210 protein-coding genes and 1 tRNA gene (2 of these 211 only partly in view) are annotated in these 228254 nt (G+C 68.8%); 72 read left to right on the top strand and 139 right to left on the bottom strand.

What is annotated here, in order from left to right:
* Both ITJ43_RS07095 and ITJ43_RS07090 read left to right on the top strand, forming a co-directional pair.
* Positions 1–484 carry the end of an iron chelate uptake ABC transporter family permease subunit gene (locus tag ITJ43_RS07095; protein WP_228495491.1) on the top strand. 587 nt of this gene lie to the left of the window's left edge, so only the last 484 of its 1071 coding nucleotides appear in the window; its start codon lies off the left edge, out of view; the stop codon is at positions 482–484.
* The gene (locus ITJ43_RS07090) at positions 481–1251 is read left to right on the top strand and encodes an ABC transporter ATP-binding protein (protein ID WP_194583105.1); all 771 of its coding nucleotides are present in this window, start codon (positions 481–483) and stop codon (positions 1249–1251) included. The genes ITJ43_RS07095 and ITJ43_RS07090 overlap by 4 nt, the downstream gene beginning before the upstream one ends.
* Before the next feature lie 6 nt (positions 1252–1257).
* Here the strand turns inward: ITJ43_RS07090 and ITJ43_RS07085 are convergent, their stop codons facing one another.
* The 13 genes from ITJ43_RS07085 to ITJ43_RS07025 all read right to left on the bottom strand — a co-directional run bounded on the left by ITJ43_RS07085 (position 1258) and on the right by ITJ43_RS07025 (position 13435).
* Complete coding sequence (locus ITJ43_RS07085; RefSeq protein WP_194583104.1) at positions 1258–1989, bottom strand: regulatory protein RecX; 732 nt, start codon at positions 1987–1989, stop codon at positions 1258–1260.
* Complete coding sequence (gene recA / locus ITJ43_RS07080) at positions 1989–3044, bottom strand: recombinase RecA (RefSeq protein ID WP_194583103.1); 1056 nt, start codon at positions 3042–3044, stop codon at positions 1989–1991. Before recA ends, ITJ43_RS07085 begins: the two co-directional genes overlap by 1 nt.
* A gap of 294 nt (positions 3045–3338) precedes the next feature.
* Positions 3339–3563 (bottom strand): DUF3046 domain-containing protein, encoded by a 225-nt coding sequence (locus tag ITJ43_RS07075; RefSeq protein WP_194583102.1) that lies wholly within the window; start codon positions 3561–3563, stop codon positions 3339–3341.
* Position 3564: 1 nt separating this feature from the next.
* Complete coding sequence (locus tag ITJ43_RS07070; protein WP_194583101.1) at positions 3565–3885, bottom strand: helix-turn-helix domain-containing protein; 321 nt, start codon at positions 3883–3885, stop codon at positions 3565–3567.
* 186 nt (positions 3886–4071) lie between these two features.
* Positions 4072–4629, bottom strand: coding sequence for a CinA family protein (locus ITJ43_RS07065; RefSeq protein ID WP_194583100.1), 558 nt, complete (start codon positions 4627–4629; stop codon positions 4072–4074).
* Complete coding sequence (pgsA, locus tag ITJ43_RS07060) at positions 4626–5210, bottom strand: CDP-diacylglycerol--glycerol-3-phosphate 3-phosphatidyltransferase (RefSeq protein ID WP_194583099.1); 585 nt, start codon at positions 5208–5210, stop codon at positions 4626–4628. The genes ITJ43_RS07065 and pgsA overlap by 4 nt, the downstream gene beginning before the upstream one ends.
* Before the next feature lie 25 nt (positions 5211–5235).
* Positions 5236–7917: an FtsK/SpoIIIE family DNA translocase gene (locus ITJ43_RS07055; protein ID WP_194583098.1), complete on the bottom strand. Its 2682-nt coding sequence runs from the start codon at positions 7915–7917 to the stop codon at positions 5236–5238.
* A gap of 101 nt (positions 7918–8018) precedes the next feature.
* Positions 8019–8513, bottom strand: coding sequence for a GNAT family N-acetyltransferase (locus tag ITJ43_RS07050; RefSeq protein WP_194583097.1), 495 nt, complete (start codon positions 8511–8513; stop codon positions 8019–8021).
* A 25-nt stretch (positions 8514–8538) separates the two neighbouring features.
* Positions 8539–10215, bottom strand: a complete 1677-nt coding sequence (locus tag ITJ43_RS07045; RefSeq protein ID WP_194583096.1) for a ribonuclease J — start codon at positions 10213–10215, stop codon at positions 8539–8541.
* A gap of 47 nt (positions 10216–10262) precedes the next feature.
* On the bottom strand, positions 10263–11240 hold the full coding sequence (dapA, locus tag ITJ43_RS07040) for a 4-hydroxy-tetrahydrodipicolinate synthase (RefSeq protein ID WP_194583095.1): 978 nt from the start codon (positions 11238–11240) through the stop codon (positions 10263–10265).
* Positions 11241–11296: 56 nt separating this feature from the next.
* On the bottom strand, positions 11297–12061 hold the full coding sequence (locus ITJ43_RS07035) for an SDR family NAD(P)-dependent oxidoreductase (RefSeq protein ID WP_194583094.1): 765 nt from the start codon (positions 12059–12061) through the stop codon (positions 11297–11299).
* A 58-nt stretch (positions 12062–12119) separates the two neighbouring features.
* A complete protein-coding gene (locus ITJ43_RS07030) occupies positions 12120–12617 on the bottom strand; it encodes a dihydrofolate reductase (protein WP_194583093.1) in 498 nt (165 codons plus the stop codon).
* A complete protein-coding gene (locus ITJ43_RS07025; protein ID WP_194583212.1) occupies positions 12614–13435 on the bottom strand; it encodes a thymidylate synthase in 822 nt (273 codons plus the stop codon). The genes ITJ43_RS07030 and ITJ43_RS07025 overlap by 4 nt, the downstream gene beginning before the upstream one ends.
* A gap of 100 nt (positions 13436–13535) precedes the next feature.
* Here ITJ43_RS07025 and ITJ43_RS07020 point away from each other — a divergent pair, with 100 nt between their 5' ends.
* From ITJ43_RS07020 to ITJ43_RS07010, 3 genes are all read left to right on the top strand, one after another.
* Positions 13536–13973, top strand: coding sequence for a TlpA family protein disulfide reductase (locus tag ITJ43_RS07020; RefSeq protein WP_194583092.1), 438 nt, complete (start codon positions 13536–13538; stop codon positions 13971–13973).
* 110 nt (positions 13974–14083) lie between these two features.
* Complete coding sequence (locus tag ITJ43_RS07015) at positions 14084–14509, top strand: OsmC family peroxiredoxin (RefSeq protein WP_194583091.1); 426 nt, start codon at positions 14084–14086, stop codon at positions 14507–14509.
* Positions 14502–15416 carry a TIGR01777 family oxidoreductase gene (locus ITJ43_RS07010; protein WP_194583090.1) on the top strand — a complete coding sequence of 305 codons (915 nt, stop codon included), beginning with the start codon at positions 14502–14504 and terminating at the stop codon, positions 15414–15416. Before ITJ43_RS07015 ends, ITJ43_RS07010 begins: the two co-directional genes overlap by 8 nt.
* Here the strand turns inward: ITJ43_RS07010 and ITJ43_RS07005 are convergent, their stop codons facing one another.
* Together ITJ43_RS07005 and ITJ43_RS07000 are read right to left on the bottom strand one after the other, a co-directional pair.
* Positions 15417–15875 carry a hypothetical protein gene (locus ITJ43_RS07005; RefSeq protein WP_194583089.1) on the bottom strand — a complete coding sequence of 153 codons (459 nt, stop codon included), beginning with the start codon at positions 15873–15875 and terminating at the stop codon, positions 15417–15419.
* Positions 15872–16690, bottom strand: coding sequence for a 4-hydroxy-tetrahydrodipicolinate reductase (locus ITJ43_RS07000; protein WP_194583088.1), 819 nt, complete (start codon positions 16688–16690; stop codon positions 15872–15874). Before ITJ43_RS07000 ends, ITJ43_RS07005 begins: the two co-directional genes overlap by 4 nt.
* Positions 16691–16734: 44 nt before the next feature.
* Here ITJ43_RS07000 and ITJ43_RS06995 point away from each other — a divergent pair, with 44 nt between their 5' ends.
* Complete coding sequence (locus ITJ43_RS06995) at positions 16735–17208, top strand: GNAT family N-acetyltransferase (protein ID WP_194583087.1); 474 nt, start codon at positions 16735–16737, stop codon at positions 17206–17208.
* Here the strand turns inward: ITJ43_RS06995 and ITJ43_RS06990 are convergent.
* The 4 genes from ITJ43_RS06990 to ITJ43_RS06975 form a co-directional block, all read right to left on the bottom strand.
* Complete coding sequence (locus ITJ43_RS06990) at positions 17191–17394, bottom strand: hypothetical protein (RefSeq protein ID WP_194583086.1); 204 nt, start codon at positions 17392–17394, stop codon at positions 17191–17193. The genes ITJ43_RS06995 and ITJ43_RS06990 overlap by 18 nt on opposite strands.
* Positions 17395–17543: 149 nt before the next feature.
* Positions 17544–18143 (bottom strand): histidine phosphatase family protein, encoded by a 600-nt coding sequence (locus ITJ43_RS06985; protein WP_194583085.1) that lies wholly within the window; start codon positions 18141–18143, stop codon positions 17544–17546.
* 110 nt (positions 18144–18253) lie between these two features.
* Entirely contained in the window at positions 18254–19273 is a 1020-nt protein-coding gene (locus ITJ43_RS06980) for an aldo/keto reductase (RefSeq protein ID WP_194583084.1), read from the bottom strand.
* Between the two features lie 293 nt (positions 19274–19566).
* Entirely contained in the window at positions 19567–21846 is a 2280-nt protein-coding gene (locus ITJ43_RS06975) for a polyribonucleotide nucleotidyltransferase (RefSeq protein ID WP_194583083.1), read from the bottom strand.
* Between the two features lie 286 nt (positions 21847–22132).
* Here ITJ43_RS06975 and ITJ43_RS06970 point away from each other — a divergent pair, with 286 nt between their 5' ends.
* Positions 22133–22306, top strand: coding sequence for a DUF5302 domain-containing protein (locus ITJ43_RS06970; protein WP_194583082.1), 174 nt, complete (start codon positions 22133–22135; stop codon positions 22304–22306).
* A gap of 26 nt (positions 22307–22332) precedes the next feature.
* On the opposite strand, the gene ITJ43_RS06965 is transcribed toward ITJ43_RS06970, so the two are convergent.
* A complete protein-coding gene (locus tag ITJ43_RS06965) occupies positions 22333–24318 on the bottom strand; it encodes a GDSL-type esterase/lipase family protein (RefSeq protein ID WP_194583081.1) in 1986 nt (661 codons plus the stop codon).
* A 151-nt stretch (positions 24319–24469) separates the two neighbouring features.
* Here ITJ43_RS06965 and ITJ43_RS06960 point away from each other — a divergent pair, with 151 nt between their 5' ends.
* Positions 24470–25072, top strand: a complete 603-nt coding sequence (locus tag ITJ43_RS06960) for a DedA family protein (protein WP_323741152.1) — start codon at positions 24470–24472, stop codon at positions 25070–25072.
* A 34-nt stretch (positions 25073–25106) separates the two neighbouring features.
* Here ITJ43_RS06960 and ITJ43_RS06955 read toward each other — a convergent pair whose 3' ends face one another.
* Entirely contained in the window at positions 25107–26543 is a 1437-nt protein-coding gene (locus ITJ43_RS06955; RefSeq protein ID WP_194583080.1) for a cation:dicarboxylate symporter family transporter, read from the bottom strand.
* Between the two features lie 155 nt (positions 26544–26698).
* Here ITJ43_RS06955 and ITJ43_RS06950 point away from each other — a divergent pair, with 155 nt between their 5' ends.
* Both ITJ43_RS06950 and ITJ43_RS06945 read left to right on the top strand, forming a co-directional pair.
* On the top strand, positions 26699–27964 hold the full coding sequence (locus tag ITJ43_RS06950) for a sensor histidine kinase (RefSeq protein WP_194583079.1): 1266 nt from the start codon (positions 26699–26701) through the stop codon (positions 27962–27964).
* The gene (locus ITJ43_RS06945; protein ID WP_194583078.1) at positions 27961–28641 is read left to right on the top strand and encodes a response regulator; all 681 of its coding nucleotides are present in this window, start codon (positions 27961–27963) and stop codon (positions 28639–28641) included. Before ITJ43_RS06950 ends, ITJ43_RS06945 begins: the two co-directional genes overlap by 4 nt.
* On the opposite strand, the gene ITJ43_RS06940 is transcribed toward ITJ43_RS06945, so the two are convergent.
* Positions 28642–30033, bottom strand: coding sequence for a glucose-6-phosphate dehydrogenase (locus ITJ43_RS06940; protein ID WP_194583077.1), 1392 nt, complete (start codon positions 30031–30033; stop codon positions 28642–28644). It lies immediately after the preceding gene.
* 52 nt (positions 30034–30085) lie between these two features.
* Between ITJ43_RS06940 and ITJ43_RS06935 the strand changes: the two genes are divergently transcribed.
* Positions 30086–31942 (top strand): glycoside hydrolase family 15 protein, encoded by a 1857-nt coding sequence (locus ITJ43_RS06935; RefSeq protein ID WP_323741151.1) that lies wholly within the window; start codon positions 30086–30088, stop codon positions 31940–31942.
* Positions 31943–31964: 22 nt separating this feature from the next.
* Here ITJ43_RS06935 and ITJ43_RS06930 read toward each other — a convergent pair whose 3' ends face one another.
* Together ITJ43_RS06930 and ITJ43_RS06925 are read right to left on the bottom strand one after the other, a co-directional pair.
* The gene (locus ITJ43_RS06930) at positions 31965–32627 is read right to left on the bottom strand and encodes an FMN reductase (RefSeq protein WP_194583075.1); all 663 of its coding nucleotides are present in this window, start codon (positions 32625–32627) and stop codon (positions 31965–31967) included.
* Complete coding sequence (locus tag ITJ43_RS06925) at positions 32624–33820, bottom strand: LLM class flavin-dependent oxidoreductase (RefSeq protein WP_228495589.1); 1197 nt, start codon at positions 33818–33820, stop codon at positions 32624–32626. Before ITJ43_RS06925 ends, ITJ43_RS06930 begins: the two co-directional genes overlap by 4 nt.
* A gap of 176 nt (positions 33821–33996) precedes the next feature.
* Between ITJ43_RS06925 and ITJ43_RS06920 the strand changes: the two genes are divergently transcribed.
* Positions 33997–35007 (top strand): isopenicillin N synthase family dioxygenase, encoded by a 1011-nt coding sequence (locus ITJ43_RS06920; RefSeq protein ID WP_194583073.1) that lies wholly within the window; start codon positions 33997–33999, stop codon positions 35005–35007.
* A gap of 197 nt (positions 35008–35204) precedes the next feature.
* Here ITJ43_RS06920 and rpsO read toward each other — a convergent pair whose 3' ends face one another.
* Positions 35205–35474: a 30S ribosomal protein S15 gene (gene rpsO / locus ITJ43_RS06915; RefSeq protein ID WP_144807495.1), complete on the bottom strand. Its 270-nt coding sequence runs from the start codon at positions 35472–35474 to the stop codon at positions 35205–35207.
* A 135-nt stretch (positions 35475–35609) separates the two neighbouring features.
* On the opposite strand from rpsO, the gene ITJ43_RS06910 reads away from it, so the two are divergent.
* From ITJ43_RS06910 to ITJ43_RS06900, 3 genes are all read left to right on the top strand, one after another.
* The gene (locus ITJ43_RS06910; RefSeq protein ID WP_194583072.1) at positions 35610–35831 is read left to right on the top strand and encodes a DUF167 domain-containing protein; all 222 of its coding nucleotides are present in this window, start codon (positions 35610–35612) and stop codon (positions 35829–35831) included.
* Positions 35828–37126: an MFS transporter gene (locus ITJ43_RS06905; RefSeq protein ID WP_194583071.1), complete on the top strand. Its 1299-nt coding sequence runs from the start codon at positions 35828–35830 to the stop codon at positions 37124–37126. Before ITJ43_RS06910 ends, ITJ43_RS06905 begins: the two co-directional genes overlap by 4 nt.
* Before the next feature lie 103 nt (positions 37127–37229).
* On the top strand, positions 37230–38240 hold the full coding sequence (locus tag ITJ43_RS06900) for a DMT family transporter (RefSeq protein ID WP_194583070.1): 1011 nt from the start codon (positions 37230–37232) through the stop codon (positions 38238–38240).
* A gap of 6 nt (positions 38241–38246) precedes the next feature.
* Here the strand turns inward: ITJ43_RS06900 and ITJ43_RS06895 are convergent, their stop codons facing one another.
* Positions 38247–38813 (bottom strand): YceI family protein, encoded by a 567-nt coding sequence (locus tag ITJ43_RS06895; protein WP_194583069.1) that lies wholly within the window; start codon positions 38811–38813, stop codon positions 38247–38249.
* A gap of 143 nt (positions 38814–38956) precedes the next feature.
* Positions 38957–39325 carry an FKBP-type peptidyl-prolyl cis-trans isomerase gene (locus ITJ43_RS06890; protein WP_194583068.1) on the bottom strand — a complete coding sequence of 123 codons (369 nt, stop codon included), beginning with the start codon at positions 39323–39325 and terminating at the stop codon, positions 38957–38959.
* Positions 39326–39544: 219 nt separating this feature from the next.
* Here ITJ43_RS06890 and ITJ43_RS06885 point away from each other — a divergent pair, with 219 nt between their 5' ends.
* Positions 39545–40411, top strand: a complete 867-nt coding sequence (locus ITJ43_RS06885; RefSeq protein WP_194583067.1) for a fumarylacetoacetate hydrolase family protein — start codon at positions 39545–39547, stop codon at positions 40409–40411.
* 51 nt (positions 40412–40462) lie between these two features.
* On the opposite strand, the gene ITJ43_RS06880 is transcribed toward ITJ43_RS06885, so the two are convergent.
* The 7 genes from ITJ43_RS06880 to ITJ43_RS06850 all read right to left on the bottom strand — a co-directional run bounded on the left by ITJ43_RS06880 (position 40463) and on the right by ITJ43_RS06850 (position 46605).
* On the bottom strand, positions 40463–40900 hold the full coding sequence (locus ITJ43_RS06880) for a DUF4190 domain-containing protein (protein ID WP_194583066.1): 438 nt from the start codon (positions 40898–40900) through the stop codon (positions 40463–40465).
* An 86-nt stretch (positions 40901–40986) separates the two neighbouring features.
* Positions 40987–42444 (bottom strand): aspartate ammonia-lyase, encoded by a 1458-nt coding sequence (locus ITJ43_RS06875; protein WP_194583065.1) that lies wholly within the window; start codon positions 42442–42444, stop codon positions 40987–40989.
* A gap of 149 nt (positions 42445–42593) precedes the next feature.
* Positions 42594–43580 (bottom strand): aldo/keto reductase, encoded by a 987-nt coding sequence (locus tag ITJ43_RS06870; RefSeq protein WP_194583064.1) that lies wholly within the window; start codon positions 43578–43580, stop codon positions 42594–42596.
* Positions 43577–43960, bottom strand: coding sequence for a MerR family transcriptional regulator (locus ITJ43_RS06865; protein WP_194583063.1), 384 nt, complete (start codon positions 43958–43960; stop codon positions 43577–43579). Before ITJ43_RS06865 ends, ITJ43_RS06870 begins: the two co-directional genes overlap by 4 nt.
* A 78-nt stretch (positions 43961–44038) precedes the next feature.
* Positions 44039–44944 carry a phosphodiesterase gene (locus ITJ43_RS06860; RefSeq protein ID WP_194583062.1) on the bottom strand — a complete coding sequence of 302 codons (906 nt, stop codon included), beginning with the start codon at positions 44942–44944 and terminating at the stop codon, positions 44039–44041.
* 45 nt (positions 44945–44989) lie between these two features.
* Positions 44990–45322, bottom strand: coding sequence for a peptidase (locus ITJ43_RS06855; RefSeq protein ID WP_194583061.1), 333 nt, complete (start codon positions 45320–45322; stop codon positions 44990–44992).
* Positions 45322–46605 (bottom strand): inorganic phosphate transporter, encoded by a 1284-nt coding sequence (locus ITJ43_RS06850; protein ID WP_194583060.1) that lies wholly within the window; start codon positions 46603–46605, stop codon positions 45322–45324. Before ITJ43_RS06850 ends, ITJ43_RS06855 begins: the two co-directional genes overlap by 1 nt.
* Before the next feature lie 175 nt (positions 46606–46780).
* On the opposite strand from ITJ43_RS06850, the gene ITJ43_RS06845 reads away from it, so the two are divergent.
* Together ITJ43_RS06845 and ITJ43_RS06840 are read left to right on the top strand one after the other, a co-directional pair.
* Positions 46781–48904: a S9 family peptidase gene (locus ITJ43_RS06845; protein ID WP_323741150.1), complete on the top strand. Its 2124-nt coding sequence runs from the start codon at positions 46781–46783 to the stop codon at positions 48902–48904.
* Positions 48905–49109: 205 nt separating this feature from the next.
* Complete coding sequence (locus ITJ43_RS06840) at positions 49110–49946, top strand: DUF559 domain-containing protein (protein ID WP_194583059.1); 837 nt, start codon at positions 49110–49112, stop codon at positions 49944–49946.
* 131 nt (positions 49947–50077) lie between these two features.
* Here ITJ43_RS06840 and ITJ43_RS06835 read toward each other — a convergent pair whose 3' ends face one another.
* From ITJ43_RS06835 to ITJ43_RS06820, 4 genes are all read right to left on the bottom strand, one after another.
* Complete coding sequence (locus tag ITJ43_RS06835; RefSeq protein WP_194583058.1) at positions 50078–51106, bottom strand: 6-phosphofructokinase; 1029 nt, start codon at positions 51104–51106, stop codon at positions 50078–50080.
* A 112-nt stretch (positions 51107–51218) separates the two neighbouring features.
* Complete coding sequence (locus ITJ43_RS06830) at positions 51219–53378, bottom strand: DEAD/DEAH box helicase (protein WP_194583057.1); 2160 nt, start codon at positions 53376–53378, stop codon at positions 51219–51221.
* A gap of 225 nt (positions 53379–53603) precedes the next feature.
* Positions 53604–55877 (bottom strand): heavy metal translocating P-type ATPase, encoded by a 2274-nt coding sequence (locus tag ITJ43_RS06825; RefSeq protein ID WP_194583056.1) that lies wholly within the window; start codon positions 55875–55877, stop codon positions 53604–53606.
* Positions 55878–55899: 22 nt separating this feature from the next.
* The gene (locus tag ITJ43_RS06820) at positions 55900–56109 is read right to left on the bottom strand and encodes a heavy-metal-associated domain-containing protein (RefSeq protein ID WP_194583055.1); all 210 of its coding nucleotides are present in this window, start codon (positions 56107–56109) and stop codon (positions 55900–55902) included.
* A gap of 114 nt (positions 56110–56223) precedes the next feature.
* Here ITJ43_RS06820 and deoC point away from each other — a divergent pair, with 114 nt between their 5' ends.
* The gene (deoC, locus tag ITJ43_RS06815) at positions 56224–56940 is read left to right on the top strand and encodes a deoxyribose-phosphate aldolase (RefSeq protein WP_194583054.1); all 717 of its coding nucleotides are present in this window, start codon (positions 56224–56226) and stop codon (positions 56938–56940) included.
* Between the two features lie 42 nt (positions 56941–56982).
* On the opposite strand, the gene ITJ43_RS06810 is transcribed toward deoC, so the two are convergent.
* The 4 genes from ITJ43_RS06810 to truB are packed head-to-tail and all read right to left on the bottom strand — an operon-like array spanning position 56983 to position 59757.
* Positions 56983–57930, bottom strand: a complete 948-nt coding sequence (locus tag ITJ43_RS06810) for a bifunctional riboflavin kinase/FAD synthetase (RefSeq protein ID WP_194583053.1) — start codon at positions 57928–57930, stop codon at positions 56983–56985.
* Positions 57927–58433 (bottom strand): hypothetical protein, encoded by a 507-nt coding sequence (locus tag ITJ43_RS06805; protein ID WP_194583052.1) that lies wholly within the window; start codon positions 58431–58433, stop codon positions 57927–57929. Before ITJ43_RS06805 ends, ITJ43_RS06810 begins: the two co-directional genes overlap by 4 nt.
* A 44-nt stretch (positions 58434–58477) precedes the next feature.
* The gene (locus tag ITJ43_RS06800) at positions 58478–58846 is read right to left on the bottom strand and encodes a hypothetical protein (RefSeq protein WP_194583051.1); all 369 of its coding nucleotides are present in this window, start codon (positions 58844–58846) and stop codon (positions 58478–58480) included.
* A complete protein-coding gene (gene truB, locus ITJ43_RS06795; protein ID WP_194583050.1) occupies positions 58843–59757 on the bottom strand; it encodes a tRNA pseudouridine(55) synthase TruB in 915 nt (304 codons plus the stop codon). The genes ITJ43_RS06800 and truB overlap by 4 nt, the downstream gene beginning before the upstream one ends.
* A gap of 111 nt (positions 59758–59868) precedes the next feature.
* On the opposite strand from truB, the gene ITJ43_RS06790 reads away from it, so the two are divergent.
* Entirely contained in the window at positions 59869–60735 is an 867-nt protein-coding gene (locus tag ITJ43_RS06790; RefSeq protein WP_194583049.1) for an A/G-specific adenine glycosylase, read from the top strand.
* 77 nt (positions 60736–60812) lie between these two features.
* Entirely contained in the window at positions 60813–61298 is a 486-nt protein-coding gene (locus ITJ43_RS06785; RefSeq protein WP_194583048.1) for a flavodoxin family protein, read from the top strand.
* 4 nt (positions 61299–61302) lie between these two features.
* On the opposite strand, the gene rbfA is transcribed toward ITJ43_RS06785, so the two are convergent.
* The 4 genes from rbfA to nusA form a co-directional block, all read right to left on the bottom strand.
* Positions 61303–61743 carry a 30S ribosome-binding factor RbfA gene (gene rbfA, locus ITJ43_RS06780; RefSeq protein ID WP_194583047.1) on the bottom strand — a complete coding sequence of 147 codons (441 nt, stop codon included), beginning with the start codon at positions 61741–61743 and terminating at the stop codon, positions 61303–61305.
* 146 nt (positions 61744–61889) lie between these two features.
* Positions 61890–64673, bottom strand: coding sequence for a translation initiation factor IF-2 (infB, locus tag ITJ43_RS06775; protein ID WP_194583046.1), 2784 nt, complete (start codon positions 64671–64673; stop codon positions 61890–61892).
* A 92-nt stretch (positions 64674–64765) separates the two neighbouring features.
* Positions 64766–65017, bottom strand: coding sequence for a YlxR family protein (locus ITJ43_RS06770; RefSeq protein ID WP_194583045.1), 252 nt, complete (start codon positions 65015–65017; stop codon positions 64766–64768).
* 26 nt (positions 65018–65043) lie between these two features.
* On the bottom strand, positions 65044–66030 hold the full coding sequence (nusA, locus tag ITJ43_RS06765; RefSeq protein WP_194583044.1) for a transcription termination factor NusA: 987 nt from the start codon (positions 66028–66030) through the stop codon (positions 65044–65046).
* Positions 66031–66137: 107 nt separating this feature from the next.
* Between nusA and ITJ43_RS06760 the strand changes: the two genes are divergently transcribed.
* Complete coding sequence (locus ITJ43_RS06760; RefSeq protein ID WP_194583043.1) at positions 66138–66761, top strand: acetate uptake transporter family protein; 624 nt, start codon at positions 66138–66140, stop codon at positions 66759–66761.
* Between the two features lie 84 nt (positions 66762–66845).
* Positions 66846–67346: a pyridoxamine 5'-phosphate oxidase family protein gene (locus tag ITJ43_RS06755; RefSeq protein WP_194583042.1), complete on the top strand. Its 501-nt coding sequence runs from the start codon at positions 66846–66848 to the stop codon at positions 67344–67346.
* A 12-nt stretch (positions 67347–67358) separates the two neighbouring features.
* Here ITJ43_RS06755 and ITJ43_RS06750 read toward each other — a convergent pair whose 3' ends face one another.
* Positions 67359–68414, bottom strand: a complete 1056-nt coding sequence (locus ITJ43_RS06750) for a TIGR00730 family Rossman fold protein (protein WP_194583041.1) — start codon at positions 68412–68414, stop codon at positions 67359–67361.
* Positions 68415–68562: 148 nt separating this feature from the next.
* Between ITJ43_RS06750 and ITJ43_RS06745 the strand changes: the two genes are divergently transcribed.
* Complete coding sequence (locus tag ITJ43_RS06745) at positions 68563–69933, top strand: HNH endonuclease signature motif containing protein (RefSeq protein WP_194583040.1); 1371 nt, start codon at positions 68563–68565, stop codon at positions 69931–69933.
* Positions 69934–69958: 25 nt separating this feature from the next.
* Here the strand turns inward: ITJ43_RS06745 and ITJ43_RS06740 are convergent, their stop codons facing one another.
* Positions 69959–71716 carry a proline--tRNA ligase gene (locus ITJ43_RS06740; protein ID WP_194583039.1) on the bottom strand — a complete coding sequence of 586 codons (1758 nt, stop codon included), beginning with the start codon at positions 71714–71716 and terminating at the stop codon, positions 69959–69961.
* Positions 71717–71806: 90 nt separating this feature from the next.
* Between ITJ43_RS06740 and ITJ43_RS06735 the strand changes: the two genes are divergently transcribed.
* From ITJ43_RS06735 to ITJ43_RS06725, 3 genes are read left to right on the top strand one after another with little or no spacing between them, the layout of a single operon-like run.
* Positions 71807–73249 (top strand): RNB domain-containing ribonuclease, encoded by a 1443-nt coding sequence (locus ITJ43_RS06735; RefSeq protein WP_194583038.1) that lies wholly within the window; start codon positions 71807–71809, stop codon positions 73247–73249.
* A gap of 47 nt (positions 73250–73296) precedes the next feature.
* Positions 73297–73986 (top strand): GntR family transcriptional regulator, encoded by a 690-nt coding sequence (locus tag ITJ43_RS06730; protein WP_194583037.1) that lies wholly within the window; start codon positions 73297–73299, stop codon positions 73984–73986.
* A complete protein-coding gene (locus tag ITJ43_RS06725) occupies positions 73983–75014 on the top strand; it encodes a 1-aminocyclopropane-1-carboxylate deaminase (protein ID WP_194583036.1) in 1032 nt (343 codons plus the stop codon). Before ITJ43_RS06730 ends, ITJ43_RS06725 begins: the two co-directional genes overlap by 4 nt.
* Before the next feature lie 9 nt (positions 75015–75023).
* Here ITJ43_RS06725 and ITJ43_RS06720 read toward each other — a convergent pair whose 3' ends face one another.
* Positions 75024–75533, bottom strand: coding sequence for an Lrp/AsnC family transcriptional regulator (locus ITJ43_RS06720; protein ID WP_323741149.1), 510 nt, complete (start codon positions 75531–75533; stop codon positions 75024–75026).
* Between the two features lie 107 nt (positions 75534–75640).
* Here ITJ43_RS06720 and ITJ43_RS06715 point away from each other — a divergent pair, with 107 nt between their 5' ends.
* The 3 genes from ITJ43_RS06715 (at position 75641) to ITJ43_RS06705 (ending at position 80113) form a co-directional block, all read left to right on the top strand.
* The gene (locus tag ITJ43_RS06715; RefSeq protein ID WP_194583035.1) at positions 75641–76831 is read left to right on the top strand and encodes a trans-sulfuration enzyme family protein; all 1191 of its coding nucleotides are present in this window, start codon (positions 75641–75643) and stop codon (positions 76829–76831) included.
* A gap of 85 nt (positions 76832–76916) precedes the next feature.
* Positions 76917–78686 (top strand): maltose alpha-D-glucosyltransferase, encoded by a 1770-nt coding sequence (gene treS, locus ITJ43_RS06710; RefSeq protein ID WP_194583034.1) that lies wholly within the window; start codon positions 76917–76919, stop codon positions 78684–78686.
* The gene (locus ITJ43_RS06705) at positions 78683–80113 is read left to right on the top strand and encodes a maltokinase N-terminal cap-like domain-containing protein (RefSeq protein WP_194583033.1); all 1431 of its coding nucleotides are present in this window, start codon (positions 78683–78685) and stop codon (positions 80111–80113) included. The genes treS and ITJ43_RS06705 overlap by 4 nt, the downstream gene beginning before the upstream one ends.
* A 32-nt stretch (positions 80114–80145) precedes the next feature.
* Here ITJ43_RS06705 and ispG read toward each other — a convergent pair whose 3' ends face one another.
* Positions 80146–81276 (bottom strand): flavodoxin-dependent (E)-4-hydroxy-3-methylbut-2-enyl-diphosphate synthase, encoded by a 1131-nt coding sequence (gene ispG, locus ITJ43_RS06700; protein ID WP_194583208.1) that lies wholly within the window; start codon positions 81274–81276, stop codon positions 80146–80148.
* Positions 81277–82158: 882 nt separating this feature from the next.
* On the opposite strand from ispG, the gene ITJ43_RS06695 reads away from it, so the two are divergent.
* Positions 82159–84069 (top strand): chorismate-binding protein, encoded by a 1911-nt coding sequence (locus tag ITJ43_RS06695; RefSeq protein WP_194583032.1) that lies wholly within the window; start codon positions 82159–82161, stop codon positions 84067–84069.
* Between the two features lie 26 nt (positions 84070–84095).
* Here the strand turns inward: ITJ43_RS06695 and ITJ43_RS06690 are convergent, their stop codons facing one another.
* Positions 84096–85409 (bottom strand): M50 family metallopeptidase, encoded by a 1314-nt coding sequence (locus ITJ43_RS06690; protein WP_194583031.1) that lies wholly within the window; start codon positions 85407–85409, stop codon positions 84096–84098.
* Positions 85410–85479: 70 nt separating this feature from the next.
* On the opposite strand from ITJ43_RS06690, the gene ITJ43_RS06685 reads away from it, so the two are divergent.
* The 4 genes from ITJ43_RS06685 (at position 85480) to pflA (ending at position 90339) form a co-directional block, all read left to right on the top strand.
* Positions 85480–86082: a hypothetical protein gene (locus ITJ43_RS06685; RefSeq protein ID WP_323741148.1), complete on the top strand. Its 603-nt coding sequence runs from the start codon at positions 85480–85482 to the stop codon at positions 86080–86082.
* A gap of 89 nt (positions 86083–86171) precedes the next feature.
* Positions 86172–86870: a DUF1775 domain-containing protein gene (locus tag ITJ43_RS06680; RefSeq protein WP_194583030.1), complete on the top strand. Its 699-nt coding sequence runs from the start codon at positions 86172–86174 to the stop codon at positions 86868–86870.
* A 229-nt stretch (positions 86871–87099) separates the two neighbouring features.
* Complete coding sequence (gene pflB, locus ITJ43_RS06675; protein WP_194583029.1) at positions 87100–89361, top strand: formate C-acetyltransferase; 2262 nt, start codon at positions 87100–87102, stop codon at positions 89359–89361.
* A 48-nt stretch (positions 89362–89409) separates the two neighbouring features.
* Positions 89410–90339: a pyruvate formate-lyase-activating protein gene (gene pflA, locus ITJ43_RS06670; protein WP_194583028.1), complete on the top strand. Its 930-nt coding sequence runs from the start codon at positions 89410–89412 to the stop codon at positions 90337–90339.
* Between the two features lie 146 nt (positions 90340–90485).
* On the opposite strand, the gene dxr is transcribed toward pflA, so the two are convergent.
* Together dxr and ITJ43_RS06660 are read right to left on the bottom strand one after the other, a co-directional pair.
* Positions 90486–91565, bottom strand: coding sequence for a 1-deoxy-D-xylulose-5-phosphate reductoisomerase (gene dxr / locus ITJ43_RS06665; protein WP_194583027.1), 1080 nt, complete (start codon positions 91563–91565; stop codon positions 90486–90488).
* A gap of 30 nt (positions 91566–91595) precedes the next feature.
* Positions 91596–92552, bottom strand: coding sequence for an FKBP-type peptidyl-prolyl cis-trans isomerase (locus tag ITJ43_RS06660; protein ID WP_194583026.1), 957 nt, complete (start codon positions 92550–92552; stop codon positions 91596–91598).
* A gap of 107 nt (positions 92553–92659) precedes the next feature.
* Here ITJ43_RS06660 and ITJ43_RS06655 point away from each other — a divergent pair, with 107 nt between their 5' ends.
* The gene (locus ITJ43_RS06655) at positions 92660–93493 is read left to right on the top strand and encodes a lysophospholipid acyltransferase family protein (RefSeq protein ID WP_194583206.1); all 834 of its coding nucleotides are present in this window, start codon (positions 92660–92662) and stop codon (positions 93491–93493) included.
* Positions 93494–93513: 20 nt separating this feature from the next.
* On the opposite strand, the gene ITJ43_RS06650 is transcribed toward ITJ43_RS06655, so the two are convergent.
* Both ITJ43_RS06650 and ITJ43_RS06645 read right to left on the bottom strand, forming a co-directional pair.
* Complete coding sequence (locus tag ITJ43_RS06650; RefSeq protein ID WP_194583025.1) at positions 93514–93987, bottom strand: OsmC family protein; 474 nt, start codon at positions 93985–93987, stop codon at positions 93514–93516.
* Entirely contained in the window at positions 93987–94775 is a 789-nt protein-coding gene (locus ITJ43_RS06645; RefSeq protein WP_194583024.1) for an MBL fold metallo-hydrolase, read from the bottom strand. The genes ITJ43_RS06650 and ITJ43_RS06645 overlap by 1 nt, the downstream gene beginning before the upstream one ends.
* Positions 94776–94837: 62 nt before the next feature.
* Here ITJ43_RS06645 and ITJ43_RS06640 point away from each other — a divergent pair, with 62 nt between their 5' ends.
* Complete coding sequence (locus ITJ43_RS06640; protein ID WP_194583023.1) at positions 94838–95863, top strand: asparaginase; 1026 nt, start codon at positions 94838–94840, stop codon at positions 95861–95863.
* A 37-nt stretch (positions 95864–95900) separates the two neighbouring features.
* Here the strand turns inward: ITJ43_RS06640 and ITJ43_RS06635 are convergent, their stop codons facing one another.
* From ITJ43_RS06635 to ITJ43_RS15205, 5 genes are all read right to left on the bottom strand, one after another.
* A complete protein-coding gene (locus ITJ43_RS06635) occupies positions 95901–98699 on the bottom strand; it encodes an FtsK/SpoIIIE domain-containing protein (RefSeq protein WP_194583022.1) in 2799 nt (932 codons plus the stop codon).
* A 67-nt stretch (positions 98700–98766) separates the two neighbouring features.
* Positions 98767–99555, bottom strand: coding sequence for a PP2C family protein-serine/threonine phosphatase (locus ITJ43_RS06630; protein ID WP_194583021.1), 789 nt, complete (start codon positions 99553–99555; stop codon positions 98767–98769).
* A 21-nt stretch (positions 99556–99576) separates the two neighbouring features.
* A complete protein-coding gene (locus tag ITJ43_RS06625) occupies positions 99577–101565 on the bottom strand; it encodes an ABC transporter ATP-binding protein (protein ID WP_194583020.1) in 1989 nt (662 codons plus the stop codon).
* Positions 101562–103295 carry an ABC transporter ATP-binding protein gene (locus ITJ43_RS06620; protein ID WP_194583019.1) on the bottom strand — a complete coding sequence of 578 codons (1734 nt, stop codon included), beginning with the start codon at positions 103293–103295 and terminating at the stop codon, positions 101562–101564. The genes ITJ43_RS06625 and ITJ43_RS06620 overlap by 4 nt, the downstream gene beginning before the upstream one ends.
* Before the next feature lie 120 nt (positions 103296–103415).
* Complete coding sequence (locus tag ITJ43_RS15205) at positions 103416–104129, bottom strand: DUF5684 domain-containing protein (protein WP_194583018.1); 714 nt, start codon at positions 104127–104129, stop codon at positions 103416–103418.
* Between the two features lie 161 nt (positions 104130–104290).
* Here ITJ43_RS15205 and ITJ43_RS06610 point away from each other — a divergent pair, with 161 nt between their 5' ends.
* Positions 104291–104761 carry a DUF4282 domain-containing protein gene (locus ITJ43_RS06610; RefSeq protein WP_194583017.1) on the top strand — a complete coding sequence of 157 codons (471 nt, stop codon included), beginning with the start codon at positions 104291–104293 and terminating at the stop codon, positions 104759–104761.
* A gap of 19 nt (positions 104762–104780) precedes the next feature.
* Here ITJ43_RS06610 and ITJ43_RS06605 read toward each other — a convergent pair whose 3' ends face one another.
* The 13 genes from ITJ43_RS06605 to prmC form a co-directional block, all read right to left on the bottom strand.
* Positions 104781–105533, bottom strand: coding sequence for a YaaA family protein (locus ITJ43_RS06605; protein ID WP_194583205.1), 753 nt, complete (start codon positions 105531–105533; stop codon positions 104781–104783).
* A 66-nt stretch (positions 105534–105599) separates the two neighbouring features.
* Positions 105600–105860 (bottom strand): F0F1 ATP synthase subunit epsilon, encoded by a 261-nt coding sequence (locus tag ITJ43_RS06600; protein WP_194583016.1) that lies wholly within the window; start codon positions 105858–105860, stop codon positions 105600–105602.
* A gap of 1 nt (position 105861) precedes the next feature.
* Positions 105862–107316 carry a F0F1 ATP synthase subunit beta gene (atpD, locus tag ITJ43_RS06595; RefSeq protein WP_194583015.1) on the bottom strand — a complete coding sequence of 485 codons (1455 nt, stop codon included), beginning with the start codon at positions 107314–107316 and terminating at the stop codon, positions 105862–105864.
* A 24-nt stretch (positions 107317–107340) separates the two neighbouring features.
* On the bottom strand, positions 107341–108255 hold the full coding sequence (locus ITJ43_RS06590; protein WP_194583014.1) for a F0F1 ATP synthase subunit gamma: 915 nt from the start codon (positions 108253–108255) through the stop codon (positions 107341–107343).
* Positions 108256–108284: 29 nt separating this feature from the next.
* Positions 108285–109925, bottom strand: coding sequence for a F0F1 ATP synthase subunit alpha (gene atpA / locus ITJ43_RS06585; RefSeq protein ID WP_194583013.1), 1641 nt, complete (start codon positions 109923–109925; stop codon positions 108285–108287).
* Positions 109926–109940: 15 nt separating this feature from the next.
* The gene (locus tag ITJ43_RS06580) at positions 109941–110729 is read right to left on the bottom strand and encodes a F0F1 ATP synthase subunit delta (RefSeq protein WP_194583012.1); all 789 of its coding nucleotides are present in this window, start codon (positions 110727–110729) and stop codon (positions 109941–109943) included.
* The gene (locus ITJ43_RS06575; RefSeq protein ID WP_194583011.1) at positions 110729–111265 is read right to left on the bottom strand and encodes a F0F1 ATP synthase subunit B; all 537 of its coding nucleotides are present in this window, start codon (positions 111263–111265) and stop codon (positions 110729–110731) included. Before ITJ43_RS06575 ends, ITJ43_RS06580 begins: the two co-directional genes overlap by 1 nt.
* Positions 111266–111293: 28 nt before the next feature.
* The gene (gene atpE / locus ITJ43_RS06570) at positions 111294–111527 is read right to left on the bottom strand and encodes an ATP synthase F0 subunit C (protein WP_271202584.1); all 234 of its coding nucleotides are present in this window, start codon (positions 111525–111527) and stop codon (positions 111294–111296) included.
* Between the two features lie 49 nt (positions 111528–111576).
* The gene (gene atpB / locus ITJ43_RS06565) at positions 111577–112446 is read right to left on the bottom strand and encodes a F0F1 ATP synthase subunit A (protein WP_323741147.1); all 870 of its coding nucleotides are present in this window, start codon (positions 112444–112446) and stop codon (positions 111577–111579) included.
* Positions 112447–112492: 46 nt separating this feature from the next.
* Positions 112493–113029 carry a hypothetical protein gene (locus tag ITJ43_RS06560; protein ID WP_194583010.1) on the bottom strand — a complete coding sequence of 179 codons (537 nt, stop codon included), beginning with the start codon at positions 113027–113029 and terminating at the stop codon, positions 112493–112495.
* Positions 113026–114186, bottom strand: coding sequence for an MraY family glycosyltransferase (locus ITJ43_RS06555; RefSeq protein ID WP_194583009.1), 1161 nt, complete (start codon positions 114184–114186; stop codon positions 113026–113028). The genes ITJ43_RS06560 and ITJ43_RS06555 overlap by 4 nt, the downstream gene beginning before the upstream one ends.
* Positions 114183–114881, bottom strand: coding sequence for an L-threonylcarbamoyladenylate synthase (locus tag ITJ43_RS06550; protein ID WP_194583008.1), 699 nt, complete (start codon positions 114879–114881; stop codon positions 114183–114185). The genes ITJ43_RS06555 and ITJ43_RS06550 overlap by 4 nt, the downstream gene beginning before the upstream one ends.
* A 111-nt stretch (positions 114882–114992) precedes the next feature.
* The gene (gene prmC, locus ITJ43_RS06545) at positions 114993–115889 is read right to left on the bottom strand and encodes a peptide chain release factor N(5)-glutamine methyltransferase (RefSeq protein ID WP_194583007.1); all 897 of its coding nucleotides are present in this window, start codon (positions 115887–115889) and stop codon (positions 114993–114995) included.
* Between the two features lie 177 nt (positions 115890–116066).
* On the opposite strand from prmC, the gene cysK reads away from it, so the two are divergent.
* Together cysK and epsC are read left to right on the top strand one after the other, a co-directional pair.
* Positions 116067–117005 carry a cysteine synthase A gene (gene cysK, locus ITJ43_RS06540; RefSeq protein ID WP_194583006.1) on the top strand — a complete coding sequence of 313 codons (939 nt, stop codon included), beginning with the start codon at positions 116067–116069 and terminating at the stop codon, positions 117003–117005.
* A 7-nt stretch (positions 117006–117012) separates the two neighbouring features.
* Positions 117013–117624 (top strand): serine O-acetyltransferase EpsC, encoded by a 612-nt coding sequence (epsC, locus tag ITJ43_RS06535; protein ID WP_194583005.1) that lies wholly within the window; start codon positions 117013–117015, stop codon positions 117622–117624.
* 7 nt (positions 117625–117631) lie between these two features.
* Here the strand turns inward: epsC and ITJ43_RS06530 are convergent, their stop codons facing one another.
* From ITJ43_RS06530 to ITJ43_RS15305, 10 genes are all read right to left on the bottom strand, one after another.
* Positions 117632–118036 carry a phage holin family protein gene (locus tag ITJ43_RS06530; protein WP_194583004.1) on the bottom strand — a complete coding sequence of 135 codons (405 nt, stop codon included), beginning with the start codon at positions 118034–118036 and terminating at the stop codon, positions 117632–117634.
* A 42-nt stretch (positions 118037–118078) separates the two neighbouring features.
* A complete protein-coding gene (prfA, locus tag ITJ43_RS06525; protein WP_194583003.1) occupies positions 118079–119155 on the bottom strand; it encodes a peptide chain release factor 1 in 1077 nt (358 codons plus the stop codon).
* 11 nt (positions 119156–119166) lie between these two features.
* Positions 119167–121203, bottom strand: coding sequence for a transcription termination factor Rho (gene rho, locus ITJ43_RS06520; protein WP_194583002.1), 2037 nt, complete (start codon positions 121201–121203; stop codon positions 119167–119169).
* A 164-nt stretch (positions 121204–121367) separates the two neighbouring features.
* Complete coding sequence (thrB, locus tag ITJ43_RS06515; protein ID WP_194583001.1) at positions 121368–122309, bottom strand: homoserine kinase; 942 nt, start codon at positions 122307–122309, stop codon at positions 121368–121370.
* Positions 122306–123376, bottom strand: a complete 1071-nt coding sequence (thrC, locus tag ITJ43_RS06510) for a threonine synthase (protein WP_194583000.1) — start codon at positions 123374–123376, stop codon at positions 122306–122308. Before thrC ends, thrB begins: the two co-directional genes overlap by 4 nt.
* 20 nt (positions 123377–123396) lie before the next feature.
* On the bottom strand, positions 123397–124725 hold the full coding sequence (locus tag ITJ43_RS06505) for a homoserine dehydrogenase (protein ID WP_194582999.1): 1329 nt from the start codon (positions 124723–124725) through the stop codon (positions 123397–123399).
* Positions 124722–126155 (bottom strand): diaminopimelate decarboxylase, encoded by a 1434-nt coding sequence (lysA, locus tag ITJ43_RS06500; protein WP_323741146.1) that lies wholly within the window; start codon positions 126153–126155, stop codon positions 124722–124724. Before lysA ends, ITJ43_RS06505 begins: the two co-directional genes overlap by 4 nt.
* 174 nt (positions 126156–126329) lie before the next feature.
* A complete protein-coding gene (locus tag ITJ43_RS06495; protein WP_194582997.1) occupies positions 126330–127169 on the bottom strand; it encodes a DUF2993 domain-containing protein in 840 nt (279 codons plus the stop codon).
* Position 127170: 1 nt separating this feature from the next.
* Complete coding sequence (argS, locus tag ITJ43_RS06490; RefSeq protein ID WP_194582996.1) at positions 127171–128838, bottom strand: arginine--tRNA ligase; 1668 nt, start codon at positions 128836–128838, stop codon at positions 127171–127173.
* Positions 128839–129089: 251 nt separating this feature from the next.
* Positions 129090–129935, bottom strand: a complete 846-nt coding sequence (locus ITJ43_RS15305; protein WP_194582995.1) for a transglutaminase-like domain-containing protein — start codon at positions 129933–129935, stop codon at positions 129090–129092.
* Positions 129936–130094: 159 nt separating this feature from the next.
* Between ITJ43_RS15305 and ITJ43_RS06480 the strand changes: the two genes are divergently transcribed.
* Positions 130095–130167: transfer RNA gene (locus ITJ43_RS06480), tRNA-Arg, on the top strand.
* Positions 130168–130210: 43 nt separating this feature from the next.
* Here ITJ43_RS06480 and ITJ43_RS06475 read toward each other — a convergent pair.
* From ITJ43_RS06475 to ITJ43_RS06435, 9 genes are all read right to left on the bottom strand, one after another.
* Positions 130211–131320, bottom strand: a complete 1110-nt coding sequence (locus tag ITJ43_RS06475; protein WP_194582994.1) for a tyrosine-type recombinase/integrase — start codon at positions 131318–131320, stop codon at positions 130211–130213.
* 34 nt (positions 131321–131354) lie between these two features.
* On the bottom strand, positions 131355–131714 hold the full coding sequence (locus tag ITJ43_RS06470; RefSeq protein WP_194582993.1) for a PASTA domain-containing protein: 360 nt from the start codon (positions 131712–131714) through the stop codon (positions 131355–131357).
* A gap of 129 nt (positions 131715–131843) precedes the next feature.
* Positions 131844–132458, bottom strand: a complete 615-nt coding sequence (locus ITJ43_RS06465; protein ID WP_323741155.1) for a DUF6226 family protein — start codon at positions 132456–132458, stop codon at positions 131844–131846.
* 727 nt (positions 132459–133185) lie between these two features.
* Positions 133186–133518 (bottom strand): hypothetical protein, encoded by a 333-nt coding sequence (locus ITJ43_RS06460; protein WP_194582991.1) that lies wholly within the window; start codon positions 133516–133518, stop codon positions 133186–133188.
* 473 nt (positions 133519–133991) lie between these two features.
* Complete coding sequence (locus tag ITJ43_RS06455; RefSeq protein ID WP_194582990.1) at positions 133992–134486, bottom strand: GNAT family N-acetyltransferase; 495 nt, start codon at positions 134484–134486, stop codon at positions 133992–133994.
* A 60-nt stretch (positions 134487–134546) separates the two neighbouring features.
* A complete protein-coding gene (locus tag ITJ43_RS06450; protein ID WP_323741145.1) occupies positions 134547–134975 on the bottom strand; it encodes an NUDIX hydrolase in 429 nt (142 codons plus the stop codon).
* 182 nt (positions 134976–135157) lie between these two features.
* The gene (locus ITJ43_RS06445) at positions 135158–135583 is read right to left on the bottom strand and encodes a hypothetical protein (protein ID WP_228495488.1); all 426 of its coding nucleotides are present in this window, start codon (positions 135581–135583) and stop codon (positions 135158–135160) included.
* A 305-nt stretch (positions 135584–135888) separates the two neighbouring features.
* Positions 135889–136590 carry a TIR domain-containing protein gene (locus tag ITJ43_RS06440; RefSeq protein ID WP_194582988.1) on the bottom strand — a complete coding sequence of 234 codons (702 nt, stop codon included), beginning with the start codon at positions 136588–136590 and terminating at the stop codon, positions 135889–135891.
* A 133-nt stretch (positions 136591–136723) separates the two neighbouring features.
* A complete protein-coding gene (locus tag ITJ43_RS06435; RefSeq protein ID WP_228495487.1) occupies positions 136724–140785 on the bottom strand; it encodes an ATP-binding protein in 4062 nt (1353 codons plus the stop codon).
* Positions 140786–142703: 1918 nt separating this feature from the next.
* On the opposite strand from ITJ43_RS06435, the gene ITJ43_RS06430 reads away from it, so the two are divergent.
* Positions 142704–143261, top strand: coding sequence for a type IV toxin-antitoxin system AbiEi family antitoxin domain-containing protein (locus ITJ43_RS06430; RefSeq protein WP_194582987.1), 558 nt, complete (start codon positions 142704–142706; stop codon positions 143259–143261).
* Positions 143258–144109: a nucleotidyl transferase AbiEii/AbiGii toxin family protein gene (locus tag ITJ43_RS06425; RefSeq protein WP_194582986.1), complete on the top strand. Its 852-nt coding sequence runs from the start codon at positions 143258–143260 to the stop codon at positions 144107–144109. The genes ITJ43_RS06430 and ITJ43_RS06425 overlap by 4 nt, the downstream gene beginning before the upstream one ends.
* A 420-nt stretch (positions 144110–144529) precedes the next feature.
* On the opposite strand, the gene ITJ43_RS06420 is transcribed toward ITJ43_RS06425, so the two are convergent.
* The 3 genes from ITJ43_RS06420 to ITJ43_RS06410 all read right to left on the bottom strand — a co-directional run bounded on the left by ITJ43_RS06420 (position 144530) and on the right by ITJ43_RS06410 (position 147076).
* Positions 144530–145282 carry an SDR family NAD(P)-dependent oxidoreductase gene (locus tag ITJ43_RS06420; protein ID WP_194582985.1) on the bottom strand — a complete coding sequence of 251 codons (753 nt, stop codon included), beginning with the start codon at positions 145280–145282 and terminating at the stop codon, positions 144530–144532.
* Between the two features lie 108 nt (positions 145283–145390).
* Positions 145391–145792, bottom strand: coding sequence for an arsenate reductase ArsC (locus ITJ43_RS06415; RefSeq protein ID WP_194582984.1), 402 nt, complete (start codon positions 145790–145792; stop codon positions 145391–145393).
* A 27-nt stretch (positions 145793–145819) separates the two neighbouring features.
* Positions 145820–147076, bottom strand: coding sequence for an LCP family protein (locus tag ITJ43_RS06410; protein WP_323741144.1), 1257 nt, complete (start codon positions 147074–147076; stop codon positions 145820–145822).
* A 141-nt stretch (positions 147077–147217) separates the two neighbouring features.
* On the opposite strand from ITJ43_RS06410, the gene ITJ43_RS06405 reads away from it, so the two are divergent.
* Positions 147218–147433, top strand: a complete 216-nt coding sequence (locus ITJ43_RS06405) for a hypothetical protein (protein ID WP_194583215.1) — start codon at positions 147218–147220, stop codon at positions 147431–147433.
* A 39-nt stretch (positions 147434–147472) separates the two neighbouring features.
* Positions 147473–149590 carry a bifunctional lysylphosphatidylglycerol flippase/synthetase MprF gene (locus ITJ43_RS06400; protein WP_194582983.1) on the top strand — a complete coding sequence of 706 codons (2118 nt, stop codon included), beginning with the start codon at positions 147473–147475 and terminating at the stop codon, positions 149588–149590.
* 15 nt (positions 149591–149605) lie between these two features.
* Here ITJ43_RS06400 and ITJ43_RS06395 read toward each other — a convergent pair whose 3' ends face one another.
* From ITJ43_RS06395 to ITJ43_RS06380, 4 genes are all read right to left on the bottom strand, one after another.
* The gene (locus ITJ43_RS06395) at positions 149606–150460 is read right to left on the bottom strand and encodes a CPBP family intramembrane glutamic endopeptidase (protein WP_323741143.1); all 855 of its coding nucleotides are present in this window, start codon (positions 150458–150460) and stop codon (positions 149606–149608) included.
* Positions 150457–151761 (bottom strand): MFS transporter, encoded by a 1305-nt coding sequence (locus tag ITJ43_RS06390; RefSeq protein ID WP_416361064.1) that lies wholly within the window; start codon positions 151759–151761, stop codon positions 150457–150459. Before ITJ43_RS06390 ends, ITJ43_RS06395 begins: the two co-directional genes overlap by 4 nt.
* Positions 151762–151766: 5 nt before the next feature.
* On the bottom strand, positions 151767–152519 hold the full coding sequence (trmB, locus tag ITJ43_RS06385) for a tRNA (guanosine(46)-N7)-methyltransferase TrmB (RefSeq protein ID WP_194582981.1): 753 nt from the start codon (positions 152517–152519) through the stop codon (positions 151767–151769).
* A gap of 75 nt (positions 152520–152594) precedes the next feature.
* Entirely contained in the window at positions 152595–153446 is an 852-nt protein-coding gene (locus tag ITJ43_RS06380; RefSeq protein ID WP_194582980.1) for a DUF3097 domain-containing protein, read from the bottom strand.
* A 174-nt stretch (positions 153447–153620) separates the two neighbouring features.
* Here ITJ43_RS06380 and ITJ43_RS06375 point away from each other — a divergent pair, with 174 nt between their 5' ends.
* The 4 genes from ITJ43_RS06375 to ITJ43_RS06360 all read left to right on the top strand — a co-directional run bounded on the left by ITJ43_RS06375 (position 153621) and on the right by ITJ43_RS06360 (position 157854).
* Positions 153621–155627: a TPM domain-containing protein gene (locus tag ITJ43_RS06375; protein ID WP_194582979.1), complete on the top strand. Its 2007-nt coding sequence runs from the start codon at positions 153621–153623 to the stop codon at positions 155625–155627.
* A 78-nt stretch (positions 155628–155705) separates the two neighbouring features.
* Positions 155706–156443, top strand: a complete 738-nt coding sequence (locus ITJ43_RS06370) for a PspA/IM30 family protein (protein ID WP_194582978.1) — start codon at positions 155706–155708, stop codon at positions 156441–156443.
* A gap of 113 nt (positions 156444–156556) precedes the next feature.
* Positions 156557–157369 carry an arginase family protein gene (locus tag ITJ43_RS06365; protein ID WP_194582977.1) on the top strand — a complete coding sequence of 271 codons (813 nt, stop codon included), beginning with the start codon at positions 156557–156559 and terminating at the stop codon, positions 157367–157369.
* Positions 157366–157854, top strand: a complete 489-nt coding sequence (locus ITJ43_RS06360; protein WP_194582976.1) for a Fe-S oxidoreductase — start codon at positions 157366–157368, stop codon at positions 157852–157854. Before ITJ43_RS06365 ends, ITJ43_RS06360 begins: the two co-directional genes overlap by 4 nt.
* Here the strand turns inward: ITJ43_RS06360 and ITJ43_RS06355 are convergent.
* Genes ITJ43_RS06355 through ITJ43_RS06345 form a run of 3 tightly spaced genes read right to left on the bottom strand, consistent with a single transcriptional unit; the run spans position 157841 to position 159596 of the window.
* Positions 157841–158347, bottom strand: a complete 507-nt coding sequence (locus ITJ43_RS06355) for an SIP domain-containing protein (protein ID WP_194582975.1) — start codon at positions 158345–158347, stop codon at positions 157841–157843. The genes ITJ43_RS06360 and ITJ43_RS06355 overlap by 14 nt on opposite strands.
* A gap of 38 nt (positions 158348–158385) precedes the next feature.
* On the bottom strand, positions 158386–159096 hold the full coding sequence (locus ITJ43_RS06350) for a tyrosine-protein phosphatase (RefSeq protein WP_194582974.1): 711 nt from the start codon (positions 159094–159096) through the stop codon (positions 158386–158388).
* On the bottom strand, positions 159093–159596 hold the full coding sequence (locus ITJ43_RS06345) for a carboxymuconolactone decarboxylase family protein (protein ID WP_194582973.1): 504 nt from the start codon (positions 159594–159596) through the stop codon (positions 159093–159095). The genes ITJ43_RS06350 and ITJ43_RS06345 overlap by 4 nt, the downstream gene beginning before the upstream one ends.
* A gap of 143 nt (positions 159597–159739) precedes the next feature.
* Here ITJ43_RS06345 and ITJ43_RS06340 point away from each other — a divergent pair, with 143 nt between their 5' ends.
* The 8 genes from ITJ43_RS06340 (at position 159740) to ITJ43_RS06305 (ending at position 167222) form a co-directional block, all read left to right on the top strand.
* Positions 159740–160678, top strand: coding sequence for an alpha/beta fold hydrolase (locus ITJ43_RS06340; RefSeq protein ID WP_194582972.1), 939 nt, complete (start codon positions 159740–159742; stop codon positions 160676–160678).
* Positions 160679–160840: 162 nt separating this feature from the next.
* Entirely contained in the window at positions 160841–162352 is a 1512-nt protein-coding gene (locus ITJ43_RS06335) for an ABC transporter substrate-binding protein (protein WP_194582971.1), read from the top strand.
* On the top strand, positions 162349–163299 hold the full coding sequence (locus ITJ43_RS06330) for an ABC transporter permease (RefSeq protein WP_194582970.1): 951 nt from the start codon (positions 162349–162351) through the stop codon (positions 163297–163299). Before ITJ43_RS06335 ends, ITJ43_RS06330 begins: the two co-directional genes overlap by 4 nt.
* Positions 163296–164174 carry an ABC transporter permease gene (locus ITJ43_RS06325; protein WP_194582969.1) on the top strand — a complete coding sequence of 293 codons (879 nt, stop codon included), beginning with the start codon at positions 163296–163298 and terminating at the stop codon, positions 164172–164174. The genes ITJ43_RS06330 and ITJ43_RS06325 overlap by 4 nt, the downstream gene beginning before the upstream one ends.
* Positions 164171–164959: an ATP-binding cassette domain-containing protein gene (locus ITJ43_RS06320; protein WP_194582968.1), complete on the top strand. Its 789-nt coding sequence runs from the start codon at positions 164171–164173 to the stop codon at positions 164957–164959. Before ITJ43_RS06325 ends, ITJ43_RS06320 begins: the two co-directional genes overlap by 4 nt.
* A complete protein-coding gene (locus ITJ43_RS06315) occupies positions 164956–165762 on the top strand; it encodes an ABC transporter ATP-binding protein (RefSeq protein ID WP_194582967.1) in 807 nt (268 codons plus the stop codon). The genes ITJ43_RS06320 and ITJ43_RS06315 overlap by 4 nt, the downstream gene beginning before the upstream one ends.
* A gap of 34 nt (positions 165763–165796) precedes the next feature.
* Positions 165797–166882, top strand: a complete 1086-nt coding sequence (locus ITJ43_RS06310; RefSeq protein ID WP_194582966.1) for a M4 family metallopeptidase — start codon at positions 165797–165799, stop codon at positions 166880–166882.
* A 19-nt stretch (positions 166883–166901) separates the two neighbouring features.
* Positions 166902–167222 (top strand): protealysin inhibitor emfourin, encoded by a 321-nt coding sequence (locus ITJ43_RS06305; protein WP_194582965.1) that lies wholly within the window; start codon positions 166902–166904, stop codon positions 167220–167222.
* Between the two features lie 34 nt (positions 167223–167256).
* Here the strand turns inward: ITJ43_RS06305 and ITJ43_RS06300 are convergent, their stop codons facing one another.
* From ITJ43_RS06300 to ITJ43_RS06290, 3 genes are read right to left on the bottom strand one after another with little or no spacing between them, the layout of a single operon-like run.
* Positions 167257–167877 carry a GNAT family N-acetyltransferase gene (locus ITJ43_RS06300; protein ID WP_194582964.1) on the bottom strand — a complete coding sequence of 207 codons (621 nt, stop codon included), beginning with the start codon at positions 167875–167877 and terminating at the stop codon, positions 167257–167259.
* A 5-nt stretch (positions 167878–167882) separates the two neighbouring features.
* Positions 167883–168572 carry a uracil-DNA glycosylase gene (locus ITJ43_RS06295; RefSeq protein WP_194582963.1) on the bottom strand — a complete coding sequence of 230 codons (690 nt, stop codon included), beginning with the start codon at positions 168570–168572 and terminating at the stop codon, positions 167883–167885.
* Positions 168572–169072, bottom strand: a complete 501-nt coding sequence (locus ITJ43_RS06290) for a phosphoribosyltransferase (protein ID WP_194582962.1) — start codon at positions 169070–169072, stop codon at positions 168572–168574. The genes ITJ43_RS06295 and ITJ43_RS06290 overlap by 1 nt, the downstream gene beginning before the upstream one ends.
* 60 nt (positions 169073–169132) lie before the next feature.
* Between ITJ43_RS06290 and ITJ43_RS06285 the strand changes: the two genes are divergently transcribed.
* Entirely contained in the window at positions 169133–170635 is a 1503-nt protein-coding gene (locus ITJ43_RS06285; RefSeq protein WP_416361062.1) for an MFS transporter, read from the top strand.
* A 96-nt stretch (positions 170636–170731) separates the two neighbouring features.
* Here ITJ43_RS06285 and ITJ43_RS06280 read toward each other — a convergent pair whose 3' ends face one another.
* Positions 170732–171541, bottom strand: a complete 810-nt coding sequence (locus tag ITJ43_RS06280; RefSeq protein ID WP_194582961.1) for an SDR family oxidoreductase — start codon at positions 171539–171541, stop codon at positions 170732–170734.
* Between the two features lie 166 nt (positions 171542–171707).
* On the opposite strand from ITJ43_RS06280, the gene ITJ43_RS06275 reads away from it, so the two are divergent.
* Both ITJ43_RS06275 and metX read left to right on the top strand, forming a co-directional pair.
* Positions 171708–173030 (top strand): bifunctional o-acetylhomoserine/o-acetylserine sulfhydrylase, encoded by a 1323-nt coding sequence (locus ITJ43_RS06275; RefSeq protein WP_194582960.1) that lies wholly within the window; start codon positions 171708–171710, stop codon positions 173028–173030.
* Between the two features lie 151 nt (positions 173031–173181).
* Positions 173182–174384, top strand: a complete 1203-nt coding sequence (metX, locus tag ITJ43_RS06270; protein WP_194582959.1) for a homoserine O-acetyltransferase MetX — start codon at positions 173182–173184, stop codon at positions 174382–174384.
* Positions 174385–174441: 57 nt separating this feature from the next.
* Here metX and ITJ43_RS06265 read toward each other — a convergent pair whose 3' ends face one another.
* From ITJ43_RS06265 to ITJ43_RS06245, 5 genes are all read right to left on the bottom strand, one after another.
* Positions 174442–179037 carry a family 43 glycosylhydrolase gene (locus tag ITJ43_RS06265; RefSeq protein WP_323741142.1) on the bottom strand — a complete coding sequence of 1532 codons (4596 nt, stop codon included), beginning with the start codon at positions 179035–179037 and terminating at the stop codon, positions 174442–174444.
* 134 nt (positions 179038–179171) lie between these two features.
* A complete protein-coding gene (locus tag ITJ43_RS06260) occupies positions 179172–180362 on the bottom strand; it encodes an MFS transporter (protein WP_194583197.1) in 1191 nt (396 codons plus the stop codon).
* A gap of 42 nt (positions 180363–180404) precedes the next feature.
* Positions 180405–180743, bottom strand: a complete 339-nt coding sequence (locus ITJ43_RS06255) for a thiamine-binding protein (RefSeq protein WP_194582957.1) — start codon at positions 180741–180743, stop codon at positions 180405–180407.
* A gap of 19 nt (positions 180744–180762) precedes the next feature.
* Positions 180763–182013: a glycosyltransferase 87 family protein gene (locus tag ITJ43_RS06250; protein ID WP_194582956.1), complete on the bottom strand. Its 1251-nt coding sequence runs from the start codon at positions 182011–182013 to the stop codon at positions 180763–180765.
* 22 nt (positions 182014–182035) lie between these two features.
* A complete protein-coding gene (locus ITJ43_RS06245; protein WP_194582955.1) occupies positions 182036–182866 on the bottom strand; it encodes an ATP-dependent (S)-NAD(P)H-hydrate dehydratase in 831 nt (276 codons plus the stop codon).
* 93 nt (positions 182867–182959) lie between these two features.
* Here ITJ43_RS06245 and ITJ43_RS06240 point away from each other — a divergent pair, with 93 nt between their 5' ends.
* On the top strand, positions 182960–184036 hold the full coding sequence (locus tag ITJ43_RS06240) for an NADH:flavin oxidoreductase/NADH oxidase (RefSeq protein ID WP_194582954.1): 1077 nt from the start codon (positions 182960–182962) through the stop codon (positions 184034–184036).
* 70 nt (positions 184037–184106) lie between these two features.
* On the opposite strand, the gene ITJ43_RS06235 is transcribed toward ITJ43_RS06240, so the two are convergent.
* Complete coding sequence (locus tag ITJ43_RS06235; RefSeq protein ID WP_194582953.1) at positions 184107–185162, bottom strand: hemolysin family protein; 1056 nt, start codon at positions 185160–185162, stop codon at positions 184107–184109.
* Positions 185159–186502, bottom strand: a complete 1344-nt coding sequence (locus tag ITJ43_RS06230) for a hemolysin family protein (protein WP_194582952.1) — start codon at positions 186500–186502, stop codon at positions 185159–185161. The genes ITJ43_RS06235 and ITJ43_RS06230 overlap by 4 nt, the downstream gene beginning before the upstream one ends.
* A 136-nt stretch (positions 186503–186638) precedes the next feature.
* On the opposite strand from ITJ43_RS06230, the gene ITJ43_RS06225 reads away from it, so the two are divergent.
* Positions 186639–187235 (top strand): GNAT family N-acetyltransferase, encoded by a 597-nt coding sequence (locus ITJ43_RS06225; RefSeq protein WP_194582951.1) that lies wholly within the window; start codon positions 186639–186641, stop codon positions 187233–187235.
* Here ITJ43_RS06225 and ITJ43_RS06220 read toward each other — a convergent pair.
* Complete coding sequence (locus ITJ43_RS06220) at positions 187225–188682, bottom strand: GuaB1 family IMP dehydrogenase-related protein (protein ID WP_194582950.1); 1458 nt, start codon at positions 188680–188682, stop codon at positions 187225–187227. The genes ITJ43_RS06225 and ITJ43_RS06220 overlap by 11 nt on opposite strands.
* 121 nt (positions 188683–188803) lie before the next feature.
* On the opposite strand from ITJ43_RS06220, the gene ITJ43_RS06215 reads away from it, so the two are divergent.
* Positions 188804–192517 carry a multifunctional oxoglutarate decarboxylase/oxoglutarate dehydrogenase thiamine pyrophosphate-binding subunit/dihydrolipoyllysine-residue succinyltransferase subunit gene (locus ITJ43_RS06215; RefSeq protein ID WP_194582949.1) on the top strand — a complete coding sequence of 1238 codons (3714 nt, stop codon included), beginning with the start codon at positions 188804–188806 and terminating at the stop codon, positions 192515–192517.
* A 34-nt stretch (positions 192518–192551) separates the two neighbouring features.
* Here the strand turns inward: ITJ43_RS06215 and ITJ43_RS06210 are convergent, their stop codons facing one another.
* The 3 genes from ITJ43_RS06210 to ITJ43_RS06200 are packed head-to-tail and all read right to left on the bottom strand — an operon-like array spanning position 192552 to position 194702.
* Positions 192552–193439 carry a sensor histidine kinase gene (locus ITJ43_RS06210; RefSeq protein WP_194582948.1) on the bottom strand — a complete coding sequence of 296 codons (888 nt, stop codon included), beginning with the start codon at positions 193437–193439 and terminating at the stop codon, positions 192552–192554.
* Positions 193436–194152, bottom strand: a complete 717-nt coding sequence (locus ITJ43_RS06205; RefSeq protein WP_194582947.1) for a response regulator transcription factor — start codon at positions 194150–194152, stop codon at positions 193436–193438. The genes ITJ43_RS06210 and ITJ43_RS06205 overlap by 4 nt, the downstream gene beginning before the upstream one ends.
* Positions 194153–194168: 16 nt before the next feature.
* Entirely contained in the window at positions 194169–194702 is a 534-nt protein-coding gene (locus tag ITJ43_RS06200; RefSeq protein WP_194582946.1) for a hypothetical protein, read from the bottom strand.
* A gap of 133 nt (positions 194703–194835) precedes the next feature.
* Between ITJ43_RS06200 and ITJ43_RS06195 the strand changes: the two genes are divergently transcribed.
* Positions 194836–195762 (top strand): diacylglycerol kinase, encoded by a 927-nt coding sequence (locus tag ITJ43_RS06195; RefSeq protein WP_194582945.1) that lies wholly within the window; start codon positions 194836–194838, stop codon positions 195760–195762.
* Here ITJ43_RS06195 and ITJ43_RS06190 read toward each other — a convergent pair.
* Positions 195756–196001: a zf-HC2 domain-containing protein gene (locus ITJ43_RS06190; RefSeq protein ID WP_194582944.1), complete on the bottom strand. Its 246-nt coding sequence runs from the start codon at positions 195999–196001 to the stop codon at positions 195756–195758. The genes ITJ43_RS06195 and ITJ43_RS06190 overlap by 7 nt on opposite strands.
* Complete coding sequence (locus ITJ43_RS06185; protein ID WP_194582943.1) at positions 195998–196717, bottom strand: sigma-70 family RNA polymerase sigma factor; 720 nt, start codon at positions 196715–196717, stop codon at positions 195998–196000. Before ITJ43_RS06185 ends, ITJ43_RS06190 begins: the two co-directional genes overlap by 4 nt.
* An 81-nt stretch (positions 196718–196798) precedes the next feature.
* Here ITJ43_RS06185 and aroA point away from each other — a divergent pair, with 81 nt between their 5' ends.
* The 3 genes from aroA to bcp are packed head-to-tail and all read left to right on the top strand — an operon-like array spanning position 196799 to position 199676.
* Complete coding sequence (gene aroA, locus ITJ43_RS06180) at positions 196799–198136, top strand: 3-phosphoshikimate 1-carboxyvinyltransferase (protein ID WP_194582942.1); 1338 nt, start codon at positions 196799–196801, stop codon at positions 198134–198136.
* A gap of 22 nt (positions 198137–198158) precedes the next feature.
* Positions 198159–199199: a ribosome small subunit-dependent GTPase A gene (gene rsgA / locus ITJ43_RS06175; RefSeq protein ID WP_194582941.1), complete on the top strand. Its 1041-nt coding sequence runs from the start codon at positions 198159–198161 to the stop codon at positions 199197–199199.
* A 9-nt stretch (positions 199200–199208) separates the two neighbouring features.
* Positions 199209–199676 (top strand): thioredoxin-dependent thiol peroxidase, encoded by a 468-nt coding sequence (gene bcp / locus ITJ43_RS06170; protein WP_194582940.1) that lies wholly within the window; start codon positions 199209–199211, stop codon positions 199674–199676.
* 16 nt (positions 199677–199692) lie between these two features.
* Here bcp and ITJ43_RS06165 read toward each other — a convergent pair whose 3' ends face one another.
* Positions 199693–200085 (bottom strand): histidine kinase, encoded by a 393-nt coding sequence (locus tag ITJ43_RS06165; protein ID WP_194582939.1) that lies wholly within the window; start codon positions 200083–200085, stop codon positions 199693–199695.
* Positions 200086–200298: 213 nt separating this feature from the next.
* Between ITJ43_RS06165 and ITJ43_RS06160 the strand changes: the two genes are divergently transcribed.
* Positions 200299–200547, top strand: a complete 249-nt coding sequence (locus ITJ43_RS06160) for a WhiB family transcriptional regulator (RefSeq protein WP_055967481.1) — start codon at positions 200299–200301, stop codon at positions 200545–200547.
* A gap of 25 nt (positions 200548–200572) precedes the next feature.
* Here the strand turns inward: ITJ43_RS06160 and ITJ43_RS06155 are convergent, their stop codons facing one another.
* The 3 genes from ITJ43_RS06155 to ITJ43_RS06145 are packed head-to-tail and all read right to left on the bottom strand — an operon-like array spanning position 200573 to position 204052.
* Positions 200573–202066: a sensor histidine kinase gene (locus ITJ43_RS06155; RefSeq protein WP_194582938.1), complete on the bottom strand. Its 1494-nt coding sequence runs from the start codon at positions 202064–202066 to the stop codon at positions 200573–200575.
* Positions 202067–202118: 52 nt separating this feature from the next.
* Positions 202119–203426 carry an AAA family ATPase gene (locus ITJ43_RS06150; RefSeq protein WP_194582937.1) on the bottom strand — a complete coding sequence of 436 codons (1308 nt, stop codon included), beginning with the start codon at positions 203424–203426 and terminating at the stop codon, positions 202119–202121.
* A complete protein-coding gene (locus ITJ43_RS06145) occupies positions 203423–204052 on the bottom strand; it encodes a hypothetical protein (protein WP_194582936.1) in 630 nt (209 codons plus the stop codon). The genes ITJ43_RS06150 and ITJ43_RS06145 overlap by 4 nt, the downstream gene beginning before the upstream one ends.
* 98 nt (positions 204053–204150) lie before the next feature.
* Here ITJ43_RS06145 and ITJ43_RS06140 point away from each other — a divergent pair, with 98 nt between their 5' ends.
* On the top strand, positions 204151–204432 hold the full coding sequence (locus tag ITJ43_RS06140; protein ID WP_194582935.1) for a helix-turn-helix domain-containing protein: 282 nt from the start codon (positions 204151–204153) through the stop codon (positions 204430–204432).
* A 24-nt stretch (positions 204433–204456) separates the two neighbouring features.
* Here the strand turns inward: ITJ43_RS06140 and ITJ43_RS06135 are convergent, their stop codons facing one another.
* Positions 204457–205065 carry a hypothetical protein gene (locus ITJ43_RS06135; protein WP_194582934.1) on the bottom strand — a complete coding sequence of 203 codons (609 nt, stop codon included), beginning with the start codon at positions 205063–205065 and terminating at the stop codon, positions 204457–204459.
* A gap of 192 nt (positions 205066–205257) precedes the next feature.
* On the opposite strand from ITJ43_RS06135, the gene ITJ43_RS06130 reads away from it, so the two are divergent.
* The gene (locus tag ITJ43_RS06130) at positions 205258–205662 is read left to right on the top strand and encodes an Rv3235 family protein (RefSeq protein ID WP_194583196.1); all 405 of its coding nucleotides are present in this window, start codon (positions 205258–205260) and stop codon (positions 205660–205662) included.
* Positions 205663–205707: 45 nt separating this feature from the next.
* On the opposite strand, the gene ITJ43_RS06125 is transcribed toward ITJ43_RS06130, so the two are convergent.
* Both ITJ43_RS06125 and secA read right to left on the bottom strand, forming a co-directional pair.
* Positions 205708–206931, bottom strand: coding sequence for a pyridoxal phosphate-dependent aminotransferase (locus tag ITJ43_RS06125; RefSeq protein WP_194582933.1), 1224 nt, complete (start codon positions 206929–206931; stop codon positions 205708–205710).
* A 69-nt stretch (positions 206932–207000) separates the two neighbouring features.
* The gene (secA, locus tag ITJ43_RS06120) at positions 207001–209796 is read right to left on the bottom strand and encodes a preprotein translocase subunit SecA (protein ID WP_194582932.1); all 2796 of its coding nucleotides are present in this window, start codon (positions 209794–209796) and stop codon (positions 207001–207003) included.
* Positions 209797–209940: 144 nt separating this feature from the next.
* On the opposite strand from secA, the gene ITJ43_RS06115 reads away from it, so the two are divergent.
* Complete coding sequence (locus ITJ43_RS06115; RefSeq protein WP_194582931.1) at positions 209941–211272, top strand: hypothetical protein; 1332 nt, start codon at positions 209941–209943, stop codon at positions 211270–211272.
* Positions 211273–211386: 114 nt separating this feature from the next.
* Here ITJ43_RS06115 and hpf read toward each other — a convergent pair whose 3' ends face one another.
* From hpf to ITJ43_RS06070, 9 genes are all read right to left on the bottom strand, one after another.
* Positions 211387–212049 carry a ribosome hibernation-promoting factor, HPF/YfiA family gene (gene hpf / locus ITJ43_RS06110; RefSeq protein WP_194582930.1) on the bottom strand — a complete coding sequence of 221 codons (663 nt, stop codon included), beginning with the start codon at positions 212047–212049 and terminating at the stop codon, positions 211387–211389.
* Positions 212050–212190: 141 nt separating this feature from the next.
* Complete coding sequence (locus tag ITJ43_RS06105) at positions 212191–212862, bottom strand: ComF family protein (protein ID WP_194582929.1); 672 nt, start codon at positions 212860–212862, stop codon at positions 212191–212193.
* Between the two features lie 99 nt (positions 212863–212961).
* Positions 212962–214653: an LpqB family beta-propeller domain-containing protein gene (locus tag ITJ43_RS06100; protein ID WP_194582928.1), complete on the bottom strand. Its 1692-nt coding sequence runs from the start codon at positions 214651–214653 to the stop codon at positions 212962–212964.
* Positions 214650–216320: an MtrAB system histidine kinase MtrB gene (gene mtrB, locus ITJ43_RS06095; RefSeq protein ID WP_194582927.1), complete on the bottom strand. Its 1671-nt coding sequence runs from the start codon at positions 216318–216320 to the stop codon at positions 214650–214652. Before mtrB ends, ITJ43_RS06100 begins: the two co-directional genes overlap by 4 nt.
* A gap of 10 nt (positions 216321–216330) precedes the next feature.
* The gene (mtrA, locus tag ITJ43_RS06090) at positions 216331–217011 is read right to left on the bottom strand and encodes an MtrAB system response regulator MtrA (protein ID WP_194582926.1); all 681 of its coding nucleotides are present in this window, start codon (positions 217009–217011) and stop codon (positions 216331–216333) included.
* Positions 217012–217162: 151 nt separating this feature from the next.
* Positions 217163–219436: a catalase/peroxidase HPI gene (katG, locus tag ITJ43_RS06085; protein WP_194582925.1), complete on the bottom strand. Its 2274-nt coding sequence runs from the start codon at positions 219434–219436 to the stop codon at positions 217163–217165.
* A complete protein-coding gene (locus tag ITJ43_RS06080) occupies positions 219433–219903 on the bottom strand; it encodes a Fur family transcriptional regulator (RefSeq protein WP_194582924.1) in 471 nt (156 codons plus the stop codon). Before ITJ43_RS06080 ends, katG begins: the two co-directional genes overlap by 4 nt.
* A gap of 191 nt (positions 219904–220094) precedes the next feature.
* Entirely contained in the window at positions 220095–221561 is a 1467-nt protein-coding gene (gene ahcY / locus ITJ43_RS06075; protein WP_194582923.1) for an adenosylhomocysteinase, read from the bottom strand.
* A gap of 76 nt (positions 221562–221637) precedes the next feature.
* On the bottom strand, positions 221638–221844 hold the full coding sequence (locus ITJ43_RS06070) for a DUF3499 family protein (RefSeq protein WP_194582922.1): 207 nt from the start codon (positions 221842–221844) through the stop codon (positions 221638–221640).
* 182 nt (positions 221845–222026) lie between these two features.
* Here ITJ43_RS06070 and ITJ43_RS06065 point away from each other — a divergent pair, with 182 nt between their 5' ends.
* Positions 222027–222380 (top strand): metallopeptidase family protein, encoded by a 354-nt coding sequence (locus tag ITJ43_RS06065; RefSeq protein WP_194583195.1) that lies wholly within the window; start codon positions 222027–222029, stop codon positions 222378–222380.
* Between the two features lie 36 nt (positions 222381–222416).
* Here the strand turns inward: ITJ43_RS06065 and ITJ43_RS06060 are convergent, their stop codons facing one another.
* The 4 genes from ITJ43_RS06060 to manA form a co-directional block, all read right to left on the bottom strand.
* Positions 222417–223853, bottom strand: coding sequence for a DUF5719 family protein (locus ITJ43_RS06060; protein ID WP_194582921.1), 1437 nt, complete (start codon positions 223851–223853; stop codon positions 222417–222419).
* Positions 223850–226687 carry a glycosyltransferase gene (locus ITJ43_RS06055; RefSeq protein ID WP_194582920.1) on the bottom strand — a complete coding sequence of 946 codons (2838 nt, stop codon included), beginning with the start codon at positions 226685–226687 and terminating at the stop codon, positions 223850–223852. Before ITJ43_RS06055 ends, ITJ43_RS06060 begins: the two co-directional genes overlap by 4 nt.
* 76 nt (positions 226688–226763) lie before the next feature.
* Positions 226764–227081: a WhiB family transcriptional regulator gene (locus tag ITJ43_RS06050; RefSeq protein ID WP_194582919.1), complete on the bottom strand. Its 318-nt coding sequence runs from the start codon at positions 227079–227081 to the stop codon at positions 226764–226766.
* 166 nt (positions 227082–227247) lie between these two features.
* Positions 227248–228254 carry the 3' portion of a mannose-6-phosphate isomerase, class I gene (gene manA, locus ITJ43_RS06045; RefSeq protein WP_194582918.1) on the bottom strand. Its footprint extends 151 nt past the window's final position, so 1007 of the gene's 1158 nt are visible here — the last part of the coding sequence; its start codon lies off the right edge, out of view — the gene reads right to left on this strand; the stop codon is at positions 227248–227250.

Genomic DNA, 228254 nt, shown 5'->3' with positions numbered 1-228254 from the left:
TGCGACGCGGGGCGTGATGTTCTGGCTGCTCGGATCGCTCGAGGGGATGCGGTGGAGCCAGGTGTGGCTCGCCGTTGCCGTCGTAGCCGTCGGGGCCGTTCTCGTGAGCGCGTCGGCACACATTCTCGACGCGTTCGCGTTCGGCGACGACGTCGCCGCCTCACTCGGCATCCATGTGGGCCGCGTGCGCCTGCTGCTGTTCGTGCTCACCGCACTCCTCACCGCCACCCTCGTCAGCGTCGCCGGCGCCATCGGCTTCGTCGGCCTCGTGCTTCCCCACGCCGCGCGGCTGCTGGTCGGCTCACGCCACGCACGGGTCATTCCCACGACGATCGTGCTCGGCGCCCTCTTCATGGTGTGGGTGGATGCCGCGTCGCGCACCGTCTTCGCCCCGTCGCCGCTGCCCGTCGGGGTGGGCACCGCGCTGGTGGGTGTGCCGGTTTTCGTCGCGCTGCTGGTGCGTCGGCGGAAGGTGCGCGGATGACGCTGTCGGCAGACCGCGTGTCGTGGCGACGTGGCGGCAGGCTTGTCGTCGACGGCGTTTCGCTGCACCCCGCCACGGGTTCGACGGTCGGACTGTTGGGCCCGAACGGGTCGGGCAAGTCATCGCTTCTGCGACTGTTGCACGGCGTGGCGCGTCCCGACGCCGGCGTGGTGAGGCTCGACGACGCCGACATCACTTCTCTCCGCCCCCGAGCCGTGGCCCGCGCCGTCGCGACGGTGTCGCAGCACGCCGACACCGACGTCGAGCTCACGGTGCGCGATGTGGTGCGGCTCGGTCGAACGCCATATCGCTCACTCTGGGGAGGCGACACCACGGCCGACGATCGTGCGGTGGATGCCGCGCTCGCTCATGTTCAGCTGACACCCAAGGCGGATCAGGATTGGCATGCGCTCTCGGGCGGCGAACGCCAGCGCGCACACATCGCTCGGGCGCTGGCGCAGGAGCCGCGGGAACTGCTGCTCGACGAGCCGACGAACCATCTGGACATCCGACATCAGCTCGACCTGCTCGCGCTCGTGGCGACGCTTCCGGTGACCACCGTCGTCGCCCTGCACGATCTGAACCTCGCGGCGATGTTCTGCGATCACATCCTGGTGCTGAGTGCCGGTGCGGTGGTTGCCGCGGGAACGCCGGCGGAGGTGCTGACGCCGCAGCTGATCGCGGACGTCTACGAAGTGCGCACCGTCGTAAACGTCGATCCGTCGAACGGCCGCCCGACCATCACGTACCTGCGCGCCGTGGTCTGACGAGCATCACTCGAAGCGGACGGTTCCCGCCGACGGTCGACGCGACGGACGACCGACTTCGTCGAGAGCCTGACGCGCGGCAGACAGAGCCGTCGCTCCGTAGCCGCGGCGAGCGAGCTGCCCCGACAGGCGCCGCAGCGCTGTGTCACGATCGAGATCGCGCATAGCGTGGGCCTTCTGGCGCGCGAACTCGAGCGCCCGCTCCGCTTCGTCGTCGGGTAGCCCGTCCAACGCGGCATCGATCACATCGCGCGCGATGCCCCGCTTGGTGAGCGCCTGGACGAGCATCACCCGTCCTTGACCTTTCCGCTCGACGCCGCTGTGCACCAGTTGCTCGGCCAGCGCCGCGTCGTCCAGATAGCCGTGCCGACGCAGCCGTTCGATGACGTGATCCGCCGCGTCGTCGGCGAGCTCTCGCTCGCGGACGTAAGCGCGCGCCTCCCGCTCCGACAGCGATCGCGTACGGAGGCGTTTCAGCAGCGCCGCCTCCACACTCTCGGCGAGGGCGGCTGTGTCGGTGTCGAGGTCGGCCTCGGCCTGATCTTGCGTCCAGGTCACATGCCAGGTGTTGTCGCTGTCGACGTGCGACGCCCCCGCGTCCTCCGCAACGCGCTCACGAGCACCGTGCGCCCGACTGTCCGGAGGCACGGCAGCTTCCGGGTTCGGCGTCCGCCCTCCAAAGAGCGGGATCACGGGGGCGAGTTCATCGCGCTCGCCCTCGTGGCGCTGTGCGGTCATCAGGCCGGGCGGCGCGCAGCCAGGTCGTCGGCCGGCGCGGTCTCGGCTGTGCCTCGCGGCTGACCGATTCCGAGCTTCTGCTTGATCTTGGTCTCGATGTCGGCGGCGATGTCAGTGTTCTTGAGCAGGAAGTTACGAGCGTTCTCCTTGCCCTGACCCAGCTGCTCCCCGTCGTACGTGTACCACGCGCCCGACTTCTTCACGATCGCGTGCTCCACACCGAAGTCGATGAGGGAACCCTCACGCGAGATGCCGGTGCCGTAGAGGATGTCGAACTCGGCCTGCTTGAAGGGAGGAGCCATCTTGTTCTTGACGACCTTGACACGAGTACGGTTACCCACCGCTTCGGTGCCGTCTTTCAGCGTTTCGATGCGTCGGATGTCGAGGCGCACCGAGGCGTAGAACTTGAGCGCCTTACCGCCGGCGGTGGTCTCGGGCGAACCGAAGAAGACGCCGATCTTCTCGCGCAGCTGGTTGATGAAGATCATCGTCGTGTTGGTCTGGCTGAGCCCACCGGTGAGCTTGCGGAGTGCCTGCGACATCAGGCGGGCCTGCAGACCGACGTGCGAGTCACCCATCTCACCCTCGATCTCGGCCTTGGGCACGAGTGCCGCGACCGAGTCGATCACGACGAGGTCGATGGCCCCGGATCGAACGAGCATGTCGGCGATCTCGAGCGCCTGCTCCCCCGTGTCGGGCTGCGAGACGAGGAGCTGGTCGATGTCGACGCCCAGCTTCTGGGCGTAGTCGGGATCCAGCGCGTGCTCCGCGTCGACGAAGGCGGCGATGCCACCGGCGCGCTGCACGTTCGCGATGGCGTGCAGGGTCAATGTGGTCTTACCCGACGACTCCGGGCCGTAAATCTCGATGATGCGTCCGCGCGGCAGTCCGCCCACGCCGAGAGCGACGTCCAGGGCGATGGAGCCGGTGGGAATGACCTCGACCGGGGCGCGGTCGTCGCTGCCCAGCCGCATGACCGAGCCCTTTCCGAACTGCCGGTCGATCTGCGCGAGGGCGGATTCGAGGGCCTTCTCGCGATCAGCGGGTGAGGGCATGGCGTGCTCCTTCTGCTCTGCCGTCGGCGGCTGCGCCGCGTCGGGATTCCGTCGCCTGTAGGCTGTCGCGCTCCTCCCCGACGGGAAGGACGCTGCGACAAGGCGGAGGTGTCGTGATGACGTTGTCCACGGTAGAGAGGGGCTCCGACATCCGTCGCCGAGGCACCGCATACTGTGGACAAAAGTCCCGGTTCATCTCCTGTGCAGGAGCCTACGCGCATCGAACAGAGTTTCGATGCGTCGACACGCCGCACGGCTGTTCGCCGAGCGCCCGCTCACCAACACGGCCGCTGCTCAGCGCTTGCGCGGCTCCCTCAGGCCGACGCCGTGGCGACGCGAGAGAGGTACGTCGGTCTCGGCGCAGAGGGCGAGCCAGATGTCTCGTGGATCTAGGCCGTCATCCAGTGCCTGCGCGGCCGTGCGGTGGCCGATCGCGGACAGCGCGAGATCGGCGACCAGTGTCGCACCGCGCCCGCCGAACTCGTCGTTGACGGCTCGCGCGAATTCACTGCGCCGCACGTCAGCGCAGCGAAAGTTCGGGCTGAACCATGCCCTCCTCGAGGGCGGCCAGGTCGTCGGGGACGACGTCGGGGAAGACCTGCAGGCCTTCCAGCACCGACAGACGGTCACCCACTTCACGCATGATGGTCGAGATGGGAACGTCGAGCGCTTCGGCGACCGAGGCGAGGATCTCGCTCGATGCCTCTTTCTGACCGCGCTCCACTTCGCTGAGATAACCGAGAGCGACGCTCGCGCGGCCGGCGACCTGACGGAGGGTGCGCCCCTTCTGCAGACGGAAGTCGCGCAGGACTTCGCCGATCTCCTGACGAACCAGGATCATGTTCGGGCCCCCTCCTCTACTCGTGATTCCCTGTCCGGATCTGCGTGCCCGGGTGGACAACAGTACCCGACGTGCTGGCCACGATAGCCCTCGAGGCCTGGGTAATGGTTGGGAATCGCTCATACGTAACCGGCCCGACACGAGAGGTATTCCCCGCGTCACCGACCGCGGCGCGGGGACGGGCGTTCACAGAGCGTCGAGAACGAGCCGAATGGCGCGTGCCGCGGACTCCGCGCGGATGCCGTTGCGATCACCATCGAGCTGCGCCGATTCGACGCGCGAGCCCAGCGGCGTCGCGACCGCGATGTGCACGGTGCCCACCGGTTGTCCGTCGGGCGAGACGGGCCCGGCGATGCCGGTCGTCGCGATTCCCACGTCGGCGGGCACGCCATCGCGGCCGAGAGCGCGGCGCGCTCCCTCGGCCATCTGGCTGGCGACACGCGGATGTACCGGCCCATGTGCGTCGAGCAGGTGCTGCTCCACACCGAGGAGACTCGCCTTGACGTCGGTGGCGTAGGCGACGACCCCGCCGCGGAAGACACGAGAGGCGCCGGACACCGAGACGATGGATGCCGCGACCAGCCCACCGGTGAGCGACTCCGCCGCGGCGATCGTCCAGCCAAGCTCGGCGAGACGCGCGACGAGGCGCTCGGGATCGGTGCGGCGTCCGGCCGAGACCTGCGTGCTCTCGAGCTCCTCAGCGAGGTCGGACTCGAAGGAGCCTGGAATCGAGGGCGTGCTCATCGCGCAGATCCGTCCGCGCCCCGTGAGCCCCGTGCCCCGCGCACCTCGGTCACGACGTAGTCGAGACCGCTGGCGAGGGTGAGGATCACGGCGATCCACATCGTGACCGTGTTGACGACGTGGATCCACTCCCCCACGACGGTCCACAGCGGCAGGAGGGCGAGCGAGAGCGCGACCGCCTGAGCGACGGTCTTCAGCTTGCCCATCCAGGCGGCGGCGACGACGTGGTCGCTCGCGACCACCAGGCGGTGTACCGTGATGCCGATCTCCCGCACGAGCACGAGCACGGTGACCCACACCGGCAGTTCGCCCAGGATCGACAGACCGACGAAGGCGCAGCCGGTCAACGCCTTGTCGGCGATGGGGTCGAGCAGCTTGCCGAGATCGGTGACGACCTCGTACCGACGCGCGAGGTAGCCGTCGATGCCGTCGGTCGCGATCGCGACGATGAACAGGACCGCCGCCCACCAGCGCAGGGCACCGTCCGCGCCCTGGTCGGCCAGGAGCATCCACAGGAAGATCGGTGCGCAGAGGATGCGCACGATCGTGATCGCATTGGGGAGCTGCCGGGGAATCGCCACGAGCAGAGCCTACCTTTCGGGGCTTTCAGTCCCGGCCCGTGAGACTCCAGGCGTCCTCGGAGCCCTCGTCACCGTCGACGGCCTCCAGGCCGCTGAACTGCGACGCCACGGCATCCGGGCCGTACGGGTCCGCCGGGACCGCAGCGGGCGGCTTGTCTCCGCGCAGCCGCGCCAGCACCTCCGGCAGCTGATCGGGAGTGACGAGCACATCGCGGGCCTTGGAACCCTCCGACGGGCCCACGATCTCTCGCGACTCGAGCAGGTCCATCAGACGGCCGGCCTTGGCGAAGCCGACGCGGAGCTTGCGCTGCAGCATCGAGGTCGACCCGAACTGGGTGGAGATGATCTGCTCCGCGGCAGCCAGCAGCAGGTCGAGGTCGTCGCCGATATCCGCGTCGATCTCTTTCTTCTCCGCGACGACCTGCACATCGGAGCGATAGTCGGGCCGTGCCTGGTTCTTGACGTGGTTGACGACCTTCTCGATCTCGCTCTCCGCCACCCACGCGCCCTGCACGCGGATGGCTTTGGAGGCGCCCATCGGCAGGAACAGCCCGTCGCCCTGGCCGATGAGGCGGTCGGCGCCCGGCTGGTCGAGGATGACGCGCGAGTCGGTGACGCTCGTCACGGCGAAGGCGAGTCGCGACGGCACATTGGCCTTGATGAGGCCCGTGACCACGTCGACCGAGGGCCGCTGGGTGGCCAGCACGAGGTGGATGCCGCTCGCGCGCGCCAGCTGGGTGATGCGAACGATCGAATCTTCGACATCGCGCGGGGCGACCATCATGAGGTCGGCGAGCTCGTCGACGACGACCAGCAGGTATGGATAGGGCTTCAGCACCCGCTCGCTGCCGACCGGGAGGTTGATCTCCCCGGCGACGACGGCGCGGTTGAAGTCGTCGATGTGGCGGAAGCCGAACGACGCGAGGTCGTCGTATCGCATGTCCATCTCTTTCACGACCCATTGCAGCGCTTCGGCCGCCTTCTTCGGGTTCGTGATGATAGGGGTGATCAGGTGCGGCACGCCGGCGTAGCTCGTCAGCTCCACGCGCTTGGGGTCGATGAGCACCATCCGCACTTCGGACGGTTTGGCCCGCATGAGCAGGCTGGTGATCATCGAGTTGACGAAGCTCGACTTGCCCGATCCGGTCGAGCCGGCCACAAGCAGATGGGGCATCTTTGCGAGGTTCGCGACGACGTAGCCGCCGCCGACGTCCTTGCCGACGCCGATGGTCATGGGGTGGGTCTGACTCGTCGATGCGGGCGAGCGCAGCACGTCGCCGAGCGTGACGATCTCGCGGTCGGCGTTGGGGATCTCCACGCCGATCGCGCTCTTGCCCGGAATCGGCGCGAGGATGCGCACCTCGTTGGAGGCGACGGCATATGCGATGTTGTTCGTCAACGCGGTGATGCGTTCGACCTTGACGCCGGGGCCGAGCGAGATCTCGTACTGCGTCACTGTGGGTCCGCGCGAGAAGCCGGTCACCCGGGCGTCGACGCCGAACTGCTCGAAGACACCCATGATGGCGGCCACGACACGGTCGTTCGCCTCCGAGCGTGCTTTGGGGGGCGTGCCCTGCGCGAGCGCGGCGACGGAGGGGAGCAGATAGGGCGCCTGCGGCGGACGGCCGTCGTGATCGTCGCCGAGGCCCGAGATGCCGGGCAGGGTGCCGTCGTCGAGCACGATCTCGCCGCTGTCTTCACGGATGCCGGTGTCGGCACGGCGAGCCGCCGCCTTCTTCGCGTTCGCGATGACGGCGGGATCGATGATCTCGGTCGGCGCATCGGGCAGCACCGGCGCTGCGGGAACGGCGACAGCCTGTTCGAAGCCTCCGTCGACGCTGGTGTCCAGCAAGGCCGTCAGGGCATCGGGTCCGAGGTGCCCGTCGACGTCCTCTTCGCGACCCGATTTGTTGCGGCGCCACCACGGGAGGTCCTTGTCGGCGGCGTCCGGCGCTGCATCGAAGGCGACCGTCGGCCCGGTCACCGCGGGGTCCGCGGGGGCGGGGCGTTCGGCGTCGAACATCCATGCGTACAGGTCACCCAGGCGACGGCCGATGCGGTTCGGCGGGGTCTTCGTGAGGATCAGGATGCTGAGGAATGTGAGAGCGGCAAGCACCAGATAGGCACCGATGTTCGTCAGCAGGGAGAGCGGCTCGCCGACCGTCCACCCGAACAGGCCGCCGGCCGCGCTGAGCGCCGGCATCCCCTGCGACGGCTGCGGCCTTCCACCTGCCACGTGGCAGAAACCCGCGATCGAGAGGACGAACAGTCCGAAGCCGATGCCGATGCGACCGTTGTCGTGGACGGACGGCGGATGCCGGAAGAGCCAGCCTGCGAGAACCAGGAGCAGGACGGGCATGATGAAGGCCACACGCCCGACGAACAGGCCCACCGTGTACGCGCTGATCTGGGTGGCGGCCTCGTTGCCGATGAAGAACCACTCGTTGACGGCGCCGATGGCGGCGAGAAGCACGATCAAGAAGGGGAAGCCGTCGCGACGCTGGTCCTTCTCGAGCGTCTCGAGACCGAAGGCGCGGAACATACCGCCGACCGCATGGGCCACACCGAGCCAGGCACGCGACCCGACGGACGGGCGGTCTTCCTCGTCGACGTACTTCTTGGGAGCCGGCGCCGGCTTGCGGGCACGCGTCGAGGAGCCCTTCGCGGACGCGCGGGCGTTCGTGGGCGTGCTCGTGGATCGTGCCATTACTCCACGGTAGGCCGAAGGGCCCCCGGTTGCCCGGATTGACGCGGCCGGCGCCCCATCTCCGCGGGGCCGTTCCGCACTCGGCACTCAGCGCAGAGCGCTCAGCGCAGACGCTTGACCATGGTGTCGCGGCCGTGGCCGGCCTGCGTCAGCGCGAACCCTTCGCTGCGATAGAGGGTCTGCGCGTAGTTCCCCCGCTCGACCGAGAGACTGATCCGCCCGAATCCCTGCTCGCGCGCGTGCTCGCACAGCCGTTGCAGCAACGCGCGACCGACACCGTGCGCACGCCAGATCGGCCGCACCCCGATGATCAGCTCGGGAACCCCCGTGCCGACGTACCCGAGGCCCGGGTCGGTGCGCGGCAGCATCCGATACCAGGCCGCTCCGATCGGAACGTCCTGCGGATCCATCGCGACCACGCCGGCATCGCCCGGCCGCATCCAGCCCGAGATGTACCGGGTGTGGTCGGGATGCGTCAGCACCTCGTGTCGCGGGCGCGCGGCCCCCGGTCGCCAGTTCGCAGCCTCGACGACCATGTCGCCGAGAAACGCGCCATCGGCCTGCGTGGCAGGTCGAACGCGGAAGCGGGCGGGCATGGACCCGATGCTAGCGGTCTGGCGCTCAGGCCTCGATGACGAGCGGAACGATCATCGGGCGCCGACGCAACGACTGATTGACCCAGCGTCCGATCGTGCGGCGCACCACCTGCGACATGGCGCGGGTGTCACGCACCCCAGACTGTGCCGCTTCGGTGAGGGCCGCGGCGATCTTGGGCTTGACCGCATCGAACACGGCGTCGTCCTCCGCAAACCCGCGGGCGTGGATCTCCGGGCCGGTGATGACGCGACCGGTGGCGGCGTCGACCACCACGATCACCGAGATGAAGCCCTCCTCGCCGAGGATGCGTCGATCCTTCAGGTCGGCGTCGGTGATCTCACCGACGGTCGAGCCGTCGACGTAGACGAAGCCGATGTCCAGCTGGCCGACGACGCGCGCGACGCCGTCCGCGAGGTCGACCACGGTGCCGTTCTCGGCGATGATCGTGTTCTCCGGCGGGATGCCGGTGTCCTGCGCGAGCTTGGCGTTCGCGATGAGGTGGCGGTACTCGCCGTGCACCGGCATGACGTTGCGGGGCTTGAGGATGTTGTAGCAGTACAGCAACTCCCCCGCGGCGGCGTGACCCGACACGTGCACCTTGGCGTTGCCCTTGTGCACGACGTTGGCACCCAGCTTCGTGAGCCCGTCGATCACGCGGTAGACCGCGTTCTCGTTTCCGGGGATGAGGCTGGAGGCCAGGATCACGGTGTCGCCGGGGCCGGGCTCGATCGCGTGATCGAGGTTCGCCATGCGGCTGAGCACCGCCATCGGCTCACCCTGCGAACCGGTCGACATGTAGACGATGCGATCGTCCGGCAGATCCTTCGCCTTCTTGTAGTCGATGAGCACACCGTCGGGTACGTGCAGGTAGCCCAGTTCTTCGGCGATGGTCATGTTGCGCACCATCGAGCGGCCGAGGAACGCCAGGCGACGGCCGTTGGCGGCGGCCGCGTCGATGACCTGCTGCACTCGGTGCACGTGGCTCGAGAAGCTCGCCACGATCACCCGGCGCTGAGCCTTGGCGATGACCTGATCCAAAACCGGGCCGATGTCGCGCTCGAGGGGGGTGAAGCCGGGCACGTCGGCGTTGGTGGAGTCGACGAGGAAGAGGTCGACGCCGTCCTCGCCGAGGCTCGCGAAGGCCCGCAGGTCGGTGAGGCGCCCGTCCAGCGGGAGCTGATCCATCTTGAAGTCGCCGGTGGCCAGGACGGTGCCGGCATCGGTGTGGATCGCCACGGCCAGGGCGTCGGGAATGGAGTGGTTGACGGCGACGAACTCGAGGTCGAACGGGCCGACCTGTTCTTCCTGACCTTCGGCGACGGTGAGGGTGTACGCCTTGATGCGGTGCTCCTTGAGCTTCGCCTCCACGAGCGCGAGTGTCAGCTTCGAGCCGATGAGCGGAATGTCGCTCTTCAGGCGCAGCAGGTACGGCACCGCGCCGATGTGGTCCTCGTGGCCGTGCGTGAGCACGACGCCCACGACATCGTCGAGGCGATTCTTGATCGGCTCGAAGTCGGGGAGGATGAGGTCGACGCCGGGCTGGTGCTCTTCGGGGAAGAGCACGCCGCAGTCGACGATGAGGAGCTTTCCCTCGTACTCGAAGACCGTCATGTTGCGCCCGATCTCGCCGAGTCCCCCGAGCGGGATGACGCGGAGGGTTTCGGGCGCGAGGGCGGGCGGGTCGTAGAACGTCGTGGGCATCGTCTGCCTTTCGCGGATGCCGCGGCATCCACCGGTGAAGCTGTCGCTCAGCGGGTGGTGCCGTGGACCTTGGGGAGCGCGCCGCCGGCGGCGGCGTTGCGGTCGGGTCGGAAGTTGGAGAAGTCGGCGCCGTCGACGCCCTTCACGAGCGCGAGTTCGTCCTCGATGAGGGCGGCCTCCCACTCTTCGGGGCCGACGAGGGGCAGACGGACGCGAGGACTGGAGATGCGACCCAGCCCGTGCAGGATGTACTTCGCGCTGACGGTGCCGGGAACGTGCGTCATCACGGCCCGCACCAGTGGCTCGAGCTGCTGGTGCGCGGCGGTCGCCGTGGCAAGGTCGCCGCGGTTGACGGCATCCACGATCACGCGATACGGCGTGGCAGTGATGTTCGCCGTCACACCGATCAGTCCCGCGGCGCCGATCGACAGGTGCGGCAGCACGTTCGCGTCGTCGCCCGAGAAGTACATGAGGTCGGTCTGGTTCAGCACCCGGCTGACCTCGCTGAAGTCGCCCTTGGCGTCTTTGACGGCGAGGATGTTCGGGTGGTTGGCGAGGCGAAGGATCGTCTCGTACTTGATCGGCACCCCGGTACGTCCCGGGATGTCGTAGAGGATGACCGGCAGATCGGTGGCATCCGCGACGAGGCGGAAGTGCGTCAGGATGCCGGCCTGCGTGGGCTTGTTGTAGTACGGCGTGACGATCATGATGCCGTCGGCGCCGGCCTTCTCGCTCGCCTTGTACAGCTCGATGGCATGAGCCGTCTCGTTGGACCCGCCGCCGGTGATGATCTTGGCGCGGCCTGCGGAAACCGACTTGCCTACCTCGACGAGCCTGAGCTTCTCGGGGTCGGTGAGCGTGCTGGTCTCACCGGTCGTGCCGGTGACGACGATGCCGTCGGCGCCCGCCGTGATGACGTCATCCATGTGCTTCTCGACCGCGGGCCAGTCCACTTCACCGTCGGCCGTCATCGGAGTGACGAGGGCGACGAGGACCTGTCCGAAGGGATTGCCCGAGTGCGTCATGCCTCCAGGCTACCGGCTCGCGACGTGCCCGTCGGAGCACGCGCGCACGTTCGGGGTCAGCGGCCGGTTTTGGCGAGCCGCGCGGCCAACGGGCCGGGCAAAATCCGCGTGAGAGCGATCAGCGCTTTGTAGCGCAGCGACGGGATCGACACCGCTTTGCCGCGCGCGGCATCGCGCAACGCCTCGCGCACCACGTCGGCGGCATCCAGCCACATAGCCGCGGGAATCCCTTCCTGCCCGGGCGGAAGCCCCAGCCGTTCGTGGAAGTTCGTGTGGGTGAAGCCGGGACACACGGCCGTCACCGTCACGCTGCGGGGGCGGTACACCGCGTTGGCCCAGCGACTGAAGGAGATCACCCACGCTTTGACAGCGCCGTACGTCCCGCGCGGCAGGAAGCCCGCGACGGAGGCGACGTTGAGGATGCGGCCGCTCCCCCGCTCGAGCATCGCGCCCAGCGCAGCATGGCTCAGATGCATCGTGGCCCGCACATGCAGGTCGAGGTGACGCTGCTCATCGGCGATGTCGTTCGCCGCGAAATCGAGGTCGAGCCCGAACCCGGCGTTGTTCACGAGGATGCCGATCGGTCGCCGACGATCGCCGACGCGCTCGACGACGGCGGCCAAGCCGACGTCGTCGACCAGATCGGCGGGCAACACCTCGACGTCGACGCGGTACTCCGCCCGCAGCCGATCGGCCAGCTCCTCGAGCGCACCGCGGTCGCGCGCGACGAGGACCAGACTCGCGCCCCTCGCGGCGAGTTGGCGTGCGAACTCCGCACCGAGACCCGAACTCGCACCCGTGACCACAGCCGTCTTCGCCATAGCGCCACGGTACCCGCCGCGCGAGCCGATGGGTCGGCGTCGGGAACGGATCAGCGCCTCAGGGACGAATCAGCGTCAGAAAGCGATACGGCACACCCGAGCGCGACACCGACCATCCGACGTCGGGCTCGACGCCCGCGACGCTCCACCCGTCGTGTGAGGGAGCGAAAGTGTCTCCGTCGACGTCGAGATCGAGCTGAGTGACTTCGAGGACGTCGGCACGACCGATCGCTTCGGCGAACAGTCCCGCCCCGCCGATGACCCACGTCGACGGCTCGCCACCCACGAGCGCCACCGCGGCATCGAGCGAGGCGGCGCGCTCGGCGCCGTCGTCAGACCAGCTTTCGTTGCGTGTGACGACGATGTTGCGCCGCCCCGGCAGTGGACGAAACCGCGGCGGGAAGGACTCCCACGTGCGGCGCCCCATGATCACCGGCACACCCATCGTCGTGGCGCGGAAATGGGCGAGATCCTCCGGCACCTGCCACGGCATCCCGCCGTCCTTGCCGATGACACCGCCGTGCGCTTCGGCCCAGATGAGGCCCAGCCGGGTCATACCGCCACAGCCGCGCGAATCGCCGGGTGGTGCTGGTAACCCTCGACCACGATGTCGTCGTACGTGTAGTCGAAGATCGAGTCGGGCCTGCGGGCGAACGCCAGTCGCGGGTACGGGTACGGGTCGCGGGAAAGCTGCTCGCGCACCTGCTCGATGTGGTTGTCGTACACGTGGCAGTCGCCGCCGGTCCAGACGAAGTCGCCCGGCTCGAGTCCGGTCTGCTGCGCGATCATCATCGTCAGCAGGGCGTAGGAGGCGATGTTGAAGGGCACGCCGAGGAACATGTCGGCGCTGCGCTGGTAGAGCTGGCACGACAACTTGCCGTCGGCGACGTAGAACTGGAAGAGCGCGTGGCATGGTGCGAGCGCCATCCGGGGGATGTCGGCGGGGTTCCACGCCGAGACGATGAGTCGTCGCGAGTCGGGATTGGTGCGGATCTGGTCGATGACCTGCGAGATCTGGTCGATCGGCTCGCCGGACGGCGTGGGCCACGAGCGCCACTGCACCCCGTAGACGGGACCGAGCTCGCCGTCGGCGCCGGCCCATTCGTCCCAGATGGTCACGCCGTGCTGCTGCAGCCAGGACACATTCGACTCGCCACGCAGGAACCACAGCAGTTCGTAGACGATCGACTTCATATGCACGCGCTTGGTGGTGATGAGCGGGAAGCCCTGCGCGAGGTCGAAGCGGATCTGACGGCCGAACACGCTCGTCGTCCCGGTGCCGGTGCGATCGTCCTTGTGCACGCCGTCGGCGAGCACCTCGCGCAGGAGGTCTTCGTACGGGGTGGGGATGGATGCCGCGGTCACGCCAGCCAGACTACCGGCGCCCGCCGACACACCGGCTCTCTGACGCGCTGCCCGTCACACGGCGACGCGACGATTCGCGGCGGCCGTGGTAGCGGTATCGTGGGTCATTGTGACCGTTGTCCCCGCCGTGCTCGTGCTGGCCGCGTTGCTCGTGGTGACCGTCTCGGTGGGGCTGTTCCTCCGCTGGAAGCAGAACCGTCCCCGCCGCCAGAACCCGGACGAGATCGTCGAACCGCAGCGCCTCGGAGCGCAGCACCTCGGCGAACGCGCGACGCTGTTGCAGTTCAGCACCGAGATGTGCGCGCGGTGTCCCGGTGTGCACCGTGTTCTCGGCTCCATCGCCGACGCCCACGACGGTGTGCTGCATTTGGACGTCGACCTCACGCATCGCCCCGACATCGCCAAGCACTTCCACGTGCTGCAGACGCCGACGACGCTCATCCTCGACCGTGACGGCATCGTCCAGACCCGGTTCGGGGGCACCCCGAACCGCCATGCGATCGAGCTCGAGCTCACCCGCGTGACCGCGGCATCCGCCCCGATCTGACGTTTCCTGACCCCGCGCGTCGTTTCCCGCGGCCACCACCCCCGTTCCGCCCGGGCGGAGCCGCGTCTAGGCTCGATCACGAGCACCGGCCCGACAACGGAGGAACAGCCATGAGCGTGACCAGCGAAGCATCGACGAGATGGACGGGATCCCTGGCCGATGGGTCGGGAGAGGTCGCTCTGGAGAGCTCGAACCAGGGGCCGTTTGCCGTCAACTGGAAGGCACGCAGCGAGGGGTCGACGTCGGTGACGACGCCCGAAGAGCTCATTGCCGCCGCCCATTCGTCGTGCTTCAGCATGGCGCTCTCGCACGCGCTGGCCGAGAACGGCACTCCCCCGGAGAGCATCGAGACGACCGCATCCGTCACCTTCATCCCCGGCACCGGAATCACCGGGTCGCACCTGAACGTGAATGCCGTCGTGCCGGGCCTGTCTGCGGAGGATTTCACCCGCATCGCGGGCGAAGCCAAGACCGGATGCCCGGTATCGGCAGCGCTGGCCGGCATCGAGATCACCCTCGAGGCGACGCTTGCCTGACGCGAAGGACGAGGGCCGCGTCGTCATCGCGGGGGCGTCGGGCCTGATCGGACGCGCGCTGACCGCGTCGCTTCGCCGCGACGGCATCCCCGTGACGCGTTTGGTGCGCCGCGAGAGCGCCGTATCCGACGAGGTCTCCTGGGACCCGGGCCGCACTCCGCTGCCGCCCGCGGTGCTCGAGGGCGCACGCGCTGTCGTCGGGCTGAACGGGGCGACCCTCGGACGATTCCCGTGGACATCGCGGTACAAACACCAACTGCTCTGGTCGCGGGTGGCTCCCACACAGGCTCTGGCGGCGGCAGTCCGGTCGCTCGGCGACGCCGCGCCGCACTTCGTCTCGTCGTCGGCCGTCGGCTACTACCCCTCTGCGCCCGGAGTCACGCTGACGGAAACGTCGGTTCGCGGCGACTCTTTCCTCGCCGACCTCTGCGGCGAGTGGGAGGGCGCGGCGGTTCGCGGCGCCGGCGACAACGCGCGAGTGGCCCTGCTGCGCACGGCGCCCGTCGTGCACGCACAGGGCGTGCTGAAGCCGCTCCTGCTGCTCACCAAACTCGGAATGGCAGGCCCGATCGGCCGCGGAACCCAGGTGTGGCCGTGGATCTCACTCGAGGACGAGGTCCGCGCGATCCGCCACGTGATCGACACCCAGACCACCGGTCCAGTGAACCTCACCGGCCCCGAGCGTGCGACAGCGAACGATCTCGGCTTCGCGCTGGCCCGGCGCATGAACCGTCCGTACCTGCTGCGGGTGCCGGAGTGGGCTCTGAAGCTCGTTCTCGGTCGCGACGCCGCCGAGGGGTTGCTCACGAGCGACATGCACGTCGTACCCGAGGTGCTCACCGCATCCGGCTTCGCGTTCAGCCACCCTCGAGTGGAGGACGCCGTCGCAGCTGCCGTTCCGGCCTGATCAGTCGGAAGAGCTCGCGCTCGGCGACTTCTCGACGACGATGGCGCGTCGGATCGCCTCTCGGGCGCGGCGACGATCCCCCGCGCCATCGTACGCGAGACCCAGCCGGAACCATGCCCTCCAGTCGTCGGGATGCTGCTCCACGTCAGCGCGATAGGCGGGAAAGACGGCATCGGCCTGCGCGCGGTCGGGGCGGCCGCTGACGCGGACGTCGAGCTCTTCCGCGGGAAGCGCGTGCTCGTCCTCGAGGCGAGTGGCCAGCCGTTCGGCGCTGCGACCGAACGAGATTTCGCGCCACAGCGCCCACGCGGCAATGAGCGGGAGCACGACGAGGGCCACTCCCATCGCGATGCCGATCGGCTGCGCCGACGTCAGCAGCAACCAGGCCCGCTGCGCGACGAGGACGATGTACAGCGCGAGCAGCACCGCCATGACGGCGACGCCGAGCCGGGCCTTCATACGCCGGTGACGCGGGCGACCTGCCCCGGCACGGCGCCCTCGTCGACGACGTGAGACGTTTCGGCTTCGCCACGGCGAGGTCCGAGGCCGAGATCGATGAGCGCGTCGAGACCCACCGTCACGCCTCGCGCGTCGCGGGCGGCGGCAAGGGCGACGCGGATGCCGGGCCCGTAGGCGCGCGCCGGATCGATCGTGTCGTGCACGATCGCGATCGACTCCCCCGGAGCCGACAGGATCGTCTCCTGCTTGGCCACGACGCCCGGGCGGCGCAGCGAGTGGATGGGGACGCTCGCGACTTGCTGGCCTCGCGCGCGCTGGTCGACGTGCGGTGACTCGACGGGGCCGACGAGAGCGCGCGCGTCCGCAATCAGCTCTGCGGTTCGCACCGCCGTGCCACTGGGCGAATCGACCTTCGTCTCACGGTGTGTTTCGACGATCTCGATCGACGGGAACAACGGCGCGGCCGCGGCGGCGAGCGCCGTCGCGACGACCGAACCGAGCGAGAAGTTCGGGATGAAGACGGCGCCCGTACCCGCGGCATCCACGAGGGGACGCACGAGCGCGATGCGCTCGGTGGACCAGCCCGACGTGCCGACCAGGACGTTCTTGCCGCGCTCGATCGCGGCGCGCACGACGTCGATCGAGACGCCGGGGACCGACGCGTCGACGACCAGGTCTGCGCCGTCCATTTCGGCCAGATCGCTCGACGAGCGCAGCACCGCGACCGTTTCGAAGTCGTCCATCTCGTCGATCACACCGGCGATGATCGCGCCGAGCTTGCCGGTGCCGCCCACGAGGGCCACTCTGGTCGTCATGCTTTCAGCCTAGGCCGTCGCGCCGACGCGGATACGCTCGAACGATGGTCCGACTCCACCCGCTCCCCGCTGATGATCCGCGCGCACACGCACTCCTCGCGGAGTACTTCCAGATGCGCGCTGACGCGTTTCCGCAGGGCCAGGCGTACCGTCCGGCGTTCCCCGTGGCATCCGTGTTCACCCCACCGGCGGGCGTGTTCGTCGTCGTGACAGACGACGAGGACGGCGCCGACGTCGGATGCGGCGGCATCCGCCGCGTCGAGGACGGGCCCGCGGGCGTCCGCTACGAGGTGAAGCACCTGTTCCTGCAACCGCGAACCCGCGGACGCGGCTGGGGTCGACTGCTTCTGGAGGATCTGGAGGAGCGTGCCCGCGACTTCGGCGCGGCCGAGCTCGTACTCGACACCCATCACACCCTCGAAGCGGCCGGTGCCCTGTACTCCGGCTCCGGTTTCGTCGCGATCGAGCCGTACAACGACAACCCCAACGCGACGCGATGGCTAGGCAAGATCCTCTGACGGAGGCACGATCACGAGCGCGAATCCGACGCCCGCTCCGATCAGAGCCCCCAGGCCGCCGCAGACGACCGCACCGACAACCGCTCCGAAGCCGAAGCCGATGAGTGCGCATCCGACGACTCGACGGAGGAAGCGGATGACGGCCATGCGCACGCGATAAAGGAACAGCTCGGCATCACCTGGCATCACCCGCGGTTCACATCTCCGGAGATTTCTGCAGCGCAGACCGGTTCTGCCCCGCCGCGACGACAATCTCGGCCCCCGACGCGGTGAAACTCCGGAGTTGTGCACACCGGGCCCCACCGGGGCCGGGCGGGTGCGAGAACCTGGCCCGGTCAGACCGGCGGAACTTCGGGAAGGCCCGTGCGCAGCTCCATCGGCAGGTGCGCGAGGTCGTTGTGGGTGACGAGGGTCCACGGCCGGCCCTTGCGCTGGGCGAGGACCGTCAGTCCGCAGTGCGCCTGATTGATGGTCATCCACCGCCACTCAGGGGCGTCGAGCACCTCGCGCACGAACCACGCGATAACGAAGTTGTGGGTGATGAGCAGTTCATGGGCGGAGGGCTTGCGCACCAGGAACTCCGCGACGGCGTCGCCCATCTGCGCGCGCCCGGCGTCGATCTCCGCGTCGGTGTACGAACCGAAGAAGGGCTCGTAGATCGCCGGGGTGTCGGGTTGCATGCCGGTCGGGATGCAGTCGAACAGCAGAGCCGACGGCTCGGGTGTCACGGCGGGTAGCCGGCCCGAGACGGTGCGGGCGGTCTCGGCGGCACGCTCGAGCGGCGAATGCCACACGGCATCCAGAGGCACGCCCGACAGGCGATCGGCCAGGAGTTCGGCCTGACGCCGGCCCCGCGGCGAAAGTGGCCCGTCTTCGAGGCCGTGCTCCGCGTCGAGGTGCTCTCCGTGCCGCACAAGATATAGGTAATGCGTCACGTCAGCTCTCGTCTCGCCAGGGGGTGGGCCTCATCACACCCTACGTCAGCGTCCCGACGCCCGATCCGGGCTTGACAGACGCTGTCCAGCGCGTGCGAACGGACGTCGCGTCACTGGGTGGCGCGGGCGATGTCGGCCAGGTGCGCACGACTCAGCGGCGCGCCGACGCCCTGCACGAGCTCTTCGACGTGGTCGACAGCGAACACGTTCACGATCGGAGCCGCCACGGTGCGCTGAGCGAGTAGCCAGGCGATCGCGACCGCGGACGGCGGAATCGACAGCTCGGCACCGATGCGGTCGAGCGCGCGCAGGGTGCGAGCGCCGCGCCGGTTCATCGCGGCCGCCAACTGAATGCCGCGGACGGAATACGCGATGTGAGAACGGTCGCGGTGCACGCCGGCGAGATAGCCGTGCTCGAGCGCCTGTGACGGCGTGGCGGCGATGCCCTGCGCTCCCGCGACCAGGCGGAGGTCCCCCTCGAAGTCGGACTGGCGCAGAAGGTTGTACGGAACATCCAGCACCGTGAACCGGGGGTACCCCGCCGACGCGAGGATGCGCGCTTCGACCAGCTGTGCGGCGGAATGTCCGAATGCGCCGACGGCGCGCACCTTGCCGGCCTCGATGAGCCACTCCACGGTGGCCAGCGTGTCTTCCAGCGATGTCACGTCATCGGACGTCGCATCGAGGTAGAGCACGTCGATGCGGTCGGTCTGCAGACGCGTGAGCGACGCTTCGACGGCACGGATGAGGTTGACCGGCCCGAGTCCCGGATGGTCGGGGTTCGAGCCGACGCGCACGGCCAGCACGATCTCGTCACGGATGGCGCGACGACGCAGCCACTGACCGACGATGTGTTCGCTGCGTCCCGCGGCGTAGCCGTCGGAGGTGTGCACGGCGTTGCCGCCCCATTCTCGGTAGGCGTCGAGGATGCCGTGAGCTGCGGAAAGATCGACGTGCCAGCCGAATTCGGCCGCACCGAGCAGGAGGGGGAAGACGTCGAGCCCGGACTCGCCGAGCGTCGTGCGGATGCCGGATCCCACAGGTGCCCCCTGGACGGGAATGGGCGAGGAGGGGTGCGGCGCCACGGCGCGCGGTGTGGTGGGCGTGGTCCCTACGCCGAAGTAACCCATCCGTTCACCCCCTCGCGGTGCCGCGGTTGCGGCCCGTGCTTCTCGATACCCACCCCCCGATGCGTAGTTCCGAGGGTAGGGCAGCCCCGCGGCGCGACCGCGCATTGAACGGAACGAACGGTAAACATTCCATAACGCTTACGTCACGGACTCGGTTTCAGACCGCGCGCGTCCCCCATTCGGAGGACAGCGGGTGAACGAACGGATGCCCGCCCCTCCGAGACGGGAGGAAGCGGGCATCCGTTGTCCGTGCCGGTTGCGCCGTTCACGAGGAACGACGCAACCGTGAGTGCTCAACCTTCGGCGGGAGCCTCCGGGCCCTCGCTGGCGGCCGCACGGCCTTCCTGGTCGGCGGCTTCTTCGAGCACGGGCTCGAGTGACAGCTTGCCGCGGTCGTCGATCTTGGTGATCTTGACCAGGAGCTTCTGACCGACGCCGAGCACGTCTTCGACGTTCTCGACGCGCTTGCCACCGGCGAGCTTGCGGACCTCGCTGATGTGCAGCAGGCCGTCCTTGCCGGGCAGGAGCGAGATGAACGCGCCGAACGCCGCGAGCTTGACGACGGTTCCGAGGAACTGCTCGCCCACCTCGGGGTTGGTCGGGTTGGCGATCGCGTTGACCTGGGCACGAGCGGCTTCCGCCGCGGGGCCGTCGGTCGCGCCGATGTAGACGGTGCCGTCCTCCTCGATGGAGATCTGCGCGCCGGTCTCGTCCTGGATCGCGTTGATCGTCTTGCCCTTGGGGCCGATCAGCTCGCCGATCTTGTCGACCGGGATCTGCACGCTGATCACGCGCGGCGCGGTCGGCGCCATCTCGTCCGGACCGTCGATAGCGGCGTTCAGGACATTCAGGATCGTCATGCGGGCGTCCTTGGCCTGCGTCAGCGCCGCGGTGAGCACCGACGACGGGATGCCGTCGAGCTTCGTGTCGAGCTGGATCGCCGTGACGAACTCGCTGGTACCGGCGACCTTGAAGTCCATGTCACCGAGGGCGTCTTCGGCACCGAGGATGTCGGTCAGCGCCGCGTAGCGGGTCTGACCGTCGACCTGGTCGGAGACGAGACCCATCGCGATGCCGGCCACGGGAGCGCGCAGCGGCACACCCGCGTTCAGCAACGACAGGGTCGATGCGCAGACCGAACCCATCGAGGTCGAGCCGTTGGAGCTGAGCGCCTCGGAGACCTGACGGATGGCGTAGGGGAACTCCTCGCGGCTCGGCAGCACCGGCACGAGGGCGCGCTCGGCGAGGAAGCCGTGCCCGATCTCGCGACGCTTCGGCGAACCGACGCGACCGGTCTCACCGGTCGAGTACGGCGGGAAGTTGTAGTGGTGCATGTAACGCTTGTGCGTCACCGGCGAGAGCGAGTCGATCTGCTGCTCCATCTTGAGCATGTTCAGCGTGGTGACGCCCAGGATCTGGGTCTCACCGCGCTGGAAGATCGCGGAGCCGTGCACGCGCGGAATGACCTGAACCTCGGCATCCAGCGGACGGATGTCAGCGAGGCCACGGCCGTCGATGCGAACGCCCTCGCTGAGGATGCGGCCACGAACGATGAGCTTGGTCACCGACTTGTAGGCGGCACCGAACTCGGCTGCCGCCGTGGCGGGCAGCTCGCCGGCCTCGATGGCGGCCAGCACCTGCGCCTTGACCTCGTCCTTGACGGCGTCGTCGGCGTTCTGGCGCTCGACCTTGTCCGCGATCTGGTAAACGGGCACCAGACGGTCGTACGCACGACCGGCGACGAAGTCGTAGGTCTCCTTCGCGTACGGCGGGAAGACCGGGTACGGCTGGATCTCCTTCGCCGCGGTGTTCGCCACGACGTTCTGCGCGGCGACCAGTTCCTTGATGAACGGCTTGGAGGCCTCGAGACCCTGCGCGACGATCTCCTCGCTGGGCTTGACGGCGCCGGCCTTGATGAGGTTCCAGCTGTTCTCGGTGGCTTCGGCCTCGACCATCATGATCGCGACGTCGCCGTCGTCCAGCACGCGGCCGGCGACCATCAGGTCGAAGACCGCCTCGTCGACCTGCGCGGCCGTCGGGAAGGCGACCCACTGATCGGCGTGCTCGCCCTGGCCGGGGATGAGCGCGAGGCGCACACCGGCGATCGGGCCCGAGAACGGCAGACCGGAGATCTGCGTCGACAGGGATGCCGCGTTGATCGCGAGCGCGTCGTAGAACTCGCCCGGAGCGATGCTCAGGACGGTGACGACGATCTGCACCTCGTTGCGGAGGCCGTCGACGAACGACGGTCGCAGCGGACGGTCGATGAGACGGCAGACCAGGATGGCCTCGGTGGAGGGGCGGCCCTCGCGGCGGAAGAACGAACCGGGGATCTTGCCTGCCGCGTAGGAACGCTCTTCGACGTCGACGGTCAGCGGGAAGAAGTCGAAGCCCTCACGCGGGTGCTTGCCGGCGCTCGTGGCCGACAGCAGCATGGTCTCTTCGTCGAGGTACGCGGCAACGGCACCCTGTGCCTGCTGCGCGAGTCGTCCGGTCTCGAACCGGATGGTGCGGGTGCCGAATCGGCCGTTGTCGAGAACGGCTTCGGCGGCGGTGATTTCAGGACCTTCCAAGAGGTCTCTCCTTCTTTGTTTAGACTCGCGCGCGCGTTTCGCGCACGAGATCGTGCGAAGGAGCAGGATCAGGCAGTTCCAGACGCGCAGCGACACCGTTGTGGGCGCCGCCGCGTCGGTCAGCGCTGGCCACCAGTAGAAAGCCACCGTTCGCGTCGGAATGCGTCGAACGGGAACCCACCACAGGAGACCAGCTTCCTGCCGGCCTGCTCCGGATGCCGCGGAAGATCCACGGCAACCTGCACAATCCTATCAGTCGGGCCCTCCCCTGCGTATGGTGGAGGGCATGAGCACCGACGACACCACCGCATCCGAGGAGATGAAGCGCAAGTTCAGGGAGGCGCTCGACAAGAAGAACGCGCAGCGGCGCACCGGCGAAGCCCACCTCGACGGCGACTCCTCCGTTCACAACGGCCAGGGCGCCATGCCCAAGCGCGAGTTCCGCCGCAAGAGCGGCTGAGCACGCCGGCGGTCGTCTGCGCCGCCTCAACTGTGCGGAGCCTTCGACCGCTCGGGCGAGCCGCCCGCGGGGATGTCGATGTAGTCGATGTGCTTCGCTGTGACCGCGTCCCCCGCGGTGCGGCCGCGCATCCGCCGCCACACCCACGGCAGCGCATCCCGCGTCAGCCACAGCCCCGTGACCGGACGATCCTGGTCGGCGTGCAGGACCGCTTCGAGCGCGCCGAGCGCCTCGATGTCGGGCAGACCGAGCACGTCGGCCGCCCGGTAGGACACGAACCGATGCCCGCTCGAGCTGAGGTGCACTTTGTCGTGCGCCCACTTCGCGCGTTCACCGATCTCGTGATCGTTCTCGAGGTCGAGGAGGAACGCACCGTGGCGCGCGGCGATGTCACGCACATGGTCGGCGAACACGGCGAAGCGCCGGGCGAACAGCGCCGACGCGCGCCGGTCGGGAAGAAAGGGTGTCACGAGCAGCACGTCGCTGCCCGCGCGTCGGAGCGCCGCCACGGCGTCGTCGACCTGTGCGGCGACGCGCGCCGGATCGGCGCGATGGGAAACGAGGTCGTTCGCGCCGATGAAGACCGTGGCCAGATCGGGCCGAAGCGCAAGCGCACGGGGAAGCTGCTCGGCGACCAGGTCGGCCACGCGGCGGCTGCGCACGGCGAGGTTGGCGTAGCGGACGACCGCCGGTGAGCGCTGGGCGAGCAGCGTCGCCAGCCGATCGGCCCAGCCGCGATACTGCCCCTCGGGCATGCGCGAGGTGTCGCACAGCCCCTCGGTGAGCGAGTCGCCGAGCGCCACGATGCGGCTCCACTCCCTCGGCGCGGTTACGGCCTCGGCGGGCACATCGGCGATCGCCGGGGCCGCCTGCACGCGTCGTAGCGGGCGCGCGGACCGCGGCGCACGATCGACGGCGTGCAGTCGCTGCGCTTCGAGATAGTGCTCGTGGAGCCGGTCGATCATCGCCGGCCAGGTGCGCCCCTCCACGGCGGCGCGCGCGGCGGCACCGAAAGCCTGCCGCTTGGTCGCGTCGCCGACGAGGTCGCGCACACGATCGCGGAGGTCGTCGAGGTCGCCAGGGCGATAGAGCCAGCCGTCGACGCTGGAGTGCACGAGATCGACGGGGCCGCCGCGTCCGGTCGCGACCACGGGGACGCCGCTGGCGTGCGCCTCTTGAATCGTCTGGCCGAACGTCTCGCTCTCGCCGGGGTGGACGAAGACGTCGAAGCCGGCCAGCGCCTGCGCGAGCTCGGCTCCGCCCAGATGACCGAGGAAGACCGCCCGCGGCAGAGCGCGTTCCAGGCGCGGCCGCGCCGGCCCGTCGCCGACGATGACCAGACGTACCCCGGGCATGTCGGCGATGACGGCGAGATCCTCCACCTGCTTCTCGGGAGCGAGTCGCCCGACGTAGCCGACGATGATCTCCCCCGGCGCGATCCACGACCGCCACGCCTCGCTGCGCCGATCCGGTCGGAATCGCTCGGTGTCCACGCCCCGGCCCCACAGCCGTGTCCGATCCACACCGAGCTCGTGCAGCTGATGCAGAGCCGACGACGACGGCGCGAGGGTGAGGGTCGCGCGACGGTGCAGGCGCGCCACGTGAGCGGCGGTGAACGCCGTCGCTCGGGGCAGACCGTATTTGCGGGCGTACGCGATGACGTCGGTCTGGTAGACGGCGACCGTCGGCAGGCCGAGCGCATCCGCGGCCGCGACTGCACGCCAGCCCAGCACGAAGGGTGACGCGAGGTGGACGACATCGGGACGGTAGTCCCTCAGGATGCCGGCGAGCGCGCCGGTGCGTCCGAGCGCGATCCGCACCTGGGGATAGGCGGGCAGGGGAACGGAGGGAAGGAGGGTGGTCTGCGCATCAGCCCGCGCGCCGGGGCCGCCGGGCGCCACCACGAGGGCTTCGTGGCCGTTCGCGGTGAGGTGGCGCACGGCCTGGAGAACGGAGCCGGTGACTCCGTTCATGTGAGGCAGGAACGACTCGGCGACGAACGCGACTCTCATGACTCCAGCGTCGCGGGTGAAGAGGCGCGTCGACACGCTGACGGGCCCCGCGCACGCAGTGTTCGCCCAACGATCCACGTCCGGTCACCGGGACGTCATCGCCGCTCCCTGCGTTCCCCGAGCGTTCATCCCTGCGTGGTACCCCAGGACGGTGACCGACGACTGGCTGCAGGTGCTGGCACACAGCCCGTGGGCGTTGCCAGCGATGGCCGCGCTCGTGGTCGGTGACGCGTTCCTGGTCGTGATCCCCGGCGAGGCCGCGGTCACCACCTTCGGCGCCCTCGCTGTCGCCGAGGGCGCTCCTCCGCTGTTCGCAGTCATCGCGGTCGCGGCGGTGGCGGCGCTCACCGGTGACGTGGGGTGTTACTTCCTCGGGCGCACGGTCGGGCTCGATCGTTGGCGGTGGATGCGGGGGCGACGTGTCTCCGCCGCGTTCGGGTGGGCCCGCGACGCGCTCGCCCGGCGCGGTGCGACGCTGATGTTCACGGCTCGGTTCATCCCGTTCGCCCGCTTGGCCGTCAACATCGCGGCGGGCGCTTCCGGCATGCGTCTGGGGCGTTACGTGGTCCTGGCAGCGCCCGCGGCGACGGCGTGGGCGCTCTACCAGGCCCTCCTCGGCGCAGCGGTCGCGGCGATCATTCCCGGCGGAACGGTAGCCGCCGTCGTGGTCTCGATCGCGCTCGCCCTCGCGATCGGCGCCGTCGCGGATGCGCTCGTCGCCCGCGCACGCCGGCGCCGCGCCCCCGATGTCTAACGGAGGGGGCGCGGCGTGCGGCATCCGCCGGGTGTCAGCCCTCGGCTCGGCGGCGAGCGCGCTCCTGCTTCGCGGCCGCTTCGGCGACGGCCGCGGTCTCGAGGTCCTGCGTGCCGACGGCTCCCGTATCGGTCGACATACCGTCGTGTCCCTCACCGGTGAGCGCGGCCTCGTCGAAAGGGCTCCGTCCGGCGAGCACTTCGCGTACGCGTTCGCGGTCGATCTGCTTCGTCCAGGTGCCGATCAGCACCGTGGCGACGGCGTTGCCGGTGAAGTTCGTCACGGCGCGCCCCTCGGACATGAACCGGTCGATGCCGACGATGACGCCGACGCCGTGCACGAGATCGGGACGGAACGCCTGCAAGCCGCCCGCCAGGGTTGCAAGACCGGCCCCGGTGACGCCCGCGGCGCCCTTGGAGGCGATGATCATGAAGACGAGCAGACCGATCTGCTCCGACCACGACATCGCGTTGCCGGTGCCCGCCGCGATGAACAGCGACGCCATGGTCAGGTAGATGGCGGTGCCGTCGAGGTTGAACGAGTAGCCGGTGGGCACCGTGATGCCGACGACCGGCTTGGACACCCCGAGGTGCTCCATCTTCGCGATCAGACGCGGCAGCGCCGACTCGCTCGAGGACGTGCCGACGATGAGCAGGTATTCGCGGCCCAGGTACTTCATCAGCCGCAGGATGTTGACCCGGCTGACCAGATACAGCATCACCCCGAGGACGCCGAAGACGAAGACGGCGCACGTGATGTAGAAGGCGATCATGAGGATGCCGAGACTGACGATGGCGGCGAAACCGGTCTTTCCGACCACGGCAGCGATGGCACCGAACGCACCGACCGGGGCGAGCCAGAGGATCATGCCGAGGATGCGGAAGACGAGCCCCTGCAGCTGCTTGACGGCGAACATGATCGGCTCGCCCTTCGTGCCGAGCCCCTGGAGCGCGAAGCCCACCAGCAGAGCGATGAAGAGCACCTGCAGCACGCTCTCGCCGGTGAACGCGGAGAAGAACGTCGTGGGGATGATGCCCATCAGGAAGTCCACGGTCGAGGTCGCCTTGAGGTTCGACGTGTCGTAGGTGGCGGTGGACATGTCCAGCCCGGTGCCGGGGTGGATCACATTGCCGACCACGAGACCGATGAACAAGGCGAAGGTCGTCATGACCATGAAGTAGCCGAGCGCGAGTCCACCGATCTTGCCGACCGTCGCGGCCTTGGCGATCGAGCCGACTCCGACCACGATGGTGCAGAAGATGATGGGCGCGATCATCATCTTGATGAGGTTGACGAACGTCTTACCCAAGGGCTCGAGTCCCTTGGCCACGTCCGGCCAGACCAGGCCGACGACGGCACCGAGAACCACGGCGATGATCACCGAGACGTACAGCCAGGTGTGTTTGTCCCAGGAGCTCTTTCCGCGGCGCCAGTTGTAGCCGGGGAGTGTGAAGGATGTCGTGAGGGCCATGTCCGCCTCCAGGTGTGAACGGTCGTTGTTCGGCTGCCGCCGACGCTGGTGGCAACAGGCCCAGAGTGCGTCCCGGCGAGGCACATGCTTCACTTGTGGTCGTATTGGTCCCGGACGTGGCGACCTGTCACGCCATTCACCGTCGAGGGGGCACGATGACCCGGAAGTTCGGACGCAGTGCCGCGTCCCGGCTCTTCCTCTGGCTGGCGGGGGCCGCCCTCGTGCTCGCGCTCGTCACCGCCGGTCTGCTGGTGTGGGAGGCTCAGCGCACCGCGCGCGCTGAGGCGGAGCGGGTGACCCAGGCGGTCGCCGCAACGCTCGCCGGACTTCCTGAGGTCTCGGCGGCGCTGACGGCCGGCGACGATGCCGCGGCGTCGCGCGCGCTCCAGCCGCTCGCGGTGGAGGTCATGTCGGGCGCGGAGGTCGACTTCGTGACGGTCATGGATGCCGACCGCATCCGGGTGACCCACCGCGATCCGGAGCAGATCGGCCAGCACTACATCGGCACCATCCCGGCGTCTGCGCAGCCGCTGACCGAGGAGTTCACCGGCACGCTCGGCCCGTCGCTGCGCACGATCGTGCCGGTGATATCGGGCGGACAGCTCGTCGGTTGGGTATCGGTCGGGGTGACGATCCGCACGGTCACCGCCCAGGTGCTACCGCGGCTGCTCGTCGTCGCCGGCGTGGCCATCGCTCTCGTCGGGGCCGGACTGGCGGGCGCCGTCCTCGCGAGGCGAGTCACGCGCAGCGTGGCTGGGGATCTCCCCGCCGGTGCGATCCGCGACACGCTCGCCTCCGCGGAGTCGATGCGCACGCTCGGAGATGCGCTGCGGGCACAGACCCACGAACATGGCAATCGCATGCACGCCGCCGTCGCCCTCATCGAGCTGGGTCGCTCCGATGACGCGGTGGCCATCCTCACCGACTCGGCCCGTCAGAGTCAGGCGCTCGTCGACCAGGTGACGGCGCGCACCGAGGGCGATCCGACCGTGGGCGCACTGTTGCTGGGCAAAGCGTCGCAGGCGATGGAACGCGGTGTCGAATGGTCGGCCGACATCGCGGCCGACGCGCCGCGATCGCTGTTGAGTCCGATCGATGCGGTGGCGGTCGTGGGCAACCTCATCGACAATGCGCTCGACGCGGCGGCAAGCGGTGACGAACCCCGCTGGGTGCGGGTGGAGATGGCTCGAACCGCCGAAGACGAGCTGCTGCTCACCGTGGCCGATTCGGGTGTCGGCCCTGATGAGCGCACCCGCGAGCGGATGTTCGACCGCGGGTTCTCCACCAAGCCTGCGGGCGTCGAGGGGCGAGGCGTGGGGCTCGCCCTGGTGCGCGCGGTCGTCGACGAGATCGGCGGGACCATCGCCGTCGACGTGTCGCCGACCACCTTCCGGGTCGTTCTTCCGACGGAGCGATCGTGATCGGCGTGCTCCTCGTCGATGACGAGGCCCTCACACTCGAACTGCACCGCTCGTACGTGGAGCGTGTGCCGGGTTTCACGGTCGTCGCCGAGTGCGCGGGCGCCCGCGCGGCCGTGGCCGCGATCCTCGACGCTCCGAAACGCGCCCCCATCGACCTGGTCCTGCTGGATATGACCATGCCTGACGGCACCGGCGTGGATGTGCTCCGGCATGTGCGGGCACGCGCGGCGGATGTCGACGTCATCGCCATCACGTCCGTCCGCGACGCCGAGGTGGTGCGCCAGGCGGTGGCGCTGGGCGCGGCTCAGTACCTCATCAAGCCCTTCACGTTCGCGACCTTCCACGACCGACTCGAGCACTACCGCGCGTACCGCGAACGCGCGGATGCGGCGACGGGCGCCGCCACCCAATCCGAGATCGATGCGATGCTGGGCGCTCTCCGGCCGGCCGCACACGTGGAGTTGCCGAAAGGCCTCTCCCCCGACTCGCTGGCGCGGGTGTCGGATGCCGTCCGCTCGCGCGGACCGCTGTCGGCCACCGAGACCGCAGATGCCCTCGGCATGTCGCGCGTCGCGGCGCGGCGCTACCTGGAGCATCTCGCCGAAGCGGGCCGGGTCGAACGTGCGCCGCGCTACGGAACGCGCGGACGGCCCGAGACCGAATACCGCTGGTCGTGATCAGCGGTCGGTGGGCCCGGCATCCGGCGTCACGTTCCACCCATCGGGTCCGTCCGAGCCGGCGGGATAGTCCTCCAGAGGCACGTCGCCGCGGTGCCACGCGTCGCGGATCGGCTGGATGATGCGCCAGCACTCCACGGCGGCATCCCCGCGCACCGACATGGCCGCGTCGCCGTCGAGGATGGCCGCGAGAACCTCCATGTAGGCCGCCTGCGAGCCGAGTCCGAGGTCGGCCTCGAGGGTGGACCGATGCAGCACGAACGGATCTTCTCCGCCGTTGACCGCGATGTCCACTGAGACGCGATCGGGGCCGAGCGAGAAGCGGATCGACAGGGGTCCGGGCTCGCCGGTGAAGCCGACCGGAAGGTGGCGCACCGGTCGGAGCACGATCTGAATCTCGGCCCGCTTGGTCGCCAGCGCCTTTCCCGAACGCAGCGTGAAGGGAACCCCCGCCCATCGGGAGTTCCGTACCTCCAGCGTCACCTGGGCGAGCGTCTCGGTCTCGCGCGACGGATCGACCCCCGGCTCATCGACGTAGTCGGGCATCTGCTCGCCCCCCGCCGTGCCGACGGTGTATCGCGCGCGGCGCGAGAAGCGCACGGCGTTGTCCTCCCACACGCGCGTGGCGCGCAGTACCGCGGACGTCGCGTCTCTGACGTCCGTCTCCGCCAGCGACGCGGGCGGTTCCATCGCAACGACGGCCATGACCTGCAGCAGGTGACTCTGGATCATGTCGATCAGGGCACCGGCGTGGTCGTAGAACCCCGCACGGCCCTCGAGGCCCAGCGTCTCATCGAAGACGATGTCGACGCGCTCGATGTGCTCCGCCGACCAGATCGGCTCCAGCAGCCGGTTCGCGAAGCGCACCCCCAGCACGTCGAGCACCGTGGAACGTCCGCGGAAGTGGTCGACGCGGAACACCTGCTCTTCGGGCAGGAGGCGCAGCAGCACCTCGTTCAGCTGCTGCGCGCTGGCGGCATCCTCACCGAACGGCTTCTCCAGAGCGAGGACCGTCCCCTCCGGAAGATCCGACGGCGACAGCGCGGCGCACGCGGCCGCCGCGGCAGCGGGCGGCACGGCGAAGTACAGCACGAGGCGCCCCTCGGGGACGCTCCGCACGACGGTGCGGATGCCGGTGGCCGAGGTCGCGTCCACCGCGAGATACGGCGTCGACGAGATGCTGGCGAACGCATCGTCGGCGTCCGCGTCGCGGAACACCGCGCGTACACGTCGCCGCCACTGGGCATCGGTGAGCTCGGTGCGCCCCACGCCGACGAGGTGCAGACGCCGGGACGGCTCGGTTTTCAGGAGGTCGGCGAGCGCCGGAAGCAGCAGGCGCTCCGTCAGATCGCCACTCGCTCCGATGATGACCAGTGTCGACACGTCGCCCATGAGCTCACCCTACGTCGCGCCTCTGCCAGGTGGGAGGGGGCAGAATCGTCCCGTGGCAGATGCATACGAAGCCGGGGCGTACGAACCCGCAGCGATCGAGGACTACGCACTGCTGAGCAGCTGCCGCACCGCAGCGCTGGTGTCGCTCTCTGGCTCGATCGATTGGCTGTGCCTGCCGAGATTCGACTCGGCGTCGGTGTTCGCCGCCCTTCTGGGCGACGAACACCAGGGTCAGTGGGTACTGCGTCCGAGCGCATCGGACGCGTGCGCGTCACGGCGCTACGACGGTGACACGTTCACGCTCATCACCCGCTGGGAGACCGCCACCGGCGTGGCCGAGGTCTACGACTGCCTTCCCGTCGATCCGCGCCACCTCGACCTCGTGCACCGTACCGACCTCGTCCGCCGCGTCGTGGGCATCAGCGGCGACGTGGCGTTCGACCAGCAGGTGCGCCTGCGCTTCGACTACGCCCGCGCCGTCCCCTGGGTACGCCAGTCGGGCACGAGGGAGGTCCCCGAGGTGACGGCCATCGCCGGCCCTGACGCCGTGGTGCTCCGTGGGGCGCCGCTGACGGCGACCGACCATGTGCACCGCGGGTCGTTCCGGGTCGGCGCCGGCGAGCACCGCGACCTGACCTTGACGTGGCATGCGTCGCACCGCCCCGCGCCGGAGCCTCTCGACGTCGACGAAGCCCTCGCCGGCACGAGCAGGTGGTGGAGCACCTGGGCGGATCGGATCGAGGCGTCGGGTCCGCACCGCGATGCCGTCGTCCGCTCGTTGCTGACGCTGCGCGCGCTGACCCACCGCGACACGGGCGGCATCATCGCGGCCCCGACGACCTCCCTGCCCGAACAGTTCGGCGGAGAGCGCAACTGGGACTATCGCTTCGTCTGGCTCCGCGACGCCTCCCTCACGATCGAGGTCCTCCTGGCCCAGGGCTTCGCCCACGTCGTCAGCCACTGGCAGCGCTGGCTGCTGCGGGCGATCGCGGGCGACCCCGCCGATCTGCAGATCGTCTACGGCATCGCCGGCGAGCGCGACTTGACAGAGCGCGAGCTCACCGCTCTTCCCGGCTACCGAGGCGCCGCTCCCGTGCGCATCGGCAACGGGGCCGCCGAGCAGTACCAGGCCGACGTCACCGGCGAGGTGATGACCTGCCTGTTCGCGGCCCGCGACGCCGGCATCGAGCAGTCGGCGATCTCGTGGCCGCTCGAGCGCGCGCTGCTGCGCCGCGCGGAAGAGCGTCTCGACGAGCCCGATCGGGGCATTTGGGAGATCCGCGGCGATCCGCGGCTGTTCACCCACTCACGGGCGATGGTGTGGGCGGCATTCGACCGCGGCGTGCGGTCGGTGCGCGAGCACGGCCTGACCGGGCCTGCGCAGCGGTGGGCACAGCGGCGCGACGAAGTGCGCGCCGCGATCGACGCGCACGGGGTATCGCCCCGCGGCCATTTCGTGCAGCACACCGAGACCGACGCCGTCGACGCCTCGCTGCTGCTGCTGCCGTCGGTGGGATTCTGCGCCGCCGACGACCCGCGCATGCTCGCCACGGTGGCGGAGATCGAACGCACGCTGCTCGTCGACGGCCTGGTGCTGCGCTATCGCACCGAGTCGGGGGTCGACGGGCTGGAGGGCACGGAGAACCCGTTCCTGGCGTGCTCCTTCTGGCTCGTCGAGCAATACGCCGCGACCGGCCGCCTCGACGACGCTCGGGCGCTCATGGATCGCGTCTGCTCCCTCGCCAACGATCTGGGGCTGCTCTCGGAGGAGTACGACATCGCCGGACGTCGCCAAGCGGGCAACACCCCGCAGGCGTTGACACATCTGGCGCTGGTGCGCGCGGCATCCGCTCTGGAGCACGCCGAGACCGCCGCACGCGACAACGCCCCCGACCGCGCCGGAGCGTGATCGGGGGCGCTATCGTGCGGCTCTACTCGCCGGCGAGTCCGCCCAGCAGATGACCGAACGAACGTCCCTCGCCGAGGTAGTTGCTCGGATCGAACGGGTCCGCGCTGCCGGCCGGCTGGCGACGGGCCACCGCCTCGGCGAGCTCGCGCGCTCCGCGCTCGACGCGGGAGCTGAGCGGGGCGACCTGGTCGGCCGCCGCGCCCCAGTCGCTGGATGCGGCGAACACACCGGTCGAGACGGTCTCGGCGTGCAGGTAGGCGAACAGCGGGCGGATCGCGTAGTCGATCGCCAGCGAATGCCGTGCGGTACCCGCGTTGGCGCCGATCAGCACCGGCATGCCGGTGAGCGCGTCGGGGTCGAGCACGTCGATGAACGACTTGAACAGCCCCGAGTAGCTGGTGGAGAAGATCGGCGTCACCACGATGAGGGCATCGGCGGAGACCACCGTGTTGATCGCGGACTCGAGCGCGGGGGGCGCGAAGCCGGTCAACAGGTTGTTCGTGATGTCGTGCGCCAGGTCGCGCAGCTCGATGGTGTCGACCGTGGCCTGAATGGGCGCACCGTCGTTTCCCTCGATCGCCCCCAGGGCCGATACGGTCGCTGCCGCGAGGCGGTCGGCGAGCATGCGCGTGGACGACGGGTTGGAGAGCCCCGCCGAGACGACGGCGATACGCCGCGCGCTCATCGTCCCGCCGCCAGCCCGAACGCGGCACCGGCGGGAGCCGGAGCGTCCTGGTAGGGCGAGGGGCCGCTCAGGTTGTCACCACGGTTGGCGCGCGGCGTGGCCTGGCGCGAAGGGCCGTCGCCGTAGGCGGCGCGCACCATCGCGGCGTGCGTGGGGCCGTCGGGGACGTTGGCGGGGCGGTCCTTCGCGAATTCCTTGCGCAGGGCGGGCACGACCTCGCCACCGAGGAAGTCGAGCTGCTCGAGCACGGTCTTCAGCGGTAGACCCGCGTGGTCCATCAGAAACAGCTGACGCTGGTAGTCGCCGAAGATCTCGCGCATGCCTGCGTAGCGGTCGATGACCTGCTGAGGTGAGCCGACCGTCAACGGCGTCATCTCGGTGAAGTCCTCCATCGACGGACCGTGGCCGTAGACGGGAGCGTTGTCGAAGTACGGACGGAACTGGTTCACGGCATCCTGCGAGTTCTTCGCCATGAAGGCCTGACCACCGAGGCCGACGATCGCCGTCTCGGGGGCGCCGTGGCCGTAGTTCTCCCAGCGCTGACGGTAGAGGCCGATCAGGCGCTGATAGTGCTCAGCGGGCCAGAAGATGTTGTTCGCGAAGAAGCCGTCGCCGTAGTACGCGGCCTGCTCGGCGATCTCCGGGGTGCGGATCGATCCGTGCCAGACGAACGGCGCCACGCCGTCGAGGGGCCGCGGAGTGGAGGTGAAGCCCTGCAGCGAGGTGCGGAACTTCCCCTCCCAGTCCACGACGTCCTCGCGCCACAGCGTGTGCAGGAGGGCGTAGTTCTCGATCGACAGCGGCAGGCCCTGACGGATGTCCTTGCCGAACCAGGGGTAGACCGGGCCGGTGTTGCCACGCCCCAGCATGAGGTCCATGCGGCCACCCGAGAGGTGCTGCAGCATGGCGTAGTCTTCGGCGATCTTCACCGGGTCGTTCGTCGTGATGAGCGTGGTCGAGGTCGACACGATCAGGCGCTCGGTCTGGGCCGCGATGTAGGCGAGCGTCGTGGTCGGCGACGACGACCAGAACGGCGGGTTGTGGTGCTCGCCGAGGGCGAAGACGTCCAGTCCCACCTCTTCGGCGTGCTTTGCGATCTCGACGGTCGCGCGAATGCGCTCGGCCTCGCTGGGCGTATGGCCCGTGGTGGGGTCCTGCGTGATGTCGCTGACGGTGAAGATGCCGAACTGCATCTGCGGGCTCTTCTCGTTCACGGTGTCCTTCGCCTTCCGGATGCCTCGGCATCCCATACATGCAAATGAATGTATCTCGTGTAACGCCGCCGGGTCCAGGTTATTCCCGACCGTCACGGCGGTAATCCGGCGCAACACTCGGCACGAGGACGCAGACCGCGGCCTACCCTCACCTCATGAGCGACCTCACCCTGCCCGTGCTCGACCTGTCCCTGCTCGACGCCGGCCCTGCGGCGGCCGCGCGCTTTCGCGAGGAGCTGCGCGCCGCCACCCACGATGTCGGGTTCTTCTATCTGACGGGCACGGGAGTGAGTCCGCAGCTCGAAGCACGCCTGCACCGGGCGGCCCGCGACTTCTTCGCCCTCCCGGATGCCGACAAACTCGCGATCGAGAACGTCACCAGCCCGCACTTCCGCGGCTACACGCGCGTGGGCGGCGAGCGCACGCAGGGCAAGGTCGACTGGCGGGAGCAGATCGACATCGGCCCCGAACGCGAGGCCGTCGTCGACCCCGAGGCGCCGGACTTCGCCCGACTGATCGGCCCGAACCTGTGGCCCACGGCCCAGCCCGAGCTGCGCGAGGTCGCGACGGCGTGGCAGGAGCACCTCACCGGTGTCGCCAGGAAGCTCCTGCGCGCCTGGGCCGTCGCGCTGGGAGCGTCCGAGACCTATTTCGACGAGCACTTCGGTGAACCCTCGACGCTGCTGAAGATCGTGCGCTATCCCGGCTCCCCCTCGCCCGAGCCGGCCCAGGGCGTGGGCGCGCACAAAGACTCGGGGGTGCTCACGCTGCTCTGGGTCGAACCCGGCAAGGGCGGGCTGCAGGTCGAGCGCGACGGCGCGTGGGTCGATGCCCCGCCGGTGCCGGGAGCATTCGTCGTGAACATCGGCGAGATGCTCGAGTACGCCACCGGCGGCTACCTGATCGCCACCAATCACCGGGTCGTGTCGCCGCGGCAGCCGGACGACCGCATCTCGGTGCCGTTCTTCTTCAACCCGGCCCTGGACGCGCGGCTGCCGCTGATCGATCTGCCCGCGGAGCTCGCCGCCGAGGCTCGCGGTGTGACGCAGGATCCGTCGAACCCGATCCACGGCCTCTACGGCGAGAACGCGCTCAAATCGCGCCTGCGCGCGCACCCCGACGTCGCCGAGCGCTGGCACGCCGACCTGCTCGCCGCCCGCGCCTGACCCCTCCCGTCACCACCCGCAGCGGCATCCTCGCTCGCCGAGACACGACCTCACGCCCGAAACGCACATACGTTTCGGGCGCCCGGTCGTGTCTCGGCGGGGCGCAACGCGGGACGGCGCAACAATGACGAGAGCCTCCCCACACCGTGGGGAGGCTCTCCAAGAATGTTCTGCGCGATTGAACGCGGGCGCGCTGCTTAGCGGCGAAGACCCAGACGCTCGATGAGCGAACGGTAGCGGGTGATGTCGATGTCCTGCAGGTAACCCAGCAGGCGACGACGCTGACCGACCAGGAGGAACAGACCACGACGCGAGTGGTGGTCGTGCTTGTGCTCCTTGAGGTGCTCGGTGAGGTCCTTGATGCGCTGCGTCAGCATCGCGACCTGCACCTCGGGGGATCCGGTGTCACCGGGGTGCGTCGCGTACTCTTCGATGATCGCCTTCTTGACGTCTGCTTCCAGTGCCATAGGTGATCCCCTTCCTGTTCGTTGCGCGGCGCCCGACGCCTGATGCGTGGGCTCTCTTTCTCCGCGGCCGATCAAACGGCAACCTCAGGAGTCTACCAGCGCCGACGCCCTCCCGGAAACTCATAGGCTCGTCAGGTGCAGTACACCGTTCACGTCAAGCCGGGCAGCCGCAAGGGGCCGCTCGTCGAGGATGGCACCGACCATCTCACGGTGTTCGTCCGAGAGCGCGCCGTCGACGGTGCGGCCAACGACGGGGTCGTCCGAGCCTTGGCCGCTCACTTCGGCGTGCCCCCGCGCGACGTCACGATCCTGCGCGGGCATGCGTCCCGTCACAAGCGCATCGAGGTGCACACGTGAGCGGCAGCCACCTGATCGATCTGACGCCCTTCCGGCACAGCCCGGCCTTCGCGCGACTGTGGATCGGCTCGACGCTGTCCGGACTCGGCGGCCAGCTCACGATCATGGCGGTCATGCTCCACATGTACGCGCTCACCGGGTCGACCTTCGCCGTGTCGATGATCGCCGTCGCCGGGCTCGTGCCGATGGTGCTGGCGGGCATCTACGGCGGCATGCTCGCGGACGCATTCGACCGCCGTCGTGTGTCGCTGATCGCTGCGACGGTGACCTTCGCCTCCACGCTGCTGCTCGCGGTACTGGCGTGGACGCAGAACGAAGCCGTGTGGTCGCTGTATGTGCTGAGCGTCGTCAACTCCGCGGCGAACTCGATCGTCATAGCCAGCCGGGCCGCGATCGTTCCGCGTCTGCTGCCCCGCGAGCTGCTGCCGTCGGCGGCGGCGCTGCAGGGAGTGACGGTCGGAATCATGGTCATGGCGGGGCCGGCGCTGGCGGGGGTGCTGGTGGCAACGACCGGATACGCGTGGACGTACTCGATCGATGTGGTCCTCATGCTCAGCCTCTTCCTCGGTCTGTGGACGTTGCCGGCGATACGCCCCGAGGGCGCCACGGTGCGCCCCGGACTCGAGTCGTTGCGCGACGGCGTCGCCTTCCTGAAGCAGGCACCGAACATCCGGATGCAGTTCATCATGGACATCGTCGCGATGACCTTCGGTCAGCCTCTCGCCCTCTTTCCTGCCCTGGGTGTGCTCGTGCTGGGCGGCGGCCCGGTGACCGCCGGCGCCCTCACCGCCGCGATCGCGGCCGGGGCGTTCCTGTCGAGCCTGTTCTCGGGCCGCGTCGGCGGCTACCGCTGGCACGGACGCGGCATCGAACGCGCTATCCAGGTGTACGGCACCGCGATCGGCGGCTTCGCCCTCGCCGTGCTGCTGGCCGCCGTCGGCATCGGCGCGCCGACGACGGTGGATGCCGATCACGCCAACGTCCCGATGATCATCGCAGCCTGCGTCGCGCTGGCGGTGGGCGGCGCCGCCGACAACGTCAGCGCGATCTATCGCTCGACAATGCTGCAAGCGGCCGTCCCCGATGCCGTACGTGGGCGACTGCAGGGCATCTTCACCGTCGTCGTGGCCGGCGGCCCGCGCATCGGTGCTCTCTATGCGGGTACGCTCGCGACGATCACGACCCTCTGGTTCCCGCCGCTGATCGGCGGCATCCTGATCATCGCGATCGTCGGCGTCCTGGCGCGTCTGAATCCGCGCTTCCGGGCGTACGACGCGGAGAACCCGATCCCCTGAGCCCCCTCCCCGGGACGGCGTATTCCTGCCACCTGTCGGCGGGTTCCGGTCGTCGCACTCTGCGGCCGGCCTGAGCGTCGGATGCCGCCGCTAGAGTCGCGACGTGACCGCCTCTCGCACCGCACCGCCCGCCCGCGATTCCGCGGCGGCGCCCCGCGCGGATGTACGACCCGGCCCGTCGACGGCGACCGTCGCCGTGCAGTTCCTGCTGCTCGGCATCATCTGGGGCTCGAGCTTCCTGTTCATGAAGGTGGCTCTGGAAGGCATCTCACCAGCGCAGGTGGTGTGGGGTCGATTGGTGCTCGGAGCGCTCACCCTCGGCCTGTTCGTCCTCATCCGGCGCGACCGCCTCCCCGCCTTCCGTGGTGCGGGCCTGCGCACCTGGGGACACATGAGCGTTCTGGCGGTGAGTTTCTGCGTCGTCCCGTTCCTGCTGTTCTCCTGGGCCGAGCAGCACGTGAGCTCGGGCCTCGGCAGCATCTACAACGCCACCACGCCGATCATGACCGCGATCATGGCGGCCGCGGTGTTCCGCGTCGAACGGCTGAAGCCGGTGCAGATCGCCGGCATCGCCGTAGGCATCGCCGGGGTCATCGTGATCATCGCGCCGTGGAGCGGACTGGATCTGACGAACAGCCTCGTCGCGCAACTCGCACTCCTGGGCGCGACGGCCTGCTACGGCTTCAGCCTCGCGTACATGCGTCGCTTCGTCGCGAACTCGGGCATGACGCCGCTGGCCTTCTCCTTCGTCAACATCGGCATCGCCGCGGTGATCATGGTGGTACTGACTCCCGCGGTCGCTGCCACACCCCTGCGCCTGGATCCGTGGATCGTCGGCAGCATGGTGCTGCTGGGCTGCCTCGGAACCGGGGTGGCGTACGTGTGGAACCAGAACACTCTGCGCGCGTGGGGGCCGACGGCAGCATCCACCGTGACGTACATCACGCCGGTCGTCGGTGTGGCACTGGGCGTCATCGTGCTGGGCGAACAGGTGAGCTGGCATGAGCCGGTGGGTGCAGCCATCGTGTTCCTCGGCATCCTGCTCGCACAGAACAGGCTGCATCTACAACGACGACGGCCGTCCCACCAGAGTGGGAACGACCGCCGCCGGTGAAGCGCGTCAGGCCTGCAGCGAGCCCTGGAGGTCGAGCGTGATGGTGACATCCTTGCCGACCAGCACGCCGCCGGTCTCGAGCGCGGCGTTCCACGTCAGACCGAAGTCTTCACGGTTGATGACACCGGTCGCGGTCGCGCCCGCCTTGTAGTTGCCGTACGGGTCGGTGCCGAAGCCACCGAACTCGAGCTCGAAGGTCACCGGCTTGGTGATGCCGTGCATCGTGAGGTCGCCGTCCACGAGGAAGTCGCCGCCCTCGAGGCGCACGCCGGTCGAGACGAACTCGATGGTGGGGAACTGGGCGACGTCGAAGAAGTCCGCACCGCGCAGGTGGTTGTCGCGGTTCTCGTCGTTCGTGTTGATCGAGGCCACGTCGACGGTGGCAGAGACCTTCGCCTCGAGCGGGTTTTCGGGCGCCTCGATCGTGGCGCTCTTGAGACCGAAGACGCCGCGCACCTTCGAGATCATCATGTGGCGAAGGCTGAAGGTCACCTCGCTGTGCGAGGGATCGAGCACCCAGGTGCCGGCCTTGTAGCCGGGGATTTCGGGAATGGTGGAGGTTGCGTCGGTCATGTCAGTCATCCTTCGTCGGGGGAACCGGTCTGCGCCTAGTCAACACTGCGTGCCCTCATGTATTCCCAAGAATGGAACAACTCTCGGGAAACACAACAGGGGTGGATGCCGCGGCATCCACCCCTGTCATCGGTTCGTGCGGGTCAGCCGACCTTGAGCAGATCGATGATGAAGATGAGGGTCTTGCCGCCGAGGAAGTGGCCGCCGGCGGGCCCGTAGGCGAGGTGGGGCGGAATGACCAGCTCACGACGACCGCCGACCTTCATGCCCGGGATGCCGTCCTGCCACCCCTGGATGAGGCCACGCAGGGGGAACTGGATCGACTCGCCGCGACCCCAGGAGGAGTCGAACTCTTCGCCCGATTCGTACTCGACGCCGGCGTAGTGCACGGTGACGTTGTCGCCGGGCTTCGCTTCGGCTCCGTCACCGACGATGATGTCGCGGATGACGAGGTCGGCCGGGGCCGGACCGGAGGGGGCGTCGAACTCGGGCTTGGTGCGCTCTTCAGTCATGTACCCATCCAAGCATGCGCCGATGCGACGGGCACCCTCTTGACACCTCCGGAGGGCCGGATCGACAATGAACGCAGGCCAACTCAGCGCCCGGGAGACACGCAGGCATCGCCGCGGCACCGGGCGCTGAGTCTTTCGTGAGAGCGGGATGACCATCGATCTCGGCGACCACAATCACCAAAACCTGCGGAGGTCATCGCTCGCCACTACCCTGGAGGGATGCGTTTCGCCCACGTCGTACTGCCCGAATCGGACGATCCGCAGCTGGTCGCCGCCACGTCCCCGGGACACGTAACCCCCGTCGCCGCCCTGTTCGAGGGGGCGCCGCGCACGTTGCAGGCCCTCATCGACGGTGGTGACGACCTGCTGGCACGCGTGCGGGAGGCCGTCGGCGGTGCCGACGGCATTCCGGTGGACGGCCTCGTGTTCGGGCCCGCCGTCGCCGAGCCCCCCGTCGTCCTCGCGGTCGGACTCAACTACGCCGCGCACTCCAGCGAACTGGGGTTGAAGGCCGACACCGCACCGACGGTGTTCGTGCTGTGGCCCAACTCGCTGTCGGGACACGAAGGCACCACCTCGTGGCCGCGCAGCCTCAGCGAGTCGGTTGACTACGAATCCGAGCTGGGCGTGGTCATCGGCACGGCCACGAAGAATGTGACGGCCGAGACGGCGCTGTCGCACGTCTGGGGCTACACGGTCGTCAACGACATCACGGCGCGCGATATCCAGTTCTCCGAGGCGCAGTGGTCGCGGTGCAAGTCGTTCGACGGTTTCACCCCGAACGGGCCGTTCGTGGTCACCGCCGATGAGGTCGCGGATCCGCAGGACCTGCACATCTGGGCCGTCGTCGATGGCCAGACGGTACAGGATGCCTCCACCGGTCAGATGATCCGCCCGGTCGCCGCCCTCATCTCGCACCTGTCGCAGTCGGCGACTCTGCTTCCGGGCACGCTCATCTCCACCGGCAGTCCGGGCGGCGCCGGGTACTCCCGCGACCCGCAGATCTTCCTCCGCGACCGCTCGACCGTCACGGTCGGCATCGACGGCATCGGCGAGCTGACCACGCACTGTCGCGTCATCGACTGAACGACGAACGGCCCGGACTTCGATCTCGAAGCCGGGCCGTTCGCGATGACATCAACGGCTGCTGCAGGAGACCGTCTGTCCGTTCATCTCGTAGACGCCATTCGGGTTGTTGACGCAGAACTGGATCAGGTCGTTGGCGGCGCCGGCAATTGCCACACCGACGATGATGCCGACGATGATGCCGACGACGATCAGCACCGAGCTGACGATGACCGCGGCGAGGGCCATGCCGTTCTTCACGCCCGCCTTCTTGGACTGCACCATGGCCACGATGCCGAGGATGAGCCCGACGAGCTGCAGGCCGACCGGCACGATCGCCAAGACGAGGGCGACGATGCCGAGAGTGCGGCCGGGCACGGTTGCGGACGGGCCGGGCGCACCGTTGTAGGTGGGGGCTGCCTGGTACGCCGGCTGCTGGTAGGCGGGCGCGGCCGGCGGCGCGGCCGGCGGCGTCGACGGATTCACGGGGGGCTGGGTGGGGTCGGTCATGACTCTCTCCTCGATACTTCCGGTGCAGGGCGTCCGGTCACACAGACGTTAGCGGCCCGCGCGGCTGCCGCGCAAAGGGTTGCGTTTCAGCTCTCGACGAGATTTTCGATCGGCTGGACCACCGGGATGGCCTGCGTGATCGCTTCCAGACCCGACAATCGGGCCGGCGAGAGCTGCTTGTCGACGTCCTCGCGGCTCATGAGGCCCGCCTCGACGACGAGGTCGCCGACGTTGCGGTGCGTCAGCAGCGCGGTCTTGGCCAACGCCGCCGAGGCCGCGTAGCCCAGGAACGGGGTGAGCGCCGTGACGACGCCCACGGACGAGCCGACCATCGCCCCCAACCGCTCCCGGTTCGCCGTGATGCCGTCGACGCAGTTGATCCGGAACGTGCGCATCGCGCGGCGCATCCAGGTGATGGACTGGAAGATCGAGTGGGCGATGATCGGCTCGAACGCGTTCAGCTGCAGCTGACCGCCCTCGACCGCCATCGTGACCGTCAGGTCGGCGCCGGCCACCGAGAATGCCACCTGATTCACGACTTCGGGGATGACCGGGTTGACCTTGCCCGGCATGATGCTCGAGCCCGCCTGGCGGGCCGGGAGGTTGATCTCACCGAATCCGGCCTGAGGACCACTGGAGAGCAGACGCAGGTCGTTGGCGATCTTCGACAGCTTGATCGCGTTGCGCTTGAGGGTGGACGAGAACGACATGAACGACCCGGTGTCGCTGGTCGCCTCGACCAGGTCGTCGGCCGTGGCGAGGTCGAGTCCGGTGATGTCCCGCAGATGACGCAGGACAGCCGGCGCGTAGCCCGGGTGCGTGGTGATGCCCGTGCCGATGGCCGTGGCCCCCATATTGATCTCGAACAGCAGGTACGCGTTCTCGGTGAGCCGCTGGTGGTCGTAACCGAGCGTGGTCGCGAACCCGTGGAACTCCTGACCGAGGGTCATCGGCACGGCATCCTGCAGCTGCGTACGACCGATCTTGAGGATGTCGTGGAACTCGACGGCCTTCGCAAGGAACGACTGGCGCAGCAGATCCAGCTCGTCCAGCAGGGACTTGAGGTCGAGACTGAGCCCGACCTTGACCGCGGTCGGATAGACATCGTTGGTGGACTGCGAGCGGTTCGTGTGGTCGATCGGAGACAGGTAGGCGTAGTCGCCCTTGGGTCGCCCCGCGAGCTCCAGGGCGATGTTCGTGATCACCTCGTTGGCATTCATGTTGGTCGAGGTGCCGGCGCCGCCTTGGACGACTCCCACGACGAACTGGTCGTGGAACTCTCCGTCGATCACACGCTGGGCGGCGCGGTCGATGAGGTCGGCTCGCTCGGCGTCGAGCACCCCGATCTCGAGGTTCGCGCGCGCGGATGCCTGCTTGACCATCGCCAGTGCGGTCACGAGGTCTTTGTAGACGGAGATGGGCCGCATGGAGATCGGGAAGTTCTCCAGGGCCCGTGCGGTGTGGATGCCCCAGTAGGCATCCGCGGGGATCTCCATCGATCCCAGGGAGTCGTTCTCGGTGCGCGTCGTTGCGTCCAATGCCATGAGTGCAGTCCTTTTGGGTCGTCGCCTCGGGTTTCGGGGTCGAGCCTACCCGCGGCGGCGATGAGCGCCCGGTGTACACGGCGTACAGCAGGCAGAACGACGCCCTCCGCCGCGGACACGAGGTCCGTCGCGGAGGGCGTCGCGGTGACTCAGCGGTTGACGCTCGACATATCGGCGTAGCGCTCCCCCACCGGCGCGGCCAGACCGTCGAGGGCGGCCAGCTGCGCGGGTGTGAGCTCGAGGTCGACGGCGCCGATATTCTCCTCCACGCGGCTCAGTTTGCGCGTGCCGGGGATGGGCGCGATGTGCTCGTCCTGTGCCAGCAGCCAGGCCAGCGCGACCTGCGCCGGGGTGGCGCCGGCATCCTGTGCGATCTTCTCGACGGCGTCGACGATGGCGAGGTTCGCCTGGAACGCACCGTCGGCGAAGCGAGGATTGCTCTTTCGGAAGTCATCGTCATCGAGCACGTCGAGCGAGCGGATGGCGCCGGTGAGGAAACCGCGGCCGAGCGGCGAGTACGGCACGAACCCGATGCCCAGTTCACGCAAGGCGGGCAGCAGCTCGGCCTCGGGGTCGCGGGTCCAGAGCGAGTACTCCGTCTGAATCGCCGTCACCGGGTGAACCGCGTGCGCGCGGCGAATGGTCGCGACCGACGCCTCGGACAGGCCGTAACCGCGGATCTTCCCTTCGGCGACGAGCTCGGCGAGGGCGCCGACGGTGTCTTCGATGGGCGTCGACGGATCCATCCGGTGCTGGTAGTACAGGTCGATGCGGTCGGTGCGCAGACGGCGCAGCGACCCCTCCACCGCGAGGCGCACGTTCTCCGGGGTGCCGTCGAGGCCACGCTCGCCGCCGGCGGTGTGACGGACGGTGCCGAACTTCGTGGCGATGACCGCCTCGTCGCGGCGGCCGGACTCCTCCAGGGTGCGGCCGAGCAGCTCCTCGTTCGTGTAGGGGCCGTACATCTCCGCGGTGTCGAGCAGAGTGACGCCGCGATCGAGGGCGCCGAGGATGGTGCGGGCACCGTCGGCGTCGTCCTGGCCGGCGCCGGTGTAGAACGCGCTGATGCCCATCAGCCCGAGGCCGACGCGGCTGACCTGCAGGCCGGGAACGGTTCCGAGAGTCGTGGATTTCATGAGTGGGCGATCTCCTTGTCGTAGATGTCGATCTTGTGGTCTATGGCCCGCAGGCTCGCGGTGATCTCGGCGAGCTGTGCGCGCACGCGTTCGCGGTGCTGGACGAGCAGCTCATGCCGCTCCGGCACGGTGGCCTCCCCACCGCGGACGAGTTCGGTGTAGCGCCGGATGCCGGCGATGGGCATGCCTGTCATGCGCAGGCGGGTGAGGAAGCCGACCCACGCGAGGTCGGCATCCGAATAGCGCCGGTGGGAGGACGATGCCCGATCGACCGGCGCCAGCATCAAGCCTGCACGTTCGTAGTAGCGCAAGGTGTGCGTCGAAACGCCGGTGGCTTCGGCGGCCTCGGCGATGGAGACGCCGTCGTGGAGGAGGGTCATGAGACCACGGTAGAACTTCGAGCGCGCTCGAAGTCAAGCGCAGGCGCGGAACGGACCCTGCAGGCCCGCTCAGCGGCGTCACCGCTTGCGCGAGAAATCCTCCAGGCGCTCCTGCGGGCTCAGCGCCGCCATCCGCTCCACCCACTGCGGCGTGAACACCTCGGCCGTCTCGGCATCGCCGACCGGCACGACCGCGTGGGTGATGGTGTCGTCGTAGACGTGGACGAGCTGGAAGGACTGGCCCCCGTCCATACCGTTGACCTCGTGCGGCGGACGCTGCAGGTTCATCGTGTAGCAACTCGCTGAGGCGACGCTCACCGGGATGCCGGCGAACGTGCCGGACGCCGAGTAGTGCAGGTGTCCCGCCAGGATCGCACGCACGTCGCTGCCGGCGATGACGTCGGCAAGCTCGCTCTGGTGGCGCAGCTCGAGGATGTCGAAGAACGGGATGTGACTCGGCAGCGGCGGGTGATGCAGCGCCAGGATCGTTCCCCGGGGTGCCGGCGTGGACAGGATGCCACGGAGCCACGCGAGCTGCGCGTCGTCGAGGTCGCCGTGGTGCCACCCCGGCACAGAAGAGTCGAGCGCGATGAGCCGAAGACCTCCGAGGTCCCACACCCCGGTGACCGGTTCCGCCGTCGCGGGACCGTCGAGCAGCCCGGCGCGCAGCGCGGGCCGCTCGTCGTGGTTGCCCGCGACCCACACGATGGGAGCTCCGAGCCGCTCCGCGACGGGTTCGACGGCGGCGCGCAGCGCGGCGTAGGCGTCGGGCTCGCCGAGGTCGGTCAGATCCCCCGTGAACACGATGGCATCCGGCCGGACGCCGGTGCGTTCCACCGCGGCGAGCGTGGCCTGCAGGTTCGCCGCCGTGTCGTAGCGCCCGCCGAGCGGTCGATTGCCCGCGAGCAGATGGGTGTCGCTGAGGTGGACGATGACCCGTCGCGCGGGCGGGTGTACACCGAAACGGGGCGACGCGGCATCCATGCACTCAGCCTAGGCGGGGCCGGCGACGCCGCGCGGTCGCGGGCGTCAGCGGATGACGATGAGCGCGAGCCCGGCGAGCACAGCGATGCCGCAGAACGCGAACGAGGCGTAGGCGCCGACGAGGGCGAGCCGCTTCTGCCCCTCGGTGAGGGGGCTCTTCTTGGCGGCCTTCGCGGCGGCCTTGGCCGCACGCTTGGCCTCTTTCTCCGTGATCACGGTGATCGCGTCGGTGAACTCCGCGGGCGCGACCACCGGCGCATGTCCGCTGCGCACGAGCAGGCGCAGCCCGATGGCGTAGAAGGCCACCACGAGCACGGCGCCGGTCAGGGCGGCGGCGAAGACCTGGACGAAGGCGAACCAGTCGATCGAGATGCCCATCACCGCTCTCCCTTCGCTTCGTCGGACTTCTTCTCCGCCCGGCGCGCCTTCTCGTCCGCCCGCGCGGCCTTCTGCTGTGCACGCTCGGCACGCAGGATCGCGCGCTGACGGCGGGTGGGCGGTGGATTGCGCTTGACCTTCACGGCGAGACCGGAGTCGGCCACCTCGCTCATCGCGTTGGAGGAGTCGACCTGGTTGTGCCGGGAGCGCACGAACATGAGCACGATGATGGCGACGGCCAGCACGGCGTCGATGAAGATGCCCGCACTGCCGAACCACACCACCAGAAGTGCCGCGGAAGCGCCGACGGCGGCGGATGCCGGCAAGGTCAGCACCCATCCGATCGCGATGCGCCCGACCGTGCGCCAACGCACCGTCGAGCCGCGGCGACCGAGACCCGAGCCGATGACCGAGCCCGACGCGACCTGCGTCGTCGAGAGGGCGAATCCGAGTGCGCTGGAGGCCAGGATCGTCGCCGCGGTCGAGGTCTCGGCCGAGAACCCCTGCGCGGGCTTGACGTCGGTGAGCCCCTTACCCAGCGTGCGGATGATGCGCCATCCCCCCATATACGTGCCCAACGCGATCGTCAGCGCGCACGCCAGGATGACCCAGAGCTGCGGGTCGGCGTGCGCGGCGTTCTGCCAGCCGGCCATGATGAGCGCGAGGGTGATGACGCCCATGGTCTTCTGCGCGTCGTTGGTGCCGTGGGCGAGCGCGACGAGCGAAGACGTGAAGATCTGACCCCAGCGGAAGCCGTCGCGTCCGTCGGGCTTGCTGTCGTAGCGGCGCGTGACCGCATAGGCCAGGCGGGTGGCGAGGAAGGCGATCACCCCGGCCGTGAACGGCGCGATCAGTGCGGGCAGCACCACCTTGCTCAGCACCATTCCGAAATCGATCGCGGCGGCGCTCGCGCCCACCAAGGTGGCACCGATGAGGCCGCCGAAGAGAGCGTGCGATGAGCTGGACGGCAGGCCCAGCAGCCAGGTCAGCATGTTCCAGGTGATGGCGCCGATGAGGCCGGCGAAGATGATCGGCAAGAAGGCCAGCGGCTCGATCTGGTCCTCGCGGACGATGCCGTGCGAGATGGTCTTGGAGACCTCCGTGGACAAGAACGCGCCCACGAGGTTGAGGCTCGCGGCGAGCAGGACAGCAACCTTGGGCTTGAGAGCGCCGGTCGCGATCGGCGTGGCCATCGCGTTCGCGGTGTCGTGAAAGCCGTTCGTGAAGTCGAAGAACAGCGCCAGCGCGATCACCAGCACGACGATGAGGGCGGCGGTTTCCACAGTTCGCTTTCGTCGGGTTACAGAGGAAGGGAGCCGATGCGATCGGCGGCGCGAACGAAGAGTTCACCGTGGGTTCATGTTCCGGCAACCGGACACAGAAATCCTCCCACATCCCGGGCGTTCCCATCGAACGGTCCTCCGCCTCGATGCGCCTGTCGTCGATTAGCGTGGAGCGGTGACCCGTGACTCCGCCGCTTCGCCGCTGACCGCTCCCACCGCCGCCGCGCGCCCGACCATTCGTCGGCATCACGGCGACGAGATGCACGACGACTACGAGTGGCTCCGCGCGAAGGAGGATGCCGAGGTCATCGCCCATCTGGAGGCGGAGAACGCCTACACCGAGGCACGCACCACGCACCTGGCCGGACTCCGCCAGCGGATCTTCGACGAGATCAAGGCGCGCACCCTGGAGACCGACCTTTCCGTGCCCACTCGGCAGGGCGCGTTCTGGTATTACGGGCGCACCGTCGAGGGCAAGCAGTACGGCATCCACTGCCGCGCACCTCTGGCCGGCCCCGACGACTGGACTCCGCCCGTGCTGACTCCCGGTGTGGACGTGCCCGGCGAGACGGTGCTGCTCGACGGCAACATCGAAGCAGATGGGCACGAGTTCTTCTCCCTGGGCAGCTTCGACGTGACCACGGACGGCTCGCGCCTCTTGTACGGCGTCGACGTCGAAGGAGACGAGCGTTACACGCTCCGCATCCGCGATCTCGTCACCGGTGAGACGTTGCCCGACGTCGTCGAGAACACGTCGTCGGGGGCCGGGTTCTCGCCGGATGGCCGCCACATCGTCTACACGACCGTCGACGACGCGTGGCGCCCCGACACCGTCTGGCTTCATGAAGTCGGCACGGCGTCCGCCGACGATGTCCGCCTCTTCCACGAACCCGATGAGCGCTACTGGGTCGGCGCGGGCTTCACCCGCAGCGAGAAGTACCTCGTGATCGAGGTCGGATCCTCCATCACCACGGAGGAATATCTCGTGGATGCCGCCGACCTCCGCGCCGAGCCGCGCTCGATCTGGCCGCGTCGCGAGGGCGTCGAGTACTCGGCCACCCACGCGGTGGTCGACGGCGAGGACGTGCTCTACATCGTGCACAACGAGAATGCGCTCGACTTCGAGCTCGTGCGGGTGTCGGCATCCGACCCCGCCGGAGCCCGCGAGGTCGTCCTGCCCCACACGACCGGACGACGTCTGCTGGACGTGTCGGCCTTCCGCGACTGGGCTGTCGTGTCCTATCGCCGCGACGGACTCGCCCGCATGGGAATCCTCGATTACCGCACCGGGGCCGTCGACGAACTCGCCTTCGCTGAGGAGCTCTACACCGCGGGCGCGTCGGGCAACCCGGAGTGGGCACCACCCGTCGTGCGGCTCGGTTTCGGTTCGTTCCTCACCCCCGGCACCGTGTACGACTACGAGGTCGCCACGGGCGAGCTGCTGCTGCGCAAGCGACAGCCGGTGCTCGGCGGCTACGACCCGGAGCACTACGCCCAGCGGCGCGAGTGGGTCACGGCATCCGACGGCACCCGCGTGCCCGTCTCACTCGTGTGGAAGCGCTCGTTCGGGGAGCCGGGAGAGGCCCCACGCGCGGTGCACCTTTACGGCTACGGCTCGTATGAGCACTCGATCGAACCGGGGTTCTCGGTGGCGCGCCTGTCGATGCTCGATCGCGGTGTCGTGTTCGCCGTCGCACACGTGCGCGGCGGCGGTGAACTTGGCCGGCAATGGTACGAGGACGGCAAGCTGCAGCACAAGCGCAACACCTTCACCGACTTCGTCGCCGTGGCCCGTCACCTCGTCGACACCGGCGTCACGTCCCCGGCGACCCTCGTGGCCGAAGGCGGCTCGGCCGGTGGGCTGCTGATGGGCGCGGTGGCCAATCTCGCCCCGGAGCTGTTCGCCGGGATCCTCGCCGACGTCCCCTTCGTCGACGCGCTGACGACCATCCTCGACCCGTCGCTGCCGCTGACGGTGATCGAGTGGGACGAGTGGGGCGACCCCCTGCACGACGCCGAGGTGTACGCCTACATGAAGTCGTACACGCCGTACGAGAACGTGCGCGAGGGCGTGACCTACCCGCGGATCCTCGCGACCACCTCACTCAACGACACCCGGGTCTACTACGTGGAGCCCGCGAAGTGGGTCGCACGGTTGCGGGACGTGGGCGCCGACGCGCTGCTGAAGTGCGAGATGGTCGCCGGCCACGGCGGCGTCTCGGGCCGGTACAACTCGTGGCACCAGCGCTCGTTCGAACTCGCTTGGCTGCTGGACGTCCTCGGGCTCGCCGAGGTCTGAGGCTGACGCGGCGGCGCCCGGCAGCTGCCGAAAACAGGCGATCTGCCCGACGCAGGCGGGTACGCGTGATATCGTCCTGCGCTCGGCCGATCGCCTGCGGCGAGGCGAGCCAGCCGCCTCCTCCCCAGAGCCTGAAACGACCGAACACTCCACGGCGCAGAGCCTCCCGCGCCCGCGGCCGGTGCGGCCGGGGCAGGGTTCCGGCATGGATGTCGTCGGTGAATGGGTGCGCGCGCGAGGCGGCATCGCGCACAGCACGACGCTGAGGGATGCCGGCTACTCGAAGCATCGCATCACCACCGCTGTCGCGACCGGCGCTCTCCTGCGGGTGCGGCGGAGTTGGCTGGCGACACCGGACGCGGATGCCGCCGTCATCGCCGCCGCAGAACTCGGCGGACGTCTGACCTGTGTGAGCGCGGCAGGGCGTCGCGGCCTGTGGATACCGCACGCCCCACCCTCGCCCCACGTCGCCGTGCCGCGCACCTCGTCGGCGACCGCGACCGCCGGCATCCACCTCCACTGGGCTCAGGGACCCGTACCGCTCGCCCGGACGGATCCGACCGACCACCCGCTCAATCTGCTCTTCCACGCCGCCCGCTGCCTCCCCCGGCGCGACGCTCTCGCCGTGTGGGAATCGGCGTTTCGCACCGGGCTGGTTGCGCCCGAGGTCGCGGCCCGCGTGCGGTGGCGATCGGTGAGGGCGGCGGAGCTGGCGTCACTCGCCGGCTCGCTGTCCGACTCGGGCGTCGAGACCGTCTTCGCCGCGCTCATGCGGGATAGCGGGGTCCTCCTGCGTCAGCAGGTGTGGGTCGACGGGCATCCCCTCGACGGTCTCATCGGTGAGCGGCTCGCCGTGCAGATCGACGGTTTCGCGTTTCACCAGGCACGCGATCGACGGCGCGACCTGCGTGCCGATGCGCGGCTCGCACTGCGTGGATTCACCGTGCTCCGCTTCGACTACGCGCAGGTGCTCTTCGATGACGGCTACGTCCGTGAGACGGTGATGCTCGCCATCGCCCAGGGTCTTCACCGTGCGCGATGAGAGGGCGCCGACGCGGCAACGAACCTGCGAACGACGCGCTGAAAACAGGCGATCCGCCCGGCACAGGCGCTCGCGACGAGCATCGTCCTGTTCCGGGCGGATCGCCGGTGTCCGGCCGGAGCCGGAAAATCTCAGCCGAAGAGCGCGGCCGCCTCTTCGTAGCGGTAGATCGGCACGGTGTTCAGCTCGCCGAGCGCCTCCGCGAACGGCACCCGCACGATGTCGGTGCCCTTCATCGAGACCATCTGGCCCCACGCCTGCTCGTACACGACGTCGGCGGCGTGCAGACCCAGCCGGGTCGCGAGCACGCGGTCGAAGCCCGAGGGCGATCCGCCGCGCTGGATGTGACCCAGCACGGTCGCGCGGGTCTCGATGCCGGTCAGGCGCTCGATCTCGGGGGCCAGCACCTCGCTGATGCCCCCCAGGCGGGGGCGGTTGAAAGCGTCGAGTCCCTTGTCGCTGAAGGCCTCGTCCATGCCCTTGAGCGTGAAGCCCTCCGACACGACGACCAGCGGCGCGCGGCCGCGGTCGTGGGCCTTCTGTACCTGTCCGACGATCTCGTCGATCGACATCGGCACCTCGGGGATGCAGATGACGTGCGCGCCAGCGGCGATGCCCGAGTGCAGAGCTATCCAGCCGACATGGCGACCCATGACCTCGGCCACCATGCAGCGCTGGTGCGAGTCACCGGTGGTGCGGAGGCGATCCATCGCGTCGGTGGCGATGTTCACGGCGGTGTCGAAGCCGAAGGAGTAGTCGGTCGCACGCAGGTCGTTGTCGATCGTCTTCGGCACGCCCATGACGTTGATGCCGTCGTTCCACAGCCGGTTCGCCGCTGCCAGCGTTCCCTCGCCGCCGATCGCGATGATGCCGTCGATGTGATGGCCGTACAGCGTCTTCGCGATGTTCTCGGCGCCGCCGCGGGGACCCTCGTAGGGGTTGGTGCGACTCGTGCCGAGGATCGTGCCGCCGACCTTGGACAGACCCTTCACCTCATGACGGGTGAGGGGGAAGAAGTCGCCGTCGACGACGCCGCGCCATCCGTCGCGGATGCCGACGAACTCGATGTTGTAGTTCGTCGTGCCCTTGAGGACCACACCGCGGATGACCGCGTTGAGGCCGGGGCAGTCTCCGCCGCTGGTGAGGATGCCGATCTTCATGTGGAGATCCTTTGGTGATTCGGGATGTGGGTCGGCGACGCTGCCGTCTTCGACACTATCGCCGGATCGCGGATGGATGCCACCGCCTACGCCGTCGATAATCCCGGCCGGTTCACGCCGCGCCGAGCGCCTCTCGCAGCAGGTGCATGAGGGCGGACAACTGCACCGAATCGCTCGAGGTCGGGTCGAGCTGCGCGCCATCGAGCGCGCGCTGAGCAAGGCCCTGCTTGGAATCGATCAGCTCGGCGATCTTGGTGTCGATCGTGTGCGCGGCGATGATCCGCCATGCCGTGACGGGCTCGTCCTGTCCGATGCGGTGCACACGGTCGATCGCCTGCGTCTGCTCCGCCGCCGTCCACGACAGCTCCGCGAGCACGACGTTCGACGCGGCCTGCATGTTGAGACCGACGCCGGCCGCCGTGAGCGAGCACACCGCGATCGCCACATCGGGCTCCGTGTTGAACGCGTCGATGGCCTGCTGTCGAGCGGTCGTCGTCTGGTCTCCGCGGATCGAGATGGTGCGAAGTCCGGATGCCGCGAAATGCGCCTCCGCGGCATCCATGACGTCGATGTGCTTCGCGAAGAAGACGACCTTGCCGACCGATCGCTGCAGCTGCACGGCGTAGTCGGCCGCGAGATGGGCCTTGGCTTGGCCGATCTTGCGGACCATCGTGAAGACGTTGTCTGCACCGGCGCCGGCGGACTTGGCGTCTTCGAGCTCGCCGTGGGCGACGAGACGCACGATGTCCTCATCGACCTCGCCGATGAGCACCTTATCGCCACGCGCTTCGATGATGCGGCGGTACTTGGCGGCCAGACGCGACCCGAGCTCGCGCTCGGCGTCACGGATGGACCGGCCGAACTCGTCGTCCAGCTCGACCGGCAGATCGGCGATCAGCTTGTCGGGAAGGTCGGCGGCGACATCCTTCTTCTTGCGGCGAACGATGCCCATGGAGATCACCGCGTCGCGGGCCTCCGGGTAGAACGCCTTGTCGGCGGGCGTGAATCCCGTCGCATCGAGCTTCTCCATCAGCTCGGGGCCGGGCTTTTCGCCGTTGGTCCAGCCGAGGAAGCGCCAGATCGCGTCGAAGTCTTCGACATCGTTGATCAGCGGCGTTCCCGTGAGGGCGAGCATCAGCGGGTTGCGCACCTGCTCGCGGATGCGGCTGCCCAGAGCCAGCACGTTCTGCGACCGCTGCGAGGTGAGGTTCTTGATGAAGTGCGCCTCGTCGACGACCATGCCCTTCAGCCCCAGCGAGCCGAGCCACGACAGGTGACGATCAAGCACCTCGTAATTGACGATGAACACGTCGGCGAACGCGTCGACCGTGTCACCGTCGCCATGGATCACGGTGGCGCGACGCTGCGGTGTCCACCGCTCGACCTCGCGCGCCCAGTTCATCTTCACGACGTTCGGCACGACGGCCAGTAGCGGATACGCGTCGGCGATGGACGCCGCGAGCACCGACTCGGCGGTCTTGCCGAGGCCGGGCTCGTCAGCGAGCAGGAAAGAACGATGTCCACCGCGGACGGCTTCGAGGAAGCGCGACTGGTGCGGCATGATCTCGAGCCCCTTGGGCGAGATGCGGTCGAACTCCGGAACCGGCGGCAGCTCCATCGAGGCGGTAGCGCCACCGGCGCCCGTCTCGAACGCCTTGTAGAGCGGGCCCATGAGCTCCCAGCCGTCGAGGCGACGGCGGGCTGTGGATGCCGGTGCACGCAGCGCCACGTCGGGCGCGAGGAACGGGTTGGCCTCGCGGCGCGCCTCGATCTGCGGCGGGAAGACCTGGCGCTCTGCGAGCGCTGCGGGAACCACCGGGGTCTGCTTCGGCGCGACATCCGTGATGATCAACTCGTCTTCGGGCAGCTCGGCACCCGATTCGAGCAGCCAGTCGCGACGCATGCGCTTGGCGACCGGGGAGGCAGCCTGGTCGACTTCGAGCAGCTGGATGAGCGAGGTGTCGCGCGCCGCGGTCTTGGCGAGGATCGTCGCCACGCCATCGAGGCGCTTGAGAAGCTCGGCGCGGGCGGCCGTCGGCGTGGAGTCGTCGGCTTTGACACGGGCGCGCTCCTCGCGAACCAGGAACGCGATGACCTGGAACTTCACCCGGTTGGTGGGTCCGAGCTTGCCCTTCTGCGCCTTCGCCTCGACCTCGCGCACCTTGCGGGCGAGGATCGGGATGAGGGGGGCGTCGTCGTCGCGACGTGCGGACGAACTGCGGTGGGACGATCCGCGTCGACGGGACGCGGGTGCGGATGCCGTGGTCGGCATGCTCCTCCTGAGCGTGAGTCGCCGGATATCCGGCGTGCATCCGGTCGTACGACCGGTCAGTCAAGCCCACGACGGATGCCGCGGGTGGGACGAGACGGGGATCCTCCGGCTGCGGGCACTCGCTTCTGCAAGCTGCGGCGACGAAGGCAAAATGCCTCGCCGTCCATTCTAGCGCGCCCTTCACCCCGCCCGCGAGCAGCCGTGTGTGAACTCAGGCGGGGGGGGTCAGCGGGTGGTGCGCAGGCGCAGGCTGTTGAGCACGACGAACACGCTGGAGAACGCCATCGCGGCTCCGGCGATCATCGGGTTCAGCAGACCGAACGCCGCCAGCGGCAGCGCCGCGACGTTGTACGCGAACGCCCAGAAGAGATTGCCGCGGATGATACGCATCGTGCGACGGCTGAGGCGGATGGCTGTGAGCACCGGGGCGAGGCCCTGGCCGGTGATAGCGATGTCGCTGGCGTGCATCGCGGCATCCGTACCCGAACCCATCGCGATACCGAGGTCGGCGCTCGCCAGGGCAGCAGCGTCGTTGATGCCGTCGCCGACCATCGCGACCCGGCGCCCGTCGGCGTGCAGACGGTCGATCTCGGCGACCTTGCCCTCCGGCAGCACCCCCGCGATCACCCGGCGGATGCCGACCGCCTCCGCGACCGCGTGCGCGGCACCCGCGTTGTCACCGGTGAGCAGGACGACGTCCAGGCCCAGCGCTTCGAGAGCGGCGACCGTGGCTGCACTGTCCGGGCGCACGGTGTCGGCGACCGCGATGACGGCGCGCACGCGATCGTCCCAGCCGGCGACGACCGCGGTCGCCCCGCGACGCTCAGCGGCGGCGACCGCCGCGAGGGTGTCGGCGTCGAGCTGCGCGCCGAGCGTGTCGGCGACGAACGCGGGGCGACCGGCGAACACGCGGTGTCCGTCCACCACCCCCGTGACGCCGAGCCCGGCCCGTCCCGCGAAGTCCGTCACGGCGCTCGGCTGTGCGGCGAGCGCGGCGACGGCACGCGCCAAGGGATGCTCGGACGCGTGCTCGAGTGACCCGATCACGTGCGCGACGTCGTCGCCATCGGCATCCCCCACCGAGGTGACGGCCGTCACCGCCATGGCACCTTCGGTCACCGTACCCGTCTTGTCGAGCACGACGGTGTCGATGCGGTCGGCGGCTTCCAACGCCTCGGGTCCCGTGATCAGCACGCCGAGCTGGGCGCCGCGGCCGGTGCCGACCAGGATCGCGATCGGGGTGGCGAGTCCCAGTGCGCACGGGCAGGCGATGATGACCACCGCGACGGCCGCTGTGAAGCCGGAGGCGATCGACGCCCCGGAGAAACCGCCCACGATCAGCCACCCCAGCAGCGTGACGACGGCGAGCGCGATCACGACGGGCACGAAGACGGCCGAGATGCGGTCGGCGAGGCGCTGGACGCGGCTCTTACCGGCTTGAGCGTCCTCCACCAAGCGCGCCAGTCGCGCCAGTCGCGTGCCGTCGCCGATCGAGGTCGCCTCGACGACCAGTCGACCGTCGGTCGCGATCGTGCCGCCGGTGACGGAGGCCCCGGCATCCACGTCGACGGGCACCGCCTCGCCGGTGATCATGCTCTCGTCGACCGCGGCGCGTCCGCTGACGACGCGACCGTCGGTGGCGACCTTCTCGCCGGGGCGGACCACGAAAGCGTCGCCGACCCTCAGCTGTTCGATCGGCACGCGCCGCCCGTCCTGCAGTTCGACGTCGCGGGCCGACAGCTCCATCAACGCGCGCACGGCGGCACCGGCGCGGCGCTTCGACCGCTGCTCGATGACGCGCCCGAGCAGGAGGAAGACCGTCACGGCCGCCGTCACCTCGAAGTACACCAACGAGGACGGATCATGGACGGGGGCGAACAGACCTCCCTCGTGGCGCATGCCGAGATGGCCGGCCGTGCCGAACACGAGCGCCCACACGCTCCACAGGTACGCGGCTCCCGTGCCGAGGGTGATGAGCGTGTCCATCGTCATGGCGCCGTGGCGGGCGTTGGCGAACGTGGCGCGGTGAAACGGCCAGCCTCCCCAGAGAACGACGGGAGTGGCGAGAACGAGCGAGACCCACTGCCATCCCGAGAACTGCCACGCGGGCACCATGCCGAGCACGACGACCGGTACCGCCAGCAGGGCGCTGACGATCAACCTAGTGAGCAAGGGCGTCGCACCCGGCCGGTCTTCGACATCGTGCACATGGCCGGCGCCGTGCTCGTGGGCTTCGGGGACCGGCCTACCGCTGTGCTGACGGACGTGTGCGTCGTAGCCCGCTTCGCGGACGGCGGCCACGAGTGCGCCGGTGTCGACCTCGCGCGGGTAGTCCACGCGCGCCGACTCGGTCGCGAGGTTCACGGATGCCGAGACGCCCTCGAGCCGTTCGAGTCGTTTCTCCACGCGGGCGACGCAGCTCGCGCAGGTCATCCCTTCGATCTCGAGCACCACGTGGGCACGGGATTCGGGTGACGCCGCGGTTGTCGACAGGCTCATCTCGGTTCTCCTTCGTTCGCGGTCAGTTCAGGACGACGGCGTAGCCCGCTTCGTCGACCGCGGCCACGATGTCGCTGTCGGGCGCCGGGCCATCGACAGTGACGGTGAGCGTGCCCTCGGTGACGTCGACGGCGATGTCGCTGACGCCGGAGATCTTGCCGACTTCACGACTGACGGCTCCGGCGCAGTGCGCGCAGGTCATGCCTTCGACGGTGTACGTGTGCGTGGTCATCCTGATTCCTTTCGCCGCAGGCCCGGAGATCCCTGTCGGAATCGGGCGACTGTCGATACGAACGATGATACCCCCCTGGGGTATTCCCCGACCGCGCTGGCGTAGGCTGAGAACATGTCCACCATCTCCGAGCGCGCTCTCGCCGCGACGATCGATCACGCCATCCTCAAGCCCGAACTGACCCGCGCCGACGTCGACGCCGAACTCGACATCGCCGCCGAATGGGGCGTGTTCAGCGTGTGCGTTCGACCGAGCGACATCTCCTACGCCGTGCAGCGCCTCGCGGGCACCGGCGTGAACGTCGGCACCGTCATCGGCTTCCCGCACGGCACCACCTCGACCGCTGCCAAGGTGGCCGAGGTGCAGCAGGCGCTCGCCGACGGCGCCGTGGAGTTCGACATGGTGATCAACATCGGCGCGCTCCGCTCCGGCTTCGACGACGCGGTCGTCGCCGACATCGCAGCCGTCGTCGCGGCGGCATCCGGCAAGGTCACGAAGGTCATCCTCGAAACGTCCCTCCTCGACGAAGAGCAGATCGCGCGCGGCAGCCGGCTCACCGAGACCGGTGGCGCCGACTTCGTCAAGACCTCCACCGGTTTCGCCGGCGGCGGCGCGACCGTGCCGCACGTCGAGCTCATGCGTGCGAGCGTCGGTCCCGACGTTCAGGTCAAGGCCTCGGGCGGGGTCCGCAGCTACGCCGATGCCCTCGCGATGCTCGCGGCCGGCGCCACGCGCCTGGGCACCAGCGGCAGCGCCGTCATCCTCGGCGAGGCCCGTCGTGTGGATGCCGGCGAGCGCGCCACCGGAGCGGTGGACGCCGCCTCCTACTGACGCGAAGAGCCGCCGTCCTGGCGTGATCAGGTGACGGCCGGATCAGGCGAGGGCGGCGCGCACGCGCATGATGTCGTCGTCCATCTGGGCGATGAGCGCATCGATGCCCTCGAACGCGACCATTCCGCGTACCCGCTGCGTGAAGTGGATCTGCACGCGATGCCCGTAGAGATCCAAGCCCGTTTCGTCGAGGACGTACGCTTCGACCTGGCGGGTCGGCACGTCGTCGAACGTCGGATTGGTGCCCACCGAGATCGCGGCCGGGTACCGTGTGGTGACGGCGGTGCCGTCGACGCCGAGGTCCACGAGCCAGCCCGCGTACACACCGTCGGCCGGGATGAAACCCTCGGCATCCGCCGATAGGTTCGCGGTGGGATACCCCAGCTCGCGTCCGCGCTTGAGCCCGTGGACGACCTCACCCTCGACCGCATGCGGGCGCCCGAGCAGACGTGCCGCGCCCGCCACATCGCCGACAGCGAGCAGGTCGCGCACCCACGTCGACGAGACGCGGCGTCCACCACCCTGCACGTCGCCGACCACGTCGACCACGAAACCGTATTCGCGCCCCAGCTCGGTGAGCAGCTCCGGATCTCCCACTCCCCCGCGACCGAATCGGAAGTCGTCGCCCACCATGACCGTGATGACGCCGAGACTCAGCAGGACGTGCTCGACGAAGGCACGGGGTTCCCGCGCGGCGAGCGCCTCGTCGAAGCGAAGAACGAGGGTCGCATCCACTCCCGCTGACGCGAGGAGATCGAGCTTTTGATCGACGCTGCAGAGCGCCTGCGGGCAGAGATCCGGGCGCAGCAGGCTCAGCGGATTGCGGTCGAAGGTCACCGCGACGACCCGTGCGCCGGCGTCGGCCGCCGTCACGCGAGCGCGGTCGATGACCGCACGATGGCCGGAGTGCACGCCGTCGAACTTGCCGATCGCGACGACGCTCGGTCCGAAACCGGCGGGGATCTCCGCCGGGTCGTGGAAGATGATCACCAGCTGGACCTCCCGCTCGTGGAGGCGCCGTCGCCGATGCGCACGGTGGAAGGCGTCGCGGCATCCGCCGCCTCGTCGTTCTGTGCCCGGCCGCCGCTGCGCAGCCACCAGAGGCCGACGAACGGCAACACCAGGGGCACCCAGAAATACCCGAAGCCGTACCCCGACCAGACCGTCGCGTCGTGGAGGAACAGTTCGGGGTGCGTGAGACTCAGCGTGCCGACGATGAGCACTCCCGCCAGCTCGAAACAGATCGCGATCCACGCGATGACGAACCAGCGGCGGGCGTCGGATTTCACAAGGGCGACCGTCGCGAGGATGTAGACGACGGCGGCGACGGCGGAGAGCGTATAGGCGAGAGGTGCGGCCGCGAAGTCCTGCACGATCTGCACGAACGAACGCCCGGTCGCCGCGAGCGCCATGATCGCGTAGACGACCACGAGCACCCGACCGATGCCGGTCATCCGGACCGGGCCGGCGGGATCGAGCTGTGGCGAAGTCATGACCTGTCAATGATAGGCGGCGACGCCCCGGCGGGTGCCCGCGCTCACATGCCGACGGTGGTCCAGATCACCTGCATACGCCACACCATGACGGCGACCGAGAGCGCCGCGATCCCCATGATCACCGTGCTCCATCGGCTGCGCTCGAGGAGAGCCCAGATAACGGATGCCGGCGGGATCAACACCGCAGACACGAGATACACCCAGAACTCGAGCGCGCTCCCGAGGGGCGGGTTGCCGCTCAGCGGAGCCACGATCGCGACGACGACCTGCACGAGCAGCAACAGGAGCACCAGCGCGAGGCCGCCGACGGTGAGGTCGCTCGGCCGGCGGCCGGCGAGGCCGAGCGAGATCGCGAGCAATCCGGCGAGGACGGCAACCACGACCTGGGCGAGGGCGAACCACTCGATCATGCGTCCCCCGCCATGTTCATCGCGCTCTTCACGTCGGCGCCCCGGCGCTCGACGATGCCGACGAGGCGGCCGTCGGGGTCGATTGCCGCGGGGGTCGGGGTGAGGGCGCCGTCAAGGCGTCCGGCGGCTCCCGCCAGGCGCTTGCCGTGGCGCAGATCACGGGCTTCCTCGACCGTGACGGGGAAGGCTCCCAACACGGATGCCGCGATCTCGGCGGGCGACACCAGCGACGCCGCGGGTGTGATCTCGGCAACGGCATCGGCCACGTCGAAGGAACCGATGCGCGTGCGGCGCAGCGCGGTGAGGTGGCCACCGACGCCGAGGTCGGCGCCGAGATCGCGGGCGAGGGCCCGGATGTACGTGCCGCTGGAGCAGTCGACGACCACGTCGAGCTCGATCGTCCCGTCGCTTCCGGGTCGCTGGGCGGTGACGTCGAACCGCGAAACGGTGACGCGGCGCGCGGCGAGTTCGACCTCCTGGCCGGCGCGAGCCAGGTCGTAAGCCCGCTTGCCCCCGACCTTGATCGCCGAGACCGTGCTCGGCACCTGGTCGATCTCTCCGGTGAGCGCGGCGATCCCCGCGGCGATGCGGGCATCCGTAAGGGCGGCGAGAGCCCGGGCATCCGCTCGCTGGTTCTCCACCCCGTCGGCGTCATCGGAATCGGTCGACACTCCCAGCCGGATGGTCGCCTCGTAAGTCTTGCCCAGGCCGACGATGAACGTGAGCAGTCGAGTCGCGGGGCCGACGCCCAGAATCAGCAGACCCGTCGCCATCGGGTCGAGAGTGCCGGCGTGGCCGATCTTGCGGGTGTTCAGCGCGCGGCGCGCGCGGGCCACGACATCGTGGCTCGTGAGGTGCGGGGGCTTGTCGACGAGCAGGACGCCGTTCGGGGCGGCGGGTGACGCGGGCATTGCTCCAGCCTAGGCGCGCACACCTCCGCCCGAGATCTGCGGCGCCGGCCTCCAGAGGCCGCTGGGCCGACTCCGGCAGAGCTGCGCACGCGGCCCACGTAGGCTGGTCGAATGCCCGCCCTCGCCCCCGCGCTGATCGCGTGGTACCGCGAGACGGCACGCGATCTACCGTGGCGTGCGCCGGGTTTCGGCGCCTGGGGCGTGCTCGTCAGCGAGTTCATGCTGCAGCAGACGCCGGTGCAGCGCGTGATTCCGCTGCTCGAGGCCTGGCTGGCGCGGTGGCGCACTCCGACTGCCCTTGCCGACGACTCCCCCGCGGCCGCCGTGGCGCAATGGGCGAACCTCGGGTATCCGCGTCGCGCGCTGTGGCTGCACCGTGCCGCGGTCGAGATCCGCGACCGCCACGACGGGGTCGTCCCACGTGATGTGGATGCCCTCCTCGCGTTGACCGGGATCGGCGACTACACCGCGCGCGCGGTCGCCGTGTTCGCGTACGGCGACCGGCATCCGGTGGTCGACACCAACACGCGACGCGTCATCGCGCGGGCGGTCGAGGGCAGGTCTCAGCCCGGTCCGCCCGCACGCGGGGATCTCGCCGCCATGGAGCGGCTGCTTCCGGCCGATGTGACCGATGCCGCGGTGATGAACGCCGCGATGATGGAACTCGGGGCCATCGTCTGCACCGCGCGCGCCGCGCGCTGCGATATCTGCCCGATCGCCTCGCTCTGCGTCTGGCGGGCCGCCGGATACCCCGACACGGGCGATCAACGCCGGAAGCAGGCGTCGTACGAGGGCAGCGACCGTCAGGCCCGGGGCGCGGTGCTGCGCACGCTGCGGGCGGCGGACGCTCACGAAGCGCCGGAGGCTGCCGTCATCGCCGATTGGCCCGATCCGGTGCAACGCGGGCGGGCGATCGACTCGCTCCTGATCGACGGACTCATCGAATCCGACGGAGCGCACCTGCGCCTGCCCCGCTGAGGTCGTCTGTCCCGCGTGTGCATTCTTCCGGCGAGAGGGCGATGCGCCGCGGGGGTCAGGGGCGTACGGTGCGCCTCATGAAAGCGCTGATCGTGTACGAATCGCAGTTCGGCAACACCGAGCAGGTCGCCCGGGCCATCGGCGAGGGCGTCGCGACCGGCGGCGAGGTCGAGGTCGTCGCGGTCGACGTCGCCCCGGCGACCCTGCCCGCAGATCTGGATCTGCTGCTCGTCGGCGGCCCCATCCACGTGTTCTCGATGTCGCGTGCGCAGACGCGGGCCGACGTCGCCAAGGACGACCGGACACCGACGCAGTCCGGCATCCGCGAGTGGCTGGCGGGCGTGACCGCTGCGCCGACGGGCCTCCGCATCGCCACCTTCGGCACGAAGCAGGGGCACGGGCGCCTCAGCGGATCGGCCGCAACGGCGGCCGCGAAGGCTGCGCGGGCACACGGAATGACGGTGGATGCCGCGAGGGACTTCTTCGTGACGGGGCGAAGCGGCCCGCTCGAAGAGGGCGAACTCGAACGCGCGTCCGCGTGGGGACGCACGCTCGGTCGCTGACGGCTTATGCCTCGTCGTCCTCGTCGTCTTCGCGCGGCTTGACGTACGGATCGGCGTCTCCGGCGTACGCGGCTCCTGCGGCCAGCCCGGCCACAGCGGCGTCGCGTTCCTGCGCCTCGCGCAGAAGCTCGGTGATGTGGCCGGCGTTTTCGGGAAGAGCGTCGAGGATGAACTCGAGCGACGGGGTGAGGCGCACGGCGAGGTGCTTTCCGACCTCGCTGCGCAGCATGCCGGTCGCCGCTTTGAGGGCGGCAGCGGAGTCTTCGCGAGCCTTCTCGTCGCCGTAGACGGTGTAGAAGACCGATGCGTGCTGCAGGTCACCCGTCACACGCACGTCGGTGATCGTCACGAAGCCGAGGCGCGGGTCGCGCAGCCCCTTCTCGAGCCGCTCGGCGATGAGCACGCGGATGCGGTCGGCGAGTCTCGCCTGCCGTTCTGAAGACATCTTTTCTTCCCTTCACACCACAGCGACGCGACTGCGCCGCAGTAAAGGCGAAGGCGGAGCCGGTCGCGCCGCGGAGGCAATCGGGGTAGGGGCCCCGCTCTTGCCTCCGCGACGCGATCGGCGCAGCCGCAGCCAAAAAGTGCGGATCAGCCGCGCGGCTTCTCCACCATCTCGGTCGTCTCGATCTCGTCACCGATCTGAATGTCGTTGTACTTGCCCAGACCGATACCCGCCTCGAAGTCCGTACGGACCTCGGTAACGTCGTCCTTGAACCGGCGCAGCGATTCGATCGCCAGGCCGTCGGCCAGCACCACACCGTCGCGGATGACGCGCGCCTTGGCGTTTCGCGTGATCGTTCCCGATCGCACGATGACACCGGCGATGTTGCCGAACTTCGAGGAGCGGAACACCTCGCGGATCTCGGCGACACCCGACTGGACCTCTTCGAACTCCGGCTTGAGCAGACCCTTGAGCGACTGCTCGACGTCGTCGATCGCGTTGTAGATGACCGAGTAGAAGCGCACGTCGACACCTTCACGGGCGGCACGCTCGCGCGCCTTCGTGTCGGGACGGACGTTGAAGCCGATCACGATCGCGTTGTCGATCGTGGCCAGGTTGATGTCCGACTCGGTGATCGCACCGACACCGCGGTGGATGATGCGCAGCTGGACGCTGTCGTCGACCTCGATCTTCAACAGCGATTCCTCCAGCGCCTCGACGGCACCGGAGACGTCACCCTTGATGATGAGGTTGAGCGACTCGACCTTGCCCTCTTCCAGAGCACGGGTGAAGTCCTCGAGCGAGATGCGCTTGCGGGCCTTGGCGAGCTGAGCGTTGCGCTCAGCGGCTTCACGCTTCTCGGCGATCTGGCGGGCCAGGCGGTCTTCCTCGGTGACGATGAAGACGTCGCCGGCGCGGGGCACCGAGTTCAGACCCTGCACCTGCACCGGACGCGAAGGCCAGGCCTCCTCGACGGCGTCACCGTTCTCGTCGATCATGGCGCGGACGCGGCCGTAGGCCGTTCCCGCGACGATCGCGTCGCCGACGCGTAGCGTTCCGGACTGGATGAGGACGGTGGCCACCGAACCGCGACCCTTGTCGAGCTTCGCTTCGATCGCGATACCGCGCGCCGCCTTGTTCGGGTTGGCCGTGAGGTCCAGACCCGCGTCGGCGGTGAGCAGCACGGCATCCAGCAGAGCCTGGATGTTGAGGTTCTCGCGCGCCGACACGTCGACGAACATGACGTCGCCGCCGTACTCCTCGGCGACCAGCCCGTACTCGGTGAGCTGCTGGCGCACCTTGGCCGGGTTGGCGTCGGGCTTGTCGACCTTGTTGACCGCGACGACGATCGGCACGCCGGCGGCCTGGGCATGGTTGAGCGCCTCGACCGTCTGCGGCATGATGCCGTCGTCGGCGGCGACCACGAGGATCGCGATGTCGGTCACCTGCGCACCACGGGCACGCATGGCGGTGAACGCCTCGTGACCCGGGGTGTCGATGAAGGTGATCGCACGCTCGATGCCCTCGTGCTCGGTCCACACCTGGTACGCACCGATGTGCTGCGTGATGCCGCCGGCTTCGCCCGCCACGACATTCGTCTGGCGGATGGCGTCGAGCAGTCGGGTCTTACCGTGGTCGACGTGACCCATGACGGTGACCACGGGCGGACGGATCTCGAGATCGTCCTCGCTCTCCGCCTCCAGCTCGGCCTCGAGATCGAGACCGAAGCCCTCCAGGAGCTCCTTGTCCTCGTCCTCGGGCGAGACCATCTGGATCTTGTAGCCGAGCTCGGCACCCAGAACCTCGAACGTGGCTTCGTCGAGCGACTCGGTTGCCGTCGCCATCTCGCCGAGGTTGAAGAGGATCGTCACCAGCGTGCCGGGCTGCACGGTGTACCCGCGCAGTGCCTCGAGCTTGTCGGCGAAGTCAGCGATCGACGCGCCGCGACGCAGGCGGATGATCTCGCCGTTGCCCTTCGAGACGTTGACGCCACCGACAATCGGTGCCGACCGCATCTCGAACTCTTGCCGCTTGGCCCGACGCGACTTGCGCTGCTTGCTCTTGCCACCGCCCTTACCGAAGGCACCCGCGGTACCGCCGCCGGGTCCACGGCCGCGACCGCCGCCGCCACCGGGACGACCCGCGAAGCCGCCGGCGGGAGCGCCGGGACCACCCGTGCCGCCGGGGCGCTGGAAGCCACCGGCACCGCCGGGACGACCGGGACCGCCGGGACGCTGCTGGAACGGCGCGCCGGGACGACCGCCGCCGCCGGGACGACCTGCGCCGCCGGGACGGGGCGCACCCGGACGCGGGGCGCCGGGACGCGGCGCCTGCGGACGCGGGATGTTGCCGGGAGTCGGGCTGGGCCGCTGACCCATGCCCTGCGCGGACGCGAACGGGTTGTTACCGGGACGGGGGCCGGCGGGACGCTGACCCATGCCCTGCGCAGACGCGAACGGGTTGTTGCCCGGACGCGGGGCGCCGCCGGGACGGGGCGCGGCGGGAGTGGCTGCGTCGGGCGTCGCGGAGTCGGCCGCCGACGCTTCAGCGGCCGGAGCGGATGCCGCAGGTGCGGCAGGCGCGGCCGGAGCCGGGGCCGGTGCGGTTGCTGCAGCGGGTGCCGGGGTTGCCGCGGCGGGCGCGGCCGGAGCCGGAGCTGCGGGCTTGGCCGGGCCGGGACGGGCGCCCGGACGGGCAGAGCCGGGGGTGGGCGTCCGCGATGCGGTGCTCGACGCGGCGGGCGCGGCGTCGGTGGACTTCTTCGCGGTGCCGTCGGCCTCGAGGGCCGCACGGAGCTTGCGCGCCACGGGGGGCGCAATGGTGGATGAGGGGCTCTTGACGTATTCGCCGAGCTCCTTCAGCTTCGCGAGGGCGACTTTACTGTCGACGCCGATCTCGGAGGCGATTTCGTGCACGCGTGGGTTTGCCACAATTCTCCTGTCTGAGGTCTCCCCCGGACAGGGCAGACCGTTACTTGCGGACGGGTCTCATTTCGAGCCGTTCACTTTGTGTCCATAGCCGTTCAGCCGTTTCGCTGGTGGGTGTGTTGAAAGGTCTGCGTGTCGAGTGGACCCGACACACGCAATGCTCGTCCGAAGGCGCGACGCCGGATAGCGGCATCCACACACGCGCTCGTGTCATGCACCCATGCGCCCCGCCCGGGGAGGACGGCCTTCTCGTCGGGGACGAGGACACCGTCTCGCTCCACGACTCGCAAGAGGGTGGAGCAGGCGACGCGCGCGCGGCATCCCACGCACGTTCGAACGGGTTCCATCTTACCCCCGTTGCCGCTTGTAGCCGTCACGACTCCAAGATGCTGTCGGGCTGGATGTCGATCTTGGCGCCGGTGAGCTTCGCCGCGAGGCGGGCGTTCTGGCCCTCCTTGCCGATCGCGAGGGACAGCTGGTAGTCGGGCACCAGTGCGCGCACGGCCTTGGTGCCGGCGTCGAGGATGAAGCTCGAGGTCACCTTGGCGGGAGACAGCGCGTTGGCGACGAACGCGGCCAGTTCGGGGTTGTAGTCGACGATGTCGATCTTCTCGCCGCCGAGCTCTTCGGTGACGGCCCGTACACGCCGGCCGAGCTCACCGATGCACGCGCCCTTGGCGTTGATCGCGGGATCCTTCGCGACGACGGCGATCTTCGTGCGGTGACCGGCCTCACGCGCGAGCGAAGTGATCTCGACCAGGCCCGACGCGATCTCGGGCACCTCGAGCGCGAAGAGCTTGCGCACCAGGCCCGGGTGCGTACGCGACACAGTGATCTGCGGTCCCTTGGTGCCCTTGGAGACCGAGGTCACGTAAACGCGCAGTCGCGAGCCGTGGGTGTACTGCTCACCCGCGACCTGCTCTTCGGGCGGGAGGATCGCCTCGACGGTGCCGAGGTCGACGTGGACCATGCGCGGGTTCGGACCCTGCTGGATGACGCCGGCGACGATGTCGCCTTCCTTGCCGCGGAACTCGCCGAGCACGGCCTCGTCGGCGATGTCGCGCAGGCGCTGTCCGATGACCTGCTTCGCGGCGAAAGCGGCGATGCGACCGAAGTCCTCGGGAGTCGACTCCTCTTCGCCGATGATGACGTCCTCTTCATCGCGTAGCGGGATGAAGACGGCGACATGGCCGGTCTTGCGGTCGAGTTCGGCGCGGGCGCCGTCGGGAAGCTCTCCCGTGGGAGACGTGTGCTTGGCGTATGCGGTGAGGATCGCCTGCTCGATAATCCCGACGAGTTCCTCGAACGGGATCTCCTTCTCGCGCTCGACCGTCCGTAGCAGTCCCAGATCGATGTCCACAGGTGCCTCCCTATTCAGCTCTCGACGCGAGGTCACCCTCGGTCATCTGCACAATTTTAGCCGATGGGCCCGCGGCAGCGGACGCCCGTGCCGTGCATACTTGCCAGATGGATGCCGCCTCCACCTCGATCGGGCGCGCGCTGCCGACGCCGCGCCGCGCCGATCCCGGCTTGATCGGTCTGCTGGGGTTCGTGCTCGCCACCCTCACCGCCCAGTTGGCGCACCTCGGCGTGCACAACGAAAGCGCGGTGTTCTGGGTGGGCGCGGTGTTCGGCGGCGTGGTCCAGGTGACCGCGGGCATGCTCTCGTACTTCATCGGCGACGACTTCCATTTCATCGTCTACAACGCGTTCGGTTGGTACTGGATCTGCATGCCGGGCTTCCTGCTGGGCGGCGAACTGGGCTTCTTCGAAGTCTCCGGTCCCGCGCGGCCGCTGTTCTCGATGATGTTCGCGGTGCTCGCGCTCGGATTCATGTTCGCCGGGGCCACGCATAATTCGGCGCTCCCGGTCACCCTGCTGCTGGTATGTCTCGGGCTCGCTCTCGAATCCGTCGGGTCATTCGTGGGATCGGACAAGGTGGGCGTGGTCGGCGCATGGCTGCTTCTGGGCGCTTCGGCGACGGCGGCGTACATGCTCGTGGAGAAGTTCGCGTGGCGAACGATGGGCCGACGCATCCTTCCTCTGGGGCCGGCCTGGTTCCGCAGCGGGATCACCGACCGCGAGCCGTGAACGAGACACGACGCGTCGCCGGCACCGGGAGCGGGCTCTGTCAAGGCCCTGGGAGCGGCCAGGCCACGGCGGCAGAGTCGATGCATGACTGAACTCACTGGAACCGAGGCCCGCGATCGCGTGAAGGCGCTCGTGGAAGACATCGACTTCACCATGCTCACGACGGTGGATGCCGCCGGCCGGCTCGTCAGCCGCCCCATGAGCACGCGGGAGATGGACGAGAACGGCGACATCTGGTTCTTCACGTCGGATGAGACGAAGAAGGCCGACGAGATCGAGGCCGATCGCGATGTGAACCTCGCCTACTGCGACGCGAAGGGCATGCGCTACGTCTCCGTCGCGGGGCGCGCGACGATCGTCCACGACCGGGCGCGGATGGAGCAGCTGTGGTCGCCGTCGCTCGACATCTGGTTCGACGATGGGCTGGAGACCCCCGACATCGCCCTGTTGAAGGTCGCGCCCGTCGAAACCGAGTTCTGGGAGCCGGCCCACGGCACGTTGGTCATGGCCGCCGGCATGCTCAAGGCTCTCGTCACGCGCGAGACGCCGGACCACACGATGAACCACGGCAAGATCGTCTGCTGATCCCGCCCGCGCTTACGCCGGGCGCGCCTGAATGGGCGCGCTCGGCAACGCGTTGATCGCACGGATCAGGTGATGCAGCTCCCCCACGCGCCGCTGCGCAAAGCGCAGGACCAGTCGCGGCGCGTCGAGCATGTCCTCGTCTTCGCGTTCGGCTTTCAGAGGCCCCCGCCGCTCGATCTCGCCGTCGACGAGGAGATCGCCGAATCGCTCATTCAGAACCGCGACGTCGGCGTCGGTGGGTGTGGCGCGAAGCCGCAGGACGAGACGTGTGCCCACCCAGCGCAGCGAGACGTAGTTGCGGTAGAAGCCGGTGATCTCCTCGACGGCTGCCTGCACCGAGTCGGTCACGACCACGCGGTCGAGATCGTCGGGTGAGATCACGCCCTCGGGGATGAGGTGCTCATCGATGAACCGGCGAAGCCCCTCCCAGAACGTGCCTTCCGGGCGGTCGAGCAGCACGATGGGCGTCGGCGACGCTTTGCCGGTCTGCTGCAGCGTCAGCAGCTCGAACATCTCATCCAGTGTGCCGAACCCGCCGGGCATGCAGACGAAACCGCTCGACTCCTTGACCAGCATGAGCTTGCGTGTGAAGAAGTACTTCATGGCGACATTGCGCGCGTGGGCGGCAATGATCGCGTTCGGCTTCTCCTCGAAGGGCAGCCTGATCGACACGCCCAGAGAGTGGTCGGGCCCGGCTCCTTGCGCCGCCGCCTGCATGATCCCCGGCCCCGCGCCGGTGACCGTCATCCACCCGCGCGACGCCAGCGCTTGCGTCAGCTCGACGGTGAGGCGGTACAGCTCGGAATCGGGCGCGGTGCGCGCCGAACCGAAAACGGTGACCTTGGGTACTCCCTGAAACGGCGCGAACAACCGGAACGCCGCGCGCATCTCGGTGAGCGCGGCCGACGTGATCTTGAGGTCGAGTCGATCCGTGCCGTCGACGCCCATACCCACCCCCGTCGCGAGGATGCGCGCGACGAGGTCGACGTCGGCCGTGATGCCAGCGTCGTCGAGCAGGCGGCGGATGCCGTCGGTCACGGCGGGAGGGAGCATGGAACTGTCGGGCATACCTCCAGCCTGACATCTCGGCGTGGCTTCGGGTGAACGGCGGTGGAACGTCCCGTTCGCTGCGGAGGACGGCTGCTGGACAGCGATTCCGTCATATCCATCACATTTCTCTCTTCCGAGTTTCGAATCTTTGTTCTACACTGTAGGCATGGTGACCGACATCGATGCCGAGCCCGACCCGGGCTGGTGGGACGAGGCCGCCCTGTACGAACCGGCGCTTCTCCCCCGCGATCCGGTCGCCCAGGTGACCGATGTCGCGACATTGCTCGCCCTGCACACGGCGGAGCAGTACACCTGCGTCGCCGAGGCGCGACGGGACGCGATGCGGGCGGCCCCGGTGCGCGCGTGCACCGACGAAATGGTCGATCGCTCGCTGCGCCTTGAGCTGGCCGCGGCTCTGCGCATCACCGAGTACGCCGCAGGTGACCTCATGGTGCGCGCAACGGCGCTCGTCGAGCGTTACCCGGGCGCACTGGAGGCGTTGCGCTGCGCCCGCATCACCGATCAGCATGCTCGTTTTCTCATCGATGTCCTGGATGAAGCCGAGCCGACGGTCCGCTCTCGGCTCACCGACCGTGCGATCGAGCTCGCCGAGGAGCTTCCGGCCGGCGCGTTTCGTCGCCGTCTTCGCGACCTCGTCGCCGTGCTGAGCACCGAGACGGCGATAGAGACGCGCACGCGGGCGCTGGATCGGCGACACGTGCATGTCGAACAGGCCACGGAGGGAATGTCGCGACTGACGGCCTACCTTCCGTCGGTGGAGGCACACGCGATCTTCGACCGCCTGACGCGCATGACGGCGGTCATCACGGGGCGCCGGGCCCACGACCGCCGCGACACGACGGGTGCGAGCCACGACGTCGACGAGCGCACTCTCGATCAGGTACGCGCGGATGTGCTCTGCGATCTGCTGATCGACGGCCGCTGCGAGGGCCACGCCGCGGCGGTGCGTGGAATCCGACCGACCGTCGTGGTGACGGTGCCTGCGCTGTCCCTCCTCGCCGGCGAGACCGTCGACGAGCAGGGTGGGGCGGGCGCGACTGCATCGGCGACGGTGGAGGGCGTCGGACCCATTCCGATCGCGCAGGCGCGCCTGCTCAGCGGCGGCGCGAAGAGCTGGATGCGTGTGCTGACTCACCCCGAAACCGGAGTCGTGCTCTCCGTGGGGCGCGGCCGATACGAGCCTCCACCCGAGTTGCGTCGCCTGGTGCGGTGGCGAGCGGAGCGCTGCATGGCACCCGGCTGCACGATGCCGGCCTCACGCTGCGAGATCGATCACACCCTCGCCTGGCAGAACGGCGGGGCGACCTCGGCCGATAATCTCGCGCCACTGTGCACCGGCCATCACACGGTCAAGCACCACGGCGGGTGGAGCGTCGTCCAGGTTCCCGGAAGCGGCGGCGTCGTCGAGTGGACCTCACCCTACGGACGGCGGTACCTCGTGGAACCGGAGCGACGCATGCCGGTCTTCCAACCCGAAACTCCGGTTATCGACGACACCGTACCCGCGCCGTTCTGACGCGCGGTGCCGCAGCGCTTCGAACTCAGCCCGCGGCGAGGCGCGCCACGGCATCCGCCGCCGACACGAGCGTGCGCTCACCGGAGCGGCGATCCCACAGCTCCACCTCGCCGTCGGCCGCACCGCGACCGACGATGACGATCTGCGGCACACCGATCAGCTCGGCGTCGCCGAACTTGACGCCGGGAGACACCTTCGGGCGGTCGTCGTAGAGCACGTCGAGGCCAGCCGACTCGAGGTCGGCCGACAGCGTCTCCGCGAGTTCGAATGCCGCGGCATCCCGCCCCGTCGCAACCACCTGCACGTCGAACGGCGCGACGGACGCCGGCCAGATCAGGCCCTTGTCGTCGTTGTTGAGCTCGGCGATGATCGCGAGAATGCGGGTGACGCCGATGCCGTACGAGCCCATTGTCACTGTGACGAGCTTGCCGTTCTCGTCGAGGACCTTCAGCCCCAGCGCGTCGGCGTACTTGCGGCCGAGCTGGAACACGTGACCGATCTCCATGCCGCGAGCGAGCTCAACGGGCCCGGAACCGTCGGGAGCAGGGTCGCCCGCGCGCACCGTTGCGACCTCGACGAAGCCGTCGGCGGCGAAGTCGCGGCCGGCGACGAGCGAGTGCACATGTTTCTGGTCGATGTTGGCACCGGTGATCCAGCTGGTGCCCTCGACCACGCGGGGGTCGAGGAAGTAGCGGATGCCGGTGGCCGACCCTCCACCCAGGATTGCTCCCTCGGGCGACCACGGACCGATGTACCCCTTCACCAGCAGCGGGTGCTTCTCGAAATCGTCGGCGGTCGCAGGCTCGACCTCGGCGGGCGCGAAAGCCACTTCGACGCGTTTGTCGTCGATGTCGCGGTCACCGGGGACGCCGACGATCACCAGCTCGCGGGAGCCGTCGAGGTGGGTCAGGGCCAGGACCACGTTCTTGAGCGTCTGCGCGGCGGTGTACTCGCCGTCCAGGACCCCGTTCGCGTGGGCGACGAGCGTGTCGATGGTGGGCGTGTTGGGCGAGTCGAAGATCACGGGCGCGGGCAGACCGTCGAAGGGGATCGGTGCCGGCGCGAGCGTCTCGTACGCCTCGACGTTGGCTGCGTAGCCTCCCGCGGAACGCACGAAGGTGTCTTCGCCGATCGCGGTGGGGTGCAGGAACTCCTCGCTGCGCGAGCCGCCCATCGCCCCGGCATCCGCCTGGACGATGACGTACTCCAGGCCGAGACGCTGGAAGATGCGCTCGTAGGCGTCACGCTGAGCCATGTAGCTCGTGTCGAGCCCGGCGTCGGTGTAGTCGAACGAGTAGGCGTCCTTCATCGTGAACTCGCGCCCGCGCAGGAGCCCGGCGCGGGGTCGAGCCTCGTCGCGGTACTTGTCCTGGATCTGGTAGATCGTCAGCGGCAGATCTTTGTACGAACCGTAGAGGTCTTTCACGAGCAGTGTGAAGGCCTCTTCGTGGGTCGGAGCGAGCAGGTAGTCGGCGCCCTTGCGGTCCTTCAGGCGGAAGATGCCGTCGCCGTACTCCTCCCACCGACCCGTCGCCTGGTAGGGGTCGCGGGGCATGAGCGCGGGGAAATGCACTTCCTGCGCCCCCGCCGCGGACATCTCCTCGCGGATGATGGTCTCGATGCGCGCCTTCACCCGCAGTCCGAGCGGCAGCCAGGCGAAGATTCCCGGCGCCTGGCGGCGGATGTAGCCGGCGCGCACGAGCAGGCGGTGGCTCGTGACCTCGGCATCCGAGGGGTCTTCGCGAAGCGTGCGGAGGAAGAAGTTCGACAGACGGGTGACCACGAGCGTCAAGCCTAGTCCGCGGCGCGCCGCCGTCAGCGGCCCTCGATAGCGGGAGTCGAGTGACGGCGAGCACCGCCCTACACTGACCCCGTGCCGCACCGCCGCTCTCGCTTCGTCCCTCGTTCGCTGCGCGGCGAGCTGGCCGCGTCGCTCGCGGCTCTGCGCGACGAGCTCTCCTTGCCCGCCGCCTACCCCGCCGACGCGCTCCGCGAGGCCGAGGCGTCTGCGCGACACGTGCCGGTCGACCCCGTGGTCTCTGGCCTCGTCGACCTCCGCGCGATCGAGTTCCTCACGATCGACCCGGCGGGCTCCACCGACCTCGACCAGGCGGTCCACCTCGAACGCACCGCCACCGGCGGCATCCTGCACTACGCGATCGCGGATGTCCCCGCGTTCGTGACACCGGGCGGTGCCCTGGATGCCGAGACCCGCCGTCGCGGCCAGACGCTGTACGCGCCCGATGGCCGCATTCCTCTGCATCCCGAGGCGCTCAGCGAGGATGCCGCGTCGTTGCTGCCGGGAAGAGACCGCCGCGCCTACGTATGGCGGTTCGTGCTCGACGACGGAGCCCGACCGACCGAGACGTCGATCACCCGAGCGATCGTTCGTTCGCGACGCCAATGGTCGTACCCCGAGGCGCAGCACGCCATCGACGCCGGGACTGCCCCACCCACCCTCGCGGCCCTGCCGTGGTTCGGTGCCGCCCGCGCCGAGAGGGAGCGTGAACGCGGCGGCGCGAGTCTGAACCTGCCCGAGACGCGCATCATCAGCCGCGACGACGGCACCGATTACGCGCTGGAGCGCAGCTACGGGGTGCCGCTGGAGGATTGGAACGCCGACGTCTCGTTGCTGACAGGCATGGCCGCGGCGGACATCATGATCCGCGGCGGTGTGGGCATTCTGCGCACCATGCCGCCCGCGCGACCCGACGACCTCGAGGAGTTCCGCGCACAGACGGTCGCCCTCGGGATGCCGTGGCACACCGAAGTCGCCTACGGCGACTACCTGCGCACGCTCGACCGCTCCCCCGCCGCTCGCGCCGTGCGCGAATGTGCCGCTGGCCTCTTCCGGGGCGCCGGGTATGCCGCTTTCGACGGCGCCATCCCGGCACAGACCGCGCAGGCGGCGATCGGCGCTGCCTATGCGCACACGACGGCGCCGCTGCGGCGCCTCGTCGACCGATGGTCGCTCGTCATCTGCGAGGCTCTCGCCAACGGTCGCGAGGTTCCGTGGTGGGCCCGCGAATCGCTCGACGTGCTGCCGAAGATCATGTCGAGCAGCAGCGCCCGCGCCGGACAGCTCGAAGCCGGCTCCATCGATCGTGTCGAGGCGGCCGTGCTCACCGGTCATGTCGGCGAGGAGTACGACGCCGTGGTGGTGAGCAGGCGCGGTGACGGCGTGCGTATCCAGCTCAGCGAGCCGCCGGTGGAGTCGACCGTGAAGGGGCTGGACGCACGCCCTGGTTCGACCGTGCGGGTGCGGCTGGCAGCGGCATCCATCGTCAACGGCAGCGTCGGGTTCGCACCCGTTTAGACGAGATCCTCGGGCGAACACGCGCTCGGTATTCTCTCTGCGATATATTGCATATCGTGTCTTCCGACCTTGCGCCCGTAACGCGTGCACTCTTACGCGACGACGTGCACGCGCGGCTGCGCGACGCGATCGTCGACGGCACCCTCGCACCCGGCGAGCAACTCCGCGACGGCGAACTCGCCGAACGACTCGGCGTCAGCCGCACTCCGGTGCGTGAGGCGCTGCTGGAACTCGCCCGGGCGGGCCTGATCACCGCGACACCGGGCCGGTCCACGGTCGTCGCCCCGATCGACCCGACGGCCATCCGCGACGCGCAGTCCGTCGTGGGCGCGATGCACGCCCTCGCGATGCGGACCGCTGTGCCCCGGCTGACGACCGGTGACCTCGACGCGATGCGCGCCGCGAATGCGGCGTTCGCCGCGGCTCAACACAGCGGCGACGTCGACGCCGCACTCGCGGCCGACGAGCGGTTCCACCGTGTCGCCCTCGTCGCGTCCGGCAACGCCGCCGCGGTGGCCGTGATCGCACAATACGAACCGGTCTTGCGCCGCGTCGAGCGACGGCGATTCGCGTCGCGCGAGGGCGCGGCCTCCGCCGCCCGACACGACCAGCTCATCGTCCTCTGCGCCGCCGGCGATGCCGATGGCGCCGCTCGGCTCGCCGAGCAGACCTGGCAGAGCTTGGCCCTTCCCCCCGCACCGACAGACAACGGCCCGACAGAACAGGACCCCGCATGAAGCTGCACGAGTTCCCTCGCCACCCGCTCACGTTCGGCCCGAGCCCGCTGCAGCACCTCGAACGACTCAGCCGTCACCTGGGCGGCGCGCAGGTGTGGGCCAAACGCGAAGACGTCAACAGCGGGCTGGCCTTCGGCGGCAACAAGGTGCGCAAGCTCGAGTACATCGTTCCCGACATCCTCGCTTCCGGCGCCGACACCATCGTCTCCATCGGCGGGTACCAGTCCAACCACACGCGACAGGTCGCCGCGGTCGCCGCCCACCTGGGTCTGAAAGCTCGACTCGTCCAGGAGAAATGGGTTCCCTGGGGCGACCCCACCAACGATCAGGTCGGCAACATCCTGCTGTCTCGCATGATGGGGGCCGACTCCCGCCTGGATGACGCGGGCTTCGACATCGGCATCCGCGACTCGTGGAAGCAGGCCCTCGCCGAGGTCGAGGCTGCCGGCGGCACGCCGTACCCGATCCCGGCCGGCGCGAGCGAGCACCCACTGGGCGGGCTCGGCTTCGCCAACTGGGCGTTCGAGGTCGCCGAGCAGGAGAAGCAGCTCGGCGTGTTCTTCGACACGATCGTGGTCTGCACGGTGACCGGCTCCACCCACGCCGGCATGATCGCCGGCTTCGCCGCACTCGAAGAGCTGACGGGGGTGAAGCGCCGCGTTCTCGGGATCGACGCCTCGGCCACCCTCGAGAAGACCCGCGACCAGGTCGCGCGGATCGCCCGGCGCACGGCCGAACTCATCGAGCTCGGCCGTGACGTCCGCGACGACGAGATCCAGGTGCTCGAGGGCTGGGCGGGCGAGCTGTACGGCATCCCGGTCGACTCGACCATGGAGGCGATGGCGCTCGGCGCTCAGCTGGAGGCCATGATCACCGACCCCGTGTACGAGGGCAAGTCACTGGCCGGGCTCATCGATCTCGTGCGTTCGGGCGACATCCCCGCATCATCGACCGTGCTGTACGCCCACCTCGGCGGTCAGCCGGCGATCAACGCCTACCACGCGCTCTGGGATCCTGCTGGGGCCTGACGCGGACCGTCAGGCGGACGTCGACCCCTTCACGCGGGCAAGCGGGCCCACGCCCTCGCGCCGTTCGAAGACGAGGTGCGTCTCTGTCGTGCGCACGGCGTCGTGCACCGTGATGTGCTGGAGCACGATATCGCGCAGCGCCGCGGCATCCTCCACGGCGACGTGCACGAGGAAGTCATCCTCCCCCGCGACATGGAACGCCTCGATGACTCCCGGCGTCGCGACGATCGCGTCGAACAGTCGTCCCACTCCTTCGCGCGTGTGACGACCCAAGCGCACGCGGATGACCGCCTGCAGCGGAAGCCCCAGCGCGGCCGGGTCCACGAGCACACGCACACCGGAGAGCACCCCGCGGCTGCGCAGGGACCGCACGCGGTAGGCGCACGTCGACTCAGCGATGCCGAGGTCGGCGGAGAGCGCCTTGTTCGAGCGGGCCGGCGCGCGAACGAGCGCTGCCAGAACCCGCAGATCGAGGTCGTCCAGAGCGGATGCCGTTGATTGCGATTCCGCCAAGATCACACCGCCATTGCCAATCAAGATTGTGTCGGACGGAATGATCAGATCATCTCTTGGTGCATTACGCAATCACATCTAGATGAAGCTGTGGTTTCGTTCATACTCGGCGCATGGACCACCCCGACACGCTCGCCGTCCACGCCGGCCGCGCCGACTTCGCCGCCCTCGGCGTGCACACCCCGCCTCTCGACCTGTCTTCGACCTACCCCCTGCCAGATGTCGAGCTCGGAGGCGACTCCTACGAGGCGTTGGCGACCGGGGGTGTGCCGATCGACGGCGGCAGCCACGTGTACGCGCGGCTGTGGAACCCCACGGTGGCCCGCTTCGAAGAGGCGCTCGCCGCTCTCGAACACGCCGACGCCGCCGTCGCCTTCGCGTCGGGAATGGCCGCACTCACCGCGGCGGTGCTCTCGCACACCACATCGGTGGGAAAGCCGCACGTCGTCGCGGTTCGTCCGTTGTACGGCGGAAGCGATCACCTCTTGTCCACCGGCCTGCTCGGCACCGAGGTGAGCTTCTGCACTCCCTCGGAGGTCGGCGCGACGGTGCGCGCCAACACGGGTCTGGTCGTGGTGGAGACCCCCGCGAACCCGACGCTCGAGCTCGTCGACATCGCCGACGTCGTCGAGCAGGCGGGCGCGGTGCCCGTCCTCGTGGACAACACGTTCGCCACGCCGGTGCTGCAGCGCCCTCTCGACCACGGAGCCGCGCTGTCGCTGCACAGCGCCACGAAGTACCTGGGTGGCCACGGCGACGTCGTCGGCGGCGTCATCGCGTGCAGCCACGAGTCGGCCGCGGCGCTACGACGCGTGCGCGCGATCACCGGCGGCATCCTGCACCCGCTCGGCGCCTACCTGCTGCACCGCGGACTGCCGACGCTTCCGCTGCGGATGCGGGCGCAGCAGGAGTCCGCCGCCGCGATCGCCCGGCATCTCGTGGCGAACGACGCCGTCTCGGAGGTGTTCTACCCGGGGCTGCACGGCGACCCCGGCGGACTCCTGGCCCGCCAGCAGCACGGGACCGGCGCGATGGTGGCAATCCGCCTCCGCGGCGGCTACGAGGCGGCCGCTCGGGTCGCGGCATCCACTGGCCTGTTCACCCACGCGGTCTCGCTCGGCGGCGTCGACTCGCTCATCCAACATCCGGCGGCCCTCACGCACCGGCCCGTGGCTGCGGATGCGCGGCCCGACGCCGACATCCTGCGCCTGTCGATCGGGCTCGAACACGTCGACGACCTCATCGCCGATCTCGAGAACGCGTTGGCCACGACGACCGCGGCGCGCGCGAGGACGACGGCCTAACACTCGCCACGAAGTTGATCAAGGGAGTGCGAAAGCCGCCCGATCTGTAGCAGATTGGACACCATCCGACGCGAAGGATGGCTGAATGAGCGAGTTCACCGAACCGGCACCGTACACGGCGTCGATCCCGATCATCACCCAGGACCCGTTTCCCGATACGCCGGGCAGCCCGGCCCCGGAGTGGTTCAAGACGGCGGTGTTCTACGAAGTGCTGGTGCGCTCGTTCAAGGATTCCGACGGTGACGGGACCGGCGATTTCCGGGGTCTGATCGGAAAGCTCGACTACCTTCAATGGCTCGGCGTGGACTGCCTGTGGGTGCCGCCGTTCTTCCCCTCGCCGTTGCGCGACGGTGGATACGACGTCTCCGACTACACGGGAGTCCAGCCCGGGCTCGGCACGATCGCCGACTTCCAGGAGTTCCTTGACGCCGCCCACGAACGCGGCATCAAGGTGATCATCGACTTCGTCATGAATCACACCAGTGACGAGCATCCGTGGTTCCAGGCCAGTCGGAGCGATCCCACCGGGCCCTACGGCGACTTCTACGTGTGGAACGACAGCGACGACCTCTATGACGAGGCGCGGATCATCTTCGTCGACACCGAACCCAGCAACTGGACGTGGGATCCGGTGCGACAGCAGTACTTCTGGCACCGCTTCTTCTCGCATCAGCCCGACCTCAACTTCGACAACCCGCGCGTGCGCGAAGCGATGCTCGACGCCATGAGCTTCTGGCTCGACATGGGGCTCGACGGATTCCGGCTCGACGCCGTGCCGTACCTGTACGAGCGGGAGGGGACCAACGGCGAGAACCTCCCCGAGACGCACGAGTTCCTGCGAACCGTGCGCCGTTTCGTCGACGAGAACTACCCCGGGCGGGTTCTGCTCGCCGAAGCAAACCAGTGGCCGGCGGACGTCGTCGACTACTTCGGCGACCCGGACGTCGGCGGCGACGAGTGCCACATGTGCTTCCACTTCCCCGTCATGCCGCGCATCTTCATGGCCGTGCGCCGCGAGTCGCGCTACCCGATCAGCGAGATCCTCGCGCAGACGCCGACGATTCCCTCGGGATGCCAGTGGGGAATCTTCCTGCGCAACCACGACGAGCTGACCCTCGAGATGGTGACCGACGAGGACCGCGACTACATGTGGCACGAATACGCGCAGGACCCGCGGATGAAGGCCAACATCGGCATCCGCCGCCGCCTCGCACCCCTGCTGGACAACGACATCGACCGCATCGAACTGTTCACCGCCCTCCTGCTCTCGCTTCCCGGATCACCGGTGCTCTACTACGGCGACGAGATCGGTATGGGCGACAACATCTGGCTCGGCGACCGCGACGGCGTGCGCACCCCCATGCAGTGGACGAGCGATCGCAACGCGGGCTTCTCGTCGGCCACCCCGGGCAAGCTGAGCCTGCCGATCGTGCAGGACCCCGTCTACGGCTACCTCGCCGTCAACGTCGAGGCCCAGCAGGAGGACCGCTCGTCGCTGCTGCATTGGACGCGGCAGATGATCCAGGCGCGCAAGCGCCATCCCGCGTTCGGCCTCGGGAGCTTCAACGACCTCGGCGGCTCCAACCCCGCGGTGCTCTCCTACTCACGCGAGCACACCAACGACGACGGCACCGTCGACGTCATCCTCTGCGTCAACAACCTCTCGCAGTTCCCGCAGCCGGTCGAACTCGACCTGCGCCGGTTCGAGGGGCTCGTTCCCGTCGAGCTGATCGGCGGGGTGCCGTTCCCGCGTATCGGAGAACTGCCGTACCTGCTGACGCTGGGAGGCCACGCCTTCTTCTGGTTCCAGCTGCACACGCCGGCCGAGGAATCGGCGGAGAGGGGACTGCTGTGACCGACATCGACTACGCACTGCTGGAGGCCTATCTCGCCCGGACGCGCTGGTTCGGCGGCAAGGGGCGCCCCTTCCACGTCTCCGATGTGCGCGTGATCGCGCGGCTGCGCGACCGTCACCCCTTGCCCGACACCATCATGTGCGTGGTCACGGTGTCGTACGCCGACGGCGAAGACGGCGTCGAGCGCTACCAGGTGCCGTTGGCCGTGTACGACGAGATCGAGGAGCGCATCGGGCATGCGTACGTCGGACCGGTCACCTCCGGCGAGCGCACCCGACACCTCTACGACGCCCTGCACGACCGCGAGGCCATGCAGTGGTGGCTCGACGGTTTCATCGGGGCCGAAGCCAGCGGGCTGTCGGATCTTGCCGGGCTGCGCTTTCGGCGGGTCAGCGGCAGCCACGCCCTCGATCCCGAGCTGCGCTCTTCGCCGATGACCGGAGAGCAATCCAACTCATCGGTGCGCTACGACGACGTCGCCATCATGAAGGTGTTCCGCAAGATCAGCCCCGGGATCAATCCCGATATCGAGATCCACGAGGAGCTCACGCGCGCAGGCGCAGAACACGTCGCCGCCCTGTACGGCTGGGTGGAGACCGAGATCGACGGCGAGATCGTGCAGCTGGCCATGCTGCAGGATTTCCTGCGCACCGCCTCCGACGGCTTCGAACTCGCGCTCGGCAGCGTCCGCACCCTGCTCGCCGATCCGGAGCAGACGATCGACGGCTCCGGTGGCGACTTCGCGGGTGAGGCAGCACGGCTCGGAGAGGCGCTCGCCGACGTGCATGAAGCGCTGCGGCGGAGCTTTCCTTCCGAGCGCCGCGGGCCCGACAGCACCGCTGAGCTTGCGCGGGCGATGACCGAACGCCTCGACGCGGCGCTGCGCGTGGTGCCCGAGCTCGAACCGATCGCACCGCGCCTTCGCGCCGTGTACCGCGCAGTCGCCGCGGCCGACGGCCTGGACGTGCAGCGCATTCACGGCGACCTGCACCTCGGTCAGACGCTGCGTACCGCCCACGGCTGGCGGATCGTCGACTTCGAGGGAGAGCCCGGGCGCCCCTTCGCCGAGCGGGCCCTGCCCGACTCGCCCTGGCGCGACGTCGCGGGCATGCTCCGCTCCTTCGACTACGCGACCGGGGTGGTCGAGATGTCGCAGGTGTCGGTGAACGAGCAGGAACGCAGCGTGCGCTCCGAACAGGCCCGCCGATGGTCGGAGCGGGCCCGACGCAGCTTCCTCGACGCGTACGTCGCCGCTCGCGACGGTTCGATAGCCGGCTCCGCGGACGGCGACCGCAGCGTTCGGTTCACGCTGCTCAACGCGTACGTGGCCGACAAAGCGGTCTACGAAGCGGTGTACGAGAAGCGCAACCGCCCCGCATGGACGGCGATACCCCTGGCCGCACTCGCCGAGATCGCGCCGGACTGACCCGCACCGCCGGAGCGACGGCCCCCGAAGGCTCAGACCGTGACGACCTGCGCCGTTCCGAGCGGGGCGTCGGGGCCCATCTCGTCGGCGATGCGGTTGGCCTCTTCGATCAGGGTGGCCACGATCTCGGCCTCGGGCACCGTCTTGATGACTTCGCCCTTGACGAAGATCTGCCCCTTGCCGTTGCCGGACGCGACGCCGAGGTCGGCCTCACGCGCCTCACCGGGTCCGTTGACGACGCAGCCCATGACGGCGACCCGCAGCGGCACGGTCATGTCCTTGAGGCCTTCGGTGACGTCGTTGGCGAGCGTGTAGACGTCGACCTGCGCCCGCCCGCACGACGGGCACGACACGATCTCGAGTTTGCGCTCGCGCAGGTTCAGGGACTGCAGGATCTGGTGACCGACCTTCACCTCTTCGGCGGGCGGCGCCGACAGCGAGACGCGGATCGTGTCGCCGATTCCCTCGCCCAACAGGATGCCGAACGCGGTCGCGCTCTTGATCGTGCCCTGGAAGGACGGACCGGCCTCAGTGACGCCCAGGTGAAGGGGCCAGTCGCCACGCTCGGCGAGCAGGCGGTAGGCCTTGACCATCACGATCGGGTCATTGTGCTTGACCGAGATCTTGAAGTCGTGGAAGTCGTGCTCCTCGAACAGCGAGGCTTCCCACACCGCGCTCTCCACGAGCGCCTCGGGGGTCGCTTTGCCGTACTTCTCGAGCAGCCGTCGGTCGAGCGAGCCGGCGTTCACGCCGATGCGCAGCGACACCCCGGCGTCCTTGGCCGCCTTGGCGATATCGCCGACTTGGTCGTCGAACTTGCGGATATTGCCGGGGTTGACGCGCACCGCGCCGCAGCCGGCGTCGATCGCCTGGAACACGTACTTCGGCTGGAAGTGGATGTCGGCGATCACGGGGATCTGACTCTTCTTCGCGATGATGTGCAGCACGTCGGCGTCGTCCTGACTGGGAACGGCGACACGGACGATCTCGCACCCGGATGCCGTCAACTCGGCGATCTGCTGCAGCGTCGCGTTGATGTTCGTGGTGGGCGTCGTGGTCATCGACTGCACGCTCACCGGCGCATCACCGCCGACGAGCACCTTGCCGACCTTGATCTGACGACTCTTGCGACGCGGGGCGAGGACGTCAGGCACGCGCGGCATTCCGAGATTCACTGCTGGCACCGGACCAGCCTACGCCGCGTGCGCCGCGCGGGGGCTGTAGGTCAGCCCTGTTGCTGCGCGCGTGCGTTCTGCGCGCCCGCTACCTGGATCGGCTCCGGTCGTGAAGCGCGAGGCGTCCCACGCCGCACCGGGGAACGTCGACAGCGTCGTGATGTCGTATTTTCCGTCTCTTGTGTCCTCGCGCGAGTATCGGGGAACCACTGGCACATCCGCTCGACCCCTTGCGAAGCCGTCAGACGGTTGTCCCATTGCTTGCCGGGGTCGCCCTCCCACCAGCCTGTCCGATACCCCTCGCCGAAGAGTTCCTCGAGGTGCATCCGCTGGCCAAGGCTGTTGCAATCAGTGGTCAGGTTCCACCACACGGCGGTGGCGGCACTGCGATGCGGTACAGGGAATGCGGGCAGGCGGATCTGGCTGAGGTCGCGTGCGCGCCCCAGCCTGCAGACCGGCGAATCCAGCGGATAGGCCTGGACCTGCAGGTACGTCGTGTTGTCGGCCGTGGCCGTGCCGTCGATCGCCCATCGGCGATCGATGCCACCCAGGGTTCCGAAGGAAGGACCCGCCCAGCCTTCCAGGTCGTCGGGCGTCGCCCGGCACCGAGGACGGCGGCGGTGCCATCTGCGCCGAGAAGGGCGGGACGAGCGGGGCGAAGGCGCATACCTCGATCCTGGCGTTGCTGGCGAACATCGCACGACAGCGGCCATAGTTCGTTCTGCTATCGTGACCGCATGTTCGCGAACACCTCCTGGTGGCCCACCCGCTGAGGCGGTGTGTTCGCAAACCCACACAGACCGCCCCTCGAGGCGGTCTTTTCGTTCCCGGAACGAGTCCCGTCCGCCCGAGCTGAAGAAAGGCCCGGCGATGAACCCGAGCTCCTCCCTCCTGGACACCGTGCTGCGCTCCGCGCGTCCTTTTGCCCTGATCGCACGGGATCCGGGCGCCGTCGAACTGCTCGTCGGCGACGTCGTCGACGTGGAGCGACTCGCAGACATCCCTCTCGTCGATGCGAACGGTCGGGCGCGCGAGGTCTTGGCGCTCGTGCCCTACCGCCAGGTCGTCGAGCGAGGGTTCGCCTGCCACGACGACGGCGCGCCGCTGCGCTGCCTCGTCGTCCAGGAACATACGACGGTTCCCACCGCAGAGCTACTCTCCCAGCTGCCGGACGAGACGATCCCGCTGAAGGATGCCGGCTTCGACATCACCGACGAGGACTACGCCGCGATCGTCCGCACGGTCATCGCAGAGGAGATCGGCCGCGGAGAGGGCGCCAACTTCGTCATTCGCCGCGACTTCACGGCGTCGATCGCCGCCGATCCGCTCACCGCCGGTCTGACATGGTTCCGTGCACTGCTCGAACACGAACGCGGGGCCTACTGGACGTTTCTGGTCTCGACACCGGGCCACCTCGCGGTCGGCGCGAGCCCCGAAGCCCACGTCAGCGCTCAGGCCGATACCTCAGCCGCGCCCGGTGTCAGCACCGTCACGATGAACCCGATCTCCGGCACCTTCCGCCATCCCCGGGGCGGCGCCACCGTCGACACCCTCACTGATTTCTTGTCGTCGACGAAAGAGACGGAAGAGCTCTTCATGGTCGTCGACGAGGAGCTCAAGATGATGAGCGCGGTCTGCAGCGACGGCGGACGCATCACCGGACCCCATCTGAAAGAGATGTCGCGCCTCACACACACCGAGTACATGCTGCGCGGTGCGAGCACGATGGATCCGCGCGACATCCTCCGCGAGACCATGTTCGCGCCGACCGTGACCGGCTCGCCGATGCAGAACGCCTGCACGGTGATCCAGCGCCATGAACGCGCTCCCCGCGGCTACTACTCGGGCGTCGCAGCCCTGTTCACCCCGGCGCCCGGCGGCAGACACGATCTCGACGCGCCCATCCTCATCCGCACCGCCTATCTGGTGGACGGCACGCTGCGCGTCCCGGTGGGCGCGACCCTCGTGCGCCACTCCGATCCAGACGGCGAGGTGAGCGAGACCCACGGGAAAGCCGCGGGTGTGCTCGGCGCCATCGGAGCGGTGCCCCGCGACGTGCCGGCCGCGACGGTCGACGGCGACGCCCCCCGCCCCGAGCCGCGGCGTCTCGCCGACGTCCCCGCGATCGCTGCACTGCTGGAGGCGCGCAACGAGCGCCTCGCGCCGTTCTGGCTGACGCCGCAGCAGAGCGGGGCAGACGGGCCGTACGCAGGTCGCACCGCCGTCGTCGTCGACGCCGAAGACCGGTTCACCACCATGCTCGCCCACCAGCTGCGCCACCTCGGATTCGCGGTGGCGATCACTCCGTGGAGCCAGGTGAAGCGCGCCGATCTCGATGCCGCCGACCTGGTCGTCGCAGGTCCCGGCCCCGGTGATCCCCGGGACGGCGACAGCACGCGCATCCGCGCCATGCGGGATGTGGTGTCCGCACGCGTGGAGCAGGGGCTCCCCCTTCTCGCCGTGTGCCTGAGTCATCAGATCCTCGCCGATCGGCTCGGCATCGGTCTCGCCCCGCTGGCGTCACCGCATCAGGGCCTGCAGAAGACAGTGGATGTCTTCGGTATGCCGGCATCCATCGGCTTCTACAACACGTTCACGGCTCGCGTCGCACCGGGCACCGTCGAGGTCGGTGAGACGCGCATCTGCGCCGACCCGCAGTCCGGCGATGTCTATGCGCTGCAAGGGCCGCGGTACGCGTCGGTGCAGGGGCACCTCGAGTCGATCCTGTCGCGAGACGGACTGGTGACCCTCGAACGACTCGTCGCGCACGCCCTCGCCTGATCGCTGCGGCCCGGCGTATCGCAGGGTCAGCCGAAGATCTTCATCGGGTTGACGATGTCGGCGATGATCAGGATGCCGCCCATCACGATGAGGGCGATCACGACCACGAACGTGACCGGAACGAGGCGCGTCGCGTCGACCGGGGCCGGCCGAGGGCGGCGCCAGAGCTTCGCCCAGGCCCGCTTCAGACCATCCCAGAGAGCGACGACCACGTGGCCGCCGTCCAGCGGCAGCAGCGGGATGAGGTTGAAGACGAACAGGGCGAGGTTCAACGAGCCGAGCAGCCCGAGAATCGTCGCCACGCGGTTGAGGACCGGCGCGTCTGTGGCGGCGGCCTCTCCAGCGAGGCGACCGACCCCGACGACCGACAGCGGGCCGTTCGGATCACGCGGGGCTCCCGTCACGAGGTCAGAAGCGGTTTGATAGACCCGCGCGGGAAGCTGCCACATGATGCCGACGACCTGACCGGCCTGCTGCAGGGCAGCTTGGGGCCCGTCCCAGATCGGCTGACGGACGTAGTCCAGCGTCACCGTCATTCCGACGAAACCGACCTCGGCGGTGACCGCGGTGCCGTTGGGACCGGCCACCTGGCGCTCGGCGAGCGCCGGCGTCACTCGCAGCGTCTGCTCGGCGCCGCCGCGACGCACGACGATGTCGAGCGTCTCGTTCGGCGATGCCTGGATGATCGCGGACGCTTCCTCGAAGGTCGCCACCGCCGTGCCGCCCACCGATACGAGGACATCGCCGGGAAGGATGCCGCCCGCCGCCGCAGGCGACACCGGGTCGCTTGAGGTACAGGTGGTCTGCGTCGACCCGGCAGGCAGGACGCACTCGCTGACGGCGGCGACGGTCGTCGTCGCGGTCTGCACACCGATGCCGCTGAAGACGATCGCGAACAACACCATCGCCAGCAGCAGGTTCATGGTCGGGCCGCCGAGCATGATGACGATCCGCTTCCACATGGGCAGCGCGTAGAAGGTACCCGAGCGGTCATCGCCGACGATCGTCTCGTTGTTGGCGTCGCGGGCGTCCTGCACCATCGTCGCGAAGAAGCCTCCACCGGCACGACCCTCCGCGGCGGCGCGGCCGGCACGGGCGGGGGCGGGCGGGTACATGCCCGCCATCGAGATATAGCCGCCGAGCGGAAGAGCCTTGATCCCGTACTCCGTCTCGCCGAAGCGCCGCGACCACAGCGTTGGACCGAGACCGACCATGTATTGACCGACGCGCACCCCGAAGCGCTTTGCGGGCACGAGGTGGCCGATTTCGTGCAGGGCGATGGATGCCGCGAGTCCCACGACCAGCAGCACGACGCCGACGATGAAGGCGATGACGGTCACAAGCGAACACGCTACCCGGACCCTCTTTGAGTTTGCTCACACGCCGACGCACGCCGACTAGGCTCGACAGGTGCCCGATCGACCGACGACCCGCCACCTGCGGGCCCTGCGCGGCACCGCCGCGGCGGCGATCGCCACGACACTCGCCTCGACGGGACACACGATCGGAGGCGGCACGCCGCCGCCCCTGTGGCTCCTCTTGGCAGTCACTGTGCTCGCCGCGCCCGTCTCCGTCGCCCTCGTGGGCGGACGACGGAGCTTCCTGCGCTTGGCGGCCGCGATCGCGGCCGCACAGATCTTCCTGCATGCGGCGTTCGCCGCGGTCGGAAGCCTCAGCCCCCTCGGCGGCGGCGCGCACGAGCATCCCGCGATGCCGATGCCGATGCCGATGCTCGCCAACGGGGGCGCCCCGCATGCGATGGGCCATCTGAGCCCGGCGATGCTGTGCGGACACATTCTCGCGGGCCTCGTCACGATCGCCCTCGTTGCCTACGGTGAGCAACTCCTGGTGGTGATCGCCCGCGGCATCCGTCGCCTTCTCACGCGTCCGCAGGCGGCTGTCCCCGCGGCGCACCCCCGGGTGCCCGTCCTCTCGCCCGTGCCACGCCTCGCGCACGCGGCGCGATTCCTGACTGCTCTCACTCGACGGGGACCGCCGGCGTTCGCACGCTGAGCACCGCCGCGCTCGCGGCGTCCCGCGGCGTGGCCGCACCCTCGCTACAGAACGTTCCGTTCTGGCCCCCGTACAGAAAGAGCACCCTGATGACCGTTCCCACCCGTTCCCGCCGCCGCACCCGCACGATCGCCGGCATCATCGCCGGCGCCGCACTGGTGCTGGCCGCACCTCTCGCCGCCTCGGCGCACGTCCACGTCACGCCCGACGAGTCGGCCGCGGGCGCGACCACACGCCTGGCGTTCTCGTTCAGCCACGGCTGCGACGACTCCCCCACCACTTCCCTCACCGTGACCATCCCGCAGGGGATCGATGGCGTCAAGCCCGTACTCGATGGTGCGTGGAAGATCTCTCGTGAGCTGGACGCCAACGGCATCCCGTCCCGCGTCACCTTTACCGCGCTGGCCCCGGTCGACTCCGGCATCTCGGCATCCGTCGCGATGGACGTGATCTTCGCGTCGTCCGCCGCCAACACATCGGTGGCCTTCCCGGTCCTGCAGAGCTGTGTCACCGGATCGACCAACTGGTCGGAGGTGGCCGCGTCCGGCCAGACCGAAGCCGACCTCAAGACGCCGGCTCCGGTCGTCGCCGTCGGCGCCGTCGCCCCGGCGAACGACGACGACCACGGTTCGTCAGCCGGGCACAGCGACGGCGACGCGCACGGCTCGATGGATGCCGCGGCATCCGCGTCGGGCGCCGACCCGGTCGCGCGGTGGCTCAGCGGCGGCGCTCTGGTGGCCGCTCTCGCCGCGCTTGTGGTCACACTGGTGCGCCGCCGCCGCGCCTGAGGCGCATACCCAGCTCCGGAAAAGGCTGGCCGATCGCACACCGCGGTCGGCCAGCCTTTTTCACGGCGCATTGTGCTCAGACCACAGTGTTTCTGTCGACAGATCACCTTCGATTGTCGACGGCATCCATGCTCTCTCTGTGGTCTGACCACTAGCGCTAAGCTGAAGCCACGACTCGCCCACGGATGGGTGGACGGGCCGCTCCCACGAGGATTTGAGGAAGCGAATCATGACTACCGTCACCCCCTCCGCACAGGACACTCAGCCCGCCGCCTGGAACGGTTTCACCGCCGGACCGTGGCAGGACGAGATCGATGTGCGCGACTTCATCCAGCGCAACTACACGCCCTACCTCGGCGATGCGTCGTTCTTGACGGGCGCCACCGCCCGCACGATGCGCGTCTGGGACACGCTGTCGGCGATGTTCCCGGTCGAGCGCGAGAAGGGCATCTACGACGTCGACGCCCACACGCCCGCGGGCATCACCGCGCACGGCCCCGGTTACATCCTCGAGGACGACGAAGTCATCGTCGGCCTCCAGACCGACGCTCCTCTGAAGCGGGCGATCATGCCCAACGGTGGCTGGCGCATGGTCGAGGGAGCCCTCGACACCTACGGCTACGAGGTCGATCAGACACTCAAGGAGATCTTCACCACCTATCGCAAGACGCACAACGAGGCCGTCTTCGACGCCTACACGCCGAACGTTCGCGCCGCGCGCAGTTCGCACGTCATCACGGGCCTTCCCGACGCCTACGGCCGCGGCCGGATCATCGGCGACTACCGTCGTGTCGCGCTCTACGGCGTGGACCAGTTGATCGCCGCCAAGAAGATGGACAAGCTGAGCCTGGACACCACTCCCTTCACGGAAGAGGTCGTCCGCATGCGCGAGGAGCACGCGGAGCAGATCCGCGCCCTCGGTGAGCTCAAGCAGATGGCCGCCTCGTACGGTTTCGACATCTCGGGCCCCGCTACCACCGCTCGCGAAGCCGTGCAGTGGCTGTACTTCGGCTACCTCGCTGCCGTCAAGGAGCAGAACGGCGCGGCGATGTCGCTCGGACGCACCTCGACGTTCCTCGACACCTTCATCGAGCGCGACCTGCAGGCCGGCCTCATCACCGAGTCCGAGGCACAGGAGATCATCGACGACTTCGTGATCAAGCTGCGCATCGTCCGTTTCCTGAGGACCCCCGAGTACGACAGCCTCTTCTCCGGCGACCCCACCTGGGTCACCGAGACGATCGGCGGCATGGGCGAGGACGGTCGGCCCCTCGTGACCAAGAACTCCTTCCGCTTCCTCCAGACGCTCTACAACTTGGGTCCGGCCCCCGAGCCCAACATGACCGTCTTCTGGAGCCCGGAACTTCCGCAGGGCTTCAAGGACTACTGCGCGCAGGTGTCGATCGACACGTCGGCTGTGCAGTACGAGTCGGACGAGATCATCCGCCCCGCCTGGGGTGATGACGCCGCAATCGCCTGCTGCGTGAGCCCCATGCGCGTCGGCAAGCAGATGCAGTTCTTCGGTGCGCGGGTGAACCTCGCCAAGACACTGCTCTACGCGATCAACGGCGGCCGTGACGAGGTCACCGGAAAGCAGGTCTCGCCCGTCACCACGCCGGTCGGCGACGGCCCGCTCGACTTCGACGACATCATGGACCGGTTCGACAAGACGATGGACTGGCTGGCCGAGACGTACGTCGAGGCGCTCAACTGCATCCACTGGTCGCACGACAAGTACGCCTACGAGCGCATCGAGATGGCCCTTCACGACAAGGACGTGCTGCGCACGATGGCCTGCGGCATCGCCGGGCTGTCGGTGGCCGCCGACTCGCTGTCGGCCATCAAGTACGCGACGGTCACCCCCGTGCGCGACGAGCGCGGCATCGTCGTCGACTATGTGACGGAAGGCGACTTCCCGAGCTATGGCAACGACGACGACCGGGCCGACCAGATCGCCGTCGGACTGGTGGAGAGCTTCATGTCGAAGATCCGTCGTCACCCGATGTACCGCAACGCCCTGCCGACCCAGTCGGTGCTGACGATCACCTCGAACGTCGTCTACGGCAAGGCCACGGGCAACACCCCCGACGGCCGTCGAGCCGGTGAGCCGTTCGCCCCTGGCGCCAACCCGATGAACGGTCGCGATACCCACGGCATGCTCGCCTCCGCCCTGTCGGTCGCCAAGATCCCCTACGCCCAGGCGCAGGACGGCATCTCGCTGACCAACACGGTGGTGCCCAGTGGTCTCGGCCGCACGGCGGACGAGCAGGTGCGCAACCTCGCGGGTCTGCTCGACGCCTACGTCGGATCGCACGGTTACCACATGAATGTCAACGTGCTCAACCGCGAGACGCTCGAAGATGCCATGGAGCACCCGGAGAACTACCCGCAGCTCACGATCCGCGTGTCCGGGTACGCCGTGAACTTCGTGCGGCTGACGCGCGAGCAGCAGCTCGACGTGCTGTCGCGCACCTTCCACGGTTCGATGTGACCCACCTCCATTGATAGACACGCGAACAGCAGAGAGAAGCTGAGGACCATGGCCGCGACGATGCTCCGTCGCCACCCGTGCAACGCGGTCCCCTCGCGCCTGCCCGATGACGCGGTGCGCCTGGAGGTTCCCCTCCAGGCGCCCGCCCATCGGCGCACCGGGGCGGGCCTGGACGGTCTCACCGTCTCCGACGTCGACCACCACGAACGGCTCACCGCGATGCGGGAGGGCCGGCTCGGCTCCGTCCACTCGTGGGAACTGGTGACCGCGGTCGACGGCCCGGGCACCCGACTCACCACCTTCCTCAGCGGCTGCCCACTGCAGTGCCTGTACTGCCACAATCCCGACACCCTCGCCATGAAGGACGGCCAGCCTGTCACGAGCGACGAGCTCCTGGCGCGCATCGCCCGCTACACCGCGGTCTTCCACGCCACGGGAGGCGGCATCACGCTCTCCGGCGGCGAGGTTCTCATGCAGCCGGCGTTCGCCGCACGCATCCTGCGGGGGGCCAAAGAGCTCGGCATCCACACCGCCATCGACACATCCGGGTACCTCGGGGCTGCGGCCTCAGACGCGATGCTCGACGACGTCGACCTCGTCCTGCTCGACGTCAAGAGCGGCGACCCCGACACCTACCGCACCGTCACCGGCCGCGAGCTCGAGCCCACGCTCACCTTCGGACGGCGCCTGGCCGCCCGCGCAGAAGGACCCGAGGTCTGGATCCGCTACGTGCTGGTCCCGGGCCTGACCGACGACGTCGACAACGTCGAGGCGGTTGCGGTGTACGCGGCATCCCTCAACGAGGTCCGCCCGGGCACCGTGACCCGCGTCGAGGTGCTGCCCTTCCACCAGATGGGACGCGACAAGTGGGACGCGCTCGGTCGCGACTACCAACTGGCCGACACCGAACCGCCGTCGGTCGATCTCGTCGATCGAGTACGCGCACAGTTCCGTGCGCACGACCTGCTGACCTTCTGACCTCCAACCTTGGCCGCACCTTCCCCCCGGCGGCCATGCGCCCGGATCACCACCGATCGGGCCGCGGGACTGATCCGCCCCTCCCCATCCCCTGTGGGCGGATCGGTCCCCCTCTCTCACCGACGCACGAAACGTACGCCTGCGGCCTAGGCGGCGATGGCGGCGTCGGCTGCCGCACGCGCCCAGGCCTCGGCCTCGGAGAGCGCCTCGCGTGACAGCGTCGACGGCGCCTCGTGCGCATCGACGATGCGCTGCACCGTCTCGACGATGCCGGGAAAGGAGAGCCGACCCTCGTGGAAGGCATCGACGGCCTGTTCGTTGGCCGCGTTGAACACCGCCGGGTAGGTCGACCCGGCACGCCCGACCTGCTTGGCCAGGGCGACAGCGGGGAACGCCTCCTCGTCGAGTGGCTCGAAGGTCCACGCGCTCGCGCGCGTCCAATCCAGCGGCGCGCCCACCCCGCTGACGCGGTGCGGCCAATCCAACCCCAACGAGATCGGCAGGCGCATGTCGGGCGGCGATGCCTGCGCGATCGTCGAGCCGTCGACGAACTCGACCATCGAGTGCACGACAGACTGCGGATGGACGACGACGTCGATGGCGTCGTAGTCCACACCGAACAGCAGATGAGCCTCGATCACCTCGAGTCCCTTGTTGACGAGCGTCGCGGAATTGGTCGTCACCACCCGACCCATGTCCCAGGTCGGGTGGGCGAGCGCCTGGGCGGGAGTGACGCCGGCGAGCTCGGCGCGGCTGCGCCCCCGGAACGGACCCCCGGATGCCGTGAGCACCAGCCGTTGTACTTCGCCGGCGCTTCCGGCACGCAAGGCCTGCGCGATGGCGGAGTGCTCTGAATCGACGGGAACGATCTGCCCGGGCGCCGCCAGCGCCGTCACGAGCTCTCCCCCGACGATGAGAGATTCCTTGTTCGCGAGGGCGAGAGTACGCCCGCATTCGAGTGCTGCAAGCGTCGGCCCGAGGCCCACCGATCCTGTGATGCCGTTGAGAACGACATCGGCATCCACCCCGCGGACGAGGTCTTCGGCCTCGGCGGCGCCCAGGGCGGTGTGCTCGACGCCGAACTGGGCCGCCTGGTCGGCAAGCATGGCGGCGTTGGCACCCGCCGCCAGTCCCACGACCTCGAAGCGGTCTCGACGCGCACGGATCACATCGAGCGCCTGCGTGCCGATCGAACCGGTGGAGCCGAGGATCAGGATGCGGCGCATCCTGTCAGCCTACCGGCGCCGGTGCACCCCTTACTGCGCCTGCGAGGTCTGCGTGCCGAGGATGTCCACCACGAAAACGAGGGTTTCACCCTTGAGGTCGGTGGTGTTGATCTCACCCTCGCCGTAGCCGTCCGCGGGGGTCATGACCACGAGAACCTGCGAGCCGACGGTCTGACCCTCGAGAGCCTTGCGGAAGCCGGGGACGACGCCGGTCGTGGTGAAACTGGTCGGCACGCCACCCTTGTCCCAGGTCGAGTCGAAGGTCTGACCGTTCGACCAGCGCACGCCGGTGTACTGCACGAGCACCTGGTCGCCGGTCTGCACCGTGGTGCCGTCGCCCTTCTTGAGCGTGGCGATCTCGGTCTGCGCCGGCGGGTTGCCGCCGGGCAGCGTGATCTTCGGAGCGCCGTTGTCACCGAGCTCGACGGTCGGCATTCCGGCGACGGGCGACTGAGCGGCGCCCCACGCGGCGCTGGGGACGACCGACAACAGATCCACGACGTAGACCTGGGCGGCACCTTGCTCGCTGGCCGGGAAGGTGGCCACGACACGCTCGCCGGGAGCGCCGCAGCCGAGCACCTGACCGAGCGGGCTCGACGCCGAGATCTGAGCCGGCAGCAGCTGGCCGGCGGCATAGCCGACGTCGCCCATCTTCTGGCCGGTTTCCGCATCGTACGCGGTCATGGCGTAGGAGATGAAGTCGCCCGCGGCAACGGGGGTGCCAGTCCCCTTGTCGATCGTCTTCGCCTGCAGCTTGTCGATCTGCAACGGGGCGGTGAACGACAGGGTCGGCGCCTTACCGGCATCGCCGCTCACGGTGACGGCGTCGGCGGCAGCGCCAGACGCAACCTGGGCATCGCAGAGGTCGGCCGCGGCGGCCGCCGTGGGACTGGCCGACGCCGTGCCTCCCCCGGAACCGGAGCACCCGACGAGCAGGACGGCGGAGACGGCGGCGATGGAAAGAGCGGCGAGCGGGCGCAGGCGCACGATGAGACCTCACAGGTGGGAGACGGAAACCCTCCCATCCTTCCCTACTTTGTTCTGTACCTGCTGGGAGCGGCGCCGTGGCACCGCTGTCGCGCCCGCCGCGGGGCATGCGCGAGTCGGCATGCAATCGGGAGTACCCTCGACTGGTGACGTCCGCCGAGCCCGCCCCCGCTGCCGCCGGCGAGCAGGTTCCCGCCGAGCAGGTCGACGCCGAGGTCTCCGGCATCGGGCTGACCTATGTCATCGGCCGTTGGATCGTCGCTCCCCTGGCCCGCATGATCTACCGGCCCCGCATCATCGGGCGGAAGAACTTCCCCCGCAAGGGCGCGGTCATCCTCGCCAGCAATCACCTGTCGTTCATCGACTCGTTCGTGATCCCGATGGCGGCGCCCCGCCCGGTGCGCTTCCTCGCCAAGTCGAGCTACTTCGACGGTAAGGGCATCAAGGGCTGGTTCTCTCGACACTTCTTCTATGCCGCGGGTGCGTTTCCTGTGCAGCGTGGCGCCGGACAGGCCGCCCTCGACGCTCTCGCCCAACAGCGCCGCCTGCTCGAAAGCGGATGGTCGACCGCCCTGTACCCCGAAGGGACGCGCTCCCTCGACGGCCGCCTCTATAAGGGGCGCACCGGTGTGGCGTTCCTCGCCCTCCAGACGGGTGCTCCCGTCATTCCCGTGGGGCTCGTCGGCACGAACGAAATGATGCCGGTCGGTGCGAAGTTCCCCCGTCTGCGGCCCCGCGTGACGGTGAGCTTCGGCGAGCCCCTCGATCTGTCTCATCACGGCTCCGCCGATTCAGGGCGCGCGCGGCGACAGGCGACCGACGAGATCATGGCCGCGATCCATGCCCTGTCCGGACAGGAACTCGCGAACGCCTACAACGAGGCGCCGGCATCCAACCCGGTCGAGCGTCTCAAGCAGGTTCTGCCGCACGAGCGCCGCTGATCGCAGTCGCCGTGCGTCGCTCACGCCACGGCGGTGATGACCGGCTCGTGCCGCACGGGGAAGTTCACCGAGTTGGCGATGAAGCACCACTCCCGCGCCTGCGCGTGGGCCGACTCCGCAGCGGGGATCATGGATGCCGCCGCCACTTCGACGCGAGGCCGCAGCACGACCTCGGTAAACGCACCCCCGCCCCGGCCGTCCTCGGTCATGAAGCCGGTCGCATCGTCTTCGTAAGACACCACGATCACCCCCGTCTGCACGCACGCGTGCAGGTAGGAGAGCAGATGGCACTCCGACAGCGCCGCGAGGAGCATGTCTTCGGGATTCCATTTGGCCGGGTCTCCGCGAAACGGGCGGTCGCTCGAGGCCTCGATGGCCGGCTTGCCGTCGACGGAAACCAGAACCGAACGGTCATAGTCGCGATAGCCGCTGGTACCCGTGCCCCGGTTGCCGGTCCACCGGCTGTGGAGGGCGTAGTGGTGTTCGCCGATCATCACGCCAGTCTGCCATCCGCACCGCGGTGCGCGGCAGCGAGCTGCGCGACGTGCGCATGTTCTTCGGCCATCCCCGGATTCGCGATGCGCCGATCATCGAAGCGCCCGTGCCGGATCATTCCGTCCAGGTAGCCGCGGTCGGCGTCGAGCCGTGCGAGTGCGTCGGTGCCGACTCGACCGTGTCCCGGGATGACGATGCGGGCGCGCGCGGCGACATCCGCGAGACGATCGAGCGCGGCCAGGTATGCCGACAGATCGTCGGGGAAGAACGGGAGTGGGAGTTCGACGTCGCTGAGCATGTCTCCCGCGACGAGGACCCGCGGACCCGGTAGCCACAGCGCCGTGTGCCCGGGTGCGTGCCCGTCGTGGACGATCAGCTCGATCGCTACGCCGGGCGGCAGACTGTCGGCAGGAAGGGAAGTGCCAACGCCGTCCACGCGCCCCATGAGTTCGAGGAGGGGCGCCGGCGTGTCCGTCCCGCTTTGTGCGACGAGGGTGCCCCGTTCGGATACCGCGAGGGCGGCCGTGACATCGGACGCCCACCGTGGCGGCGCACCGAAGCCCGGGTGCCAGAGAAGGTGGTCGTGGTGGGCGTGAGTGGCGAAGCCGGCGCTCACCGTCAGACCTCGCTCCGACAGCCACGTCGCCAGCGCGGCGAGTTCGTCGGCATCCCACGCCGGATCGACGAGCAGCGCCTGGTCGCCGCCGACGATGACCGTGCTGGTTGTGAACATGCGCCGGCTCGTCGCGACCCACACTCCGTCGGCAACCTCGTCGAGCGCGCGCATCGGATCTCCTCGTCTCCGAGCCCGGGCTCGCAGGCACGTAGCGGGCAAGTAGGCTCTTGTGCGTGTCAGATCCTCGCACAGCAGCCCGTTCGTCCGCATCCGCCGGCACCATCGCCGTCGCCGATGCCGTGGAGCTCGCCGTCGTCGAGCGCAGCGGTTTCATCGAATCGCGTCACGCCGGCTCGGCGGTCGTGCTGGATCCCGACGGCGTCGTGCAGCTGAGTCTCGGCGATGTCGAAGCACCGATCCTGCCGCGCTCGAGCATGAAGCCGTTGCAGGCGCTCGGCTGCCTGACGGCGGGGGTGACCCTCGAGGGCGAACAGCTCGCGCTGTCGACGGCGAGTCACAGCGGCACCGACCGCCATGCCACCGTGGTCCGCGAGATCCTCGCGTCGGCCGGACTGGGCGAAGATCAGCTGCAGTGTCCTCCGGCATGGCCCGGCGATACCGCGACACGCGACGAGATGGTGCGGGAGCTCGGCCAACCGGCACGCGTGCGTATGAACTGCTCGGGAAAGCACGCCACGATGCTGCTGGCCTGCACGGCGAACGGCTGGGATCTGGAGACCTACCTCGACCCGCAGCATCCTCTGCAGGTGCACATCCGCGAAGTCATCGAGCGTCTGACCGGGACGAAGGTCTCGACGATGGCCATCGACGGGTGCGGAGCACCGGTGTACGCGATGAGCCTGACGGCGCTCGGCCGCGCGGCGCACCGGATCGCAACGGCGTCGGAGCGCTCTCCGTTCGCGCTGCATCGGATCGCGGGCGCTCTCGTGCGTGCGGTGCGGGAGAACCCGTGGGCCATCGACGGTCCGGGCCGTCCTGACACGATCGCCATCGACAGACTCGGGGTGTTCGCCAAGGGCGGCGCCGAAGGGATCATGATCATGACTGCCCCCAACGGCACCACCGTCGCGCTCAAGACGCTGGACGGCAGCGGGCGTGCAGCGACGGCGATCGCTATCTCTCTGCTGGAACGGGTCGGTGCGCTCAGCTCGGCCGACGTCGCCACGACGATGGCACAGCTGCCGCTGGAGATCACCGGCGGTGGCCGCGAGGTCGGACGCATCCGCGCGGTGGTCTGAGCGGCGCGAAGCGCGCGTCGCGGAGCCATCTGCTCGATCACGTTTCCGTCAGCACCACCCGGCGCACCGGAGCACCGGGCATCAGGTGCCACGCGCGTCCCGCGGAAGGAAGGGCATAGGGCGGCAGCTCCCGGCGACCGCTGATCGCCCGGAACTCGGCGGCGCACTCGGCGGCTATGACGAGCTCATACCTCTCACGCATCGCCGCGAGCGGCCGCCACTGAGCGAGCCAAGACTCCGGCGACCCGTGCACCACGAGCGGCTCCCCCACCCTGCCGGAGGCTGCTGTCGACGCCGACATCACCGGCTCGCTGAGCACGCCGGCCGCCGCGGCCTGCTCCACCGGCATCACGCGCACTCCGCGCTGCTCGTATCGCGACCGCATCTCTGCCAGATCGCTGCCGGGGCCGGTGACGAGACCCGTCATACCCGGTCCGTCATCGCCCGCCGCGGGCACCCACAGCGGCGGGCGGGCGGGCTCCCGCGGCGGAGCCCACGGCCCCGTCTCCGCGAACTGCACGAGGGCGCCGGACCACCGGCCGCGTCCGGCCGGCTGATCGCGCACGAACCCCCTCGCCTCACCGCCCGCCGCCACGTGGTCGGCGCGCGTCGGCATCGACAGGACGGCACGATGCGGGAGCAACTCGACGACCCGCGAGAGGGGGCCGGCGATCCGTGCCGCCGACAGCACGATGAGCGTTCCGTGCGCCCGGGCCTCACGAACCGCGCGTTCCACGCGCGCCACGAGTTCGGCGGCATACTCAGGCGGAAGCCGGCTCGCGACGGCGTCGATATCGTCGAACAGCACCGCGGAGCGCGATTGGTCCTCGACGGCACACGCTATGGCGTCCCATGCCCCTTCGGCATCCGCGGGCACCCACAGCGGCGGCGCCGGTAGCTGCTCGGCGACAGTCCGCAGCAGAGACGTCCTTCCGCTACCGGCGGCGCCGATGACGGCGAACCCGGACACGCCCTGCGGGAGTTCGAGGACGGGTTGTCGTTGCCGATCGGGTTCGTCGACCAGCCCCAGCACGACGTGACCGGCGCGCGCAATCCGCGCGAGGGGAACCCGCGCCGGCAGCGGCGGCAGCCAGGCCGCGACGGCGGCGCGCGTGCCTGCCCCCTCTCGGATCGCGTCCAGCGCAGCCGGAGTACAACGCGCGACACGCACACGACGAACTTCGGTATCGGCGGCCCGCCGCATGAGCGCCGTCCCCCGCGCCTTCGGATCGCCCGAGAGGAGCGCCGCCTCGTCGGTTCCCAGCACGGCGCGGGAATCGGCGGTGTCGGCCGTGCGGAAGGCGATACGAAGCGGGGCATTCGCCAGCACGCCGTCCCGAAAAGCGCCCCCCGCACGTTGCGAGGCGAGAATCAGGTGCATGCCGAGCGCACGGCCCCGGGCGGCGATGTCGGCGAAGAGTTCATGCAGCTCGGGGTGGGCGCCGACAAGCGCGGCGTACTCGTCGACGACGATGACCAGCCGCGCGAGAGCACCGGCGGCCTCATCTACATCACGGGCGGCGACGTCGGCGAGCGCCTGCTCACGCCGCCGAATCTCCGCGCGCAGACTCTCGATCGCGCGCAGGGCCGCCGCATCATCCAGGTCGGTGAGTACGCCCGTCACGTGAGGGAGCGCCGCGAGCGGGTCGAACGCGCGCCCGCCCTTGAAGTCGACCAGCAGGAACGTGATCTGCTCGACGCCGCGCCCGCGGCACATCCCCGCAACCCACGTGGTGAGCAGTTCGCTCTTTCCCGTGCCGGTCATCCCGATGATGACGGCGTGCGGCCCATCGACGACGAGATCCAGAACCACGACCTCACCGCCGCCCACTCCGACAGCGGCGGCGAGGCCGCGCTTGGGGCCCGAAGGGAGATCCTCGATCGTCAGCGGCGCGTCGATGCGCTGACCGAGGTCGCGCGCGCGCTCCGCCAACGCCGCGACGATCTCCTCGGACTGCGCGACGGAGACCGCCTCCACACGCACGCTGCGCGTGACACCCTCGTGGTCGAGCCGACCCCGGTCAGCGCTCTCGAGGGTGAGCACGGCGGCGCACCGGGGCGGGGCGGGCGCGTCGGGCTCGACGACGACGATGGGGATGTCGGCGTCCATGGCTGCGGCGGCATCGGTCACCCGCAGCGTCGATCCGGATCCGGCCAGGGCGTGCGGCAGGTCATCGGCCCCGGGCACGACACTGGCCAGAGCGCCGCCGTCCGCCACCCGCACTCTCCCCGGCGGATGCACGAGGCAGATCTGCAGGGCCAGCGCTCGGGCGACGGGCACGGCGAGCGCTGCCGGACCACGCACGGCGACGCCGCTGTGCAACCCGACCGAGATCGGTGCGTCCTCCAGCACACGAGCACGTCGGCGGAGCGCCCGTGCGTCGTCGTCCGCGGGGTCGCCCTCGATCCGCAGTGCACTGGCATCTGCCCCGCGACCGACGACAAGCGACCTGTCACGACCGGGCACCGAACGCCAGATCTCCGCGGCATCCGTGCACAGTGTCGCGACATCCGGCGTGCGACGCCACGCCCGCGCGCGTTCGTCATCGTGGCGGCGTACGACCTCGCGGTCGAGCCGCGACATTTCGCGGGCGATGGCGCGCCGGGCTGTCCGGCGCGCACGGCGCGCGCTGCGCAGACCGTCGATGAAGGATGCCGCGGCCACGAGCGGCCCGAGAGCCGCGAACCACAGTGCGTACGGTGACCCGGTGAGGCGCCACAGCAGCACCGCGCCGATGACCGGCACGATCGCGGTGAGCAGCGGCAGCGGCGCGCGTGCCGGCGCCGGTGGCACAGGCGGAAAGCGCAGCGGTTCGCCGGTGTCGTCCTCGCTCATGCGAGCCAGTCAACCGGGGCGCCGTCGCCTCGCCGCGACGAACACGTCGATAGGTGGAGGGAGCGGATCAGTCCAGCGCTGGGGAGGAACCGGTGCGATGCACGTCGAGCACGATGATCGAGATGTTGTCGCGCCCGCCGTTCTCCAGCGCAGCTTCGAGCATGTCGTCGGCGGCCTCGGACGGGTCGTCGTGCTGCAGGAGGAAATGCAGGATGCCGTAGTCGGTGAGTTCCTTCGTCAGGCCATCACTGCAGATCACGAAGCGGTCGCCGTCGATCACCTCGAGCCGCACGTAGTCCGGGGCGACGCCGTCAGAGGGGCCGACCGCGCGGGTGATGACGTTGCCGTACGGGTGGTTCTCGGCCTCTTCGGGACTGAGCCGACCGGCTGCGATCAGTTCCTGCACGACGGAGTGGTCGGTCGTCACCTGGGCGAGTCCGCCGTCGCGGAAGAGGTAGACGCGCGAGTCGCCGATATTGAGCGTGACCCACGTCGGCTCGGGAGTCGAAGTGTCCAGGTAGACCCCGGTGACGGTCGTACCCGTGCCATCGTCGGTCGCCTCGGGGTGAGAGGCGATGTCGGCCACGGCGCGCGACAGTGCCTTCTCGATGCTCTTCGGGGTGACGTCACCCTTGCTCGCAATGCTCTCCAGCCGGGCGACCGTGCTGGTGCTGGCGATCTCGCCCCCGATGTGACCCCCCATGCCGTCAGCGACGACGAACAGCGGATATTGCGCCAAAACGGCATCCTGATTCGCATCGCGACGACGGCCGCGATGGGTCAGTTCCGACCACTGCAGTTCGAGCACACCGTCCTCGAGCGGGATGGTGCGCGAGTGGGTCGCGGCTTCGGGCACGGTCCTACTCTAGTGGACGCCTCAGCTTCGCACCCCGCCGACGGGCTGGACACCCGGCGGACGCGGGGCCTCCTCGTCGGCGTCGGCGGGAGCTTCGAACTGCGCCTCGTAGAGCCGCCGATACGCGCCGTGCGCGGCGAGCAGTTCGTCGTGGTTGCCCTGTTCGACGATCTGCCCGTTCTCCATCACCAGGATGAGGTCGGCATCGCGGATCGTCGACAACCTGTGCGCGATCACGAATGCCGTGCGATCGGTGCGCAGGCGCGACATGGCGCGTTGGATGAGGAGCTCGGTGCGGGTGTCGACCGAGCTGGTCGCCTCGTCGAGGATCAGGATGCGCGGATCGGCGAGGAAGGCACGGGCTATCGTGATGAGCTGCCGCTCCCCCACCGACAGGTTCGTCGCCTCGTCGTCCAGCACGGTGTCGTAGCCGTCGGGCAACGCGTGCACGAACCGGTCGACATACGCCGCCGTCGCTGCCGCGACGATCTCTTCTTCCGACGCATCCGGTCGACCGTAGGCGATGTTCTCCCGGATCGTGCCCGAGAACAGCCATGTGTCCTGCAGCACCATTCCCGTGCGGGCACGCAGATCGTCGCGGCTCATCCGACGCGTGTCGATGCCATCGAGGCTGATGGTGCCGGCATCGGCGTCGTAGAACCGCATGATCAGGTTGACGAGCGTCGTCTTGCCCGCGCCCGTCGGACCGACGATGGCGACCGTGCTTCCGGGCTGCGCCTGCAGGGTCAGCCCATCGATCAGCGGCTTGTCGGCCGCGTAGCGGAAAGAGACGTCCTCGAACGCGAGATGAGAGGCGTCCGCGGGAGCCGTCTCAGCGGGGTCAGGATCAGGATCCTGCTCCGGCTCGTCGAGCAGTTCGAACACGCGCTCGGCACTCGCGACCCCGGACTGCAGCAGGTTGGCCATCGAACCGAGTTGGCTGAGCGGCTGAGTGAACTGGCGCGAGTACTGGATGAACGCCTGCACGTCGCCGATCGACAAGAGCCCCGCGGCGACCTGGAGTCCTCCGACGACAGCGATGCCGACGTATACGAGGTTGCCGATGAACATCATCGCGGGCATGATCACGCCCGAAAGGAACTGCGCACCGAAGCTGGCGCGATACACCTCGTCGTTCTCGGCGGCGAAGTCGTGCTCGACAGCACGCTGGTGACCGAACACCTTGACGACGGCATGCCCCGAGAAGGTCTCCTCGACACGTGCGTTCAGGATGCCGGTCGCCTTCCATTGGGCGACGAAGAGCTTCTGCGATCGACGGGCGACGAGCACCGTGACCAGCACGGTGAGCGGGATGGTCACGAGCGCGATCACCGCGAGCAGCGGCGAGATGATGAACATCATCGCCAGCACGCCGACGACTGTCAGCAGCGACATGATCACCTGTGACAGCGTCTGCTGCATCGTCTGGCCGATGTTGTCCACGTCGTTGGTGACGCGGCTGAGAAGCTCACCGCGCTGCACGGTGTCGAAGTACGACAACGGCAGCTGGTGGATCTTCTCTTCGACGCGCACCCGCAGGCGGTGCATGGCGCGCTGCACGATGCCGTTGAGGAGGCGGGCCTGCAGCCAGTTGAAGACCGACGCGAACACGTAGATCGCGAGGACGGCGAGCAGGATCATGCCGAGGTGGCCGAAGTCGATCCCGGCGCCGGGTGTGAAGTCCATCGCCGAGAGCATGTCGGCCTGCTGTTGGTTGCCGCTGGCGACAAGCTGGTCGATGACCTGCTGCTTGGTCGCTCCCGCGGGAACCTGCATCGAGACGAAGCCGGCAAAGACCACGTTCGTGCCGTCGCCGAGGATCTTGGGGCCCAACACCGACAGCCCGACCGACAGCACCCCCAGCAGGATGACCACGATCACCTTGGCGGTGTCGACGCGCAGTGTGCCGAGCAGGCGGCGTGCGCTCACACCGAAGTTCTGCGCCTTCTGCACGGGTGCGCCACCCGCCATCGGTCCGCCGCGCGGCCCCCGGGGTCCGGGCCCGCTCATGATGCCTCCTGCGCCGCGAGCTGAGATTCGACGATCTCGCGGTAGGTCTCGCTGGTGGCGAGGAGCTCGTCGTGCGTGCCGATGCCGACCATCAGGCCGTGGTCGAGAACCACGATCTGGTCGGCGTGCTGAATCGTCGACACCCGCTGCGCCACCACGATGCGCGTGGCGTCGGGTAGATGCGTGTCGAGCGCGCGTCGCAGGGCGGCGTCGGTCTGGAGGTCGAGCGCCGAGAACGAATCGTCGAAGATGTAGATTTCGGGCTGCTTGGCGAGGGCGCGCGCGATGGCGAGGCGTTGCCGCTGCCCGCCGGACACATTCGTGCCGCCCTGAGCGATCGGCGCCTCCAAGCCTTCGGGTAGGGCGGCGACGAAGTCCTTCGCCTGGGCGAGCTCCAACGCGCGCCACAACTGTTCGTCAGTGGCATCCTCGTCGCCGTAGCGCAGGTTCGACGCGACGGTTCCGGCGAACAGGAACGCGCGCTGGGGCACGAGACCCACGCGTTGCCAGAGATCATCGGGGTCCATGGTCCGCACCTCGACCCCATCGACGGTCAGCGTGCCGCCGGTGACGTCGAAGAGCCGTGCGATCAATCCCACGAGCGTCGACTTGCCTGACCCCGTCGAACCGATGATGGCGGTCGTGGTGCCCGGCTCGGCGTCGAAGGTGATGCCCTGGAGCACAGGCGATTCGGCGCCGGGGTAGGTGAATTCGACGTCGTCGAACACGACCCGGCCGCCGGCGCGGCGCGCGGCTACGGGCTGCTCGGGCGCCCGTACCGACGGCTCTGTGTCGAGAACGGCGCCGATGCGGTCGGCGCAGACGGCCGCGCGCGGAATCATGACGAACATGAAGGTCGCCATCATGACGCCCATGAGGATCTGCATCATGTAGCTCAAGAACGCGAACAGCGTGCCGATCTGCACACCGTTGTTCTGTACCTCAGCAGCGCCGAACCAGATGATCGCGACCGACGAGACGTTCATCACGAGCATGACGGCGGGGAACATGAGCGCCATCAGGTTGCCGGCGCGCAGCGCCGTCTCCATCACGTCTTCGCTGGCCCGGGTGAAACGCGCGCGCTCCTCGCGTTCGCGCACGAAGGCCCGGACGACGCGGATGCCGGTGAGTTGCTCACGCAGGATCTGGTTGATGCGGTCGATGCGCGCCTGCATCTTGGTGAACGCCGGCACCATCCGCACGACGATGAACGACACGATGACCAGGAGAACCGGGACCGCTACCGCCACCAGCCACGACAGACCGGCATCCTGGCGCACGGCCATCACGATGCCGCCGATGGCGAGCATGGGTGCGGCGACCATGACCGTCGCCGACATCTGCACGAGCATCTGCACCTGCTGCACGTCATTCGTGTTGCGGGTGATGAGCGAAGGCGCTCCGAACTGACCCACCTCGCGCTGGGAGAACGCCACGACTCGGTGGAAGAGGTCGGCTCGGAGGGTACGACCGAGTCCCATCGCCAAGCGCGAGCCGAAGTACACCGCGACGAGCGAACAGACGATCTGCACCAGGCTGATGCCGAGCATCACGCCGCCGGTCCGCCAGATGTAGCCGACATCGCCGGTGACGACGCCCTTGTCGATGATGTCGGCGTTCAACGTCGGCAACAGCAGGGAGGCGATCGACTGACCCAGCTGGAAAACGACCACCAGCAGCAGCAATGGCCACGACGGCGCAAGATAGCGCGCAAGGATCCTGCCCAGCACGGACCCCACCTTTCCGCGCTCGTCCAGGGGCGCGAGTCGACGTTACGCCCGCCCGCCGCGCACGCTCAAGCGCCCGGGTGCGCTGTCAGCGAACCCGGGCGGTCGAGGTGAAGAGGGGCGTCAGGAGCGCGGCGGCTCGGGGGCCGCAGGAGGCTCCGTCGTCGGCGGCTCCGGAGCGGCCGGCGGCTCGGGCGCGATCGGCGGCTGGTGGCCGACCGGCGGCGCAGGCGGCGCCGGCGGCTGGTAGCCCGCGGGGGGCGCAGGCGGCTGGTAGCCAGCCGGCGGCTGGTAGCCGGCGGGCGGCTCGTAGCCGGCGGGAGCAGCGCCGCCCGATGACGGGGCCGGGACGCCCTGCCAGACGGTGCTGTCGGCGAGGAAACCGTTCGACGCCCACGGCGCCGGAGGCACCTGCGGGTTCCACCGCGACTTGTCGAACGCGGCGATACCCAGCCAGACGGGCGAAAGCAGCACGAAGAGGACGACCCACGGCGTCTCCTTCTGCAGCTTCAGCCCGACGCGCCAGGCGGCCAGCGCTCCGGCGATCAGCGGAAGCAGGCTGAAGATCCAGCCCACCGCGGGGATCTGGCCGAGCACCGCTGAGGCGACGAACGCGATCAGCATCACCCACGGGCTCAGGTCACCCAGCTTCGCGAACACCATGAAGTTGTAGACGGGCACCCACGCGCGCCACTTCCCCTGCACTCCGGCCTTCTCGAAGATCTTCATCAAGAAGAATGCGCTGATCACATAGAAGATCACCGCGAAGAAGAAGACGAAGAAAGCGATCGCGACCAGCGCTGCCGCTGCGGCAGCCGATCCCGTGTAATCACTCATGAGTACCTCCCTCGGCGACGCGCGCCGGCGAACGACCACCCTGGCCTTTCGGACACATCGTATTGCCCGCGTCGATCGCGCGGCCACTCCGACACGTCATGCGATGCGTGGCGGCGGCCGTGTCGATAGCCTGACCCCAGCACCCACCAGGGAGGAACCCCATGTCCGATCCGACCGCTCCAGCCCCGCCGCCCCTTCCCGATCGCCCCGCCGAGGAGGCCGCGCGCGACGCGGCATCCGGCCCCGGCATCGCCGGCGTCGACGACACCGGAGTACCGCATCTGGTCGGAGACATCGACGACATCGGCCGCGGTTTCGTGTCGGCGCTGTTCGATCTATCGTTCTCGCGATTCATCACGCGGCGGTTGGCGAGCGTGTTCTACCTCGTCGGCCTGATCGCCATCGGTATCGCCTTCATCGCCGCCTTCCTCGGCGGACTCATCTCGGGGGTGGGATCGATCTGGTGGAATCCGGGCGGAGGGATCGCCCTCGTCGTCTCGACACTCGTCGTCGTGCCGGTCCTGGCCTTCCTTGCTGTCATGGTGCTGCGTTTCGTGATCGAGGCGGGCGTCGCGCTGGTGGCGATCGCGGAGAACACGGAGCGGACCGCAGCGAACACCGCCCGCGACTGACCTCAGGCGATCGTGGCGCCTAGACCACCAGCTCGATCTCGCCGGGAGCACCCGACCGCAGGTGCACGTCGGCATCGGCCGCCCAACGCAGCAGCGCGGCGGCGTTCGAGACTCGTGGCCGCGTCTGGGCGAGTGCACGAACGAGGGCGCCCTTGCCGTGCTTGTTGAAGTGGTTGAGCGCCCGGACGCTGCCGTCTTCACCGACCGTGACGACGCGCAGATACGCCGAAGGGATGCCGCCGGGCACCGGACCCAGCGCGACGTAGGCCTCCGAGCGGAGGTCGAGCACGAAAGGTGCTGACTCCGCAGCCAGGGCCGCCGAGACCGCCTCCGCCCAATGCCGCCGCAGCGGCGGCACTCCCGGCAGAGATGTCCCCGCCGCGAGGCGGTACGCGGGGATGGGATCGAGCGCACCGACCGGGCCGAACGGTGCGGAGTGGATCAACACGTGAGCGCCGAGCCAGCGCCGGGCCGCGGCCTCGAGGCTCGCGGCATCCAGAGCATCGAAAAGCACGCCGGTGTAACGATCGACGGCGGGCAGAGTCGGGCCCGTCCGCAACGCGGCGTTGTGCGCGACGTCACCACGTTGACGAGATGACAGTTTGAGGACCGCTGCGGCGGCATCTTCGTCCGCACTCAGCGCGATGAGGGCATCCACCACCGCTTCGCGCTGCGGCGCCAACGTCGGCAGGGCGAGAGCGCCGAGATCGAGCGGCCGGGACGAACGCCCTCCGGGTCGCTTCGTCTCCGACGGGGGCAGGAGGATCAGCATGGCTTCTCCGGAAAAGCGAGAAACCACTCCCCGAGTGGGAAGTGGCTTCTCGCTGTCGTGGCTGGGTTAGGACTGCAGCGCCGCGTGGCCGGCGACGATGGTGAGCTCGCTGCCCTCCATCGACAAGAAGCCGTCCTGCGCGCTGGCGACGACCTTGGTGCCGTCGGTCTGGGTGATGCGCACCTGACCTTCGGCGAGGATCGCCAGCACCGGCTCGTGGCCGGTCATGAAGCCGATCTCGCCCTCGACGGTCTTGGCCACGACGAGGCTCGCCTCGCCGTGCCAGACCTCCGCGTCAGCGGAGACGAGGGTGACGGTCAGCGCCATGTCAGCTGTTCTCCTTCTGGATCTGAGCCCACTTCTCTTCGACGTCGGAGATGCCGCCGACGTTGAAGAACGCCTGCTCGGCGACGTGGTCGAAGTCACCCTTGACGATGGCGTCGAACGACTCGATGGTCTCCTTGATCGGGACCGTGGAGCCCTCGACACCGGTGAACTTCTTCGCCATGTAGGTGTTCTGCGAGAGGAACTGCTGGATGCGACGGGCGCGCGAGACGACGATCTTGTCCTCTTCGGACAGCTCGTCGACACCGAGGATCGCAATGATCTCCTGCAGCTCTTTGTTCTTCTGCAGGATCTGCTTCACCGCCGTCGCGACGCGGTAGTGGTCCTCACCGATGTAGCGAGGGTCGAGGATGCGGCTCGTCGAGGTGAGCGGGTCGATGGCCGGGTACAGGCCCTTCGACGCGATCTCGCGTGACAGCTCTGTGGTCGCGTCGAGGTGCGCGAAGGTCGTGGCCGGCGCGGGGTCGGTGTAGTCATCGGCCGGCACATAGATCGCCTGCAGCGAGGTGATCGAGTGGCCACGCGTCGAGGTGATGCGCTCCTGGAGCACACCCATCTCGTCGGCGAGGTTCGGCTGGTAACCCACGGCGGACGGCATACGTCCGAGCAGCGTCGAGACCTCGGAACCGGCCTGCGTGAAGCGGAAGATGTTGTCGATGAACAACAGCACGTCCTGCTTCTGCACGTCGCGGAAGTACTCCGCCATCGTCAGGGCCGACAGCGCGACGCGAAGACGCGTCCCCGGCGGCTCGTCCATCTGGCCGAAGACAAGAGCGGTCTTGTCGAAGACACCCGCCTCCTCCATCTCGCCGATGAGGTCGTTGCCCTCACGGGTGCGCTCACCGACGCCGGCGAACACGGAGACACCGCCGTGGTCCTGCGCCACGCGCTGGATCATCTCCTGGATGAGGACGGTCTTGCCGACACCGGCGCCGCCGAACAGACCGATCTTGCCACCCTGCACGTACGGGGTCAGCAGGTCGATCGACTTGATGCCCGTCTCGAACATCTCGGTCTTCGACTCGAGCTGGTCGAAGTTCGGCGCCTGGCGGTGGATGCCCCAGCGCTCGGTGACCTCGACGGTCTCGCCGGGCGCGAGGTTCAGGATGTCACCGGTGACGTTGAAGACCTTGCCCTTGGTGACGTCGCCGACGGGGACCGTGATCGGGCCGCCGGTGTCGCGAACTTCCTGGCCGCGGACCATGCCGTCGGTCGGCTTCAGCGAGATGGCGCGAACCAGGTCGTCGCCGAGGTGCTGAGCGACCTCGAGCGTGATCTCGGTCGACTCGTCGCCGATCGTGATCGTCGTCTTGAGCGCGTTGTAGATGTCGGGGATCGAATCGTGCGGGAACTCGATGTCGACGACCGGGCCGGTGACGCGTGCAACGCGCCCGACGACCGTCGTCTCGGCCTGTTCGGCGGTGGCGGTGGCAGTCATTGTCTGTCTCTTTCGGTGTGGTCGTTACTTGCCGGACGCCAGGGCGTCGGCGCCGCCGACGATCTCGGCGATCTGCTGAGTGATCTCGGCCTGACGCGCGTTGTTGCGCAGGCGGGTGTAGTCGGTGATGAGCTTGTCGGCGTTGTCGCTGGCGCTCTTCATCGCCTTCTGGGTCGCGGCGTGCTTGGCGGCCGACGACTGCAGCAACGCGTTGAACACGCGGCTCTGCACGTACACCGGCAACAGCGCGTCGAGCACGACCTCGGGGCTGGGCTCGAACTCGTACAGCGGGTAGACCTGGCTGGCTGCACCGGCCGACTCGACCGCCTCATCAGCCTCGACGACCTCGAGGGGCAGCAGGCGAACGGTCTGCGGCTCCTGGGTCATCATGCTGACGAAACGGTTGAAGACGAGGTGGATCTCGTCGACGCCGCCCGGCTCCTCGCCACCGCGATCGTAAGCGTCCAGAAGGGCGCCGGCGATCTGCTCCGCGGTGTTGAAGTGCGGGGTGTCGGTGTCACCGACCCACTCCCCTGCCGCCGCCATTCGGCGGAACTGGAAGTAACCGACCGCCTTGCGCCCGACGAGGAAGTACTCGACCTCTTTGCCCTGCGAGCGCAGAAGCTCAGCGAGCTGCATGCCTTCGCGCAGGATCTGAGAGTTGAACGCGCCGGCGAGCCCTCGGTCGGAGGCGAAGATGACGACCGCCGAACGGCGGATCGTCTCGCGCTCCGTGGTGAGGGGATGGTGGACGTTGGAGTGAGTGGCCACGGCGGCCACGGCGCGCGTCACGGCTCGCGCGAAGGGCGAGGAGGCGCGCACGCGCGCCATCGCCTTCTGAATGCGCGAAGCCGCGATGAGCTCCATCGCCTTCGTGATCTTCTTGGTCGTCTGAGCAGAAGAGATCTTCTGCTTGTAGACCCTGAGTTGTGCTCCCATGGAATCTCTGTCTCAGAATGCGCCCGGCGTCAGCCGCGGCGACCCTTGACGATCTGCTCCTGGTTCACGTCCTCCTCGTGCGCGGCGGCGACCTCTTCGTGACCCGGCTTGTTGATGGCCTGGCCCTTGCCGCCCTGGAACTCCAGGATGAACTCGTCGGTGACCTTGGTGAGCTCGGCGACGGTGGCGTCGTCGAGCACGTTGGTGTCACGCAGCGTGTCGAGGATGGTCGTGTTGCGCTTGAGGTAGTCGAGGAGGTCGCGCTCGAAGCGCAGCACGTCTTCGACGGCGATCGTGTCGAGCTTGCCGTTGGTGCCGGCCCAGATCGAGACGACCTGCTCCTCGACCGGGTACGGGTCGTACTGCGGCTGCTTGAGCAGTTCGGTCAAGCGGGCGCCACGCTCGAGCTGACGGCGGGATGCCGCGTCGAGGTCGGAGGCGAACATCGCGAACGCCTCGAGCGAGCGGTACTGGGCCAACTCGAGCTTGAGCGTGCCGGAGACCTTCTTGATCGACTTGACCTGAGCGTCACCGCCGACGCGCGAGACCGAGATACCCACGTCGACCGCGGGGCGCTGGTTCGCGTTGAAGAGGTCGGACTGCAGGAAGATCTGGCCGTCGGTGATCGAGATCACGTTGGTCGGGATGTAGGCCGAGACGTCGTTGGCCTTCGTCTCGATGATCGGCAGACCCGTCATCGATCCGGCACCCAGCTCATCGCTGAGCTTCGCGCAACGCTCCAGCAGACGCGAGTGCAGGTAGAAGACGTCGCCGGGGTAGGCCTCACGGCCCGGCGGGCGACGCAGCAGCAGCGACACGGCGCGGTAGGCCTCGGCCTGCTTCGACAGGTCGTCGAAGATGATCAGGACGTGCTTGCCGCCGTACATCCAGTGCTGGCCGATAGCCGAGCCGGTGTAGGGCGCGAGGTACTTGAAGCCGGCCGGGTCGGATGCCGGGGCCGCGACGATCGTCGTGTACTCCATAGCGCCGGCGTCTTCGAGCGCTCCCTTGACGGAGGCGATCGTCGAGCCCTTCTGACCGATGGCGACGTAGATGCAGCGCACCTGCTTGTTGACGTCGCCCGACTCCCAGTTGGCCTTCTGGTTGATGATCGTGTCGATCGCGATCGCCGTCTTGCCGGTCTGGCGGTCGCCGATGATCAGCTGGCGCTGACCGCGGCCGACCGGGATCATGGCGTCGATCGCCTTGATACCCGTCTGCATGGGCTCGTGCACACTCTTGCGCTGCATGACGCCGGGCGCCTGCAGTTCGAGCGCACGCCGCCCCTCTGTCGCGATCTCACCGAGACCGTCGATCGGGTTGCCGAGCGGGTCGACCACGCGACCGAGGTAGCCGTCGCCGACGGCGACCGAGAGCACCTCACCCGTACGAGTGACCTTCTGACCGGCGACGATCCCCGAGAACTCACCGAGCACGACGACACCGATCTCGTTCTCGTCGAGGTTCAGCGCGAGGCCTTCCACGCCGTTGTCGAAGCGCACGAGCTCGTTCGCCATGACGCCCGGGAGACCCTCGACGTGCGCGATGCCGTCGGCGGCGTCCACGACGGTGCCCACCTCGGTGGCGGCGGCGCCGGTCGGTTCGTAGGCGGCGACGAAGTCTTTCAGCGCGTCACGGATGACGTCGGGGCTGATGGTCAGATCTGCCATGGTGTTCCTTCTGTTCTAGCCAGCGAGGCGCTGGCGCAAGTCGTTGATTCGGGAGGAGACGGTCCCATCGATGACATCGTCACCGATCTCCACCCGCATGCCACCGAGCACCTGCGGGTCGACGACGACGTTCACGGTGACATCGGCGTCGTACCGGGCGCTCAGCGCTGCGGCGAGACGGTCCTGCTGCGCGGCATCCAGCCCGCTGGCGACACGCACCGTCGCGACCTTCTTGCCCCGCTGGTCGGCCACGAGCTGCAGCGCACGGTGGAGCAAGGAACGCACACGGCGCTCGCGCGGCTGCTGGACGAGCTGCGAGGTGATGAGCACGGTCGCCTCATCCGCCCGGCCGACCAGGAGCTTCTCGATGAGGACCCCCTTGGCCGCTGCGTCGCCCAGACGACTGCCCAGGGCGAGCTCGAGCTCGGGGTTCGCCGCGACGAGGCGGGCCACCTCGAAGAGCTGTCCCTCGACATCCGTGCTCGGCGCACCGATGGCGGCCGCACGAATGGCGAGTTCCTCGATGCCGGAGATGAGGTCCTCCGTGGACGACCAGCGCTCGGCGACCGCCGACGTCAGCAACTGAACGGAGACGGCTCCGTACCCTGCGAACACGGTGCGGGCCACCTGAGCACGCGCCTCGGCGGGCGCACCCCATGCGGACAGCGCGCCGCTCAGCTGCGCCGAGTCGGCGATCTGGCGTGCGGCCGAGAACAGCTCGCGGGCGACGCTGAGGTCGCCCACCTTCGCTGCCGACAGCTGCGCCGTGGTCGTCGCCAGTGCGTGAGTGGTCGCGCTCCCCATTACTTCGCCTTCTCGAGGTCGGTGAGGAAGCGGTCGACGACGCCCTTGGCCTTGGCATCGTCGGAGAGCGACTCGCCGATGACACCGCCGGCGAGGTCGAGCGCCAGCGTGCCGACCTCACTGCGCAGCGACACGAGCGCCGACTGACGCTCCGCCTCGATCTGCGTGTGGGCGGTCGCGGTCAGGCGAGCGGCCTCGGCGGATGCCGTGTCCTTCGCCTCGGCGACGATCTTCTTGCCGTCCTCGCGGGCGGCATCGCGGATCTCACCGGCCTCCTTGCGAGCCTCGGCGAGCTGGGCGGTGTACTCCTCGAGCGCGGCCTCGGCCTTGCGCTGAGCCTCGTCGGCCTTCGCGATGTTGCCCTCGATGGCGGCGGCGCGCTGGTCGAGCAGAGTCTTCATCTTGGGAAGGGCGACCTTCCAGACGACGACGAGGATCACGACGAAGCAGACACCCGACCAGATGATGTCGTACCAGGCCGGGATGAGCGGGTTGTGACCCGCCTCCTCCGCGGCGTACGCGACAAGATTTCGCATCCTGTCTCCTTAAAGCTGGTGGGGCGACTTACTGGAAGATGAAGCCGGCGGCGATGCCGATGAAGGCGAGCGCCTCGGTGAAGGCGATACCGATCCACATGAGGACCTGCAGGCGACCGGCCAGCTCGGGCTGACGGGCGACGCCCTCGATCGTCTTTCCGACGACGATGCCCACGCCGATGGCGGGGCCGATGGCGGCCAGGCCGTAGCCCATCGTCGCGACGTTGCCCTTGAGCTCGGCGAGAACCGTAATTGCGTCCACGGGGTGTTTCCTTTCGGGGTTGGGTGGGAGAGGCGGAAGCCTCGCCCGCTCAGTGCTCTTCTGCTACCGCGAGCTGGATGTAGACCGCGGTGAGGATGGTGAAGACGTAGGCCTGGAGGAAAGCCACCAGGATCTCGAACAGCGTGAAGGCGAGGCCGAAAGCGAGCGAACCCGCTGCCAGTGCCGACCACCAGCCGCCGAGGGTGATGAGGAAGAACTGCGTCGCCGAGAAGAACAGGACGAGCATGAGGTGGCCGACGATCATGTTCATCAGCAGTCGCAGCGTGAGAGTCACGGGGCGGATGATGAACGTCGACAGGAACTCGAGCGGCGTGACGATGATGTACAGGAACGGCGGCACGCCGGCGGGGAACAGCGAGTTCTTGAAGAAGTTCTTCGGGCTCTTCTTGATGCCCGCGTAGATGAAGGTCACGTAGCTGATGACCGCGAGCATGAGCGGGACGGCGATGATGCTCGTTCCCGCCAGGTTCATGAACGGGATGATCCCTGTGATGTTGAAGAACAGGATCATGAAGAACATCGTCGTGAGGATCGGCAGGAAGCGCTGGCCGTCCTTCTTGCCGAGGAGGTCTTCGGCGATGTTCACGCGGACGAAGTCCAGACCCATCTCGGCGATGCTCTGGAAGCGTCCCGGGATGACGCGCATGCGGCGCGTGCCGGCCCAGAGGAACAGCACGAGGCCGACCGTGGCGATGAACTGGATCAGATGGATCCGGGTGACCGGCACACCGAGAATGCTGAACAGCACATCCGGGAAGAACTCATCGATCGACGGTCCGTGGAAGCCGCCGTCGTCGGCGGTCTTGGCGATCAGTGTCGCAACTTGGGTAAACAGCGCTGGCTCCAGCTTCGGGGCACCGGCGTGAACCGGGGCGACGATGGTCGGTGTGAGCGTCACTGCGCACGCGATTCGCGGGGCGCGAACGGGCGCAGACGACAGCCTATCAGCCCCGGGAGGGGTCGGAGTCCGCGGGGGGGCGGGTGCCCTCGGCATCCTTCTCGGCGGGGCCGCCGGGATGCCGCGCATCGTCGATCACGTCGGCGAGAGTGGGCAGCGTGACGTCGCTGACCGCGGGGATGCGCATGCGCACCATCACGACCGCGTCGATGACGAGCGAGACGACCACGCTGATGACCAACGCGATGAAGAACACCCCCGGATTGAGCCAGGGCTGGCCACGCAGCAGGAACAGCACCACGAGGAAGACGACGAACTTCAGCAGCCATCCCCCCATCACCGCACCGAAGAAGATCGGCACGTACAACGGGTCGCTGTACCACCGGTTCGCGATGAGGATCGTGCCGGCCGTGAAGCCGAGGAAGACGGCAGCAAGAACCACGGCGATCAGCGCGCTCCAGAGGCCCGACGGTCCGGCCACCGCGAAGCCGGCGCCCGCCCCGACGACGGCGAGTACGCCGGTGGCCGCGGCGGACAGGAGCAGGGTCCGGCGCAGGACGGCGGTGCTGGACAGGGAGGTCATGTGTTCCTCGGTATCGGGTCGGAGGCGACCGGGCGCGGCCGCGAAGGGAGCAGGGTGACGATGAGGCACGCGATGACGCCCAGCACGACGAAGACCGCGCCCACCGTGTAGTCGCCGGGCCAGTTCTGAGTGGTGCCGATGTACATGAGCAGCACGCCGATCGAGACGACGGCCGTCCACGAATAGAAGATGAGCACCGCATCACGGTCGCTGTGGCCCATGTCGAGCATGCGGTGATGCAGGTGTTTGCGATCGGGCGAGAAGGGCGACTTTCCGCGAATCATGCGACGGACGATCGCCATGGCGAAGTCGAGCAGCGGCAGCAGCACGATCACCACCGGCAGGAGGATCGGGATGAACGCACCGAGCAGCTGCGAGCGACCGAACACATCGTTGTTGCCGAGAAGGGCCGGTGGCAGGTTTCCCGTGAAGACGATCGCCGACGACGCCATGAGAAGTCCGAGCAACAACGCGCCCGAGTCGCCCATGAACAACTTCGAGGGGTTCCAGTTCATCGGCAGGAAGCCGATGCAGACGCCGATGAGGGCGACGGCGATGAACGACGCGAGGCTGGAGTAGCTCGAGGCGCCGGTGTCGCGGGACACGAGGTAGGAGTAGACGAAGAAGACCGCGTTGGCGATGAGCGCGACGCCGGCCACGAGCCCATCGAGGCCGTCGATGAAGTTGACGGCGTTCATCACCACCACGATCGCCACCACCGACATCGCGAAGCTCGCGAAGCTCGACACCACGAACTGCTGGCCGAACGGGATGAAGAAGATCTGGATGCCGCCGAAGCCGACGACGATGCCCGCCGCGAGGAACTGCGCGCCGAGCTTGATCATCCAGTCGAGATCCCAGAGGTCATCGGCCACGCCGACCGCGACGATCAGGGCCGACGCGCCAAGAAGAGACCAGATGACGGCGGGATCGGCCCAGAAGATGGCGAAGTACGGGATCTGTGACGACAGAGCGAACGCGGTCAGCACCCCGAGGAACATCGCGACCCCACCCACGCGCGGCTTCGGCGTGGTGTGCACGTCACGCTCGCGGATCTCGGGATACAGCTTGTAGCGCATGCCGATGCGCCAGACCGCCCACGTGAAGCCGAGCGTGGCCACGGCCGTCACGACGACGGTGAGCAGATAGAACCTCATGGTGTCAGTGCGTCGCCGAGCGGCTCGGGATCGGGCTCGAGCAGGTCGCCGAGCACCCCGCGCAACTGGGCGCGCGAGATCGCGCCCTCCCGCAGCACCCGCACCGGGCGCCCGCTGCCCTGCGCGACGAGTCCGGTCGCGTCGATGATCGTCGATGCCACGCCGTGGGCGGACGGTCCCCCGTCGAGGTAGACCGCGACGGATTCGCGCAGCATGTCGTACGCGCTGTGCACGTCGACGGCCGCAGCCTTGCCGGTGAGGTTCGCGCTGGACACGGCCAGGGGGCCGCAGTCTTCCAGCAGCTCCAGCGCCACCCGATCGGCGGGCATCCGCACGGCGACCGTGCCGCCGGTGTCGCCGAGGTCCCACGACAGCGAGGGCTGGGACGGCAACACGATGGTCAGTCCCCCGGGCCAGAATTCCTCGACCAGCCGCTCGACGACCTCGGGCACCTCCGTCACGAGAGCGCGCAACGTCGAGATTCCGGCGACGAGCACGGGCGGCGGCGACTGCCGGCCGCGGCCCTTCGCGGCGAGCAGAGCGGTGACCGCGCTCGCGCTGAAGGCATCGGCCGCGATGCCGTAGACGGTGTCGGTCGGCACGACGATCAGCTCGCCGCGCCCGATCGCCTGGCGCGCCTTGCGCAGGCCCGGCAGGAGCTGTTCGGTGTCGCGGGCATCGAAGAACTCAGACATATCGGCTCCAGTCTACGTTTCGCCCGGCTCAGGGCGTTTCGACGCGCTCCGCTCGCTCAACGACGGGGACGACGGCCCACACCCGGCCGTTGAGCGAGGCCCGGAGGACGTCTACGGGCGGATGGCAGTCGTGGCGCGGTCGCGGACGGTGAGGTCGCGGTGCGTGGCCGTGGCGCGCCAGCCATCGGCGTCGAGGAGCGCGCGGATCGGGGCGCCCTGCCATTCACCGTGCTCGATGACGAGCGTGCCACCGGGCCGGAGCAGACGCAGCCCGACTCCCGACAGCACGCGGACGACGTCAAGGCCGTCCTCTCCCCCGTAGAGCGCGGACGGCGGGTCCCAGTTGCGCACCTCGGGATCGCGCGGGGTCGCGGCATCCGGGACGTACGGGGGGTTCGACACGAGAACCGACACCGTGCCGTCCAGCTCCGGGAAGGCATCGGCGAGGTCGACGAAGGCAAGAACGGCGTGCGGGGCGACAGCCGCGAAGTTCTCCTTCGCCCACACGAACGCGTCGACCGCGTTCTCGGCCGCGTGCACGCGGGCGTAAGGGACCTCGGTGGCCATCGCGAGCGCCAGCGCTCCGGAACCCGTGCCGAGATCCACGGCGACAGGCGCGGCATCCGGTACGGCGCGCAGCGCATCGATCGCGAGCTGCGCCACCATCTCCGTCTCGGGCCGCGGGACGAACACCCCGGGTCCGACGCGCAGCTCGAGATGCCGGAACGGCGCGGTGCCCGTCAGGTGCTGCAGCGGCTCGCGGGACGCGCGGCGGGCGATGAGCGCATCGAACGCGGCGGTATCGCCGGGCGCTGCGTCTCCGCGGAGCGCCGCCGCCAGAAGCTGCCCGCGCGAGATTCCCCAGAGGTGTGCGGCCAGCAGCTCCGCGTCGACGTCGGGGGTGGGCACGCCGGCGTCGGCCAACACCTGGGTCGCGCGGCGCAACAGCGCTGACAGACCGGCGGATGCGGGCCGCGAAGGCGTGCCGGATTCGTGCAAAGAGGTCATGGGCCTTCCTACCCTAGCTGCGGCACTGCGAGCCCGCCCAGGCACCCGTTCTACCGCGCGTGACGGATCGTCACATTCAGCCCGGGAATAGCAGCGGCGCATAGTCTGGTTCGACACGCTGACGGCGGCGCGCACGCGCCCGACCCGGCGCCACCCGACCCGCACGAAAGGCAGGCCATGTCCGGCATCCACTCCGACATCACGAGCGCATTCGGCAACACCCCTCTGGTGCGGCTGAATCGCATCTCCGCGGGCCTGCCCGGCACCGTGCTCGCCAAGCTCGAGTTCTACAACCCTGCCTCGTCCGTGAAAGACCGCCTGGGTATCGCGATCGTCGACGCCGCCGAGGCAGCCGGTGCGCTCCAGCCCGGCGGCACGATCGTCGAGGGCACCAGCGGCAACACGGGCATCGCACTCGCCATGGTCGGTGCGGCGCGCGGCTACAAGGTGATCCTGACCATGCCGGCTTCCATGTCTGTCGAGCGGCGTCTGCTGCTCAAGGCCTATGGCGCCGAGCTCGTGCTCACCGAGCCGTCGCTGGGCATGAAGGGTGCGGTCGCGAAGGCGGAGGAGATCGCCGCCGCGACTCCCGGCGCCGTGCTCGCCAAGCAGTTCGCGAACGAGGCGAACCCCGCGATCCACCGCAAGACCACCGCCGAAGAGATCCTCCGCGACACCGACGGCGAGATCGGCTACTTCGTGGCCGGCATCGGCACCGGGGGCACCATCACCGGCGTCGGCCAGGTGCTGAAGGAGCGTGTGCCGGATGCCAAGGTCATCGCCGTCGAGCCGGCCGACTCCCCGCTGCTGACCAAGGGCACTCCCGGACCGCACAAGATCCAGGGCATCGGACCCAACTTCATCCCCGAGATCCTCGACCAGGGTGTCATCGACGAGGTCATCGATGTCGAGTTCGACGACGCGATCCGCGTGGCGCGCGACGTGGCGACCACCGAGGGCATCCTCGTCGGCATCTCGTCGGGTGCGGCCATCTGGGCGGCTCTGCAGATCGCGGCGCGCCCCGAAGCGGAAGGCAAGAACATCGTCGTGATCATCCCGTCATTCGGCGAGCGGTACCTGTCCACGGCTCTCTACGAGCACCTGCGCGAAGACTGATCGCCCCGTGAGCCACGCCCCCCGCGGCGGCACGTCCGCCGCGCCGCGCTTCGGCGCGCTCGCCCGCATCCGCGAAGACATCGCGGCGGCGAAGCTGCGCGATCCCGCCGCGCGCGGCGCGGCGGAGATCGCCGTGCTGTACTCCGGGCTGCACGCCATCTGGTCGTATCGCCTGACGCACGCGATGTGGCGTCGCGGCTGGCGCTTCCCGGCGCGCGCCCTGTCGCAGCTGACGCGGTGGCTGACCGGAGTGGAGATCCACCCGGGCGCGACCATCGGCCGCCGCTTCTTCATCGACCACGGGATGGGCGTGGTGATCGGGGAGACGGCCGAGGTCGGAGACGACGTCATGCTCTATCACGGTGTGACGCTGGGCGGTCGCACGCGCGGCGCAGGCAAGCGCCACCCGACCCTGGGCGACGGCGTGGCCGTCGGCGCAGGGGCGAAGATCCTCGGGCCCATCACGATCGGCGCCGGCTCCGTCGTCGGAGCGAACGCGGTCGTCACCCGCGACGCTCCCGAGGACTCGGTGCTGGTGGGCGTTCCGGCGAAGATACGCACGCGCGGCGCGAGCGAAGACACCCGGGCGCTGCTGAGCACGCCGGAGTACTTCATCTGAGTGAGCGTCACTGCGCTCGGCGGCCGTCGACCTTCTTCTTCAGAAGCACGGCAGGAAGGAAGAACGCCGCGATCGCGGTCACGAGCCAGACGATCAACGGCGCCACCAGCCACGTCCACCAGGGAGCACCGATGGAGAGCCCTGCGCCCGGGATGAGCGCCGTGATCACGAGCGCGACGAACGTCGAGACGATGCCGATGCCGCCGAGGAAGGCCGGCGCGTTACGCTGAGCGACCCGGGCGAGCCAGGGTGCCAGCACGCTCTGCAGCACGGCGAAGATGACGATCGCCAGAATGAACCCGATCGGGCTGCGCCAGTCGATCGAGAATCCCGGCAGCGCGATGTCGGCGACGATCAGGCCGACCGCGGCCGATCCGAGGAAGACGAGGGCGCGCAGCAGGAACGTGATCATGACGCGAGCGTAGCGGCATCTCCGCCGGGGTCGCGAGCGCGATCAGTCGGCGCCGATCGCCGCCAGCTGGGCCTCTTCGTCTGCGGCGATCGCCGATTCGATGAGCGGCCCCAGCGCCCCGTCCATCACCTGATCGAGGTTGTACGCCTTGTAGCCGGTGCGGTGATCGGCGATGCGGTTCTCGGGGAAGTTGTACGTACGGATGCGTTCGGAGCGGTCCATGCCGCGGATCTGCGAGCGTCGAGCGTCGGATGCCGCGGCATCCCGTTCCTCCTGCTGCTTGGCCAGAAGACGTGCCCGCAGCACGCGCATGCCGGCCTCACGGTTCTGCAGCTGGCTCTTCTCGTTCTGCATCGACACCACGATGCCGGTCGGCACGTGCGTGATGCGCACGGCGGAGTCGGTCGTGTTGACGGACTGGCCGCCCGGTCCGGACGAACGGAAGACATCGATCTTCAAGTCGTTGGAGTCGATCTGCACCTCTTCGGGCTCGTCGACCTCGGGGAAGACGAGCACGCCGGTGGTGGACGTGTGGATGCGCCCCTGCGACTCGGTCGCGGGAACCCGCTGCACCCGGTGCACGCCGCCCTCGTACTTGAGGTGGGCCCACACGCCCTGCGCCGGATCGGTCGAGCTGCCTTTGATGGCCACCTGCACGTCTTTGTAGCCGCCCAGGTCTGACTCGTTGCGTTCGAGCATCTCGGTCTTCCACCCCATGGATGCCGCGTATTGCAGATACATCCGCAGAAGGTCCGCCGCGAACAGCGCCGACTCGGCGCCACCCTCCCCCGCTTTGACCTCGAGGATGACGTCGCGCGCATCGTCGGGGTCGCGCGGGATGAGCAGACGTCGGAGCTTTTCCTGAGCGGCCGCAGCACGCTCCTCCAGCGTCGGCACCTCCTCAGCGAAGGCATCGTCCTCGCGGGCCAGTTCTCGCGCGGCGTCGAGGTCGTCACCGGCGGCGCGCCAGGCGTCGTGGGCGGCGACGATCTTCGACAGCTCGGCGTAACGCCGGTTGACGCGCTTGGCGCGCGCGGCATCGGCGTGCACCGCGGGGTCGGAGAGTTCCTCCTGCACCGCGCGGTGCTCGTCGATCAGCGCCTGGACGGACTCGAACACGGCGAGCCCGCTCAGCGGATGCTGTTGTCGTGCCCGTTGCTGTGGCCCGCGCCGGCTGCGGGCGCGGACTTCATCTGCACGTTCTGCATCTGGTAGAGGAACTCGACGTTCGAGCTCGTCTCCTTGAGCTTGCCGAGCACGACCTCCAGGGCCTGCTGCGGGTCGAGGCCCGCGAGGGCACGACGCAGCTTCCAGGTGATCTTGACCTCGTCGGGATTCAGCAACATCTCTTCGCGGCGGGTGGACGACGCGTTGACGTCGACGGCCGGGAAGATGCGCTTGTCGGCGAGCTGGCGCGACAGACGCAGCTCGCTGTTGCCCGTGCCCTTGAACTCTTCGAAGATGACCTCGTCCATCTTGGAACCGGTCTCCACGAGTGCGGTGGCGAGGATCGTGAGCGATCCGCCGTTCTCGATGTTGCGCGCCGCTCCGAAGAAGCGCTTGGGCGGGTAGAGCGCCGAGGCATCGACGCCACCGCTGAGCACACGGCCGCTGGTGGGAGCGGAGATGTTGTACGCGCGGCCCAGGCGGGTGATCGAGTCGAGCAGCACGACGACGTCACGACCGAGTTCGACCAGACGCTTCGCACGCTCAATGGCGAGCTCGGCGACCGTGGTGTGGTCTTCGGCGGGACGGTCGAAGGTCGAGGCGATGACCTCACCCTTGACCGTGCGCTGCATGTCGGTGACCTCTTCGGGACGCTCGTCCACGAGCACGACCATGAGGTGCACTTCGGGGTTGTTCGTCGCGATGGCGTTGGCGATCTGCTGCAGCACGATGGTCTTGCCGGCCTTGGGCGGCGCGACGATCAGGCCGCGCTGACCCTTGCCGATCGGGGCGACCAGGTCGATGATGCGCTGCGTGAGCTTCTCGGGCGCGGTCTCCAGGCGCAGGCGCTCCTGAGGGTAGAGCGGGGTGAGCTGGCCGAACTCGACGCGCTCGGCGGCGTCGTCGACCGACAGACCGTTGATGGCATCGACCTTGACCAGCGCGTTGTACTTCTGGCGGCTGGACTGCTCGCCCTCGCGCGGCTGCTTGATCGCGCCCACGACCGCGTCGCCCTTGCGGAGGTTGTACTTCTTGACCTGGCCGAGCGAGACGTAGACATCGCTGGCGCCGGGCAGGTAGCCGGTGGTGCGCACGAACGCGTAGTTGTCGAGCACGTCGAGGATGCCCGCGATCGGAATGAGGACGTCGTCCTCACCGATCTCGGTGTCGAACTCGTCGCCGTTCTGCGCCGGGCCACGGCGCTTGTTGCGCTGGCGTCCACGACCCTGGCCCTGCTCGTCGTCGCCGTCGGCAGGAGCGCTCTCCTCGGCAGCCGCGGCGGGTGCCGGGCTGTTCTGTGCGTTCTGAGTGCTCTGACCGTTCTGGCCACCCGTGGCGTTCTCGCCCCGCTGGCCGCGGTTGCGGCTGCGGCTGCGCGAGCGGCTGCGGCTGCGGCTGGGCGTCTCGCCCTCGGCTGCGGCGTCGGCATTCTCGGCGGCGTCGGCGTTCTCGGCGGCGTCGGCCGAGGCGGCGTCGCCGTCGCGCGCCTGCTCGGTGGTCTCGGCAACGCTGGCGTCGGCCGGCGCGGCATCCGCCGATGCATCAGCGGTGGCAGCAGCTGCGGCGGCGGCATCAGCGGCCGGAGCCTCGGCAGCGGTCGGCTCGGTCACAGCGTCGGCCGACTCGGCGTCGGCGACGGGAGTCTCGGCGGGGGCGGCTTCGACCGCGGGTACGTCGGTGCTCTTGGCGCGGCGCGGGGCGCGCTTGCGCGGCGCCTTGGCGGGCTTCCCGGCGGCGGCCGGCGCGGCAGCATCGGTGGGCACTTCGACGTCGGGTGCCTCGGTCTGCACGGCTGCGGCGGCATCGGCCGCAGCAACCTCGGCAGCGGGCGCTTCGGGCTCCGCGGGCTCCTCGGCCGGCGCGGCGTCGGCGGTCTCATCGGCGACGATGGTCTCGTCGGCCGGGATGTCGATCACCTCGCTCGCGGCGGCATCGCTCACGGCGTCCGTGTTCTCGACGTTCTCGGTGTTCTCGGTCTGGATCTCGGAGAGGGACTCCACGAGTTCTCCTTCGTAGGCATGTGGACGGGGACCGTCCGCATCGCGCCGTCCACGACAGGCGCAACCGTTCCCGTCTGCGCACGCACGTCCGCGGGGACGGGCGATGGAGCAACGGGAGGTTTATGCGGTGGTTCGCAGAATTGCGACGGAGGCCAGATTCACGGTCACGCCGTGGCACCCTCCGTATGGTTCCTCACTGTACCACCCTTGACGTCGACGGCGAGCATGCGCGGCTCCCACGGGGTGTCCGAGACGGATGCCGCGACCTCGGCGGCCGCCAATCGCTGTCCCGGGCCGTCGGCGAGCACGAGCACGCTGGGCCCGGCCCCCGAGACGACCGCCGCGAACCCGCGGGCGCGCAGTTCGCGCACCAGGGCGTCGGTCGCCGGCATCGCCTGCGCACGGTAGGACTGGTGCAGCTTGTCTTCCGTCGCCGCCATCAGCAACTCGGGGCTCTGCGTCAGGGCGGCGATGAGCAGCGCCGAGCGCGAGACGTTGAACACGGCATCCTCGCGGGGCACCTGCAGGGGCGCCAGTCCGCGCGCCACCGAGGTCGACATCGTGAAGTCGGGTACGAAGACGACCGGAGCGACGCCGCGGTGCACGAGGAGCTTCTTGTGCTGCGGGCCGTTCTCGTCCATCCACGCGATCGTGAGGCCGCCGAACAGGGCGGGAGCGACGTTGTCGGGGTGCCCTTCGAGTTCGGTCGCCAGCCGCAGCAGCACGTCGGAAGTGAGTTCCACGTCGCCGGCGAGCAGACCCTTCGCCGCGAGCAGTCCCGCGACGACCGCCGCGCCCGACGAGCCCATGCCCCGCCCGTGCGGGATCGTGTTGTGCGCGACCAGGCGGATGCCGGGCATCGGGCGCCCGGCCGCGTCGAACGCGTAGGCCATCGCACGCACGACGAGGTGCGACGCATCAGTGGGCACCTCGCCCGCACCTTCGCCCGACACCACGATCTCGAGCCCCGGTTCGGGAAGCGCCGTGACGAGCAGGTCGTCGTAGGAGCTCAGCGCGAGGCCGAGGGTGTCGAAGCCCGGACCCAGATTGGCGCTGGTCGCGGGCACGCGCACCGCGACGGTGCGCTCAGCGGTTGCCACGGTCATGCCAGGTCGAGAACGGACGCGACCTCGCTGGTGGTCGCGTCGACGATCGTCGGCTCGACCGCGGTGCCGTCGGCGTTGCGCAACGCCCACTGCGGGTCTTTGAGGCCGTGGCCGGTGACCGTGATGACGACCTTCGCTCCGGTGGGGATCACGCCGGCCTCGGCACGGTCGAGCAGGCCGGCCACGCCGATCGCCGAGGCGGGCTCGACGAAGACGCCGGCGGTGCTGGCCAGCAGCTTCTGCGCCGCGAGGATGCGGGTGTCGTCGATGGCGCCGAACCAGCCGTCAGTCGCGTCGCGCGCCTCGAGCGCGAGCTCCCACGAAGCCGGGTTGCCGATTCGGATCGCCGAGGCGATGGTCTCGGGGCTGCGCACCACCTCGCCGCGCACGAGCGGGGCGGAGCCTTCGGCCTGGAAACCGAACATGCGCGGCACCTTCGTCGAGGCGCCACGAGCGACTTCTTCGCGGTACCCACGCGAGTACGCGGTGTAGTTGCCCGCGTTGCCCACCGGGATGAGGTGGAAGTCGGGCGCGTCGCCCAACTGCGAAACGACCTCGTAGGCCGCGGTCTTCTGCCCCTCGATGCGGTCGGGGTTGACGGAGTTGACGAGGTGCACCGGGTAGTGGTCCGCCAGCTCGCGGGCGATCTCGAGGCAGTCGTCGAAGTTCCCGCGCACCTGGATGAGCCGACCGCCGTGGATGACGGCCTGGCTGAGTTTGCCCATCGCGATCTTGCCCTCGGGCACGAGCACCGCGGCCGTGATGCCGGCGTGTGCGGCGTAGGCGGCGGCGGATGCCGAGGTGTTGCCGGTCGAGGCGCAGATGACGGCCTTGGCGCCGTGCTCGACCGCGCGCGAGAGCGCAACGGTCATGCCGCGGTCTTTGAACGAGCCCGTCGGGTTCATCCCCTCGAACTTGATGTAGACGTCGGCACCCGTGCGCTGCGAGAGCGCGGCGGCCGGAATGAGCGGCGTGCCGCCCTCGCCGAGCGTCACGATCGTCGAGGCGTCGGTGACGCCGAGTCGATCGGCGTATTCGCGCAGGACTCCCTGCCAGACGTGTGCCATGTGCTTCTCCTTCTTGCGGTTCAAGTGCCTTCGACGCGCAGCACCGACACGACGCGGCCGACCACGCCGCTGGCGGCGAGACGGTCGACGGTGTCACTGAGGTCCTGCTCACGAGCCGTGTGGGTGCCGATGACGATGCGCGCCACGGCCGGGCGGCTCTCATCGTCGGTGACGAGGGTCTGTTCGACGGTGGCAATCGAGACGCGACCCTCGCTCAGGATGCCGGCGACCGTCGCCAGCACGCCCGGCTCGTCGGACACCTCGAGGGTGATCTGGTAGCGCGTCGTCACCCGACCGATCGGGACGACCGGCAGGTTCGCGCGCGTCGACTCGCCGACGCCGACGCCACCGGCGATGTGGCGGCGGGCGGCGGAGACGACGTCGCCCAGCACCGCGGATGCGGTCTGCACGCCACCGGCACCGGCGCCGTAGAACATCAGGTTGCCGGCGGCTTCGGCCTGCACGAATACCGCGTTGTTGGCCCCGTGGACGCTCGCCAGCGGGTGCTCGCGCGGGATCAGCGCGGGATAGACGCGCACCGAGATGGCCTCACCCGTGGGCGAATCGCTCTCGGCATCGATCAGACGCTCGCACACGGCCAACAGCTTGATGACGTAGCCGGCGTGACGGGCGGCATCCATCGTCTGGGTGTCGATGCGGCTGATGCCCTCGCGGTGCACCGCCTCGAGCGGAACCGCGGTATGAAACGCGAGCGACGCGAGGATCGCCGCCTTCTGCGCGGCGTCGTAGCCTTCGACGTCGGCGGTGGGATCGGCTTCGGCGTAGCCGAGCCGCTGTGCGTCGGCGAGCACGTCGGCGAACTCGCTGCCCTCCGTGTCCATGCGGTCGAGGATGTAGTTCGTGGTGCCGTTGACGATGCCCATGATGCGCTGCACGCGGTCGCCGGCGAGCGAGTCGCGCAGCGGCCGGATGATGGGGATCGCACCGGCGGCGGCGGCCTCGTAGTAGACAGAGGCGCCGACCTGATCGGCCGCGTCGAAGATCTCCGGGCCGTGGGTGGCGAGCAGGGCCTTGTTGGCCGTCACGACGTCGGCGCCCGACGAGAGGGCGAGCAGGATGTCGCGACGCGCGGGCTCGATGCCACCCATCAGCTCGATGACGATGTCGGCACCGACGATCAGCTGTTCGGAATCGGTGGTGAACAGCTCGCGCGGAAGGTCGGCCTCGCGCGGGGCATCGGGATTGCGCACCGCGATACCCACGAGGTCGAGGGCGGCACCGGCGCGGTCGGCCAGTTCGTCGCCGTGCCTGCGCAGCAGGTCGGCCACCTGCGAACCCACCGCGCCCGCTCCGAGCAGGGCCACACGCAGACGTCGAAACTCGGTCATTCGTTCTCCTCGCCGGATCGGATACCGACCGCGATGCCCGCATCGCGCGCCAGCAGGTCGTCGATGGTCTCGCCGCGCACGATCACACGCGCTTCGCCGGCCCGAACGGCGACCACCGGCGGCCGCGGCACGTAGTTGTAGTTGCTCGACAGCGAGAAGCAGTAGGCGCCCGTGGCGGGGACGGCGAGCAGGTCGCCGGGGGTGACATCGCCAGGCAGATACTCCGCGTCGACGACGATGTCGCCCGACTCGCAGTGGCGGCCGACGACGCGGGCCAAGGCGGGCGCGGCATCCGAGGTGCGTGAGACGACGCGGGCGGAATACTGCGCACCATAGAGCGCGGGGCGGGCGTTGTCGCTCATGCCGCCGTCGACGCTCACGTAGAGGCGCTGGAGATCGTCGCTCACCTGCACGGGCTTGACGGTTCCCACTTCATACAAAGTCACCCCGGCGCGACCGACGATCGTACGACCGGGCTCGAACGCGAGGTTCGGAAGCGGGATGCCGCGCACCTCGCACTCGCGGGCGACGGCGTCGACGATGCCGTCGGCGAGCTGCGCGATCGGCGTGGGCTGGTCGACGGAGGTATAGGCGATGCCGAAGCCGCCGCCGAGGTTGAGGACGGGGATCTCACCGCCGGCACGAAGCTCGGCGTGAAGATCGACGACGCGGGCGGCCGACTCTTCGAAGCCGCGCGTGCCGAAGATCTGCGAGCCGATGTGGCAGTGCAGGCCGACGAACTGCAGTCCCGGAAGTTCGCGGATCCGCGCGACGACCGCAGGAGCGTCGGCGAGGGCGAAGCCGAACTTCTGGTCTTCGTGCGCCGTGGCGAGGAAGTCATGCGTCTCGGCATGCACGCCGCTGTTGACGCGCACGAGCACCGCTTGCGGCGGCGCCCCCTCGGTGACGCGGCGCTCGACGATCGCGGCGAGGCGTTCGAGTTCGACGCGGGAGTCGATCACGATCGAGCCGATGCCGATCTCGACCGCGCGTTCGAGTTCGGCGACCGACTTGTTGTTGCCGTGCAGGCCGAGGCGAGCAGGTTTCGCTCCGGCGGCCAGCGCGACGGCGAGCTCGCCGCCGGTGGCGACGTCGACCGCGAGGCCCTCTTCGCTCACCCAGCGCACGACCTCGGTCGACAGGAACGCCTTACCGGCGTAGTAGACCCGCGCCTGCACGCCGTGGCGCGCGGCGGCCGACACGAAAGCGTCGCGCACTTCGCGGGCACGCAGACGCACGGCATCCTCGTCGAGGATGTACAGCGGCGTGCCGAAACGGGCACGCAGCTCATCGACGCCGACTCCGCCGACGTGCAATCGGCCGTCATCGTCACGGGATGCCGAGGCGGGCCACACGGCGGAGGCGAGAGCGTTCGCGTCGGCCGGGACGGAGAGCCACGCGGGCACGAGCGGGCGGTCGGAGGCGGACACGTGCGGTACCAATCGTGTGGAGTCGGGCTGCCGTCGGACACGGCACGCCCGGCAGTCATAGAAGTCTAGGGCACCCCCGCATACCGCCCCGTGCATGTGACGGTCCGGTCACGCCCCGGTCGGTGAGCGCGCGCAGCGAGTCGAAACGCCGCGCGCCTCAGCCGCCACCCGCGCTCAGGCGCACGACCCCTTCTGCTGCAACGCGGCATCCACCGTGATCGCAGGGTTGACCGTGATGTCCGCGACGACCTGCTGCCCGTCGACGCGCACACCCGACAGGGTGAGCCCTGCGGGGAAGTACTGCGCGACGCACACCTTCCAGTCACGCACGACGGTGCGGGCGACGGCGCCGAACTGATCGACGAGCACATCGGCCGACACCTCGGCACCCGACACGCGCAGGGTGCGTGGCGTGAGCACGAGGTCGCCGTCGGAGGCGGACGGCGTCAAGCTCACGCCCACCGGCACCGACAGGGCGAACAGCTGCAGCGACGTAGACATCACGACGTCGGGGGCCTCGAGGGTCACCGCGTCGGCGGGAAAGCCCTCGACGGTCGACAGGAGCGCACGCACCTGCGATTGGTCGAGCCGCACGGTGGCCGACGCACTCTGCAGCGGCGCGTTTCCGCGAATGGGGATGCCCGCCGCGTGCACCTCGACGTCGCCGCTGAGCGGGCCGAAGCTCACGTCGTTCGCCGATACGGTGACGTCGTCGAGGTGGCCGGAGATGAGCTGCGGCAGCACCTGGCCGCGCACCGCGACGTCGATGTGCTGGTCGGCGGGCACGTCGAGGCGCGAGACGATCTGGTCGCGGATGCTGCGCTCCACGATGCCGCGGGCGATGTACTCCCCCGCGAACCAGGCGCCGACAGCGAGCGCCAGCACCGCGAGCAGCGCGATCAGCCAGGGCCAGCGACGGGAGCGTCGGCGAGGGGCGGATGCCGCGGCATCCGTCGACAGCACCCTGCTCGCCGTCGAATCGGGAAGCGGTGGGGTGGGGTGCTGGTCGCTCATGTCACATCCGCTCCGGGGCGCTCACTCCGAGAAGATCGAGTCCGTTGCGCAGCACCTGACCGGTGGCGTCGTTGAGCCACAGGCGGGTGCGGTGCAGATCGGTGACCGGTTCGTCGCCCAGCGGGGTGACGCGGCAGTTGTCGTACCAGCGGTGGTAGAGGCTGGCGAGCTCTTCGAGGTAGCGCGCGACGCGGTGGGGCTCGCGCACCTCGGCGGCGTACGCGACGATACGCGGGAACTCCTGCAGGGCGCCGAGCAGGGCCGATTCGGTGTCGTGCTCGAGCAGTTCGGGCGCGAAGGCGCTGCGGTCCACACCGGAGTCGGCCGCGTTGCGGGCGACGTTGTGGGTGCGCGCGTGCGCGTACTGCACATAGAAGACGGGGTTGTCGTTCGTGCGCTTGGTGAGGATCTCGGGGTCGAGCGTCAACGGCGAGTCGGCCGGGTAGCGGGCCAGCGAGTAGCGCAGCGCGTCGGTACCGAGCCAGTCGCGCAGGTCATCGAGCTCGATGATGTTGCCGGCGCGCTTCGACAGGCGCGCGCCGTTCACCGACACGAGCTGGCCGATGAGCACCTCGATGTCCTTGTCGGGGTCGTCGCCGGCAGCACCGGCGAGCGCCTTGAGGCGGTGTACGTACCCGTGATGGTCGGCGCCGAGCAGGTAGATCTTGTGGGCGAAGCCGCGGTCGCTCTTGTTGAGGTAGTACGCGGCGTCTGCGGCGAAGTAGGTGTACTCGCCGTTCGAGCGGCGGATGACTCGGTCTTTGTCGTCGCCGAAGTCGGTCGTGCGCACCCAGATGGCGTCGTCCTGCTCGAAGACGTGCCCCTGCGCGCGCAGGCGGTCGACGGCCTCGTCGACGAGGCTGGGCTCGCCGTTGGGACCGTGGGCGTGGAGCGTGCGCTCGCTGAAGAAGACATCGAAGTGCACGTTGAACTTCTCCAGCGATGCCTGCAGGTCGGCGAGCTGCAGCGCGTAGGCGCGGTCGCGCGCCTGCAGCAGCTGCTCGTCGTCGGAGAGCTGGAGGATTCCGGGCAGCTCCGCGAGCACACGGCTCGCGAGGTCACCGATGTACGAACCGGGGTAGCCGTCCTCCGGCGTGGGCTCGCCCTTGATGGCGGCGAGCACCGACCGTCCGAAACGGTCCATCTGCGCACCCGCGTCGTTGATGTAGAACTCGCGCACGAGCGTCGCGCCGCTGGCCAGCAGCACGCGGGCGATCGCGTCACCGAGGGCCGCCCACCGGGTGTGCCCGATGTGCATGGGGCCGGTGGGGTTGGCACTGACGAACTCGAGGTTGATGCTCTGCCCGCGCTGGGTGTCGTTGGTGCCGTAGGCGGCGCCGGTCTCGACGATCGTCTTCGCGAGGGCGCCGGCGGCGCCGGCTTCGAGGCGGATGTTGATGAACCCGGGACCGGCGACGTCGACGCTGGCGACACCGTCTGTCGCGGCGAGCGCATCGGCGATGTCCTGGGCGAACTCGCGCGGGTTGACCCCGACGGCCTTGCCGAGCTTGAGGGCGGCGTTCGATGCCCAGTCGCCGTGGTCGCGGTTGCGCGGGCGCTCCAGGGGGAGGTCGGCTGCGGTCAGACCGTCGCTCGAACCGGGGCGTCGCGCCTCGGCGAGCGGGGCGATGACGGCGAGGAGGGCGGCGGAGAGGGCATCGGGATTCATAGCGCGTCAAGTCTACGGGCGGGTGCTGTCCCCCACCTGCGCGCCCGGCTCACCATCCGCCGTGGGGTGCCGTGCGCGGTCGAGCTCGACGGCGCACGCCTCCTCCTGTTTCGAATTCAGTCTCTGCGGTCCGCGCGCGACACGGTATCCCCGCAATCACGCCCGTATCGTCCCGGGGCGCAGCGCGACAGACTGAATACGGCACACGGTTCTCGGCCGAGGTCTGCCGCAGAGCACGCCGCGGCGGCGACTCAGGCGAGCTGGATGAGTTCGGCGAAGTCGTCGAGGGCGGGGTCGGATGCCGCGGCGGCGGCATCCTGGGCGTCGACGTCGGAGGTGTCGTCGGGGAGGACGCACGCGTCGACGCGCATGCGCTGAAGGCCGACATAGCCGCCGTGGTAGCTGAGGAAGGCGCAGTCTGCGGCGTCGCGGCCGGTGGCGATGCGCACGAGCGAGCGGCGGTTGGCGAGGCGGGTCGCGTCGATGACGTACCAGCTGCCGTCGAGGTAGGCCTCGGCCACGGCGTGGAAGTCCATGGGGCGAAGGCCCGGGGCGAAGCAGGCGGCGTAGCGGGCCGGCATGTCCATGGCGCGCAGCAGGGCGATGACGACGTGGGCGTAGTCGCGGCAGACACCCTGACCGGTCATGAGCGTGGTGACGGCCGAGTCGGTGCCCTGGCTCAGCCCGGGTGTGTAGGTCGTGCTGGAGGCGACGAACTCGCTGACCGCAGTGATGAGCTCGAGGCCCTGCAATCCGCGGAACTGGCGACGCGCCTGAGAGAACACCTCGTCGGACTGGCAGTAGCGGCTCGGACGCAGGTAGGTGATGGCTTCGAGGTCGCTCGTGGCGCGCTGGGCGACGTTTGCGTCGATGAGCGCTTCGTAGCGGACTTCGAGGCGTCCGGCCTCGCCGTGCAGGCGGTGCAGACGGCTTCCGGACTGGTCGATGATCTCGGTCGGCGTGTACACGCGATCACCCTGGGTGAACGTCAGCTCCTCGCGCAGAACGGGTGCCGGTTGGGCCGCGGCGATCTGGAAGATGAGGTCGACGGAGGCCCCGAGATCGAGGTCCAGTTCGGCGGTCACGAGGCGTTGCACCGGAGTATCCTCGCATGCCCAGAAGTCCGCTGCGTGCACGCCTGTTTCCGCCCTCCAGACGGATGGCGCGGCCGCCCCCTTGGGCGTGTTCTTCGGGGCCACTCTGGCAGCCGTGCGCGGCGGTCGCGACTCTCCGTCGGTGATACTCTCGATCGGTACGCCTCCGTAGCTCAGGGGATAGAGCGTTGGTTTCCGGTACCAAAGGTCGCTGGTTCGATTCCAGTCGGGGGCACCTAGAAAACACTGGGATGGCGGGGCCTTCGGGCCCCGCCTCTTTAGTCCCGTGACAACATATTGACAACATTTGCGGAGCGCTTCGCCTGATCGAGGGCGGCAGCGACGGCGTCGAGATCGTCCTCGAAGAGGTCCGCGTAGACGTCGAGAGTCATCGCGGCGGACGCGTGACCGAGCATTCGCTGCACCGATTTCACATGCGCGCCGGCCTGCACCGCGAGCGACGCGGCCGTGTGGCGGAGGTCGTGCGGGGTGATCCTCGGAAAGTCGGGGTCGGCGGTCTGCGCGGCGAGGACCGCCGCGGTGAACCATCCGTTGCGTGACGCGGGGATCTTGACGTGGCTGGTGCCGTCGCCGAACAGCAGCTCGTCACGCGTCTTTCCTTCGGCGAGTTGCGCGAGTGGGAGGGCGAGGAACTCCGGGTACGGGACAGACCTCGATCGGTGGGTCTTCGGCGACCCGACGTGGACTTCCGCCGAGACGAGGACGGCGTTCTCTTCCACCTTCACGCGCCGCCTGAGCGTGTCGACGTGGCGGACGCGGAGCGCGGTCGCCTCGCCCCACCGGAGACCCGTGTAGGCGAGGAAGAGAACGAGGGTGGAGTGCCGGGCGTGGTCGGCGAGCGCTTGCACCTGCGCGTGATCGAGGTAGTGCCTGCGCGCGGTGCGGACTTTCGGCGGGAAAGAGATGTCGCGGGCGACGTTGCGTACCAAGCGGCGGTCCTGGACGGCAGTGTCGAGGATGCCGGCGAGGACTCCGTGGGCACGCCGGATGGTCGTGGACCCGCCGGTGATCGTCGACACCCACGTCTGGACCTCCGAGTGACGGATGCCGCCGATCTTCCGGGCACCCCACCTCGGCTCCACGTGCTTCGACCACGCCGACTGCAGCGGCCGTATCGACGACGGCTTCAAGACACCCTCGCGCTGCCGCAACCACTCTTTGCCGAGCGTCGCGATCGTGACTTCCGCGCTGGCCGGGTCGACGTACTCGCCGCGGTTCTTCGATACTTCGACTTCCGCGAGACGTGCTTCCGCATCGCGCTTCGTCGTGAACCCACGCTCGGTGGTTTGCCCCCTGTCGGGCCGCCGATAGCTGATCCGGTACCGCTTCGCGCCGCCGGCCGTCGTGTAGGGGTAGACGCTGCCCATCAGCACTGCTCCCCGCGACCGTTGCGAATCATGGTCACGAGATGCTCTGTGTGCCCTCGTCGGCGACGTCGAGAAACGACTCGCGGTGAGGCGCCGCATGTCCGGTGTCCGTGAGGGGCGACTTCGGCGCGGCGCGCTCGGCATTGGACGCGGCCTCGCCGTAGGGCACGGTCTCCACGCCGACGGATTCCCAGCGGTAGACGGAGGAGCCGGCCGCGGGGCTCTGGGACGTGATGTAGAACAGTCCCGGCCACGTGAGTGCCGCAATGGGCGGACCGTCCGGGTCAGGGTTTGCGAGCACGACGCCCGCGTCGGAGGCGACATCGCGACCGACGTGGAAGGGCAGTCCGACCACGTCGGGCACCGTGACGCGGTCTGCGGAACGTTCAGCCATAACGCAGACGGTACGCCGGAACCCCTGCCCTTTCTACGGGATCTCAGGAGCATTGCGCGCGGATTCATGCTGAACGGACCGAGGCGCACGCGTCTCAACCTGATCAGCGTGTGGTCCGCGCTGCGTTGATCACGATGTCGACGCAGGTGAGGGCCACCTCGACCATCCTGGCGACGCCTTCAGGATCGACTCCGCGGCGTCGAAACGCTCGCTCGATATGCCGGGCTCGCGGGCTCCTCCCGAGCTCGCACCGTCGGTGTGCGTGAACGCGTATCCCACCCACGGGTCTCCCTCTCGCCGCTCGAGCGTCTCGCGATAATTCCCCGCCGCGACGGCGAGCACTTGCCGCTCCAGGTCATCCGCTTCCGCTTGCCAGTTCGAGTCGCAAGCGTCGCAACCACAGACCGGATAGTGGAAGTCGTTGAGGAGTCCAGCGTGCAGGTAGATCCCCGGGTACGCCGTGAAAACCATCGTCAGGGACGCGCACGCGGGATCATTCGGTCTCACCCGAACCGCGCGCACCACGTCGTGGTACGCGGGATGTAGAAGATCACCCGCTACAGCCTCCCCTTCCTCGACAGCAACGTCGTAGTTCTCACGAAGGTACGCGATAAGAGCCTCAGCGATGACGTGGACCGGCGCGAAACGCTCCAGGTGAGTATCCACAGAGTAGGTATCGTCCGGCGGCGACCCATCCCAACGGTTGCCGTAGTCAATGACCTGACCATCAGTGTCTCGAAACACCGGTGAATCGACAGACGGCCGCGTATAGGAATTCACTTTGCTACTTTCCCGCAGATAGCGGTTGCCGGCCAGACGCTACGCGCACGGATCGTTACCCAGCACGATCCCGGCGCGCGCGAGAGCGGGCGCCGCCAGAATGATCAAAGACCAGCTGTAATGTGCCGTCTATGGACACTCAAAGCCGCGTTGGTGAGGCAAGCGTGGTGTGGCTTGCTCAGCTAGGGCTCAGTGCTTTCTACTTCGCCCATATGTTTCTCTCGCAGTTCAGCATTGCAAGTTGCACGGCGACGTCGTGCGACTACTCGCTATTCGCCAGCATCATGCAGGTCTTCAACTTCGGCCTGGCGGCGACGCTTGTAGCGTCTGCCGTCGGCATATACGCGCTAAGGCGGCGTGGGCGGTGGGCCATGTGGGTCCCCCTCCTGGGGATCATCGTCGCCACTGTGCTGATTGCAGTTGCATACCCCTGGAGTCGAGCCGCCCTCGAGCTCCCGCTTTTCGGCGATCGGGTGTGATCGCGGCGACGCGCCGCCCGCATTTACGAGTCGCGCATCGACCCCTAACGGTGCCAACTTTCGCGCCGTCGTGACCCCCTCGCGCGCAGTCGACGGTGAAGGGACCGCACCGTGCGCGCGGCTACCCTGATGACGCGGTGGTCGGAGATTCAAGACCGGCGACACCGTCGACGACTCGCGGGGCGCTCAACCGATCGACAGTAGGTCCGCTGTCAGCTCATCGCCTCGTGGAAAAAAGCCAGAGAAACCAGCAATCCGACAACGATGCCAGCGCTCCCCGCTAGCGGGACCCATCCGGCATCCCTACCGGTCCGCAAGGCGTGCATCACGGCGGCCGCCGTGCACAGGGACATGGCCACGCATACGACGAAGTACAGAATGCCCGCGCGATCCGCGCCGCTCCAATCGCAGTTCGGATCGCACGCGTTCCCCGCGAACATGGTGCTCGTAATCCACACCGCGGTGCTGATGCCGAGCACCACCAGCTGCAAGACCGCGACGGCAACTACCGCACCTGCCGCGCTCGTGTTGCCCCTCGTGCTCACCTACTCGATTGTAGTTGTCGGTGTTCTACGCGCCAGGAGTTGCCGGTGAGACGCGCGTGCCTAGCCGGTTCGCTCGCAGGTGCGAGATGCGACTCTTAACGGGGTCCGCCTGCGGGCGCGCTTCAGCGGTGCATGCAGTTCGATCGCGCGCTGATCTTCGACGAGCGTCTGCCGGAATCTAGCGCCGCGCGTTGAGGGGCCGTGGCGCACCATCCACTGTGAAAGTCAGGCGGGAATGAGGCGCTCGACTCGTGCGAGGTCAGGGTCGCGTTTGTCGTGCTCGAGCTCGATGTCGTAGTCGTTCTGAACGTTGAGCCAGAAGCGCTCCGAGAGACCGAAGGCGCGGGAAAGCCGGAGGGCGGTGTCGGTGGTGATGCGTACTGGCTTGCAGGAGTAGATGGGCGCGCGGCGCTGACGGTCGTTGACCCCCGGTCGGTCGACTCACCGCCTTCCGGGCGGGGGGCGCTACCTCCTTAGCGGATCATGCGTGCGTCGGTGATGAGCGGCGCATGTGGGTCGGTCTGTTCGGCGCCGTCGAAGATGAAGCCGTTGCGCCGATAGAACGCGGTCGCCCTGGGGTTCTCTTTCGCCACCCACAACATCGCGGGCCCGTCTTCGAGTGCCGCGTCGAGGAGGGCCTGGCCGACGCCGCTTCCGTAGTGAGCTGACAACACGTAGATCGCGTAAAGCTGACGGTCTCTGGGTGGCTCGTCAGCATCGACGCCGATCCCCGGACCTGCCCAGGCGAAGCCGATGATCGATCCTTCGTTGACCGCCACCCGCACCCGCATGTCCGGGCGTGTTTCGGTCAGCACTTGGTCCCACATTCGGTGGCGACGCGACACGTACTCCTCCGAAAAGTAGTCATCAGGGAGCAAGTGAGAGTATGCCTCTCTCCACGTAGCGACGTGGAGATCCGCGAGTGCCGAGGCGTCAGCCGCCGATGGATTCCGGATCACGAAGCTCATGCGCTCATGATTCCACGGCCACCCTCGGGCGCGACACGCTCGGAATCCGTCGAGCGGTCTCTATGCGGGCGGAGGGACGATTCGCCCGCTGAGAGCGCCGAGCCCGGCGGCCAAGACATGAGCTTGCGTCACGGGCATCCACCAGCACTCCCATTCCTCTACAGGCCCAGCCGTCGAAGGGTTCATCTCTCCGGAGGTCCATCGCTCGGGGGCCTTCTCAACCAGCTCAAGCTGGAAGAACGTGCGCCGCGCTATCTCGTCCCTCATCGGCGAGAGATCGTAGGTGGCGGAGCCGAGCTCACGGATCACACGGGCTAAGTGGCCGGTCTCCTCGAGAGTCTCCCGTATCGCAGCGGCAGCGGGGGCCTCGCCCACCTCGATGGTGCCTGCCGGTACCTGCACCCCCGTCACCGTCAGGGCATGTGAAAGGTGAGTAAACACGAGAAGGCGCTGCCCGTCGACGACGTAGCAGACGACCTTGTCAACCACGCGCGAGGCCACTTTCGAAGATTACCCGACGGCGCGAAGCCCGCCCTCAACACACACTGTTCGGTCCCCGCACGAACGCGGGCCGGTTGCTGTCCGGGCGGTGAGGCCACCGATTAGGGAACCCAATCTCTCTCACCCAGGCTCTCGAACCCCACGGACCACGCGTCGGCGTCCACTGTGTGTCATAGCCGATCTCGAGCGAGGAGAGGCGAGGGCCACGCGTCGAGCGCGAGCACCCCCACAACAACCTGCGCCAGCCCCGAAGCAAAGAACACCCCGTGTAAAGGGGACCAGACGAGCATCATCGCGATCTCTGCAAAAATCCACGTCATCATGACCAGCCCGGCAGCAACGCTCATCCCAGGGGCAAGTCGAAAGTGCCCGCACAGCGCGAAAAGCGCCAGCGCCTGGGGCCCCCCGACGACAACCCCCAGGAGTAAGCCCGGCCAAAGGAAACTGTCGAACGGAGTACCGTTCAGCCACCGTGCTGGGATCCCCATCCCCTCAAAGACGACCAGACCCACCGCCCCGACCATCGCCGAGAGGAGGTTGAACCACGCCGAGACATTCAGCAAGAAGCGGAGCAATCGGTGCCCGGAACCGCGCATGAAACTGACCGTACGCCGCCCTGATAGCGGGAACGCTCCCCACGACCGTAAGTAATCGACATCACCGCCGGGCCCCCGGAAAGCACCGCGAACTGTCGGGATAGGGATCCCTATACGGGCACTGCCCGCACAAGGGTCCATTTCGTGCGTCAGGGATACATCACGAGACCGCTACGCGAACGGCCCACCTGTCCCTGCGACCCGGGCTTGGAGTCGCTCGGTCTAGGTGGAATCAGCAGCAATGACGGCGCGGATGCCAGCATCGCTCATGTAAAGCGGCGTGTGGAGAGTCGTCGAGCATCTAGCTAGAGCGCTTCAGGGTCCGGCGTATATCCCGCGGCTTGAAGTTCTTTGAACAGCTTCGCCTTCACTTCGTCGATTTTATCCTTGAAAGGAAGGTAAAGCAGACCGTGGATATCGCTGGGCTTCTCAACCGACTCTTGATAGAGAATCGCGACACGCTTCCGTCCAAGGTTCGCGAGGACCATCCCCAGTTCCAGGATGACATTTTGTCGTGCGCGGGCCTGCGCCCTTGACGCATCAGACTTCACATGCCCGATGTCGTCGGGGGTCAAGAGGACGCAGGCGTACCCGACGTCGCCGGACTGCCGAAGGTACCGCTCAAGCTTCTCGATGACTGTGTCGCCTGCCGCCGGCAGGTTCGCCAGGATAATCGGCTTCAACCCCATCTTGCGGAGGAGCAGTTCCAACGCGTCCGTAGCCGCAGCGTCGTGGCCGTACACGACAAAGACATTCTTGTTGGGACCAGGCGTCGGTTGAATACCGACCTGTTCGCCGACGCCGAGTTCCGGCTGTGCGCCGTCTTTCCATGCCTGCAGCTCATCGAGAAGCGGCGTCCTCTTCCCCTGCGTTTGAACTGTCCCCGTGTGGAAGAAGTTGACGACCTCTCCGGACTTGGCGCGAATCTGCGTGCAGTGTTCCTGCTCCTTGATGTCGTACTCAATGCCACGCTGGGTGAGCAGCGCCTCGACCTCGGCTTGGTTCATGCCTCTCCTAACTCCGTGCCTCAATGTATCGGCCGACTAGCCAGCCCGCCGAATCACTCGATCCTCACTCGCGCAACGTCTTCAGGCGCCATGAGCTCGGCCGGAGGCGGCGCCGGAATAGGTGAAGTGGAAGCTACCGGCTGTAGGGGGCGAGGCCTTCGTTGCCGGCGACGACCATCGCGTCGACCAGCATTTGCCACTGGTCGAGTAGCCCGTGCTTTTCGGCGGCGCTTCGTACGTCTTTCAGCCATTCGTCCGATGTCCACGTCTGCTTCACGCTTGCGCGGTTGTCTTGAACGCAGAGTTCGCTCACCCACGGAAGGCCGCGGATCACCTGATCGCGTTCGGGCATCCGACGAAGGATGCGGATCAGGGCGTCAACGCACTTGATGCTCCCGCGGGCGGCTGGAAGCCACCCGTCGATCAGGCCTGTGAGGTCGTCAGCCCGAACCCAATCGATCGCCGCCCCAGATACCTCGTTGTACAGGCCCTGCGTCCACGTCAGTGGGTCCGGTAGTAACGCGGCGGCCGCCCAGTCGCCCCAATGTCTGTCTTGGAATGTCCGCTTGTCGTCGTTGGTATAGCCCGACGCGTGAGCGAACAGCGGCGGCCACAGTTCGCCAACGGTGTCGGCGCGGGCTTGGGTTTCGGCGCCAGCCGCGGCGAGACCGTGTAGGAAGTTGGTCATCAGGCCCGCGTCGACTCGAATCGTGTCGAGGTATTCGAGAACAGCCGTTGCATCGGTTGCTGCGGAAGTGGCGTCGAGGAGAGCGCGCGCGGCGATGAGGGTGTGGCTACCCCGATCGTCGGCGGTCCAACCCTTTTCTTCATGAACGATCATCGCGTGCCGCTGAATGTGAAGAAGAGCGCTCAGTGCCGCTGCGGCCTCATCGGATCGGCAGTGCTGCCATCGAGCGGCGGCGCCGAAACCCCGGATTGCCGGGTCGAGTGCTTCGATGCGTACGGAATCGCCGGGTATGCGCTGCAGGCGGGCGATCACGTCACCCTTGATGCGCTTGTGAGTTGGGCGTTGCTTCTTTTGGCTCCATGGTCCGATCTCAGCATCGCGGGCGCTCTCTAGAAGCCAGCCCACCGCTGTCACGTGTGCGCACGGGTTACCCGCGCACGGCGCCTTCCAGACGGAGTCGCAACCTCTGGCGAGATAGAGTCTGGTCTCCGATGCTGCACGTGACGCCATCGCCAGTCCCGCTGCGGCGACGTCGCTATCGGTTGCGCCAACCTCGCGAAGAAGAGGTCTGAGCGGGGTGGTCAGATATGCGGGAAGAGATAGTGCGACAGCGCGGTCTGCGCCCAAGTCGAAGTACTGCCCTTCGTGACGCTGGCTGCGCGACGTGCGAAACGAAAGCGCCACATCGAGCACGACTTGAGTGGCGAACTTCGACTCATCCCCGAACGCCGCTGCCTCACCTTCTGCGGCGCGAGCGACGGCGGTCTTCACAACCTGGGCGACGACATCGATTCGGTCGCTGGGCAGTTGTTGGCCGTCGGCCTTCAGTAGCTCTCTGGCTGTCTTCAGGTCATCGGCGATCTCGGCGACGGTCGGGGGCTGAAAGTGAGGGTCGTGTTTCGCGGAACCCCAGTAGCGATTTTGGAGTCGGAGCGTCGTCTGCACTTCTTCTTGGTAGGCAGCCATCTCCCGCTGTGCCGCGATGACTTCCGGAGGTGGTACAACCTGCAGAAAGTACTGATCCCCCTGCTGGGTGATCTGGTAGCGGGATGCGTCGAGACTGGCAGCCCAGCCTTTTGTTCGCTCGTCCGCGAGACCGAGCCGCTCGCCGGTTCGGATCAGCGTCTCTCCGAGCGCCTTAAGGGCAGCTACGCGCTCTTCCCCACCGTGGGTGATCAGCCAAGCGCTGACGTCTCGGGGCGACCATTGGCGGCGGTCATTGTTCGCGAGGTCATCTGTCTTCGCCCGCAGTCCCGAATACTCGTTGGTTACTCGTCCGAACTCGAGTTGCCATACCGCAGGTTCGGCCAAGAAGGCGTCGAGTTCGGAACCGACCTTGTCGATGTGCCGCACGAGGAGCCCATAGAGCATTCCAGGGACGGCAAGGTTGTCACACCCCACGAGCAACACATCGACTACTCGGCCTGGTGGTATCCCCTGATCGAGCCACCCTTCGGCGACCCGCTCCATTGCCAGAAGGGCGCTCATCCCCGGATACGGGCCGACCGAAGTGCCGCGATACCAACTCCAAACGTGGCTATCTCCGACGTAGGTTCGTTGGACGCCGTCCAGGTTCATGATTACGCCTCGGTCGTCCTCGTCAGTCTCGCCGTGCGTGCGGTGACGTGCGAGGGTCTGGACGCGCGTCGCAGCGCCGTGGTTCAGGATTCTGTTGAGCACCCGGATCGAGGTCGTGAATGGAGCCGTCTGAAACAGCGGCCAGAATCCCCCGAGGTAGTAGGCGAACATCGGACCCCCGAAGCCCGTCCAGCGGCCGTGGTGGCGTCGTACGCCGTGGTCGAGGTGCCAGTCCTCCGTGTCGTCGTCGATGTAGTACGCCTCGATCAGGTCGGCGAGCAGCCCCGGGTCGTGAAGAGCAAGAGCCCTCGCGCTCAATGGTTCGTCCACCGCTGGAGCAAGGAATGCGGGGGCGTCGGCGGCGATGGCCACTAGGCACGCCTCGACGCGTTCGTCCACGTCCGGGCCGAGGAGAGCCAGCGACTCGACAAACTGCTCGGAGGTGACGTGGTAATCGAGTGCTCGCCGCCGACGACGATGATGCGCACCGAGGTAGGTGCTGGGATCGGGTGCGGGCACCTGACGGGATGGATAAAGTTCCCAGAAGGCGAGCAGCCGGTCGCGGAGTGTCGCGCGGAGAAGATTCCCGGACGGGAGTTGTGCGAGAACCAGTGCTTGCAGCCAGCTGACGAGAAGCTGGAACGAGTCCTTCGAGACATCCCAGGGTTGTTCCTCGTCCAGAAGAACCCGCACCACAGGCGTCGCTGCTACGGCGTCGAGCCGTCCCGCGACTTGATGGCGTTGTTGAATGACTCGCACGACGTCCGTGAGCGATAAGAGAGGGGCGTCGGCCGTGAGGGCGGCCTTGAGACAGTCGTAGGCCCGTGGAGTCTGGGTGACAGCTTCGATGGGCACGTCCGCCCATCGTGCACCGTGGCGGTCGGCGAATCCTTGGAAGCGGCACACCGCCTCGTTGAAGACTTGGGCTGGCTGTGCGCCGGGCGCCACGAGCTGCCCCTTGAGAGCCAGCGTGGCCGCGGACAGCGCCCATCTCGGCGCGTTTGCCGATTCAAGGGTGTCGGTGAGCGTGTCGGCACGGACGAGGAGGATCGCGGTGGCGTAGCGGCGTATCTCGTCGTGTGCAAACTCGGGTCGATGACGATACGGGCTGGCTGGGGCAAGGAGGTGGTCTCGGCGAAGCTGGTCCACAGCGGCTGAATCGAAGGCGAGCTCCGGGCGCGACTGGGCGGGCAGGTTCAGTGCGGCAGCAGCGGTCGCGAGTAGGGTCTGTTCGCGCGCTTCTGAAGAGCCGGCCCCGATGCGCCCCTCTCCGCGCACGATCTTGCGCCACACAAGTTCAAGGCATTCCCATTCCCCCAGCGAGCGTTCAACCTGCAGTTCGGTTCGCGCGAGGAGATCGAGGACCACCGGCCGTCGCAGCAATGAGGACGCCGGCAGGTCGCGCAGGACATTCCGTAGCAGCGGAAAGTGCTCAGACACCTCTCGCATGTCCTCGTCGCTGAGCGGCGCCACCTCGAAGGTGTCAACGTCGGATGAGTAAGCGGTGGCGAGCTGTTCCTGCACGTAATCGGCGGCGGGTGCAGCGGTAACCGCAACAGCCCCGACACCTGCGGATCGGGCGGCGTGGACAAGCTCGTTCAGAAGCCCCGAAGATCTCTCCAGCGCGGCGTCTGCAGCGTCGATGACGAGAAGTCGGCGGGGTGCGGACAGCTCGCCGAGTAGGTCCTGCACGGACATGCCGAGCGCGGCGCGAAGTTCCATCCCGGTATCGGGCAAGCTGCGAAAGTTGATGACGAGCGCCTCGAACTCGTCGGCGTTCGCCTCCTCGAGGTTGGCGACCGTTGTTAACACCAACGCGCTCTTGCCTGCACCTGAGTCTCCGACGACCAGCAGGGCACCGCCAGACGCGGCGCTCGCCTCCAGCCGCGCGGCCAGCTGGGAGCGACGATCGGAGAAGCCCAACGTCAACGGCTCATTCGGAGAAGTGTCGTCTCCAATGGTGCTTCGCACGCTGGCGGTAGCTACTCTTCGATGCTCGGCCAGTACACCCCATGCGACGGTGCTTCGGGTGAGCGGCGAGGCCAAGACAGAATGAAGGTCGCGTCGGAGAAGGTTCCGGTCTACGGTCGCGCCGGTCGCGTCGTACCGAGTGGCCTCAACTTCGAGCCGGTCCCTGACAGTAACGCCGTCGCTCTGTTGCGATGCCACAGCGTCCAGAGATGTCGCGAGAGACGCCCGATCTGCGTCGTCGTGACCCTGAACCCTAAATGGGAGAACCCGCAACCGCGAAAGCAAGTGCCACGCACGTTGCGCGATCGAAGGGTCGGACGGTGGGGCTCCCACAGCCAGCTCGACCATGTCCAAGAACTGCGAGTAGCGACGTCTGACTGGCGCGGACCAGCGTCCGTCGACGTCGAAAGACGCATGGAACGCATCCGCGTCGGCGTGCGCGCGAGCAATTTCGCACACCCTCGCGAGTTGATCGCTCTGGCTCGAACGTCCGGACATCGCGACGGCGACCCGATGAGTCTCACGATCATGAGTTGCGAGCTCGGACAGCAAGGATCTTACGAGGTCAACAGTGGCTTGGTGGCTTCGAACCCAGTTCGGCGTCGCCCTGCAGGCAATGGCCAACGTGCTGACGACAGTTCCGCTCGAGTACGCGACCAGCAGATCGTCGACCGGGTGCGTAGGCCCGGTTTGAAACGAGATGCAGTCTGCCGCCTGCTGTTCCAGTTCAGCCCGTCGACTGCGCGTGAGCAAACTTGCGAGATACGCGGCAGCGACCCGATGCGCAAACGAGGTCCCCCCGCCGCCCGTCGCGTACGGGCTTGATCCGACCTGACCGACATTCAAATCGCCCACATCCAAAGGAGGAGCAGCGTCGCGGCCATTGACGCTCTTTGACATCCGCTGTCCCCTTGATTCTCCGTATCCGTATCCGATGCCTACGCTAGCCACCTCGGGGGGCGCAGGCGCCACGACACCACAACCCATGTTGGCGCGATAAGGCGTCGTTCGTGTTGTGCCCGTAGGCCGGTCCCCATCCGTGCATCGATGTACCCCGCCCGCGTACGTCGCTCGCCCTGACTTCGCGCCGCTCGTTTAGCCCGCCCGAGGGAATGAACGATCAGCGCGCGTCTACTGAAGCCCCCACCGTCGCGATCGAGCCTCCGGAAGAGAGGTCGACCGCGACGAGACCAAGACCAAGACCAAGACCAAGACCAAGACCAAGAGTCGATAGAGAGACAAGAGAAGCAACGCACGCAGGCACTTTGAAGTGGGTGTCCTGAGGGCGTTGAAAATACTGCGATCACGCGTCAACTTTGTTGCATGACCAAGCGTCGCAAGGCGAAGCAAACTGCAGCAAATAGCGGCGCGCACGCATTGAGCACAAACGCCGGCGCGAGCCGACCCGACGTGTCGACGCGACAACCCGACGCTACGCAGGGATCCGCGTTCGGCTTGTCCGGGGCGGGTCGTGTCGACCAAGAGCTATCTCCCGCGCCAGTCGATCCTGACGTCGACGATCGCTCTCCGAGTCAGCCCGTGAAGCCCTCCCCCGCACCTGCCCTTAGGCCCGCGTCGCGGTTGGGGAGACAACACGATTCGAGGCCAGCCGGCCTTCAGCGCCTGAAGGCCCTATCGCGGGAGCTCGAGAAGCTTCACCGACAGGAGCACGCCCTCCTCCGTGAACGCGACCGGCTCATTAAGCAGTTGCGCAGCGAAGGGGAATCGTGGGCATCGCTGTCCTCGCGCACCGGGCTCAGTCGGCAGGCCCTGAGCAAGAGAACGAGCTAATCGGCATGCATCTAGAGGCTGGGACGAAACGTTATCAGATATGCTCAGCTGTAGACGTTTTGTCCCAGGAGATCGGCGGTGGAGGGTGAAGGCGATACCACCTCGCGCGACCACGCAGGACGGTCTGTCGCGGAGCGCGTTCTATCGGGCCGCGAGTGAGGGTCGCTACGAACGCATCGGTCGAGGCATCTATCTCCCCGCCGATGCGGAGGCATCCGACTGGGATTGGATCGAGGCGGCATCCCGTCGCCCTGAGTCGACGATCTGCCTCATGTCGGCGCTCGCGCACCATGATCTGACCGACGCGGTTCCGACGGCGCTGGATGTCGCCATCCCCCGCGGATCCCGCCTCCCTGCAACAGCGGCGGCGATCGCCTGGCACTCTTTCGACCGCAGCACGTTCGAACTTGGGCGCGACCAAGTGTCGATCCCCGGCACTGACCTCACAATCGGTCTGTACTCGGCGGAGCGGTCGATCGCGGATGCCTTCCGATTGCGAGGCGACCTCGGGTACGAGCTGGCCCGGGATGCCCTCAGGGAGTGGCTCCGTCGTGGCGGCAAAGCCGCTGACCTGATCGAGATGGCGACGCGTCTGCCGAGGGCAAAGCGTCCGATCATGCAGGCGCTGGACTACCTCACATGAGCAATGGCGAGGAGATCTTCCGACGCCTCCAGACGGCCGCACGATCGGTGTCTGCGAAAACGGGCGTCGCCACGCCCACCCAGGAATACCTGAACCGGCACCTGATCGAGTCCTTCCTCGAGCGGCTGACGCGCACGGTTCATGGCACGGATTTCGTCCTCAAGGGCGGCATCCTGCTCGCGGCGTACGGAGTGCGCCGGCCGACCAAGGACGCCGACTCCAACGCCATCTCTGTCGATGTAACTGCCGAGCAGCTCCGTGACGTCATCGGCGATGTCGCACGGGTTGTCGTCGATGACGGGGTCGTCTTCGACATCGCATCGACCACCGCGCAGGACATCCGGGAGCACGCCGACTACCCGGGCCTCAGAGTTCGGGTGAAGGCGAGCATCGGGCCATGGCGGGGAGTTCTTGCCTGGGATGTCACCACCGGCGACCCCATCGTGCCGGCGCCGCAGCTGGTGCGGATCGACCGGGTGCTGGGGGAACCGGTCGAGCTGCTCGGCTACGCCCCGGAGACGACAATCGCGGAGAAGGGCGTGACCATCCTCGAGCGTGGCATCGCGAGCACGAGGTGGCGAGACTACGTGGACATCGTCCAGCTCGCGCGCCGAGGCATCGACGATGACGAGCTTCTGCGCTCGTCCCGCGCCGTCGCCGCATACCGAGGTGTCGTACTCGAGCCCGTCTCCCCTCACCTGGAAGGCTATGCCGACCTGGGGCAAGCCAAGTGGGCTGCCTGGCGACGTCGCGAAGGTCTGCAGGGTGTATGCGAGGAGAATCTCGAGGACCAGGTCGCCCTCGTCGCGTCCTACCTCGACCCGGTCTTCACTCGCGGTCCTCGGTAGGGATCTCGCCGCTCGTTCCGCGGGCGTCCGTGACAACATTCTGACAACATTTCACGTGAATATGGCTGAATCCGTATGCATTCGCGTGTCGCCATGACCCCCGAAAATCCGCGTAATTACGCGGATTTTGTCGAAGATTGCAGACGGTCGTCGGAGACGGTTTAGGTTTCCGGTACCAAAGGTCGCAGGTTCGATTCCTGTCGGGGGCACGTGCAAGACACGGGGATCGCGGGGCCTTCGGGCCCCGCTTTTCTGTCTCTCAGGCCTCAGCGTCAGTGCCGGCCAACCACTCGAGCGATAGTTTCAGCGGCATGGACACGTTCACCGCCGCTCTCGTCTTCCAGATCACCGCCGGCGGCGACGCGTAACGACGACGGGCCGGACGGGCCCGCTCCCGCCCGTCCCGGCGCTCGACCCAACTCAGACCGTCGACCACCCGCCGTCGCTCGGCAGTACCACGCCGTTGATGTTCGCGGATTGGTCGCTCAGCAGCCAGACGATCGCCGACGCCAACTGCTCGGCGGTCGCGACGGGCGTCATCAGCGCCTGCATGATCGGTCCGATCCGCCCTGCGGCGTACTCGCTCTTCATCGGCGCCTCGATGTTGGTCGCGACGGCCCCCGGAGCCACCGCATTCGCGCGGATGCCCTGCGGGCCGTAGAAGAACGCCACGCTCTTCGTGAATCCGACGAGCGCATGCTTCGACGATGTGTACGCGACGCCCGACGCCGACGCTCGCAGCGACGCCTCCGACGCGACGTTGACGATTGCGCCTTTGCCGCGCGCGATCATGCCGGGAAGCACCGCCCGAGTGAGACGCATCGGCGCCGTCAGGTTCACCCGGAAGACCCGGTCCCACGTCTCGTCGTCGACCTCGGCCGGCGGGAGAAAGGCGTCCATGATGCCGGCCACGTTCGCCAGCCCGTCGATGCTCGCACCCGCGGCATCCATGATCTGCTCGATCGTCGCGGCGTCGGCGATGTCGCCCGCCACCGTCACCAACTGATCGTCCGGCGTTTCGGCGTGCAACGCTTCGAGCCGCTCGACCGAGACATCGGCGCCGACGACGCGGGCGCCCTCCCGATGCAGCCGCAGCGCGGTCGCCCTACCGATCCCCGATCCCGCCCCGGTGACGATGATCGTCTGTCCTGCGAATCCCGACGCCTGTTCCATGGCTGCTCCTTCGCACGCAACGGCAGCGGCCGGATCGTCGCTGTCGTTCCGACGCTACGCCGATCACCGCACGACCGGAAGCATGCATACCTATGGATCAGTCGAGCGTCACGCCAGGCTCGAAATCAGCTCCTGCACCCGCCGCTTGATGTCGTCGCGGATGCCGCGGACCACCCCGATCGGTTGGCCCGCCGGGTCGTCGAGCTGCCAGTCCTCGTACCGCTTTCCGGGGAAGATCGGGCACGCATCGCCGCAGCCCATCGTGATGACGACGTCGGCCTGACGTACGGCATCCGTCGTCAGAATCTGGGGCGTCGCGGCCGACAGGTCGATGCCTTCCTCGGCCATCACCGCCACAGCTGCGGGGTTGACCGCGTTGCCCGGCTCACTGCCGGCGGAGAACACGTCGATGCGGTCGCCGGCGAGCTCTCGCAGGTAGCCCGCAGCCATCTGCGAGCGACCCGCGTTGTGCACACAGACGAAGAGGACGGCGGGATTGGGATCGGTCACGATTTCTCCAGGGGGCGATGGCGCGAGTCAGTTCACGCAGGGTATCGCGCCCGAGATCATCGGCTGCTGCGAGTCGGTATAGGTCTGCGGTGTCGGCGAGCCGGACGGTGCGGGCGACGACCCGTCGGAGGGGGAGACGGGCGCGTCGGTCGCGGCATCCGTGGGGGCATCGCTAGGCGCGGCCGTCGGCGTCGGAGGGTTCATCAGGTCGCGCATGATCTGCGCGACCTTGTCCTGATCGACGATGTTGACACTCTCGCCGTCCTTCATACCGAACCGCTCGACCGGAAGCGTCTGGAAGGTGATGGCACCACCGGCGAGGCGCTGCGCGGTGCTGGCCAGGCTCAGCAGGTCGAAGCCCTGATCGATCGCGACGTACTGCTTCGCGGTGTCGATCAGCGAACGCATCGTGCCGAAGTTGGTGAACGTCTGCGCATCCTTGAGCTTGACGGCCAGCGACACCATGAACGCCTGCTGGCGACGCGTGCGGTCGAGGTCGGTCAGGTCGAAGTCGTCGTACTGGGTGTCGCGGCGCTGGCGGACAAAGGCCATCGCCTGCGCGGCGTCGATCTGCTGCACACCGGCAGCGAAGTTCGCCCCCGAATACGTGTCAGCGGTCGCGTGGTTGAGGCACACCGTGATCGGCTGCACCGCCTGCGCCACCCGGTAGAAAGCCGCCATCGTCACCTCGACGAAGTGGTCGATGGGAACGCCGCCCAGAAACGACGACACCGTCTGGATCTGCGCCTGACGTGCCGCGTCGCGGGCCTGCTGATAGGCCGTCGCGTCGTCGGTGCCCTTCGCCGTCAACTCGTCGTACGTCGCCGAGAAGGTGCGGCCGTAGTCTTCCTTGATCTTGCCCTTCGAGACCCCATCGGGAGAGTTCGAATAGTCGACGTAGTCGTCTCGCGGAATCGACACGCCCACGGCCTGGCCTCCGCCGGCGGGGATGTGGATGTAGATGAGCACGTTGGTGTTGTAGCCGCCGACGCTCTCGTCCTCCGCGTGGATCGCGTCGTAGATCTCCTGCGGGTAGGGCTTGCCATCCTGATCGACACGGCTGTCGAGGCCCATCACGAGGATGTTGACCTCCCCGGTGTTCTGCGGAACGCCGGGGCTGGCGGAGGGCATCGCGATGTCGGAGCGATGGATGCCGTTCAGATCGGAGGCCACCACGGCCACGACGGCGATGACCACCGCGACGAGAGCCGCGAGTATCCCCACCACGATGCGGCGACGCCGGATCTTCACGCGGCGCGACACGGGACGAGACGAATCAGACACCGATCGATGCTGACAGGACGAACCTATCCCCGGGGTGTGAACCGCCGGGGAGAGGCCACCTCTCAGGAATCATCCTGAAGACGGATGCCGGTGCATCCGCGGTGCGATGTGGGCGCGGCATCCGCTTCGTAACGTCGAAGCATGACCACCTCGAGCATCACCCTCCCCGCCGCAGCCCGCCGCGGTCTCGCGCCGACGCCGCGTACGCCGCGCGTGGCGGGGGTGTCATCGCTCGGCGCGGCAGTGCTGTCGATTCTCGGGAGCATGATCGCGATCGGCATCGCCGCGCTCGGGCTGCTGGTCGTGCCGGTCGCGGCCATCGTCGTGTTCGGTCCGGCGCTGCTCGCGCGGTTCTGATCGATGACTGCGCGAGGCGGCTCCCGGTACGGTGAAGGAATGACGGAGACAGCCCCTGCCGCCTCCCCCGACCCCGCCGCCGCATCGGTCGCCGTCGCCGATCGGGCGCACGTCATCCTGCACGTCGCGCGGCACCTGCCGGCCACACTGATCACGGTGCTCGCCGTGCTCGTCATCGGCGTGCTGTCGCAGGGTCTCTGGGAGCCCTTCGACGAGAGCTCCGGCATGGACATCTGGGCCTACGGCCTGCCGGCTCTCGAGGCGGGCCGCTGGTGGACCCCCGTCACGGGCACCTTCTTCGTCGCCGAACCCTGGCTGTTCGTCCCGACGATCATCGGGTTCATCGGCATGGGCGCCCTCGAATACGCCCGCGGCACTCGCGTCGTGCTCGCCTACTTCTGGATCGGTCAGATCGTCGCCGTGCTCGCCACGTCGCTTCTGCTCGCCGCCCTCAGCGTGTTCTCGGGCTGGGAATGGGTGCAAGACACCGGCGCCACCCTCGACGTCGGAGCCAGCGGCGGCACCTTCGCCTGCATCGCCGCCGTCATCGGTCTGCTCGCCTCGCCCTGGCGCTTGCGCGCCTGGCTCGTACTCATCGCCGTCGTCATCGTCGGCGTGCTGGTGCTCGGCACCGTGGCCGACCTCTCGCACCTCATCGCCGTGCTCGTCGTGCTGATCTTCGATCGCACCCTGCGTCCCCGCCGCGCGACGATCCGCGAGCAGCGACTCATCGCGTTCCTCGGCATGGTGTCGTTCGTCGGCATCGAGGTGATCCTGACGCTCATCCCCACCTACGGACCCTTCGGGACCACCGACCCGCTCTCGAGCGACTGGACCACGACCGCCGTCGACGTCGTCGTCGTTCTCGTGATCGCGCAAGGGCTGCGGCGAGCGCGGCGCTGGGCCTGGATCTGCGCGCTGATCCTCCTCGCCCTCAACATCCTCGCGGCCACACTGCTCGCACTCATCGTGACCCTCGACGTGCGCTTCGACCTCGGCGTTCCGATCGACGGCGAGACGGCGATCGAGATCGGCAGCGGACTCATCGCGCTGGTCCTCCTCATCTACCTCATCGTCGTGCGCGGCGCCTTCTCGGGCGCCCGCCGCACCGCGCTCGGCATCGCCGGCGCCGAGCCCACCGCACAGGATGCCGCAGAACTCATCCGTGCCCACGGCGGCGGCACCCTCTCCTGGATGACCACGTGGGAGGGCAACAGCTACTTCCGCACGAGTACCGGCCTCATCACCTACCAGATCCGCGCAGGCGCCGCCATCGCCCTCGCCGACCCGCTCGGACCGGAAAGCGGACGCGCCGATTCGGTGGCGGAGTTCATCGCGGCATCCGAAGAGGCGGGGCTTGCCCCCTGCTTCTTCAGCGCCGGAACCGCCTCCCTCGACGCCGTGCCGCCCACCTGGCGCTCGCTCGTCGTCGCCGACGACACGATCGTCGATCTGCCCGGGCTCGCGTACACGGGCAAGCGCTGGAATTCCGTGCGCACGACCCTCAACCGCGCCGAGCGTGAGGGCATGACCTTCCGCCTGAGCCACCTGCGCGACGAGTCGTGGGGAATCCGCACCCAGCTGCAGGCGATCTCGAACCAGTGGGTGGGCGAGAAGCAGCTGCCCGAGATGCGCTTCACCCTCGGCACCCTGGCCGAGGCCGACGACCCCGAGGTGCGCATCGCCCTCGCCGTCGACCCGCGCGGCGACGTGCACGGATTCCTCTCGTGGATGCCGGTGTACGGCGAAGGTGCTGTGCGCGGCTGGACGCTCGACCTGATGCGGCGGCGCGACCACAGCTTCGGCCCCGTGATGGAGTACCTGATCGGCAGCTCCGCGACCGCCTTCCGCGACGAGGGCGCCGAGTTCATGTCGCTGTCGGGCGCGCCCCTGGCGCACGAATACCCACCGGAGGCGCAGGGCCTCTCCGCACTGAGCACCCGCCTGTCCGACGCGCTCGAGCCGGTGTACGGGTTCCAGTCGCTGCACCGCTTCAAGAGCAAGTTCCACCCCCGCTACGAGACGATGTACCTGCTGTTTCGCGACGAGGCGGATCTGCCCCGCATCGGTGCCGGACTCACCCGCGCCTTCCTCCCCTCGGCGACGACCCGCCAGTTCGCGAGCGCCGGCCTCGAGCTGCTGCGCGGGGAACGCTAGCGACAGCCGGCACCGTCAGACCAGGAAGATCCCGTCGAGCAGACCGGGGTTGTGCGCGTGCACGAGCACCGCGAACACGACCGCGTCGAAAAGCAGGTGCACCGTCACGACGTAGGCCAGCGAGCGCGTCTTGAGGAAGATGACCGCCTGCAGCAGTGCGAACGGAATCGTGAGCCCCGGCCCCCAGGCTCGGTAGCCGAGTTCCCACAGGAACGAGACGAACACGATCGCCTGCAGCACGGTGGCCAGCGCGACGTGCAGGTGACGGCGCAGCAGGACGAAGACAGTGCAGATGAAGAAGAGCTCGTCCCAGATCCCCACCGCGCCGACGCCGACGAAGAGCCGCGCGATGAGGTTCGGCGTATCGACGACCGGCCAGTTCTGGTACACGCCGGAGGTGATGAAGTAGAACGGCAGCAGTACCCACCCCAGCACGATCACTCCACCGAGCCACGCCCACTGCCAGGTCTTCCACCGGCCGCCCCCGCGCCACGGGAAACGGATCGCGTGGTCGCGGTAGACCCATCGCGACACCGCGTAGGGAACGGCGACCGCGCCGCCGAGCGCGAGGGTGAAGCGCACCATCGAGAGGTCATCGAGCTTCGCGGCCAGCGAGATGGTGCTGACGATCACCATGCCGAGCGCGATGAGTGACAGATCGCGCGTGAGTGAGGGCGCCGATGCCGCGACGCGGCCGCGCTCCAGGGCGAACGCGCTCCCGACGCCGACCGCGAGCAGAGCCGCGCCCAGCAGCGGCTGCAGCAACACGAAGTACGCGGGCGCCGCGAGGCAGACCAGCAGGGCGGGCACGACGGCGCGCGTCCATCGCGCCGCCACAGGGGCCGCCACGGGTGCGGCGTGGGAACTCACGGCGTCACGTCCGTGCGATGGTGCTCTTCGAGGGGATGGGCGATCTCGTCATGGGGCATGCGCGCGAGCCAGATCACCACCAGCGAGAGGACGAACGGGACGACTCCGGCGACGACAAAGATCACCGGGATCGGCACCACGGTCGACAGAGGCCCTGCGAGCGCCATCGAGATCGGCATCAGAGCGAGCGAGACGAAGAAGTCCAGGCTGGAGATGCGCCCGAGCATGTGCCGGGGAACCCGCCGCTGCAGGAGCGTCCCCCAGATGACGTTTCCGTAGCTGAAGCCGAATCCGCAGGCGAAGCCGCTGACCGCCATCAGCCAGTATTGATGGGTGAGGCCGATCACCACGAACGGCAGCGTGCTGACACCCCAGACGAGGGTCATCGCGGTGAGGTAGCGCCGCGGCATCCGCAGCGATGAGACCACGATCGACCCGACGACCCCGCCGACACCGAAACACGCGAGCAGGAAGCCGAACAACCGCGGATCGGCGCCGAAGCGCTCGCGCGTAACGAACGGCAGCAACACCTCCTCGGGCCCCATCGTGACCAGCACCCAGATCGTCGCGAACAGCAGGGTCCACAGCAGCCACGGCGTCCGCACGGTGAAGGAGACGGCTTCGACGAGGTCGTGACGGATGCTGCGTGCCGTCGCCGAGACGTCGCCGCCGGCATCCGCAGACATCGCGGCGGGCTCGGGGCGCAGGAACAACAGCAACACCAGCGCAAGTGCGTGCGCGACGAGCACGGCGATCGCCGCCTGGCTCGGAATGAGGGCGGCCAGCAACAGCCCCGCCATCGCGGGTCCGGCGGCCTGCTGCAGCGCGGGGCGTACTGCCCCTTCGAGGCCGTTGGCCGGCAGCAGGTGCTCCGTCGGCAGGATGCGGGGCAGGATCGCGCTGTACGAGGGGAAGAAGAACCCCGCGCCCGCGCCCAGCACGAGCGAGACGAGGGCGAGGTGTCCGATCGTGAGCGCACCGAGCTGCCCGGCGATGATCACCGACCCGATCGCGAGCACGTTCGCCGTCTCCACGGCGCGCAGGATCAACCGACGCGGCAGCCGGTCGGCGGCGATGCCGCCCGGGATGGCGCAGGCCAGCAGCCCGACAGCATTGGCGGCCGCGACGATCGACAACTGCACCGGATCGTCGCTGATGCGGATGACGGCATAGACCATGACGACCGCCCACATCCCGGCGGCCGAGATCGACAGGACGACCGCACCGAACAGGATGCGGAAGTCGCGGTGCACGAGCGGGCGAAGCGCCCGCCACCGGTCGCGCTCAGGCGAGGGCGGCACGGTGTTCACGTCCCGGCATCCGCGGATCGCGGCATGCGGCGGTAGACGAGGTCGCGGATCGCGCGCCCCTTCGCGAGACCCTTGCGCTCGAACGCGGTCATGACGCGCCCGTCGAACCGCGGCGCCCACTCCCCCTCGAACGCGGGGGCGAAGGCATCGGCGGCGCGGAGGACGTCACGCATCTGCTTGGCGTAGTCCTCCCAGTCGGTCGCCAAGCGCAGCAGGCCGCCGTCGCGGAGCGCCTGCGCGGCGAGCGGCAGAAACGGCGGCGCGATCAGACGCCGCTTGTTGTGCTTGGACTTGTGCCACGGATCGGGGAAGAACACCCAGATCTCGTCCACGCTGCCCGCGGGCAGCAGATGCTCCAGCACCTCGGGAGCGTTCGCCTCCACGAGCCGCAGATTGCTGATGCCGGCACGATGCGCGTCGAGCATGGTGCGCGCCAGGCCCGCCCGGAACACCTCGACCGCGAGGAAGTCGGTGTCGGGCGTGCGAGCGGCGGCCTCGACGATCGCGTGGCCCTGTCCCGAGCCGATCTCCACGACGAGCGGCGTCGTACGGCCGAACACGGCCGTCGGGGTGATCGACGCGCCCGGCAGAATGCTCGTCTCGGCCTCATCGCGCGGCACATCCAACAGGAACACCGGCGACAGCTCGGCCCAGGCACGCTCCTGGCCGTCACTCATTCGTCCGCCGCGGCGGACGAATGAGACGGGCTTGTCGCGAAAGCGCGGGGCAGTCTCTGGCTCGTGCGGCATCCGACCAGGCTACCCGGGCCTCACAGACGCGCCTGGTCAGCCCGCGGATGCCCGGTGTCGACCCGGGACGCCCGATCAGGTCGTGACGAAGTCGATGAGTTCTTCGACGCGGCCGAGCAGGGACGGATCGAGGTCGCGATAGGTGTGCACGGCGCCGAGGATCCGCTGCCAGGTGCGGGCGATGTCGGCCTGATCGTGCGCCGGCCAGCCGAGCGCGTGGCTGACGCCGACTTTCCACTCGATGCCCCGCGGCACGTCGGGCCACGATGGGATGCCGAGGGCTTGCGGCCGGACGCACTGCCAGACGTCGATGTGGGGGTGGCCGACGATGCGCACGTGCGCACCGTGCGGACCACGCGCCACCGCGTCGGCGATACGCGACTCCTTCGAGCCCGGCACAAGATGGTCGACGAGCACGCCGTAACGCCGTCCCGGCCCCGGCGGTTCGTCGCGGAGCACCGACTCGAGCAGGTCGACGCCCTGCAGATACTCGACGACGACGCCCTCGACGCGCAGGTCGTCGCCCCACACCTTCTCCACCAGCTCGGCGTCGTGGCGGCCCTCGACGAGGATGCGGGAGGCGCGGGCCACCCGTGCTCGTGAGGTGTCGGCAGCAAACGAGCCCGATGCCGTGCGTCGTGGGCCCGTCGGCGCGGCGGCTTTGGGCGCTTCGAGCACGACGGCGGCGCCGTCGACGAGGAACCCGCCGCCGAGTGGGAAGAGGCGCCGACGTCCGTGGCGGTCCTCGAGTTCGACGTGCCCGGACTGCACGCTGGTGACGGCACCGCAGAAGCCGTCGCCGGCCACCTCCACGACGAGGTCGCCGGTCGCTGCCACTCTGGGCACGGCCGTGCGCCCGGCATCCTTCCAGCCGGTAGCCAGCACATCCGCCCCGTACCGGTCGGGGCCGAATCCTTCGTCGATCATGGTTCCTCCGAAGGCGACACCTTACCGGGCCGACGGGGCAGGGCGAGCACGCCGAGCCGCGGGCGCTGAGACCCACGGCGAGCCCGCAGGCCGCCTATCCTCTGCTCAGTTTCGGGGCATAGGATCGGCGGGAGGGCGCGAGGAACCCGCACCTCGCGCAGGGGAGGAACACGCATGCGTGCGCGTCTGTGGCTGGCTCTGACGGCGGCAGCGGCGATCGTCCTCGGAGGCGCCGCCGTCGCTGTCGCAACGGGGCCGGTCGCGCTCAGTTCGTCGCGCGTCGTCGATCAGTCGGGAGTTCTCTCCGGCGCCCAGATCTCCGAAGTCGACACCCGGCTGCGCGCGCTCACCGCCAGCTCCGGCGTCGACATGTGGGTCGCCTACGTGCCTCAGTTCACCGATCCGTCGTCTCCAGAGGAATGGGCGAACCAGACCGCGCAGAACAATGGGCTCGGCCCGCATCAGTATCTTCTGGCGATTTCGACCGACGGTCGTCAGTACTACCTGTCGGGCTATTCGGCCGGTCCCGTCACCGGTGATGAGCTGACCACCATCGAACAGCAGCGGGTGCAGCCCGCCCTCAGCTCAGGCAACTGGGTCGGCGCGGCCACATCCGCCGCCGACGGCTTGGCCGACGCGATCGCGGGAGGCACGGGGGCGGCGACCACGCCCGGCGGCGCGCTGCTCGTGCCGATTCTGCTCATCGTGGTGCTCGTGGCTCTGGCCGCCCTCGTGGTCTGGATCGTCCTGCGCTCGCGCCGTCGGGGGCGTCAGACCAACGACGCGAGCGGAGGCTCGGCGGACGCACCGCAGGAGAGTATCGACGATCTCTCGCGCCGGGCCTCGTCCGCGCTCGTGCAGACAGACGATGCCGTGAAGACCAGCGAACAGGAGCTGGGCTTCGCACGCGCCCAGTTCGGCGACGACGCCGCCCGCGAGTTCGAGACCGCGCTCGCGAGCGCGAAGACTCAGCTCGACGAGGCATTCTCACTGAAGCAGCGGCTCGATGACGCCGAGCCCGACAGCGAGAGCGATGTCCGCACCTGGACCACCCGCATCATCGAACTCTGCGACGCCGCCAACGCGCAGCTCGATGAGAAGGCCGCCGACTTCGCCGAACTGCGCCAGCTGGAGCAGAACGCTCCCGAGGCGCTCGTGCGCATCCAGCAGCTGCGTGCCACCGTCGGCGCCGAACACGACGCTGCGGCGGCCGCCCTCGCAGGTCTGCAGGGCTCCTATGACCCGCGTGCGCTTGCACCGATCGCCGACAACCCCGAGCAGGCGCAGCAGCGGCTCGACTTCGCCGACACGCAGGTGCGCGCCGCGCAGGAGCAGATCGGCGCCGGAAAGGCCTCCGCAGCCGCGGTGAGCATTCGCGCCGCCGAGGATGCCGTCGGCCAAGCCCAGGTTCTGCAGAGCGCGATCGGCCGGCTCGGCGCCGACCTCGCGCAGGCCGAGACCGACGCGGCCGCCCTCATTGGCGAACTCGAGTCCGATATCGCGGCGGCCACGGCGCTGCCGGATGCCGACGGACGTCTCGCGCCGGTGATCGCCGCCACCCGTGAGCAGGTGGATGCCGCACGGGCTCTCACCATGGGAACCGCCAAGCGGCCGTTGTTCGCACGCGACAGCCTCGACCGCGCCAACGCCCAGATCGACGCGGTGCTCGCGGGCGTTCGCGATGCCCAGCAGCAGGCCGCCCGAGCCGCCCAGCAGCTGGGCGCGATAATCGCACAGGCGCGGGGCGAGATCTCCGCCGCAGAGGACTTCATCTCCTCGCGCCGCGGCGCGGTCGGCGCCGAAGCGCGCACGCGACTGGCCGAGGCGGGGGCATCGCTGGTGCAGGCCCGCCAGCTCGAGCAGAGCGACCCCGCACAGGCGCTGCCCGCTGCCCAGCGCGCACACGAGTTGGCGACGCGCGCCATGCAGGCCGCCCAGAACGACGTGGGCGTCTTCCAGGGCGGCATGTTCGGCGGGTCGGCCCCGCAGCGCGGAGGCGGAGGCGACATGATGGGCGCCATACTCGGCGGGATCGTCATCAACTCGCTCCTCGGCGGAGGCGGCCGTGGCGGCGGAAGCCGCGGAGGCGGCTTCGGCGGCGGTGGATTCGGCGGCGGCATCTCCCCCGGTGGCTTCGGCGGCGCCGGCAGCCGCTCCCGCCGTGGAGGTGGACGCTTCTGACTCGGCATCCGATCGACCGCCGCACACGCACGACCTCGCACGCAGTCCCCGCAGTTTCCCGTTAGGAAAGGAAAAACGATGGCAAAGCAGTCCATCTTCGGCCGCATCTCGACCCTCATGAAGGCGAACATCAACGCGATGCTCGATTCCGCCGAAGACCCGCAGAAGATGCTCGACCAGCTGGTGCGCGACTACACCAACTCGATCGCTGATGCGGAGTCGGCGATCGCCGAGACCATCGGCAACCTGCGTCTGCTCGAGCGCGACCATGAAGAGGACGTCCGCGCGGCGGCCGAGTGGGGAAACAAGGCCCTCGCCGCCAGCCGCAAGGCCGACGAGCTGCGCGCGGCCGGAAACGCGACGGATGCCGACAAGTTCGACAACCTCGCCAAGATCGCGCTGCAGCGCCAGATCGGTGAGGAGAACGAAGCGCGGGCCGTGCAGCCCACGATCACGTCGCAGACCGAGGTCGTCGACAAGCTCAAAGACGGTCTCAACGGCATGAAGCAGAAGCTCGAGCAGCTGAAGGCCAAGCGCAGCGAACTGCTCGCGCGTGCCAAGACCGCCGAAGCGCAGACCAAGGTGCACGACGCCGTGAAGTCGATCGACGTCCTCGACCCGACGAGCGAGCTCGGCCGCTTCGAGGACAAGGTGCGCCGCCAGGAGGCGCTCGCCGCCGGCAAGGCGGAGCTCGCGGCATCCAGCCTGGATGCCCAGTTCAACGAGCTCGAAGACGTCGGTGAGCTCACCGAGGTCGAGGCACGCCTGGCCGCTCTGAAGACCGGCGGCACCGCGTCGCCCGCAATCGAGCAGTAAGACCACCGCCCGCCGTCCCGAGAGATCCCGGCTGCTGCCGTTCTCTCGGGACGAGGGGTGTCACCGCGGAACGTTGCGCCGCGGTGGGTGTTTCGCGATGGAAAGAAGGCGTCATGACCCGTTTCGTGGTGGTCCCCCAGTGGCAGGGCTCCCCCGCTGCCCGCGCGATGCTGCTGGTCGACGGCGCCGACGCGATCGCCGGCGACCTGCCCCGCACCGCGACCACGCGCGTGGAGGTGCCGGCCGAGGCCGGTGAATCGCTCGAGACCGGCATCCGCCGTTTCAGCGCGCTGACGCGGGTCGCCGATGCGCTGACCGCGGTGCTCGCCACCGATGACGAGCCCGCGCTCGTCATCGGTGGCGACTGCGGCGTCGCGGTGCCCGCGATCGCGCACGCGGCCGCCGCACACCCGACGCTCGCCGTCGTGTGGTTCGACGCCCACGGTGATCTGCACACCCCCGAGACCTCGCCGTCCGGAGCCTTCGGCGGCATGGCGCTGCGCGCCACGTGGGCGGCCACCCCGGTGCCCGGCAGCGGCGCACTCGCGCTCGACCGCGCGGTGCTCGTGGGCGCCCGCGACCTCGACGTCGCCGAAGCCGCGTACCTCGCGACCAGCGGCCTGCACACCATCGACGTGGATGCCGCGGCCGACCCCGCCGCGCTCGTCGAGGCGGTCGCCGCCACCGGCGCCGAGGCGATCTACATCCACGTCGACCTCGACGTTCTCGATCCCGCCGTGCTCACCGCGGTCGCCCTCCCCACCCCGTTCGGGCTCACCCTCGAGCAGCTGACCGCCGCGATCGCCGCGGCGCGAGCCCGTCTGCCGCTCGTCGGTTCCTCGATCTCCGGCTTCGTGCCGGCGTCGCCCGCGGCCGCCGCCGACGATCTCGGCACCATCCTGCGCATCGTCGGAGCCCTCGCGTGATCGCGACGCCTCCGGCCGGCTGGCAGCAGCGGGCCGCGCGCGCCGTCGCGCGCGGGCGGCGCCTCGACAGGGCCATCCCCGGCCTCCTCCTGGATTCCCCTGTCAGCGTCGCCGGCTACCTGTGGGGTACGACCGTCGGCTGGCTGTGGGGCTCGCTCTGGTCGACGGGGCGCATCGAACGCCGCGAAGGACTCTGGATCTTCACGGGCATGCCGTCGTGGACGTTCGGACGCGGCGGCGTGTGTGTGGGGGGATGCTTCCTCACCGATTCGCCGCGCATCGACGACGCCGTGCTGCGCCACGAAGCGGTGCACGCGCGGCAGTGGCGGCGATACGGGTTCCTGATGCCGCTGCTGTACCTCATCGCGGGACGCAACCCGTTGACGAACAGATTCGAGATCCTCGCGGGTCTCGAAGACGGCAACTATGTACCACGCGGTTCGTCGGCACCGCCGGCGCCGCGGGCCGGGGTCAGCGCACGCTGACGAGGCCGAAACGCTCGGGCGTGTGCACTGACGAGGGCGCAACGCCGAGGCGCTCGGTCAGGTGATCGAAGATGTCGGCCGTGCCGAGAAAGCCGCCCAAGAGGAAGATGCGGGTGCCGTCGACGCACGCCGCGGCATCCACATCGCCGTCGGAGGTGTCTGCGCAGAGCATCTCGTCAGCCCAGGCCGTCACGGCCCTGCTGAGCGCCAAACCGGGGGCGCAGGCGCGGCTCGTGCCGGGGGCGCCGCTGCGACGCGAACGGTCGAGCCACGTGACCACCATGCGGGCCGGCACCGTCAGCGGAGCAACCCACGTCTCGTCGGGCACCTCGATGAACACGCGACCGGTCGAGCAGATGGGCAGCGTCGCAATGAGCGCCTCGAGCTCGGCCAGCGAGTCCTCGTCCGCCGTGATCAGGTGCTGCACGCGCGCGTGCCGAGACGCCTTGCAGACGGTCTCGTCGTGCACGGCACGGGTCGCGGAGGTCGTCATGATGATCCCAGCATACTCTCGTTAAGGCGAGCCTTACCTCAGCGTGCGATGAGAGCGTCCTCCCACCGATCTATGTCGGCGGCGTCGAGGCCGTGCGCGCGGAGATATCCGGCCGCCGACCCGTAGCGTTCCCGCACGGAGATCAAGAGGTCGCGCATCACCGATGCCGGCGAGCGGGTGGCGAGATCGTCGAGGTGGCGGGCATGCGGATGGATGGCGCGCAGGTACGCCAGTACGCGCGCGTTGCGCTCGGGCGGCAGCATCGCCTCGGTGCGCGCATAGTCGTCGATGATCGCCTCCTCGTCGACCCCTGCCGCCGCCAGCAGCAGCCCCACGGTGACTCCGGTGCGATCCTTGCCCACACTGCAGTGCACGAGCACCGGCTGAGCCGACACCACGGCACGCGCGGCCGCGACGAGCCGGTCGGCGGAGTCGTCGACGAGGCCGCGGTACATCTCGCCCAGCGACAGGTCATCGACGAAGAACGAGGCCGCCGAGCCGAGGAAGAGCGGAATCCGGACGGTCTCGATATCGAGATCCGCCAGGCGGCTCGGCTCGGAGGCCACCTCCTCGTCGGCACGCAGGTCGACGATGCGACGTATGCCGAGCCCGGCGAGCGCGCGGCGCCCGTCGTCGCCGAGTCCGGCGAGGTGGCCCGAGCGGAAGAGCACGTTCTGCCGGGTGCGGGACGCGCCGGCAGGCAGACCGCCGACGTCGCGGAAGTTGAGGGCTCCGGGAACGATACTCATGCGGTACCGCTCCCCGCGCCTCCGTCCGTCTTCTCACCCGACCGCGGCGGTACGGGGTACTTGCCGGCGATCGTGAGGCGATTGAACGCGTTGATGGAGATGAGCAGCCAGCTGACGGCGACGTACTCCTTCTCGGACAGGATGCCGCCGACGCGGTCGTACACCTCGTCGGGCACCCCCTCTTCGTGGATGAAGACATAGCACTCGGCGAGTTCGAGTGCCGCACGCTCACGCGCAGTGAAGATGCCCGATTCACGCCAGGTCGCCAATTGGGCGATGTCATCGGCCGTCAGACCGGCCGCGACAGCGCGATCGACGTGCACGCGCACGCAGTAGGCACAGCCGTTGAGCTGCGAGGCATGGATGAGCACGAGCTCACGCAGGCGGGCATCGATGCCGGCGTCGGCCGCGATCGTGCCGACCGTCTGCGAGAACGCCTCGAGAGCGTCGTAGGCCGGACGGGCCGACCGGGACAGATGGACGCGACGCTCCGTGCTCATGCGCCCAGCCTAGAGCCGCCGCGCCACGATGACGCTGCGTTTCGCCCCACCCCGCTCGCCCAACGATCGGGACCCTGCATCCCTCCGCCCCGGTCGTTGAGCGCGCGCCACAGGCGCGAGTCGAAACGCGGCACAATGGCCGGATGGATGAGTTCTCCTTCCTCGCCGCCCAAGCCGCCGACCTGGGAATCGACGCTGTTCCGCCCGTGCGGCGCCTCTCGCACACGCTGCCGGACGGACGCACCGTGAGCGCCCTGCAGTACGGCGATCCGACCAGCGGAGATTTCGCCGCCCCGCAGGTGACGCTCCTGCATGGAGCCGGACTGAACGCGCATACGTGGGACACGACCATCCTCGCGCTCGGCCTGCCCGCCCTGGCTCTCGATCTGCCCGGCCACGGCGACTCGTCGTGGCGTGCCGACGCCACTTACACCGGCAGCATCCTCGCCGCGGACATCACCCCCGCCCTCGCGGCCTGGGCCCCATCGCCGCAGGTGCTCGTCGGCCAGTCGCTCGGCGGACTCACCGCTGCCGCACTCGCGGCACGCCACCCCGAACGGGTGCGCGAGCTGATCGTCGTCGACATCACTCCCGGCATCGATCCCGACGGGGATGCCGCGCAGATCGCCGCTTTCTTCGCAGGCCCCACCGACTGGGCGAGCCGCGACGAGCTCGTCGAGCGCGCCGTCGCGTTCGGGCTCGGCGGATCGCGTGAGTCCGCGGTGCGCGGCGTCGCCCTCAATTCCCGCGTGCGCGCCGACGGTCGTGTCGAGTGGAAGCACCACTTCGCGCACCTTGCGAACGCTCTGGCGGGCGACGCGGATGCCGCAGCGAGCGCACAGGCCCAGCGCACCGCCCTTCGCGGGGCGCTGGCCGCGAGCGGCTGGGACGATCTGGTCGCCGTCTCCGCCCCGATCACACTCGTCCGCGGAGAGCGCGGGTTCGTCACGCCCGCAGATGCCGAGCAGTTCCAGGAGCGGGTCCCGACGGCATCCCTCGTTGAGATTCCTTCGGGGCACAACGTGCAAGAAGAGCAGCCCGTCGAGCTCGCCCGCCTGATCGCGCAGATCGCTCGCGGCTGACGCCGGAACGGAACGCGTGCCCGCGTGACGCCCGGTGTCGGCGGCCGCGGCCCGATGACCGCGACCGGCGTCGCAAAGCCTAGGCTGTAACGCGCACCCGAGATCGTGGGCCGTGCGAACAGCAAAGACGCGGGCCCGCGCTTGCGAAAGGACACTCCTCACATGCATCGCCGCACCTCTCTCGCCGTCGCCGCGCTTCTCGCGGCCGGCGCCCTTCTGCTCAGCGCCTGCTCCGGCGGCGCACCCACCACCACCTCCCCCACGACTGTCACGCCCGACCCCGATGCGGTGGTCACGGTGCGCCTGGTCTCCGAGCCGAGCAACCTCGACATCCGCCAGACGGCGGGTGCTGCGCTCGACCAGATCCTCATCGACAACGTCTACCAGGGCCTGGTCTCGCGCACGCCCGACCAGCAGATCGTCGACACCCTCGCCTCGAGCCACAAGGTGTCCGACGACAAGCTCACGTACACGTTCACCCTGCGCGATGGCGTGACCTTCCATGACGGCACGCCGCTCACGGCGGACGACGTCGTGTGGTCGCTGCAGCAGGTGAAGTCCAACGCGTCGTACAGCGACTCCGAGCGCCTCGCCCGCGTGCAGTCCATCGCCGCCAACGGCAAGGACATCGTCCTCACGCTCAGCCAGCCCGACTCGAGTCTGCTCTGGAACCTCACCGGACGCGCCGGTCTCATTCTAAAGAAGGACGACACGACCGACCGCAAGACGAAGGCCAACGGCACCGGTCCCTTCACCCTGACGAGTTGGAAGCAGGGCGACTCGATCACCTTCGCCCGCAACGACGCCTACTGGGGCGACAAGGCCAAGGTGAAGCAGGTCGTCTTCGCCTACATCCCCGACAATCAGGCCGCCCTCAACGGCGCCTTGGCGCACGAGCTCGACGTCGTGACCGGCTTCGACGCCAACCTGAAGGATCAGATCGAGGCGAATGGCGACTTCGCGCTCGTGCTCGGCAAGTCCACGGACAAGGGCACGCTCGCGATGAACTCCACAACCGGCCCGTTGGCCGACAAGCGCGTGCGTCAGGCGATCCGCCAGGCCATCAACCACGACGCGATCGTGAAGGCGCTGGGCGCCGGCTCGACGCAGTACGGCCCCATTCCGCAGCTCGACCCCGGCTACGAAGACTTGTCGTCCACCGCGCCGTTCGACCCGGATGCCGCGAAGAAGCTCCTCGCCGAGGCCGGCGTGAGCGATCTCACGCTCACCCTGACGATTCCGTCGTTCTACGGGACGACGGTGTCGCAGATCTTGGTGTCCAACCTGAACGACGTGGGCATCACGCTGAAGGTGAAGTCCGTCGAGTTCCCGACGTGGCTCAACGACGTGTACGTCAACAAGAACTACCAGCTGAGCTTCGTGCTGCACACCGAGGCGCGCGACTTCGAGAACTGGGCCAACCCCGACTACTACTTCACCTACGACAACCCCGAGGTGCAGAAGCTCTACCAGCAGTCGCTCAGCGCGACCGACGATCAGACCGCCGCCGACCTGCTGAAGCAAGCCGCGAAGATCGTCGCCGACGACCAGGCCGCCGACTGGCTCTACAACGGCGCCTCGATCGTCGCCGTCGGCACCGACGTGAGCGGGTTCCCCTCGGTCAACGTGAACGAGCGCATCAACCTCGCCGACCTGGCCAAGAGCAAGGGGTGATCCGCTACGCACTGACACGACTGGCCCTGCTGCTGCTGGGTCTGTTCGTCGCCAGTGCGCTGATCTTCCTCACGCTGCGGGTGCTTCCCGGCGATGTGGCCCAGCTCATCGCCGGGATCGACTCCAGCCCGGAACAGGTCGCCGCGATCCGCGAGCACCTGGGCCTCGGCCAGCCGCTGCCCGTGCAGTACCTCTCGTGGATCGGCGGAGTGTTGCGCGGTGACCTCGGCACGTCGCTGCTGACGGGGGCCCCGGTGGCGACACAGCTTGCGGAGAAGGCACAGGTCACCATTCCGCTCGGCCTGATGGCGATGACCGTCGCCCTGCTCATCGCCCTGCCGTTCGGTGTCGTGTCGGCCCTGCGTCGCGGACGCCGGGACGGCACGGCGCTGTCGGTCGGCGCGCAAGCGATCGCCGCCGTCCCCGTCGTCTGGGCCGGAATGATGCTCGTCCTCGTCTTCGCGGTCTGGCTGGGCTGGTTGCCCGCGCAGGGATTCCCCCGGGGAGGGTGGAGCGATCCCGCCGCCGCGCTGCGCGCCCTGCTGCTGCCGGCGATCACGATCGGGGTGGTGGAAGGCGCGATGCTGATGCGCTTCGTCCGCTCCGCCACGCTGCAGGCGACCGGGCAGGACTTCGTCCGCACCGCCGCAGCCAAGGGACTCACCCGCACCCAGGCCCTGATCCGTCACGGTCTGCCGACGGTGGGACTGTCGATCATCACGGTGCTTGGTCTGCAGGTCGCCGGGATCATCGTCGGCGCGGTCGTGATCGAACAGCTGTTCAGCCTCCCGGGCATCGGGCGGATGCTCGTGGAGGACGTCGGAAAGCGCGACCTGCTGAAGGTACAGGGCGAGCTGTTGGTGCTCACCGGGTTCGTCCTGGTCGTCGGCTTCGTCGTCGACCTCGTGCACCGGATCATCGATCCCCGACAGCGGGAGGCCGAGTGAGCAGGTTCGCGTGGCTTCGGCGGCTGTGGGCACTGTCGACCGGACGGTTCGGCCTGATCGTCGTGCTCGCCATCGGTGTCGTCGCGCTCGTCGCCCGGTTCTGGCTGCCGTTCGATCCCCAGACCGTCGACGTCGACGGCCGCTGGGCTCCCCCGGGGTGGCCCCACCTGCTCGGCACCGACGGCTCCGGTCGCGACATCCTCAGCCTGCTCATGGCGGGCGCGCGGACAACGGTGTGGGTCGCGCTCGGAGCGGGCGTGGTCGCCACCATCATCGGCGTCGCCCTCGCCGCACTCGGCTCGCTGACCGCACGATGGATCCGCGAAACCGTGGCGGTGCTCGTCGACATCCTCATCGCCTTCCCCGTGCTGCTGATCGCGATGATGATCTCGTCGGTGTGGGGCGGATCGCTGTGGGTGGTGATCGTCTCTGTCGGCATCGGTTTCGGCGTGAACATCGCCCGCGTCACCCGCCCCGAGTTGCGGCGCGTGCTGCACAGCGACTTCGTGCTCGCGGGCCGAGCATCGGGTCTCACGCCGCTGCAGAACCTGTACCGCCACCTGCTGCCGAACGTCGCACCCGTCTTCATCGTGCAGCTGTCGTGGGGCATGGCCGTCGCCGTCCTCGCCGAGGCGGGCCTCAGCTACCTCGGCTTCGGGGCGCCGCTCACCGAGCCCAGTTGGGGGCTGTTGTTGAAAGACCTGCAGCAGTACATCTCGGTCCACCCGCTGAGCGTTGTGTGGCCGGGCCTCGCGATCACACTCACCGTTCTCGGGCTGAACCTCCTCGGCGATGCCCTCCGCGAAGCGACGGATCCCACCCTGTCGCGGCGCCGCTCGCTCGCGCAGACCCACACCACGGCGGTGATCGCATGAGCCTCGTGGTCCGAGACCTCGTCGTCGAGATCGATGGTCGGCGCGTCGTCGACGGCATCTCGTTCGACGTTCCCGACGGCGCACGCGTGGGGCTGATTGGCGAATCCGGCTCGGGCAAATCGCTCACCGCTCTGGCCGTGCTCGGCCTGCTTCCGGATGCCGCGACGGCGACCGGCAGCATCCGCTGGAACGACCGCGAGCTGATCGGCCTTCCCGACCGCGAGCTGGCGCGCCTGCGCGGCGACGAGATCGGCATCGTCTTCCAAGAACCCCGCACCGCTCTGAACCCCATCCGCACCGTCGGCCGGCAGATCGCCGAGTCGGTGCGCATCCATGAAGGCCTCGGCCGCCGCGAGGCCGCAGTCCGCGCGATCGCCGAGGCGCAGCGGGTGCGACTGCCCGATCCGGCGCAGATCGTCCGGCGCTATCCCCACCAGCTCTCCGGCGGCCAGCGACAGCGCGTCGCGATCGCGATGGCGCTCGCCTGTCGACCGCGGCTGCTCATCGCCGACGAACCCACGACGGCGCTCGACGTGACGATCCAAGCGGAGGTGCTCGATCTGCTCGCCGGTCTGGTGACGCGCGATGGCATGTCGCTCGTGTTCATCACGCACGACCTCGCCGTGTTGTCGCGGATCGCGACGCACGCCGTGGTACTCGATGACGGCCGCGTGGTCGAGTACGGCGCACTCTCGCGGCTGCTCACCGCGCCCGAGTCCCCCGTGACACGGGGCCTGCTGCGCGACGCGACCGCGACAGTCTGGCGACCGGGCGGTGACGTATGAGCGAGGTGCAACCGCTGATGAGCGGGCGGGGACTCGGGCGACGGTTCCGCCAGGGCGGCACCCGCCTGCTCGAGGCGAGGCGATGGACGACGGCCCTCGACGACGCCGACATCGACGTGTTCGAAGGATCGGCCGTCGGCATCATCGGAGAATCGGGATCGGGCAAGTCCACCCTCGTGCGTCTGCTGCTCGGCCTCGACGCTCCGACCTCGGGCAGCGTCACCGTCGCGGGACGGGCCGTCGACGCCCGCGCCTCCGCGCGGTCGCTGCATTGGCTGCGCCGCGAGACCGGCATCGTCTTCCAAGATCCCTACGCCTCGCTCGACCCGCGGATGAGCGTCGGTCGCATCATCGGCGAGCCGCTGTGGGCGCTCGGCATCCCGGGCGACCGCCGCGCCAGGGTGCGCGACGTCCTGCAGTCGGTGGGCCTGGAAGCGGCGATGACCGACCGCTACCCGCACGAGTTCTCGGGCGGTCAGCGCCAGCGGATCGCGCTCGCGCGCGCCATCGTGCATCGTCCGCGCATCCTCGTCGGCGACGAGCCCCTATCGGCGCTCGATGTGACCGTGCGTGCGCAGATCCTCGACGTGCTGCGCGAGCTGCGCGCGAAAGAGAACCTCACGCTTGTGATGGTGTCGCACGACATCGGCGTCGTGCAGAACCTGTGCGACGAGGTCGTCGTCATGAAGGACGGCCGCATCGTCGAGGAAGGCCCCACCGAGAAGGTGCTGCTGGCCCCGCAGGTCGGCTACACGCGACGGCTGCTCGCCTCGATCCCCGTGATCGAAGCGCCACGGAACTGACACGGGCGTCGGATGCCGGGCATAGGGTGACGCCATGTTCGCCATCGTCCCCCCGTACCTGCTGTCGCGCCTGGCCGCGACCGACGCTCCGCATCTCGCGACCGCGGCCGAGGCCGCGCGCGCAACGCTCGCGCTGGGACGCACCTACCATCCGCCCCGCCGCGACCGCGCCCGCCTGGATCTGTCGGTCGACGGCGATGCGCTCGTCGTCAGCGGCGAGCCTGCGCCGGAGCGACTGATCTGCGACGCGCAGCATCGCGAGCAGCTGCCGGGCGTGCGCGTGCGCGGCGAGGATGACGGGCCGACCGGCGACCCGGCGGTCGATGAGGCGTTCGCCGGGCTCGGGGCGAGCTTCGAGTTGTTCTGGGATGCCTTCGCCCGCCGATCGATCGATGGCGGGGGCGGAGCGCTCGAGGCGAGCGTGCACTACGGCGATCGCTACGACAACGCCTTCTGGAACGGCGAGCGCATGGTGTTCGGGGACGGCGACGGCGAGGTCTTCCGCGGGTTCACCGCTTCGGTCAGCGTCATCGGGCACGAGCTCGGGCACGGCGTGATCGAGTACGGCGGCGGCTTGGCCTATCACGGCCAGTCGGGCGCGCTCAACGAATCGATCGCCGACGTCTTCGGCGCACTTACCGAGCAGCATCTCGCCGGCCAGACCGCCGATCACGCATCATGGCTGATCGGCGCCGGCATCTTCACCGACGCGGTGCAGGGGGTCGCGCTGCGCTCTCTGAGCGCCCCGGGAACGGCCTACGACGACGATGTGCTCGGCCGCGACCCGCAGCCGGCGCACATGCGCGACTACGTGCAGACGACCGAAGACAACGGCGGCGTGCACATCAACTCCGGCATCCCGAACAAAGCCTTCCATCTCGTCGCGACGCGCCTCGGCGGCCTCGCCTGGGAGCGCGCGGGGCGCATCTGGTATCTGACGGTCACGGCGGGCGGGCTCGACAGCGCCGCTGATTTCGCCGACTTCGCCGCCGCCACGACCGCCACGGCGGCGCGGGAGTACGGTGAGGAGTCGGAGGAAGCCGCCGCCGTCCGCACCGCGTGGAAGGCCGTCGGCGTAACCGACCGTGCCGAGCCGAGCCGATCTTCCCGTTCCGTCTGAGCCCGCATCCGATCCCGCGGTGCGGGTGACGGTAGCGCGCTCCGGCGGCATCGCGGGGCTCACCCGCCGCTGGTGCGTCACGGCTCCCCCGCGCGAGCGCGAGATGTGGATCGAACTCGTCGACAGCTGCCCGTGGGAGGCGGTGGACGCTCTGGCCGCCGGGGTGTCGGCCGCTCCGGACGGCGCCGACCGCTTCACGTGGACAATCGAGGCCGACCTGGCGGGACGCTCACACCGCGCGGTCGTCGCGGAATCGCGGGCTCACGGGCCGTGGCGCGCGCTGATCGACGCGGTCCGTGCGACCGACGCCGGCGGCGGCGAGGGTAGCCGCGCACACTGACGTTTCGCCCGCTCGCGAACGCGGCGACCCGCGATCAGCGTTCGGAGCGCGAGAACAGCGACCGCTTCTTCTTGGAGGGAGACAGCTGCTTCTGCAGATAGATCGTGCCGAGCCAGCGGCCGAACTTGAAGCCGACCCGCCCCATGCGTCCGACCTCGACGAATCCCATTTTCTCGTGCAGGGCGACCGACGCTTCCGCGCCTTTGTCGCTGATCACGGCAACCATCTGATGGATGCCGGCGGCTTCGCTGGCCGCAATGAGCGCCTCCAGCAGCGCACGACCCAGACCCTTGCCGGTCGCCGCCTGACCGAGGTAGATCGAGTTCTCCACGCTGTACCGATACGCCGACTTCGCCGACATCGGCTGAACCAGCGCGTAACCGAGGACCTGCCCGCTCGGCGACTGGGCGACGATGAACGGCATGCCGAGCTTGGCGAGGTAGCCGACCTTTTCTCGCCACTGCGACAGCGACCACTTCTTCTCATCGAAGGTGACCACGGAGTTGGTCACGTAGTGGTTGTAGATCTCACGGATGTCGGGGATGTCGTCCTCACGGACCGGACGGATCTCGTACGCGAACGGTCGCTCCTGCTCCGCCCGCCGCAAATGCGCGGGCAGCCGACGCCGGCTCTTGTCGTATTCCTCCTCCAGCATGGCGCTCAGCCTAGGCGCCAGTCGACCGCGGCCGCACCCTGCTTTTCCAGCAGATCGTTGACGCGCGAGAAGGGACGTGAGCCGAAGAACCCTCGGTGGGCCGACAATGGCGACGGATGGGCGGACTCGACGATGGGCGTGTCACCCAACAGCGGGCGGAGGCTCGCGGCATCCCGCCCCCACAGCACCGCGACGAGAGGCCGGTCGCGGGCGACGAGCGTGCGGATCGCATGCTCGGTCACCTTCTCCCAACCCCACCCACGATGCGAAGCCGGCGCGCCCGGCGCGACGGTGAGGACGCGGTTCAGGAGCATGACACCCTGATCGCTCCACGCCGACAGGTCGCCGTGCGCAGCACGAGGGATGCCGAGATCGGTCTCGAGTTCCTGGTAGATGTTGGCGAGGCTGCGCGGGAGGGGCCGCACCTGCGCGTCGACCGCAAACGACAGCCCGATCGGATGCCCGGGGGTCGGATAGGGGTCCTGCCCGACGATGAGGACCTTCACCTCCGACAGCGGTCGCGCGAACGCGCGCAGCACCTTGTCGCCGGCGGGCAGATAGTGACGGCCCGCCGCCGTCTCGGCGCGCAGACGCTCACCCAGGGCCGCGATGTCCGGCGACACCGGCGTCAGCGCCCGGGCCCATTCCGCGTCGATGAGCTCGGCGTCGGCCAGCTCGTCGAGCGTCATCGCCATCAGGCGCTGGCCTCGGCTCCGGAATCCTCCTCGAGGACGGATCCAGCCGCCGACCACGGGAAGTCGATCCACAGGTCGGTCTGACGCCACACATAGTCGGGGTTCGCGATCGTGCCCGGCTTGGAGTAGATGCAGACCGAGCGGACATCGGCATCCGCGTCGCGCAGCATCTGCACGGCGAGGGCGAGCGTGCGGCCGCTGTCGGCGACGTCGTCGACCAGCAGCACGCGCTTGCCCGGAAGGTAGCCGAGGTCGAGGTCGGGCGGTAGCAGCGCGGGAGCTTCGAGCACCGTGCCGATGCCGGTGTAGAACTCGACATTCAGGGCACCGCAGCTCTTGACGCCGAGACCGTACGCGATCGCTCCGGCCGGCAGCAGACCGCCGCGGGCGATGGCCACCACGACGTCGGGAACGAACTCATCGGCGACGATCTGCCGCGACAGGGTCCGTGTCGCCTCGCCGAAACCGTCCCATGTCAACACTTCGCGCTCGCTGGTCACGGCCTCAAGCCTAGGCGTCGCGTGCGCCACCGGCCGCCACGCGTGGCTAGAGTGAACGCCGTGACCTCACGACGCACAGGTTCCTCGACGACGAGTGCCGCCCGCGTGCCGTCCCCGCGCCTTCCGGGTGCCCTCGGCATCACCGCCGGTCTCATCGGCTGGTTCATCCTGGTCGAGATCGTCAGCGGCATCCTGCAGGGCTACTACGTGCCGCTGTTCAGCGACATCGTCGTCTCTCTCGGCATCCATGATTCGGACGTCAACTGGTTCGAGGCCGCGCAGCTGCTGCTGTCGGCACTCGTGGTGCCCGTGCTCGCCAAGCTGGGCGACATGTACGGCCACAAGCGCATCCTGCTCATCGCCGCGATTCTGACGGCCGGAGCCACCTGGTGGCTCGTGTTCGCGACCTCCTTCTGGAGCTTCCTGATCGCGTGGGCCCTGCAGGGCTTCTACGTCGTGTGGCTGCCGCTGGAGATCGCCCTCATCTTCGAACGCGGGCGCGTGCAGCAGCGCGGTGTCTCCACCACCCGCCGTGCGGCGGGCCTGCTGGTCGTCGGACTCGAAGTCGGGGCGATCCTCGGCGCCCTCGCCGCCGGACGCATCTTCGCGGCGACCGGCCAGAACCTCACGACCACACTCGTGGTGCCCGCGGTAGCCGTGACGATCATCGCGTTCGTCATCTGGATCGGCGTGCCCGAATCGGTGCCCGAGGGCGGGCGCCGCCTCGACACGTGGGGCTTCGTGCTGCTCGCGTGGGCGCTGCTGCTGGTCACCGGGGGCCTCGCCTGGATGCGCATGATCGGCGAGCTCGCGCTCGGCGCGGGAGCGTGGGTATGGGTCATCGCTTTGCTGGTGGGCGGTGTGGGCGTTTTCGTCTGGTTCGTGCGATTCGAGCTGCGTCAAGACGACCCCGCGGTCGACATCCGCGTGCTGCGGAGGCCGGAGATGTGGCCGGTGCAGGCAACCGCGTTCCTCATCGGCATCAGCCTGTTGGGAGCGCAGGGGCCCCTGTCGACCTACGCCGGCACCGATCCATCGCTCGGGTACGGGCTCGGATTGGATGCCACGGACCGCTCGAACATCATCGGCGTCTACCTGGTGTCGCTCATCGTCGGTGCGGTGCTCTTCGCGGTCACCTCACGACGGGCGAGCCCGCGGGTGGTGCTGATCGCGGCGTCACTGCTCGTCGGCGTCGGGTATCTGCTCTTCCTGCCATTCCACCTGGGACTGTGGCAGGTGCTGCTCAACCTGTCGATCGCGGGTCTCGGCTGCGGCGCGCTCGTCGGGGCGCTCCCGGCAGCCGCCGCCGCGGCGGCTCCCCGCGGTCAGACCGGCATCGCGACGGCGCTGACCAATACGACCAAGACCATCGGCGGATCGTTCTCGTCGGCCGTGTTCGGCGTCGTGCTCGCGGCCGGTGCGGGCGCGGTGGCCAGCCAGACCGCGGCATCCCTCGGCGGATACCTCACGGTGTGGGCGATCTGCGCCGGCGGCGGCTTCCTCGCCGCCGTGCTGCTGGTCTTCGTGCCCAAGGTGGCCTTCGCCGACGGCCCGGAGTCCTGACCCGACCGCTCCCCGCTCCCGCCCGCCGAGACACGACCTGGCGCCCGAAACGCGTGGTCGTCTGGGGCGCCAGGTCGTGTCTCGGCGAGGGGGACGTCAGCCTCGGGGGCGCAGGTGGCCGCGGGCGAGCAGGTGCTGCGCCGACTGGGCGACCGGTCGCATCGTCACCAGGTCGAGGTTGACGTGGCCGGGCGCGTTCAGCGCGTAGGCGATCACGTCGGCCACATCGTCGGCGGTCAGCGGATTCTCGACGCCTTCGTAGACCTTTTCGGCGTTCTCGCGGTCGCCGCCGAGGCGGTTGAGGGTGAACTCCTCGGTGTAGACCATGCCCGGCGCGACCTCGGTGACGCGGATCGGCTCGCCGTTCAGCTCGAGGCGCAGCGCGTGCACCAGCATCGCCTCGCCCGCCTTCGCCGCGTTGTAGCCCGCCCCGCCGGGGTAGGCGGTCTGCGCGGCCGTCGAGGTCACGTACAGCGTGTCGGCGTGGCCGTCCGCGCCGATGCCGGCTCGCAGCAGCGGCAGCAGCGCGGCGGTGACCAACTGCGCGGACAGCACGTTCGCCTCGAACATCCACCGCCAGTCGTCGGGGTCGCCGTCCTCGATGCGGTGCGTGCCGCGCGCGCCGCCCGCGATGTGCACGAGAGCGTGCAGCGGTCCGGTCGCGGCGAGGTGTTCGGCGAGCGCCGCAACGTCGGCCGGGTGCGTCAGATCGGCCGCGAACGAGGCTGAGCCGACCTCGGCATCCAGAGCCGCCAGTCGCTCTGCGCGTCGGGCGACGCCGACGACGTCCCACCCCGCCGCCCGGAGGGCTCGCACGGTCGCCGCTCCGATCCCGGAGCTTGCTCCCGTCACGACGGCACGTCGACCGGTCCCCTGCGACGAAGAAGCGTCCTGCGGTGAAGTCATGCCTCCACGCTACGTCACCGGTCGCGGATGCCGCCGCGAGCCCCTTCGTTACGTCACATTTCCCACGCATTGTTGACAACGACGCCGAACCCTACTGTCAGTGGTGGCCGCGGCATCCACGCCCGGCCCCTCGACCTCCTGCACGACCACCCGGATGGAGCCCGACATGTCCGCACCCGAGAACTGGCGTTTCGAAACCACGCAGATCCACGCGGGCGCGCAGCCCGACCCGGTCACCAAGGCGCGCGCCACGCCGATCTACCAGACCACCTCGTACGTGTTCGACAACGCCGACCACGCGGCGAACCTGTTCGCGCTGGCCGAGTTCGGCAACATCTACACGCGCATCCAGAACCCCACGCAGGACGTCGTCGAGCAGCGCATCGCCGCGCTCGAGGGCGGCACCGGTGCCCTCGTGGTCGCGTCGGGTCAGGCCGCGGAGACCTTCGCGGTGCTCAACATCGCCGAGGCCGGCGACCACATCGTCTCGTCGAGTTCGATCTACGGCGGCACGTACAACCTGTTCAAGTACACGCTGGGCAAGCTCGGCATCGAGGTCACCTTCGTCGAGAACCAGGACGATCCCGAAGAGTGGCGCCGCGCCGTCCGTCCCAACACCAAGCTGTTCTTCGCCGAGACGATCGGCAACCCGCAGATCAACGTGCTCGACATCCGCACGGTCGCCGATGTCGCCCACGAGGCCGGTGTGCCGCTCATCGTCGACAACACGATCGCCACCCCTTACCTGATCCGCCCGTTCGAGCACGGCGCCGACATCGTCGTGCACTCGGCCACGAAATTCCTCGGCGGCCACGGCACGGTCATCGGCGGCGCCATCGTCGACGGCGGTACGTTCCCCTGGACGCAGCACGCCGACCGCTTCCCCGGCCTGACGACGCCCGACCCCTCGTACCACGGTGCGGTATACACCCAGGCGGTCGGCGACGGCCTCGCCTACGTCATCAAGGCCCGCGTGCAGCTGCTGCGCGACCTGGGTGCCGCGATCTCGCCCCAGAGCGCATGGCTTCTCATTCAGGGGATCGAGACGCTGTCGCTGCGCATCGAGCGTCACGTGCAGAACGCGCAGGAGATCGCCGAGTGGCTCGAGAACCACGACGACATCGCCTCGGTCAACTATTCGGGCCTTCCCACCTCGCCCTGGTACGCGGCCGCCAACCGGTACGCCCCGAAGGGCGTCGGCGCGGTGTTGTCGTTCGAGCTGAAGGGCGGCGTGGCGGCCGGCCGCGAGTTCGTCAACTCGCTGGAGTTGTTCAGCCACCTCGCCAACATCGGCGACGTCCGCTCACTCGTCATCCACCCGGCATCCACGACCCACTCGCAGTTGACGCCCGAGCAGCAGCTCACCACCGGCGTCACGCCGGGCCTCGTCCGCCTGTCGGTGGGCCTGGAGAACGTCGCGGACCTCAAGGCCGACCTGGAGCAGGCGCTGGCCGCCGCGCGAAAGGTCTCCGAGGCCGCGCGCGCCTGAGTACACCACGCCTCCGGAGTGAGCCAACTCCGCAGGATGCCGCGAACTCCGCATCCGGAACCGCTTCCGGATGCGGAGTTCGTGCATTTGTGCGGAGTTCGCGCCCGTAACAGTGCGGCACGGCTAGCCGCGACCCAGAAGAATGGATGCCATGGACTGGCAGACCTCCGAAGACACGGTGCCCAGCGCACCGATCACGGAGGCCGACGCGCGCCTGCTGCGCGGCCGCCCGCCGGCGACGGGTGCGTGGCGAGACGGCGACCCGTCCGGTGACCGCCGCTTCGCCGCGTTCGGCGCGTTCACGACCGAGGGCGGTCGAGAGCTCCCCGGCATCCGCCTCGCCTACGAGACGTGGGGCGAGCTCTCCCCCGCCCGCGACAATGCGGTGCTGGTGCTGCACGCTCTGACCGGCGACAGCCACCTGCGTGGACCGGCCGGGCCGGGGCATCCCACGGCGGGATGGTGGGACGACATCGTCGGCCCGGGCGCGCCTATCGACACCGACCGCTGGTTCGTGGTCGCGCCGAACATGCTGGGCGGATGCCAGGGCTCAACCGGCCCGTCCTCGATCGCGCCCGACGGCTACGAGTGGGCGGGACGCTTCCCGTATCTCACGATCCGCGACCAGGTGGCCGCGCAGGTGCGACTGGCGGACGCCCTCGGCATCGAGGTCTGGGCGGGCGTCGTCGGCGGGTCGATGGGCGGCATGCACGCCCTGGAGTGGGGCGTCGGATGGCCCGAGCGCGTGGAGCGGCTCGCGGTACTGTCGTCGCCGCCGACGACCACCGCCGACCAGATCGCGCTCAACGGCGTGCAACTCGAGGCGATCCAGATCGACCCGCGCTTCGCCGACGGCGAGTACTACGACGCCCCCGACGGCGAGGGCCCCCACCGCGGCCTGGCGCTCGCGCGGCGCATGGCCCTGCTCAACTACCGCAGCCCCACCGAACTCAACCAGCGTTTCCAGCGGTCGTGGCAGTCGGGCAAGAGCCCGCTGGGTCACGGCGGACGTTTCGCGGTCGAGAGCTACCTCGACTTCCACGGCAACAAGTTCACGCGACGCTTCGACGCGAACACGTACATCACGCTCGTCGAAGCGATGAACTCGCACGACGTGGGACGTGACCGCGGCGGCGTCGAAGATGCCCTTGCCCGCGTGACGGCGACGACCCTCGTGCTCGGCACCGACAGCGACCGCTTGTTCCCGATCGACGGACAGCATCGCATCGCCCGCGGCATCCGAACGACCATCGACGACGGCGCGATCGTGCTCTCCAGCGACTTCGGCCACGACGGCTTCCTCATCGAGACGGCCGCCGTCGGCGCGCACCTGCGGCGACTGCTGCAGAGCTGAGCCGGCACAGCGCGGAGCCGGTGGGAGCGGTGACGACGGCCACCCCCACCGCATCCGTCAGTCGGCCACGCGACGTCGCAGCGTGCGCAGGGTGACGCCGACGATCAGCAGCAGCGCCGCGAACAGCGCGAACGCCCACGGCACCTGCGCACCCGTCACCGCAAGCTGCCCGTCGGGGAGCACCTGCAGCGTCACCTGAGCGATCAGCGCACCCGAGCCGTCCCACACGAAGATCGTGTGCGCGCCTACCGGCAGCGACGACGGCACCTGCACATCGAACACCACACGACCCGATGCATCCGCCACCGGAATACCACCGATCCGAATCGGATCACTGTGCAACTCCGCCGACACCTGCTCCCCCGCACGCAACCCCGACACGCTCACGCGCACCGACCCCCCACGCTCCACCGACGACGCCGACACCACCACCGACGCAGAGGGCGACGCGGACACGGTCGGAGACGGGGATGCCGTCGCGGATGCCGTCGGCTGCGGTGTCGGCGTCGGCTCCGGTGTCGGTGTCGGCGTCGGCGTCGGCGTCGGTCCGGACGGAACGGTCTCCGGGTCGACGCTCGAGAGCGTCGGAGTGACGGACTGGAACGTGCCGTCAGAGCCGATCGTGAGGCGATCGATCGTCGTCTCGCGATGGGTTCCGTCGCCACCGGGGATGGCGAAGCGGTGGTACGCGATGTACCAGTCATCGGTGCCGGGGACATTGATGATCGAGCTGTGACCCGTGCCCAGGATGCCGAGCGACGCATCCTTCTGCAAGATCACGCCTCGGTACTGCCACGGTCCGTCCATGCTCGTCGATGTCGCATAGCCGACGCGGTAGTCCGCAGACCCCGTGTCGTCGATCGAGTAGGTGAGGTGATAGAGCCCATCGCGGTAGTTCATGAAGATGCCCTCCCGGAAGTCCGGGAGCCCGCTGATCGAACGGATCGTGTTCGGCACGGTGCTCGTCATGTCGTCGGAAAGCTCGGCGTACACCGGGCTGCCGTTGCCCCAGAGGAGGTAGTACTTCCCGGTCTTCGGGTCCTCGAACGCCGCCGGGTCGATCGCCTGCCCTGTCTGCACCGACTCGTCGTTGCGGATCATCGGCTGCGGCTGTGCCGTGAACGGTCCGGTGGGGCTGTCGGCGACAGCGACCCCGATGACCTTGCGATTGAGCTCGGGCGAATGGCCACTGAAGTAGAAGTAGTACTTCCCGCCGCGCTCGATGATGGTCGGCGCCCATGCGTTGCCGCTAGCCCACGGGACGTTGCCGGCCTGGCCGTCGAGCGTGAGGAACGGCTGCTGCGACCGCGTCCAGTCGACGAGGTTCTTGGAACTCCAGACATAGAAGGTGTTGCCACCCCAGCCCGGTACGCCGTCGCTCGTCGCGTAGATGTAGTAGGTGTCCCCGAAGACCGCGATGTTCGGGTCGGCGTAGAGACCGGTCAGCACCGGGCTCTTCACCTCGACGGCTTTCAGCGTCCAGACCACGTCGTCCTTGCCGTCGCGCTTGAGTGTGACGGTCGACGGCGAGCGGAGATCACGAGCACCCCCCGACGCGGGCGAGGCGGTGACCCCGGATGCCGTGGCATACACCGGCTGCAGCCTCGACAGATCGGTGCCGCGCACGACCGGGAAGGTCACCGTGCGGGTGGAGCTGTCGACGATCGGCGACATCTTCAGAGCGCTCTCGTCGGCAAGACTCACAGCTCCCAGGACTTCCTGGTTGCCCGACTGATCGAGCACCTCCTGCGGCGAGAGGGCTCGGTTGTACACAGAGAACTCGCGATACTGACCGCGGAACAGGTTGTCCGGGGCGTACAGCGACTTGCCGATGAAATTCGCCGCCGTGTAGCCGCCGCCGAGGTCGGCGGGAGTGACCGTCACGTTGGTGTTCACGGCCACCTGTACGCCGTCCAGGTAGAGACGCGCCGTACCGCCGCTGAGGGTATAGGTCAGGTGCACCCAGCGATCGCGCGGGAGCGCGGAGCCCGCCTGGGCGTTCTGTTCGGTCGTGTAGTTTCCACGCGCGATCGCGCTCCGATACGTTCCGTCGCCGGTGGCGAACAGATAGCCGCTGCCCTCGTTGCCCGAGGTGTTGCCGAACCCGTAGAGGAAGTACGGGTTCGCCTGCGCGGGGTCGATGCGCAACTCGGCATCCACCGTCACATCTTTGACGCCGGCCAGCACGTTGTCCGGCAGGTCGACGTAGTCGTTGGCCCCGTCGAACGTCAGGGCGCCGTTGGACCACGCGGCATCCCCCATGATCGTCGCGTCGCGGCCTGCGCCGGAGCGATCGTGGAGGGTGGTGCCGGAACCGTCGGTGAAGTCGTAGCGGAGCACCTCGCCCTTGTCGTTCGCCTGCACCGGGGCCGGTCCGGCCGGCAGGTGTGCGCGCAATGCTTCGAGCTCGCTCGCCGTCACCGGCATGACTGTTCCGTGGCGCGGGCTGCGCGGCAGGCTCGCTCCGCCCGCGACCTTCCAATCCGGGGCGGTGATGTCGTTCGTCCCCAACGGGATATACCCCTGCCCGCCGTACTCGTCGACGAAGAGGTAGTACGTGTAGGGCGAGGTGTCGCCGGGGTTCGCGGCGAAGATCGTCGGACCCTCGACGGCGCCGCGCACGCCGGCGTCGCGGCCGATGCAGCTGTCGACCAGCTTCCAGTTCGGGTTCGTGGCGCTCCAGCCCGACTGAGAGCGGTCATCGGTGTCGGTGAGGCTGTTCGAGGACTCCTGGATGATGTCCGTGCAGCCGGTGACGCTGCCCTCGTCCTTCGTGAAGCGCTGGTAGGTGTCCCCGACCTTCAGCACGGTCGAGTCGATGCGCGACGAGCCGAAGTCCTGCCAGACCTTGGGCTCGCTGAAGGTGACGAAGTCACGCGTCGTGGCGTACATCATCGTCTGGTAGAAGCCGCCGGTGTGACCGGGGTCGTTGGCACCGAACAGCGATGCCGCCCAGAAGACGACGTAGGCCCCGAGCTGGTCGTCGTAGTACGCCTCGGGCGCCCACGTGTTGCCCGCGTTGTCCGGGCCGATCTCGACGTGGCGCTGAGCGCTCCAGTTCACGAGGTCGTGCGACTCCCATACCTCGATGTACTTCGAGCCCTGTCGCTGCGCACGCCCCCAGTCTCCGTTGCGGCCGATCGAGAGGTCGGTCGCGATCAGGTAGAACGTGTCGCCCTCGGGCGAGCGGAGGATGAACGGGTCACGCAGACCCTTCTCGCCGTATGTCGAGGTCAGCACCGGGCGACCGCCGTTGAGGTCGCTCCAGGACAGGGCGTTGTTGCCGTTGCTGGCAGCGAAGTAGATGTTCTCCCCCTCGACGCTGTTGCCCGTGAAGTACGAGAACGTGTACCCCGTGAAGGGGCCGATGTTCGCCGCCGCGCGCACAGTGATCTCGATGTCACGCGTGCGGGTCACTGTGCCGCGCGTAGCCGTCACGGTAAGCGTCACGGCGCGATCTGCGTCGCCGCGAACCACCACACCCGATGTCGAGACCGCCGACGGGTCGCTCGACACCCAGCTGAAAGCGACGTCACCCGACGACGCCGGCACCGTGATGTTGCCGCGGACGTCGTCGGCGTTCGGGATCGAAATCGTGCCGAGGGCGGCGGTGACAACACCCAGGTCGTCCGGCAGCGCCTTCACCGTGACATCGAACGTCTTCTGCTGCGTAGACCCGTTGAGCGAGAGCGTCGCCGTCAACACCGCAGAGGCATCGCTCTGAGCGGCAGCAGGACGGGTGACGGTGCCGGCCGCGGTGACAACGGCTGCATCGGATGTCGTCCACGACACCGTCGAGCCGTTCGGCGCCGATGTCGGCAGAGTGAGATCGGCCGTCACCGCGTCGAGCTCGCCGAGGCTGAGCTGGGCGGCGTCGCGTGTCGTCCGATCCGAAGACGTGGGCACGAGCGCGGCGACGTCGTTGGCGCTCAACGCACGGTCGTACACACGGAAATCGCGGATGCTGCCCGCCAGGCGCGCGTCGGCGTTGTAGAGAGAACGCCCGATGTAGTCGGCGGTGGTGACCCCGTTACCGATGGCCCCCGGCGTCAGCGTCGTGTTTGTATTGCTGGCGACCTCGATGCCGTCGAGGTAGAGGCGACTCGTCTTCGATGCCGAGTCCAGCGTGTACGTGAGCGTCTTCCACACGCCCCGCGGCAGGTCGGCACGGCTGTTCACGCCCTGCTCGCCGGTCCAGTTGCGGTCGGAGATCGCGGCGCGGTAGCCGTTTCCCGTCGTGAAGAGATACCCGTTGCCGGTGCCGTCGCCGGCCGTGTTGCCGAAGCCCCAGATGAAGTAGGAACCACCCTGCTCGGGCCGCACGAGAGCCTCCGTGCTGACCGTGATCGAGGTGAGACCGGCCATGAGATTGTCGGGAAGCTTGATGTAGTCGTCGGTACCGTCGAGCCGCACACCTTCGCCGCCGGCCAGCGCGGGACCGCCGACGTAGGTGGCATCGCGGTGGTTGCCCGACGAGTCCGCGGCGACAGTGGCGGCGCCGGTCTCATCGAGCTCATAGTGGGCAACCAGTCCGGTGTCGGCCGCGGCGATGGCCGGCACCGCCAGCGGGCCTGCGATCAATGCGGCCGCCGCCGCGAGGGCGAGCCAGGGGGTGCGGGGGCGCGGCGGCGCTTGCGTGCGCGGGTTCGACACGGTGCGGGGATCCTTCCGAACGAGCTTCATCGCTGCTGCCGACGTCGATGTCAGCGTGGCAATGTTAGCGCTCACTTCGCGCGGATGTCACGCACGGAATTTCGTCGATGTGGCGGGAGCGGTCCCACCGGCGCTCAGGAAAGCGCGCGGCTTAGGGAACTGCGCGTCTCGAGTCGCAGGCTGACGATCGCGAGCAGCAACCCGGATGCCGCGAGCACCGCTCCCACCCAGACAGGTGCGACGAAACCGAAGCCGGCGGCGATCACCACACCGCCGAGGAAGGCCCCGGTCGCGTTGCCTATGTTCAGCGCCGAGTGGTTGAGTGCGGCAGCGATCGACTGATTGTCGCCGGCGACGTCCATCAGCCGCGACTGGATCGTGGGGCTCAGCACCGCCGAAACGAAACCGACGGCGAAGAGGAACACGCCGAGCGCGACGATCCACCCCGCCGTGAGTGCGAGCAGCACCTGCACGACGATCAACGCCGCGAGCCCCCCGATCAGCGTACGGCGCAGGTCGCGGTCGGCGAGGTGGCCGCCGACGAGGTTGCCGACGGTCATTCCGAGCCCCATCACGATGAGGACGATCGGCACGATGGTGCTCGGCTCACCGGCGACGTTCGTCACGATCGAAGCCACGTAGCTGTAGGCGGCGAAGAATCCGCCGAACCCGATCGCGCCCACGCCGAGCGTGAGCCAGACCTGCCCGACACGCAGAGCGCTCAGTTCTGCCCGCAGGGTGCGCCCCGGGTCACCGGCGTGGGCGGGCACGGTCAGAGCGATCATCACGGTCGCGAGGGCGAAGATGAGCGCGACCACCAGGAAGGCGACGCGCCACCCGAACTGCTGGCCGAGGAAGGTGCCGAACGGCACGCCCACGACGTTGGCGACCGTCAGCCCGGTCAACACGAAGGCGATCCCCTTCGCACGGTTTCCCGGCCCCATCACGTCGGCGGCGACGAGCGCTCCGATGCCGAAGTAGGCGCCGTGCGGCAGGCCGGCCAGTACACGGGATGCCGCGACGAGCCCGAAGCTCGGCAGCACGAAGGTGAGGGCGTTGCCGATGGTCAGCGCCGCCGCCAGTCCGAGCATCACGCGGTGACGCGGGTACTTGGCGACAGCGGCGGCGATCGTCGGCGCACCGACCACGACGCCGAGGGCGTAGAGGGTGATGAGCCAGCCCGCCTGGGCGACGGCATCCTCGGGAGAGGACGCCCACGTCGCGGGCAGGAGGTCGGCGGCGATGTTGGGAAGCAGGCCCATCACGACGAATTCGGTCATGCCGATGCCGAACGAGCCGACGGCGAGCGAGAGGAGCGCCCACATCGCCGCACCCCTCGACGGGGTCGAGGAGATCACCCGGCAATATTACCGGTCGGTGTCGGCCTCCAGCGCCGAGATCGCCTGCTCCAAGCGCTCGAGCTTGCCGTCGAGTTCGCCGGTGTGTCCGGGCCGGATGTCGGCCTTCAGCACCAGCGAGACGCGCGAGCCGAACGGCATGACGGCATCCGTCGCCGCTTTCACGACCGCGAACACCTCGTCCCACTCCCCCTCGATCTCGGTGAACATCGAGCTGGTGCGGTGGGGCAGCCCCGACTCGCGGACGACCTTGACGGCGGCGGCGACGGCGTCGTGCACCGATCCGTCGGCGGCGGCGGAATGTTCCTGCGGCGTGCCACTGGGGGCGACGGAGAACGCGACGATCATGGGGGCTCCTTCGGTGAGGTCAGATCAGGTCGGGCAGGGCGACGGCGGGCGCGGGCGCGACGGGCAGAGGCAGGGTAGCGCGACGCGGGCGACGGACGAGCACGATCAGCCGGGCGACCATCCAGACGAACAGGGCGCAGAGCACGAGGTTGCGCAGAGTCAGCAGGCTCACGGGCACGACCTGCGGGTAGAGGACGCCGTTGTAGGTCAGCGGGTAGACGAGCTGGGTCAGCAACGCCGAGAACAGGGCGGCGGATGCCGGCGTCACCCATCGGCGGCGGTCGACCACCAACCCGATGGCGACCGACGGCACCAGCCAGCACAGGTACTGCGGCGAGCCGACCTTGTTGAAGACGATGAAGCCGAGCACGAGCGCCAGCGACAGCGTCGGAAACAGCGTCGCGTAGCGCGCACCGCGCAGGAGAGCGGCGGCCCCCAGCCCCGCGATGGCGAGCATTCCGACGACCAGGGCCGGCGTCATGGCGGCGATGACCGGATCGATCTGCGTTCCGGTCACCTGGAAAGTGAGCAGGTGCTGGTCGTAGTAGACGAAGAATCCGGGAGTGTGCAGTAACGCTCCCCAGAGATACGGCATGCTGATCGGTGCTTCGACCTGCAGGCCACGCGTGGTCTGGTCGCCGATGAACCCGAACGCGTTCGCCCCACCGCCGAGAATGGCCACCATCAGCAGTGTCGCCGCGCTCACCAGCACCGCACCACCGAGAAGTGCCCCGCGCCGGCGGACGGCGATGACCGCCGCGGCGACGATCGCGGCCGGCCACACTTTCATCCAGGTCGCGACGGACAGCAGCACCGACGCCAGCCAGGGTCGGCCCACCAGCCACAGGCATCCGAGCAGCACGATCGCCACGGTGAAGCCGTCGAGGCGATAGAGGCCCACCGGTCCGAGCAGCGCGATGTAGGAGAGCCAGAACCACGCGGCGGTGACGCGACCGGTCGACCGCGCACGCCCGATCAGCACGGCGAAGGCCACGGCATCCGCCGCGATCACCACGATCGCCCAGCCGACGGTGTAGCCGGCGATCCACGCGAACGCGTGGGCGAGCAGCATGGGCAGCAGCGCCAGCTGCGGGTACACCCACGATTGGTCGATGCCGACGATGCCGTGCCCTTCGAGCGCGTTCGTCGACCAGGGCTCGTACACCCGGTATACGTCGCCCATGGGTTCATTCGGCATGAGGAAGCCGAGCCAAGCGACACCGAGATGCACGAGGAGGAAGGCGGCCCACAGCACGCTCCGCCTCGTCATCCCTCCATCCTAGGGATGCCCGTCAGCGCGACGAGATCAGTTCCCCCACGACGGATGCCACGGCGTGCGCGACATCGAGCGCGACAAGGGGTCCACCGGCATGCGCGTCGGACGCCGCGGCGCCGGCACGACCGTGCAGCCACGCCGCGGTCGACGCGGCGCCGGCCGGACGGTCGGGGTTCGCGGCGAGCAGGGCACCGAGAATGCCGGCGAGCACGTCACCCGTTCCCGCCGTCGCGAGCCAGCCGACCCCCGCGGTGACGGAGCGCAGTTCGCCGTCGGGGGTGGCGATCAGGGTCGTGCCCCCCTTGAGGAGAACGGTGGCTCCGGTGACGGCGGCCGTCTCGGCGACGCCGGCCTCCCGGTCGGTCGGCTCGGCCAGTCCCAGGCGCCGCCGCAGCGCCGCGTGCTCGCGGTCGTGCGGTGTCAGCACCAGCGGCGGGTGATCATCGCCCCGGTCTGCCGCCCGCTCGACGAGGTCGAGGGCACCGGCATCCACCACCACGGGCACACTGCCTGCGAGGATGCCGCGCACCGCGGCCGTGTCGGCGTCGCTGCGACTGTCGGGCGAGGTACCCGAGCCGACGACCCACGCCTGCACGCGCCCGTCGGCGGTGACCGTCTCGGGGCGGCGCTGGAGCACGAGGTCGGCGGCGCGGCGCGGACCGAGGTAGCGCACCATGCCCACCCCGGTCCGCCACGCGGCTTCGACGCCGAGGACTGCGGCCCCGGGGTAGGCGTCCGAGCCGGTACGCAGCCCGACCACTCCGCGGGAATACTTGTCGTCGGCGGCGGTTGGCACCCTCAGAAGTGCGGCGGACTCCGCCGCCGACCACGGCCGGGAAGCGCTCATGCGCGCCACTGTACCCGTCCGCTTCCCCGGTCGTTGAGCGAGGCCCACCGGGCCGAGTCGAAACGCCCTGATCCGCAACGGAGAGCCCCCACCATGAGTCTGCTGTTCACGCCCTACGAGCTCGCCGGACGCACCGTGCGCAACCGCCTCTGGGTCGCGCCGATGTGCCAGTACTCGGCGAAGGACGGGATGCCGAACGACTGGCATCACGTGCACCTCGCGCAGTTCGCCTCCGGCGGCGCCGGCGTGGTGATCGCCGAAGCGACGGCGGTCGTGCCCGAGGGGCGCATCTCCCCCGAGGACGTCGGTCTGTGGAACGACGAGCAGCGTGACGCCTGGGCTCCCATCGTCGCCGCCATCCGTGACCGCGGCGCGATTCCGGGCGTGCAGCTCGCGCACGCCGGCCGCAAGGCGTCGACCTGGTCGCCGTTCGCCGGCAACCGCGGATCGGTGCCCGAGACCGAGGGGGGCTGGACGACGGTGGCACCGTCGGCGGTCGCATACGAGGGCTTCGCCACTCCCGACGCCCTGGATGATGCAGGCATCGAGCGGATCGTCGCGGCGTTCGCCGCGGCCGCCGTCCGCGCCGTCGCGGCGGGCTTCGAGGTTCTCGAGGTGCACGCCGCCCACGGCTACCTGCTGCACCAGTTCTTGTCGCCGCTGTCGAACCTCCGCGAAGACCGGTACGGCGGCAGCCTCGAGAACCGCGCCCGGCTGCTGCTCGAGATCGTCGAAGCGGTCCGTGCCGCCGCGCCGGACGCCGCCCTCCTCGTGCGTTTCTCGGCGTCCGATTGGGCCGAGGGCGGGTGGGATGCCGAGCAGACGGCGACCGTCGCCGCCTGGGCTGCGCAGCGCGGCGCCGACTTCTTCGACATTTCCAGCGGCGGCCTGGTGTCGCACCAGCGCATCACGACCGGCCCGGGCTACCAGGTTCCCCTCGCAGCCGAGGTGCGTCGCGACGGCGGCGTGGCGGTGGCGGCGGTGGGCGAGATCACCTCCGGCACGCAGGCCGAGGAGATCCTGCAGTCGGGCGCCGCCGATGTCATCCTCGCGGCGCGCGAATGGCTGCGCGACCCGCACTTCGCGCTGCGCGCCCAGGTCGAACTCGGCGACAGCGACGAGGGCCTCTGGCCGCCGCAGTACGAGCGCGCCCGCCCGCGGACGCACTGACGGCGCGAGGCGTTTCGACTCGCTGCGCCCGGCCCGCAGGGCCGAGTCGAAACGCCCCGACCCTGTGGCCTCAGAACCCGCGACGGGTCGCGTCGTGCACTTCGCCGACGAGCTCTTCGATGATGTCCTCGAGGAACAGCACCGCCGTCGTCTCCCCGTGCGTGTTGCGCACCTGCGCCAGGTGGCGGCTCGTTCGGCGCATGAGCGCCAGCGCATCCTCGAGATCGGTGGTCTCGGCGACCGGAACCATGTGGTGGATGCGCTTCGGCTTGATGGGAGCCGAGATGCGGCGCTCTGCATCGGCACCCTCCGCCGCCCGCAGCACATCCTTCAGATGCACGTAGCCGATCGGCGCTCCCTCGCCATCCACGATCACATAGCGCGAGAAACCGTGCTTGGCGACCGCGCGCTCGATCTCGTCGGGCGTCGTGGTCTCCGGCAGAGTGACAAGCTCCGACAGCGGCACCGCGATGTCGCGGGCCTTCTTGTCGGTGAACTCGACCGCTGCCGTCACGGCGCCTGACGCGTCGTCGAGCACGCCTTCGATGCGTGACTGGTTCACGATCGTGGCGACCTCATCGAGCGTGAAGGTCGAGGCGGCCTCGTCCTTCGGCTCCACGCCGAACAGGCGCACCGTGTGGTTCGCGAGCCAGTTGAGGACGGCGATCACCGGGTAGAACACCTTCGACACCCAGACGAGGGGTGTCGCGAGCATCAGCACCGCGCGGTCGGGAACGGAGAACGCGAGGTTCTTCGGCACCATCTCGCCGAAAACGACGTGCAGGTACGAGACGACGATCAGGGCGATGGCGAACGCGACACCGCCGATCACGGCTTCGCTCCAGCCCGTGAGGCCGAGCGGCACCTCGAGCAGGTGGTGGATCGCTGGTTCGGAGACGTTCAGGATCAGCAGCGAGCAGATCGTGATGCCGAGCTGGCTGGTCGCCAGCATGAGCGTCGCGTGCTCCATCGCGTAGAGCGCCGTCTTCGCCGTCTTCGAGCCCTTTTCGGCGAGGGGCTCGATCTGCGAGCGGCGCGCGGAGATGACCGCGAACTCGGCGCCGACGAAGAAGGCGTTGAACACCAGCAGGACGACCAACCATGCGATTCCGGCCCAGTCGTTCATCGACGCTCACCCCTCTCGGATGTCGTCCCCGACTCTTCGGCGCCATCCGGCACGGGGCGGGGGGTGAACCTGACGCGGTCGACGCGTCTGCCGTCCATCCGTTGCACTTCGAGCGTGCCGTCCTCGAGATCGATGCGGTCGCCCACGACGGGAATGCGTTCGAGCGTCGACATGAAGAATCCGCCGACGGTGTCGTAGACGTCGCCCTCCGGCACTCGGATGCCGGTGCGGTCGAGCACCTCGTCGGGGCGCAGTTCGGCCGGGAACGTCACGGAGCCCGCGATGCGGACCACGCCCGCCCGGCTGCGATCGTGCTCGTCGAGCACTTCGCCGACGATCTCCTCGACGAGGTCTTCCAGGGTCACGACACCCGCCGTGCCGCCGTACTCGTCGACGACGATGGCCATCTGGTAGCCGCGCGAGCGCAGCTCCGACATGACGGCATCCAGGTGCACCGCTTCGGGCACACGGAGAGGCTCCTCGGCGATCGCGGCGGCCGGCACATCGCCGCGCCGCTCTCGGGGAACGCTGACGGCCTGCTTGAGGTGCACGATGCCGGTGATGTCGTCCATGGATTCGTCGTAGACCGGGAAGCGGCTGTGGCCGGTGCGCCGAGCGAGTTGGATGACGTCTTCGACGCTGTCACCGGCGGCAACCGCGTGGATGCTGGGGCGCGGCGTCATCACGTCGGCCGTGGTCAGGCGCGCGAAGGTGAGGGTGCGATCGAGCAGGGAGGCCGTGTCTTCTTCGAGCATCCCCGCGCTCGCGGAGCGGCGGACGAGGCTCGAGAGTTCCTCGGCGGTGCGCGCTCCCGACAGTTCTTCCTTCGGTTCGATGCCCATGCTCCGCAGCACCCCGTTGGCGCTGCCGTTGAGCACGGTGACGGCGGGGCGGAAGACCATGGTGAACGCGATTTGGAAGGGCATGACGAGCTTCGCCGTCTGCCGCGGGATGGCGAGGGCGAAGTTCTTCGGCACGAGCTCGCCGATGATCATCGAGAACGTCGTCGCGATCGCGATCGCGACCGTCGTGCCGATCACGCGGACCACCGGCTCCGGCAGTGCCCAGCTCGACAGCACCGGGCTCAGGAGGTTCGTCAGCGCCGGCTCCATCGTGTAACCGGTGAGCAGCGTCGTCAGGGTGATGCCCAGCTGCGCGCTGGACAGGTGCGTCGAGGTGATGCGCAGCGCGCTGATGGTCAGCGACAGCCGGGATTCGCCTGCGGATTGACGCGCTTCGAGGTCGGCGCGGTCCAGGTTGACCAGGGCGAACTCGCTCGCAACGAACAGTCCGGTCCCGATGGTGAGCAGAAGCCCCACGCCCAACATGACGTAATCCATCACGCGTCACCCCCGATCATGCTCGGGGAGGGTCGGTGGGGCGATCGTCTGCAACTGGGAGGGTCGTCCATGGTGCAGAAGAGTTTACGGCACCGCACTGTGGGGCGGGGCTGGAAGCCGCGGGCACAATGGGACGATGACCACGGCGACCGGCGACGACATCATCGGCGAGAGCCGCGGCATCCGCGTGCGGGCGTTCCGGCCCTCCGACCTCGATACGTATCGACGCTGGCTGCAGCCCGATCAGGACTGGCACCGCTGGGACGGCCCCTACTTCGCGAAGCTCGACGCTGCGCAGATCGACGCGGTCTGTGCCCGGCTCGGCGCGGCACTTGCCGACGGGTCGTACGCGGCCCAGGTGCCGCTGCCGCGGGGTGTCGTCGTCGACGCCGACGATGACGACACGATGCTGGGCAGCGTGTCGTGGCATTGGGAATCGGAGGAGTCCGACTGGCGGCGCATGGGTCTCACGGTCTACGACCCCGCGCTGCGCGGCCGGGGTATCGGCACCGAGGCGTTGCGGATCTGGACCGGCTATCTCTTCCGCACGACCGACGCGGTCCGCCTCGACTACTCGACATGGTCGGGCAACGAACGGATGCTGGCGGTGGGCCGCCGCCTCGGATTCACCGAGGAGGCCCGCTTCCGAGACGCCCGTGAGGTGCGTGGCGAGCGCTACGACTCGGTGGTCATGGGGGTGCTCCGACGAGAATGGCAGGCGCTCACCAGCTGACGGGCAGCGCCTTGCCCTCCTCGTAGCCCGCCGCGGACTGCAGGCCGACCGTGGCGCGCTCGTGGAACTCGGGCACGGTCGCGGCGCCGGCGTACGTGAACGACGACCGGACGCCCGATGTGATCATGTCGACGAGGTCCTCCACCGACGGACGCAGCGGGTCGAGGTAGATCTTCGACGACGAGATGCCCTCGGCGAACAGCTCCTTGCGCGCACGGTCGTAGGCGTCGAGGCGTCCGAAGCGTCCCTGCACGGCCTTCGTGGATGCCATGCCCCACGACTCCTTGTACACACGGCCGGCCGCGTCGCTCTGCAACGGGCCGGGAGCTTCGATCGTGCCGGCGAACCACGAGCCGATCATCACGGATGCCGCGCCGGCGGCCAGCGCCAGGGCCACGTCGCGCGGGTAGCGCACACCGCCGTCGGCCCACACATGGGCGCCGAGTTCGGCCGCGGCCTGAGCGGTCTCGAGCACCGCCGAGAACTGCGGCCTGCCGACGGCGGTCATCATGCGGGTGGTGCACATGGCGCCCGGTCCCACACCGACCTTCAGGATCGAAGCGCCCGCCTGCACGAGATCGCGCGCGCCCTCGGCGGTGACGATGTTCCCGGCGGCGATCGGGATGCCGAGTCCCAGACTCGAGACGGTCTGCAGCGCGCGCAGCATCCCTTCCTGGTGCCCGTGCGCGGTATCGACGACGAGGACGTCCACCCCGGCGGCGGCGAGCGCGGATGCCTTGGCGGCCACGTCGCCGTTGATGCCCACGGCGGCCGCGACGATGAGTCGCCCTTGGGCGTCGACGGCGGGACGATACAGGGTCGAGCGCAGCGCCGTCCGCTGCGACAGCGTTCCGACGAGGTACCCGTGGTGCAGCACGCACACCGTCTCGGCGCCGGTGGCGACGAGCAGATCGAACGCGTGCCGGGCGTCGGTGACGTCGTCGGCATCGATCGATGCGGTGCGCCCGCGCGCGATGTCACCGAGACGCGCATCCGGCAGCGCCGTTCCCAGGCGGGTCGCGGGAACGACTCCCCGGATGTCGTCGACGTGCACTCGCGACGGGTCGCCGGACACCACGACGATGCCGTGGCCCTCCGCCGCCGGCAGCAGCGCCGCCGCCTCGGCGACGGTCGCGCCGGCCGAGAGCACGAGCGGCGTATCCCACGGCACGGGCTGCTCCTTCACCCACCGGATCGCCGCATCGATGTCCTGCAGCGGCATGTCCTGGGGCAACACGCCGAGACCGCCGCGACGGGCGAGCGCGGCCGCCAGACGCGGACCGGTCACCGAGTTCATGTTCGAGGCGACGAGCGGAATCGTGGCCGAGGTGCCGTCCTGCGGCGAGAGGTCGACGTCCAGCCGGCTCGTGATGTCAGATCGTCGCGGAACGAGGAACACGTCGGAGTAGGTGAGATCGACGGTGGGCTGAGCGCCGGAGAACTGCATGAGTCCACGGTACCGAGAGAAAACCTGGGATACCCTTGATGAACGTGTGCGTGTGGGCCGCGTCATGCACAGCGGCGGGCCTCGCACGATCTGAACTTCATCGAAGAAAGCAGGCGCAACCGTGTCCAGTCAGGTGACCGGCGTGGGGACTTCGAGCGACGGCGAGTTCGGGGCCAACGAATGGCTCGTCGCTGAGATGTACGACCAGTTCGCGAAGGACCGCAACGCGGTCGACCGGGCCTGGTGGCCGGTTCTGGAGGCGTACGAGAAGACGCATCAGGATGCCGCCTCCAGCGCAACCACCCCGGCATCCGCCCCCGCATCCACCCCGACACCGCAGGCCAGTGCGGAGCCCCGACCGATGACCGCTCCCATCCCCGTGGTCGGATCCCAGCCCGTCGCCCGCACGACGACCCGCCCGGCCTCGCCGCAGCCGGTGCCCGCCCAGGCGCCGAGCGCCGATCAGGCGACGCCGGTGGCCGCCGCTCGCGAAGACGTGGTCACCCCTCTGCGCGGCATGCCCAAGACACTCGCGGCGAACATGGACGAGTCGCTCACCGTCCCGACCGCGACGAGCGTTCGCACGGTGCCGGCGAAGCTCATGATCGACAACCGCATCGTGATCAACAACCACATGTCTCGCACGCGCGGCGGCAAGGTCAGCTTCACGCACCTCATCGGCTGGGCTCTCATCCAGGCGATCAAGGCGTTCCCCAGCCAGAACGTCTCCTACGCCGAGATCGACGGGAAGCCGTCGGTCGTCGCACCCGCGCACATCAACCTCGGCATCGCGATCGACCTCCCCAAACCCGATGGCACGCGGGCCCTGATGGTCCCCTCCATCAAGCAGGCCGAGTCGCTCACGTTCAGCGAGTACCTCACCGCCTACGAAGACCTCGTCAAGCGGGCTCGGGGAAACAAGCTCACGGCGGCCGACTTCCAGGGCACCACCATCTCGCTGACCAACCCCGGCGGCATCGGGACCGTGCACTCCGTGCCGCGACTCATGAAGGGTCAGGGCTGCATCGTCGGCGCTGGCGCCCTCGAGTACCCGGCCGAGTTCCAGGGCTCGAGCGAGAAGACCCTCGTCGAGCTCGGCATCGGCAAGACGATCACGCTCACCAGCACCTACGACCACCGCGTGATCCAGGGCGCCGGGTCGGGCGAGTTCCTGAAGATCGTGCACGAGATGCTCACCGGCCAGCGAGGCTTCTACGAGAGCATCTTCGCGGCCCTGCGCATCCCCTACGCGCCCATTCACTGGGCAGGCGACATCAACGTCGACATCGCCGAGCGCGTCGACAAGACGGCACGTGTTCAGGAGCTCATCAACTCCTACCGCGTGCGCGGCCACCTGATGGCCGACACCGACCCGCTGGAGTACGTCCAGCGCACCCACCCCGACCTCGAGATCGAGAACCACGGGCTGACCTTCTGGGACCTCGACCGCGAGTTCGTCACGGGTGGTTTCGGTGGTCGACGCCTGATGAAGCTCCGCGACATCCTCGGCGTGCTGCGCGACTCGTACTGCCGCACGATCGGCATCGAGTACATGCACATCCAGGACCCGGCGCAGCGCAAGTGGTTCCAGGAAAACGTCGAGGTGAAGTACCAGAAGCCGGGGCATGACGAGCAGCTGCGCATCCTCGACAAGCTCAACCAGGCCGAGGCCTTCGAGACGTTCCTGCAGACAAAGTACGTCGGACAGAAGCGCTTCAGCCTCGAGGGCGGCGAGTCGCTGATCCCGCTGCTCGACCAGATCCTGCAAGGTGCGGCCGGGGCGGGCCTGGACGGCGCCGCTATCGGCATGGCGCACCGCGGCCGCCTCAACGTGCTGACCAACATCGCCGGCAAGACCTACAGCCAGATCTTCCGTGAGTTCGAGGGCTCGGTCGCGATCGGGTCGAAGTCGGGCTCCGGTGACGTCAAGTACCACCTGGGAACCCAGGGCACGTTCGTGTCGGACGCCGGGGAGGAGCTGCCGGTCTACCTGGCGGCAAACCCCTCCCACCTCGAGACCGTCGACGGAGTGCTCGAGGGCATCGTGCGCGCCAAACAGGACCGGATGCCGATCGGCACCTTCTCCTGGCTGCCGATCCTGGTGCACGGCGACGCCGCTTTCGCCGGTCAAGGCGTCGTGGTCGAGACGCTGCAGATGTCGCAGTTGCGCGGATACCGCACGGGCGGAACCGTGCACGTCGTCGTGAACAACCAGGTCGGTTTCACGACCCTGCCGCAGGACGGTCGCACCTCGGTCTACTCGACCGACGTGGCGAAGACGATCCAGGCGCCGATCTTCCACGTGAACGGCGACGACCCCGAAGCCGTCGTGCGGGTCGCGGAACTCGCGGTGGCCTACCGCCAGGAGTTCCAGCGCGACGTCGTCATCGACCTCGTCTGCTACCGCCGTCGCGGTCACAACGAGGGCGACGACCCGTCGATGACGCAGCCGCTCATGACGAACCTCATCGAGGCCAAGCGCTCCGTGCGACGCCTGTACACCGAATCGCTCGTCGGTCGTGGCGACATCACCGAAGAGGAATACGACAAGGCCAAGCAGGACTTCCAGAACCGCCTGGAGATCGCCTTCGCCGAGACCCACGCAGCCGAGACGGGAACGACGGGCATCGTCTCACCCACGACGACCGGCGGCCTGGAGCAGGCCGTCGGCGAGCCGGAGACGACGGGCGTCTCGACCGAGGTCGTCCACCAGATCGGCGACGCTTTCGTCAACAAGCCCGACGGCTTCACCGTGCACAACAAGCTGCAGCAGTTGCTCGACAAGCGGCTGGAGATGAGCCGCAGCGGCCTCATCGACTGGGGCTTCGGAGAGCTTCTGGCCTTCGGCTCGGTGCTCATGGAGGGCACCAACGTGCGCCTCGCCGGTCAGGATGCCCGACGCGGCACATTCGTGCAGCGTCACGCCGTGCTGCACGACCGCGCGAACGGCCAGGAGTGGCTGCCGCTGGCGAACCTGTCCGAGAACCAGGGACGCTTCTACGTCTACGACTCCCTGCTGAGCGAGTATGCGGCAATGGGCTTCGAGTACGGCTACTCGGTCGAGCGCCCTGACACCCTCACCCTGTGGGAGGCACAGTTCGGCGACTTCGCCAACGGCGCCCAATCGGTGATCGACGAGTACATCTCCGCCGCCGACCAGAAGTGGGGACAGCAGTCCAGCGTGGTCCTCCTGCTCCCCCACGGCTACGAGGGACAGGGGCCCGACCACTCGTCGGCGCGCATCGAGCGCTATCTGCAGATGTGCGCGCAGGACAACATGACCGTCGCCCGCCCATCGACGCCGGCATCCTACTTCCACCTGCTGCGTCGTCAGGCCTACGCCCGCCCCCGCCGGCCGCTGATCGTCTTCACTCCGAAGGCGATGCTGCGTCTGCGTGGCGCGACGAGCCCGGTCGAGGCGTTCACGAACGGCCGTTTCGAGCCCGTGCTCGATGACGACCGGAACATCGACCCTTCGGCCGTCACGCGTGTGCTCCTGCACTCCGGCAAGATCCACTGGGATCTGAAGGCCGAGCTCGACAAGAAGCCCAACCCGCAGGTCGCGCTCGTGCGCCTCGAGCAGCTCTACCCGGCGCCGATCGACCAGCTGAACGCCGTGATCGACCGCTATCCGAACGCGCAGCTGGTCTGGGTGCAGGACGAGCCGGAGAACCAGGGCGCATGGCCGTTCATCGCCCTCGAAGTGGTCAAGCACCTGCACGGGCGCACGATCCGGCGCATCTCGCGTGCCGCCGCGGCGTCGACGGCGACGGGTTCGCCCAAGGTGCACGCGCGCGAGCAGGCCGCGATTCTCGAGAAGGCTCTGACGTTCTAGTCGGATGACCGGCTGCCGGGTGGGGAGGTCTGCCTCACCCGGCAGCCGGTACCCGCAGGCGCACGCGGGTGCCGTGTCCTTCGCGCGAGGTGATCGTCACCTCGCCGCCGTGACGGTCGACGATCGTGCGCACGAGGGCGAGGCCGAGCCCGCTCCCCGGACGGTCCCGGGCATTGCTGGCGCGCGCCAGCTCGTCGAAGACCGAGACGAGTTCGGCCGAGGGGATGCCGCGTCCCGTATCGGCGATGTCGAGGATCACCACACCGCCCTGCTCATCGCCGCGGATTTCCACGACATCGCCCGGTTCGGAATACTTCATCGCGTTCGACACGACGTTGAAGAGCGCGACGAACAAGAGATCGGGGTCACCGATGACGTCGGGCAACGGCCAGGGGGCGGCCGGCAGCGCCACCGAGGCTTCACGACCATGGGCGTCGCGCACCGCGTCGACGACATCGGCGACCCACGCCGAGACCGACACGGGCACGCGTTCGATGTCTGATGTCTGCAGTTCGGAGAGCTTTCGAAGGTCACCCACCAGGCGCGACAGCCGCGCGGTCTGTGCGTCGATGCTACCCAGCTGAGGGGTGTCGGCATCGCTCGCCGCGACGGCGACGCGAATCGCGGTGACCGGATTCTTCAGCTCGTGATCGAGGCGCGCCAAGAACCGTCGGTGCTCGGCGGCGGCGGCATCCCGTGATTCACGCTGCACGAGAGCGACGAGCCGGCCGCGTCGCCGAGTGATGACGAGACCCGCCCCGGCGATCAGGCCGAGCGCCGCAGCGACCAGCGCGGCGAGGCCGGGCACGGCCAGTGAGAAGACGAGTGAGCGACGGTCGCCGCTGACGATTCCGACGGTCGCGATGACGGCCGCGATCATCGCCGCACCGACCAGCGTGAGAACGACGATCCCGCCCCTCATGCGCGGCTCACCTCGGCGCGGAATCGATACCCGACGCCCGCCACGGTCTCCACATATCGGGGTGCGAGCGAATCGTCGCCGAGGGCAGCACGCAGCTCCGCCACCCGGTGGTCGACAGCGCGGGTATGGGTCGCGAAGTCGAAGCCCCAGAGCGCCGACAGCAGCCGTTCACGGGGATGCACCTCGCCGGGACGCGCCATGAGGTACTCCAGCAACTGGAACGCCTTCGGCGTGAGCGAGAGCTCGCGATCCGCCCGCCAGAGGCGCCGCCCTGGACGGTCGAGCCGCAGATCCCCGGCGACGAGGGTCTGCGCCGTCACCAGGGGCGCCGCCCCCGCCGCGACCCGGCGGAGCACGGCACGGGCGCGAGCGACGAGCTCCTGAGGGTCGAACGGCTTGTTGAGGTAGTCGTCGGCACCCTCCTCGAGGGCCGCCGAGCGCTCGCCCGACTCCCCCACGCGCGTCAGCAGGATGGTCGGCGTGCTGTCGCCGGCGGCGCGGAGGCGCCGCACGAGCTGGCGGCCGTCGAGCACAGGCATCATGACATCGCTCACCAGGATGTCGGGATGCCAAGCGGCGACGCTGTCCCAGGCCTGCTGGCCGTCGGCGGCGACCCGTACCTCGAAACCACTGCGTTCGAGGTAGGGCGCGAGGCTGTCGGTGATGGACTGCTCGTCGTCGACGAGGAGCAGGCGCGGCGCGGCAGACGTCATCTCCGGATCGTACCGATCAGGAGATCGGGGTCGTGGCGTTGAGGGTGCCGGAGTCCTTCACGACGGGCGTGCCCGACTCCCACCCGACGAGGTTGGCATCCGCATCCGCGTCGAGCGTGATCTGTCGGCCGGAGGCGAGGATCACGATGTTCCCGTCGCCCGTGACCTTCAGCTCGTCGACGGCCGGCAGCAGCACGGTCGCCGCGTCGGCGACGATGGTCACCTCGCGGCAGTCGCCGGTGACCTCGACGACGATGCCATCGGCGTTGTGGTCGACCGTGTACTCGCCATTCACACACACCACATGCTGCGCGACGGCATCCGTCCAGCGGGTGCGCTGCAGACGGGCCATACGCTCGTCGTCGACGACCCCGTGCGGACCGGACGCAGAGGGCGACGGCGCCAAGGGTGCGTTCGGCGCCGAAGCTACCGGTGGCGTCGCGGAGGGTGTGGCGCCGGGGTCGGCGATGCTGACGCTGCATGCCGTGAGACTCACAGCGCCGAAGACGAGGACGAGGGACAGGGCGGCGAAGCGTCGGGAGAAGGTCATGGCTCCACGTTACGAAAGAGATGTCGCACCCGCGTCGCGAACGTGTCGCGATCTCGCGACACGGCATGATGGGGCGAGCACCCGAACGCGGCTCCGGCCGCCGCCTCTTCCCCTCCCGACCCGACAGGACGACATGGACGTCGCACTCGTCGTCAATCCGACGGCGCGCTCTGCTGCGCGCTCCGACGCGGCGGCGCGGGCCGCCGCACGTCTGCGCGCGCACGACATCGGCGTCACCGTGCTCGCCGGAGACAGTGCCCTCGCCTCCTCCCGCCTGCTGCGCGACGCGCTCGATGCGGGCGTCGACGCGGTGATGGTGGCCGGCGGCGACGGCACCGTCGGCCTCGCCGTCCAAGAGCTCGCCGGCACCGGCATCCCCCTCGCGATCGTTCCCACGGGCACCGGCAACGACGCCGCGACCGCGCTGGGACTGCGTGAACGCGACCCTTTCGGGGCGGCCGACGCGGTGATCGGTGGGGCGACGCGCAGGATCGACCTCGCGCGACTGCGCCGCATCGATGGGTCGACGACGCTGTACTCCACGGTGCTCGCCAGCGGATTCGATTCGAGAGTCAACGACCGCGCCAACCGCATGAAGTGGCCACGAGGTCACGTCCGTTACGACATCGCGATCCTCGTCGAGTTCCTGCGGCTGCGCGCGATCGGGTTCGAGATCGAGCTCGAGAGCGCCGACGGCACCGGCGAACGCCTCCGCGAGGACTTCATCATGGCGACGGTCGGCAACGGGCCCACGTACGGCGGTGGCATCCCGATCTGCCCTGACGCCCTCCTCGACGACGGGCTGCTGGACGTGACGCTCGTCCGCCCGCTCAGCCGGGCGCGGCTCCTGCGGCTGCTGCCTCGTGTCTATCGCGGAACCCACACCGACCTCCCGGAGGTCGTCACGACCCGCGTGCGACGTGTGCGGCTGGCGGCGGTAGGCGTGACCGCCTACGCCGATGGCGACCCGGTCGGCTCGCTCCCGCTGGAGATCGACGTCGTCCCCGGCGCTCTGCGGGTGTTCACCCCATCGACGGAAGCGTCCGCGATCGATCAGTGATGCGTGGCCTGCTCGGCGCGCAGCCGCGCCAGCACCTGATCACGCAGTTCCTCGGGCGCCGTCTCTTTGCACGCGCGCGCGACCACTGCCGTCAGCGTCGTCGCGACGAGAGCCTCGTCGCGGCAGGACGGGCAGGTCTCCAGATGGGCGCGGATGTCCGCATGCTCGGTCTTGCAGACCTCGTCGCGAAGGTACTCCTCGAGGTCTTTGCGCGCTTTGTCGCAACCGCAGTCGCTCATTTCCTGCTCCCTGATGAAGATGTGGCGGGCGCCGGCACTTCGATGCCACGCTCGCGCGCGTAATCGGCGAGGAGGTCACGCAACATTCGCCTGCCACGGTGCAGACGGCTCATGACCGTGCCGATAGGGGTTTTCATGATGTCCGCGATCTCTTGATACGCGAATCCTTCGACGTCCGCGAGGTACACCGCCAAACGGAAATCCTCGGGGATCGACTGCAGCGCGTCCTTGACGACCGACGCCGGCATGTGGTCGATCGCTTCCGCCTCGGCAGAACGACTGCTGGTCGCGGTCGTGGACTCGGCGCCGCCGAGCTGCCAATCCTCCAGCTCGTCGATCGTGCCCTGATACGGCTCACGCTGCTTCTTGCGGTACGTGTTGATGTACGTGTTCGTGAGAATGCGGTACAGCCACGCCTTGAGGTTCGTGCCCTGGGTGAAGGATGCCCACGACGCGAACGCCTTGACGAACGTCTCCTGCACGAGATCCGCGGCATCCGCGGGGTTGCGCGTCATCCGCATGCCTGCGGCGTAGAGCTGGTCCATGAACGGCAACGCCTGCTGCTCGAACTGCGTACGCGCGTCGGACGCGGAGTGCTCGTCGGCATCCGACGTGAAGGGTTCGGGGGTGTGGGGCTCGGTGGCCGCCTGCTCTTCCATCAGGGCCCAGTCTACGTCGGCGATGTCAGCAGGAACGGGGGTGAGGGTCGCGGTCACGGGGCTCCTTTCCTCGGTCGTGGCATCGGCACGGCCGCGGTGCGCGGGCGGTGTCCGGTGGGTTCGTTAGGGTAGAACCCGATGACAGTGACCGGGTATTCCCATTCCGAGCCGGCCGCGGAACCCGTCTGGCGGGCGCCGCGTGCAGACGAGGCCGTCCACGCGACGGTTTCGGTGCCCGGATCAAAGTCCTTGACGAACCGGAAGCTGGTGCTCGCGGCCCTCGCAGACGGCCCCAGCGCCCTCACGTCACCGTTGCATTCGGAGGATTCCGAGCGGATGGTGCAGGCTCTGCGAACGCTCGGTGTCGAGATCTCCGAGGCTCCCGGCACCGGAGCCTTCGGGCCCGATCTGCTGGTGAGCCCGCCCACCGTCTTCCGCGGAGACGTCGAGATCGACTGCGGTCAGGCCGGAACCGTCATGCGCTTCATCGCTCCCCTGGCCGGGCTCGCCGACGGCGATGTAACGCTGACGGCACACCCGAGCGCGCTGCACCGCCCCATGGGCGAGATGATCAAGGCGCTCCGCGAGATCGGCGCCGATGTCGACGACGGCGGCACCTGGTCGCTGCCGTTCACCGTCCGCGGTCGCGGGCACATCCGCGGCGGCGAAGTGACGATCGACGCGAGCGCCTCCAGCCAGTTCGTGTCGGGACTGCTGCTGGCCGCTCCCCGTTTCGATGTCGGCCTGCACCTCATCCACTCCGGCGAGCGCCTGCCGAGCGTTCCGCACATCGATATGACGATCGAGACTCTCGCACGTCGCGGCATCCAGGTCGAACACCCGTCACCGAACGAATGGGTCGTGCCTGCCGGAACGCTGCGCGGGCGGGATGCCGCCATCGAACCCGATCTGTCGAATGCGGCTCCTTTCCTGGCCGCGGCACTGCTCACCGAGGGATCGGTCACCATTCCCGGGTGGCCGGCGAGCTCCACGCAGCCGGGGGCGCTCCTGCCGGAGATCCTGTCGCTGCTGGGCGGACGCGCGTCACGTCGCGGCGGTGCACTCACGGTGACCGGGGGGCCGCGCATCGCGGGTGTCGACCTCGATCTCAGCGCGGCCAGCGAACTCGCACCGACCTTGTTCGCCCTCGCGGCGTTCGCCGACGCTCCCACCACGCTCCACGGCATCGGCCACATCCGGGGGCACGAGACCAACCGCATCGATGCGCTGATCGGCAACCTCCGAGAGCTCGGCGGCCACGCCGAGGAACTTCCCGACGGCATCCGCATCGTGCCGACGACGCTGCACGGCGGACTGTGGCGCGCGCACCACGATCACCGCATCGCGACCGCCGGCGCCCTGATCGGTTTGCGCGTGCCCGGTGTCGAGGTCGACCACATCGAAACCACCGCCAAGACGATGCCCGAGTTCCCTCAGCTCTGGGCCCGCATGCTCGAGATCGCGCCGGACGACTGAGCCCGCCGATGCGAGGCCCCCGATGAGCTGGCTGGACCCCGACGACGACGAACCGGAGTTCGACGAAGCGAACATCCGGATGCGGCCGAACCCCAAGGCGAATCGGCCGCGCACGAAGCGTCGGCCGGCGCACGCCGACGCCCGCATCGCGCGGGTGCTGGGTGTCGACCGCGGCCGCTACACGGTACTCATCGACGAGGACGGCCCCGAGGAGCACACGGCGCTGGCGACGCGGGCTCGCGAGCTGCGAAAGCAGGCCATCGTCACGGGCGACCGCGCGCGCGTCGTCGGCGACACCACCGGCGACGACGGCACGTTGTCGCGCATCGTAGGCATCGAGGAACGCACGTCGCTGCTGCGCCGAAGCGCCGACGACACCGACCAGGTCGAACGAGTGGTCGTGGCCAACGCCGATCAGATGCTCGTGGTGGTCGCAGCGGCTGATCCCGAGCCGCGGCCGCGCCTCGTCGACCGCTACCTGATCGCTGCGCTCGATGCCGGCATCCGCCCCCTGCTCGTCGTCACCAAGACTGATCTCGCCGATCCAACCGACTTCCTCGCCCATTTCGAGGGTGTGGACGCTCTCGAGATCTTCACGAGCGGACAGGACGAGATGCCCATCGACGAGATCGGTGCACGTCTGGCCGGGCATTCAACCGTCTTCGTCGGTCACTCCGGGGTCGGCAAGTCGACGCTCGTGAACGCACTCGTTCCTCTCGCGAACCGCGCCACCGGGCACGTCAACGGGGTGACCGGGCGAGGGCGGCACACCTCCAGTTCGACCGTGTCGCTGCGCTACGTCGGCGACTCCGGCACAGGCTGGGTCATCGACACCCCCGGGGTGCGATCCTTCGGCCTCGGCCACGTCGACCCGGCCAATATCCTCAAAGCGTTCACCGACCTCGCGGCCGTCGCCGAGGAGTGCCCGCGCGGCTGCACGCACCTGCCCGACGCCCCCGACTGCGCGATCATCGAGGCCGTCGCCGAAGGACGCCTCGGTGAGCGGGGTGCGGCACGTTTGGATTCGCTGCAACGCCTGCTGTCGACCTTCGCCGGATCGTAGGCTGGTGTCATGACCCGCCTCGAACCCGGCACCGCTGCGCCCGACTTCACCCTCGTCGACCAGGATGAGACCCCCGTCCGTCTCGGCGAACTGCGCGGCACCCCCGTCATCATCTTTTTCTACCCGGCGGCCATGACTCCCGGCTGCACCACCGAGGCGTGCGACTTCCGCGACAGCCTTGGGCCGCTGCACGCGGCGGGCTACACCGTCCTGGGCATCTCACGCGACGACCCCGCGACGCTGCGCCGCTTCCGCGAACGCGACGGGCTGACCTACCCTCTCCTCAGCGACCCGGACCACGCCGTGCACGATGCCTACGGCGCCTGGGGAGAGAAGATGAACTACGGCAAGGTCGTGGAGGGCGTCATCCGCTCCACCGTGGTCGTGGATGCCGGGGGCGTCGTGAGCCACGCCCTCTACAACGTGAAGGCGACCGGGCACGTCGCACGCGTGCGGTCGCTTCTCGGGCTGGCCTGATCCCGATCGAGCAGCGTCAACGCTCCTCCGGCGGGCGGCGCGTTGCCGCTCGGCGCACCGCGGTGAACAGCGCAACCAGAGCGAGCACGGCCGGGGCAGCGGTCGCAACAGCCGTTGCGGGTGCGGCCGTCGGCCCGGTCGCCGCGCCGAGCGCCACCGCCAGGATGAGCAGTTGCGCCACGATGCCGCCCGAGCGGCCCCACGAATGCCCGAGGAAGACCGCGACCGCGAAGGCGACGAGGGCGAGAGCGCCGATCGTGGTGAGAACGACCAGCGCCACGGAACTGGCGGCATCGTCGGTGTCGCCTGTGACGAGCGCGACGACCTGCCAGCCGGCCAGAACGAAGACGGTGACTCCTTCGAGCCCGAGGAGGGCGGAAGCCACCCGTTCGGCGGTCGTTGTCGTCATGGCGCGCGTCCTTCGTGCAGGCGTTACACAGCACACGCCGGGGGAAATGCCGAGTTCACCCTTGATTCATCTGAATGACCATGGGAGCATTGGAGTATCCGTGTGCTCCCACAGTGGCGTGGGGCGAGCGTCTGCTCGCACACCATCAGGGTAATCGACGCCCGACGTCACACCCACCCGAACTTCTCATCCCGCATCAAGGAGCACCCCACTATGGATTGGCGCGACAAATCCGCCTGCCTGACCGTCGACCCCGAGCTGTTCTTCCCCGTAGGGAACACGGGTCCCGCCGTCGACCAGATCGAAAAAGCCAAGTCCGTGTGCGCGCGTTGCACCGTCACGGAGGTCTGCCTGCAGTACGCCCTGGAGACCGGACAGGACTCCGGCGTCTGGGGCGGCTTGTCCGAAGACGAGCGCCGCGCTTTGAAGCGTCGCGCTGCCCGCGCACGCCGCGCGAGCTGACCGGCGTCCTGCGCACCGCAGCTCGTCAGAGCGGCGGGCGCCCGAGGTAGCGCATCGGGATTTCGATGGTCACTTCGGTTCCCGAACCGACCAGCGTATGCCAGTCGATCGTGCCGCTGAGTTCGCCTTGGATGAGTGTGCGCACGATCTGTGTGCCCAGTCCGCGGCCGACCTGACCTTCGGGAAGCCCTACTCCGGTGTCGCGAACCTTGACGCCCAGCGTCTCTTCGGTGCGTTCGGCGATGATCTCGACCTCACCTTCCTGATCGACGAGGCCGTGCTCGACGGCGTTCGTGACCAGTTCGGTCAGCGCGAGCGCCAGCGGAGTGGCGTACTCGCTGGGCAGTGTGCCGAAAGTTCCCGTCTTGCGGGTGCGTGCCCGGGTGTTCGGTGACGCCGCAACCTCCGCGACGAGCTTGAGCACACGGTCGAAGACATCGTCGAAGTCGACCTTCTGCGCCAGGCCCTCCGACAACGTGTCGTGCACCACGGCGATCGCGGCGACGCGACGCATCGCGTGGGTCAGCGCATCGCGCGCTTCGTCCGAGTGCGTTCGGCGCGACTGGATGCGCAGCAGCGAGGCGACCGTCTGCAGGTTGTTCTTCACCCGATGGTGGATCTCGCGGATCGTCGCATCCTTGGTGATGAGCTCCTGCTCCTGGTGACGGATCTCGGTGACGTCGCGGCAGAGCACGAGGGCGCCGATTCGTGTGCCGTGGTCTTTCAGCGGGATGGTGCGCAACGACACGGTCACACCCCGCGCCTCGACGTCGGCGCGCCACGGCGCACGTCCGGCCATCACGATCGGCAGTGACTCGTCGAAGTCGCGCCCCTTGGGGAGGATGCCGGTCGTCACCTCCAGCAGCGATTCGCCCTCGAGCTCATCGTCGAATCCAAGCCTGTTGAAAGCGGAGAGGGCATTCGGGCTCGCGAAGGTCGTGACACCGTCGACATCCATTCGGATGAGTCCGTCCGAGGCGCGCGGGGCGCCGCGACGCGGCGAGGTCGGAGCGGCGAGGTCGGGGAAATCGGCGCTGGCGATCATGCCGAAGAGGTCATCGGCGGCGTCGTTGAACGTGATCTGCTGCCTCGACGGCGTCCGCGCCTCGCCGAGGTTGGTGTGACGGGTGAGGACACCGACCACGGCCGGCTGCGTGTTCGGCCCGCCCACAGTGCGCACGATCGGAACGGCGCGTACGCGTGTGGGGGTCTCTTCGAACCAGTCCGGGGATGCCGAGTCGACGATCGCGATCCGGGTGAACGCGTCGCGTACCTGCGTGCGCCACTGGGGACGCACGAGATCCCCGACGATGTCGCGGTAGAACAGGGTCGCCGCTCCGCTGGGACGCGTGTGGGCGACCGCGATGAAGGAATCGTCGCTCGTCGGCACCCAGATCACGATGTCGGCGAACGCCAGGTCTGCCAGGAGCTGGCCGTCTCCGGCGAGCCGATGCAGCCACTCGATGTCGGCATCCGTCGAGCGGCCCTGGGCATAGACGAGTTCGCTGAGGGTCGACACGCACCCAGCCTAGGCGACAACCTTCTGCGCGGACCGCGCGTTCCCGCAGCCCTCAGACGCGAGCCGTGGCGCGCCGCGAGCGGCCCGCGCGGCGGCTCCAGCGCTCCCCCTCGACGCCCGCGTCGGTGCCGGAAGACACGGTGGCGCGTCGCGCCCGTGCGCTGTCGCCGCGCACCGGCACGGGAGGCACGATGGCCTCCCCGACCAGGCGACGTACCGCTGCCGACAGTGCCGAGCGGGGCGTCACCAGCCCGATCGGCTGCGCTTGGAGCACCGCGGCATCCGCGGCCTTCGGGTCCCACGGGACGAACCAGATGTCGGAGATCCCGATGTACCGCTCGAGCGTGCGCCGCACCTGTGTGCGGGCGTCGAACCCGAGAGTCGAGGATCGCGTCTTGTTGACGACGACATGGATCCGAGCGCCGCCGACGGCCGCGCGGAGATCGGCGTACGCGCGGACGAAGCGTGAGACGCCGACGGGATCGGCCGAGACCACGGCGATCACCGTGTCGGCAGCAGACAGCACGGCGAGGGTGGCCGCGTTCCGCCGCGGCCCGTCGAGGTCGCTGACGATCTCCTCGTCGCGCTCGAGCGGCGCGGCGACGTCGATCACGACCTCGTCGACCCAGCTGCGACAGTGCGAGAGGGCCCCCTCGACGCGCACGGAGGTCAGCTCGGGCCAGCGGCCGGGTCGGTTGATGCCGGTGAGCACCGCCACATCTCCCAACGGCACGGCGATGCGCTCGAGCTCGGCGTTCGTGAGGATGCCGCGTTCGGCGGCACGACAGGCTGCGGCAAATCCCGGCCCCTCATCGGCGAGGCCGGTGAGCAGGGCCACCGACGGGGCGTGGGTATCGGCGTCGACCAGCCCCACACGGCGCCCATCCCGCGCGAGCTCGCCCGCGATCTCGATGGCCAGCGTGGTCCGTCCCGGAGCCCCTGAGGGGCCCCAGACCGCGATGACGCGCCCGTCGGGAGTAGCCATCCTGGCGAGAGGTCCGGGCGCGAGGATCTCTAGGGACGCATCGTCCAGTTCACTCGCCGCGACGCCGAACATCTCGGCCAGTCGCCGTCCAGCGGCGCCGTCGCAGAGCGCGACGATACGCACACCGAATCGGTCGCATACCGTCACCAACTGGGCGGTCAGTGTGTCGCGAGCCGCCTCGACGACCAGCACATCGGCCCCGGCGAGCGCGCCCAGCAGCTCAGCGGCCTCGCGTCCGGTGATGGCATCGGCGGCGGCCTCGGCCGGGGCATGCGCCGCGACGACGAGCCGCACGTCGACATCGGCATCTTGCAAGCGCTCGGCGAGTGCGTGCGCTCCGACGCGATCGGAGGCGATGACCACCCCGAGGGTCACGAGCCAGCCCCGTCCGTCGGCACGATCGACAGATTCGACCCATCGGCGACGGCCGCTAGCGCGGCGGCGACGTCGGCTCGTGCGATGACGATCTCCACCGCCGTGCCGCCGCTTCCCATCATCGTGCGATCGCGGTCGACGGATGCGACCGTCGCGGCACCGACGAGGATGCGTGGAGTGTCGAATGCGCCACGATCGCGCGGCGCCGCGGCCCACACCTCGACGGCCGAGCCCGTCGTCACCGATGCGGGCACGTCGCTCGCGCTGTGGAGCACGATCGTCGTCGTGCGCGCCCGGCTCGCATCGCCCACGGCGTCGCGCGGAACGAGCTCGCCGGCGGGGACCGTCCTGGTCGCGACCGACCCCGGTCGCAACGTTGCCGGAGACGCATACGACTCCTGGACCTGCCCGAGCGCGACCTCGACGACGCGGAGATCGTCGGCTTCGACGCTCTGTCCCGGCACGATTGTCGACGCGGCGGCGAAGACCGGGGCGGTCTGGCGGGCCGCAGCGACGACGAACCACACACCCACGACGGACACGACGATCAGCGCGATACCGAGCAGGAACCTGAGGTCCGCCCAGAAGGCCCGCGGACGGGGGCGAGCGGAGACGGTGTCGTTCATGAGGACATCGTGGCCGATCCGCCCTGCCGACAGAGTCGGTTATCCACAGCCCGGCGTGGACCGGCGAGCCGCCCCCGCCGGGAACGCATAATGTCCTCATGCCCGATTCGTCCGCCGCCGGCGTGCGCCTGCTGACTCCCGCCCAAGTGGCGGAGATGATGCAACTCGCCGTCGATGAGGTCATCGCCCTCGTGCTCGACGGGCGTCTGCACGGCGCCAAGGTGGGCTCCCCGGCCCGGTGGCGAATCGAGGCCGACAGCGTCGCAGAATATCTCGACGACCAGGCCGAAGATGCACGCCGGATGGCGCTGTGGCGCGAGTCGAATGCGGCGAGCTTTCCCGAGCTCTGGGGCCGCGGCACCGTCCGCAACCCCGACTGATACGGCGGGGCGAGCGTCGTCGATTCAGATGAGATCGACGACGGCGTCGAGGCGTACCGCGGCGACCGCACCGAGTGGAATGAGTCGATAGCCCGTGATCTGATCCGCGCGGCGGACGGCGCCGATCTCGTGGACGGCGATGTCGAGATGGTCCGCTCCGGCCCGGTCGATCGTGCCGGAGAGCACGCGCCCTGACGTCAGGTGGACCGTCACCGGTATGCGGCGGCGAACGAGATCTCGAAGCACGAAACCGAACATCATGCGCTGGCCGAGAGTGCCACCCGGGTTCGCATCTCGGGCGGTGGCGAGAACGTCCTCCGCCCGCAGCACCAGCGTCGATATCCCCTCGGAGGGCACGAGCCAGACCGGCGCGGTGCCGGCGCCGGGCACACTCAGTGCCATCCAGTCCGCGCCGACGCGGGTGACCGCCCCGGCCAGCACGGTGCCGTCACGCAGATCGGCCGTGATCTCCGGAACTCGCCCGCCGCTGCCGGCGAGGGCGACCAGCCGGTCGCGCAGCGGAATGCGCGACAAGCGCAGCCGCTCGGCCTCCGTGTCCAGCGCGGCTCGCTCGGCCTCCCATTCGGAGTCGAGTTGGTCTTCCAGATCCTCGAAGAAGCGGTCCCAGCGCACGCGCCGACCCTAGATCAGGGATGCGGCGCGCCGTCCGAACTGTCCACAGGGCGCTTGTCCACAGGTTGGAGGATTCTCATCCACGGTCCGCACGCTCTGTGCTGTACTCGTCAAACGCCCGCCCAGGGGATGGAAATCGACAGAGGAGGTCGGAACGTGGTTCGCACATCCGCCAGCGCTGCCCGATCGACGATGCGACGCGGCTCGGCCCTCGAGGTGGCTGAGTACTTCGCCCCGCAGCGGACCGCCACCGAGGCGCTGCCCGAACCCGAACCTCTGCTGAAGAACCTGACGATCGGCGTTCTCGAGGTGTTGGCGGGTGTGCGCGAGGTCGACCAGCTCGCTCGCTGGTTCGGCGAAGATGCCTTCCGCGCGCTGCTGACCCGGTCCAACCTCTCCGCCCGGGCGCGCAGCGCACGCGGCGTGCCACCCGCCCGCCCCGCGCACCGCATCCTCTCCACACGGTTCTCGTCACCGGCCGACGGCGTCGTCGAAGGCGTCGTGATCGTCGCCGGTCCCGCGCGTACCCGCGCGGTCGCGATGCGCCTGGAGGGCTGGGACGGCCGGTGGCGGGCGACGTCGCTCGGCTTGCTCTAGTCCGGACGACGACAGACTCACCGCCGACAGAGCCGCCCGCGACCGCTACTGACGGTACGACGCCAAGAAGTTACCGAGCCGCTCGATCGCCTCGGTCAGCACGCGTGCTTCGGGAAGGGTGACGATCCGGAAGTGGTCGGGCGTCGGCCAGTTGAACCCGGTGCCCTGTACAAGCAGCACGTGCTCGGCGACGAGGAAGTCGTAGACGAATTTCGCGTCGTCGCGGATCTCGTAGACCTCGGGGTCAAGGCGAGGGAACGCGTACAGCGCCCCACGCGGCTTGTGGCACTGCACGCCCGGGATCGCGGTGAGAGCGTCGTAGGCGGCATCCCGCTGTTCGTGCAGCCGGCCGCTCGGGCCGATGAGGGCGTCGATGGATTGCACCCCCGACAGGGCGGCCTGCACCGCATACTGGGCGGGAACGTTGGGGCACAGACGGGTCGAGGCGAGCAGCTGAATGCCCTCCAGGAAGCCCGCGGCGTGCTTCTTCGGCCCGGTGATGACGAGCCAGCCCGAGCGGTAGCCCGCGACGCGGTAGGTCTTGGACAGACCGTTGAACGTCAAGCAGAGCAGGTCCGGAGCGAGGGTCGCGAGCGGGATGTGAACGGCGTCGTCAAAGAGGATCCGGTCGTAGATCTCATCGCTGAGCAGCAGGAGAGAGTGCTCGCGGGCGATCTCGACGATCCCCTCCAGCACCTCTCGCGAGTAGACGGCGCCGGTGGGATTGTTGGGGTTGATGACGACGATCGCCTTCGTCGCCGGCGTGATCTTCGCGCGGATGTCGTCGAGGTCGGGCTGCCAGTCGCCCTCGTTGTCGCAGCGGTAGTGCACCGGCGTGCCGCCCGCCAAGGACGTCATCGCGGTCCACAACGGATAGTCGGGGGCGGGGATCAGCACTTCGTCGCCGCTGTCCAGGAGCGCCTGCATCGTCATCGTGATCAGCTCTGAGACGCCGTTACCCAGATACACGTCGTCGGGATCGAACTTCGGAAAGCCAGCGACCTGCTCGTAGCGCGAGACGACCGCCCGACGCGCTGACATGATGCCGCGGCTGTCGCTATAGCCGTGCGCGTGCGGCACAGCTTCGATCATGTCGCGCACGATCTGGTACGGCGCTTCGAAACCGAAGACGGCGGGGTTGCCCGTGTTCAGCTTGAGGATGCGGTGCCCGTCGGCTTCGAGCCGGTCAGCTTCCACCAGGGCGGCTCCACGGATCTCGTAGAGGACGTCCTTGAGCTTGGATGACTGGTCGAGGATGCGGGGACTCATCGGATCAGGATATCGCCGCGGCGACCGAGCCAATGGACCTCCGGTGGCCCCACCCTCTTCTCGCGCTGGCTACTTCTTCTTGCCAGCGGCGCGACGGTCGGCGCGGTTCTGCGGAGCGGGTGCCGCAGGCGCGGCATCCGTGCGCTGTCCAAAGGCACCGCGGGCGGGCTCCGCCGCGGACTGGGCCGGAGCCTGCTGAGCCGCCTGCTGCCGGACCTTGCTGGTCGCCGCCTGCTGGACCTGCCCGCGTTCGTTGCGCACCTCGACCTCGCCGGCGTCGTTCGCTGCGGTGTACTGCAGCTTCTGCGCCTCGACAGCCGGAGCGGCCTGCAGGCCCTTCGCCTCAACGTCGCCGTCGCCGCTCTGGCGCACCTCGACCTCGAGGTTGTAGAGGAAGCCGACGGACTCTTCCTTGATCTGGCCCATCATGGCCTGGAACATCTGGAAGCCCTCGCGCTGATACTCGATCAACGGATCGCGCTGCGCCATGGCCCGCAGGCCAATGCCGTCCTTGAGGTAGTCCATCTCGTAGAGGTGGTCACGCCAGCGGCGATCGAGCACCTGCAGCACGACGCGACGTTCGAGCTCGCGCATCGCGGGCGCGCCGAGTTTCTCCTCGCGCGCCGCGTAGGCGATCTTCGCGTCGGAGAGGATCTCGCGCTTGAGCACCTCGGGGGTCACTCGTCCCGCGCTGCCGCTCTCGGCCACGACCTCGTCGATGGTGACGGACACCGGGTACAGCGTCTTCAGCTCGGTCCACAGTGCATCGAAGTCCCAGCTCTCGGTGTGACCGGTGCCGGTGTGGTCATCGATGATCGCGCCGATGGCGTCTTCGACGAAGTGCTGCACGCGATCGGAGAGGTCGTCGCCCTCGAGCATCTGTCGACGGTCGGCGTAGATCGCCTCGCGCTGACGGTTGAGCACGTCATCGTACTTGAGCACGTTCTTGCGGATCTCGGCGTTGCGGGCCTCGACCTGCGACTGGGCGCTCTTGATGGCGCGCGAGACCATGGTCGACTCGATCGCGACGTCGTCGGGGAAGTTCGTGCGCGCCAGGATCGCCTCGGCGGCGCCCGACTGGAACAGTCGCATGAGGTCGTCGGTGAGCGAGAGGTAGAAGCGGCTCTCGCCCGGGTCGCCCTGACGGCCCGAGCGCCCGCGCAGCTGGTTGTCGATGCGGCGCGATTCGTGGCGCTCGGTGCCGAGCACGTACAGACCACCCGCCTCCACGACCTTGGCCGCTTCCTCGGCGACGGTGTCGCGCATGGCGCCGTACACCTCGGTCCAGGCGGCGTCGTACTCATCCGGGGTCTCGACCGGGTCGAGCCCCCTCGCCTTGACCTCCTGCACGGCCAGGAACTCGGCGTTGCCACCGAGCATGATGTCGGTTCCGCGGCCGGCCATGTTGGTGGCCACGGTCACGGCGCCCAGTCGTCCGGCACGGGCGACGATCTCCGCCTCGCGCGCGTGGTTCTTCGCATTGAGGACCTCGTGCTTGACGCCCTTCTTGGCGAGAAGTCGCGAGAGGTACTCGCTCTTTTCCACGCTGACAGTTCCGACCAGCACGGGCTGTCCACTCTCGTGCCGACGCGCGATGTCTTCGACGACCTGGACGAACTTCGCCTGCTCGTTCTTGTAGACGAGGTCGGGCTGGTCCTTGCGGATCATCGGCTTGTTCGTCGGGATCGGAACCACGCCGAGCTTGTAGGTCGACATGAACTCCGCGGCCTCGGTCTCGGCGGTTCCGGTCATGCCGGCGAGCTTCTCGTAGAGGCGGAAGTAGTTCTGCAGCGTGACGGTGGCGAGGGTCTGGTTCTCGGCCTTGACCGGCACGTTCTCCTTGGCCTCGATCGCCTGATGGATGCCCTCGTTGTAGCGGCGTCCGACGAGGATACGACCGGTGTGCTCGTCGACGATCATGACCTCGTCGTTCATGACGACGTAGTCGGTGTCGCGCTTGAACAGAGCGAGCGCCTTGATCGAGTTGTTGAGGAAGGAGATGAGCGGGGTGTTGGCCGACTCGTAGAGGTTGTCGATGCCGAGGTAGTCCTCGACCTTTTCGATACCGGGCTCGAGGACGCCGATCGTGCGCTTCTTCTCGTCCACCTCGTAGTCGACGCCGGCTTCGAGGCTCTTCGCGATCTTGGCGAACTCGACGAACCAGCGGTTGGCCTCACCGGAGGAGGGGCCCGAGATGATGAGGGGCGTGCGGGCCTCGTCGATGAGGATGGAGTCGACCTCGTCGACGATCGCGAAGAAGTGGCCGCGCTGAACGAGATCCTGCTGCTGCCACGCCATGTTGTCGCGGAGGTAGTCGAAGCCGAACTCGTTGTTGGTGCCGTATGTGATGTCGGCCTCGTACTGCTCGCGGCGCACCTCGGGGGTCTGGCCGGCGATGATCGTGCCCGTCGTCATCCCGAGCGCGCGGTAGACGCGACCCATGAGCTCGGACTGGTAGGAGGCGAGGAAGTCGTTGACGGTGATGACGTGGACGCCTTTGCCCGCGATGGCGTTGAGGTACACGGCGAACGTCGCGGTCAGGGTCTTGCCCTCACCGGTCTTCATCTCGGCGATGTTGCCCAGGTGCAGGGCCGCTCCACCCATGATCTGCACGTCGTAGGGACGCTGTCCGAGAGTGCGCTTGGCGGCTTCGCGCACGGCGGCGAATGCCTCGGGCATGAGCTTGTCCAGGCTCTCGCCGGCTTCGTGGCGGGCACGTAGTTCGGCCGTCTCCCCGCGCAGCTCCTCGTCGGTCAGCTGCGCGTAGTCCTCTTCGAGGGCGCCGACCGCCTTCACGACCTGCTGAAGCCGCCGAAGGACGCGTCCTTCGCCGGCGCGGAGCAGTTTCTCGAGAGGGTTGGCCACGAAGCATCTCCATCTATCGGGTGCGGGCGACGTGCGATGTCACCGGAGCCGCGCACGCAGTCGCGGCATACGGGGCCCATGTTACCTGGCTGTGACATTGCTTAGCTGCGTGAGACCTCGAAACGACGCGCATAGGATCGTGACATGGCGGGATTCTGGGGCGCACGCAAGCAGGACAGGCAGCAGCAGGCGGCGGAGGATGCCGAGCTCGGACGCCGTGCCGATGCCGCCCTCGTCGCCATCGACGAGCGACAGCGCACGACCGAAGACGAACTGACGTACGCCGAGATCGAGCTGGGACGCGATGCGACAAGCGGCCTGCGCGATGCGCTGGAAGCCGTGCGCCGCCATCTCGGCGAGGCATTCCAGCTGAATCAGCTCAACCACGACCACATCCCCGACACCGTCGAGGAGTTGCGCACGCGCAACGCACGCATCATCCAGCTGTGCGACTGGGCGCAAGATCTGCTCGATGATCGACTGCAGGCGCTCGCCGAACCCATCACCCGAGCTCGCCGTGGCCCCGAGATCATCGCCGGCATCCGGGACGAGGTCGCCCGCGGCACCCAGCGACTGCCGCGCGCCGAAGCGACCGTCGAGCGCGTGCGCACCCGCTACTCCCCCGAGGCCGTCCGCCGGGTCGAGAAGAACGCCGCGGAGGCCGCCCAGCTGTTCGCGTTCGCGACGCACGGCGCTGATGTCTCGACGGCCCGCCGCGAGTCGGGTCAGCGCGAGCAGGCGAACCTCGCCCTGGAGACCGCCATCGAGGCGGTGCGCCGCGCGACGACTCTGCTCGACGCCGTCGATGCGTTCGAGGTCGAGGCGCTGCGCGCCGAATCGACGCTCGATGCGATCGTCGACGACTCGCGTGGCGACCTGGTGGTGGCTCGCGAGCTCGCCCAGGTGCCCGCCGTCGGTGCGGCGATGACGACGCTCGAGAAGGAACTGCTGGCGCTGACCCCCGCGGGCGGACTGCCCGATCCTTTCGGCGAGCTCACCCGCCTGCGGGAAGCCAATGCGGCCCTGGATGCCGCGGTCGCCACCGCTCGCGCGCGCATCGCCAACCCGGTGCCCCCCGAGTCTCACGTGCGTCACGCCATCGACGATGCCGACCGCCAGCTCGGTGTCGCGCGCAGCGTGATCTCGGGTCACCGCGGCTGGATCGGCGCCGATGCGCGCACGCGCCTGGCCGAAGCCGAGCGCATCCGCCTCGACCTGGGAGCTCTCGCCGGGCAGCCGATCGCCGAGGACGACCGCGAACGCGCATTGGCCGATGCCCGCCGGTGCGGACAGCTCGCGGCGGAGGCTCTGCAGCTGGCCCAGCGCGACATCGACTCCTCCCGACCGAACGACGGCGGCTGGGGCGACGGCGGCGGCTGGGGCGGCGGGCGCCGCGGCGGCGCGGGCGGCGACATGGTCGGCGGCATCCTGGGCGGGCTCGTGATCGGCAGCATCCTGGACGGCATCTTCGACTGAGTTCCGCGGGCTCGGCCTTCATCAGAGTCGGCCCACATGAACAGAATCGGATGCCGCGCGTTGCGGCATCCGATTCTGTTCATCCCCTCCGATTCCGGAGGGGCGGGATGTCGGTCAGGAGGCGAGCTCCTGCACCGGAGGAGCGCTCGCGGTCAGCGAGATCACGCCGTAGTCCCATCCCTTACGGCGATAGACGACGCTCGGATGATCGGTGCGGGCGTCGATGAAGAGGAAGAAGTCGTGCCCGACCAGCTCCATGCGGTCGACGGCTTCTTCGACGGTCATCCACTCCGCGTCGAAGTGCTTGGTGCGGATGACGACGGGGGTGTAGTCGTCCTCGCTCTCGTCGCTGACGGCGATCGGGATCTCGCCCGTCGCGACCGCGCGCAGGGTTTCGACGGATGCCGGTTGCACATCGATTCCCTCGAGCGCGCCGCTGCCCTTGTCGAGCTTGGCCCCGCGCGGGTGGTTGCGCGCGTCGACCCGCTTGTCCTTGGCGCGGCGCAGCTGCTCGGCGAGCTTGTCGACAGCGAGGTCCAGTGCGGTGAACTTGTCACCGTCGGTGGCCTCGGCGCGCACCAGCGGGCCCTTGCCCGTGACGGTCAGTTCGACGGTCTCCTCCTCGCGACTGCCGTTGTGGTACGCACGGTGAGTGACCTTGACGTCGAGACGCTGCGCGCGCGGCGCGAGCGTTCCGATGCGGACGGATTTCTCTTCGGTGACGGTGCGGAAACGATCGGAAATGCTCACACCCACGCCAACGATGCTGGTTTCCATCCTGACCTCCTTGTTCCGGGTCCATCCGGTCAAGGGCGGACCCTGAGTTCGCCTTGGTCTCTCCCACGCTATCGGGATGCCGCCCCGCTGTCACCTCCGAAGCTCCGGTGCGAACGGTGAGCGGATGCGATGATGTCGGCGCTACCGCGCGTGTCGTGGCGTGGCTGCGACGGTGACGGCAGACACCACCCGTGCGCCGTCGTCGGAGAGCGCCCGAACGGCTTCACGCAGCGTCGCCCCGGTCGTGACCACGTCGTCGACGACGATGACCTCGACCCCCGCCACGCCACGGGCACGGAGGCTACCGGCGACGTTCTCAGCGCGTCCGCGTCGGTCGAGACCGCGCTGATCGGCGACCGTGCCGCGCGATACGAGCGCCGGCACCGGGCTCAGCCCTGCCCGGCGCGCCAAGAGCCCCGCGATCTCGTAGCCACGACGGCGGAAGGCACGGCGCGACGACGGGACGGGCACGATCAACGGATCGTGCCCGGTGGCCTCGACAGCCTCACCCGCAGCCGCGGCGAGCGCGGTTCCGAGCGCACGTGCAAGCGCCGTGCGACCGTCTTCTTTGAACGCGCGCACCACGCGCGCGGGCACACCGTCGAAATCCAGCGCCGAGAACACGTCGATCTGCGCCGTCAACGGGCGGCGGCACACGCGCGGACGTAAGAGCCGTCGACACTCGGTGCACAGCGCGACGTCAGGACGGTCGCATCCGGCGCACCAGACCGGCAGCAACAGCGCGAGTGCTCCCGCGCACGCGTCGCCGAGAACGGCACGAAGGCGGGCGGGGCGAGACGTGACATCGGTCATGCACCCAGCGTCCAGGGCGCCACGTTCGACATCCACCGCGCCGGCAGCGATCGGTGGACACCGCGGCAGGAACCCACGCCGGGGAGGAAGCGACACGCGTCAGCGCGGCACACCCTGCTGCACTGCGAGCACGGTGACATCGCCGAGGATCTGCTGCCAGTTGGCCACACGCTGTGCGTACAGCTCGCCGGAGGCATCGAGCAGCCGCGCGTCTTTGGTCTGGCCGGCGACCGCCCTGCTGTTGCCGGGTGTGCGAACGGTGGCGGCGAAGCCCCCGACCGTGAGGGTGTCGAGGAACTCGTCGCTTCCGTCGGTGGCGAGCACGCCGAGCGTGCTGGCGTCCAGCCAGGTGAGCGCCGACGCGGGACCGGGGAGGGTTTCGAGAACTTTCTCGGGTGTTCCGATCGACGTCGGCGCACCGTTGCGGTCGCGTTGGATACCCGCGACCCACACCACGTAGCGGTCGCCGTCGCGGACCACCGCCGCCAGCCGGGTGCCGTCGCGCGACACTCTCTGCGCGAGGATCTGCGACGCACCCGACCATGCCCCACCCACCTGCACGACCGTGCCGTCCGGGGCATAGGCGTTGACAGCGCTCGGCGCGCCCGACGGCACCGACCAGATGTACCCGGACGGATCGATCGACGGGGCGATGAGGCCCGATCGCGTGTCCAGACGTCGAAGCGGTTGGTCGGCGTGCACGGCAACGACGGCGCCGGAGGCGTCTCGCACGGCGGCCGTCGTGCGATCGGCGTTCACCTCGATGTCGGTGGCGTCGACCGACATCAGCGCGTCGGACAGTCCCCCGATGGGTGAAATGGTGGTGCCCGACGCGAACCCGAACGCCGTGGCGGTGCGCACGAGCGGATTCGATGCCACCGCGGTCGAGCGGACGTCGACGGCCTGCGCCGTCAACGGCTGGCCGCCGGGGAGCAACATGTCGACGCCCGTGATGTCAGCGGTCTTCAGGCTCGCCTCGAGCTGGGTCTGCATGCGGTTGAGCGCGACCTGGTCGAGTGCGCGTGCGCCATCTTGCAGTGTCACCTGCGCGACATTCGACTGTCGCGGCACGGAGGTCAGCTCGAGACGCGCGCCGTCGGTGAAGGCGCTGACGACCGCACCGCGCAACCACGCTGCGGGCGCGCCGTCGACGAGCGCCTCCGCGATGTCCGTCGCCGCGTAATACCGCGGGAACCACCGCACGTCGGGCACGAGATACGTCCACGTCGGATCGAAGTACATCAGCGAGTAGACGTCGAAGACCGTGGTGAAACGGGTCTGATCGAGCACGATCCCGTCGGGCGCTTGGGTGATGCGCCACTGACCGTCGCTCTGCTGCGCCAGCTTGAACGAGAGGGGGATCGCCCCATCGTCGGGTGCCGTGGACAGTTCACCGGCGGCATCCACCGTGGCCACCGGGGTGACGCTGAGGAGGAACTCCCCTGTCGACACCTGCTGCAAGGTCCGCTGTCCGGCGGAGTACACCGTCACCCCCGCCTGCGGCTTCCACGTGCCCCTGAAGCCGGGCGCGAGGAACTGCTGGGCCGTCTCCCAATTGTTGCTGGGACCGGTACCGGCGGCGATGAAGCCCTCGACGATCTGCTGCGGGGTCGCATCCTTGACCGGCCCCTTGGGGATGAACGCGAAGTCGTTGGCGTCGCCGTCGTCGGCGATACGAACGCCCGGGTTCACCGGGCCCGACGTCGGCAGGCCCGCGCACGCGGCGAGTGCGAAAGAGAGGATGCCGACGACGACAGCGGCCGCGAGGGCGCGCATACGCACACGGGTCATGAGCGAGTCCCCCTGTCGAAGACGGTGATGGGCTGCGTGAGACCGAGATCGTCGAGCGAGACGCCGTCGTCCCCGGGGTCGACGGACAGCGGCGACGCGGCGTCGAGAATCTGCCCCTGGCGGGGAAGGGTGAGGACGAAGTTGGTGCCGCGACCGAGTTCCGACCAGACCGCGAGCGTGCCGCCGTGCAGCTTCGCATCGCCGAGCGCGATCGAGAGCCCCAGCCCGGTGCCCCCGATCGTGCGCTTGCGTGAGGGATCCGCGCGCCAGAAGCGATCGAAGACGCGCTCCGCGTCGGCGGCGCTCATCCCCAGCCCGTAGTCGCGCACACCGATCGCCACCGCGCGTTGGTTGCTGTCGACGGTCACGACGATCGGCCGCCCTTCGCCGTGCTCGATCGCGTTGCCGAGCAGGTTGCGCACCACGCGGCGCACCCGACGAGGGTCCATCTCGACGGGCGAGTAGCCACCGGGCGCGACGAGGCGCACGTCGGTGCCGTGCTGATCGGCGAGCTGCTGCATCGAGGCGATGACGTCTTCTGCGAGGTGGGCGAGGCTCGTCGGCTCGTACTCCAGTTGCACCGATCCGGCGTCGTAACGGCTGATCTCCAACAGATCGGTCAGCAGCGTCTCGAATCGCTGCACCTGGGCGTGCAGGAGCTCGGCGGCACGCGCGGTCGTGGGGTCGAAGCTCTCGCGTTGATCATTGAGCATGTCGCTGGCGAGTCGGATCGTCGTCAGCGGCGTACGCAGCTCGTGCGACACGTCCGAGACGAAGCGCTGCTGCACCATCGACAGCTCCGCGAGCTCCTTGATCTGCGCCTCGATGCTGTCGGCCATCGCGTTGAACGAGCGTCCGAGTGTGGCGAACTCATCCTCGCCGCGTACCGGAAGACGCACCGCCAGGTCACCCGCCGCCAGGGTCGCACTCGTCTCCGCGGCTTCGGCGATCGGCACGGTCACCGACCGGAGGACGAACCAGGAGATGGCGGCGATCAACAGCACCAGGCCCGCTCCGACCAGCCAGAGCGTGATCTGCACGAACTGCAGCGTCTGCTGCTCGGGGGCGAAGTCGTAGGCGAAGTAGAACTCGTAGGCGCCCACTTCGGGGAACTGGATCTGCTGACCGATCACGACTCCGGGGATGCTGGTGCCGTCGGCGGAGGGAAGTCCCACCGACTGCCACCAGCGCTTCTCGGCATCCGCCTGGACGGCGCTGCGCAGCCCCGGGGTGATCAGCGTCGCGTTCAGCCCCCCCTTCTGGAAGTCCTGCGGTGCGATCGACGAGGGTGCGTCGGAGATGCGGAATGCCGCGATCATGTCGGTGCCGGCCTGGCGGGCGATCGAGTCGGTCGCGTTATTCCAGAGCGATTGCAGCGCCGCGCCGTCACCGTCGATCTGCGCGGCGTCGAGGGTCTGCTGCGTGGACTGGGTGGCGCGCTGCACCGACTCCTGCACCTGCTGCACCCGCGACTCGAAGAGGTCGTTCTGGATGGCGAGCGCCATGGCGACGAACGCGATGAGGATGGCGGACGCCGTCGCCCCGATCGTGATGACCAGGGTGCGAAAACGCAGCGAGCGCCGCCAGGCGTACTGAACGCGCCGCGGCCAGCTGCGCCAGTCGCGCCAGCCGGTCAACGTCGGCACGCTCGCGGTCTGCGGGCTCATTCCGAGCCGATCAGACCACCGCGCCGGCGCGGTACCCCACCCCGCGGACCGTCATGACGATCCGGGGGTTGTCGGGATCGATCTCGACCTTGGCACGAAGGCGCTGCACGTGGACGTTGACGAGCCGGGTGTCGGCCTTGTAGTGGTAGCCCCACACCTGTTCCAACAGCATCTCCCGCGAGAACACCTGCTGCGGCTTCGAGGCGAGGGCGACGAGAAGTTCGAACTCCAACGGCGTCAAGGCGATGACCTCGCCGGCACGTCGCACCTCGTGGGCAGCCACGTCGACGACCACGTCGCCGATGCGCAGGTCGCCGCCGGCGGGCTCGGCTGCCGGCCGCAGCCGCGTGCGGATGCGGGCGACGAGTTCCTTCGGATTGAACGGCTTGACGATGTAGTCGTCAGCGCCCGACTCGAGTCCGCGCACCACATCGGCGGTATCGGTGCGAGCGGTGAGCATGATGATCGGCACACCGGATTCGGCCCTGATCAGGGTGCAGATCTCAATGCCGTCCATGCCCGGCAGCATGAGGTCCAGGAGCACCAGATCGGGGCGCTCCTCACGCCATACGCCCACGGCCACGGTGCCGTCGGCGCAGAACAGCGGTTCGAAGCCCTCGGTGCGCAGCACGATGCCGATCATCTCGGCGAGCGCGACGTCGTCGTCGACAACGAGGATGCGGGAAGTCATATGGCCTGATTCGTCCTTCGGGATGGCCGGATGCCGCAGACGCGGCAGGGCGCAGGAACACAGTATCGGACGCGGCTGGGATGGCACCGAATGCCACGACGAGAGTGGGGCCCCTCCCGTTGGGAAGGGCCCCACTCATCTCGGATGCCGTTCAGCGGTGCAGATCGAAGCGGTCCAGCTCGGTGACCTTGCCCCAGGCCGCGACGAAGTCGTGCACGAACTTCTCGGCGCCGTCGTCTGCCCCGTAGACCTCCGCCAACGCACGAAGCTCAGAGTTCGAGCCGAAGAGCAGGTCGACGCGCGTGCCGACACCGACCTTCTCCCCGGTCGCGTCCTTCGCGCCGGCGAACGCGTGCGCGCCCGGATCAAGGGGGTTCCAGGTGGTGCCGAGGTCGAGGAGGTTCACGAAGAAGTCGTTCGTGAGCACACCGACGCGATCGGTGAACACCCCGTACGGCGACCCGTCCCAGTTGGCACCGAGCACGCGCAGACCGCCGACGAGAACCGTCATCTCGGGTGCGGTCAGCGTGAGCAGGTTGGCCTTGTCGATGAGGTGGTACTCGGCGGGCATCGGCGCCAGGGGGCCCTGGTAGTTGCGGAACCCGTCGGCCGCCGGCTCGAGGAATGCGAACGACTCGACATCGGTCTGCTCCTGCGAAGCGTCGGTGCGCCCGGAGTGGAACGGTACCTCGACCTCGACGCCGGCATCGGCCGCGGCCTTCTCCACCGCGGCATTTCCGGCCAGGACGATCAGGTCGGCCAGCGAGAGCGTCGTGCCCGACTGTTCGACGTCGGCCTTGATGCCGCCGAGCACGCTCAGCACGCGGTGCAGCTGGGCGGGGTTGTTGACCTCCCAGTCCTTCTGCGGAGCCAGGCGAATGCGGGCGCCATTGACACCACCGCGCTTGTCGCTGCCACGGAAGGTCGAGGCGGCCGCCCAGGTGGTGGCGACCAGCTCGGAGACGGTGAGACCGGAAGCCCGCACGCGCGCCTTGATGTCGGCGACCTCGTTCGCCGTGAGCGGCGCACCCGCCGGAGCGGGCACCGGGTCCTGCCAGAGCAGCTCCTCATCGGGCACCTCGGCGCCCAGGTAGCGGGCGACCGGCCCCATGTCGCGGTGGGTCAGCTTGAACCAGGCGCGTGCGAACGCGTCGGCGAACGCCTCCGGGTCGTCGCGGAACGTGCGCGAGATCTTGTCGTACTCCGGGTCGACGCGCAGGGCGAGGTCGCTCGTGAGCATGCGGGGCTCACGCTTGCCGTCGCTGTGCGCCAGCGGGACCATGTCGGCACCCTGACCGGCCTTCGGCCGCCACTGATGGGCGCCGGCGGGGCTCTTCATGAGCTCCCACTCGTAGGCGTAGAGGATATGGAAGAACTCGTTGTCCCAACGGGTGGGGTGGTAGGTCCACGTCACCTCGAGGCCCGAGGTGATCGTGTCGTCGCCGCGACCGGTGCCGTGATTGTTCTTCCAGCCGAGGCCCTGCATCTCGAGGCCGCCGGCCTCAGGGTTGTCCTCGAGGTTCTCGTCGGATGCCGCGCCGTGCGTCTTGCCGAAGGTGTGGCCGCCCGCGATGAGCGCGACCGTCTCCTCGTCGTTCATCGCCATCCGTCCGAACGTCTCACGGATGTCACGCGCCGAAGCGAGCGGGTCGGGGTTGCCATTGGGGCCCTCGGGGTTCACGTAGATGAGGCCCATCTGCACGGCGGCCAACGGCTTGTCCAGCTCGCGGTCGCCGGAGTAGCGCTCGTCGCCGAGCCACGTGGTCTCGGGGCCCCAGTACACGTCGTCGTCCGGCTCCCACACATCGGCACGACCGCCGGCGAATCCGAACGTCCGGAACCCCATCGACTCGAGTGCCACGTTGCCGGCGAGGATCATCAGGTCGGCCCACGAGATCGACTGGCCGTACTTCTTCTTCACGGGCCAGAGCAGGCGCCGCGCCTTGTCGAGGTTGACGTTGTCGGGCCAGCTGTTCAACGGCGCGAAGCGCTGCTGACCCGCTCCCCCGCCGCCGCGGCCGTCCGTGACGCGGTAGGTGCCGGCGGAGTGCCAGGCCATGCGGATCATGAGCGGTCCGTAGTGGCCGAAATCGGCGGGCCACCAGTCCTGGCTCGTGGTCAGGAGCTCTTCGATGTCCTTCTTGACCGCGGCGAGATCCAGCGCCTCGAAGGCGGCGGCGTAGTCGAAGTCGGCATCGAGCGGGTTTCGCACCTGCGGGTTCTTGGCGAGGATCTTGAGGTTGAGCTGGTTGGGCCACCACACACGGTTCGCGGAACCGCTCGTGGGGTGGGGCTGCGCGTGGACGACCGGGCAGGTCGCCGCCTCTTCGGCATAGGCCTCTTCGGTGTCGGTGACGGTGACGGACTGGTCGATCTCGGTCGCATCTTCGCCGATGCCGGCGGTACTCGGGTCGTGGTCGGTCATGGTGTTCCTTCCGTGAGGGGGGTGTCGGTGGCGGACGCGCACGAGGGGCAGATCCCCCAGTACGTGACCTCCGCCGTCGTGAGGGTGAAGCCATGGGTGTCGGACGGTTCGAGGCAGGGGGCGGCTCCGACGGCGCAATCCACGTCGACGACGGTGCCGCACGAGGTGCAGACGAGATGGTGGTGGTTGTCCTGCACGCGCAGCTCGTACAGCATGGGCCGACCGGCCGGCTCGATGCGGCGGACGATGCCCGCCTCGGCGAAGTCGCCCAGCGCGTTGTAGACCGACTGGCGGCGGGCCCGCGGCATCCGCCCACTGATGGTGAGGAAGACGTCGTCGGCGCTCGCGTGCGGCAGGACGCGCAGCGCGTCGTATACGGCGGTGCGCGACTCGGTGACCTTCAGCCCGGCACCACGTAGTGCCGCAGCGGCAGTCGCGGCGGGTCCGTGCGTGTGCGGGGCGGTCACGAGGACAGTCTACCTAATTTTGATCTGATCAAAACAAACACGAGATGAACTCCCTCGTCCCCGACGATTGTGCAAGCGGAGCCTGGGCGTTTCGTCTGTGTCCCCTACGCATCTGTGAATTGCGCCGTCGACGCACACAGCGCCTCCCGCCCGAGACGGGAAGCGCTGCGTGGAGCGGGTATGTTCGCGGTTCAGTAGCGGTAATGCTCGAGCTTGTAGGGCCCTTCCACCGGCACACCGATGTACGCGGCCTGCTCGGCGGTGAGTTCGGTCAGCTCGACCCCCAGCGCTGCCAGGTGCAGCCGAGCCACCTTCTCGTCGAGGATCTTCGGCAACACGTACACGCCGACGGGATACAGCTCCGGCTTCGTGTACAGCTCGATCTGCGCGAGCACCTGGTTGGTGAACGACGCGCTCATGACGAAAGAGGGATGACCGGTCGCGTTGCCCAGGTTCATCAGTCGCCCCTCGCTCATCACGAGGATGCTGCGACCACTCGGCAGGCGATACTCGTGCACCTGCGGCTTGATCTCGACCTTTTCGACCCCGGGGATGGCTTCGAGTCCGGCCATGTCGATCTCGTCGTCGAAGTGGCCGACATTGCCGACGATCGCCAGGTGCTTGAGCTGCTGCAGCTGCTCGACGGTGACCACACGCGTATTGCCCGTGCCGGTGATGAGGATGTCGACATCGCCGACGACCGACTCCAGACGGGCGACCTGGAAGCCGTCCATGGCCGCTTGGAGCGCGCAGATGGGGTCGACCTCGCCGATGATCACACGCGCACCCTGGCCGCGCAGCGCCTCCGCCGCGCCCTTACCCACATCGCCGTAACCCACGACGAAGGCGACCTTGCCGCCGATGAGCACATCGGTGGCGCGATTGAGGCCGTCGGGCAGCGAGTGTCGGATGCCGTACTTGTTGTCGAACTTGCTCTTGGTGACCGAGTCGTTCACGTTGATGCCGGGGAACAACAGCGTGCCTGCGGCCGCCAATTCATACAGACGGTGCACACCCGTCGTCGTCTCCTCGGTCACGCCGACGATCTGGGCCGCCATCCGCGTAAACCGCTGCGGATCGCGGGCAAGGCTCGCCCGCAGCGTGTCGAGCACGATGCGGTACTCGAGCGAGTCGGCGTCGGATGCCGCGGGCACTGCTCCCGCCCTCTCGAACTCCACGCCCTTGTGGACAAGGAGCGTCGCGTCGCCTCCGTCGTCGAGGATCAGGTTGGGACCGTCGAAGCCTTCTGCCGACCAGTCGAAGATGCGGTCCGCGAGCTGCCAGTACTCCTCGAGCGTTTCGCCCTTGAAGGCGAAGACCGGAATGCCCGCGGGCTCATCGACGCTGCCGTGGGGACCCACGGCGACGGCGGCCGCGGCCTCGTCCTGGGTGGAGAAGATGTTGCAGCTGGCCCAACGCACCTGAGCACCGAGCGCCACGAGCGTTTCGATCAGCACGGCGGTCTGCACGGTCATGTGCAGCGATCCGGCGATCCGGGCGCCGGCGAGCGGCTGGGAAGGGCCGTACTCTTCGCGCAGTGCCATCAGACCCGGCATCTCGTTCTCGGCGAGACGCAGCTGGTGGCGACCGGCCTCGGCGAGGCTCAGGTCGGCGACGACGAAGTCGTGAAGGGCGGCGGGTGCGGCAGTGGTCGACATCCGCCCATTCTCGCACTCCGGCGGCGGCGAGCCTGTGTGTATGTGCGCGTGTGAAGCGTCCGTCAGATGCGTGCGCTCAGACGCGCAGCGTCTCGTGACGCACGACGACCCATCCCTTGGGCACCGACAGCCGATCGGTGTGGATCGCGCAGAGGTCGTGTGCGTGCGGGTCGCGGCCGGCGCCGAGAGGCCCGAGCGCGGCCATCTGGTCGCCGTAGTCGTAGGTCAGGGTCGTCACGGCCTCGCGGGCACAGCCCACCTTCGAGCACAGTCGAGTTCGCATCGATGTCACGGTACTCGCCGCACGCCGCAGGGCGGGGATGCCGCGCCGCCGCGGCCGGCTTCGCCCCGCGGCGCGGGCGCGAGCTGACCTAGACTCGAGGCATGATGAGGCGGCGCGCGGGCAGTGCTCCGCACGTGCGGGCATCACGGCACGGGCGGCACGGGCGCGAAGACCGCAGCCCCGTGGTCCGGCCGCCGCTGCCCGCCCAGGAGACGCGCGAAGAACGATTCGACTTCGCGGTGAGCACCGCAGCAGAGTTCCTGCGCAGCGCCTGGCCGGAGCTGCGCGACGTGCGCTTCGAGGTCGCGTTGATGCCGCCGGCATCCGATGACGACGGCATCCCCCGCTGGAGCGTATCGACGGCCGAGCAGCGCATCGTGCTGTACCGCCTTCCGATCGAGCGCCTCGGCAGCCTGCACCGTGAGGACGAGCTGCATCGACGGATGGCGATCGAAGGATGTGTGTTCCGTGCGGCGGCCGAGTATCTCGACCGCGACCCCTGGGACCTCGGCCCCGAGCGGTTCCGCTACTTCTGATCGACTCGCCGGCCCACCCGCGAACGCGCGTCGCGATCAGCGCGGGTACACCGTGACCGCCGAGGCCGCCGAGGCGCTGGGAGCGACCGGGTACCCGGCGATAGCACCCGCCGCCGCGTAGGTGACCGCCGCGCTCACACCCCCGCCGCCCGGCGCGATGCGGTAGACCTGACCGGACTGCACCGGCACCGTCACGGCGCCGATGGCCGGCACCGTGACATCCGTGGAGGCGCCTGCTCCTGCACCCGCGGTGAGAACGACAGTCTGCGCCACGGCGTCGGAGGACACGATCGTCAGCGTCGGAGTTCCTGTCGCCGGGCTGGCGCCGGCGACAGCGACGAGCGCGGGGGCGGAGATCACGTCGGCGGCCACGAACCACCCGAAGTCGCTACCGGCGCCGAATCCGGAGGTCGCCCACACGGCGCCCGTGACGGGGGCTCCCGCACTGACGCGAACGGCGTACGTTCCGGTTGCCAAGCCTCCGAGGTCGAGCTTGAGCGGGACGCCGGCTTTCAGCGGAACGGTCTGCGCGGTCCCCACGGCCGCTCCTCCTTGGAGCACGGTCACTGTCGCCTGGGTGTCGGCCCCCGGCGACAGCAGGCGCAGGGAGGTGGGCACATTGCTCTCGCCGGCGCCGCCTTGCGTGGTCACGACGGGGACGCCGGGAATGACGATGTCGCTGCTCGGTGCCGTCGCGGCCCCTACCTGATCGACACCTCCGGCCACGAGCACGCGGGTGATGCTGGACTGCAGAGCGGCGCGGACGGGAGCCTGCGATGACGTCACCCGCAGCACGGGGTTCTCCTCGCCGATGGCGAGGGCAGCCAGCGGGATCACCCGCTGCGTGCCCGCGGCGACGACGAGGCCGTTGCCGGCCACCGGTACCGCTCCGCCTGTGGCGCCGTACACGGTGATGCTCACCCGTGCGGCGACCGTGCCCGGGTTGGAGAGCAGGACCAGGTCGGACGCGCCGGTGGCGGCAGATCCGCCGACCAACCACGACTCCATCTCGGGCCGCGCACACGCCGACGCGGCGAAGCCGCTGAGATCTTCGGCGCCGATCTGCGCGGAAGAGGCGGCGGCGATGTCAGCCGGCTCCCCGTCGACCGGTGCCGCTCGAAGCGCCGGGGCGCCCTGACCGCCGGTCACGTCGGGCATCGCAAGGGGTGCCGTGTTGGACGGGATGCTCTTTCCGGCGGCGGTGGCCGCCGACGTCAGCACCGAACCGGCCGCCTCGGTGAGCTGGGCGGCTTTCGTCGCATCGCGGCCGCTGGCCAGCAGCGGTCCCACGCAGCTCTCGACCGACGCGGATGCCGGCGAGTGGGTCTGCACGGCGACCGGGTCGCGGGTGAGGCCCGGCAGCGGGAGAAGAACGAGCGCAACGGCGCTGACGACGGCTGCCGCGGCCACCACCACGCCGACCGTTCGACGTACCGTCACCCGTCCGAGCTGAGACACGCTGCGCTCACTCACCACGCACCACCCGTTCCCAGACCGACGATGCGCGAGCGACGACGGTTCAGGCGCAGAGAACGACGCGTGGGCAGGGCCAGCAGCAGCGCGATCAGGATCACGCCGAGTTGCAGGAGCGCGGCGTCCACCGTGACGGCCGAAGAGGCGGCCGGACGGTCCACGACGCCGTCGGTGACGCGCCACAGCTTGCCCTTGCCGGTCTCACCGACCACTTCCAAATCGTTGCGCTGGTCGAGTGCCGTCTCCGCACCGATGCGCACCGCACGCGCGGCATCCGACTCACCGTCGCCCCCACCGGCCAACAGGACGAAGGCAACGCCGTGAGCGGCCAGCTCCGATACGGCATCACCCGAGGGCGCCGCAATGAGCTCGGCCGTCAACCGTGCGGTCTCGGCATCGCCATCGTCGGGCTGCAGTCGGGCCGAACGCAGCGTGCTCTGCCCACCCAGCGCAGAGGTCTCACCCCAGACCACATCGGCGACGACGGCGCCGTCGGCCGCGGGGGTGATCACGAAAGTGGCGTTGCCCAGTCCCGCGCGCCCTTCGGCTTCGACATACGCCGGCAGCGTGCTGCTCGGCCCGTTGGTGAGCGCCGATGTTCCGCGGGGCAGCGCAGTGAGGGCGGGCACGGCGCTGACCGCGAGGGTGACGAGCACCACGGCGGCGAGCGGGGCACGCAGCCGCGCACGGTCCGGAAGTGCGTCGACAGCGAGAGCGGCCGCGCCGAGGAGCGCCAGCCAGTAGAGACTCAATGCCGCACCAGGCCAGATCGCGATGCGCACGGCAGCATCGGTGGTGACGACGATGCCGACGACGAGGCTGGCCGTCGCCAGGGATGTGAGCGCGATGACCAGGACGACCGCCGAAGCGACCACGCGCGACAGTACCGGGGCGGCCACGGCGAGCACGAGGAGCGGCACGACCAGGAGGAACGCCCAGGTCCCGACGCCACCGATCAGCTGGTCCCAGCCGGCGCCGCCGGTCGAGGGGAAGCCGAATGCCAGGGCGAAGCGGCGGGCCGCATCGGCCGACTCGCCCGCGGGCACGGGAACCCCCGGGTCGGCCAGCAGACCCCACAGATCTCCCGTGCCGCGTCGATGCCAGATCATGGGGATCCAGACGGCGAGGGTGGGAACGAGCAGCCAGATGACCCGGGCGAGACCCCGAGCACGGCCGACCGCCGCGGTCAGGATCACGGCGACCATCCACAACACGACGAGCGCAGGGCCGATCGAGGGCGCGCATGCGGTGACGGCGACGGCGATCACCGACCCCATCCCCGCTGCCGTCCACGACCGGTGGGCGACGACGGCCGTCCACAGCAGCCATGGCAGCAGGAGGTGGGCGATGACCACGCTGGGCCGGCCCGTCGCCAGCGCGTCCAGCAGGCTCGGGGCCAGGGCGTAGCCGACCGCGACGATCGCTCTCGCCACGGGGCGTTCGGTGAGCCGGGTCGCCGCGAACCAGCCGCCGAGAGCGGCGAGCGGCAGCGCCAGCACCCACAGCACGACCATCACGCGAGAGGGCGCGGCGGGCCAGAGCGAGCCGAGCGCGGCGACGACCGCGCTGAAGGGATCGGCAGGACCGGAGCTGTCCCAGCCGAGCGGTCGCAGCCCCGCCGCGGCATCCGCCCAGAGCTGAGTGAGGGTCGCGCGCAGCGGTGCCAGCGCACCGCCGCCGAGCACCGGCCAGGCGAGCAGCGACAAGAAGGCGAGCACAGAGACCAGCAGGGCGCCCAGGACGATCCACGCTCCCCCGCCGGAGAAGAAGCGCAGCTCGCCGCGAGTGGTGCCGTCGATGACGACGTCGTCGTCCAAGCGTTGGCGCAGCTGCTGCCGACTCACCCGCAGCGGCGCCAGCTGAGCCCACGAGACCCGACGGTCGGTGCGGATGCCGCGGCGGGCCCGGGCAACCGCGCCTGGCTTGGACATGACCGCGAATGTGGCCGCCCACTCGGGACCGATCAGTGCGGGACGCTTGGCGAGGAGGTGGGCGATAGAGCGCAGCAACGCCAACGGCAGATAGGACAGCCAGTGCACCGCGACCGCCGCAGGCGGCGCGTACGCGAGCCGCCGATGCAGCTGCGCGGTGCGCTGCGCATACGCACGACGGATGCCGGCCGGCTCGAAGCGGTCGCCGAGAGTGCGAGGGTCGCTGCGATCGGCATCGACGATCGCGATGATCGCCTGCGGGGCGAGCACCACGCGGCCGCCGCGCAATCGCGCACGCACCCCGAGATCGAGACCCTCATCGGCGCCCGCGAGCGCCGTGTCGAGTCCGTCCAATGCGAGCCAGGGGTCGGTGCGCACCAGGACGCCGCGGATGTCGGCGCCGAGAACGTCGTCGCCGGCGTCATGCTGACCCTGATCGTGCTCGCCGTCGGCCAGACCGACGGTGCGTCCGCCGTGGGTGAGCGACACACCGAGCGAGACGATGCGGTCGTTGTCATCGGCACGAACCAGCTTGGGAGCGGCGAAGGCGACGGAAGGGGACGTCTCGAGAGCGCCGACCAGGCGTAGGAGCGCGTCGGGTGCCGGAACGGTGTCTTGAGAGAGGATCCAGACCGTGTCGCCGTCGAGGCGGCGACGAGCGAGGTCGAGCGCTCCCGCGAACGAGGTGCCGCGGTCGGCGGTGATCACACCCTCCGCGCCGGACTCACCGGCGATGCGCTGAAGTTCGCGGTCGGTGGCGTGTGCGCCGCAGAGGACGATGGTGAGCACATCCACCGGGCGCGACTGCGCCTCGAGCGCGGACAGCGCGCGCTGCAGGCGGATGTCGGTGGCCACGCGCGCATCGGGGCGCACGACCAGGACTGCGTGAACTCGGGCGGGCATGACCTGGTCAGCCTAAGCGCGAGTTCGGCCCCGTGCCGGAGGCCGCCCGCGAGTCTCGGGATCTGACGCCGCGGAATCAAGCCTGACGCTTGAGCTTGCGGCGCTCGCGCTCACTGAGTCCGCCCCAGATCCCGAAGCGCTCATCATTCTGGAGGGCGTACTCGAGGCACTCGCCGCGAACATCGCACGTGGTGCAGATGCGCTTCGCGTCGCGCGTCGATCCGCCCTTCTCGGGGAAGAACGCCTCCGGGTCGGTCTGCGCGCACAGCGCGTCGGCCTGCCAGGCGAGGGCGGTGTCCTCCTCGGTCGGCGCGGGCCGACGCACCCCGGGGACACCCAGGTTGACCGGGTCGACGAACCAGTTGTCGGGGACGCCGGAGCGGTAACCGGTCATATCGTTCTCCCCACGTTTTCCCGATGCGCTGATGCGCGTGTTGGGATAATTACACCCTTGTCATTCGCTGCGGTCAAGTCGCAGATCGTAAACCCTCAATGCGGGATTGAACCTTCACGGCGCGCCGTCGGCGTGTCTCGGATGTGTCACGGGTGGTGCGAGGTGGTCAGGCGCCGGGCTGCGCGACGAAGATCTCCCCGTCGCCGGAGATGCGCAGGCTCTCCTCATCGGCGATGTGCACCGCGGCACCCGGCCGCAGCGATACGGCATCCTCTGCGCCGGCGACGGTGACCGCTCCGCCCGTGCACAGGGCGATCGCGGGGCCGCTCAGGGGCACCCGGACCTCCTCGACACCACCGACGATCACGCGAGACAGAGCGAAATCGTCGACCGGCGTGTCGTAGGCGAGAACCGCCCCGCCGTCGACCGGTCGACCGTGGATGACGGGCGCCGGACCGGGGGTGACATCCACCACGCTCATCAGTTCGGGCACGTCCACGTGCTTGGGCGTCAGGCCGCCGCGCATCACGTTGTCACTCGCCGCCATCAGTTCGACGCCGAGGCCGGACTGGTACGCGTGCAAGACCCCGGCGGGTGCGAAGAGCGCCTCACCCCGGTGCAAGGTCACGAGGTTCATGAGCAACGCGACGATCAAGCCCGCATCGCCGGGGAAGTCGGAGGCCGCGGCGCGCAGGACGGCGAGTTCGTCGGCGAACTCCACACTCTCGGCGTGCTCCAGCGCGATCGTCAGGTCGGCGACGATGGCGGCATCCGCCTCGCCCAGGGCCCAGGCGAGCACACGGCGCAGCGCCGCTTCGGCGGCGGCTCCGGCGTCGGCGGCACCGAGAAGTTCGCGGATCTGAGAGACAGCACTCCCTTCGCCGAGCGCGTCCAGCAGCCGCCGGGTCGCGGGCAGCGGACGCAGCCCGACGAGCGCGCGGAACTCGTCGCTCAACGCAACGATGATCTCGGGCTTGTGGTTGTCGTCGCGATACAGACGGTCGGCGGCACCCCGTGGGATGCCGGCGCGCTCTTCGCGGGCGAAGCCCTCCCGCGCCTGCGCGCGCGTGGGGTGGGCCTGGATCGACAGCGACGACGCCGCGGCGAGCAGCTTCAGCAGGAACGGCAACGGAGGGCGGCCGGCATCGGCGAGCGCAACGTCCAGAGTGCGCC

The organism is Microbacterium sp. VKM Ac-2870, assembly GCF_015350795.1.
GTDB lineage: Bacteria > Actinomycetota > Actinomycetes > Actinomycetales > Microbacteriaceae > Microbacterium.
Note: the sequence above shows the minus strand (reverse complement) of the source record. Positions and strands in the feature narration are given on the sequence as shown.

Coding starts and splice junctions, on each gene's coding strand:
- ITJ43_RS06650 (WP_194583025.1), bottom strand. CDS start 93,987: ATGATCGGCGAACACCACTACGCCCTCCACAGCCGGTGGACCGGCAAC.
- ITJ43_RS07035 (WP_194583094.1), bottom strand. CDS start 12,061: ATGGCGAAGACGGCTGTGGTCACGGGTGCGAGTTCGGGTCTCGGTGCG.
- ITJ43_RS06830 (WP_194583057.1), bottom strand. CDS start 53,378: ATGCCGACCACGGCATCCGCACCCGCGTCCCGTCGACGCGGATCGTCC.
- ITJ43_RS06560 (WP_194583010.1), bottom strand. CDS start 113,029: ATGACCTCCCTGTCCAGCACCGCCGTCCTGCGCCGGACCCTGCTCCTG.
- ITJ43_RS06300 (WP_194582964.1), bottom strand. CDS start 167,877: ATGCTGGAGGAGGAATACGACAAGAGCCGGCGTCGGCTGCCCGCGCAT.
- ITJ43_RS06145 (WP_194582936.1), bottom strand. CDS start 204,052: ATGAACGACACCGTCTCCGCTCGCCCCCGTCCGCGGGCCTTCTGGGCG.
- treS (WP_194583034.1), top strand. CDS start 76,917: ATGAGCGAGTTCACCGAACCGGCACCGTACACGGCGTCGATCCCGATC.
- ITJ43_RS06855 (WP_194583061.1), bottom strand. CDS start 45,322: ATGGGCATCTCGATCGACTGGTTCGCCTTCGTCCAGGTCTTCGCCGCC.
- ITJ43_RS06495 (WP_194582997.1), bottom strand. CDS start 127,169: ATGAGCGACCAGCACCCCACCCCACCGCTTCCCGATTCGACGGCGAGC.
- mtrB (WP_194582927.1), bottom strand. CDS start 216,320: ATGAGCCCGCAGACCGCGAGCGTGCCGACGTTGACCGGCTGGCGCGAC.
- ITJ43_RS06755 (WP_194583042.1), top strand. CDS start 66,846: ATGACTGAACTCACTGGAACCGAGGCCCGCGATCGCGTGAAGGCGCTC.
- ITJ43_RS06895 (WP_194583069.1), bottom strand. CDS start 38,813: ATGACCGACGCAACCTCCACCATTCCCGAAATCCCCGGCTACAAGGCC.
- prmC (WP_194583007.1), bottom strand. CDS start 115,889: ATGACCTCTTTGCACGAATCCGGCACGCCTTCGCGGCCCGCATCCGCC.
- ITJ43_RS06880 (WP_194583066.1), bottom strand. CDS start 40,900: ATGACCGACCCCACCCAGCCCCCCGTGAATCCGTCGACGCCGCCGGCC.
- ITJ43_RS06100 (WP_194582928.1), bottom strand. CDS start 214,653: ATGACCCGTGTGCGTATGCGCGCCCTCGCGGCCGCTGTCGTCGTCGGC.
- ITJ43_RS07085 (WP_194583104.1), bottom strand. CDS start 1,989: ATGACCGCACAGCGCCACGAGGGCGAGCGCGATGAACTCGCCCCCGTG.
- ahcY (WP_194582923.1), bottom strand. CDS start 221,561: ATGTCGACCACTGCCGCACCCGCCGCCCTTCACGACTTCGTCGTCGCC.
- ITJ43_RS06235 (WP_194582953.1), bottom strand. CDS start 185,162: ATGAACGACTGGGCCGGAATCGCATGGTTGGTCGTCCTGCTGGTGTTC.
- ITJ43_RS06160 (WP_055967481.1), top strand. CDS start 200,299: ATGGATTGGCGCGACAAATCCGCCTGCCTGACCGTCGACCCCGAGCTG.
- ITJ43_RS07055 (WP_194583098.1), bottom strand. CDS start 7,917: ATGGCACGATCCACGAGCACGCCCACGAACGCCCGCGCGTCCGCGAAG.
- ITJ43_RS06105 (WP_194582929.1), bottom strand. CDS start 212,862: ATGACCGATGTCACGTCTCGCCCCGCCCGCCTTCGTGCCGTTCTCGGC.
- dapA (WP_194583095.1), bottom strand. CDS start 11,240: ATGACGCACTCGGGCAATCCCTTCGGACAGGTCCTCGTCGCCCTCGTC.
- ITJ43_RS06745 (WP_194583040.1), top strand. CDS start 68,563: ATGGTGACCGACATCGATGCCGAGCCCGACCCGGGCTGGTGGGACGAG.
- ITJ43_RS06575 (WP_194583011.1), bottom strand. CDS start 111,265: ATGCGAAATCTTGTCGCGTACGCCGCGGAGGAGGCGGGTCACAACCCG.
- ITJ43_RS06345 (WP_194582973.1), bottom strand. CDS start 159,596: ATGAGCACGGAGCGTCGCGTCCATCTGTCCCGGTCGGCCCGTCCGGCC.
- ITJ43_RS06420 (WP_194582985.1), bottom strand. CDS start 145,282: ATGGAACAGGCGTCGGGATTCGCAGGACAGACGATCATCGTCACCGGG.
- ITJ43_RS06785 (WP_194583048.1), top strand. CDS start 60,813: ATGAAAGCGCTGATCGTGTACGAATCGCAGTTCGGCAACACCGAGCAG.
- ITJ43_RS06505 (WP_194582999.1), bottom strand. CDS start 124,725: ATGACCGAGTTTCGACGTCTGCGTGTGGCCCTGCTCGGAGCGGGCGCG.
- ITJ43_RS06865 (WP_194583063.1), bottom strand. CDS start 43,960: ATGACCCTCCTCCACGACGGCGTCTCCATCGCCGAGGCCGCCGAAGCC.
- ITJ43_RS06940 (WP_194583077.1), bottom strand. CDS start 30,033: ATGGGCGACGTGTCGACACTGGTCATCATCGGAGCGAGTGGCGATCTG.
- ITJ43_RS06455 (WP_194582990.1), bottom strand. CDS start 134,486: ATGAGCTTCGTGATCCGGAATCCATCGGCGGCTGACGCCTCGGCACTC.
- ITJ43_RS06680 (WP_194583030.1), top strand. CDS start 86,172: ATGACCGTTCCCACCCGTTCCCGCCGCCGCACCCGCACGATCGCCGGC.
- ITJ43_RS06725 (WP_194583036.1), top strand. CDS start 73,983: ATGAAGCTGCACGAGTTCCCTCGCCACCCGCTCACGTTCGGCCCGAGC.
- ITJ43_RS06875 (WP_194583065.1), bottom strand. CDS start 42,444: ATGGCATTGGACGCAACGACGCGCACCGAGAACGACTCCCTGGGATCG.
- ITJ43_RS06230 (WP_194582952.1), bottom strand. CDS start 186,502: ATGGATTACGTCATGTTGGGCGTGGGGCTTCTGCTCACCATCGGGACC.
- ispG (WP_194583208.1), bottom strand. CDS start 81,276: ATGCCGCGCGTGCCTGACGTCCTCGCCCCGCGTCGCAAGAGTCGTCAG.
- ITJ43_RS06530 (WP_194583004.1), bottom strand. CDS start 118,036: ATGATCACGTTCCTGCTGCGCGCCCTCGTCTTCCTCGGATCGGCCGCG.
- cysK (WP_194583006.1), top strand. CDS start 116,067: ATGTCCGGCATCCACTCCGACATCACGAGCGCATTCGGCAACACCCCT.
- ITJ43_RS06600 (WP_194583016.1), bottom strand. CDS start 105,860: ATGGCGCTGACCGTCACCCTCGTCTCCGCTGACGCGGAGGTCTGGCAC.
- aroA (WP_194582942.1), top strand. CDS start 196,799: ATGACAGTGACCGGGTATTCCCATTCCGAGCCGGCCGCGGAACCCGTC.
- ITJ43_RS06980 (WP_194583084.1), bottom strand. CDS start 19,273: ATGGGTTACTTCGGCGTAGGGACCACGCCCACCACACCGCGCGCCGTG.
- trmB (WP_194582981.1), bottom strand. CDS start 152,519: ATGCCGCACGAGCCAGAGACTGCCCCGCGCTTTCGCGACAAGCCCGTC.
- ITJ43_RS06200 (WP_194582946.1), bottom strand. CDS start 194,702: ATGACCTTCTCCCGACGCTTCGCCGCCCTGTCCCTCGTCCTCGTCTTC.
- ITJ43_RS06825 (WP_194583056.1), bottom strand. CDS start 55,877: ATGAGCCTGTCGACAACCGCGGCGTCACCCGAATCCCGTGCCCACGTG.
- ITJ43_RS06125 (WP_194582933.1), bottom strand. CDS start 206,931: ATGAGTCCCCGCATCCTCGACCAGTCATCCAAGCTCAAGGACGTCCTC.
- ITJ43_RS06965 (WP_194583081.1), bottom strand. CDS start 24,318: ATGAGAGTCGCGTTCGTCGCCGAGTCGTTCCTGCCTCACATGAACGGA.
- ITJ43_RS06695 (WP_194583032.1), top strand. CDS start 82,159: ATGAACCCGAGCTCCTCCCTCCTGGACACCGTGCTGCGCTCCGCGCGT.
- ITJ43_RS06840 (WP_194583059.1), top strand. CDS start 49,110: ATGGATGTCGTCGGTGAATGGGTGCGCGCGCGAGGCGGCATCGCGCAC.
- ITJ43_RS06800 (WP_194583051.1), bottom strand. CDS start 58,846: ATGATCGAGTGGTTCGCCCTCGCCCAGGTCGTGGTTGCCGTCCTCGCC.
- ITJ43_RS06250 (WP_194582956.1), bottom strand. CDS start 182,013: ATGACGAGGCGGAGCGTGCTGTGGGCCGCCTTCCTCCTCGTGCATCTC.
- ITJ43_RS06580 (WP_194583012.1), bottom strand. CDS start 110,729: ATGGGGAGCGCGACCACTCACGCACTGGCGACGACCACGGCGCAGCTG.
- rbfA (WP_194583047.1), bottom strand. CDS start 61,743: ATGTCTTCAGAACGGCAGGCGAGACTCGCCGACCGCATCCGCGTGCTC.
- ITJ43_RS06925 (WP_228495589.1), bottom strand. CDS start 33,820: ATGCAGTTCGGCATCTTCACCGTCAGCGACATCACGCAGGACCCCACC.
- ITJ43_RS06240 (WP_194582954.1), top strand. CDS start 182,960: ATGAGTCTGCTGTTCACGCCCTACGAGCTCGCCGGACGCACCGTGCGC.
- ITJ43_RS06835 (WP_194583058.1), bottom strand. CDS start 51,106: ATGAAGATCGGCATCCTCACCAGCGGCGGAGACTGCCCCGGCCTCAAC.
- ITJ43_RS06255 (WP_194582957.1), bottom strand. CDS start 180,743: ATGATCGTCGCGTTCTCCGTCGCCCCCAGTGGCACGCCGCAGGAACAT.
- atpA (WP_194583013.1), bottom strand. CDS start 109,925: ATGGCAGATCTGACCATCAGCCCCGACGTCATCCGTGACGCGCTGAAA.
- deoC (WP_194583054.1), top strand. CDS start 56,224: ATGTCCACCATCTCCGAGCGCGCTCTCGCCGCGACGATCGATCACGCC.
- ITJ43_RS06885 (WP_194583067.1), top strand. CDS start 39,545: ATGCGTTTCGCCCACGTCGTACTGCCCGAATCGGACGATCCGCAGCTG.
- ITJ43_RS06470 (WP_194582993.1), bottom strand. CDS start 131,714: ATGGCTGAACGTTCCGCAGACCGCGTCACGGTGCCCGACGTGGTCGGA.
- truB (WP_194583050.1), bottom strand. CDS start 59,757: ATGCCCGCGTCACCCGCCGCCCCGAACGGCGTCCTGCTCGTCGACAAG.
- ITJ43_RS06195 (WP_194582945.1), top strand. CDS start 194,836: ATGGACGTCGCACTCGTCGTCAATCCGACGGCGCGCTCTGCTGCGCGC.
- ITJ43_RS06870 (WP_194583064.1), bottom strand. CDS start 43,580: ATGAAATCCACGACTCTCGGAACCGTTCCCGGCCTGCAGGTCAGCCGC.
- hpf (WP_194582930.1), bottom strand. CDS start 212,049: ATGGAAACCAGCATCGTTGGCGTGGGTGTGAGCATTTCCGATCGTTTC.
- ITJ43_RS06375 (WP_194582979.1), top strand. CDS start 153,621: ATGCGTGCGCGTCTGTGGCTGGCTCTGACGGCGGCAGCGGCGATCGTC.
- ITJ43_RS07065 (WP_194583100.1), bottom strand. CDS start 4,629: ATGAGCACGCCCTCGATTCCAGGCTCCTTCGAGTCCGACCTCGCTGAG.
- ITJ43_RS06340 (WP_194582972.1), top strand. CDS start 159,740: ATGGATGAGTTCTCCTTCCTCGCCGCCCAAGCCGCCGACCTGGGAATC.
- ITJ43_RS07015 (WP_194583091.1), top strand. CDS start 14,084: ATGAGCGTGACCAGCGAAGCATCGACGAGATGGACGGGATCCCTGGCC.
- ITJ43_RS06635 (WP_194583022.1), bottom strand. CDS start 98,699: ATGAGCGAGGACGACACCGGCGAACCGCTGCGCTTTCCGCCTGTGCCA.
- argS (WP_194582996.1), bottom strand. CDS start 128,838: ATGAATCCCGATGCCCTCTCCGCCGCCCTCCTCGCCGTCATCGCCCCG.
- dxr (WP_194583027.1), bottom strand. CDS start 91,565: ATGCGCCGCATCCTGATCCTCGGCTCCACCGGTTCGATCGGCACGCAG.
- ITJ43_RS06220 (WP_194582950.1), bottom strand. CDS start 188,682: ATGCAGTTCTCCGGCGCTCAGCCCACCGTCGATCTCACCTACTCCGAC.
- ITJ43_RS06275 (WP_194582960.1), top strand. CDS start 171,708: ATGTCCGCACCCGAGAACTGGCGTTTCGAAACCACGCAGATCCACGCG.
- ITJ43_RS06055 (WP_194582920.1), bottom strand. CDS start 226,687: ATGCCCGCCCGAGTTCACGCAGTCCTGGTCGTGCGCCCCGATGCGCGC.
- ITJ43_RS06370 (WP_194582978.1), top strand. CDS start 155,706: ATGGCAAAGCAGTCCATCTTCGGCCGCATCTCGACCCTCATGAAGGCG.
- ITJ43_RS06590 (WP_194583014.1), bottom strand. CDS start 108,255: ATGGGAGCACAACTCAGGGTCTACAAGCAGAAGATCTCTTCTGCTCAG.
- katG (WP_194582925.1), bottom strand. CDS start 219,436: ATGACCGACCACGACCCGAGTACCGCCGGCATCGGCGAAGATGCGACC.
- mtrA (WP_194582926.1), bottom strand. CDS start 217,011: ATGACTTCCCGCATCCTCGTTGTCGACGACGACGTCGCGCTCGCCGAG.
- ITJ43_RS07090 (WP_194583105.1), top strand. CDS start 481: ATGACGCTGTCGGCAGACCGCGTGTCGTGGCGACGTGGCGGCAGGCTT.
- pflA (WP_194583028.1), top strand. CDS start 89,410: ATGGCCGCGACGATGCTCCGTCGCCACCCGTGCAACGCGGTCCCCTCG.
- ITJ43_RS07050 (WP_194583097.1), bottom strand. CDS start 8,513: ATGCCCGCCCGCTTCCGCGTTCGACCTGCCACGCAGGCCGATGGCGCG.
- ITJ43_RS06320 (WP_194582968.1), top strand. CDS start 164,171: ATGAGCCTCGTGGTCCGAGACCTCGTCGTCGAGATCGATGGTCGGCGC.
- ITJ43_RS06400 (WP_194582983.1), top strand. CDS start 147,473: ATGACGGAGACAGCCCCTGCCGCCTCCCCCGACCCCGCCGCCGCATCG.
- ITJ43_RS06550 (WP_194583008.1), bottom strand. CDS start 114,881: ATGTCTGAGTTCTTCGATGCCCGCGACACCGAACAGCTCCTGCCGGGC.
- ITJ43_RS06655 (WP_194583206.1), top strand. CDS start 92,660: ATGCGCGAGTCGGCATGCAATCGGGAGTACCCTCGACTGGTGACGTCC.
- ITJ43_RS06920 (WP_194583073.1), top strand. CDS start 33,997: ATGAGCGACCTCACCCTGCCCGTGCTCGACCTGTCCCTGCTCGACGCC.
- bcp (WP_194582940.1), top strand. CDS start 199,209: ATGACCCGCCTCGAACCCGGCACCGCTGCGCCCGACTTCACCCTCGTC.
- ITJ43_RS06715 (WP_194583035.1), top strand. CDS start 75,641: ATGGACCACCCCGACACGCTCGCCGTCCACGCCGGCCGCGCCGACTTC.
- ITJ43_RS06555 (WP_194583009.1), bottom strand. CDS start 114,186: ATGAGGTTCTATCTGCTCACCGTCGTCGTGACGGCCGTGGCCACGCTC.
- ITJ43_RS06115 (WP_194582931.1), top strand. CDS start 209,941: ATGGCGGGATTCTGGGGCGCACGCAAGCAGGACAGGCAGCAGCAGGCG.
- ITJ43_RS07045 (WP_194583096.1), bottom strand. CDS start 10,215: ATGCCCACGACGTTCTACGACCCGCCCGCCCTCGCGCCCGAAACCCTC.
- thrB (WP_194583001.1), bottom strand. CDS start 122,309: ATGACCGTGGCAACCGCTGAGCGCACCGTCGCGGTGCGCGTGCCCGCG.
- recA (WP_194583103.1), bottom strand. CDS start 3,044: ATGCCCTCACCCGCTGATCGCGAGAAGGCCCTCGAATCCGCCCTCGCG.
- ITJ43_RS06955 (WP_194583080.1), bottom strand. CDS start 26,543: ATGGCCCTCACGACATCCTTCACACTCCCCGGCTACAACTGGCGCCGC.
- ITJ43_RS06245 (WP_194582955.1), bottom strand. CDS start 182,866: ATGAGCGCTTCCCGGCCGTGGTCGGCGGCGGAGTCCGCCGCACTTCTG.
- ITJ43_RS06625 (WP_194583020.1), bottom strand. CDS start 101,565: ATGAGCGGGCCCGGACCCCGGGGGCCGCGCGGCGGACCGATGGCGGGT.
- ITJ43_RS06860 (WP_194583062.1), bottom strand. CDS start 44,944: ATGGATGCCGCGTCGCCCCGTTTCGGTGTACACCCGCCCGCGCGACGG.
- ITJ43_RS06605 (WP_194583205.1), bottom strand. CDS start 105,533: ATGCTGATCCTCCTGCCCCCGTCGGAGACGAAGCGACCCGGAGGGCGT.
- ITJ43_RS06210 (WP_194582948.1), bottom strand. CDS start 193,439: ATGAGGGGCGGGATCGTCGTTCTCACGCTGGTCGGTGCGGCGATGATC.
- rsgA (WP_194582941.1), top strand. CDS start 198,159: ATGAGCTGGCTGGACCCCGACGACGACGAACCGGAGTTCGACGAAGCG.
- ITJ43_RS07070 (WP_194583101.1), bottom strand. CDS start 3,885: ATGATCCTGGTTCGTCAGGAGATCGGCGAAGTCCTGCGCGACTTCCGT.
- ITJ43_RS06070 (WP_194582922.1), bottom strand. CDS start 221,844: ATGCGAACTCGACTGTGCTCGAAGGTGGGCTGTGCCCGCGAGGCCGTG.
- ITJ43_RS06335 (WP_194582971.1), top strand. CDS start 160,841: ATGCATCGCCGCACCTCTCTCGCCGTCGCCGCGCTTCTCGCGGCCGGC.
- ITJ43_RS06645 (WP_194583024.1), bottom strand. CDS start 94,775: ATGCGCGCGCTCGACGAGGTTGCCGACGGAGTGTGGGTCGCGACGAGC.
- thrC (WP_194583000.1), bottom strand. CDS start 123,376: ATGGCACACGTCTGGCAGGGAGTCCTGCGCGAATACGCCGATCGACTC.
- ITJ43_RS15205 (WP_194583018.1), bottom strand. CDS start 104,129: ATGAGTGATTACACGGGATCGGCTGCCGCAGCGGCAGCGCTGGTCGCG.
- ITJ43_RS06355 (WP_194582975.1), bottom strand. CDS start 158,347: ATGACGACCTCCGCGACCCGTGCCGTGCACGACGAGACCGTCTGCAAG.
- ITJ43_RS06260 (WP_194583197.1), bottom strand. CDS start 180,362: ATGTGGGCGCTCCTCTCGCTCGCCGTCGGCTCGTTCGGCATCGGCATG.
- ITJ43_RS06405 (WP_194583215.1), top strand. CDS start 147,218: ATGACCACCTCGAGCATCACCCTCCCCGCCGCAGCCCGCCGCGGTCTC.
- ITJ43_RS06315 (WP_194582967.1), top strand. CDS start 164,956: ATGAGCGAGGTGCAACCGCTGATGAGCGGGCGGGGACTCGGGCGACGG.
- ITJ43_RS06165 (WP_194582939.1), bottom strand. CDS start 200,085: ATGACGACAACGACCGCCGAACGGGTGGCTTCCGCCCTCCTCGGGCTC.
- ITJ43_RS06820 (WP_194583055.1), bottom strand. CDS start 56,109: ATGACCACGCACACGTACACCGTCGAAGGCATGACCTGCGCGCACTGC.
- ITJ43_RS06365 (WP_194582977.1), top strand. CDS start 156,557: ATGACCCGTTTCGTGGTGGTCCCCCAGTGGCAGGGCTCCCCCGCTGCC.
- ITJ43_RS06760 (WP_194583043.1), top strand. CDS start 66,138: ATGGATGCCGCCTCCACCTCGATCGGGCGCGCGCTGCCGACGCCGCGC.
- ITJ43_RS07000 (WP_194583088.1), bottom strand. CDS start 16,690: ATGACGACCAGAGTGGCCCTCGTGGGCGGCACCGGCAAGCTCGGCGCG.
- ITJ43_RS06225 (WP_194582951.1), top strand. CDS start 186,639: ATGACCACGGCGACCGGCGACGACATCATCGGCGAGAGCCGCGGCATC.
- pflB (WP_194583029.1), top strand. CDS start 87,100: ATGACTACCGTCACCCCCTCCGCACAGGACACTCAGCCCGCCGCCTGG.
- ITJ43_RS07030 (WP_194583093.1), bottom strand. CDS start 12,617: ATGACCCGGCTGGGCCTCATCTGGGCCGAAGCGCACGGCGGTGTCATC.
- ITJ43_RS06295 (WP_194582963.1), bottom strand. CDS start 168,572: ATGGCGATGACGCTCGACGAGCTGGCCGACGCCGAGCTCATCGACGCG.
- ITJ43_RS06970 (WP_194583082.1), top strand. CDS start 22,133: ATGAGCACCGACGACACCACCGCATCCGAGGAGATGAAGCGCAAGTTC.
- ITJ43_RS06995 (WP_194583087.1), top strand. CDS start 16,735: ATGGTCCGACTCCACCCGCTCCCCGCTGATGATCCGCGCGCACACGCA.
- ITJ43_RS06610 (WP_194583017.1), top strand. CDS start 104,291: ATGTCCGATCCGACCGCTCCAGCCCCGCCGCCCCTTCCCGATCGCCCC.
- ITJ43_RS06425 (WP_194582986.1), top strand. CDS start 143,258: ATGAGCAATGGCGAGGAGATCTTCCGACGCCTCCAGACGGCCGCACGA.
- ITJ43_RS06380 (WP_194582980.1), bottom strand. CDS start 153,446: ATGATCGACGAAGGATTCGGCCCCGACCGGTACGGGGCGGATGTGCTG.
- ITJ43_RS06140 (WP_194582935.1), top strand. CDS start 204,151: ATGCCCGATTCGTCCGCCGCCGGCGTGCGCCTGCTGACTCCCGCCCAA.
- ITJ43_RS06205 (WP_194582947.1), bottom strand. CDS start 194,152: ATGACGTCTGCCGCGCCGCGCCTGCTCCTCGTCGACGACGAGCAGTCC.
- ITJ43_RS06440 (WP_194582988.1), bottom strand. CDS start 136,590: ATGAACCAAGCCGAGGTCGAGGCGCTGCTCACCCAGCGTGGCATTGAG.
- atpD (WP_194583015.1), bottom strand. CDS start 107,316: ATGACTGCCACCGCCACCGCCGAACAGGCCGAGACGACGGTCGTCGGG.
- ITJ43_RS06050 (WP_194582919.1), bottom strand. CDS start 227,081: ATGACCGGTTACCGCTCCGGCGTCCCCGACAACTGGTTCGTCGACCCG.
- ITJ43_RS06190 (WP_194582944.1), bottom strand. CDS start 196,001: ATGAGCGACTGCGGTTGCGACAAAGCGCGCAAAGACCTCGAGGAGTAC.
- rpsO (WP_144807495.1), bottom strand. CDS start 35,474: ATGGCACTGGAAGCAGACGTCAAGAAGGCGATCATCGAAGAGTACGCG.
- ITJ43_RS06890 (WP_194583068.1), bottom strand. CDS start 39,325: ATGACTGAAGAGCGCACCAAGCCCGAGTTCGACGCCCCCTCCGGTCCG.
- ITJ43_RS06310 (WP_194582966.1), top strand. CDS start 165,797: ATGTTCGCCATCGTCCCCCCGTACCTGCTGTCGCGCCTGGCCGCGACC.
- metX (WP_194582959.1), top strand. CDS start 173,182: ATGGACTGGCAGACCTCCGAAGACACGGTGCCCAGCGCACCGATCACG.
- ITJ43_RS06950 (WP_194583079.1), top strand. CDS start 26,699: ATGACCCGGAAGTTCGGACGCAGTGCCGCGTCCCGGCTCTTCCTCTGG.
- ITJ43_RS06280 (WP_194582961.1), bottom strand. CDS start 171,541: ATGACTTCACCGCAGGACGCTTCTTCGTCGCAGGGGACCGGTCGACGT.
- ITJ43_RS06475 (WP_194582994.1), bottom strand. CDS start 131,320: ATGGGCAGCGTCTACCCCTACACGACGGCCGGCGGCGCGAAGCGGTAC.
- ITJ43_RS06805 (WP_194583052.1), bottom strand. CDS start 58,433: ATGACTTCGCCACAGCTCGATCCCGCCGGCCCGGTCCGGATGACCGGC.
- ITJ43_RS06990 (WP_194583086.1), bottom strand. CDS start 17,394: ATGCCAGGTGATGCCGAGCTGTTCCTTTATCGCGTGCGCATGGCCGTC.
- ITJ43_RS06790 (WP_194583049.1), top strand. CDS start 59,869: ATGCCCGCCCTCGCCCCCGCGCTGATCGCGTGGTACCGCGAGACGGCA.
- ITJ43_RS06750 (WP_194583041.1), bottom strand. CDS start 68,414: ATGCCCGACAGTTCCATGCTCCCTCCCGCCGTGACCGACGGCATCCGC.
- ITJ43_RS06445 (WP_228495488.1), bottom strand. CDS start 135,583: ATGCGCGGTTCCGGGCACCGATTGCTCCGCTTCTTGCTGAATGTCTCG.
- ITJ43_RS06350 (WP_194582974.1), bottom strand. CDS start 159,096: ATGAGTATCGTTCCCGGAGCCCTCAACTTCCGCGACGTCGGCGGTCTG.
- ITJ43_RS06770 (WP_194583045.1), bottom strand. CDS start 65,017: ATGGAACCCGTTCGAACGTGCGTGGGATGCCGCGCGCGCGTCGCCTGC.
- ITJ43_RS06930 (WP_194583075.1), bottom strand. CDS start 32,627: ATGAGCGCGCGGCGTATCGCCGTCGTCTCGGCGGGGCTCTCCAACCCG.
- ITJ43_RS06130 (WP_194583196.1), top strand. CDS start 205,258: ATGCGACGCGGCTCGGCCCTCGAGGTGGCTGAGTACTTCGCCCCGCAG.
- ITJ43_RS07005 (WP_194583089.1), bottom strand. CDS start 15,875: ATGAAGGCCCGGCTCGGCGTCGCCGTCATGGCGGTGCTGCTCGCGCTG.